The organism is Burkholderia singularis, from assembly GCF_001718875.1.
Lineage (GTDB): Bacteria > Pseudomonadota > Gammaproteobacteria > Burkholderiales > Burkholderiaceae > Burkholderia > Burkholderia singularis.
Genome location: NZ_CP013449.1, coordinates 173,015 through 403,700, shown reverse-complemented (window position 1 = coordinate 403,700; position 230,686 = coordinate 173,015). Strand labels below are relative to the sequence as shown.

Genomic DNA, 230,686 nt, shown 5'->3' with positions numbered 1-230,686 from the left:
GGTGACATCGAGAATGTCGTCGACCACCTGAAACGCGAGCCCCACCGCGGCCGAATAGGCATCCAACGCATGCATCGCATCGGCGGATGGCGCTTCGCCTGCGAGCGCTCCCATGCGCACCGACGCGCGCAGCAACGCGCCCGTCTTCATCCGATGCATTTTTTCGAGCGCCTCGCGCGTGAGCGCCATGCCGACGCTCGCGAGATCGATCGCCTGGCCGCCCGCCATGCCGATCGAGCCGCTCGCGAGCGCAAGCTCGCGCACGAGCGCGGGCTGCCGCTCGGGCGGCAGCGCGCCGGCATCCGTCAGCGCGATGAAAGCCTGCGATTGCAGCGCATCGCCGACGAGGAGCGCCGTCGCTTCGTCGTACTTGACGTGGACGGTCGGCTTGCCTCGGCGCAGCGGATCATCGTCCATACACGGCATATCGTCATGCACGAGCGAGTACACGTGAATCATTTCGAGCGCCGCCGCCGCCGCGTTCAGCGCGGCTTCGGATGCGCCCGTGAGTTCCCCGGCAGCATGGCACAACAGCGGACGCACCCGTTTGCCTCCACCGAGCACGGCATAGCGCATCGCCTCGTGCAGTTGCGCGGGCGCCACTGTTTCAGCCGGCAGATAATGGCCGAGAGCGGACTCGACGCGTTCGAGCACCGAACGCATCCATTGGTCGAATGTCATAGATCGTCGTCTCCGCCGTCCACGGCGGCCGTTCCGGCGGCAAGCGGCTTGAGCGCGGCACCGTCGAGCACGCGCACCTGCTGCTCCGCTTTTTCCAATTGTTGTTGGCAAAACGCAACAAGCGCTGCGCCGCGGCGATACGCCGCAAGCGAATCCTCGAGGCTCAGCGTCCCGCTCTCCATACGGGCGACCAGCGCCTCCAGCTCCGCCAGCGCCATCTCATAATTCTCCGGCAGCGGCTCGGAACCAGGGTCGGACGCGGGCGCGCCTGGAGTTGCGGTTTTCGCCATGGACGGGGTGTAAAAATTCAAAACAAGTCGGACATTCTACGGCAAAAGAGAATTTTTCGACCTGACGACTTGGCCATTCAGAGCCCGCGCGCCCCGCGCCGCCCACCCCGCAAGCGGGCCGGGTGCGCCGCCCTCACAAAAATTTTGACACAAATCAGTCACTTATCCCACCCCGTGGATACCGATCCGGGTATAATCGCCGGTTCCCCTAAATCGAATTTTCGATGGTTGGGTTGTTCACTGCTTTCACGCTTTCATCGGGAGTGGGAATGTCCAATCTGAGCGACGCTCTGCAGTTGAAGTCGGCCAACAGCCAGCTTCCGGTCACCGCTTATTTCGATGAGACGCTTCTTGCGCGCGAAATCGAAACACTTTTCAAGAATGGACCTCGCTATGTCGGGCACGAACTTATGGTGCCAGAAGCGGGGGATTATTTTGCGCTGCCTGCCGAAAACGAAGGCCGCGTGCTCGTGCGCAACCAGGCTTCGCAGATCGAGCTGCTGTCGAACGTGTGCCGTCACCGCCAGGCGATCATGCTGAACGGCCGCGGCCAGACGCAGAACATCGTCTGCCCGCTGCACCGCTGGACCTACGATCTGAAAGGCCAGTTGCTCGGCGCGCCGCACTTTGACGACAAGCCGTGCCTGCATCTCAACGCAACGCCATTGCAAAACTGGCAAGGTTTGCTGTTCGAGGCGCAAGGCCGCAATGTCGCGCACGATCTCGCGAAGCTCGGCACGAAGCACCATTTCGACTTTTCGGAGTATTTGTTCGATCACGTCGAGATTCACGAGTGCGACTACAACTGGAAAACCTTCATCGAGGTCTATCTCGAGGATTACCATGTCGTGCCGTTCCATCCGGGTCTTGGCAGCTTTGTATCGTGCGACGATCTGAAATGGGAGTTCGGCGACTGGTACAGCGTGCAGACGGTGGGCGTGCACAGTGCGCTCGCGAAACCGGGCAGCCCGACCTATCAGAAGTGGCACGACCAGGTGCTGCGCTATCGCAACGGTGTCCCGCCGGAATTTGGCGCGATCTGGATGGTCTACTATCCGGGCTTGATGATCGAGTGGTATCCGCACGTGCTCGTGGTGTCGTGGCTGATTCCGCGCGGCCCGCAGAAAACGACGAACATCGTCGAATTCTATTACCCCGAGGAAATCGCGCTGTTCGAGCGCGAGTTCGTCGAAGCGGAACGTGCCGCCTATATGGAAACCGCTGTCGAGGACGACGAGATCGCACTGCGGATGGACGCCGGACGCCGGGCGCTGATGGCGCGCGGCGAATCGCAAACCGGGCCGTATCAAAGCCCGATGGAAGACGGCATGCAGCACTTTCACGAGTTCCTGCGCCGGGAACTCGGCACGATCTGAGCGGTGCGCCGCGATACCGGACCAATTCGTTCCGGCGGGCGAAATCGATAAGCAAGACGGGCTTCGGCCCGTCTTTTTTTGTTTAGACTTAGATCATCTGGCCCGTTTCTCCTGGGGGGCGTCATGCCACACACTCACTACACCACACTCATCAGCGCCGACAATCTCGCCGAGCGGCTCGCAGCCGCACCGGGCAGCGTGCTCGTTTTCGATTGCCGGTTCGACCTTACCGATCCCGGCGCGGGCGAGCAGGCGTATGCGGCCGGCCATATCCCCGGCGCGCATTATCTGCATCTCGATCGCGATCTGTCCGGCCCGAAAACCGGCACGAACGGCCGCCATCCGCTGCCCGCGCGCGACGCGCTGGCCGAAACGCTGAAGGCTCGCGGGCTCGAGCAGAATCAGCAGGTGGTCGCATACGACGCGCAAGGCGGCATGTACGCCGCACGCCTATGGTGGCTGCTGCGCTGGCTCGGCCACGATTCGGTCGCCGTGCTCGACGGCGGGCTGCAAGCTTGGCAGGCCGCCGGCCAGCCGTCGACGCAAGATGCGCCGCAGGCCAGCGCGGGCAACTTCCGCGCGCTCGCGCCACTGGCGACGGTCGTCGACGCGCAAACCGTACTCGCCAATCTGACGGCCAAGGACAGGATCGTGATCGACGCGCGCGCCGCCGATCGCTATCGCGGCGAGAATGAAACGCTGGACCGGGTCGGCGGGCACATCCCTGGCGCGCTCAATCGCTTCTTCAAGGACAACCTGACGGCCGACGGCCGCTTCAAGTCCGGTCACGAACTGCGCGAAGCGTTTCAGGCTCTGCTCGGCGCGACGCCGCCGAACCGCGCGATCCTGCAATGCGGCTCCGGCGTGACCGCCTGCCACAACGCACTCGCGATGGAAATCGCCGGACTGCATGATGCCGCGCTCTATGCGGGTTCGTGGAGCGAATGGAGCGCCGATCCGTCGCGGCCGGTCGCGACCGGCCCCAACCCGTAACCGGTTCGCACAAAAGAACGATGAATGCGGACGACGTGCGCCGATCGATCCAGACAAGCATTGGCGGCGCGCCGCAACCGGATCGCAAGCCGGACCGCACAACACCGCATCGCATCGGCAACACGATGCCGATTGCGACGAGCACACTGCCTGCGGCGGCGCCACGGGCGGCCGCCGCGCCGGCTGCGTCACATGACGCCGTAACGCTTGAACCAAGCAATCGCGCGCTTCCAGCCGTCGTCTGCATCCGCCTTTACGTAACTCGGACGATAGTCGGCAAAGAACGCGTGCCCCGCATCCGGGTAGACGACGATCTCCGATTCACGCGCCGCCTTCGTATCGGCCGCCTTCAGGCGCTCGCGCATCTCGGCAAGCGAACGCTGCGGGATGCTGTCGTCGGTCGCGCCGTAGAGGCCCAGCACCGGCGCCTTCAACTGCGCCGCGCGATCGACCGGATTGAACGGCGTCATCTCGTTCGTCTCGCCGATCACTTTGCCATACCACGCGACCGCCGCACGCACGCGCGGGTTATGTTCGGCAAACAGCCACGTCTGCCGGCCGCCCCAGCAAAAGCCCGTCACACCGAGCCGTGCGAGATCGCCGCCGTTCTTGCCCGCCCACACGACGGTCGCGTCGAGATCCTCACTGACCTGACGGTCCGGCACCTTACTGACCACCTCGTCCACGAGCGCCTGGATCGACGGATACTTCGACGGCTCCCCTTGTCGGGCATACAGATTCGGCGCAATCGCCAAATAGCCGAGCTTAGCGAAACGTCGGCAAATGTCGGCGATATGCGCATGCACGCCGAAGATTTCATGAATCACGACGATCACGGGCAAGTTGCGCTTGCCGGCAGGCTGAGCACGGTAGGCAGGGATGATTGCGTCGCCCGAGCGGATTTCGACGGTGCCGGCATCGAGGCCGGCGCTGTCGGTGGTGATGGTTTGCGCCGACACCGGCAGCACCGCCGCCGCGAACGTGCTGCCGAGCACGGTCTTGACGAACTTGCGGCGGTCGAACGGAATGTGCGGAACCAGGCTGTCGACTTCGGATTTCAACATCGATGCGCTCCTCTAGTCTGGCTCCCGCCGCCGCGCTGCAAGGCGTCGGCGGGAGGCATTCGAACCGAGCAGCGCGATGCGCTGCATCACTGCGGCACGCATCGCGCTGCGCCCCGCGGAAGCGGGGCTCGCATACCATGCCGAACGGCGCGGGGATGCGTCAACCTTTGATCCGGCAAAAGACGGCCGTCAGTGCAGCTTCACGCGCGGCAGCGTCGAGCGCCGCAACCAGTGCGCGACCGTATCGAGCACCATCCGCGGATAGCCGTGCAGCGCCGCGATATGCAGCCGGTACAGCGACATATACATGAAGCGCGCGAAGAGCCCTTCGATCAGCATGTTGCCGCCGATCAGCCCGCCCATCAGATTGCCAACCGCGCTGAAATGGCCCAGCGACACGAGCGAGCCGAAATCCCGATAGGAAAATGCCGGCAACGGCCGCCCTTCGAGCCTGCACGCGAGCGCCCGCAATAGAAAACTCGCCTGCTGATGCGCGGCCTGCGCGCGCGGCGGCACGTTGCGGTCATGGCCGGTCCATGCGCAACCCGCGCAGTCGCCGAGCGCAAATATATTCGGATCGGTTTCGGTCTGCAGCGTGGGACGCACGATCAACTGGCCCAGCTTGTTCACTTCGAGCCCGTCGAGCTGGGCAAGCACCGCGGGTGCCTTGATGCCCGCCGCCCAGACAGTCAGATCCGCTCGCACGCTCTTGCCGCTCGCCGTGCGCACGACACCCTGCGCCACCTCGGTCACGCGCTCGCCGAGCATCAGCCGCACGCCGAGCTTGTCGAGCAGTTCCGCGGTGGCCGTCGACACACGTTCTTGCAGCGCGGGCAGGATGCGCGGGCCGGATTCGATTAGCACGATGCCGACGTCGTGACGCGGATCGAGCTTGTGCAGCCCGTATGCCGACAATACCTGCGCGGTATTGCGCAGTTCCGCGGACAGCTCCACGCCCGTCGCGCCGCCCCCGACGATCGCAACCTGGATGCGCGGCTCGGCCCGCCCCGACTCATCGACGCGCGAGTCGGCAGCCTCGGGCTGCTGATGTTCGGCGCGTATGCACGCCGCGATCAGGCGCTTGCGGAATCGCTCCGCCTCGGCGACCGTGTCGAGCGCGATCGAATGCTCCTGCGCGCCTTGCACGCCGAAATAGTGCGTGGTGCTGCCGATCGCGATGATCAGCGTGTCGTATTCCAGCTCGCGCCGAGGCAATAGTTCGGCGCCGTCCGTATCCGCCACGGGCGCGAGCGTGATGCGCCGCGCCGCGCGATCGAGCGCGGTCAACTCCCCCTGATGAAACTCGAAACCATGCCAGCGAGCCTGCGCCGCGTATTCGAGTTCCTGAGTGAACGGGTCCATGCTGCCCGCCGCGACCTCGTGCAGCAGCGGCTTCCAGATATGAGTCGGATAGCGATCGACGAGCGTGATGAGCGCACGCGCCGGGCGATCGCCGCGCGCGCCATAACGATCGCCGAGGCGCGTCGCCAGTTCGAGCCCGCCCGCGCCTCCGCCGACGATGATGAAACGATGCATTCAGTGCCCCTTACGATTTGATACCGCTCGCAATCGCCACGATCCGCAGCCACGCCACATCGTAACCGGTTCGCCTGACTGCGTCGCGCAAAACGCGCTGTGCGATGCGCCGAATCGCGATCACACGCGGCATAGTCAGCCAGCATTTTCCAAAAGTTCGCACGACGGCATCAAGGATGGGCGTCAATGTGCTTCTTCCCAGTTCTCGCCGACACCCACCTCCGCGACGAGCGGAACCTTCAGCTTCGCGACGCCGCACATCATCTCGGGGAGCTTTTCGCGCACCACGGCCAGTTCCGCGTCCGGCACCTCGAGCACCAGTTCGTCGTGCACCTGCATGATCATCCGTGCGCCGAAGCCGCCGCGTTCGAGCCAATCGTCGACCGCGATCATCGACAGCTTGATCAGGTCCGCTGCGGTGCCCTGCATCGGCGCGTTGATCGCCGCGCGCTCCGCCGCCTGACGGCGCGGACCGTTGCCGCCGTTGATCTCGGGCAACCACAGCCGGCGGCCGAACACGGTTTCGACGTAACCCTTCTCCTTCGCGCGCGCGCGCGTCTGTTCCATATAGCGGGCGACACCGGGGTAACGGAGGAAATAGCGGTCGATATAAAGCTTCGCCGCGTCGCGCGTGATGCCGAGATTCGATGCCAGACCGAACGCGCTCATCCCGTAGATCAGGCCGAAGTTGATCACCTTGGCGATGCGCCGCTGATCGGCACTGACTTCGAGCGGCGTCACGCCGAAGACCTCGGCCGCGGTTGCGCGGTGGATGTCGTCGCCTTGCGCGAACGCACGCAGCAGCGCTTCGTCTTCCGAAATGTGCGCCATGATCCGCAATTCGATCTGCGAATAATCGGCCGACACGATCTTGCAGCCCGGCGACGCGATGAACGCCTCGCGAATGCGCCGCCCTTCGGGCGTGCGCACCGGAATGTTCTGCAGATTCGGATCGTTCGACGCGAGCCGCCCCGTCACCGCGACAGCCTGCGCATAGTTGGTATGCACGCGGCCCGTATCCGGATTGACCATCCGCGGCAGCTTGTCGGTGTAGGTCGACTTCAGCTTCGACAGCCCGCGATGCTCGAGCAGCAGCTTCGGCAGCGGATAATCCTCGGCGAGCTTTTGCAGCACCTCTTCGTCGGTCGACGGCGCGCCGCTCGGCGTCTTCTTGACGACGGGCAGTTGCAGCCGCTCGAAGAAGATCTGCCCGATTTGCTTAGGCGAGCCAAGGTTGAATTCGCCGCCCGCCAGCACGTATGCCTGCTGTTCGAGTTCGATCAGCCGCGCCGCGATCTCGGCGCTTTGCCGATTGAGCCGCTCGGCATCGATCAGCACGCCGGTACGTTCCATCCTGCGCAGCACGAACGATACCGGCAACTCGATGTCGCGATAGACGGACAGCAGCCCCGGATCGCGCGCGACCTGCGGATACAGCACGTGATGCAACTGCAGCGTGATGTCCGCATCCTCGGCCGCGTATTCGGCCGCCTTGTCGAGCGGCACTTCGTCGAAGCCGATCTGCTGCGCGCCCTTGCCCGCGACCTCCTCGTACTTGATCGTCTTCACGCCCAGGTGGCGCAGCGCGAGGCTGTCCATGTCATGCGAACGATGCGATTCAAGCACGTATGATTCGAGCAGCGTATCGTGCTCGATGCCGTTCAACGCGATCCCATAGTTCGCGAGCACTTGCGCGTCGTATTTCAGATGCTGGCCGAGTTTCTTCTTGTCCGCATCCTCGAGCCACGGCCTGAGCTTCGCGATCACCTCGTCGCGCGGCAACTGCGCCGGCAGGTCCGGCCCGCGATGCGCGAGCGGAATATAGGCGGCGTGGCCGGGCTCGATCGACAGCGACACACCCACCAATTGCGCGCGCATCGGGTCGAGCGACGTCGTCTCGGTATCGAACGCCGTCAGTTCGGCCGCGTCGATCTTCGCCAACCACGCGTCGAATTGCTCCCACGTCTGCACCGTATCGTAATGGCGCTCGGCGGCGGGCAGCAGCGGCGCAGTGGTCCCGCTCGGCGCGCCCGCCGTATCGCCGGCGGTTTCGCCCAAGGTGCCGTTCGCGGCGGCCATGCTGTCGAGCTCGCGCAGCCAGGTCTTGAAGCCATAGGTGGAAAAGATCTCGCGCAACGCGTCGACACTTTCGCTGCCCGTCGCAAGCGATGCATCGATCGATTCGACGTGCGGCTGCAAATCGCACGCGGTTTCGACCGTCACGAGCCGGCGAGCGAGCGGCAGAAAATCGAGCGCGCGGCGCAGATTGTCGCCGACCACGCCCTTGATCTCGTGCGCATGCTCGACGACGCCGTCGAGCGAGCCGTATTGCGTGAGCCACTTGACGGCCGTCTTCGGCCCGCATTTCTCGACACCGGGCACGTTGTCGACGGTATCGCCGACGAGCGTCAAATAATCGACGATCCGTTCCGGCGGCACGCCGAATTTCGCGAGCACGCCGTCGCGATCGAGCGCCTCGTTCGTCATCGTGTTGATCAGCGAAACACGCTCGGTGACGAGTTGCGCGAGATCCTTATCGCCCGTCGACACAACCACGTTCATCCCGCGCGCCTGCGCCAGCGTCGCGAGCGTGCCGATCACGTCGTCGGCCTCCACGCCCTCGATCATCAGCAGCGGCCAGCCGAGCGCGCGCACGGCCGCGTGGATCGGCTCGATCTGCAGCGCGAGATCAGGCGGCATCGATGGCCGATGCGCCTTGTATTCGGCATACAGATCATCTCTGAAAGTTTTGCCCTTTGCATCGAACACGCACGCGCTATACTCTGCGCTAACTTCCTTGCGCATACGGCGCAGCATATTGATGATTCCATAGAGCGCTCCGGTCGGCTCCCCGCCGGGGCCGCGCAGATCAGGCAACGCGTGGTAAGCCCGATACAGATAGCTCGAACCGTCAACCAATAGCAGGGTCTTACCTTCCAGATTTCGTTCTTCAGGCATTATGGACAAGAGAAAAGTGATTCCGAGCCTGCGCTCGCTCGCAGATCAAGAACGCGCGACAGCGAAGAAGGCTCGCGCTTCGTGGCAGATGTTCACGATTATGGCAGAGTTTATCGAGGCGACCGAGTATCTGTCGGAGATCCGCCCCGCTGTCAGCATCTATGGCTCCGCGCGTCTGAAGCCCGATTCGCCGCATTACCAGCTCACCGTGCAGATCGCGCGCAAGCTGTCCGACGCGGGCTTCGCGGTGATTTCCGGCGGCGGTCCCGGCATCATGGAAGCGGCGAACAAGGGAGCGCACGCCGGCAAGGCGCCGTCCGTCGGGCTCAATATCGAATTGCCGCACGAGCAGCACGGCAACAACTTCCAGGATATCTCGCTGCGCTTTCGCCATTTCTTCACGCGCAAGGTCACGTTCGTCAAGAACTCGGACGCGGTGATCGTGATGCCGGGCGGCTTCGGCACGCTCGATGAGCTGTCCGAAGTGCTGACGCTGATCCAGACGAAGAAGTCGCGCCTCGTGCCGATCGTGCTGGTGGGCAGCGAATTCTGGCAGGGCCTGCTGCAATGGTTCCGCGATCAGTTAATCCCGATGGGTCTGATCAATCCGGAAGACATGAATCTGATGCAGGTGATCGACGATCCCGATCAGGTGCTCGAGGCTGTGCTCGCGTTTTATGAGGATCGCGGCGAAGAGGCCGAGGAAGCGCAGCCGCCGCGGCCGGACGAAGACCGGATGTTCTATTTGTGATTGGCGCGGTGGGTGCCGCACCGGCACCCACCCCAACTGCGATTGCGCATTCGGCTTGCCACCGATCCGGATGTGCCGCACCACCACTCGTTTCATTCACGCGGGCCGGATGCCCAGCCCGGCCCGCGTCGCATTTCCGGCTTGCGTGCAATACGCCAATCGCCCACCTCGACTCATCGAGGACATCACTGCCACTACTCGCCGATACCCATACCCAAAGCGCGCATCGACTCACAAACGAAGCGCAGCGCGCCGACGGCTACGGCATTTGAACGCTGCCCAAGCGGGACCTTACAAGTCTTCTTTGGGTACTATGTCGACACCATCAGTTATATCCAACGCCTGTCGTAGCGCATTACGAAGAGCGCTTGAGTTTTGTCCTACATTATCGTTTTGGAAGTTAATGTTAACAATCGCATGATGAGTGCCCGCATCCGACACATCCATGTGATTACCCAAAGAATTATCCAGAAAATTAAACCTAATACGCTCATCAAGCACTGCCGGCTCAATCTCATCAACTAATAACTGTCCATACTGATCATTCATAATTTCCAGAAACGCATTTCTTAGGCGCTCTCTTTGTACAGATTCAGATCCGGAGGCACCCGCATTCAACAGGTTGTCGATCCGTGCGGCCCCTTGAGACGATGAAGGAGCGTCGGAAAATATACCGAGAGAGTCACTCGACGTGCTACCCGGGATTCGCCTTCCCTCTACAGGACCATGTTGAAAAGCGTTATTTGAATCACTTTCCTCAATTTGATTATCACCGAACCGACAAGGCAAGCACATCAACATCATTGACATGATATTGGCATTATCAGAAGCATTCTGTTTTTCCATAAATTGACACTCGGCCGCTTCAATTGTTTTTTTCGCCTTGCCACCCTCTTCCGGGAAAAATAATTTCGAGTTGAAAATTTTATCGGCATTGGACATGGCACGCATTTCCCCCTTATAACCGATAGTGGGAATCCCTGCCATGTTTGCCACTATTTGAGCAAGAGGATAGCGCCCCTCGGCAGAATGGCATACTTGCAAGTCGATTTTCTTCGTGTGATCACTTATTCTCGGCAAAACGACCTGATGCGTGAATTCGCTTGGGCTTAACAGCGGTGTATCCGGTGTTGCATCCGAAGCCGCGCCCCATCCTCCCTGCACACCATGTCCGGTGTATACAAGCTCAAACCCCAACCTTCATTCCCCTGAGAGCATGCTTGAAAGTTACTTTGATGCAGAATCCGCATCTTTTCGCTTATGCGAATATATATTTCCAGAACAGCAAATCAATGAAACACCCCTCAAAGCCGTACAAGTGCAAACGGCACATTAACCAAATTAAATTCTCTCGGCCCAATAAAATGGGAAAGAATCGATTAAATTGATCCTTCCGCTCGAAAACCATCGCCAGAGAATTATCGAACGCGCCGCCTTTTTTGAAATCTCAGCGCATCTCTAATCAACGTTAGTCGATGCATAACAAAGTTTAGGCGCCACTACGAAACACCCTTTATTCAGACGAAGTCGATAAACAGGAAGGCCACAGCTGAATACTGTCAACGAGCTGTATGAAGAATTGAACTAGATGACGGCGATGGCAAGACGCGTGAGCACAGGGGGCGCTGTTGCGTAAAGATTCGCAGACACAAGGGGGTTTCGCAAGGATTCGCGGGCGCGCACGGAACCCTCGTCGCGCCGCGAACCGATCCGTTACTGGAACGCCACTTTCTCAAAGCTGCGCGGCTTCCAGGCACGAAATTACGTCAAATCAAGGTGTTCCATCATTTCCTCAAATGTTTTACGGAAATACCATTCGCGATTACACCGCGATTTCGGCAGCAATCTGGGAGCAAATTAGACGACTCTTGCGTGCAATCAAACGCTGCCTTCGGAGCTTTACCCGTCCCAAAACGCATAAAAATCAAAGCTTTGCACGACTTGCCATCGACAAAACCAAAGCTAATCAAAGTCAATCAGGACTACCCAAGCTCGTCCAAACTGTAACTTCACTGTCCCCACACCGCATCCAGCCATGCAGGTTAGGGCCTTCGTTGCGGCTGAGGACAGATGGCGCGCAGTCCGTCGATATGTTCGTTCAAGTTCGGTGTGATCCCTTTCCACATCGGATCAAGGATGAAATCGATGTCCTCGCGTCGGGCCTGTGTTGCGGCCGGTACAAAGTCAGTATCCCCAGCTATCAGAACGATCTGATCAACTTGCTTCTTGAACGCTAACCCCGACGCACATATCGACGCCCTTCTGGCGCGTCAACCATAGCGTCGTCCGGCGTAATATCCGCCATCTCAATCCGCCCGCCATTAGGTCCGCAACCTTCCCCTGCGATCAGCTAAGCGGTAAGCGTCGACAACTGGCCTAAGCGAAATGCAACGCGGAATTCGCAACGATCATGAAGGTTGCCGGTTCGTTGGGATTGCACCTGACCATTACACCGGCTACACAGGCCGCCGAAGCAACATCGGCGCTGGACCAACACGCAAGCGCTCGCGCGCAACGACACATGTAACGCCATCGGTACAGCACATAAAGCACCGGTCAGCGCCCTTTTATGCGGCCGCTGACCCCGACGGAATCTCGCTGTCGTCGAACCAAACAACCATCTCACCAAGCCAGTCGCTCAGATCAGCGAAGTGCACACCTGCAGAAACTTGATTTCAGATCACGCAAACACACGGGCTGTAGTACCCGACGCACCAATCGGTTTCCATGGCATATCCATAAGAACGCACCTGGTAGCAACACTATCGCATAGATTAAGCAGAAAATTTTAATATCTTAAAATATCGCCGCATACAGGCAAATATTATAATATTATTTTGACGAAAATCAAAATCCAATCAATATCAATATTCTTGCAAAAAATAAACTACACCCCGAAGCGCACACTACTAGACCTTATAGGTTGAAGATTAATTGGATTTTTATATTATTACAACTGATTTGAAATCGATTGAATTTTTTCGATACAAATCCGCGAGAGCATTAAATCAATCCAATCGGAGCAAAAAAATGCAAGAAAATATCAAACCTCTTACCGAAGAACAAATTTCGGCATTCGGAATTATTACAGAACTTGGAATTGATCTCGACAACGAACGAATGGAACTAATCAGAAAAGAATATCCCAAAGTTCGCGATCGCCTCCCTGTAGAAAGCTATCAGTACATAAAGGCAAGCGGCTCATTTACCTTGGAAGGCAATACTCAATTGCGCCACTTCTCCATCGAGAGCGAATTGATTAAATTCAAAGGTTCTTCTATTCCGCTAGATTGTTTTGGTTCCACAACCGCACTTCCTCCAGCCCCCTTTAATTTTTCGGTTAATTTGGCTGGAACAGCAGCACTACCGGAAACTCTTTTGAACATAAAGACCTGCACATTTACCGTGACCATAAACAATGGCAACAACGTAACTCTTCAATGCGTCGATATTCATAACACGACATTACTCCTATTTAACGGCTATTCCATGAGCGCACAATCATTACACGGCTTTAATGCAAGCGGAACAATGACATTCAACTACGCATCTTAAAAAATCCCATTAATTCATTAATCAATTGAATTAAAATTTAAGAGCCGCATGGTCACATAGTTTCTATATTTCATCAGCATATCTAACAACCATGCGGCACTAAACCTTGCCCTACCAATATGTAACATTCAGCAAAGTACGAGCCCAGCAGCTATCCCACAACCAGCCCGGTAGATATCTCATAAACGTTAAACGACACGACCGCTTCGCCAAACCAGTCGGTCAGCTCACCAAAGCGCGCCTGCAGCAACTTGATTTCATTCCGCCCAAACACGCGCGCGGCCGTATCCAGCGCGCCGAACCCACCGGAGTTGCTCGGCACAATGCCGAGTAGCTGCGGCGGCACCCGATGCGCAGCGAACAAATTATCACGCGTCACGTTCTTGATATTGAAAAACGCATCCTTTGCCGCAACCTCGGACAAGAGAATGAGCTGAATCCCACCCTTCTTTCCGTTCGGCGCGTACATGGACACGTCGCGGAACTTGCGCGGTCCTTTCGCGTTCCTCAACGCCTCCCGCAGGTTGTCGACGCCGTCCCGACCCTGCGTCGCGTCCGTCATGTGCAGGATGAACCCGGCATGACTGCCGTTCTTGTAGTACCTGCGCCGGAGCAGCATCGACGATTCGTTCAACCAGGCTCAATGCAACGAGCCTGGATAATTCGGCTGGCCATACACTCCCTGATCGATATCCGGCCGCATGAGCTGAAACACGCTGTCAGGCTCGAACTCATGCCCATCCTGCCAGCCGTTCACATATACGAAACCGCTGAAATCCGCCTTGCGCCGCGTGTATTTCGTCAGCATCGACTCAAAGTGCAGCGTGTTGCCGAGCCGATTTTGTCTACGCTGCAGGTAGCCGTTGCCAGACGTCAGGAAATCGAGCACTCACCATTCGAACGCGTGCCGCGACGGCCGTTTATGCGGCCAGAACGTCGACGCCAGCATGTTCGCCTTGAAATACAGCGCCGAGCGGTGGTACGTGCAGGCCGCGAAACAATTTCGCCAGGCCGGCGAAACCAACCGCCAGTTCTAGCCATTCGTCGTTCGGCCAATACTCGATGCAATCGAAAATCTCGACCCGGTTCATGATGGGCATGGGAGCGTCGAACGTGAAGATCTCGATGCGCGCCGGCTTCGCGCTGTCGGCACTCTTGTGCGGCGCGACTAAGTAGCGGCGCGATGCGCGCGATCAGCGCTTGCTCATGAATAGAACTGTGTGAAAGATAAAGAATGGATGCCCCACAAACACAGCAGATTGAGCCGTGGCGCGTGAACGTCGAACACATCAAGAGCTAACCCGCTGTATCTAACCGATATGCACTTCCACGATCTGCGGGCAAAGGCGCTGACCGACCTAAAATGACGGCGTGGCGCGGCGGCAGCGCAATCGCTGGCCGGCCACACGAGCGAGAGCATGACGGCGCACTACAGGAAAGCACGCAAAGTCGAACGCGTCCAACCAGTTCCATTGACGCGTGCAAGTTAGACACTAACGCTCATGTTAGACACGAAGGCTCCCCGAACCAACCGGGGAGCCTTGTGCAGCAAAGGTTTCCTACTGAAACGCCACTTCCGCAAAACTCCGCAGCTTGCGACTATGCAGCCGGTCGAGCCCGTTCGTGCGAAGAATTTCCATCGCCTTCACGCCGATCTGCAAATGCTGATCAACCTGCGCGCGATAGAACTGATCGGCCATCCCAGGCAGTTTCAGCTCGCCGTGCAACGGCTTGTCCGATACGCACAGAAGCGTGCCGTAGGGCACCCGAAAGCGAAAACCGTTCGCGGCGATCGTCGCGCTTTCCATGTCGAGCGCAATCGCGCGGCTCTGCGACAGCCGCTGCACCGGCTCACGATGATCACGCAATTCCCAGTTGCGATTGTCGACACTCGCCACCGTACCGGTGCGCATCACGCGCTTCAATTCCGCTCCGTCGAGCTGCGTGACCTGCGCCACCGCACGCTCGAGCGCCACCTGCACTTCGGCAAGCGCCGGAATCGGCACCCACAGCGGCAAGTCGTCGTCGAGCACATGGTCTTCGCGCACATAGCCGTGCGCCAGCACGTAGTCGCCAAGGCGCTGGGTGTTGCGCAACCCGGCGCAGTGGCCGAGCATCACCCACGCATGCGGGCGCAGCACCGCGATGTGATCGGTGATCGTCTTCGCGTTCGACGGCCCGACGCCGATATTGACCATCGTGATCCCGCTGCCGTCCGCGCGCTTCAGGTGATATGCGGGCATCTGCGGCAGACGCGCAGGCGGCATGCCTTCCGTCGACGCATCGCCGAGATTCGCGTTGTACGTGATCACGTCACCCGGCTCGACGAACGCCGTGTACTCGCTGCGATACGCACGCGCCTGCGCATCGTCCGTGGCCGACATCAGCGTGCGGCCGAGCTTCACGAATTCGTCGATATAGAACTGATAGTTCGTGTACAGCACGTAGTTCTGAAAATGCGTGGGCGACGTCGCCGTGTAGTGACGCAGCCGGTGCAGCGAAAAATCGACGCGCGCGGCCGTAAACAGCGCGAGCGGTTGCGGCTCGCCCGGTGCGGGTTCGTAAGTGCCATTGACGATCCGGTCGTCGAGGTAGGCGAGGTCGGGCGTGTCGAACACGTCGCGCATCGCGACGAGACGGTCGCGATCGAGATCGCCCTCCAGATGGATTCCCTCGGGAAACGCGAAATGAATCGGAATCGGTTGCGACGAAACGCCCACCTCGATGCGCACGTGGTGGTTCTTCGCAAGCAGACGCAACTGCTCGCGATAGTAGCTCGCGAATAAATCGGGGCGCGTGAGCGTCGTCTCGAACACGCCTGGGCCGGCGACGAAACCGTAGGAACGGCGCGAGTCGATGTGCGTATTGATGTCGGTGCGAATCCGCACGAACGGATAGCATGCGCGCACGCGGGTGTCGAACGTGTCGTTGCGACGGTAGCGCGCGAACGCGTCGCGCAAGAACGCAGTGTTCGTCTCGTAGAGCGCGGAAAGCCGCGCGACGGCGGCGACTGGGTCGTCGAACACCTCGACGGGGGACGCACCCGGCGTGAGCGTGCGAATGCGGTGATCGTGATCGTTCTTCATTTATCAGGGCCTCTTCAGATCGTTTCGACATTACCACGGAACCCGCCCGCGCGGCCGAGCCCGATTCCGGCAACGAAGCCAAGAGGGCGGAAAGACAACGAGGCTGCCCGCCGGCCCGCGAACACCCATCGGCACGGCGCGGGTATTTGCTAGAATCGAATGGTTCAATGGGAGAAACACGATGAAGCCGCACCTTCTCGCCGCAACCTTCGCCGCCGTCGCGCTCGGCGGCCCGGCTTACGCCGCCGACGCAAGCGTCGACGCGCAGGCCCAGGCGGCTGCCAACGAGGCGGCCGGGCTGCCCGATCTCACGAAGATCAACCGCCCAGCCGCGGAAGTCACGTCGAAGGTCGATCTCAACGACGTGCGGCGCACGCCGAGCTTTTACGAAAAAAGCAAGAACGGCACCGAAGTCACCGAATACCGCGATCGCGGCAAGCCGGTCGAAATCAACGTGAAGTCGAATTTCGGCACCCGCTATCAGATGAGCGCCTCGCCCGACACGTCGCCGCGGCCGCACGATGCAAGCGTGCCGATCACCCGCCTGCCGTCGGTCAATCTGCACTATTGACTCTGCCCGGCGCCGGCACGGCGCCGCGCCTCCCACGCCCTTTCGCGACACCGGCCGCGCCGCCGGCACGCCAACCCGAACCGACGTTTTTCTTGCATGGCCGTTTTCACTGCTGTTTCCGATGCTGACCTCGCACACTGGATGCGCCACTACGATCTCGGCGACGTCGTCGCATTCCGCGGCATTGCGTCGGGTATCGAGAACAGCAACTTCTTCCTGACGACGACGCGCGGCGAGTATGTGCTCACCATCTTCGAGAATCTGACGGCCGGGCAACTGCCGTTCTATATCGATTTGATGAGCCATCTTGCGCGGCACGGAATACCTGTGCCGGCGCCGGTCGTGCGCGCGGACGGCACGCTGTTCGGCGAGTTGCACGGCAAGCCGTGCGCGATCGTCACGAAACTGGAAGGCACGGCCGAGCTTGCGCCGCGTGTCGAACATTGCGTCGAGGTGGGCCAGATGCTCGCACGAATGCACCTCGCGGGCCGCGACTATCCACGCCGCCAGCCGAATCTGCGCAGTCTGTCGTGGTGGCGCGAAACCGTGCCGGTGCTCACGCCGATCGTCGATACGGCGCAACGCGCGCTGCTTGAAAGCGAATTCGCGCACCAGACCGATTTCTTCGCGTCCTCCAGCTACGCTGTCCTGCCAGAAGGCCCGTGCCATTGCGACCTGTTCCGCGACAACGCGCTGTTCGCGCATGCGGCCCCAGATAGCGGGCATACCGTGCGGCTCGGCGGTTTCTTCGATTTCTATTTCGCCGGCTGCGACAAATGGCTGTTCGACGTCGCGGTGACCGTCAACGACTGGTGCGTCGATCTCGACACGGGCGCGCTCGACGGCGCGCGCGCCGACGCGCTGCTGCGCGCCTATCAGACCGTGCGTCCCTTCACGGCGGACGAACGCCGCCATTGGAACGACATGCTGCGCGCGGGCGCGTATCGCTTCTGGGTGTCGCGCCTGTATGATTTCCACCTGCCCCGCGCCGCGCACGTGCTCAAGCCGCACGACCCGGGCCATTTCGAACGTATCCTGCGCGAGCGCATCGCCCGCGCGAGTGCGCTCCCCAAGACCCACATCTCATGCAACTGATCGAAGTTCCCGCCAAGACCGGCTATGTGTGGTTCCGCCAGGGCATCTGGCTGTTCCGGCGCAATCCGCTCGCGTTCGTCACGCTGTTCTTCACATACCTGCTCGCGATGATGCTGATATCGCTCGTGCCGTTGATCGGCCCGGCGCTGCCGCTGCTGTTCATCCCGGGCATCGCGGTGGGCTTCATGGCGGCGTGCCGCGATACGATCGCCGGCAAGCAGGTGCTGCCGACGATCCTGATCGACGGATTCCGCTCGTATGGACCGGTCGTCACGCAAAGGCTTTTCGCGCTCGGCGGGATTTACATCGCGTCGATTGCGCTTGTGTTCGCCTGCTCGTCGCTCGGCGACGGCGGCACGCTGCTGAAGATCATGTTCGGTCTCGGCATCGACGCATCGGAGCCCGAAGCGCTCGCCACGCCGGGCGTGCTCGTCGCGATGATGATCGCCGCCACGCTGTACCTGCCGGTCGCGATGATGTTCTGGTTCGCGCCGACACTGACCGCTTGGCATGACATCCCGCCCGTCAAGGCACTTTTTTTCAGCATCGTGAGCTGCTGGCGCAACAAGGGGGCATTCACGGTCTACGGGCTGCTGTGGTTCGCAGTCGCGTTAGGCGTGTCGTTCGGCCTCGCCGCGCTGATGCAGGCACTCGGTGCCGGCGCCTATGCGTTGACGGTGATGATGCCCGCGTCGGTCGTGATCACGGCCATGCTCTATTGCTCGTTCTACGCAACCTATCGCGGCTGCTACGGAATCCAGGAGCCGGGGGCGCCGACTCTGCCCCAATCACGATAACGATCAAAATCGATGGGCCGCGCCCTCCGGCGTCGGCCACGCTCGCCAATCGATAGAATTGCGCGCACAATCGTTTGCACACAAATATTTTGTACCGTGATGAGTCCACCATGATGAATGACTCGCCCGTATTTCCGCTTACGCTCGACGACCAACTCTGCTTCGCGCTCTATTCGACGTCGCTCGCGATGACGAAAGCGTACAAGCCGCTGCTCGACAAACTCGCGCTAACCTACCCGCAGTACCTCGCAATGCTCGTGCTGTGGGAAACCGACGATATGCAAGTCAAGGACATCGCCGCGCGCCTCAACCTTGATCCAGCCACAGTGACACCGCTTCTCAAGCGTCTCGAGGCACTGGGGTACATCGAGCGGGCGCGCGATGCAGCCGACGAGCGGATCGTGCGTGCGCGGCTGACTGCAAGCGGCGCCGCACTCAAGCAGAACGCCCAGGCGGTGCCAGGCGAACTATTCTGCGCGATGCGGCAAACGCCCGATTTCCTGATTCGGCTGCGGGAGGATCTGACCCGCCTGCGGCAAGCGCTCACCGAAGCCAACCAAGGTTAACGAACCGAGTATGTCTGCGTGAGTGTGCCGCTCCAAGCAAATTAATTTGTACACTAATTATTAGCGTGATATATTTATTTCGTGGCCCGCGCTTCGCGATTCGCCGAGCCCATTTTCTAATCGATAGGAGTTCACCATGCACATCCTGTACCAAACATCCGCAACCAGCACCGGCGGCCGCGACGGCCGCGCGACGACTCCCGACCAGAAACTCGACGTGAAGCTCGCCGCGCCGCGCGAGTTGGGCGGCACGGGCGCCGAAGGTACGAACCCCGAGCAACTGTTCGCCGCCGGTTATTCAGCATGTTTTCTGAGCGCGATGAAATACGTCGCCGGACAAAACAAGCAGGCTTTGCCCGCCGACACCACCGTTACGGCGCAAGTGGGCATCGGTCCGAACGAACAAGGCGGATTCGCGCTCGACGTGGAATTGCGCGTGTCGCTGCCCGGGTTTGATACCTCGGCCGCGCAAGCGCTCGTCGACCGCGCGCATCAGGTGTGCCCGTACTCGAACGCAACGCGCAACAATGTCGCGGTGCGGCTCGTCATCGTCTAAGTCGCGGCTTGCGCCGCGCGTAGATAAACGAAAGGGCGCGCGGCTATATAGCCAGCGCGCCCTTTATCTTTATGCGTATAAATTCTGTAAGTACTTAATACTCAAGCTTCAACGATCGAATACCGCTTCGCGGTCGAGTTTGCGCATCCGGAACTCGAGGTCGTACAAATCGGATGCGCCGGCAAGATAGGCATCGGCACGTTCTTTCGCACGTTGCTCGGGCGATTTTGTCAGAAACAGGAACAAACGGCTCAGCAGGTACATGATCGGCAACTCCAATCCAAGGGTTTTATCTTAAGCGTTAACCCTAATTATAGGGAAAACCCTGATCTCATGCCAGCCACCCTAACCGAGCGTCGTTACGACGCGACGCCAGCCCGCACGTGAGATGCAAAAAACGACCAGATCAGTTCGCTCGCATCAGGCCCAATCGACGAATGAAACGGCACGCTGTCGTCGCCGCCGGCCCACGCGTGCGCAAGCTTCTCGATCCGGCAAAGACGCACGACGAATTCGCCATCCCGCCGATAATCGAGCATATGCATGCCGGCTGAACTCGTCTCGAAATGCTCGGCGCCCACCGGCTGCCCTTGCGCATTCGCCAAGCCGTTGAGCCGCAAAAATTCGACTGCCAGTTGCTCCGCGTTCTTCGGTGCGACGACGCGATCGTCGTCGCCATGCACGATGATCGCCGGCATTCCAGGGTACGCGCCGGGCTCAACCAATGCATCAACAATAGCGGCAGGATTGCGGTGCAGACCTCGGCGCATCACGTCCATCGCAGTGACGCCGGAATTCGCATCGCCGAACGCCGGCCCCGAATGGAACGCAACCGCCGCGAAGCGCTGTGGAAAATGCAGCGCAAGCAACGACACGAGCCCTGCGCCCGCCGACATCCCGGCCGCATAGACACGCGATGCGTCGAATCCGCGCTCGGCCACCAGCGTATCGACGAGATCGACGATCGCCTGCGCCTCGCCGCCGCCGGCACGCGCCGTATCCTCATACCAATGCCAGCAGCCGTGCGCGTGCGCCCGGTGCGATTGCTCCGGATACAGCACCGCGAAACCATACTGGTCGGCCAGCAGATTCATCCGGGTGCCTTGCGCGAACTGCTCCATGTTCTGCTTGCATCCATGCAACATCACGACGAGCGGCAGGTTGCCTGTGTACTTGACGGGCGGCACATAAAGACCGTATTCGAGATGCTTGACAAAGCGCCCGAACGACGGCGGCAGCGGATGATCGGCGCGGCTCCATTCGCCATTCACCCACGCGGCCGCCCGCGGACGCACACGCGACTCTTGCGGCGTCACCGCCCCTGCTTTGGCGGCCGCCGCGGCGGCCCGGCTCGCGCGGCGGATGGAGCGGGAAGCGGACTCCCGGATCGGCTGGGTTTGGGCATGCAACATGCGCTTCATACTGCCCAGCCATAGTTTCGTCAGACTTTTTGTCATGGGTCGGGGCTCGCAGTCAAATTTAGGGACGCCTTGCAGGCGGCTTCATTCAGCTTTGTGCAATGCACAATAGCATTATTTTCCTGATCCTATCCACCGCCCGGCCCAATGCCCGGCCGCCGACCGATCCGCAACCGGCGTGCGCTGTCGGTATACTGGGGAGGTTCGCCGCTTGTCTTCGTTGTAGTCGCTATTACCGACTCGTGCGTTAAACAAGTATTCCATCTCTCCGCCTACCTGCTCGCAGCGCCCGATGTTCGATTTGCCGCCCCGATTGTGGATGTCGGTCACCGCTCTAGGCGGTGCCGGACTGACCCTCCCCCTCGCCGTCACGATCGCCGTGTGGCTGGCGCTCGGCTATTCGGTACGCCGCGCCGCTGCGTGGCTGGCGGTGCTCGGCGCAGCAATCGGCGCTGTCGCGCTCACCAAGATTGCGTTTCTCGGCTGGGGAATCGGCGTGCGCGCCTGGGATTTCACGGGCTTCAGCGGGCATGCGATGCTGTCGACGTCGGTCTACCCGGTCGCGCTGTTTCTCGCGCTCGCGCGCACGCGGCCGGCCATTCGCATCGCCGGCGTCATGGCCGGCTTCGCGGCCGGTATCGCGGTCGGGCTGTCGCGCGTCGCGCTCGACGCCCATTCGCCATCCGAAGCCGTCACGGGCTGCATCATCGGTGCGATTGCCGCGCTGTCGTTCATCGTCGGTTCGTGGCACGCGGTGCCGCACCGCTGGTCAGCACCGGCGGTCGCGGCAAGTCTGGCGGCCGTCACGATCGCGCTGCATGGCGTCACTGTGCCATCGCACCGCTGGGTGACCGCGGTGGCGTTGCAGCTGTCCGGCCACGAGCGCCCGTATGTGCGTGCACGCTGGAAGGCGAATCCGAACTACCGGCCGGCGTCGCGGCCGCTTTCCCAGCCTCAGCAAACGCTCGATATACAGCCGATGCTGCGGCACGCGTAGCGGCGCAGGTCGGCAGGTCGGCAGGTCGGCAGGTCGGCAGGTCGGCAGGTCGGCAGGTCGGCAGGTCGGCAGGTCGGCAGGTCGGCAGGTCGGCAGGTCGGCAGGTCGGCAGGTCGGCAGGTCGAGCATATGCGCCAGAGCGTCTTTTGTCCTGCCCCGACAATACTTATGCCGCCCCTTGCCGCGTAGCGGCCGATCCACCGATACGTCACGCGTTATAACCTCGCATATATTACGATTACAGCTTTCGTCCACGCGATCGCTACCCGCCATGTCCGCTTCGCTTCGCTCTTCCGCCCGGCGCCTGTTCCTGCATGCTGCAACACTGTCCGCGCTCGCTGCCGGCTTCGGCGTCACATCCGTCGCGCATGCCGCCGACGAACTGGTCGTCTCCGCGGCCGCGAGCCTGACCAACGCGTTCCAAGCGATCGGCGATGCGTATCAGAAGCGGCATCCGGGCACGAAGATCCTGTTCAACTTCGGCGCATCGGACGTGCTGATGCAGCAAATCGCCAAGGGCGCGCCGGTCGACGTGTTCGCATCGGCGGACCAGAAAGCCATGGACCGTGCGGTGGCCGAGCGCGTGATAGCGGACGGAACGCGGCGCGATTTCGCCGCGAACTCGCTCGTGCTGATCGTGCCCGCCGACAGCCGCGCAACGTTTGGCTCGCTGCGTGAGCTGGCGGCGCCCGCGGTCAAGCGCGTGGCGTTTGGAGATCCTGCGTCGGTGCCCGTGGGCCGCTACACCGAAGGCGCGCTGAAAGCCGCGGGCGTGTGGAGCGAGATCAGCGCGAAAGGCGTGCTTGCGGCGAACGTGCGCCAGAGTCTCGACTATGTCGCGCGCGGTGAGGTCGACGCGGGTTTCGTGTTCGGCACGGACGCCGCCGTGATGCCGGATCGCGTGAAGGTCGTGCTGAACGTGCCGACGCAAACGCCTATCACCTACCCGGTTGCCGTCGTCCAGGGCAGCCGGCATCCGGCTGCCGCGCAAGGATTCATCGCATTCGTGCTTTCGCCCGACGGCCAGGCGGTGCTCGCACGATACGGGTTCAAGCCCGCCGCCACTGCTGCGCCGGCGGCCCGCTGAGCAACGCCGGGCCAGACTCAATCGCCCGATACCGAATCAGAGATTGCCGATGCACGACGCCTGGATTCCGCTGCTGCTATCGCTGAAAGTTGCCGGTTGGGCAACGGTGCTCGACGTCGTACTCGGTGTCGCGGCCGGTTACGCGCTGGCGCGCTGGCGCTCAGGCGCGCGCGACGTGATCGACTCGCTGCTCACGCTGCCGCTCGTGCTGCCGCCGACCGTCCTCGGCTATTACCTGCTCGTGCTGCTCGGCAGACGTGGCGTATTCGGCGCGTGGCTCGACACGCTCGGCGTCCAGCTCGTGTTCACGTGGCAGGGAGCCGTGATCGCGTCGATGGTCGTGGCGTTCCCGCTCGTGCTGAAATCGGCGCGCGCGGCGTTCGAGGCGGTCGATCCGCAACTCGAGCGCGCGGCGCGCACGCTCGGCGTGAGTGAAACCGGCATTTTTTTTCGCGTGACGCTGCCGCTCGCCGCGCGCGGCATTCTCGCCGGCGCACTGCTCGCTTTCGCACGCGCGCTCGGCGAATTCGGCGCGACGCTGATGATCGCGGGCAACCTGCCGGGACGCACGCAGACCTTGTCGGTCGCCGTCTATGCGGCTGTGCAGGCGGGCGACGACGCGACTGCGAATTTCCTCGTGCTGATTACGTCGGCTGTCTGTGTGCTGATCCTGCTGGTTGCGGGAAAGCTCGTTCCGCCGCGCGCGCTCGCCGGAGCACGTTGACGATGCGCGCGACGATGCCTGTTACCGCCGTTTCGCCTATCTCATGCGTTTCACTCGCGCGCGCCGGCGCCGCGCACGGTCGACCTCCGTTTGGCGAAAGCGAGCCGCTGCGAGTCAGCTCCGCCGTTCATGACGGCCTTGCCATCGGTCATGCCGCCCCCGCCGGAGCACGCAAGCGATGAGCCTCGTCGTCGATATCCACAAGACGTATGCGACGCCCGAGCGCCATTTCACGCTCGACATATCGTTCTCGTCGAATGCGCAGCGGATCGTGCTGTTCGGGCCGTCCGGCGCGGGCAAGAGCCTGACGCTGCAAGCCATCGCGGGGTTGCTCACGCCCGATCGCGGCGCGATCTCGCTCGCCGGCGACACGCTGTTCGACCCGGCACGCGGCATCGATCTGCCGACGCAAGCGCGCCGCGTCGCCTACCTGTTTCAGGACTACGCGCTGTTTCCGCACCTGAACGTGCGGCAGAACCTCGCGTTCGGGCTGAAGCGCGGCTGGCGCAATCCGCGCGCAGACGAGTTGCCGGACGACGCGGCATATTGGCTGCGGGCTTTCGAACTCGATGAGCTAGCCGGGCATTATCCGGCGCAGTTGTCGGGTGGCCAGAAGCAGCGCGTCGCGCTCGCGCGGGCGCTGATCGCGCGCCCGCGAATCCTGCTGCTCGACGAGCCGTTCTCCGCGCTCGACATCGCGATGCGCGAACGGATGCGGCGCGAACTGACGGATCTCCAGGCACGGCTCGACATTCCAATGGTGCTGATCACGCACGACCCGGACGATGTCGCCGCGTTCGGCGATCAGGTAGTGCGGCTTCAGGACGGACGCGTGCTGCATGAGGCGCCGCACGCGCAATGGATGTCGCGCGTACGGTGACGGCACGGTGGCGACCGCGCTCGGTCCGGCGCTCCCGTGCCGCCACACCATCAGCCATCAGCCGCTGACCGCCAGAATCACGCTCGATGCCTTGAACGCCGCGATCGCGCGCGCGCCTTTCGCAAGCCCAAGCGCATCAACGCTGTCATTCGTCACGATTGCCGCAAGCGTCGTGCCGCCATCGAGCGCGAGCAGCACTTCACTGTTCACCGCGCCGCGCGTGACCGTCCCGACGATGCCGTGCAACTGGTTACGCGCCGACAGCTTGAGCGGCGCGCCATCGTCGACCGCAAGCACGACCCACGACGCCTTCACGAGCGCGCATGCATCGACGCCGGGCGCGAGCCCGAGCGCATCAGTGCTCTCATGCGTCAACACCGCGACGATTGTCTGCCCGCCGGGCAGCACGAGCGATACTTCGTCGTTGACGGCTCCGCGCCGGACCGACGCGACCTTGCCGAACAATTGATTGCGCGCGCTCGTCTTCATGCCGATTCTCCCGATGAGTTCCCAATTGAGCGCGAAACCCTCGACGGCCGCGCTCGCCGCATCGATGAAGCGGCGGTGCTCGCGTTCGATCGCCCGATAGGCGGCGATCAACGCGATCGCGCGCGGCGTCAGCGTTGTGCCACCGCCGCCCTTGCCGCCCGTCGAGCGCAGCACGAGCGGCTCGCCGGCGAGGTTGTTCATCGTATCGACCGCGTCCCACGCGCCCTTGTAGCTCAGGCCCACCGCCTTCGCGGCGCGCGTGATCGAGCCGGTTTCGCCGATCGCCGCGAGCAGCGCGATCCGCGCCGCGCCGCCAAGCGTCTCGGCACCCGCGCGCACCCAAAGCTCGCCGTGCAACGCAAGCGGCTCGCGCCTATCGCGCGGCGGCGCATTGGTGCGGGAGGCGGATGAAGGGGAATCGGCCGGATCGACAGCGGTCATCGACGTAGTTTGGCGCAAGAGACACTCATTATAGTCACGCCGATTACGCGCGCTTGCCTCTGATTTTCGGCGCCCGCATCCGGCACAACAACGTTTCGGCCGTCTCTGCCGCATGACGTTGCGCCGCCGCGCCGTAGCCGCGCGCAAAGCCGAGTTGATACGGCGGCGCCGACAGCCGTTCAAGCGAGCCGAGCGCGACAGCTGCGTCGTTCGCGTCGCCGAGCACGGTCTGGATGCTCGCGAGATGCTTGAGCGTCTCGTCCCGCGTGCGGCGCGACGTAAGCGACAAAAAGAATTCGAGCGCATAGCGAAGCCGTTTCGCATCGATGCGTACCCGATGCCTCGCGGCCGCATCAAGCACCGTCAACCGCGCGCGGCCGTGTAGGCGGCCGAACAGCCGTCTCACGCACCTCGCCGCGTGACGCTTGAGCGATGGCGCGTCGTCATCGTGCGACGGATCGTCATGAGCCAGCATGCACAGCCATTCGAGCCACGCGAGCGCGAGCCGCGCATAGCGCGCGGTGCCGAGCGCCTGCCGCAACTCGGCGCGCGCCGCTTCGCCGTGCGCGCCCGCCGCGTCGAGCATCGCGGCCCAGCCGGCCGGGTCACCGTCCGTATCGGCGAACGTGGGAAACGTCGACGTCGCGCAGACGTCCCAATCACGCACCGCGCCGAGCAATCCGCCCAACCAGCGCAGGTCGGCGGAAAACGCCTCCTTCCATCCGGCATCCGCATACCGCGGAAACAGCCGCGCAAGCGTGTGCAGCCGGCGCAGCGCGACACGCATCTGGTGCACATATTCGGGGTCACTGCTCGCGCGCACCCCCGCTTCGTTGCCGAACCATTGTTCGGTCACGTTGCAGCCAAGCGCGAAGACCGCCGCACGCTGCGCGCGCATTCTCGACAAATCGACCGGTTTCGCTTTGAGCGGCGCACCGAGGATATTGGGCGCGTCGGCAGCGCATGCGCGATCGAGCACGCTCGCGAGCGCGGGAAACGCCGGCCACGCGCCGCTCAATTCGCGCGCCGCGCGGAACAGCGCCCGCAATGCGGCGATGCGGGCCTCGGGCGTGCGCGGGTCGGCAACCGAAAGACGCAGCTCGCAAATGCGGTGTAGTGCGGGGACGATGCTGGCCGTGCCGGTCGCCGACGAGACGCAATGAGCGGCAATCGCGCCGCCAGCGGCGGCACGGCTCACGCTCCCATTCGCGGCCGCGCCGGCGTGGCGGACTCCGTCAGCCCTGGCCTTTTTTCCCGACGGCCCGGCAGCGGCAAAAGTCGCGGAGTCAGCAGCCGCGCCGGCATCGGAACTCGCGGCATCCGCCGACGTAGCCGCACGGGGCGGCGCGCCTGCGTCGGCGGCAATCGTCCCAGTCTGTGCACCATCAACCGCGCGAAGGCCGGCGGCAACAGCCCTGGCGGCAACGTCGCCGCCAAACGGCAGCGCACGCACATTGGCAGCGGCGGCAACGCCGGGCGCGCTCGCCAGCGTGACGTCGTCGAGCGTCAGTTCCACTTCGACGCCGTGCGCATCGAGCCAGCGCCCGCGCCGACGATCGACGACAAGCTGCTGCCCGCGCGCGGAAGCGGAAGCGGAAGCGGAAGCGGAAGCGGAAGCGGAAGCGGAAGCGGAAGCGGCAGTATCGCGCTCTTTCGCCGATGCGTCGGCCCGCACCGCATCCGCCGGCGTAGCCGTCTCCGCGTGCTGCATCGCGGGCGCGGCGACGTGCACGTCCTTGCAAGCGCCATCGAATTGCTCGCGCACCGTCACGCCAGGCGCGAGCGCATGACTACGGACGGCAAGCACGCGCCGCGCTTGCGCGGTGGTCTCGGTCCAGGTTTGCCAATGCCAGCCATCTCCGGATTCGGATTCGGGTTCGGCTTCACCGAAACAGCATGGCTCGATCGTCACGCGCTCGTGGCCGCGACGCATTTTTACCGTCGAACAGAGCCGCCACGCCTTTGCCAGCTCCGCGACGAAATCCCGCGCGGCGCGTGAGCGCGCGTCACGCCCGGTTTGCCCGGCTTGAGGCTGGAAGTGCAAAACGATTTCCAGAACACGCACCATGAAGTAAAGCTCCGGAGTTGGCTGAGCCGGCCCCGCGCATTGCATGCGCGCCGTGCCCCCCGATGCTCTACATAGTACACGGCCCCTTTTGCGGCCGATGTGGCTGAACGCCGCTCAACAGCCGCCATCCGTCGTTTATGTCGCCGTCCGCCGCATGCCTGCGGCGTTGAGCGCAGCGGCAACGCGGAGCGCAGCCGGGCCGCAGAGCACGCCCCGCCCGCGCAGCGGGACTGAACGCCACGCCCCGCGCCCGGATTTCCGGGCGTTCAACCCGGCGCACCCTGCGATCGTTCGGCGGGCAGAGGTCCGCCCTTAAATCGCGTATTGCGCGATTCCGTTTCCGAACGACCAATTTTCTTTCAGCACCTCGACAAGATTGATAAACACATCCTCACGGCGCACGCCGGGCGATTCGGCAAGCTGATCGGCAATCAGCCGGTACAGCTCGCGCTTCTGGGCAAGCGTGCGCGTATTGTTCGCGGTGATCTGGATCATCACCAGATCGTCGCTGCGCGCGATGCCGAGATAGTCGCGGCCGTAGAAGAAATTATCGGCGCCGTGCTCAGTGATGATCATGAAAATGTCGTCGACGGGCACGTTGAACGCCTGCTGCAGCGCACGATGAACGCCGGCCGACAACGCCTGCCGATATTCGGCGGATTTGCCTTCGCGCAATGCGATCCGGGTGAACGGCATGGTCTTCCTCCTGGTGGAATGAACATGCATGCAGCTTAGATTCAGTTATCTATAATGAACAGATATCAATCCATATTTCATCTATTTTCATTTTAAATGAAACCACTCGATCTCGACGCCGTCCGCGCATTCGTGCTGGTCGCCGATCTCGCCAGCTTCACGCGCGCCGCCGATGCGCTCGGCACCACGCAATCGGCCGTGAGCCTGAAGCTCAAACGGCTCGAATCGCAGTTGGGGCGGCAGCTCGTCGAGCGCACGCCGCGGCGGGTCATGCTGTCGGCCGAAGGCGCGGCATTCCTGCCCGCCGTGCGCGATCTGCTCGACGCGCACGAACGCGCGCTCGGCACGCTGTCGGCCGGCCCGCGGCGGCTGTCGATCGGCGTGAGCGAACACGTCGCGGTGCCGGATCTGCCGGCCGTTCTCAGCAGCCTGCACCGGCACGATCCGGGGCTCGTGCTGGCGATGCATGTCGGTATGTCGGCGGGGCTGCTTGCGCAATACGACGAACGCCGCCTCGACGCCGTGTTCGTGCGCCACGAACCCGGCGAAGATCCGCCGCGCGACGATGCGACAACGCTCTTCACCGAGCCGCTCGCGTGGCTCACCGCGCCCGGCTGGGTGCCGCGCGCGGGCGAGCCTCTGCCGCTCGCCGTGCTGGCCGGCCCGTGCGGCGTGCGTGCCGCCGCGTTGCGCGCGCTCGAACGGGCCGGAATTGCGTGGAGCGAGCGTTTCACGGGCGGCGGCGTCGCGGCTGTTGCGGCTGCGGCCGCCGCAGGTCTGGCCGTGTGCCCGCTCGCGCGCCGCGTCGCGCCGCGCGAGCTGATCGACGTCGGCGCGCGCCTGGGGCTGCCCGCGCTGCCGGATTCGCAGATCGCGCTCTATTCGCGGGTGCGCGACGCCCGCTCGAAAGACACGCTACGCCGCTTTGCCGGCAGCCTCGCAGGCCCGGCGCAAACGGCCGGACACCGGTAGACTGTCGGATTTCGCCGACCTGTTCGACGCCTGTCATTCGCCTTCCACCGTTGACTGCATGAATCTCGACACCCGCAAACATCTCCGCGCCAATCTGCTGATGCTCCTCGCCGCCGCGATCTGGGGATCGGCATTCGTCGCGCAACGGCTGAGCCTCGACGTGATCGGCCCGTTCCTGTTTACCGGGCTGCGGTTTTTGCTCGGCGCGGCGGTGCTCGTGCCGCTCCTGCGATTCAACGGCGCGGCGCGCTCGCAGTGCGCGGCGATCGCGCGCGATCGCACGCTGATGCTGCCAGGGCTGGTGCTCGGCGCACTGCTCGCGGTGTCGATCTCGTTGCAGCAGGTCGGCCTGCAGTACACGAGGATCGCAAACGCAGGCTTCATCACGTCGCTCTATGTCGTGCTCGTGCCGGTCATCGGCGTATTCTTTCAGCACCGCACCGGCATCGGCACGTGGCTCGGCGCGCTGCTCGCCGCGATCGGCCTCTATTTCCTGAGTGTCGACGAGCGTTTCTCGATCCTGTACGGCGATTGGTTCCAGCTCGGCAGCGCGATCGTGATCGCGATGCACGTCATGGCGGTCGGCCGCTTCGCGCGCCGGCACGATCCGCTCGTGCTGTCGTTCATGCAATTCGCCGTGTGCGGCACGCTGTGCCTGCTGCTCGGGCTCACGATCGAGCCCGTCAGCGTCACGGCGCTCGAGCACGCGCTGCCGACGGTGCTGTACGGCGGGCTGCTGTCGGTCGGCGTCGGCTATACGCTGCAAGTCGTCGCGCAACGCGACGCGGCGCCCGCGCACGCGGCCGTCATTTTCAGCATGGAAGGCGTATTCGCCGCGATCGCCGGCTGGGCCGTGCTTGGCGAAACGCTGTCGGTACGTGCGCTGCTCGGCTGCGCACTGATGCTCGGGGGGCTGCTCGTCTGCCAATTGCTGCCCGATCACGCGCGCCGCCGCGCCGGCGGCAAAGACAACGACGTGCTGGCCGCCTGAGCCGCAAGCCGCTCCCTATAATGTCGTTTCCTTTGTCTTCCTGACTATTTCGCGAAGGGAAACACCGTGACTCCGTCCGTCGTCGACCCGGCCAAGCCTGGCGCCGCGCTGCTGCACGAGCGGGCCGCGCGCTTTGCCGCTGAAGTGGCCCTGTTCGTGCGCGATCATGCGCTGTCGATCGCGTCGCACGATCTGCGCAGTCCGCTCAACGCGATGCAAAGCTGGGCATATGTGCTGGAACGCCGGCTCGCGCCGGGCGACGACAGCCTGCAACGCGCGCTCGCCGGTATTCGGGCCGGCATCGAGCAGCAGACGGCGCTGCTGGAAGCGATCGTCGATGCGCCGCGCGCCGAAACCCGCACGCTCGCGCTCAAGCGCGCGAGCACGCCGATCGCCGCGCTTGTCGACGAATGCGTCGCGCTCGCGCGCGCCGCACTCGGCGATGCGCGCGGTACGGCGATCGTGATCGCGTCGCGCGTGCAGCCGGATAAAGCGCTCGACTGCGATCGCGAACGGATCGCCCAGGCGCTGTGGACCATGTTGACGTTCGCGATCGACGCGAGCGCGCCCGGCGGCGAAGTCACGCTCGCATGGGAAACCGGCGCGGACGTGATGCGTTTCGCCGTGACGTTCGCCGCCCAGCCGCACGCGCTGACTGACGCAACGCTGCCGCACGCGTTCGAGGCGTTCGCGCGGCGCGACGCGCTCGCCGAGCGCCACGGCAAACGCCCCGCAGCCGTGTTCGCGCTATGCGACCGGGTTGCGCGCGCGCACGGCGGCGCGTTCGCGTCCGATGCGCTCGCGAGCGGCATGCAGACGAGCATCGCGCTGACCCTGCCCGCACCGTATAAATAACCACGCCATCCGCGCCACGAAGCTGCCGCATGTTGACTGGCAATCATTACATTTTCCTTTCCAGCCTTATACTGACGCTTCGTTCATTTCTGGAGTCCCTTCGTTGATTCAGATCGTCGCGCTTGCCGGCGCGCTGCTCCTTGTGGCCCTCAACGGCTTCTTCGTCGCCGCCGAATTCGGTCTCGTGAAGCTGCGCGCTACGCGTGTCAAAACCCTTGCCCGCCAGCACGGCATGCGCGGACGCATCCTGAAAGTCGTCCACTCGCGGCTCGACGCGTATCTGTCCGCGTGTCAGCTCGGCATCACGCTCGCGTCGCTGGGCCTCGGCTGGGTCGGCGAGCCCGCGTTCGCACAATTGCTCGAACCGGTGCTCGCGCTTGCCGGCATCGAATCGCAGCGGATCGTGAGCCTGATCTCGCTCGTCTTCGCGTTCTCGGTGATCTCGTTCCTGCACATCGTCGTCGGCGAACTCGCGCCGAAATCGATGGCGATCCGGCAGGCTGAGAAGACCGGCCTCTGGGTCGCGCTCCCGCTGTATGCGTTCTATTGGGCGATGTACCCGGCAATCTGGGTGCTCAACGCCAGCGCGAACGCAGTGCTGCGGCTCGCGGGCCTGTCCGCGAGCCACGACAGCGACACGCATTATTCGACCGACGAACTGAAGCTGATCCTCAAGAGCCGCCGCAACGCGAGCGGCGCATCGAAATCGCCGAAACTTGCGTACAGCTCCGACGAATGGAATACGCTCGCGCACTCGCTCGATTTTTCGTCGATGACCGTATCGGACCTGATGCGCCCGGCTCACGAGATGATCGGTCTGCGCCGCGACGTGCCGCTCGCGGCCAACATGGAAGTCGTCGCGCGGCACCGCTTCAGCCGCTATCCGCTGTTCGACGACGGCGCGCGTGAACGCGTGAGCGGCCTCATTCATCTGAAGGATCTGCTGCTTGCGCGGCACGCGAACGCGTCGCTCGACGATCTGTCCGCCTACGTGCGCCCTGTTCAGTACGTGAAGCCCGATACACCCGCGCTCGACCTGTTCCGGCGCTTCCGCAAAGGCGCGCCGCACTTCGCGCTCGTCGGCGAGCGGCACTCGAAGCCGATTGGCTTTCTGACGCTCGACAATCTGCTCGGCGCGCTCGTCGGACAGATTCACGACGAATTCCGCCAAGGCGACGCCGAGTGGAATCGCCTCGACGACGGTACCTTGATCGGCAAGGGCAGCCTGCCCGTCGTGTCGCTCGAGCAGGCGCTCGGCATCGACATCGACGAGGGCCGCGCCGAATCAGTCGGCGGGCTTGTGATCCAGGCGCTCAACGATCTGCCGGCCGAAGGCCAGCGCGTGTCGTTCGAACGCTTCGATATCGTCGTGAAGAAAATGAGCGGGCCGCGAATCGTGCTCGTGCGCGTGTATCCGAAGGTGCTCAAGGATGCGGACGAATGAGCGGGCAGGCTCGACGCGACGCCGCGCCCTCGCGCTTGGGCCTGTCGCGCCGCCAAGTGCGGACCGTATGAGCGCGCCGCGCGCATCACGGGCGCATGCCGGATGTATGACGCATTCGTTGTATCCGGTTCGCCGAGCGTGGCGGTTTCGCGTCGAAGCCGCTTCGCCGCGCGGCGAAGCATGGCGGCCCGCGCCAGCCCGTTATCGCCACGAACCGACCCGAGGATGACGCAATGCCCTCCCCGCTCGTGCTGCCGCCGCACTATCTGATCACGCCCGAGCCCGCGTCTGATTCGGACGCGGATCTCGCAGCGTTCGTCGAGCGGCTGTCGGCCGCGCTCGCGGCGGGTTGCTCGCTTGTCCAGCTACGCGCGAAAACGCTCGATGCCGCCGCTTACGCGGCGCTCGCCGTCGAGGCGATCGCACGCTGCCGCACGAGCGGCGCGCGGTTGATCGTCAACGGGCCGCTGGATGGCGACGCCGCGCTCGCGCTCGGTGCGAGCGGCGTGCATCTGGGCAGCGTCGCATTGCGCGCGGCGCGTGCACGCCCCATCGCGTCAGACGGTTTGCTCTCGGCCGCGTGCCATTCACTCGACGATCTGCGGCACGCGCAGCGTATCGGCGTGGATTTCGCGACGCTGTCGCCCGTCCTGCCGACGCTCACGCACCCCGGCGCACCAACGCTCGGCTGGCCTCGCTTCGCAGACTATGCGGCACAAACGCGTATGCCGGTCTACGCGCTCGGCGGCATGACGCGCGAACATTTGCCTTTGGCCCGCGCGCATCGTGCGCACGGTATCGCGGGAATTCGCGGGTTTTGGTGATCGAGCCGGCCGCGTCGGCCGATCCGCGCATCACATGCCGCGCAGCGAGGCAGGCGCGACGTCCGCGTACTGCCGCGCATCGTGCGTCAGCGCGTAACGGTTGACGTCGCCCGTCAGCCACGCGACGAGCGCATACGGCGGCAATTCGCCGTCCGCAACCCGATCCCGCGCCCGCGCAGGCGTCTCGAACACGATCCGCCCTGCCGGCGCGTTGCGAAACGGCAGCGGCCGCGGCGACAGGTTCAGCGCAATGCTGAGCGTCTCGCCGTCGCCAAGCCGCCAAGCCGCGATCAGCGCATCGGCCTCGGCACCGTCGGCCGTGCGCAGCATGTCGGTGCTGCGCGGACGCACGTCGACGAGCCGCGGCGCGATCAGCTTCGCGCGCACCGCAAGCGCCGATTGCACGAAGTGGCGGCGCGACGGGTCGCCTGCCACGCCATCGAAGATCAGCGGAATCTGCGGCGTCAGCAACGACAACGCAAGCGCGGCGAGATCCGCCTCGCGCACGCTGCGCACGATGCCGTCGGACAGCACGAGCGACGTCAGCGGCAACGCGATGTCCGCCATTGCGCCGTCGCAGCCGGCCGCGCGCGTGCGTTGGAACACCGCGCCGCCCGCCGTCAGCGCACGCGCGAGCGCATGAATCGACTGATGCGTCGATACGCCATCGCCATGCGCGCGTTCGCGGCGGCCCGTGAGCCGGTACAGCGCGCGTTCGCCGCAACCGTTCCATTGCGCGTCGAAATGCGTATCGGCAAGATGCGACGGATGCCGTTCGCTGCCGAGCACGAGATGCACGATCCGGTCAGCCGGCAATGCCGCGCGCACCCGGTCGGCAATTTCGCGCAGCCAGACGTTGCCGATACGGTCCGCTTCGCGAATACGCAGTCCGTCGAGGCGATATTCATCGAGCCAAAACAACGCGTTGTCGCAGAAAAAATCGCACACCTGAGGATGATCGAGCGCGAGCGGCGGCGCTTGCAGCGGATCGTCGCGCGTATGGAAAAACGGCTGCGCGTATGCGCGCAACGCGTCGGTGCCGCAGCCAAAGCGGGCGTAATCGAGATCGAGCAGCACCGCGAGGCCGTAGCCGTGCGCATCGTCGATCAGGCGCTTCAGCGCGTCATGGCCGCCATGCGCGGCACACGGAGCGAACGGCAAACTGTCGTCGCGCGCGTGGGGCGCGGCGAGCAGCTCCAGCGCCGTCACGCCAAGCTGCGCGAGCTGCGGCAAGCGGCGGCGTATACCGTCATAGCCGCCTGCCGCGCCGGGTTGAACCGCGTAAAGCGCGATCTCCTCCCAGGGCCGGCCGCGCCAGAACGTGTGACGCCACGTAAACGCGCGCGGATCGACCACCTCGCTCGGGCCTTCGATGCCGTCCGGTTGCGAGCGCGACGCGGGATCGGGAATGATCAGCGTATCGTCGAGCCGGTAACGATAGCGCGCATGTGCGCCGCAATCGGCAAACGTCTCGAACCAGCCGTTGCCCGCGGGCGTCATCGGCTGCTCGCCGGCATCGCCGCCGGAGGCTTCGATCAATAGCGTGACGGCCGTGTATGCGGGCGCCCAGATACGGAAATGCGTGCGAGTGGTGGCGCAAGCCGCGCCGCACGGCTGCGCGCCGAATGGCAGGCAGTGCGAATAATGACGCGCATACGGATCGTGAGGGCATTCGGACATGACGCACTCCTCCTGCGTTCAGAGGCATGGCGAAACGCCGCGTGCGGCGCGCATGCATGTAACGCTTCAGTCCGACGAAGAAGGGCATTCAGTATGCGCCGATTCGCACACCGAAGCGAGCGCCGGAGCGCTGTTTTAATCATGGAACGACCCCGAAAGCGCGGGATTCGGCTTGGTCCGCTGGCTAATCTCACCCGACAGCCGGCATTCGCGAACCGGGCAAACCGGCCGTTGGCCGCTTCGCCAGGCCCGCGCATCGCGAAGCCGACGAATCAGAACGAAAACGGCCAGCCCGCGTGAATCCGGCAGCGCGACAGGTCGGTGCAGCAAAACCCGCGACGGCGGCCATTACGCGACTCCGCAATGCGCCACCGGGATGACGCAGGCACGCTTGCCGTTCCCGCGGAACGCGAGCGCGAATGCGCGGGCACGGGCTGCGCGGCGTCGAAGCTCGGTCAGTAGTCCGATAAGACACAGCGTGCGCGGCGATGCGCGTAGCCAACCGGCCGCATCGCCGCACCCAGCCGACGCCCCGCTCGCCTCGCGGCGATGCCCGGTTCCATCGCAGGCCGATCGCGCCGGACGTGCGCGTACGCCATCGCTTCTCCACGCTCGCGGCCAACTTGCGCGTCCGCCTGCACTCGATCAGCCGAGCAGCCCCGCCGCGACGTTCACCGACAAACCTAGCACCGCCATATTGAAATAGAACGACAAGATGGACTGCGCGAGCGCCGCGCGCCGAATCGACCGGCCGCGCAGCGACACGTCCGACGTCTGCGACGCGACTGCGATCGTGAACGAGAAATACAGGAAATCCCAATAATCCGGCTCGTGATGACTGTCAGGATACGACAGCGCCCGCTCGTCCTGCGGCGATTGATAGTAGAGCCGCGCGTAGTGCAGCGTGAAGATCGTCGGAATCAGAAACCACGCGCCGAACATCGTCGCGCCCGTCACCGCGTAATGCATGAGTCCCGAGCGAAAGCCAATGCCTTTCACGCTGACGAGTTCGACCACGATCGCCGCGATGCTCGCGACCGTCGCGACGCAAATGATGGTCAGCAAGATCGTTGCTTTCTCGTCGTCGCGCATGGCGATCTTGCGCACCTGATCGTGATGCGCGCGGATCATCTGCGTCCAGATCAGCGCGAGATACAGCCAGACCGTGCAGTCCCAGCCGATCAGCGCGCGCACGAAAGGCCGCAAAGGCCCCGGCAGCAGCAGGCCAACCGCGATGCCCGCGGCGAGCGCGAGCATCATGCGCGGACGGTTGCGTAGCACTTGCGGGTAGAGCGTCATAGTCGTGGAGAATTAACGTTCGAAAGTGGAATGAAAGACCGTGTCTGCGGCATTGCGCAACGCTGCGATTATTGCGTCCCCGCAACGGCTGCGCCAAGCGCGACTGTGCCCTAAGATGGGCGGATGGATACTGCCCCGCTGATTTTTCATCACGAAGCAAACCGCGCAGGCCGCGATTTCGTCGTCGGCGATCTGCACGGCTGCGTCGATCCGCTGCGCGTGCTGCTGCGCAATGTGCGTTTCGATCCGGTGCGCGACCGGCTGTTCTCGGTCGGCGATCTGATCGATCGCGGCGAGCAATCCGAGCAAGCGCTCGCGCTGCTCGAGCGCCCGTGGTTTTTTTGCGTGCTCGGCAATCATGAGGACGTATTGTGCTCGGTCGCAACCGGCTCACTGCCGATGAGCGTCTGGCAGCGCATTGGCGGCAGTTGGGCGGCCGGGTTGCCCGACGCCACGCTCGCGCGCTATCAGCGGCGGCTGCGCGAATTGCCGCTCGTGCGCACCGTCGGCGAAGGCGACACGCGCTTCAACGTGCTGCACGCCGAGTTTCTCGGCAGCGACGCCGAACTCGATCGCGGCGAATACGCCCCGGACGTGGCGACGCGGCTGCTATGGGGCCGCGAGCTTGCGTATGGACGCGCCGATCCGGCGCGGCAAGCTGGGTTGTCCACGACCTATTGCGGACATACGCCCATGCACGACATCGTGCGCATCGGCGCACAAACGTTTATCGATACCGGCGCGTTCGACCCGTCGGGCCGGCTCACGTTGCTCGACACGAAAAGTGGCGAACATTGGTCGCTGTCGGTCGCGGCCGCGCGACGTCAACGCGCCGCCGAGATTGCGCTGCCGTAGCGCGGCGGCGGGCCGGGCCGCACGATGCCGTCAGCCAACCTGATTCAGCTCGAACACGGCATCGACGGCCGCGCCATTCCAGTTGTATTCGAGGTATGCGGCGTGATGGCAATCGCGCAGCAGCGTTGTCCTGAACGCCGCCAGGCATTCGCCGCCGGGATCGCGCACCGACGGATAGACGATGCCCGCACCGCCCGCGTTTCGCACCGCGCGGCCAAGCGCCCGGCCCGCGGCATAGTCGTCCGGATCGAGCAGCGCCGGATCGCGTGCGCGCCAGGCCCGCACGTCGGCCACGTCGCCTTGCGCGGCCACCGTATAGAGCCGCATCTGCTGACGCATCGGCGGCTCCCTGGTCGCCGCGAGAAATAATGACGTGTGGTAGCGCGTCTCGGCAATTGCCGTGGTCCGCGAGCGCGCACAATAGAACACGCCGTAGCTGCCATCCGAGAAACGGCTGCCGTCCGGGTTCAAGTGCGTAAACGCTGCCATGATCGGCCCGTAGCCGGGGCCGAAGCGGCGCTCGCCGGGCGGCACGAGTTCGAGCGTGCCGACCTCGGCGCGCACGCGGTCGTTGGTCAACGCCTCCAGCGCGTAGAGCGCGTCGAAATCCTCGGCCGATGCAACGCGGTCGAACAGATTGATCGCGGGAAAGCGCGTGGGGATCACGCGGTAGGCGGGCGTCCAGCTCAGCAGCGTGGTGGGCCAAGGGGGCTGCACTCCGGAGACAGTCACGCCCATCCGCCTCGCGCCGCATCGAGATATTGCCGAACCGCGACGAGATCGCTGATGTTCCCCGCAAGCATCCGGTCGATCGCGCGCTTACCGTGGAACGGCGCGGCATCATTCGGCCGCTTGACCCATGCGTCAGCCGCGGCGGATTGCGGCAGCAGAATCTGCAGCGCCTTGTAGATGCCGAGCACGAGCGACAGGCGCTCGAGCGTATCGTGCGTAAGACGCGCGGTGTGCGGCGACGCCTTCCATTTGAAGAACGTCGAGCGGCCGGGCGAGCCGAGCAGCACGATCTGCTCGTCGGTCGACAGATCCCAGTCTCGAGCAATATTGAAAAAGGCGCGCAAGCCGGCTGCCGACATTTGCGCCACCGTGGCCTCGGGAGGATTCGGAAGCGGATTCGCAGCGGAACGGGGCATGACAGTTAGTCTCAAAAAAGATTCACTAACAAGATTAGTCCATTTTGAGATCTTTGCAAGAAAAATGGTCGCCGCCCCTTCAAAATCGGAGGGAGAAAAATAGAGCCAGTTCGGGAGCGGGATACGCGACCGCTATTGCGATCGCACAAATCGGTTCGCGCAAACAAACCGCGCGAACCGCCTGGACGAAATCGAAATCGAATGAGATGAAATTGAACAGATACCCAGAGCCGATCAAGCCGGCCGCGCCGCATCAATAGCGGCGACCGGCGGCGAAAAGCTCCGCGCGTCGCGTGCGCGCACCCTCGCCGCAATCTCATCGACGCGCGACAACTGATGACGGTTGTCGAAATTCCACGGATGAAAATCGGGCCTGAAGAAACTCAGCCACTCGCGCGCGATATTCGGAAACATCCCGTGGCGCGGGCCGTACAGCAGTTTGACCACGCGCCACAGACCGCGCACGCTTTTGTCCGACGTGCGATCCCAGCGAATCAGCTGCGAATGTATCAGGAACACGTTCGGCCAGAACGTCAGCGTCGTCACCAAATACGTGCCGACGCGAATCAAATAGCGCGCCGGCCCCGGCTTCATCACGGCGTTCCAGACGTCGAACGACACCGCCTTATGCTCGGTTTCTTCGAGCGCGTGCCACAGCCACATCTGAGCGTAGCTTTCGTGCGAGCCGGCCAGCGCAGACGGTTGGGTCAGCAGCCAATTGGCCAACATCGCCGTGTAGTGCTCGAGCGCAACCGTATGAGCGAGTTGCACCGAATGCGGCAGTACTTTCTTCATCCAGCGAGTCACGCTCCACACGCGCTTGTCGATGCGTCGCGCCGGCAGCCGGTTCGCCTGCATCAGTTCGTTGTACTCGACATGCTCGCGCGTATGCATGGCCTCCTGGCCGATAAAGCCGAGCACTTGTTTTTTCAGCACCGGATCTTCAATGCGGTCGCGGTAATTGCGCACGGAATCCATGAAGAAGCGCTCGCCAGCCGGGAACAGCAGCGACAACGCATTGAAGAAGTGCGAGACTTGCGGACCCTGTCCGTGCCAATTCTTCGCGCGCTCGACCGGCAAATTGAAGTGCAGATCGCGGCGAACAGGCATCGCGAACACGGCGTCCGCGGAAGTTACTGAATGCTCCATCGCTGTCTCCTATTTTGCTTGCTCTTTCAGCAGAATGGACGCGCCGGATTCGGCCCTGCGTCCGGCGCTCGTATGCCCACGCGCGGCTTCGTCGCAGCACGGCAGCACAACCGCCAACTACAGCAAACACGACAATTGTTACATCATTAAATGTAACAATATGGCGTGAAAGCGCGAATCCGCAAGACACTCGTTAGTAGCTGTCTTCCAAACGCCGCCGTCGGCATGACGCACCGGCAAATCCAGCCAGCCCGCCACGGCTCCCCTACAATAGCGGGTCATTTCAATTCAATTCAGGAGCATCTCATGGCAGTCGTCACCACCGCATCGGGCCTCCAGTACGAAGACCTGACCGAAGGCTCCGGCGCACAAGCCCAAGCGGGCCAAACGGTGAGCGTCCATTACACCGGCTGGCTCACCGATGGTCAGAAATTCGATTCGAGCAAGGACCGCAACGATCCGTTCGCATTCGTGCTGGGCGGCGGAATGGTGATCAAGGGCTGGGATGAAGGCGTGCAGGGGATGAAAGTGGGCGGCGTGCGGCGTCTGACGATTCCGCCGCAACTCGGCTACGGCGCGCGCGGCGCCGGCGGCGTGATTCCGCCTAACGCGACGCTGGTGTTCGAAGTCGAATTGCTCGACGTCTGACCCGGTGTGGCCAGGCGGTCCAGCCCAAACGATATGGTGCCGGGCCGCCGATACCGGGCCGCGCGAGCGCTCGCCCACACCGCCGGCCCCGTCATCGCCCATTCTGCCGCCCTGTGACATTTCGCCAGATCATGACCCGCCGCCCTGCTTCTCCGACCTTGTCGCTGCGCCGTTACGGCGCGGTGCAGGAATCGGACGTACACGACTTCCATCAGATCGTGCTGGGCGTCGAAGGCACGATGACGATGACCGTCGACGGCGGGCAGGCGCAGATCGACCGCCGCCGCGCATGGCTGATCCCAGCCGGCTCGCGGCACGAATATGCGGGGCTCGGCGAAAACCGCCAGCTCGTGCTCGATCTGCCCCTCGGCTCGCTCGCGATACCCGAGCGGCTGTTCGAGCGAGCGAAAACCATATCGATCGAACCGGCACTCACATTGCTCGTCGCCGAACTTGCTTCGCGCACCGCGCTCGATTCGCAAGCCGATGCGATAGGCGTGCGACGCTCGCACTGGCAAGCGGCCGCGCAACTATGCGGCGCGCTCGTCAACGACAACCGCGTGCCGCTCTCACCGGCCACTGGCCTCGATTTCACCCGAATCGACCGCTGGCTGCGAGCACGCCTGGCTGAGCCGCTGCGCGTCGCCGATCTCGCCGCGCATTGCGGCTTCGGCATGCGGCGCTTTCACCAACTCTTCTGCGACGCGTTCGGTGAAACGCCGCATCGGTATCTACAACGGCTAAGGCTCGACGCCGCAATCGTATTGTTGGGCAACTCCCAATATTCACTTAGCGAAATTGCCGGCGAAGTCGGCTTCGCCGACCAAAGCGCATTCACGCACGCGTTCACCAAACGGTTCGGACTCGCGCCGGGACAGTGGCGCGGCCGCCGATGAGCTTGCATGCAGATGCCGGCGCGCTGGCCAAGTTGCGGGCACAGGGTTCGCCGGCGTAACCGTTTCGGAAGCCGAATCTCCCTCTCTGCACGCCCTCCACGCTTCAAATGCCTTCCGTGCGAATGCGCTCGCACGGCCAATCAGCTTCATCACCGTTGGCGACGCGCGTCTTCCATGCCGCCCCACCCCGCCGATGCATCAGCCCCCGGAGCGAATCGCTTCCTGATAAACCGCGGCCACCCGCTGCGCAATCACCGCATTGTCGAAATGATCGATCGCATAGCGCCGGCAAGCATCGGCATCCGGCAATGCGAGCGAACCCGATAGTACGTCGATCAGCCCGCCCGCAATCGCGCCGGCGCCGGTCTGCGGCAGCACGAGCGACTCGGACAGCCCGGCCACCGCCTCCGGCAATCCGCCAACGGGTGTGACGAGTACCGGCGTACCGGATGCAAGCGATTCGACCGTGATGAGACCAAACCCTTCGAGCGCGACAGTCGGCACGATGCTGAGCATTGCCGCGCGATACAGCGTCGCCAGATGGTTATCCGGGACGAAGCCGAGCAGCTTCACGTTGCCGTTGACGCCGGCTTCGTCGATCCGCGCTTGAAGCTCGCCTGCAAGCAACCCTCTGCCTGCGATCAATAGCAACACGTCCGGATGGCGACGCTTGACAATCCGCATCGCATCGATCAAATCCTCGAGCCCCATGCGCCGCACGAGCCTTCGCACCGCGAGCACGATCGGCCGGTCCTGCGGCAATTGCAGCTTGTGGCGCGCATCGGCTCGCGTCATCGGCAAATCGAATCGCGCAGCGTCGACGCACCCTGGCACGACGCGCACGCGCGCCGGATCGATCCCGTAGCATGACGTCAGGATCTCTCCGAACGCGCGCGACAACACGATCAAATGCGACGAGCGCGCATAGACCGCCCGCTCGAGCCGGTACTTGAGTTTTCGCCCGATCCTATGCGCGCCCTCCACGCGGCTCTCGTCGGCCCATGGCCCCTGAAAATGCGACACCTGCGGAATGCCGCGCGTCACGTCGAGACCGGGAAACGTATACAGCGCAAAGTGCGACGAAACGACATCGGGCCGCTCCGCGCGAATCACGTCGCGCAACGCCCGGCGAGCCGCAACCATCCGGCGCGGCAGCGACTGCGTCGCCAGCCCGAAACCGCGAATCGCGCCGCCTGTGTCGGCCGCCACGCGCGGCGAGCCCGCGACGACGCCGCACACGGCAACACCCGCCGCCGGCAGCGCGCCGATGAGGGAGTAATACATCCGGTCGAGTCCACCCGCTCGCTCGGGAAACCAATGCATGCCAATCTGCAGTGACTTGATCGCAGTGAGCTTGTGGGTCGGGTTCATCGTGACGGCTCCTGTGTAGCTGCATGTTCGGTACTGCCGAGCGACGGCCGGGATCACGGCCGCGACGACTGATATAACCGCCGGTACAGCGCGACGTACTGCGCACCCATGCGCGCCCAGCCGAATCCTTCCATCAACGTGCGCGCGGCACGGCCCATCGCGCGGCAGACGTCGCGCCGGCCAGCGAGGCGGCCGATCGCGCCGGCCAGCGCGTGCGGATCATCGGGATCGTCGAGCACGATTCCGCATTCCGGTGTGATGATTTCCGCGCCGCCCGCGGTATGGGCGGTCACGACAGGCAGGCTCGCGGCCATCGCCTCCAGCAGCGACAAGCTCATTGCTTCGTATCGCGAAGGAAACACATACGCATCGACCGACGACATCAGCGCCGGCATGTCTTTCACGAGTCCGAGAAAATGCACGCGAGAATCAAGCTTCAACACGCGCGCCTCGCTCGGATACGGACTGCCGGGCAAATGGCCGGCAACGGCAAGATGCACGCTCGAAGGCAATTGCGCGAGTGCCTTCAGCACGGTACCAAGATTTTTGCGCGGGGTGCGTAGATCACCCACGAACAGCAACATGAACACATTGTCCGGCAGTCCGAACGTCGCGCGCGTGGGCGCCGCGCTCGCGAAAGCGCGGGTATCGACGCCGTTGTAGATCACGGCGATCCGCCCGCCGTCGATACCAATCCGCTCGATCTCGCCGGCAACCTTGCGCGAGACCGCGACGATCGCGCGCGAACGCCGGTATGCCCAACGCTCGAGCCTCGTATTCACACACGTATAGACGTACTGATATGCGGACCACCATCCCTTCGTCAATCCAAATGGGTAGTAGCGGCTTGCGAACCAGCCAGCGTGTACGAAGTGCGCGGTATTCACATCCGCGCGTATCCATGAAATGAAGCCGTTCACGTGCAGAACGTCATAGGCGTTGCGATGATTGCGCAGCCACCACGCGCTCTTGATCGCGAACACCTGCTGCTCGACGAGTTTCGACGGGCAGAAGCGGCCCGCTCTCACCGCAATCCAACGCACACGTGTGTCGGTAAGCAACTCGGGCGCGACGTGCGACGCCACGAGCGTCACCTCGCAATTCTGCGCGAGCGCCGCCCGCGCGATTTCGTAATTGACGCGCCCCTGCCCATCGTTGTGGCGCACGACATGCGTGACGATCGCAATTCTCACTGACAATTCCCCGTAAAATGCGCGGCGTCTATCTTCTGTAGTTTTTGCCAATGCGCCGCCGACAAGATCGAAAAGACACTCGTGTACAGCAACAAGCCACCCGTTCCGATAAACGAGTTGGTGAAAACAAGCATCGCGAAGATCGACAGGCACAGGCTCAAACACGCGGTGGCGAACTTGTCGCCGCGCAGCCTGAACGACGCGCGCACCGCTCGGACCAGAAGCCATACCAAGCCACACAGATAGAGCAGCGTGCCGGGCCAGCCGAGCACGAACGGCACATTCATCACGCCGCTGTCGAAGCTGCCGTACTTGCCGAGGCCGCCGCTGTCGCTCGACAGCTTCGTCGACGCGCCGGTCGCGCCGAGCCCTTCGCCCTCGACATCGGTAAACGCAGTCTGCGCAAACGCTGCAAAGAACTTGTTTCGATCGTCGTAGCTGCGATCGTCCTTCAGGCTCAAAATCGATTGCAGACGCTGCCCGAGCCGATCACCGATCGGGCCCGCCGTCAGAATCGGCAAGCACAGCGCACCCAGCACGATCGCGCCGCCGATGATCCGCATGCGCGCGCGATTGCTCGACTTCACGAGCTGGATCAGCAGCGCGATTGCCCAGCCGCCCCACGCCGAACGCACGAGACAAAGCATGAACGAAACAAATCCGGCTGCGCCAGCGATCCAACGCACACGCTCGGTTGCGGCAAACATGAATACGAGCGCCCCCATCATGACGAACGCGAATGGACCCGACGAATTCATTGTGCTGAACACGCGCACGCCATACGGCACTGGATCGCCCTGCGAGTTCATCTGCGAGCCGATCATCCATAACGCATCCCAGTTTGGCATCACAAAGAATTGCACGGCGCCATAAATGCCCATCACGAGCATGCCCCAAATGAAGGTCGACAAAATCGTCGCGCGGTACAGCGGATAATTCCGCGCATGCACGGTGATGTGAAATCCGATCAGCACCGGGTAAAGCCAGTTCGCGAGATCGTAGGTCGCGGCAAGCAGGCCGCTCGACACGATGCCGACAAAATACGCATAGGCGATACCCAAAAGGATCGGCAGCACCGGCAAGCCGCGCCGCTCGGCCAACACCCGATGGTGGCGAAGCAATCCGAAGCACGCGATCATCGTGACCGCGAGCGGCGCGATCTGAATCAAGCTCGTCGGCACATACGCACCTCGCGACCAGTCTGCGAGCCGCCGTACCTCCGGGCTCAGAAACCATATCCACCAGATGAAACCGACATAACGCGCGGGACTCCTGAAATACAGCCACAGGCCAGCCGCCACCGCGATGCATGGAAAGGCGTATGTGAGCAGCGCGCCCTGTCTGGCCGCGATCAGCACTACCGTGGTCGCCCATAAACCAGTCTGCGCAACCCAATGCTCAGGATCGCCAAAAAATTTCCTCAGCCCCAAGCCACTGTCGCCAGCATGGACGGAAATCGTGCTTGCATGCATCGGTTGCACCCTCATCCACTCGAACGCGTACTTGGCTTCGCCGGCGCCAACGACGCTTCGTCGGCCGCATGCGCGCGGCGGCGCTTCATCAATTCGCGCGTGATCCGCACATGTTGTGCGGCAAATTGCCGAGTGGTCAGATTCCGCTGCACAATCCGTCGCGCGGCAGCTTGCGCGCATGCGAGCGCCTGTTCGGGTCGCGCGGCGAACGCGTCGGCCGCGCGCCGCAGAGCGGGCGCATCGAACGGCGGTACATAGGCCGCGGTGTCAGCGGGAAAATAATCGCGCAATCCCCCGACATCGGCGACGATCATTGGCTTGCCCAATGCCGCTGCCTCGAGCATCACCGTGATGCCCGACGCATGGAAATTCGGCCGCAGCGGTACAACGATCAGATCCGCCCAGTCATAAAGCTCGCGCTGCCCGGCGATCCCCGACACCGGCGCGATCATGATATTCGGCGCGTGTAGCGCACGCGATATCCGGCGCCGTGTTGCAAGACGCACCTCATATTTGTCATCGTCCCGGAACGCCGTGACGAAGGTTTTCCAATCGCGATCCCGATCATTGCCGATCGCCGCGATCCGCAGCGGCCAATGCGGCGTCCACGCGCCGGGCATACACACCGGAAAGTCCCGCGTATCGAGCCCGTAATACACGTGTACCGCGTCGCGGTGGAGATAACGGCGGCACAATCCGCCGTTATCGCGCGCAAGCGTCGTCAGCACGTCCGCACGGTTCAGCAGCGCGCGATACAGCCAACGGCGGACGCAGCCGTAATCCGGCCATCGATCGAACAACCAGACGCTCTGCGCGAGCAACAGCGGCCTCGCGCCACGCTTCCCCGAAAGCCGCAGCGTCAACGCCGCTGCGAGATGTTCTTGTTCAGTATGCGTCCAAATGACGTCGCTATTGAGAAGAGCCTCACGATTGCGCCACGCGTGAACCAAATCAAAACCGAGTGCGATCTTCAGCGCGCGCCGGCCGATGCCGGCGAGCCGCCCTTCCCGTGCATCGCGCGAATACGTCAGCGCGAATTCGTCCGATTCCGCGTGGTGATAGCCATACAGACAGCCGATGCCGTCGCCGCGGCGATATGTGCGCGGATCGGCACCATAGAACAAATGAACGTGAACCCTCGTAGCCTTCATACTGCGGACTCCAGCCAGTTCGAATCGGTTCGGCATGCAAATCACTTCGACAGATATCCGGTCATGCCTTGCGCCGATGTGCAGACAGCGCCGCGCGCCGTGCGTCGCGTGCGCCCCGCCGCACTGCGCGCCAGTGCTCGCGCGTAATCGCGCCGTTGCTCGCCGCCAGTGTCAGCACGACATGCACGAGCCCCGGATATAAGCGCGTGCCGACGAACGTCCACCACCACCACGCGATCTCGCACCGCACGGGCGACAGATGCTCGCGCAAGGTCAAATGCAGATTGTAGGCCGCGTTCGACAGCGCGGTTATCGATGCAGCGCCGCGCCGGTCGTCGTCGAAGCGCTCGGCCGGGTAATGATCCACGGCAATGGCCGGATCGTAGACGAGCTTCCAGCCCGCACGCTTCACGCACATACTGAACAACGTGTCGTTATGCGTCTGCGCACCGGCTCCGCGCAGACGCGTATCGAAGCGCAACCTGCCGATTGCCGCAACGCGATAGCTCATATTGGCCCCTTTCAGCGTATCGACTTCACGCGCCTGCCCGACACCGAGATGGTGATTGCCGACGATCTTGCCCAACATGGTCACCCGGCCCACCAGCGCATGCTTCCCATTGAGCAAACGCCCGTTCTCATACACCCAGTCCCGACCGCCAATCGCGCCGAGCCGCACATCGGAGGCAAACGCCGCGCCGATTCGCTCGAGCCAATCGGCGCGGGGCACGGCGTCGTCGTCGGTGATCGCGACGACGTCGCCCGTTACGGCATCGAGCCCGCAATTCAACGCCGCCACCTGCCCCGGCACGTCGATCGCGACGACGCGCAGCGCAAGCGCGCCGCGCACGAGCGGATCACCGAGCCGCTCCTGGGATGCGGCGTCGTCGGAACGCACGACGACGATCACCTCGTAAGGCGCCACGCGCTGCCGTTGCAACGCGATCAAGCAACGCGCAAGATCCGCGGGACGTCGATAAGTCGGCACGAGTACGGAGAGTTTCATCGTTATTTGGTTGATTGACGAACGAGCCGGTGTCATGGGCTCAGGTATTCGTGCATGGCCGCATAGCTTCGGCCGTAGCCGCGCGTGCGCGGCGGCACGCCGTTGAAGATTCCACCTTGCAGATACACACCCGCCGTGCGCAGCCGCTTGATCGCATCACCGATTTCGGCTTCGGTGTGCATGCCGGAGCGCAGCACCAGGAAGGTCGCGCCTGCGAGTCCGCCAAGGATCGCGGCATCGGTGACGGTAAGGATTGGCGGTGAATCGACGAGCACCAAGTCGTATCGCTTCGCGATACCGTCGAGATATTGAGGCAGCCGTGGCGACATCAGAAGCTCGGACGGATTCGCCGGACAGGCGCCGGACGCAATGAACGACAGCCCCGGCACCGTCGTTTCGCCAATCGCCTCCTCCAGCGCGGCCTGACCGCTCAGCAGTTCCGATAAACCGCCTGCCGGCCCGGCATCGAAATAGCGCTTGAGCATGCCGCGCCGCATATCGGCGTCGATCAGCAAAACCCGCTTACCCGAATGCGCGACGAGTGCGGCAAGATTGACGGCAAGAAAACTCTTGCCAATGCGGGGCGTCGGACCGGTCAGCACGACCACGCGGTTCTTCGTCTCCGTCAAGACGAACTGCATCGCCGTGCGCAGGCTGCGCAGACTTTCAACGCTCATATCCTTTGGCTTCACACACGCGAGGATCGGCCTCGGCACATGCCCAGCCGCATGGCTCGCCGATGTATCGAGACGCGCTTGCTCAGCGCTATGCGGCACGATGCCGTAGAGCGGCAAATTGAATATGCGTTCGACACGATCCGGGTCCTCGATACCATGCAACAGATTGCGGCGCAGGAACACGACACCCGTGCCGACGATCAAACCAAGCAGCATCGCCGCTGAAAGGATCAGCGCCTTCTTCGGTTTGATCGGCTGGCCGGGACGCAGCGCAGCATCGACGAGCCGGATATTGCCTCCCATGCCCGCTTTTTGCACCGACAGTTCCTGCACGCGGTTCAGCAGTAGCACGTAAATATCCTCAGCAACTTTCGCATTGCGTTGCAATGCCACGGCCTTCGCTTCCGTCGAGGGCAAGCTGCGGAATTTGTGCTCGTACCTCGCTCGCTCGGCTTCGAGTTGACCGAGTTGCCGGCGCGCGGCGACGACGAGCGGATGCTCGTCCGTATAACGCTGCGCAAGCGACGCGAGCTGTAGCCGCTGAGCGGCGATCTGCTGCTCGTACAGAACGCTGCCTTCGAGATAGACTCTCGCCTCGTCACTCGCGTTGATTGATCCAGACCTGCGTTGATATTCGGTCAACTGCGCTTCCGTTCGTTCCAGATCTGCCTTCAGGCGCGGCTCCTCGCTTTTTAGAAACTCGAGCATCTTGGTCGCTTCCGCCTGTTTGCTCGTCACGTGTTGATGCAGATACGACTGTGCGATCGCATTTGCGATCAGTGCCGTCTGTTCGGGGTCCTTGCCTTCGAGCGAGATCTGAATCACTCCCGTCTGCTTGCCCTGTTCGCTTACCTGAATACCGGACTGAAATCCGGTGATTGCATCGAGATCGTTCAGCCGAACCACGACGAACTGCGTGCCGGGCCGCGCGATAAGCTTCGTCACTTTCATCGTCACCGCGGCACCACGTTCGATTTTTCCGAGCTTGCCTCGCAGCAGCAGTCTGCCGTCCGGATCGGTAAGCGTAAAATCGTCTGCTGCCCCCGCCGTCAGCGTCAGCTTTCTGCCCTCGAACGCGGGCGCCACCATGATCGAATCGATCGCGGCCTCTTCGCCGCCCCATCCGTATGACGGCATGCCCAGCCACGGATTCGCCGGATGCCCCGACGTCGCAAGCCGCGCGGCGATCGCACCGAGGATCGGAAACGTCTTCGGCATCACCGATACATTCAGCTTGAACCGCTCGACAACCGGTGCGACGACGCCGCGGCTCTTGATGATCTCGATTTCGGCATCGGTCTGCGGCGTCGGCGGGCCGCTATTAATCACGGCGCCCGTCTGCGTCTGCGTGAGCGCCTGAGAAGTGCTGTCGCCCGATTCCACGCGCACGTGCACATCCGCCGAATACACCGGTTTCGCGACATAGCAGTAGAGGCTGGCGAACGCAACGACAACGAGCGCGATACCGAGCAGCAGCCAGATATCGTCTACGATCACCTGGAGCAGATGGCCGAGTACGACATCCTCCTCATCGGTCTTCACCGCGAGGCTGGCATACGGATGTGGCGCTTGCGTATTCACCATGCTTTCCCGTTTGAGGTTGACACGGACCGCACGGCAGCCCGGCGGCCGGTCAGTGCGTGATCTGCTTCATGTAATAAATCGACTGAATCGTCGGGAAGATTTGCTGCAACATGCGGTTGAAGTGCGCCGATCCGGCCGTGCCCACATAAACGACATCGAGCGGCTTCAACTGAAAGCGGCTCGAGAGCATCAGCGCATCGGGCTGTGTCATGTCGAGACGGAAAATGTCCGGCGTATTGGGCTTATCCTGCAGATCGCGCAGCACGTATATCTGGCGCGGGTTTGCATCGGTATCGAGGATTCCGCCGCCCGCCGTTAGCGCATCAGCGATCGTCAATCGACCTTTGAGCATTGGCACCGTAACGGGCATTCTCACTTCGCCCATCACGAACACGCGGCTGTCGGCGCGATCCGGTACGTTGACCACATCGCCCGCTTGCAACATCACGTTCTGCGTGACGTCGCCGCGGTCGAGCATTGCATTCGCATCGAGCTGATAGAACTTTCCGCCGCGCGTGAGACGCACGCGCTGCAGATCCGCTTCGGCAGTCGTGCCGCCCGAGCGTGTGAGCGCATCGACCAGCGTGAGAGGCACATCCGTCATAGCGAGAGGGCCGGGGGTCTTCACCTCGCCCGTCACCTGAATTTTCTGGCTGCGATACGACAGCACGCGCACATCAATCTGAGGATTCCTCACATAGCGTGCGAGCCGCGCGGCCAGTTCGTCGCGCACCCGGCCGACCGGCTTTCCCGCGACCATCAGGCGGCCGACGAACGGAAAATAGATCGTGCCGTCGGAGCCGACCGTTTGCCCGTAAGGATCGGCCTGGCCCGGCAGCGCAGTCGTATAAGGCTGCTGCAGCGCGCCAGCAATCGTCTGCGTGGTATTACCGCCGCTGGAGAACGACTGTCCTTGCGGCGTCGTCAGTTCCGGATGATCCCAGACCGTAACGCCGAGAATGTCCTGCGGCTGGATTCGGTACACGTATTGCGATGCATCGGTGTAGCGCGCCGGCGGCAGCGGCTGATCGGTACGTTGCGCTTCTGCCTGCGACACGATCAACTCGGCGGTGACGAGCCGCACGCGGTAATGCATATCCGGTTGCTTGTCGTTGTCGTCCAGCCGCGACGTATTCAGATAATGACCTGGCGCGGTCGAGCATGCCTGCAACAGCGACGCGAGCGTGACGACAAGCACCATCGGTCTAAGCGAGCGATTCATCATGGTTTTTGCAGCCATCCTCCTTGGGCCAGGCATTCGATCAATTGGCAGCGCTCGCGCGCCTGCGATCTCCGCGCTCCCTTACCTACAAGGTCACTTTGCCGCCTGACAACGGTTGCGCCGATTCGAAATAGCGGGACACGGCCTACGCCATGCGTTCAAACTCCGATGCGCGCAGCCAGTGAAAATCCGCCGCCCGAGGCGACGGCGCGCGACAGCGCGCCAGTGCGCCCGATCGCGTGATATTCGATGCCCAGTTCGCGCATCGCGAGCGGTTCATACAGATTGCGTCCGTCGAAAATCACCGGTGTTTTCCAACGCTTGCGGAGTGCATCGAAATCCGGGTTCTTGAACACTTTCCACTCAGTGACAATCACGAGTGCGTCCGCGTCCCGCGCGGCCTCGCTCTCGTCGTCGACGAACGTAAGACGCGCAAGCGCCTGCGGCCATGCATGCAAATCGAGCGCGAGCACGCGTTCGGCTTCGGCGCGTGCAATCGGATCGTAGGCGGTGACGTGCGCGCCATGCGTAAGCAGTTCGGCGATCAGCATGCGGCTCGGTGCATCCCGCATATCATCGGTGTCCGGCTTGAACGCGAGTCCCCAAACGCCGAAGCGGCGGCCCGCCAGGTCTTCGCCGAAGCGCGCGATTACCATCTTCGCGAGCCTGCGCTTCTGCTCGTCATTGACCTTCGATACCGCCTTCAGTACGCGCAACGGCTGCCCACGCTCGTCCGCGGCGCGAATCAATGCTTCGATATCCTTCGGAAAGCACGAACCGCCATAGCCGCAGCCCGCATACAGGAAGTGATAGCCGATCCGGGGATCTGAACCGATTCCTCGCCGAACCGCTTCGATATCCACGCCGAAATGGTCCGCGAGATTCGCCATCTCGTTGATCAACGAGATGCGCGCCGCCAGCATCGCATTCGCCGCATACTTCGTGAACTCGGCCGAACGCACGCTCATGTACAGCGTGCGCTCATGATTGCGGTTAAACGGCGCATAGAGTTTTTTCATCAGCTCACGTGCGCATTCGCCCGGCACATCGTCGTCCACGCCAATCACGATCCGTTGCGGCCGCGTAAAATCCTCGAGTGCCGCGCCTTCCTTCAGAAACTCCGGATTCGACACCACCGAGAACATCGCCCGGTCCTCGCCGCGCTTGTGCAGTTCCTCCGTAACCACGGCATGCACACGCTCGGCAGTGCCAACGGGCACTGTCGACTTGTCGACGATGACCTTGAAGCCCGTCATATGACGGCCGATGTTGCGCGCGGCTGCCAGCACGTATTGGAGATCGGCCGAACCGTCTTCGTCGGCAGGCGTGCCGACCGCGATGAACATCACGTCGCTATGCCCAACCGCCGCCTCGATGTCAGTCGAAAACCGCAGGCGGCCCGCCGCGCGATTGCGTGCAATGATCTGCGCGAGCCCCGGTTCGTGGATCGGCACGCCACCGCTGTTCAGGATGCCGATTTTTCGAGGATCGACATCGAGACAAAAAACATCATGGCCGATATCGGCAAAACACGCACCCGTGACAAGCCCTACATATCCACTGCCGATGATTGTCAGATTCATCCGTCGAACCTCTTAGCCAGTGAGCCGTAAAATTTGCCGCGCTCAATACGCGTTGCTACAGGTAAAGCCCTTCCATAACGTCAGCGCGACGATCTTGATGTCGAGCCAAAGCGACCAGTTCTGCATGTAGTACAAATCCAGCTTCACGCGGGCGGCCATCTGCTCGATGCGAGCCGTTTCGCCGCGAAAACCGTTGATCTGCGCCCACCCCGTGATGCCCGGCTTGATCCGGTAGCGAAACATGTAGCCGTTCACGAGATCCTTGTAGATATCGTCGTGTTCCAGCGCGTGCGGGCGCGGGCCGACCACCGACATCTCACCCTTCAGCACATTGATGAACTGCGGCAATTCGTCGAGACTCGTGCGGCGCAGGAACCGGCCAACGGGCGTCACGCGCGAATCGTTCTTCGCGGCCTGCGTGATTTGCCCGGCCTTTTCCTGATGAACCTTCATCGAGCGAAACTTATAGATTTCGAACTCGCCTCCGTCGACTCCCTTGCGCTTTTGCCGGAAAAACACGGGCCCGGGCGAAGTCGACTTGACGAGCGCAGCAATCATCAGCATCACCGGCGCGAGCAATACGAGCGCTGCGAGCGCAAACATCCGGTCGAACACGAACTTCGGCAGAATCCGCATGTCGGTGATCGGCGATGCGGCAAGGTTGATCGCCGGCACGCCAAGCAACTCGACCACGTCCTGATTGAAAAGCGACACGCTACGCACATCAGGAATGAAACGAATGTTGACGAAATCGTGGCGAAACTCGGTCACGATCCGTTGAATCTGCGGCTCCTCCGACAGTGGCAGCACGAGCCATAGCTCGCGAATCTCACGGCCTCGCACGCGCCGCACCAGCTCGGCAAAGCAGCGCTCGATCACGATGCCGTCCGGACCAAACGGCATCGGGCAGTTTTTCGCATCGACGGCATCGCCCGATGCGTCATAGATACAGACAGGCTTGAAGCCCGCATCCGGACGCGCACACATATACGCAATGAGACGCTTCGTCGCGGCCGCATGCACGCTACCGACGATCGCCACCGCTTTGTGGTTGTAACCACCGCGCCGCAATCGCCGCAGCACCGCATACACGCACGCCTTCGATGCGACCAGCAATGCAATCGTCGCAACCGCCCAATAACCGAGCCATAAATACGAAAATTCGCTCGCGTGATGCACGCTGAAACTCATTAAAATGCCCGCTCCTTCGACGACGAGCCAAGCAACCGGCACGCGCCACATCAGACCGAACATCGGCATGCCGCGCCAGGATTGATAAATGCCGAACGCGGGAAAAAGCACCACAACGAGCATGCAGTCGAACACCAGCATTGTTTGCTGGAGATCATCGAGCCACATGCACTCCCGCCGGTACAGCAGCGCGGCGATCAACGCGCCCGCAACCGCCATCGCGATATCGATCACTCTGGCCTGTACGCTCAACATGGTTACGTCCTCGCGCTGCCGAACAGCATCTGGTCAAAACAGTGCATGACGCTATTGAACCCTCAATAAAATTCTCGCTGCAAGAGCAGAATTATTAAAAAATAAGTCGCTATTTTTTAATAATTTTTTCATGTCGATATTTTTATGTTTTTTATCATGGACAAAACCGACCAAATCCGAGATTTCTTATCAATCCCAAGGCCGCATTAATTCCATCGAATTCAAAGCATTTATTTTTTCATTGCGTTCGACATGGTCGGACCCGACGCCGCCCCGTGGGATGCGTTCCGGCAGCTCAGCAGCAAAAACGGCAACATCGCACGCGGCCATCTGTGCATCGGGCATGCCTCATCGACATTCGCGCATTCGGACGAACGCCTGTTCGCATGTGTCTGCACACGCAATCGAGCCGTGGTCGAAATCTCCGACGCGATTCTCGTCGCCGGTAGCACACATCTGCAGGAGGCCAAGAAAATCGCCAGCCACCTGAAGGACGGGTCTGGCGCGCAAGCATTAGCTCACCGCAAAGTTCACCGTCCGTGGGAATGCTGCGATTGGGCCGATAGCGGCCGACGTCTTCGGTGCAAGCGGGTCGTCATCAAGCCGGGCGCGCGGCTGCCGCTGTAAATGCATCACCCTCGCACCGAACACCGGATCGTCGTGCGCAACACCGCTGCACATCGCGCGTGGCGATGAAACGTTTTTCAACCGATCCGATATTCGGCATATTCATGCCGATCAAGTTGGATTTTCGGCGCATCGTCGCGATTATCCGCCGGGCGGCACCGCTCGGCCGCAAGGTGTGTGATCTTGGATTCGGCCGAAGCGATCGCGGATAACTCCGCGATCGTCGCCACCGTCTGGTCCGCAGCGCAAGCAACTTCGGTCTCCGCCTTCTCGGCCGGCGTAGCGTTTCCCGATGGGCAATGCCGGTCAATCCAACCGCGCGCCCAATCGAGGGCATAATGCTGCGCCGATTCCGCGTCGGTGAAGCGCGGCCCAATCAGCCCCGAGCGTTCGACTCGGCGATCTTCCTGCACGATCTCGGCCCACGCGCGATACATCAGGTTTCGCACCGGCCGTGCGCCTCCGTACACGGTATAGCCGCGATAAGTTTCAGTCTGCTGCGAAACGCGCGTCGCGTCATGGAACGACGTCTGGTGAGTTCTGCGATGTCCAGGTCGGCCATCGTGCATTACCGTCGCGCGTGAGGCGGCAACGCTGAGGTCATTTCGTGAATCGTTGTCGCGATCATCGTCACTCACGAAGCGCCTGACGCTCACGGCTACCTCGGTAGCCGCCATACCCGTTTGAGCGAGCGGCAAACGCCACGACTGCGGATTTTGCCAAAACACGCCGCGCAGTCGATCACAATCGGCCGCCGCCTCAGATGGTGCCCGGCGCACCGCCGCATCCGGCGCGGGCGGTGGCGGCACATACGCGAACCTGCGGCCGCTCTCGTCGGAGAGCACCTTCACCATTTCCGCAAGCAAACCGCTCGCGAGCCAATCCTCAAAGCGCCGCCGGCACGTCGGACCGGACGGATAGCGGCTAGGCAATTTCGACCATGGTTCGCCAGTCGTGAGAATCCACAACACGGCATTCGCGACGATTCGATTCTCAGCACGCGGCCTGCCTCGCCGATTCAGCCGGACGGGTTCATCCACAATCAATGTCGAGAGACGGGCCCACTCGGCATCATTTAGCTCATCGAAGAACATAGGTTTCTCCACGCAGCCAGGCCGGGCTGCGATTGGCCGCAGACCGCAAGCACCCCGTGCCTGCCGCTGTAACCAGGTTGCACATGAACGCCAGGGTTGTGCGCGCCGGCACGTCAAGCACTGGCACAATGCCGGCATTTTCACCTCCGATGCACAAGCCTCTGTCTCACTCGATGCAATTCTTTTTATGCATGGAGCATATCATCACCCAGTTTTATAGCAATATATAGCTTGCTCGACATTATCCACTCAAACAACAATCAAAATCATGAAGAAGGGGTTGATTAATATTTTTATTTTTACACACACTCCCAAACGATACCGCTCTAAAAAAATAAATGCGAAATGAAACGCCACACTGAAAATAGCATCGAACACAAACCCCGGCCGCACTCGGAATCAATTTTCCGATTTATGCAACAGCGGTAAATTCATAAAAATCGAGCGATATTTTTTATAGATCGGCAACCGAATAATTTCCACAATCCATTATCTTCGCTTCATGCGATATCAGAGCCACTTAACTTCGATCAATGATATGTCGCGTTGACCGTGCAGGATGGAATTTTGGCACTCAATCGGGATCGCTCGCGAGCGACGGCGTCTGAGTCGATCGGTGCGGCTTCGCTGAACCTTAATCACGCGAAAAGCACGGCGGATGTTTTCTTGTTCGCGCACCACGCACCTGGCACGGCACGTGATACGGCACTGTGCCAAGCTCATTCTTGAAATCGGTTTTCAATAAGCCGTGGCGATGGCACGCAACTATCTATTCGAATGGGCTCCAGAACGCATCGGCAAGCGTGTGTATGTCAGGATCATCGGGAAACATCGGCGGCAATTCGCTCTTGTACATCAGCACGTAGCTCGGAGTCGCGCCGATCAGCACGTAGCCCGCGCGCGGATAATCGGCAAGCGCAGGAATGTTCACCGCTTTCTTCTTCCGACGATTTCGAGATTTATCTGTTCGAGTGGGCAACGATATTCCGCAACACGTGCCGCTCTTGACGAGTTCATATGGAATGCCGTTGTGTTCGAGCAGGGTAAGCAAAATCATGACCGATGCCAGGCTCGTTGCAGATCACGTAACAAGCCGCGTGGGGCCTCCAGACCGCCTTCTCGGTGAGACATCGCAGACTCCATCATGTCGCAGCCGCAACGCACCGAACAGCAAATCCGTCGCCGGATCGCCGACTACTGTCTCCAGATATTCGAGATGGCGGCGCGCATGGCTGGTCTCGCCTTCGGCGGTCGAACGAAACAACGCAGCGACATCGCTCTGCCCGTCGACGTCCGCTTCAGCCGAAAAATACAGATGGCGGCGATTTGCCAGTGACTCGTCCGCGAACGCTCTGCTCGGTCTCGCCGCCCTCGAGCTGTGCCATTTACGCCTCTCCGAATCGAGGGCCCGCGCACGCGACACCGAACGGGAACGAATATTGTGGGGAATGATCGATGCACGTCAGCGATAGCCGTCCGCCAGCGTGCATTCCAATCTAGACGGTCGCACGCGTGCTCCCAATAGGCTTTCTTAAAGCCGGTGATAATGCGGCAAGCGTGGTGGAGGTGGCTTGAGATAGCAGAGCCGCAGCGATGACCGCGATATCCGCGTAACTGCGGAAATGGCCATGCTGAAAATGGACAAATTCGCGGGTTTGGGTGCGCAACGGCAACCTGGTAGCGCTCGCGCAAACATCGGCCGCGCTGCCGATTCGTGCCGCCGATTCGCACGACGCGCGCCACTGTCATGCGGCGCGCGTCCCATCGGCAGCGGGTCAGCGCGGCGCGGCAGGAAGCGGCCACACATCACCGCCCTTTTCGCCTGTCGGCACGCTCGGCAACAGTTGCCGATTGATACTGAGCGAGCGCGGCCGGTTGAAGTATTTCTCGAGCAATGCATCGAGAATGGCTACGGTCTCGACATCGGGCACGCCGTCGTAGCGGGACGGCCGAAAGTGCATCTGGAACGCCGACACGACGTTGACCGTTTGCGCATCGAGCAGACCGGTTTGCGGCGTATCGTAGCCGTATGCGAGCAGCTTCGATTGCAAGCTCGCGATATCGCCCGTGAACGGTCTGCTGCTTCGGTAATATGCGACGGCCTCGGCCTGCGGCCACGCACCGATGCGGAATTCGTCGTAAAGCCGCTTCCACGGAAACAGCGGGCCCGGATCAGTCTTGCGGCCAGGCGCGACGTCCGAATGTCCGACAACCTTGTGCGGCAAAATCTGGTGCCGCGCGACCACATCCGCGGCAAGCCTGCCGAACACGGCCACCTGTGCATCCGGATACGGATACCAGCGCCGGCTCATCAGCGGCAGCGTTTCATCCTCCGGCGGAAAGCCGAGATTGACGATCTCGATGCCAACCGAGCCTGCGTTGAGCATCCGGTCGCCTTGCCAGTAGCTAAGCCCCGCATGCCAAGCGCGGCGCGCTTCCGGTACGAGTTCGAATACCTTGAAGCGCCGGCCGTTGTCCGGCGCATCGGGCACGAGATAGTGCGCGCTGACCTGTTTGTTCTGATCCGTCAGGGATGCCAACGAATCCGCCAACGTCTGCGCGGTGTAGTGCAGCACCAGCGTCCGAACGCGCGAATCCTGATTCGGCGATTTGATCGACTTGTCGATCGTGTAGCTCTCGTTGCTGGTAGCCCCGCCCGCCGACGCAGAGTTCTCTGCATGCGCATTCGAGATCACGCCGTCGCCGCATCCCACGAGCGACGGCAATGCCAATACCCCCGCCGGCAATGCCGGCGAACGCGCGAGAAACCCGCGCCTGCCCTCATTGATGATTTTCGTTTCGTCGTCGGCCATACCTTTTCCGTTCAAGTCGTCACCTGCGATTGATGGTCGGCGCATTGCGCCGGGCTCATGACATGCGCAAGAAAGCATCACGCGACTCTCTGAGTCGTTAGCTCAACGTAAGTTCAAGTTCGTTGCGCAGCCCATTTATGCATTGCAGGTACATCGAAGGATGAGATGGGTAACGGAGGATGCGCATGTGCAAGCCGGTGCGAAATCCCATGCGAAGCGCGCCATCATTCTGCCGCGCGTGCGAGCAACAGCTCGCGCTCCCGCGCATTGCGCGTCAGCTCGGCTGCGCGGCGAAATTCCGCTTGCGCCTCATCGCGGCGGCCGAGCTTCGCAAGCAGATCGCCGCGCACGCTCGGCAACCAGTGATAGCGCGCAAGCGCCGGGTCCGCGACGAGCGCGTCGATAATCTCGAGCCCCGCGGCCGGCCCGAAAACCATGCTGAGCGCCACGGCCCGATTCAATTCGACGACCGGCGAAGGCGCGACTTGCGCGAGCGCGTCGTAGAGCGCGACGATCTCCATCCAATCGGTTTGCGCCGCGCTGCGCGCCCGCGCATGGCATGCGGCCAGCGCCGCCTGCAACGCATAGCGGCCGCGCGCGCCGCCCAACGCTTCGGCACGCGCGAGCGCGGCAAGACCGCGGCGGATCAGCAGCGGGTCCCAGCGGCTGCGATCCTGATCGAGCAGCAGCACCGGACGCCCTTGTGCATCGGTACGCGCATGCATGCGCGACGCCTGAAGTTCCATCAACGCAACGAGCGCGTGAACCTCGCTCTCGTGCGACGCGAGTTCGGCGAGCACGCGAGCGAGCCTCAGCGCCTCGTCGGTCAGCGCGGGCCGCATCCAATCGTCGCCCGCCGTCGCCGAATAACCCTCGTTGAAGATGAGATAAATCACTTCGAGCACCGAAGCAAGCCGTGCCGCGCGTTCGGGCGCCCGCGGCACCTCGAACGGCACCTTCGCGGCGGCCAACGTTCGCTTGGCACGCACGATGCGCTGCGCGATCGTCGGCTCGGGCGCCAGGAATGCGCGCGCAATCTCGCCCGTCGTCAGTCCGCCGAGCAGGCGCAGCGTCAGCGCCACGCGCGCGTCGGTGGACAGCACCGGATGGCATGACGTGAACACGAGCCGCAGCAGGTCGTCGCCGATGTCGTCGTCGCGCATGGCCTCGAACACGTCGGCCACGTCGGGTGCGACGTGTGCGCCGAGCGCATCGAGTTCGAGGCCGAGTTGCTCCTGCTTGCGCGCATGCAGCGCGCTTTGCCGCAAATGGTCGAGCGCGCGGCGCTTCGCGGCCGTCATCAGCCACGCTCCCGGCTTGTCGGGCACGCCCTCGCGCGGCCAATGCTCCAGCGCCGCGACCAGCGCATCCTGCGCAAGCTCCTCGGCAACACCGACGTCACGCACGAGCCGTGCGACATGCGCGATGATCCGCGCGGACTCGATCCGCCAGACAGCGTCGATGGCGCGATGAACGGCGGCCTCGGTCATGTGCGCCCTTCGGCTAGCCTCGTTGCACTCACCGGCCCGGTGTAGAGCAGGGCCTGCCCACGCCGCGCGCCACCGTCCACAGCCAGGCCGCTGCCAAAGTCGCGTGAGCGCACCGCCGAGCAACGCGGTAACGCTTCAACGAATGCAACCATGCTCATCACCTGCTCCTCCGCCCATCGAATTTGCGTTGCACTCACGTCAGCCGAGCTTGCTTTCGAGCTCACGGCACCGTTCGAGCGCGGCGCTCGGCTCGAAATCGTCGAGTTCGAAAATCTGCCGCACCTCGATCTCGCCGTCATCGTCGGCGCCGAACGGCGCAGGAAAGCGGCGCGTCCATTCGAGCGCCTCGTCGCGCGAGCGCACCTGAATCAGCGTATAGCCTGCGATCAGCTCCTTCGTTTCGGCGAATGGCCCGTCGATGACCGAGCGCTTGCCGCCCGAATAGCGGATACGCCACCCTTTGGACGACGGCTGCAACCCCGACGCGTCAAGCAGCACGCCCGCCTTCGCCAATTCCTCGTGATAGCTCGCCATCGCGGCGATCAGCGATTCGTCGGGCACCGCGCCGGATTCGCTCGTCGCATTGGCTTTCACCATGATCATGAAACGCATCGCACTCTCCTTGCTATCGTGAACGGGCACCGGAAGCGGCGTCCTATCGCTACGACGTGCGAGGCAATGTCCGATCGACACGCAATGCATCGAATCAGGGAAAACCCGGGCTTTATCCCTCCGGCGGCAAACGGACGCAACATAAAGAAGCGATCGCGCCGGTTGGCCCCACCCAGCGCACGGCGAACGCCCGTCGCGGCACACGTTTGCCCACCGCGCCAGTCACAAAAAGCACGGCCCGATCTCCCGCACCTCGACCGTGCACCATTCGGCAGCCGGACACTCCTTCGCAATCGCGAGCGCCTCGCCTTGCGTTTGAACATCGAGCAAAAAGAAGCCGCCGATCATTTCCTTGGCTTCGGCAAACGGCCCATCGACGACATGCACCTCGCCGTTGCGCGTCTGCACTCGCGGCGAATCGTCATCCGATGCCAACGATTCGGCCAGGCGCAGCACCCCACGCGAGCTTAGTGCGTCCGCCCAGTGGCGCATCCGTGCATATAACGCCTCGCCTTCTTCATGCGTGCGCGCCGCACGCTGGCCGCGCGGCTCGACGATCAATAGCAGATAACTCATCAGTGTCCTCCTCCTAACGATCCGACAGAGCGTATCGCACTGGCCAGGCGACACGCGCCAGCCCAGGCCGGCGGCGCGTGCAATCCGCCACCAGCCTATTCTGAACGGGCGGCGCATGTCGGTCCATCCATGAAAATCGGCCAAATTACACGGTCCTGTCCAACTTTTACCAAAAACTGTCAACATGCACCGCTAAGCTTTCGTCATCCTCACCACCAGGACCTTCCGTCATGCGCACTCCAACGCCTTTGATTTCCGCCCTGTCGCTTCTGCCCGCCGTCGCAGCCATTGCGTGCTCGCCGGCGCTCGCGGCCACCGCCGCGCCCGTCAGTCCGACCTGCGGCGGCAGCGCAACGCCAATCGCCGAAATTCAAGGTCCCGGTACGCCATCGCCGCTCGCTGGCCAGAACGTGTCGATCGAAGCCGTGGTCACCGCCGATTTCGGCGGTCCCGACGGCTTCGGCGGCTTCTTCGTCCAGCAAGCCGATCCGCAACGACGCAACCAGCCCGGCGTCTCCGAAGGGCTTTTCGTCTATGCGCCGAAAGCACGCGCGCAGGCCGGCGATCTCGTGCATGTGACAGGCAAGGTCGAGGAGAAGTACGGGCAAACGCAGCTTACGCTCGCGGGCGGTATCGCGGTCTGCGCGAGCGGCCAGTCGGTCACGCCCGCGACGCTCACGCTGCCGGTCGACACCCCGAACACGTTCGCCGCGTATGAAGGGATGCTGGTGCGGCTGCCGCAAACGCTAACCGTCACCGATGTCTACGAACTCGGCCGCTACGGCAGCATGCTGCTCAGCAATGGCCGCCTGCGCACCCCGACGAGCGTGGCGCCGCCCGCTCAAGCGCAGGCGCAAGCCGACGCGAACGCGCGCAACCGGCTGATCCTCGACGACGGCTCGAACAAGCAGAACCCGCCAACCGTGCCGTATCCGGCGCCCGCGCTCTCCGCCGCCAATACGCTGCGCACGGGCTACACGGTCAGCAACGTCGAAGGCGTGCTCGAAATGCGCTACGGCGCATGGCGTCTGCAGCCCGTGCCCGGCACGAGCGCGCCGGCATTCAACACGCGCGGCAATCCGCGCACCGCGGCCCCCGCACGCGATCCGCATTCGAACCTGCGGGTCGCGTCGTTCAATGTGCTCAATTATTTCAACGGCAACGGCCTGGGCGGCGGCTTCGACGATCCTGCCAATCGCGGCGCGAAGACCTATCAGGAATTCCTCCGTCAGGATGCAAAGATCGTCAGCGCGCTGAAGGCGCTCGACGCCGATGTGATCGGCCTGATGGAAATCCAGAACAACGGCTACGGAGACTTGAGCGCGGTGCGCCAGCTCGCGGCAAAGCTTGGCGACAGCTGGCGCGTCGTCGATCCAGGCACGGCCAGGCTCGGCGGCGACGCGATTGCGGTCGCGCTGATCTACGACAGCCGCAAGGTCGAGCCGATCGGCCGCGCAGCCACGCTTGCGATCGACGACAAGAACCGGCAGCCGCTTGCGCAAACGTTCCGGCGCGTGGGCGGCAAGCAAGCGCTGACGGTCGTGGTCAATCATCTGAAATCGAAGAACTGCCCGGACGCGGCGGCCGACGATCTCGATCAAGGCGACGGTCAAGGCTGCTGGAACGCGACGCGCACGCGCGCGGCAGCGAAGCTCGCCGACTGGCTCGCCAACACGCCCACCGGCGTATCGGGCCAAGGCGTGCTGCTGATCGGAGATCTCAACAGCTACGCGTATGAAGACCCGATCCGCCTGCTCGAATCGCGCGGCTACCGGAATCTCGTGTCGCGCTGGATAGGCGCCGACGCGTATAGCTACGTGTACAACGGCGAAGCAGGCTATATCGACCATGCGCTCGCGACGCTGCCGCTCGCGGCGCACGTGAAGGCCGTGCACGAGTGGCACATCAACGCGGACGAGCCGGTCGCGTTGCAGTACCCGCTCGCATACAAGACAGCCGAGCAGCAACGCACGTATTACGCCCCCGACGCATATCGCTCGTCGGATCACGATCCTGTGCTGGTCGACATCGCGCTGCCGGGCGGCCGCTGATTGATTGCCGAGCGAACGTACACCGTCGTGCGGCGGCATGCGAGTCAACGTGGTGCCTGCGTTTTCGGCTCAAGCAATGCTTCGCATGTTCATTGCCGGATCGCCCCCGCGCACTCCGGCAATGAAGAGCGCCATGACTTGCGCGCGCACCCGCGCCGCCTTGCTCAGGCCCGCATCGCCGCGCAAACGACGGCGCTTCGTTCTCAGCACTATCCAGCGCGCCATCAAACAACGCCGGACCACCGACGAAGCCGCAAGGCTTCGTCGATTCGTTCGCGGCACAGCGCCGATCAATCCCGTATCCCCCTGCCGACGCTGACAGCCCATTTGCGCAACGCCATTTTTACCGGCGCAAGCAAATAATCCGGAAAATCTTCCATTTTCTCGTCGAAGGTCATTCGCCTGAAATCCCCGCGCGCCTTTACCAGGCAACGTAGCGGAACGATCTGCCACGGTTACGGGCACAGGAATTGCGGAACTCTGCCTGCCAAAGCCGATCGCATTGAGTGCAAGGCTTGGTTGTCCCGACTGTTCATTCATCACTCAGGAGAGCGATTTTTATGGCACTGACCGATCACATCGAGCACAAACTGGACCGCGGTTTCTCCGAGGCGCGCCGCACCGGACGCCGCGTAGCGCGCCGCACCCGTTCGGCGGCGCGCGATCTGCATGCCGATGTCAACGACGATCTGCGCTCGTTGATCGACGAACTCGAGCACTTGCTGAAGGAAAAGGACGACGGTGACATCGCGGCGCTGCGCGAGCGCCTTCATCAGCGAATCGACGCCGCGCGCAGCGCACTCGAGGATGCGTCCGACGACGCGCTCGACCGCCTGCGGGCATCGACCGAGCGTGCCGCCCAAGCCGTGCGCGACAACCCGTGGCAAACCGCCGGCATCCTCGCGGGCGTCGCGTTCGTCGCGGGGCTGCTGCTTGCCCGGCGTTGATCTGATGTCGGCAAACGCATCCGGCATTTCATTTCGTTTGTACTATCGGAGACGAGGCAATGCGTAAAACACTTGCGATAAAAGCGGCCACGGCGGTCATGCTCGGCAGCTTGGCGCTCGCCGGCTGCACCACCACGCCCGACAAGCCGTCGACGTCGGCATCCGACGCATCGACACGCGAAGCGATCGACTCACGCGTGAACGCGACGCTCTCGCGCCTGTACTCGACCGTGCCCGGCTCGCGCGAGCTGGTCGCGAAAGCACGCGGCGTGCTTGTGTTCCCAAGCGTGCTGCAAGCCGGCTTCATCGTCGGCGGGCAAAGCGGCAATGGCGCGTTGCGCGTCGGCGGCGCGACGCTCGGCTACTACAATACGTCGTCGATCTCGGTCGGCTTGCAGGCGGGCGCGCAGTCGAAAGCGATCATCTTCCTCTTCATGACTCAGGACGCGCTCGACAAATTCCGCAGCTCGGACGGCTGGGCCGCCGGCGCCGATGCGTCGGTCGCGCTCGTGAAGATGGGCGCGAACGGCGCGGTCGATTCGTCGAGCGCGACCTCGCCCGTCGAAGTGATCGTGCTGACGAACGCCGGCTTGATGGGCGATTTGTCGGTAAACGGCACTAAAGTGACGCGTCTGAAACTCTGACATCCGGCCATTACCAAACGGCTGCCCATGCCCCGAGCAGGCGCGGCAGCCGTTTGGCGTCACGTTGCACCGTGTCGCACCCGCTGCGGCCGGCCGCGATGCGGCGGCACTCCTTTTCCCTTTTCCATCGGAGCCCGAACGATGCGCGTTCGGCGCGCGGCATTCCTAATGCCGCGCGCGCCCAGTCGCAGGCATAATCGGGGCGGCGCGGCTTTGCCGATCCGATCAACCTACCTCCCCGAGCACACCATGGATAGCGGGAACGATCATCAAAAATTCTTCCATCTGCTGCTGTTCGTCGTCACCGTCGGCCTCTGCTGGATCCTGCTGCCGTTTTTCGGTGCGATCTTCTGGGGCACCATTCTCGCCATCCTGTTCCAGCCGGTGCAGCGCTGGCTCGCAGCGCGTCTTGGCAAGCGGCGCAACCTCGCGGCGCTCATCACGCTTTCGCTGATCATCCTGATCGTCATTCTGCCGCTCGTGTTCGTCACGGGCACACTCGTGCAGGAAATCGCATATGCGTACCAGCAGATCAAGGCGATGCAGCCGAACATGACGCAGTATTTCCACGACATCATGCACGCGTTGCCGAACTCCGTGCAGCGCGTACTGCGCAATTACGGGCTGACCGATATCGCCGGCATCCAGAAAAAACTCACTGACGGCGCGGCGGCAATCAGCCAGTTCGTCGCGTCGCAGGCGCTCAGCATCGGACAGAACACGTTTCAATTCGTCGTCAGCTTCGGCGTGATGCTTTATCTCGTTTTCTTCCTGCTGCGCGACGGCGGCGAGATCGGCCGCCGCGTGCGGCGCGCGCTGCCGCTCAACGACGAGCACAAGCAGCACCTGCTGACGAAGTTCACGACCGTCGTGCGCGCGACCGTGAAAGGCAACATCGCGGTCGCGGCCGTGCAAGGCGCGCTCGGCGGTCTTATCTTCTGGATTCTCGGGATCCAGGGCGTGATTTTGTGGGGCTCGCTGATGGCGTTCCTGTCGCTGCTGCCCGCGATCGGCGCGGGGCTCGTCTGGGTGCCGGCCGCCGCTTATTTCGCAGTGACGGGGCAAATCTGGAAATGCGTGATCCTCGTCGCGTTCTGCGTCGGCGTGATCGGCCTCGTCGACAATCTGCTGCGGCCGATCCTGGTTGGCAAGGACACGAAAATGCCCGATTGGGTCGTGCTGATCTCGACGCTCGGCGGCATGGCGCTCTTCGGCATCAACGGCTTCGTGATCGGCCCGCTCGTTGCCGCGCTGTTCATGGCAAGCTGGGACATCTACGCGCGCACCGAACAGGGCGACGAATCATAAGCACTGCTGCCGGCCCGCGGCGAGCGCTGCGGGCGACGTGCGCCGCATGAAATCGCGCATCGCGCGAGCGGCGGCAAAAAGCCGGATTGCACGGCATCGGCGCGGCGCACGGCCGTCGGCACCATCCTGGCCGTGCCTGCCGACTTGCGCACGCGCCCGGCCGCTCAGAACGTCGAGCGCATCCCGACCATCACGCTGCGTCCGCCTTGCGGTGCGATATCGCGCACGACCGAACTCGCGTAGCGAATGTCCTGATTGGTCAGGTTGTCACCACGCAAGTACGCAAGCCAGTTCGTCGTACCGACACGGAATTTATACGTCAGCACCACGCCCAACGACGTGTAGCCGTCGGTCGGCAAATCGTTCTGCGGCACGCGATGCTGCGCCCACGCGTGCGTAAGCTGCGCGCGCGCGCCGAACGGCCCGTAGCCATAATCGGCCGCGAGCGTCGCGCGCAGCGGCGCGATACGCGGCAGCGGCTCGCCGGTATCGGCGTTGCGCGCGCGCGTGTAATCGGCCGTTGCCTCGATATCGACGCGATGCCCGCGCTTGTCGAACACGCGCCACTTGCCGTCGAGTTCGACGCCGTAAAATTCCGCACGCACGCCGCGATAAACGGCTTCGTTCAACGCACCGTCTGCGCCGGGCGGCACTGGCTCGTCGCTGTCGTCGACGACGCGGCCCGTGTTGTATTCGGCCAGATAATTTTTGAAACGGCTATAGAACACGCCAATGCTGCCTTTGTTTGAACCGCTCGCGTAGCGCAGCGACAGGTCGGTCGAGATCGCTTTTTCCTTCTGCGCGTCCGGATTGCCGATCAGGAACTGCCCCGTCGCGCCGTGCGGACCGTTCGAGTACAGCTCGTAGAACGTGGGCGCGCGCTCCGTATATGAGACGTTGCCCGCCAGCACCCACGCCGGCGCGAGTTGATACAACGCGCCCGCCGATACGCTGCCCGCATTGAACGAACGCGAACGCGCAGACGCAAAACGGGTGCCGTCGACGACGGCGGGATCGAGGCTCACGTGTTCGTAGCGCACGCCGGCGGAGAACTTCAGCGCGCTCGTCGCCTGCCATTGCTCGAGGCCGAACAGCGCGACGCTCGTGGTGCGCGTGGTCGGCGCGAGCGCCTCGTCGCCGAGCGCCGAGAACGTGTTCTGGCCGACCTGCACGCCGAGCGCGCCCTCGAACGGACCGAACTTGCGATGCCGTGCCTCGATGCGCGCCTCGTAGCCGTGATTCTTGAACGTCGTGCCAGTCACACCGCCCTCGATTTCCTTGTGCTCGTAGTCGGTGTACGCGAAATCGAATTTCAATTGAGAGAACGGGCCGCTCAGGTTGCGCACCTGCGACGCGATCGCCACGCGCTGCTGGCGCATCTTGAGCCGCACGTCGCTTTCCGCGACCGAGCCGTAGTTCGACTCGTAGCCGCTATACGACGCACCGACGTAACCGTCGGCCCACGTGTACGAACCGCCTGCCGCGCCGCCGTACCGGCGGCCGTCGCTGTTCGGCAGACGGCCGGACGGCTCGTCCGCGTCCGGGCCGTCGAGCGCGCGCTGGCGGGCCGAATGGGCAAAACCGGGAATGCGCAGGTCGCTCGTCTGGCGATCGAACGCATCCGCGTGAAACGCAAAGCGGCCGTTGCCGCCTTCGACGAGCGCCGCGCCCGAGCGCGCGTTGTTCGCGCCGCCGTAGCTGGCATCGAGCGCGCCGGACACGCCTTTGACCGGCTCGCGCGGAATCCGGTTATCGATCGTGTTGACGACGCCGCCGACCGCATTGCCGCCATACAGCAGCGCGGCCGGCCCGCGCACGATCTCGATGCGCTCGATCGACAACGGGTCCTCCGGAACGGCGTGGTCGTATGACAGCGACGACGCGTCATATGCCGCGACGCCGTTTTGCAGCAGACGAATCCGGTCGCCGTCCATCCCGCGGATAATCGGACGGCCGACCATCGGCCCGTAGGTCGTCGTCGACACGCCGGGCAAACCATTGAGCGTATCGCCCAGCGAATCGGTGCGGCGCAGCGTCAGCGCGTCGCCGGACAGCGACGCAGTGGGCGAGCTCAGCGCAGCGGAGCCAAGCGGATTCGCGGTCACGAAGATTGGCGGCAGCGTTGTAGCGGGCGCGTCGGCGGACGCGGGGGCGGTGCCCGACGCGGCGCTCTGACCGTGCGCGAGGCCGGCGGCAAGCAGCAGTGGCAGCGGACGAAGCGGCGAAAACCTGCGCACGAAGGGCGGAACGATACGGAATGAGTCTGCTGGATTCATCGATAGCGAGTGGAAGGTGAGACAGAGATTCGCCGGCTGCCTCGCACCGGAAACGATATGATATAACGTATCAATATCACATTGGAACAACGACACTAAACGAAATAGGCTACTTGTCGGCTCTCGCCGACATAGCGCAATGCCCGCTCCGCAGCACGGAATTGAATCCAATAAGCTACATTGGTTCTATTTCAGAAACAAAAATATTACGTTAAGCTTTCATGACTGTGCGCCGCCCATCGGCTGGCCGAATCGCCCCGCCAGCGGCGGTACGGCATTGCCTGTCGTTGCCGGCTCGCGCGCGGGCTTCCGGCTTATGCCTCGCTGTCTGCCGGCGCGGCGCCATGTTCCTTCCGCGTAACCCCAACGCCACGCCGTGCGCACGCCGAAGGTGCCGCCGGTGCGGCGATTGGCGCGCTCACGCGGCATCGCGGCAAGTTGCGACATTGCAATGCACAACAAACGTTCCGATTGCGCAACTAAACGGACCATGGCTGGAATCTCCATGCAATTCCTGCGCCGCAACAACGAATTTGCCTCCACGCACGCTCAAAGCACGCACGCATTGTTTTGAGTACGATCAATAGCCCTAAGCAGTGCGCGCGACGAAAGCGTCAATGATTCGGCCACGTTGATTGTGGCCGCCTGGTTTTTGACAATTCCGGCGCGCGCAAGCATCATTCGCGGTTTTTCGCCGATTGCCCGCGATACGCCGAACCTCGGACGCATCGCGAATATCGCCGGTATCGCGGCGCGCCACGGCGATTCGTGGCGCCAGGCGGAGCCGTTGCCGCCCCTGTGATCGTTCAACGGCCTATCACAATCGAAATAGAGGAATCCAATGCGAGGAGAAACGCTCATCGAACCCGCGCAAACCCGCGCGAATCCGTCTGCGGCGCAAAAGCGGCGCGTGCGTCATTGGTCGAAGGCCGCGGCGGGCGCAGCACTGGCGCTCGGCGCGGCAAGCGCGCATGCGTATGACTTCACCAATAGCCCTTATCTGCTGGGCGACTGGAACGGTATGCGCACGCGGCTCGCCGATAAGGGCATCAACTTCAGCGCCAGCTACACCGGCGAGCTCGCGCACAACTTCAGCGGCGGCACCGATCATCTGACGCGCTACACCGACCAGTGGGCGATCGGCACGAATCTCGACCTGAACAAGCTGATCGGCTGGAAAGGCGCGCAGTTCCAGTTCACGATGACCGATCGCAACGGCCGCGATCTCGGCGCGGACGCGCACATCGGCAACAACATGCTGATCCAGGAAGTCTACGGCCGCGGCCAAACCTGGCACCTGACGCAATTTTGGATCAACCAGAAGCTGTTCGACGACCGCCTGCAAATCAAGCTCGGCCGGCTCACGCTCGGTGAAGATTTCGCGAGCTTCTCGTGCGATTTCGAGAACTTGACCTTTTGCGGCTCGCAACCGGGCAACCTCGTCGGCGGCTACTGGCTGAACTGGCCGACGAGCGTCTGGGCCGCGCGCGTCAAATTCCAGCCCGTCCAGCAATTCTACGGACAGATCGGCATCTACCAGGTCAACCCGAACTATGTCAGCGACAGCTACGCGCGCCACAACGGCTGGAAGCCCGGCTTCCCGGACGGCACGACGGGCGCGCTCATCCCGGTCGAATTCGGCTGGCTGCCGAGCCTCGGCGGCATGCCCGGCTCGTACAAGCTCGGCTTCTGGTACAACACGTCGTCTGGCGATGATCTGTTCGACGACATCAACCACGACCCGCGCGGTCTCACCGGCCTGCCCGCGCTCAAGCGCAGTGGCCAGTACGGCGTGTACGTCAACATCCAGCAGCAGATCACGGGCTCGCCGGGCGGCCAGGGCGCGACAGTATTCCTGAACATCACGCAGGCCGACCGGAACACGGCCGCCGTCGACGGCCAGATCGCGGCGGGCGTGCAATACAAGGGGCCGTTCAACCGCCTGCGCGATTCGGTCGGCTTCGCGATCGGCGCGACGCACAACAACGGCCGCTACGCCGATTACGTGCGACAGAACAACCTGCGCACCGGCGGCACGACGATCGCCGGCAGCGGCTATGAATACGTGAGCGAGCTGTATTACACGTGGTCGCCGGCCGCGTCGATGTATTTCCGCCCGAATCTGCAATACATCCTTCATCCGGGCGGCACGTCGCAAAACAAGAACGCATTCGTGATCGGCCTGAAGACCGGCCTCACGTTCTGATCGATCCGCACGCCGCGCGCTCGACCGGCGTGCCGCGCGCGGATCAAACCGCGCACAGGCCGCCGTCGATCACCAGCTCCGCGCCGGTGACGTAGCGGCTCTCGTCGGATGCGAGATAGACGGCCGCGTATGCAACGTCGTCCGGCTCGCCGAGCCGGCGCATCGGTACGCCGCGCGCGAGCCGGCGAACCGCCTCTTTCTCGCCCAACTGACGAACGATCGGCGCGACGATGCCCGTCAGAATGAACGACGGATGGATCGAATTACAGCGCACGTCGGTCTGCCGGCGCGCGCAATCGACCGCGATCGACTTCGTCAACGATGCAACCGCCGCCTTCGACGCGTTGTAGACGGTATAGTCGGGCTCCGTCTTGAACGCCGCCACCGACGAGATGTTGACGATCGACGCGGGCGCGCCCGCCTCCAGATATCGCAGCGCATGCTTGGTGCCGAGCGCGATGCTTTCGACGTTGATCGCCATCACGCGCCGCCACTCGTCGCGTTCGATCTGCCCGATCGCGCCGACCGAGCCGACCCCCGCGTTGTGCACCAGCACCGACAAGCCGCCCATCACGTCGCTCGCCCGCGCCAGATGCGCCGGCCATTGCGCATCGTCGGCGACGTCCTGCACGGCCGACCACGCGATCTGCCCGCCCGCTGCGGCGTTCAACTCGGCGGCAAGCGCGTCGAGCACGCGCGCATCGACAATGTCGGTCAGAAACAGTTTCGCGCCCTGCTCGGCCATCCGACGCGCGATCGCGCGGCCCAGGCCGCCCGCCGCACCGGTGATGAATGCGCGCTTGCCGGCCAGGCGCGGGTTCGGATGTATCGTCATCGGTCACTCCTTTGATTCGTCGTCGACAAAACAAAACGCGGAACGCGGCGTTCATACGCGAGCGACCATCCGGCGCACGCGCGCGAACCCGTTTATCCTGATGCATATGGCCAATGCCCCGGCCACAACCGATTCCTTTTTCGTGAGAGCCGCCATGTCGTTCTTCCATGCCACCGCCGAAATGGCGCCCGATGCAGCGAACTACGTCGTCGATCTGCAAGCCGGCTCGCACCGCCTGCAAGGCGACGAGCATACGCGCGAAGGCGGCAACGACGCCGGCCCGGCGCCCTACGAGTTCGTGCTGTCCGGGCTCGTCGCCTGCACCGTCGCGACGCTGCGGATGTACATGCAACGCAAGAGCTGGCCCGACGCGCGGCTCAGCGCGCGCGCCGAGCTGCACGTCGAGCGCGACGGCACGCAGTACGTGCGGCGCACGATCACCGTCGACGGGCCGCTCGACGACGCGCAACGCCAGCGGTTGCTGGAAATCAGCGAGAAAACGCCCGTCACGCTCTTCATCAAGCGCGGCACGCGGATCGACACGGCGCTCAAATGACGCGCGTCACAACCCGAGCGCGGATAGATCGAGCTTGCCGTCCTTGACGGGCGGGCACCAGAAAAACGAGCCCGTGATCGGCTGCGTGAAGCGGAACAGACCGTCATGCACGCCGTCGGGCGCGCCGATCATCCGGCGCATCTGCACCTCGAACGCACGCAACGAGTGCCCGAACGCGACGAAATAAAGGCCCCCGCGGCGCTCGTCCGCCCACGGCGACGAACGCCTCAGCACCACCGCCTGCGGCGTGAAGCTTTCCTGCTCGGTGCGCTTCACGTGCGCGTAGTCGGGCGCGCCGTCGAGTTCCTCGTTGTCTTGCTTGCGGCGACCGATGATCCGATCCATTTCGTCGCCTGGAATCGCACGCATCTTGTCGAAGTCGTGCACCCACTGCTGGACTGCGACGAAGCTCGCGCCGTCGAGTCCCGCGCCTTTGCCGGACACGAACGCGGCCTCGAGCGCCTCGTCGCCTTGCGGATTCTCGGTGCCGTCCTCGTAGCCGGACAAATCGCGATCGTCCGCGTAGCGAAACGCGTTGACCGCACTATCGAGCGCGAACGCGGGCGCGGCGAGCCGCTCGATGTCGAGCGAGCGCAGCAACGCGGCACCCGCGTCGTCGGCCCGCAGCCACACCCACAACGCGGCGGGGGTCGACGGCACCGGCGCGCCCGGCACCGACAGCGCAGGAAACTCCTTCAGTCCGTCGATCTTCTTGTCGAGCGCCTGCACGAGCGATGGCCCGATGCCGATCACGGTATCGCTCCCGTCGACCGCGTCGCGCAACGCCGCCAGCACGCGCGGTGCCGCCTGCACGTCGGCGATCCGGAAAGACAGGTAGCGGCTCGCGGCCGGAATCGGCGCCAGAATGCCTTGCTGAAAGTCGCTCATCGTTTCGTCAATGCTCCGTTCTGTCAGGGACGCCGGATTGTCCCATAACGCGGAGTAAATGGCGGCGTATCGATTCGGCAACAATCGCATGAACCGGACATTGCAGCGATACGCAAGCATCGTTAGAATCGTTGCCACGAGCAACATTTCCGCTCGATCTCTTCTCTTTCCTCAATCACGCAAAGGAGGTGCCAAATGTCGTCACGCATGCATGCCGCCTCCGGTTTCGCAGTCCTTCGGCGCGCGCCGTTCTTCCGCTGAGTGCCGTTCACGCGGCGCCGCATCGGGCTCGCGCCGTTTCCGGATAGTTTTCGTTTTTTCGCAATCCATCCGCGCAATAGCGCGGGGTCCGGCTTTCGCTTTCAAACAATTCATCGACAAGTCCCGGCTCGTCACGAGCGGCCGGGCTCTGATAAATGGTCCAGAAAACAAGGAACCCTGGCGGGCGGGCGTTTACCGACGTGCTCGCATTCACTTTCCGGCATTGGCGCACGCAACCCGTGCGCATCGCCGCCATCATGCTGCTCGCACTCGCCGGCGCGCTCGGCGACGTGCTGATCCCGCTCTTCGCGGGCCGGCTCGTCGATGCACTGTCGCATGGCGCATCGGCTGCGGGCAAGGCCGCGGCGTGGCGCGACGCGCTGCACGCGTTCGGGATGCTGATCGGAATCGGCATGGCGGGTACGTTGGTGCGGCAGGCGGTGTTCATGAACATCATCGTGCTCACGCTCAAGATGATGAGCAAAATCGCAGCCGACGCGTTTCACCGCGTACAGCGCTTCTCGACCGACTGGCACGCGAACAGCTTCGCCGGCTCGACGGTGCGCAAGGTCACGCGCGGCATGTGGGCGGTCGACCTGCTGAACGATACGCTGCTCGTCGCGCTGCTGCCTTCCGTGGCGATCCTCGTCGGCGCGACGCTGCTGCTCGGCGCGCACTGGCCGGTGATGGGCGTGGTGGTCGGAGGCGGTTCGATCGCGTTCATCGCGGTGACGGCGACGATGGCAACACGCTTCGTCGCGCCCGCCGCCCGGCTGAGCAACATGTGGGACACCCGCATGGGCGGCGCACTCGCCGACGCGATCAGCTGCAACGCCGTCGTCAAGGCGTTCGGTGCGGAAGCGCGCGAGGAAACGCGGCTCGATCGCGTCGTGTCGAAATGGCGGGTGCGCACGCGCCGCACGTGGCGGCGCGGCACGCTGAACGGCGGCGTGCAGGGCATGATGCTCGTCGCGATGCAAGCGGCGATTCTCGGCGCGGCGCTGTGGCTGTGGGCAAACGATCGCGCGAGCGTCGGCGACATCACGCTCGCACTGACGACGTTCCTGATGCTGCAAGGCTACCTGCGCGACATCGGCATGCACATCCGCAACGTGCAACGCTCGGTCAACGACATGGAAGAACTCGTGTCGCTGGAACAGCAGCCGCTCGGCATCGACGACAAGCCCGGCGCGAAACCGATCGCGATCGGACGCGGCGAAATCCGCTTCGAGCACGTGACGTTCCGCTACGGACAAAGCTCGCAACCGTTGTACAACGATTTCTCGATCCGGATCGCGCCGGGCGAGCGCATCGGGCTCGTCGGGCATTCCGGCTCGGGCAAAACGTCGTTCATCAAGCTGATTCAGCGGCTTTACGATGTCGACAGCGGGCGCATCACGATCGACGGCCAGGATATCGCCGAGGTCACGCAGGCTTCGCTGCGCAGCCAGATTGCAATCGTCCAGCAGGAGCCCGTGCTGTTCCATCGCACGCTCGCGGAAAACATCGCGTATGCGCGGCCCACCGCGACGCGCGCCGAGATCGAGCGTGCGGCGCGGCTCGCGAGCGCGCACGACTTCATCGCGTCGCTGCCGCAGGGCTACGACACGCTCGTGGGTGAGCGCGGCATCAAGCTGTCGGGCGGCGAGCGGCAGCGCGTCGCGATCGCGCGCGCGTTCCTCGCCGATGCGCCGGTGCTAATCCTGGACGAGGCGACGTCGAGCCTCGACAGCGAAAGCGAGGTGCTGATCCAGCAGGCCATGGAGCGGCTGATGGTCGGACGCACGACGCTGGTGGTCGCGCACCGGCTGTCGACGGTGCGCTCGCTCGACCGGCTGATCGTGCTCGACAAGGGCCGCGTGATCGAGGAAGGCAATCACGATACGCTGATCCGGCTCGAGGGCGGCGTTTACCGGCGGCTGTTCGAGCGACAGGCGCTGGAACTCGCAAAGGGGCTGATCGAGCAGACGGGCGCGAACGCGGCCGATTGGCTGCGCAGCGAGCAGGACGGGCACGATACCCGCGTTGCGCCGGCACCGGGCAACGGACGCGGCCAGAGCGGCGCGCCGGACAGCCGGACCGACGATTCCGAGGTTGCGCTCGGCAAGTGACGCGGCCGCAGGGCGCGGTGGTGCGTCAGCGCCATCGCGCCTTTCGTTTGCCGGTTACGGTATCGCGTGCTGGCGACGCGACGCGTTGCCGCGCGCTGCGATGTCGGCTACGAGGCAACGATGCCGCTTCCTGCGCACACTCGGCGTGACGCCGCGCGCTTATCGAGAGCGGCTTGCCGCGTCGCGGCGGCATCGGCGATAACGAGCGCCCAAGCCGCCGCACTTGGCAGAAACTTCAAAAATGTGCGACTCTCACCCCATGCCTGCCCTCCGCCTGCACCTCTGGCGCCGCTCCTGAAGGAGCGGCATAGTCACCCCCCGATTCACGCTGATCACGACCATGCCGCCGCACGCCGGCCGGCATCGCGGGTTATCGCATCGACGTCATCCGAATCCGGCCCGCGCGGCGGCAGCGCTTGACGGAGAAACCACCGATGCATACCCCCATTTCACCCACGCCGCGCCCGATCGCACTGACAGGCGATCGCCCGACTGGCCCGCTGCACCTCGGCCATTACGTCGGCTCGCTGAAAACGCGCATCGCGCTGCAAGAGACACACCGCCAATTCGTCCTCATCGCCGACACGCAAGCGCTGACCGACAACGCACACAATCCCGGCAAGGTTCGCCGCAATGTGCTCGAAGTCGCGCTCGACTATCTCGCCGTCGGCATCGATCCGGCCAAGAGTACGATCGCGGTGCAGTCCGGTTTGCCCGCGCTCGCCGAGTTGACTCTGCTTTATCTGAATTTCGTGACTGTCGCCCGCCTAGAACGCAACCCGACAATCAAGGACGAAATCCAGGCGCGCGGCTTCGGCCGCGACATCCCCGCCGGCTTTCTCTGCTATCCGGCCGCGCAAGCGGCCGACATCACCGCATTCAAAGCCGACACCGTGCCGGTCGGCGACGATCAGGCGCCGCTCATCGAGCAGACGAATGAAATCGTCCGGCGGATCAACCGGCAAGCGGGCACCGACGTGCTGCCCGAAGCCCATGCGCTGATCGCGCCGACAGGACGCCTGCCCGGCGTCGATGGCCGCGCGAAGATGAGCAAGTCGCAACACAATGCGATCGCGCTGTCGTCGTCGCCCGACGAGATCCGCCATGCGGTCATGCAGATGTACACCGATCCGCATCACCTGCGTGCGTCCGATCCGGGCACGGTCGAAGGCAACGTCGTGTTCACGTATCTCGACGCATTCGACGACGCGCCCGGCGAAATCGCGCAACTGAAGGCCGAGTATCGCGCAGGCGGCCTCGGCGACATGACGCTCAAGCGCCGGCTAAATGACAAACTACAGGCGCTGATCGCACCGATCCGCGAGCGGCGAGCGCAACTTGCGCGCAGGCCGGATGACGTGATCGAACTGCTGATAGACGGCACGCGACGCGCGAGCGGCGTGACGCAAAACACGCTCGACGAGATACGCGATGCGTTGTGCACATTCTCGTTGCGGCGCACCGCGCATTGAGCCTCGCGCAGCGCCGGGCGCGGCCGGCACGGCCGCGTCCATCGCGCGGCAACAGACTTTACACACTGTTACGCGCGGCAAGCATCCACGCGCGATCGCATTCCCTATACTGCCGACGTGCAATAACAATCACACGCTACGATGAACACGATGTCCGCTGAACAGAAGCCGGCCGACCAACGCCCGGCCTCGACGAAGATCGCGCTGCTCGTCTCGCTTGCCGTTTCGGCGGCGTTGTCGCTCAGCGCGTGCGTTGCGCCGAACGCGTATGGGCCATACGGTTCGCAATCGCAATATTACGGCGCGCCGGCTTACACGCAACAGCAGCCGGTCTATTCGCAGCCCGCCTATTCGCCACCGCCTTACGCACAGCCCGATTATTCGCAACCCGGATATGCGCCGCCGCAGCCGGCATATTCGCAGCCGCAATCGAGCTACGGCCAGCCCGTCTATCAAACACCCGGCTACGGAAGCCAGTACGGAACGATCGCCGGCATTCAGCCGATCGGCCGCGCCGCGAGCCCGTCGGGCGTCGCGGGTACGGTCGTCGGCGCGCTCGTCGGCGGCGTGCTCGGCAATCAGATCGGGCGGGGCCATGGGCGCGATGCCGCGACAGTCATCGGCGCGCTTGGCGGCGCAGTCGCGGGCAACCAGATCGGGCAACAAATGGGCGCACAGCCCGCCGCGTATCGCATCGACGTGCGGTTGAACGACGGTTCGATGCGCTCGTTCGATTTGCAAACGCCGGGCGACCTGCGTCCGGGCGATCGCGTCCGCCTCGACGGCAATCAAATTTCGCGGTACTGATCTTTTCGATTCGACGGCGGCCGCGCACGCGCGCCGCCTACGGCAGCGTGCGCAGTTCCGCCGCCGGCTTTCCCAGCGCCCGCCTCTGCGCGCCATTCCCGCGCCTCGCAATCCCGCGCATCAGCCGCGCCAAACACACATCTCCACACACAGCCGCGCATGCCGGATGTACCATTCGGCCCCGTATGCCGCATCGCGCATCGCAGATGCCGGCCTGCCACGCACGCGATCGGCACCGCTATCTGCTCGTGATAAACGCAGGCCATTCGTAAGCCTGGTCATCGAAAACCCGACCCATCACATGGCAGATGTGAAAGACAACGATTTTCCACGCACGCCGTCACGGCTCGAACGCTTCAGGCGCGTTTGGTTCGGCGCGCAGGGCCTGCGCTCAGGCTGGGCCATATCGCTGTACTGCGCGATCGTCGCAGCGCTGGTGTTCGCGCTCGATTACGCAGGGCATCGGCTGCATCATCCCCTGCACCCTTACCATGACCTGACTACTTCCGGACAGATTCCCTTCGAACTCGCGCTGTGCGCAGCCGCGCTGATCGCCACCTACGCGATGGGCCGCGTCGATCGCCAATCGTGGCTCGACTACGGACTGCGCGCGCCGCATCGCGCATTGCATTTCGCATGGGGCGCGATGTGCGGTTTTGCGGCAATCGCCGCGATCATGGGGCTGCTCGTGCTTACCGGCGGCGCGACGATCCGATACTCCGGCGTGGGCGCCACCGCCGCGCTCGAATCGGGCATCGTCTGGGCCGCCACGTTCGTGCTCGTCGCCTTCACGGAGGAAGTCGCGTATCGCGGGTATCCGTTTTTCAAGCTCGTGCGGCAGACTCACCCCGTCGTCGCGGCGATGCTCACGTCGGTTGCCTTCGGGATCTCGCATGTGTCGAATCGTAACGAGAACATCGCGGGAATCGTGCCGATCGTGATCTACGGATTGGTCGCAAGCGTCGCAGTCTGGCGCACCGGCTCGCTGTGGTGGGTGATCGGCGAGCATGCGATGTGGGACTGGAGCGAATCGTTCCTGTTCGGCGCGACCAATAGCGGACTCAGCTCACACGATACGCTGTTCACGAGCCGCGCCATCGGTCCGGTTTGGCTGAGCGGCGGCACCGTCGGCCCGGAAGCCAGCGCGTTGGTGTTTCCGTTACTCGCGGTGCTGGCGTATGCGGCGTGGCGTTTGCCGATGTGCGCGGACCCGGACCGCGCGTCGCTGCCGCACGCGCGCAAGCGGGCGATGTAGCGCACCCGCATCGACGCGGCCTGCGACAAGGCGGACCGGTACTGGCGCGTCGTCGCGCGCTGCAAGCTCAACGAAATATGGAGTGACGGCAGCCCGGCGCGGCTCCTCCATCGCGGATGAGCCGCGATGACGCCGCGCGGGCGCGAATGCAGCGGAATCGGAATCGCCGTCGGCGCGGCTGCGCGCCAACGGCAAAACCGCGCATCGCGGATGACGCGTGCGCGCCCCTCCGCAGCCGCGCCGAATCCATCGAGAAGCGCTGCGTTGACGCCGGATGCGAAGCCGGATGCCGGAGCCGCCTTAAAGCTCCGGCACGATGCGCGCGAACGCGACGGCTTCAGCCGACCTCAACGCCTATTCCAGCGCTCCTTGCGCTGCACGAGCGAGACAAGCTGATCGGCAATCCGATCGAGCGGCAGCACGGAAACCGCCGCGCCGATCGCGGCGGCGGCCTTCGGCATCCCGTACACGGCGCACGTCGCCTCGTCCTGCGCGATCGTGTAGTAGCCCTTGGTGCGCATCGACTTCAGCCCGAGCGCGCCGTCGCGCCCCATGCCCGTCAGCAGCACGCCGATTGCGTCGCCCTTCCAGTGATCAACGACGCTCTGAAAGAACACGTCAACTGACGGCCGGTACGGCGTCTCTTCCGGGTATCGCGTGTAGCCGAGCAGGCCACGCGGCGTCAGTTGCAGGTGGTCGTTCGTCGCGGCGAGCAGCACCTCGCCGCGCTGCGGCGCGCTGCCTTGCCGCGCGATGTGCACCGGCAGCCGCGTGTAGCTGTCGAGCCACTGCGCCATCCCGATCGCGAACGCCTGATCGACGTGCTGGACGATGACGATCGCCGCCGGAAAATTCTCGGGCAACCGCTTCAGCAGTTCCGTCAACGCGGTCGGGCCGCCCGCCGACGCGCCGATCGCCACCAGCGGCGGCAGCACACCTCGCGGCGGGGGCTCTACGATGGGCTGCGACACCGGCATTGCTGCGCGCGTCGCGAGCAGCCGGCCGATCTGGTCGATCTTCGCGAGCAGCGGCTGCGACGGATCGGCGCCGCCACGCTCGCCAAGCGTCGGCGTATCGACGGCATCGAGCGCACCCGCGCCCATCGCCTCGTAGACATACGATGCATTCGCGCCGACGCTCGCGGTCACGATCAGGATCGCGCATGGCGAGCGCGCCATAATGCTGCGCGTGGCCGACACACCGTCGATGCGTGGCATCACGAGATCCATCAGCACCAGGTCGGGCGGTTGCGCGATGCAGAAATCGACCGCCTGCTCGCCGTCGGTCGCCACCCACAACACGCGATGCTCCTGGCGCAGCGCGATCGTGCGGCGCAATGCCTCGACGGCGAGCGGCAAATCGTTGACGATGCCGATATTCATGACTTCACGCGTCCCCAATCAGGTCATGCACGGCGTCGAGCAGCGCGTCGTCGTGAAAGCCGCTTTTCGCCAGATAATAGTCGGCGCCCGCTTCGAGCCCGCGCCGCCGGTCCTCGTCGCGATCCTTGTACGACACCACCATCACCGGCACGGCCTTCAGCAGCGGGTCGCTCTTGATCAGCGTGACAAGCTCGATGCCGTCCATCCGCGGCATGTCGATGTCGGTGACGACGAGATCGAAGCTGTCGCCGCGCAACACGTTCCAGCCGTCCATTCCGTCGATCGCGATCGTCACGTCGTAGCCGCGCTTTTCCAGCAGCTTGCGTTCGAGTTCGCGCACGGTCAGCGAATCATCGATGACGAGCACCCGCTTGCGCCGCGCAGCCAGCCCTTCGCCGCCGTCGTGGTGTACCTTGGCGAGTTGCCCGCCTCGTACCAGCTTGTCGGTCGAGCGCATCAGATCCTCGACGTCGACGATCAGCACCGGATCGCCATTTTCCAGCAAAGCGCCCGCCGCGATATTCTGAATTTTGCCGAGCCGGCTATCGAGCGGCTGCACGACGAGCATCCGCTCGCCGATGAAGCGATCGACCGCGACACCGTATGTTTCCGGCTCGCCGCCCACGACGACGACGGCCGTCGTGGGCCGGCTCTCGTCGAGCGCGCCCGCATCGAGCAGTTGATGCGCGGTGACGAGGCCCACGCGGCGATCGTCGAGCGGGAAATGCTGCTGGCCTTCGAGCACGTCGATGTCCGCACGGTCAAGTTCGAGCGTGCGGCGCACCTGCACGAGCGGAAACGCGTAAGGCTCGCCGCCGACATCGACGATCAGGCTGCGGATCACCGACAACGTCAGAGGCAATTGCAGCACGAAGCGCATGCCTTGGCCGGGCTCGTTGAAGATCCGCACCGCGCCGCGCGCCGATTTCACCATCTCATGCACCGCGTCGAGCCCGACGCCGCGCCCGGATACGTCGGTCACCCGCTCGCGCATCGAGAAACCGGGCAGCAGCAGGAATTCGAGCAACTCCTGGTCGGACAGCCGTGCGGCCGTATCCTCGTCGGTCAGCCCGTGCTTGACGACCGCCGCGCGCACTGCGGCGAGATCGGCGCCCTGACCATCGTCGCTGACACTCACGAGCAGCGAGCCGGCGCTATGCCGCGCCTCGAGCGTGACGCTCGCCTCGGCCGGTTTGCCGCGCGCGAGCCGCACCTCGGGTGGCTCGATGCCGTGGTCGATCGCGTTGCGCAGCAAATGACCAAGTGGCGCGTCGAGCATGTCGAGAATGTCGCGGTCGACCTGCGTTGCTTCGCCGACGATCGAAAAACGCACGTGCTTGCCGAGCGAGCGTGCGAGATCGCGCACGACGCGCGGATACGCTCGCGTCGCATCGCCGAACGGACGCATCCGGCATTGCAGCGCCTCGTCGTAGAGTTGCTCGGCAATGTGCGTGCTGCGCCGCTCATAGCGGTCGAACTCGTCGAGCCGCGCCGCAAGCGTGCGCTGCAGATCCGTGAACATTTGCCGCACGTCGCCGAACGCGCTGCGCAAGCGCGGATCGGTATCGTCCGAGAGCGCTTCGTATAACGTATCGAGTGCGCGCGCGGCGTCGCGCTGCGCGCGCTTCATGCGCAACATCGCTTCCGAGAACGGCTTCAACCAGCGCGACTCCACCAGCGATTCGCCCGACAGACTCAGCAGACGATCGAGCGTATCGGCGCGCACGCGGCGCATTTGGCTCGATGCGCGGTCCGCGCCGGGCGCTTTGGACGTATCTTTCAACGGGTCTTTCGCGTCGTCTTTCGCCGGCTCCCTGGCGGGCTCCGTCGACCGATCCTTCACTGCGCGGGGCGCCGCGTGTTGCTCCATGGGCAGCTCATCCCGCAGCACGTCGGGGCGCGGCTCATGCAGCCCTGCTTCGGACTTCGGCGCTGCGGCGGCGCCCGCTGCAGCGCCGTTGCCCGCATCGGCCGCATCGAGCGCCGCGATGAACGCGCCGATATCGGCCTGCGTCACCGTTTGCGCCGTAAGCGGATCCCCCACGCGCACCAGCAGATCCACCCCCGTCAGCAGCGCGTCGACGTGACTCGGGCTCAGCGGCCGCCTGCCTTGCTGCACGGCGACGAAGCAATCCTCCATCCGCCCCGCGATATCGACACCCTGCTGCACGCCGACAATGCGCGCCGCGCCTTTCAGCGAATGCGCAGCGCGCATGCACGCATCGAGCGCGGCCGCGTCCTGTACGCCGCGCTCGAGCGCGAGCAGCCGCTCGGACAGCGCCTGGGTCTGCGTCTGCGTCTCCTCGCGAAACAGCTCGAGCAACGACGCGCGGCCGAAATCGTCGTCGGCGCTCATCGCAGGCTCCGTGCCAGTGAATCGAACAGCCGGTCCTCGTCGAGCAGTCCGACCGTCTTGCCGCGCCAGCCGAACACGCCGCGCGAATGCGCGTCGCCCGCACGGGCGACGGTCGCGGGCGCCGGCATCCATTCCGACGCAGCAAAACGCAACACGCCCTCTACTTCGTCAACCGGGAACACGACGGGATCGCCCCGATGCGCGACGACCAGCATGCGCGTGAATCCCGCGCGCAGCGCAACGCCGCTCGCGGGCGTATCCAGGCCGAGCAGTTGCGCCAGCGATACCGCGACTCGCAGCGTGCCGCGCACGTTGGCAATGCCGAGCACCGCACGATTGCGGCGATGCGGCAGCGGATGAATCTTGCGGGTGTCGACGATCTCGCACAGCACGCAGGTCGGCAGCGCAAGCCACTCGTGCGCGACGCGAAACACGAGTGCCGCATGCTTGGCATCGTCAATATCGTCGCGCGCCGCTTCGGCGGCCGTCTGCCCGGCGGCGAACCGGGACGCATCGGCCAGTTCCGCATCGGTGAGCGGGCGGTCGAGCAAGATTGCCGCATGGTGCGCATACACCGGGCAATTCAGACAGCGCCGATACTCGGCCAACCGCTCGCACGAACGATCGCCGCGCGTGCCGATGCGATTCCAGCATGCGTCGATCTCGACTGCGATCCGTGCTTGCTCAACGGCGCCGCGGCTCATGGGTTCCTCTCGGTTGACCGTCGTCATTCGTCAACTGCCCGACCGGCGGCACCGCTTCGGCCCGCGCCGCGCGACGCGCACGCTGCATCAGCCATTGCGCGCCAGCGTGATCGCCGCCGATGTCGAGCAGTGTCGCCAGATGCGTCAATGCTTCGTAATGCGACGGATCGAGGTATAGCGCCTTGCGGTAATCGTCGACGGCTTTATCGCCATGACCCTGCGCATCGGCGATCAGGCCGAGCAGATAGAACGCATCGGCACTCGGCCCGGCGGCATCGAGCGACGCCTGCACGGTCTGCCGCGCGGCGTCGAACTCGCCCGCGTCGGCAAGCCGCCGGGCGGCATCGAGCGACACATCGGACGATGCCGCGTCGCCCGCGGCAGCGGATGCGGGCGCGGCTATCGGGAAGGCGAGCGCGTCCGGCGCCTGAGGCGGCGGGACCGCACGCGACGCATTTGCATTCGCGGATGCTGGCGCGGCCCGCGCGGGCCACGCGGCATCGAACGCCGCCGTTGGGCCACGCTCCAGCCCGAAACGGGCAGGGTTATCCGATTCCGGCCACGCGATATCGGGCGTGCGTTCGAGCGATTCGAACACCGGCCACGACGCGGCGCCTGCCGTGCCTGCGCCGGAGGCATCCGGCGCAGGCGATGCGGTGTCCAAACCGCAGCCGCCCGTCTTGCCTGACGGCCGCCCGGCCCCGGTCCGCTGCTCGCACGCGGCCGCACCCGACCTGCCCCCAGGCGCCGCACCCGCGCCGGCATTCGCCGCCGGGCCCGCTTGCCGGGCGCCGTCCGCCCGCCCACCTGCAGCGGCCGACTTGTAAAACGCGAACGCGAGCGGAACCTGGGCCGATGCCATCATCCCTTGCCGCATCACCACGCCCGTCTCGGCTGGCCCGACAAACAGCACGCCACCGGGCGCGAGCCGGCCATCGACGATGCGCACGACACGGTCCTGCGCATCCCGGTCGAAATAAATCAGCACGTTGCGGCAAAAAATAAAGTCATACGGCCCGCAGGCGTAACCGGGAAGGTCGAGCAGATTCACGCGCCGGAACCGCACACACGCGCGCACCCGCTCGTCGAGCGTCCAACCGTCGGCCGCACTCTTGAAATGGCGGTCGCGAAACCCGAGCGCATGGCCGCGAAACGAATTGCGGCCGTACTGCGCCCGCTGCGCGTATTCGATCACACGCTGGCTGATGTCGAACGCGTCGATTTCGAAGCGCGCCGGGTCGATACCGGCATCGAGCAGCGCCATCGCCGCCGAATACGGCTCCTCGCCCGTCGAGCATGGCGCGCTCAGGATTTTCAGCATGCGGCCTGGCTCCGCGAACAGCCGCTCGCAGCTAAAACGCACGAGCAACGCGAACGCTTCAGGCTCGCGAAAGAACCAAGTCTCCGGCACGACGAACAGTTCGACCAACGCACGCCGCTCGTCCACCGATGCATTCAGCAACTGCCAATAGGCGTCGACCGCTTCGTCCGTCACCGGCTGTAAACGGTTTTGCTGCTCGCATTGGCGATCGTGCGCATCAGTTTGCATCGCGCGGATGCGCTCGACGAGCGCACGCTCGACGAAATCGGTGCCGAGCGATGCCGGATCGATCCCGGTTTCGCGCGACAACCACGCATGAAAACGCGCATCGAATACGTTCATGGCAGACTCTGCGTCAATCCATCCGCGCTCGGCGCGAGCGACGCGGCATAATCGAACAACAGCGTGCGCGCCTCGCCATCGAGAATCTGCGAAACCGCAACCCACTGAACGAGCCCATCGGCATCGCTCGCGATCGGCCCCAGCCAACGCGCGTGCGACGTGACGATTGCGCTGTCGCGGAACGCGTCGCGTGCGATGCGCGCCGTCTGCGTAGCACGCTCGACGACGAGCCCAAGCCGCCGCTCATACGGTTTGCCGAACGCAGGGCTGCCGCCATCGACGCTCGGCCGGTAGCGCACGATCGCAAGCCGCGTCGAGCGCAGCCGCTGCGACGCGCGGCCAAGCGCGAGCCGCGTCACGTCGATCACCGGCACGGGCTCGCCGCGATGCATCAGGATGCCGGCCGCCCACGCCGGCGCACCGGGAATCGCCCTCATGTCCGCGAGCGGCAGCACTTCGGCGATCTGCGTCGCATCGAGCGCGTAACGCTCGTCGTCGAGGTGAAACAACAGGAACAACATGTCGGCTCCGTTGGATGCATCGAAAGTCACGGCGCATCGACCTTGAAGCGCGACACGCCGGTGCGCAACTGGTTAGCGACCAGCGTGAGATCGTCGATCGCCTGCGACGATTGCCGCAACGATTCAGCCGTCTGCTGCGCAGCCTCGGAGAGCTGCGACAGTGCCTGCGTGATCTGCTCGGCGCCATTGGCCTGCGTCTGCATGCCTTCGTTGACCATCTGAAAGCGTGGCGCGAGTGCCTGTACTTCGGCAATGATCTGCGAGAGCTGGGCGCCCACCTGCTGAACATCGCGCATGCCGCGCCGCACCTCCTCGGAGAATTTATCCATCCCCATCACGCCCGCCGAGACGGCCGACTGGATTTCCTTCACCGTCTGCTCGATGTCATACGTCGCGACGGCCGTCTGGTCGGCCAGCCGGCGAATCTCGGTCGCCACGACCGCGAAGCCGCGGCCGTACTCGCCCGCTTTCTCCGCTTCGATCGCCGCGTTCAGCGACAACAGATTGGTCTGATCGGCGACCTTCGTGATCGTCGCAACCACCTGGTTGATGTTGATCGCCTTATCGTTGAGAATCGCGAGCTTCGCGTTCACCGAGCCTGCCGCGTCCATCACGCTGCGCATCGTCTCGCCCATGCGCGTGAGCCCGCTTTGCCCGACGCCCGCCAGCGTGGCCGACTGCTCGGCCACCGCCGACACTTCGTTCATCGTATGCAGCAGATCGCGCGAGGTCGCGAAAATTTCGCGCGACGTCGCGCCGATCTCGGTCGTGGTCGCCGCCGTTTCGTTCGCGGTCGCCTGTTGCTCGCGCGACGTCGCCGCGATCTCGGCAACCGAAGTCGTCACCTGAAACGACGATTTCTGCGCTTGCGCGACGAGCGCGGTCAATTCGTCGGCCATCCGGTTGAAGCCGTTCTCCAGCGTGCCGAATTCGTCGCTGCGGCCCAGATCGAGCCGCTGAGTCAGATCGCCGGTGCGCATCACATCATGCACTTCGATGAGCCGCGCCATCGGCACGGTAACCGCCCGATACAGCAAGTAGCCGAGCACGAGCGCGCTCACGAGCACGACGCCAAGCGCAATCGCAAGCGTGACTTCGGTGCCTTGCGCCGAGTTGCGGATCGCCACGGCCGACTGCTCGGCAAAGCGCCGGTTTTCCTTGACGAGAATGTTTGCCAGGCGAATCATCTCCGTCCAGGCAGGCGTCATCTTCATATACGCGGCAACCGCTTCGCTCCTTGCGCCATGCGCCTTTTGCAACGTGTCGTTCAACAGCGGCAAATATTGATCGTAAGCGGTGCGGAATGCATTGAAGCGATTCTGGTCGTCGTCGCGGAAAATGGACGCCTGATATTCGGCCGACAACTTGTCGAATTCCTGCAGGGAGCCGGGAATCGCCGCGAGATCGCGCTTGATCGCATCGGGCTCCGTATCGACGAACACCGCGCGCTGCATCGCGATATACGATTCGTTCGCCGCCGCGCGCAATGACGACGCGAGATACACGCCCGGGAGAGAATCGCGCTCGATACTGACGGCTTCTTCGTTGATCGTATTCAGCCGCTGATAGGACAGCGCGGCGGTCATCAACATCAGTATGAACAGCACGCCGAAACTGAGCAGGATCCGGTTACCCAGCATGAGCCGGCTGCCGCCGGCGGAAGGTTTGGACTGCTCATGGCTGGCGCGAGGCGTCACGGTAGACATATCGTTCGATCCGGCTGGCGGAAAAGCGTTTGGAAATAAGCACCGCGAGTGTAACTTGATCCTCCCGGCGCGTGGCATCGCGCCGGATACATCCGGGCATTCGGCTGCCGGCGGCTCAAGCCGCGCCGGTTTCCTTCGGCACCCGCAGCCCGGCCAGGAATCCGCGCGTCGTATAGCGCATCAGCAACTGGCCGCGATGCTTCGCGGCCGTCGCGCGCACGAACGCGAGCCCCAGCCCGAAGCCGCCGCGCTGCGCGCCGCCCGTCGGCACGAGCCGCACGAACGATTCCATCGCGGCCGCGCGCTGTTCCGGCGCGATGCCTGCGCCCTCGTCCTCGACGCCGATCAGCCAGCCGTCGCCGTCGTCGACGAGCGTGCAGTGCACTTCGGAGTGAGCCGGGCCATATTTCAATGCATTGTCGACCAGGTTCGCGACCGCGCGCGTCAACATCATCCGGTCGCCGATGCACAGGCATTCGGCGGGCGGCACGTCGGCACTCACGCGGCTGCCGATGCAAGTCGCTCTTTCCCACATCTGGTCCACCGCGTCGAGCACGACCTCGTTCAGGCTGACGAGATCACTCGGACGCTTCTCGGACTGCGCGCGCGTCAAATGGATAAAACCGTCTGCAAGCGCGAGCGCGCGACGTGCATGCGCCTCGATCCGCTCGAGAATGGGCGGCATCTCGCCGTGCCCGTTGCGGTAGACATCGAGGAGCGCGAGGATCGACGTTTGCGGCGTGCGCATGTCGTGCGACAGAAAATCGAGCACTTCGTCGCGCTGGCGCAACATCAGGTACGAATTCGAGTGATAGCGGATTCGCGCGATCAGTTCGATGGTGTCGGGCAGCTTGACGAGATAGTCGTTTGCGCCCGCCATGAATGCGGCCCGCTTGACGTCGGGCTCTTCCTTCGCGGACAGCACGATGATCGGCACCCGCGCAGTCTGCGCCTCACTGCGCCAAGTGCGCACGAGATCGAGACCGTCGATGTCGGGCATCACCAGATCCTGCAGGATCACGGTCGGCTTCACGTCCTTTGCCACCGACAGCGCGCACTGTGCATCGGTGCAGGTATGCAGCACGATGTCGCGCTCCGGAACGAGCAGGCGGCGTATCACCTCGCCGACGAACGGCTGGTCGTCAACCAGCAGCACGGAAATCTCCGATTCCGGAGCATCCGGCGCGTTATCCCCATCCGCTTTGTTCATCATATCTTTACACTACGCAATCATCGCCTTCGTTGCCTGCCCGCTCGTCCGTCGGCCAATTCGGGTGGGCTATAAGCAGGTCCTAATTATTTCCGATTAGAATATAAATGCCGATGTTAAATGAAATTGAGACAATCTGCTGCTCTTATTCATCGGCCGGAACCATTCCATTCCCGTATTCCCGTTAGGTGGCCGAATCGTGTCGCAACCACTCCCCCAAACTCGCATCGGCTGGCTCCGTTCAAACCCGCTTTTGCCGGATTCCGCCACTCCCGGCTCATGGTGCGCGGCACAACGCACCGACTATTTATCTCAAAAAAGCGTTTCCATCGACATTGTCGACACGGCCATTATGCAGGACAAGCGTTTGCGCATCTTTCAGTTTTATCATCCAAAAAGTAATTATCTTGAAATATTGAAAAGAACTGTCGCAAAAACCAGTGCGGCGCACGTGCTGCGTTGCAGCCCGCTCAACGCTTGCGCACGACCATCAGGCGCAACTCGGTCATGTCTTCGATCGCATACCTTATTCCCTCGCGACCGAGCCCCGAATCCTTGACGCCGCCATACGGCATGTTGTCCACGCGGAACGACGGCACGTCGTTGATCACGACACCCCCCACCTCCAGTTCATCCCATGCCCGCTGCACGTGCGCGAGCGAATCGGTAAACACCCCCGCCTGCAAGCCGAAATCGCTGTCGTTCACCCGCGCGAGCGCATCGTCGAAGTCGGAGAACGGTTCGAGCAGCGCCACTGGGCCAAACGCCTCCTTGCGATACAGATCCTGCTCGCGTCCGACCTGCTCGAGCAGCGTCGCCTCGAACATCGCGCCGTCGACCTTCCCGCCCGCGACGATCGTCGCCCCCGCCGCGACAGCCGCGTCCATCCAGCCGGCAAGACGCCGCGCCTCGGATTCGGAGATCATCGGCCCGACGAAAGTCGCCGGGTCCTTAGGATCACCCATCTTCAGCGAGCGGGTTTTCTCGATCAGCTTATCGCGCAGCGCATCGTACACATCGGCATGCGCGAGAATCCGCTGCACGCCGATACAGCTTTGCCCGGATTGGTAGTACGCACCGAACGCGAGCCGCTCGACGACGTAGTCGAGTTGCGCATGCTGGTCGGCGTCGACGATCGCGGCCGCATTGCCGCCCAGCTCGAGGACAACCTTCTTCTTGCCCGCCTTACGCTTGAGTTCCCAGCCGACGGCAGGCGAACCGGTAAACGACAGCAGCTTGAAGCGCTCGTCGGTCGTGAACAGGTCGGCGCCGTCGCGATGCGCGGGCAGCACCGAGAACGCGCCTTTCGGCAAATCCGTTTCCGCGAGAATCTCGCCGATGATGAGCGCGCCGACGGGCGTGCGGCTTGCCGGTTTCAGCACGAACGGACAACCGGCAGCCAGTGCCGGAGCGACCTTATGCGCGGCGAGGTTCAAAGGAAAGTTGAACGGCGAGATGAACGAGCAGGGGCCGATCGGCATACGCTTGTAGTAACCACTATAGCCCTGCGCGCGCGGCGAAATTTCGAGATTGATCATCCCGCCGTCGATGCGCACCGATTCTTCCGCCGCAACGCGAAACGTATCGATCAGGCGCGTGACTTCGCCCTTCGAATCGTTGATCGGCTTGCCTGCTTCGATGCAGAGCGCTTCGGCGAGTTCGTCGAAACGTTCGCGAAATCGCGCGACGCAATGTTCGAGAATCGCCTGCCGCTTGTACGCGGACAGCTCGCGCAGCGGCTTTTGCGCATCGACGGCCGCCGCGATCGCCGCGTCGATCGCCGTGGCATCGGCAAGCGCCACGCGCGTCGCAACCTGGCCGCTGTATTTGTCGGTGACGGCGAGATCCGCGTTCGCATGAACCGGTTCGTTCGCGAGGTAGTACGGATAGGTTTCCTTCAGCATGACGAATGACTCCTTTCCGGTAGGCAATGCAAGTTCCGGCTGCTATGCGGGTCGTCACAGTTGAGCCGATAGACGCTTGATTTCGCGGTTCAGCACGCGCTCGTTGTCCGAGTAGTCGATCGGCACGTCGATCACATGCACGCCCTGCGCCGCGAAGCATTCACGCAATAACGGCTCGAGCGCGTCCGCCGATTCGACCCGGTGCCCGTGCGCGCCATAGCTTTGCGCATACGCGACGAAATCCGGATTCGACAGCGTCATCGCGAAATCCGGAAAATTCATGTTCTCCTGCTTCCAGCGAATCATCCCGAACGCGTCGTCGCGCAGGATCATCACGACGAGATCGAGCTTCAAGCGCACCGCCGTCTCGATCTCCTGCGAATTCATCATGAAGCCGCCGTCGCCGCATACCGCGATCACCTTGCGCTGCGGGTGCACGATCTTCGTCGCGATCGCCGACGGCAAGCCGGCGCCCATCGACGCGAGCGCATTGTCGAGCAGCAGCGAATTCGGTTCGTGCGCGCGCCAATAGCGGGCAAACCAGATCTTGTACATGCCATTATCGAGACAGACGATGCCGTCGGCGGGCAACGCGCGGTACAGATCATGGACGATGCGCACTGGATAAAGCGGAAAGCGCGGATCGTCCCGCCCTTTCTTCAGGTGTGCTTCGAAATGCTCCTTGATCATCGCGAAGCGCGCGAAGTCCCAGTGCGGCTGCGGCGTCAGCGCCTCCTTCATCTGCCATACCGCGTTCGCGATGTCGCCGACCACTTCGATCTGCGGGAAATACACGGGGTCGACCTGCGCGCCGAGAAAATTCACGTGAATCACGGTCTTGTCGTCCTCGTGCATGAAGAACGGCGGCTTCTCGATCACGTCATGGCCGACGTTGATGATGCAATCGGCGTACTCGATCGCGCGATGCACGAAATCCCCATCGGACAGCGAAGCATTACCGAGCCACAGCGGATGCGCCTCGTCGATCACGCCCTTGCCCATCTGCGTCGTGAAAAACGGAATGCCCGTGGCATCGACGAATTCGAGCAGCGTCTTGCAGGTCGTCTTGCGGTTGCCGCCCGCGCCGATCATCAGAAGCGGATGGCGCGCCGCCCGAATCGCATCGACCGCGCGTGCTACCGCCTTGCACTCGGCGATCGGACGGCGGCTGTAGCTCGCGGGAATCGGCTGGCCGTCCCCCTCCTCGTGGGCGATATCCTCGGGCAATTCGAGGTGCGTGGCGCCCGGGCGCTCCTCCTCCGCGCGCCGGAACGCCTCGCGCACCGCCGACGGAATATTGCCGATCGACACGATCTGCCGCGTCAGCTTCGTGAGCGGCTGCATCATCCCGACCACGTCGACGATCTGGAAATGGCCCTGCTTGCTCGACTTGATCGGCTTTTGCCCGGTGATCATCAGCATCGGCATGCCGCCCAACTGCGCGTAGGCCGCGGCCGTCACGAAGTTCGTCGCGCCCGGGCCGAGAGTCGACAGGCAAACGCCCGTCTTGCCGGTGAGCCGTCCATAGGTGGCAGCCATGAAGCCCGCCGCCTGCTCGTGGCGGGTCAGGATCAGCTTGATGCGGGAGCGCCGCAGCGATTCGAGCAAGTCGAGATTTTCCTCGCCGGGGATGCCGAACACATACTGAACGCCTTCGGCCTCCAGCGCCTTCACGAACAGATCGGATGCTTTCATCGGGATTCTCGGTTGATGCCATGCATCCGGCCTACGGACGGCACGGCGCTGAATGACGCGCACGCCGGCCTACGACGCGCGCGACCCGTTTGCTTCGACTGCACACTCACAAGCCACAACCACGACGACGCGGCAACACGCGATGACATGCGGCCCGATTCACGGCGATCGATCGGATGCCGTAACGATTGCCGGCGCAGGCGGCCAGCTCACTGCCGGCGAAGCTGCTGCGATTCGATTGTAGAAGATCGGCGGAAATGCCGCTTTGATGCAAGCGGCGTACCACAATGGTGACGAGCAAGAAACCCGCGCCCGTCATCAGTCTTTTGCGTGATAAGCGGCAATTTCCTGCAAATCGAGATCGCGTTCCAGCACGTGCAGCACTTCGTCGTGAATATGTCCGCCCCGATGCAGCCGTAGCAACTCGGCGCGACCGGCGGCGATCGCCGTCAGCACGATGTCGTAGTGCGCATGGCGTGCTTCGACCGGAAGCACGGGCTCGTTCTTGAGGCGCTCGCTCAGATTCGCGCGATACGTATATTGTTCGAGCAGCCGGGGATGGATCACGTTTCCGTCGGCGTCGCGCACGTGCGGCTGGATCGCCTCGAGCTGCGCCGCCTCGATGCGCGCCCACACCTGCGGCTCGGTCAGATGATGGCGCTCGGGGCCCGTGTCGCGCAGTTTCAGAAGCTGAATCAGCGGCCCGATCGTCGTGCCCTGCAACAGCACGGTAACGAGAATCACCGCGAACGCGGCGACGAGGATCAAATCCCGGCCCGGCATTTCGTCGGGCAGCGACAACGCGATCGCCAGCGTCACGACGCCTCGCATGCCCGCCCAGCTCGTCACGAACGCCGCTTTCCAGTCGGTGCGCGGGCCACGCCGCGCAATGCGCACCACGGGCCCCTTCAGGCATTCGACCGCGAAAACCCACACGAAGCGCGATACGACCACGGCCGCCAACACCGCGAGCACGGCAGGCGCCATCGTGGCGAAGACCTCGCCAAGCCCGCCCAGCCGCACAATCACGCTACGCAGCGATAGCCCGATCAGCACGAACACGAGCGCCTCGAGCAGGAACACGATCACCTGCCAGAATGCCGTGCCGCGATTGCGTACCGAAGCGGAAAAAATCTCGTGCTGATGCCAGCCGAGCATCATTCCCGTCGTCACGGTCGCGATCACGCCGGATACCTCGCACATTTCACCGGCGATATAGCTGATCCATGCGGCAAGCACGGCGGTCGTGATCACGAGATAATCGTCGTCGAGCAATGCGATGAAGCGCACGATCAGCCAACCGACGATAAAACCCACCACGACTCCGCCCACACCCAGCTCGACGAAGCTGACGAGCGCGTGCTCGAAGCTGAACGCGCCGGTCAACGCGGCGGCAACCGCAAAGCGAAACAGCACCAGTCCCGCCGCATCGTTCAACAAGCTCTCGCCTTCGAGCAGCACCATCAGCCGGCGCGGCAACGCGACACGTTCGAGTACCGCCTTCGCCGCGACCGCATCCGGCGGCGAGACGATCGCGCCAAGCGCGAAGCATGCCGCCCACGGCAACGCCGGCACGGCAAGATGCACGGCCACGCCGACGGCGAGCGTCGTGAACACCACCGCGCCGATCGCCAGCATCATGATGCCGCCGACGTTGCGCTTGAACTCCTCCCAGACCGAAAAATACGCGCCGTCCATCAAGAGCGGCGGCAGAAACACGATCAGCACGAGTTCGGGATCGAGGTTGATCGGCGGCAGCCCCGGCAAAAACGCAATGCCCGCGCCGCCGACGAGCAACGCGGCGGCAGGCGGCAACCTGAGCCGCTTGGCGATCAACTCGAGCGCGACGATCGCAAGAAAGGACAACAAAACAAGCTTGAATGCCGAAACCGGGGACATGGAAGCACCTTCGCTACAAAAATGAATGGCCAGCCGCATGGCGGATCGCGCGATTACAGCATGTCGCGCGGGCGCCGTCGAGAAGACGGTCTTCCATTTCGATCGGAATGCCGGGGTTTCGGCACGGCAACGCCGCGTGGCTTCGCGCCGGTCGCCTGCCGGCCGCCCCGCTCAATAAGGCAGGGCCCCTGCCCACCGCACGACGCACGACACCACGTACAACCCGAGTCCAATCAATCCGCCGACCAGCGTGCCGTTGATGCGGATGTATTGCAGATCCTTGCCGATGTTCAGCTCGATCTGCCGGGACATGTCGCGCGCATCCCAGTTCTTTACGGTGTCGCGGATATGCCGCGTGAGGAATGCGGCAAAATCCGGAGCCATCTCGCTTGCCGCGCGCTCGACGTGCTCGTTCATCGATTCGCGCAATTGCGGGCTCTGCGCAAGGCGCTCGCCGAGCCAGCCGCCAAGCGCCGTCGCGCGGCCAAGCAGCACGGAATCGCCGCGCGCGAGATCGGCCTTCAGCCACGCCCGCAACTGGTCCCACAAATCCTTGACGTAGCGGCCGAACGCATCACCGTCGCGCAAATAACGCTTGATTTCCTCGCCCTTCTCGATGAACGCGGGGTCGTGCTTCAACCGAGCGACAAGCCGCGCGGCGGCCTCGTCGAAGCTGCGCCGCAACCGGTGCTCGCGGTCCTCGCCCACTTGCGTGAGCACGCGTGTCACGACGTTCGAGATCAGCGCCGCGCCGTTCTCGCCGAGCCAATTCATCGGCAGCAGCCGCTCCATTTTCGGAAACTCGTAGCGCAGCCAATCGACGATGTAAGTCGCGATCGTCGTGCGATTGTCCGGATCGCGAAGCAACGCGACCACCTGCTCGATGCCGTCGTCGAGCAGGACCTGGTGGCGGCCATCTTTCGTCAGCGTATCGAGAATCGCGCCCGCCGATTGCGACAAGTCGACACCGTCGAACACCGCATGAAACGCGTCCTTCACGAACTGCTGGATGCGCGCGTCGTCGGTCATGTCGAGCCCAAAGCCGACGAGCCGCGCCGCATAGCCGCCGAGCACGCCGGCATTGCGCGGCGCCGCGAGCCACTGCGCGAGCCGCGCGGCCGGATCGTGCCGCTTGATCAGCGAGACGAGCGAGGCCGGATCGAGAAATTTGTCGCGAACGAATTCGGCGAGATTGTCGGCGATTTTTTCCTTGTTTTTCGGGATGATTTCCGTGTGCCGAGACACGAGCGGAATCGGCACGCGCCGGAACAGCGCGACGACCGCGAACCAGTCGGCAAGCGCGCCCACCATCGACGCCTCGGCCACCGATTTGATCCCGTCGACCCACAAGCCGCGCGGCGCGAACAAAGTCGCGGCGAACACTCCGGCGGCGGCCGACAGCAGCGCGAACGCGCGCCGCTTGCTGCTCCTGAGTTCCTGTTCCTTGTCGTCGAACATCGCCATCCGATCATCCGATTCCAGCCGTCGCGCGCGCTACGGCGCGCAAGTCAGGAATTTCACCATCAACCGCTCGTCCGAGTAGCCGTTGGCGCCCTTCAGCGCACGCGGCTCGACACCATAGGCGACAAAGCCGCACCGTTCGTAGAACGCGCGCGCCGCATCGTTGCCGTCGATCATGGCCAGCGTGACCTGCTCGATGCCGTCCATCGCATTCGCGGCCGCAAGCGCTGCGTCGAGCAGGGCGGCGCCCACGCCGCCCCGACGCGCAGCGGGCGCAACGTACATGCCCCACAGCAAGCCTTTGTGGCGCGTCTTTGCGCCTTCCATCTGCTTGATGCCGGCCATGCCGACAATCCGGCCGTCGATGTATGCGCCGAATACGGTCGTTGCTTCGAGCTGCTGAGCGAATGCAGCGAGCGGACGCGCGGCTTCGACGTCATAGGACGAGCCGAACGCGTCGGGGGCGTCCCGCAGCGCTGCAAGACGGATCGTGCGATAGTCGGGCGCGTGCGCCGCCGACAGCAACCGGATCTTGACGGGTAATACGAAAGCTGAATCGTTCATTGCCAGCACCGCCACCATGAAAACGGACGTTGCCCGATGGTACACCGGCCAGCCCGCTTCGCCGAAACCGCTTTGGCGCCGGCGGCGGCCTTTTTGTGGCGTTCGGCATCGCCGGCCCGCACCGGACGTAGCTGCCGGGCCGCGCGTTCCGAGGACGCGCTTGAACCAGATCAGTGTCCGCCGAATCCGTCGACGCATTCGGCGCGAGGCAGCCTCGCATCGCACCAGCGAACGCCGGTTCAGGCACGCATTACCATTTACAATCGATCGTCCACGCGGCACTGCGGCCTGCCGCACATACCATCGACTCAACGAACACCCACCCGATGCCAGAAGGAATTCACTACGCGCCGTCCCCGCTGCGCCTCCTCGGCGCGCTGCGGTCCTGGCGGCTTCGCACCACCGCCACGCTCGCCCGTGCGATCGCCATCAGCGCCGTGTTCGGGCTTGGGCTCGCCGGATGCGCGACCCATCCGCCCGCCACCGCGCTCGAGCGCACCGTTTCGCATGCGTTGCCGCCCGGCACGTCAACGCCGCTGGCCGACGCGCTCGCCGTGCCCGAGCGCGCGCATCCGGGAAAATCGGGCTTCGTCGTACTGCCACGCGGCGATGAAGCACTGCAAATGCGCATCGCAATTGCGCGCGCCGCGACGAAAACGCTCGACATCCAGTACTACATCGCCGCCGAGGACACCACGGGCAAACTGCTGCTCGGCGCCGCGCTCTATGCGGCCGACCGTGGCGTGCGCGTGCGGATGCTGATCGACAGCCTGAACTTCAAGGACACCAACCAGTTGATGGCCGCGCTCGATGCACACGAGAATCTCGAAATCCGTGTGTTCAATCCGTTCGGCGCGGTGCGCCGCGGCGTGCTCGCGCGCACGGCGAATCTTTTCACCCGCATCGATAGCTTCACGCGCCGGATGCACAACAAGGCGATGATCGCGGACAACCAGGTCGCGATCGTCGGCGGGCGCAATCTCGGCGACGAGTATTTCAACGCAAGCCCGAGCCTGCAATTCCGCGATCTCGACGTGCTCGCGGCGGGCCCCATCACAGGCGACATATCAGCGAGCTTCGATGCATATTGGGCGAGCGCGCTCACGTATCCGCTGCCGGTGCTGAACCGGCGGCATTACGACGCGCAAGATCTCGACGCCACGCGCGACGTGCTACGCGCGCACTGGCGCGACAACGCAGCGCCATACAACGCGAAACCGCTGAACGCGACCCCGCTGTCCGAGCAGATCGCGCGCGACGAGCTCGGGCTCGTATGGGCGGACGCTGAATTCGCGGCCGATTCGCCGGACAAGATCACCGCCCCCAACGACGATTACAAGAGCCCGCCGATGCAGCGGCTTGCCGAACTGACGCGCGGCGCGCAACGCGAGTTTCTCGTGCTGTCGCCGTACTTCGTCCCGCGCGACGCGGGGGTCGACGCGCTCGGGCGGCTGAGCGCGCGCGGTGTACGCGTGGCGATCCTCACGAACTCGCTCGCCGCCACCGACGCGGTCGCGGTGCAGGCCGGCTATGCGCCGTACCGCGTGCCGATGCTGCGGCGCGGCGTCGAGCTATACGAATACAAGCCGGACCAGGCACGCCCGCACACCCGCATGCTCGGCTCACGTTCCCGCGCGAGCCTGCATGCGAAGGCTTACGTGATCGACCGGAAGGTGCTCGTGATCGGTTCGATGAACCTGGATCCGCGCTCCGCGCGTCTAAATACGGAACTCGCGCTCGTGATCCACAGCCCGCAGCTCGCGGGCCAGGTCGCCAATCTGTTCAACGCGGCGACGAACCCCGCCGTCAGCTATCGTGTAACGCTCGCGCCCGATACGCCGGGCACTGCGCAGGCCGCCGCAAGCACGTGGCCGCTGGTATGGACGAGCATCGACGATGGCCGCGTTCACACCTACAGCATCGATCCGAACGCAGGCTTCTATCGCAACCTGCTTGCCGGGCTATGCCGGCTGCTGCCGATCGACGATCAGCTTTAATCCAACGCGCAATATCGTGCGCGCCCCGCAGTGTGCGTTATAGCGCACTGCGGATCTTTGCAGCGAGCGCTTCGAGTTCCGCCGCATCAGCCATCTCGCGCGCATGCATCTTGAGCGGCTCGTCGGCCCAGCGCGGAATCACGTGAAAATGCACGTGCGGCACCGTCTGCCCCGCCGCCGCACCATTGAACTGTCCGATGAAGAGCCCCTGCGGTTCGAGCGTCTTGCGCAGCGCGAGCGCGACGCGCTTCACCGTTTTCATACATTCAGCCGCGCCGGCTTCGGACAGTTCGTAGAACGTTTCCGCCTGCTCCTTCGGCAGGACAAGCGCATGGCCCTTCGATTGCGGCATGATGTCCATGAACGCCAGCGTCGTATCCGTTTCGCACAATCGGATACACGGCATTTCGCCGCGCAGGATTTTCGCAAAAATGTTCGATTGATCGTAGGCCATCAAAAAACTCCCGGCTCGCGAGCCTGTTTATCGGATGTTATCGGATATCGGATTACCGTAGACGCACGATTCTTACCGCTCGGGCGCGATCGTGCAAGCAATCCGGCTCGCAGCGCCGGTGCCGGGACTGGCGCGTCTGCGCCGGCAAATACTCCGGCGCGGGCGATCCGGCTCGACGGGGCTCAGCGCGGCAGGAGCGAGCGCAGCGCGACCGACCGGTCCGCAAGTTGCGCGGCGGTGAGCTTGACGTCCGCAGTCATCAGCCGGCGACACACGGCAATTTCGCTTCCCGCGTTCACCGCAGCCGCAGCCCGCAGCCGGCCCTCCGGGTTCAGCGCGAACACGCAGAACGCGTGCTCGTGCGGTGCGCCGCGCGCGACCAGCGTTTGCCCGCTGTCGAAAAGACCGATTGTCTGCAGGTTGCAGTCGTACTGATCCGACCATAGCCACGGCCATTGCGCATAGATATGCGCACCGCCGAGCATGTTCGCCGCAGCAATGGCTGGCTGGTTTTCCGCGACCTGCCACGATTCGACCCGCACCGGCTTGCCGACGAGCGGATTGAAATGCCGCGTGACCTCGCCGGCAGCGAAAATCGCCGGATCGGCGGTGCGGCACTGTGCGTCCACGCACACGCCATCATCGACCGCGAGCCCGGCCTGCGTCGCCAGCTCGACGTTCGGCGTAACGCCAATGCCGGCAACGATAACGTCCGCGTCGAGCGCGCCCATGCTCGTATCGACGACGCCCGCGCCATTCGCACCGCGCCGGATCCGTTCGGGCAACGTACAAAGCCGCACGTCGACGCCATGCCGCGCATGCAACGCGAGCGCGAACGCACTGACCGCCTCCGGCATACCGCGTTTCAACAAACGTTGCGCGGGTTCGATCAGCGTCACGCGACAACCGAGCCGCACCGCGGAGGCTGCGACCTCCAACCCGATAAAACCGCCGCCCAGCACGGCGACGCGCTTGCCAGGCAAAAGCACCGCGCGCAATGCGCGTGCATCGGCGATAGTGCGCATGTAATGAACCTGCACATCCGGATCGAGCGGCCCCGTGAAATGCCGCACGCGCGAGCCGGTCGCGATCAGCAGGCGCGCGTATCCGACGCTCGAGCCGTCGCTCAGCCGCACGCGCCGCGCAGCGCGCTCAATCGCGTCGACACGCACGCCGAGCCGCAACTCGATGCGCCGGTTGCGATACCACGCGGCATCGCGCATGAATGCGCGCCGCTCGCCGTCATCCCCGAGCAGCGCGTCCTTCGACAGAACGGGCCGGTCATAAGGCAATTCGGGTTCCGCACCGATCAGCACGATCCGCGCGGCCGGATCGCACTCGCGCAGCGTTTCGGCCGCGCGCCGCGCCGCATGGCCGCCGCCCGCGATCAAGTAAGGATCAGCCGTCGACATGGATCTCCACCCGAGCGTCGACGATACGAATCGGATACGCGCGCACGGGCGCCGTCACCGGCGGGCACTGCGGCGCACCGGTTCGAATATCGAAACGCCCCTGATGCAACGGACATTCGACGCAGCCGTCCTCGACAAAACCTTCGGACAACCGCGCATGCCCGTGCGTGCACAGATCGTGCAACGCAAACACGTCGTCGCCAATCCGGAATACGGCCACCGGCGTGTTGCCGACGACGCGCATCGCCGGTTCGTCTTCGATGAATTCGTCGAGCGCGCCAAGCGGCTGCCATGCGGCGACGGTTTCATTACTCATGCTTCGAACTCCTGGTCAGATCAGATCGGCGTCGCGAGCAGCGTCTGCACGCGAGACGTGTCGTAAATCACGCGCTTCTTCTTGTAGCGCAGCCCGGTGGCCGTGCGCACGACCGTGTCGCAATACTTGCCCGCCTGATAGACGTTCGATTCGCCGTCGCTGCGCGTCTGCACGACGACGTAGCTGCTCTGCGTGTCGATTTCAGCGTCGCGCTCGCCGACGATCGTGAGCCCCGACGTCATGTGCCGGTACGTGTGCGCATCGTAGATATTCGCGTAACGCAGCGACACGACGCGATCGCGCAGCATCCGCCGGTTTGTGCAATGAACGATGCCGATCGGCAATCCCAGGTCCGCGTTTTCCTTAGGAACGATTTCGTACAGGCAATCGTCGGTGAAAAACTCCGGCCAGCGCTCGAGCTGATCGTTGTCGAGAGCGGCGACGTAGCGCTCCTGCAGCATCCGCAGTTCGAGCCACAGCCGAATGTCGTCGGTGATATCCGTCATGTTCGCCTCCCGCTCAATAGCCCATCAGCTTTTGGTAGCCGACCCAGAATTTGCGGATCAGGCTCTCGGTGATCGCCGTGTCCTGCTGATCCGGATTGCCGCGCGACATCTCGATCACCGAAGCCGCTTGCGCATCGCGCACCGTGCCGCGCTGGACCAGTTCGGTCGCCTCGGTATCCTCCATCGAGATGTAGCCCGCCGGCCCGACGAGATTCGCCTGCTTGATCCGCAACGCGCGCAGCTCGGGAGTATCGTCCGCATAACCGAAGAAGTGGAAGATCAGTTCGAAATTCTTCGGCCCCTTCGGCAAGAGCTGCCGTGCGACTAGCGTATTGTGGATCTGCTGGATCACTAGTTGCGGAAAGATCGGCTGAATGTGATTGGTCGTATCCTCGTCGTATTCGGAGACCAGCGCGAGTATCGAATCGTCCTCGAGCGAAAATCCTTCGTCGAACGAACGGATGTGCTGCTGCTTGTACGCGCTCGCGGTGTCCTCGTCGTCGCGCGTCTTCGTCATCGTGATGATGCTGTGCAGGCCGTGCGCCGCGTCCGGAATCGAGCGTGCCTTCATCCCGACTCGAAAGATGTTGAACGTCGTATGAAACAGATGCAGCATGCTCGCGTGGTACGGGTCCTTCACGTTCTCGAAGTACAGTTTCCAGTTCGATTTCGAGTATTGCCGCGTGCAGCCGAGATACTCGATCGGCTTATGAAAGATCCGGTCGATCCACGGCCGCATCTGCGCACCGAGGTAGTCGGGCAGCGGCGCGACCTCGTCGCTGAATGTGGCGAACACGAGCCCGCGATAGCTGTCGACGCGCAGCTTGCGCAGCCCGTGACGCTTCGGATCGAAATCGGCGGGCATCCCCGACATGCCTTTCTGCCCGCGCCGGAACGGCACGCCGAGCAGATTGCCTTGATTGTCGAAACTCCACTGATGATAGACGCACGTGTGTGAGCTTGCGTTACCGCGCGCGCGGCGGCAAATCTGCGCGCCGCGGTGCGCGCAGCGGTTCACCCATGCGGCAAGCGCGCCGTCGTCGCCACGCGTGACGACCACGGGCGTATCGCCGACAAACGTGCTCTTGAAGTCGCCCGCACGTGGAATTTCCGCTTCGAGCGCGACGAAGCTCCATGTCGGCCCGCGAAAGATGCGCTCCTGCTCGCGCTCGTACACGGCCTGCGAGCTGAACACTTTGTATGGCACGCGCGAGCCGTCGTCGTGCGGAAACCGCACATCGGACGAATCGGCGCGATCGACCAGCGATACCGGCGATTCGGTCAATTCCATCGTTGTCTCCTGTCAAGGCGGTCGACAAGCCACCCGATGGAATCCATTTTTGAAAAGCCAGAATCCGGCGTCTATCCGAAAAATGCGCGCCATGCGCGATTGCGGCGGTGCAGTATCCACTTTCGGCAGCTTTTCAAGGTACGATGCGCATTAGATTTGCCGTCCGGCCGACGAACGACGTTCGAGATGCCGGCGCGCCATGCGAGGCAACCGGCCATGTCCCCCATCCCATTCGAGCCGCTCGCGCTGCGCGAGCACAGGCTGTTCGAATCGCGCGATCTCGACGAAACGCGCGAGCGCATCTCGCGCGTGATGCAGCCGCACGCGCTGCTGCCGAGCGGCGCCGCGACCGGGCCCGCCCATATGGACTTCGTGCGGCTCGGCGGGCTTGGAATCGGCGCGATCGCGTTCGGCGATGCGATGCAGGTGCGCGTCGATGCAGTCGACGGCTATCACTTGCTGATGTTTTGCCTCACGGGCCGCGCCCGAGTGCGCGCGATGGGCCGCACGTTCGACGTCGACACCCGCACCGGCGTGTTGTGCGCGCCCGGTGAACCGTTTGCCGCGCAGCTATCGGCTGATTGCGAGCAGTTCGTGCTGCGCATCGATGCCGCCGCGCTTGCCGCGTGCGTCGGCGACGCGGCGACGGCGCTCGAGCCAGTCATCGGCGTCGGCGACTCGTCGCTGAGCGCGTGGATGCAACAGCTCGCGCTCGTCGCACGCTCGCCGCAGCTACTCACCTGCGCGCGCGTGAACCCGCGCGTGGCTACGCGGCTCGAACAACTGCTGATCGACCTGTTGATCGACGGCCATCCGCCCTGCGCCGTGCCGGCGCGGCGCGCCGGCACGGCGCCCGGCTTCGTTCGGCGCGCGCAGGCACTCATCGATGCCCAGTTCGCGCAGCCATTGCAGCTCGCGGATATCGCCCGCGCAGCGGGCGTCCCCGAACGCACGCTGCGGGACGGCTTCGTGCAATTTTGCGGCACGAGCCCGATGCAGTATCTGCGCCAGGTTCGTCTCGATCACGCTCGCGAATGGCTGCTGCACTCGGCGCCGGCCAACCGGCGGATCGCCGAAATCGCGCTCGATTGCGGATTCACGCATCTCGGCCGTTTCGCCAATGCCTATCGCGAGCGGTTCGGCGAGCTGCCGTCAGCAACGCTAGGCGGCGCACGCGACGGCTGATCCGGCATGCCGTGAACGGCGGCACACCATCCGCCGCGTTCGCCGCTCTGCCAAGCAACCGGCACGCACGAAGCAGCATCCGGCGCCGCGGCGCTGCGACGACAGCCGGCCTGGTCACGCCATCCGGCCCAAACGGATGGCCACAAGCATTTGCCGCGCACACCGAACAGCGGAGCAGCCCAGCTCACTGCAAGACCGGAAGCCCCAGGCGCTCCCTATTTCGACAACTGCGCATCAATACAAGGAATGCGGCGGCCAACCCTGCTTCGGCAGGCATCAAGCCGGAAGCTCGCATGCCTGCTTGAGAAGGCTGCGCAATGCACGGTTGGCGGGGTCCGTACCAAAGCGCGGATGCCATGCCTGCGAGATCAGCACCGGCGGTGTCGCCACCGGCAGTTCGCGCGTGCGCATGCCGTGCCGGGCGGTTTGCGTAAGCCGCTCCGCGACGCAGGCGACCAGATCGGTCTCCCGCGCGACCGCCAGCGCCTCCGCGAACGTCGGCGTCACGACGGTCACGCGCCGCGAATGGCCCAGCACATGGAGCATGTCGTCGACGGGCCCCGTCGTGCGGCCGCGCCGCGAGACCGTCACGTGCTGATAACGGCAAAAGAGTTCCGGCGTGATCGTCTCGGCTTGCTCGAGCGGGTGCCCGACGCGAAACGCCGCAACGAAGCGGTCGCGAAACAACGCCTGACGGACGATCTCGGGCCCAATATCGGCAATCACACCGACATCGAGATCGATCAAACCCTCGCGCAGCGACTCGACGTCTTGCTGGCCTTGCGCCTTGAAGCGCAGCTGCACGTTCGGCGCCGCTTCCATCATCAACATCAGCAGCACCGGGCCGAAACTGCTCACGAAGCCGTCGTCGGCGCGAATCGTGAAGGTGCGCGTCAATTGCCGTAGATCGAACGTCTCGCCGTCCTGCAGCAGCGCGCGCGCGCGCTCGACGATTTCGCGCGTCCCCTTGCGCAGCGCCAACGCGCGCGGCGTCGGCACCAGTACGCGGCCCGCGCGCACGAAAATCGGATCGCCGATCATTTCGCGAATCTTGTTCAGCGTGCGGCTCATCGTCGGCACGCTGAGATTCATCCGTTCGGCCGCGCCCGTCACGCTGCCCTCGGTCAAGAGCGCATCGAGGGCGATCAGCAGATTCAGATCAAGTGGTTGTTGCATGCCTTTTAGGATCGAAATCGTTTCCTCGAACCGCCCGGCTCGGCCGGACGGGCGAACGCCGCGCTCGTGGCGAAGGCGCGGCGTGCCAATTGTCGTGAAGAGAACCGTAGCACGAACTTGACTTGCGATAACTGAAAAGTATGTTTTCGTCGTAGATCATTTCTGAAAATCAACGCCGTCGCTAACCTCCGGAACGTAAATCGAAATTCAATAGAACGGAGTCACCAATGGTTGGCGAAGTATCGCTTCGGGAGGGCCCGGAACCCAAGCGCACGCTGGCGCACCGGGCGGCCGCCATGATCGTCGGCGCGGCAGTCGCGTCGCTGTCCGGCTGCGCTGCGGACATTACCCCACGCACGACGCTCGTTGCACCCGGTGAAAGGGACGCGGGCGCGAACATCAGCGAAGCGGCACGCGCCGCCCGCGCGGCTCAGGCCATCGATACCGCAGGCTGGTGGAAAGCCTACGGCGATCCGCAACTCGACACGCTGATCGCTCGCGCCACCCAATCGGCGCCGAGCATGACGCTCGCGGTGGCACGCGTCGAACAAGCGCAGGCCGAGCTTGGCGCCGTGTCGTCGGGCGATCTGCCTTCGCTGAATGGCAACGGCGGTGCCCTCATCGAGCATTTTCCCGATCACTACACCTATTCGTCGCAATACGCGGGCAGAGGCGGCAGCGAAGGCCGCCTGACGCTCGACGCGCAGTACCGGCTCGACTTCTGGGGTAAGCGTCGCGAAGCGAAGGCCGCGGCCCAGGAGCGGCTGCGCGCCGCGCAAGCCGAGCAGGCCGACGCGCGCCTGCTGTTACAGACGGCGATCGTCGAAGCTTACGTCGGCCTCGATATCGCCTATAAGGTGCGCGACATCGCGACAAACGCCCTATCGCGCCGCCACGGCGTGGTCGATCTGCTGAAGTTGCGCGCGAAATCGGGGCTCGCCACCGACATCGACGCCGTACAGGCACGCGAAGCCATCACCGAGACGCGCAGCGAGATCCAGCGGCTCACCGGCGAAATCGCGCGGCGCCGCAATCAGCTTGCCGCGCTCGCGGGCGAAGGCCCGGCGTTCGGCGAGCAGCTCGCACGGCCCGCACTCGCGAACTTGGCCGACCCCGCACCGCTTTCGCCAATTCCGGCCACACTGCTCGGCTACCGGCCGGATCTCACCGTCGCGCGCGCGAACGCCGAGGCTGCGATGCATGAAATCGGCGTCGCGAAGGCTGCGTTTTATCCCGACATCGACCTGATGGCGTTCGCGGGCTTCAAGAGCCTCGACGTCGGCCAACTATTGCGCCCGGGCAGCACGGCCCTCGGTTTCGGCCCGGCAATCACGCTGCCGATTTTCGAAGGCGGCTTGCTGCAAAGCAACCTGAAGCGCCGTACAGCCCAGTACGACGCAGCCGTGAGCATTTACAACCAGACCGTTGCGACGGCGCTTTCGCAAGTGGCCGACGGCATCGTGACGCTGCGCGCCGAGCATGCGCGCAAGCTCGATGCCGACGAAGCGCTCGCGCATTGGCAGCGCGTGGTCGGACTGCAACAGGAGCGCGAACGGCAAGGCCTCTCGAGCAAGCTCGACCGCATCGCGACCGAGACGGCGCTGCTGCTCTCCGAGCGCCGCGCTGCCGAGCAGGATGCGCGCATCGCGCTTGCGCAGACTGCGTTGATTCGCGCGCTCGGCGGTGCCTGGAGCCCGTCCCGCCCCCATTCCGACCATACGACCCCATCGATCGACCATGAGTGATACCACCCAAGCCCAAACAGTTGAACAGCGCACCGTCCAGCGCAAAAAGCGCCTGACCGTCATCGCCGTGGCCGTCCTGATCGCAGGCGGAGCATGGTTCGCATGGGATGCGCTGTCGAACGGCGCCGCGCGCACGACCGACGACGCGTATGTCGGCGGCCGCGTCGTACAAATCACGCCGCAGGTAAGCGGCACGGTAACGCGCATCCTCGCCGACAACACCGATCGCGTCACGGCGGGCGCACCACTCGTCGAGATCGATTCGGCCGATGCGCGCATCGAGCTGAGTGCCGCCGAAGCGCAGCTCGCCCAGGCAGTGCGCGCCGTGCGCGGCATGTACGCAGCTGACGCACGCTACGATGCGGACGTGAAACTGCGCCGTGCCGAACTCGACAAAGCACAAGCCGACCTTGCCGCAAGGCGGGCGATCGCATCGGCCGGCGCGGTGACGGGCGAAGACGTGCGGCATGCCGAAGTCGCCGTGCGCGCCGCGCAAGCAGCGCTCGACTCGGCTCAGCAACAGCTCGTGCAGGCGCGCGCGCAAATCGACGGCTCGACGATCGAATCGCACCCCGCCGTGCAATCCGCCGCGCAACGGGTGCGCGCCGCCGAACTCGCCCTGGCTCGCAGTGTCGTGCTTGCACCTGTCTCGGGCATGGTTGCACAGCGTGCCGTGCAGTTGGGCAAACGCATTGCGCCCGGCGACAAGCTGATGTCGGTCGTACCGCTCAACCATCTATGGGTGGACGCGAACTTCAAGGAAGTGCAGCTCAAGGGCGTATGCCCAGGCCAGAAAGCAACCATCACGGCTGACATCTACGGCAAATCGGTCAAATATCATGGCGTCGTCGCCGATATCGAGGCCGGCACCGGAGCAAGCTTCGCGCTGCTGCCCGCGCAAAACGCAACCGGCAACTGGATCAAGGTCGTCCAGCGCGTACCCGTGCGCGTGTTGATCGATCCGAAGGATCTGGCCGCGCATCCGTTGCGCATCGGCATGTCGGTCGAGGCAGAAGTGATCGCCGACAAATGCGACCCCGCGGCGGCCGCAGCGCGTCACCCGCAAGTCGACGATGCAGCAGCGATTTACGCGGCGCAGCAGGCGCAAGCCGAAGTGCGCGTGCGCGAGATCATCGCCGCAAACATGGGGGCGAAGTGATGTCGGCCGCCGCTCAACCGGCCGCAGCCGGGCCGGCCGCCAAGCAGCCCATTGCGCCGCTATCGGGTTCGACACTGATCCTTGCCACGCTCGCGCTCGGCCTCGCCTCGTTCATGGCCGTTGTCGACATCACGATCGCAAACGTATCGGTGCCGACGATTTCCGGCAATGTCGGCGTAAGTTCGGACGAAGGCGAATGGATCATCACGTCGTTCGCGATCGCGAACGCTGTCTGCATTCCGCTGACAGGCTGGCTCGGCCGGCGCTTCGGTCAAGTGAAGCTGTTCGTGGCGTCGCTCGCCGCGTTCACGCTCGCCTCGGTGCTCTGCGGCCTTGCTCCGACATTCGAGACACTGCTCGCCGCGCGCGTGCTGCAAGGCGCGGTATCGGGGCCGATCGTGCCGCTTTCTCAGGCCTTGCTCGTGGCCGTCTTCCCGCGTGATAAGCAAGCGCTCGCTGTTGCGATGTGGGCGATGACGAATATGGCCGGCCCCGTGGTCGGACCCATGCTCGGCGGCTGGATCACTGATGAATACAGTTGGCCGTGGATCTTCCTCGTCAACGCGCCGGTCGGCATCTTCGTAATCGCAACAATCACAATGTTGCTGCGCGGGCATGACACGCCGACCGTCAAACTACCGGTCGACATCATCGGCCTGCTCTTGATCGCGATTGGAATTGGCTGCCTGCAAGTGACGCTGGATCGCGGCCGCACGCTCGACTGGTTTGCATCGCCCTTTATCTGCGCAACGGCCATCGCAGCCGTTCTGGGCCTCGTGGTCCTTGTGATCTGGGAGCTTGGCGATCCGCATCCGATCATCGATCTACGGCTGTTCAAGCATCGCAACTTCGCCGTCGGCACGATCGCCGTCGCAGCCGGCTTCGGGCTGTACTTCGCCGCGCTCGTGCTCGTGCCGCTGTGGCTACAAACCAATCTCGGCTACAGCTCGACTTGGGCCGGCCTGGTCACCGCACCGATGGGCGTCTTCGGAATCCTGCTTGCGCCGTTTCTAGGCAAGTGGGTAAGGCGCGTCGATGCGCGGTTCTTCGCGAGCCTTGCCTTCATCGCATGGGCGGGCGTGGCCTGGTGGCGTTCGACCATGACGACTGACGTCGACGCCGGAACGGTTGCGCTGCTGTGCTTGGCGCAAGGCATCGGGATCGGCTTCTTTTTGACCCCGCTTGTCAGCTTGTCGCTCGTCGGCGTGCCGCCGGAGAAGATCGCAGCAGCCTCGGGGCTGCAAACGGCGATCCGGATGATGTCGGGCAGCCTCATCGCATCGCTCGCGCAAACCTTCTGGGATCAGCGTGCACGCTTTCACCAAACCTACCTCGTGCGCACGCTCAACGCCCTCAACGATCAGACGGCCGCAAACGTGGCGGAATTGAAACGCGGCGGCTTCAGCGAGGATCAGGCGTGGGGCGTGATCAACCATCAACTCGATTTGCAGGCCCACATGTTGTCACTCAACGATTTTTTCTATTTTTCGACGTTTGCCTTCCTCGCTGCGCTCGCGATCGTTTGGCTCGCGCGCATGCCGAAAAAAACCGCCTGAATTTACGATCTCACTAGCCTCCCATGAACGCCTTCACGTCTTTCAAGCAAAAAAACCGCACGCTCGTACCCGTCGAGGTTGTGCAAATTCGTGACGTCACTCCGTGTATGCGTCGCATTTCCATCATCGGCGAAGGGTTGCGCACGATGGAAGTCGATCTGCCCGCGCAATGGGTGAAGCTGTTCGTGCCGACCGACCACGACGGCAAGATCGGCCGCGCATACACGATTCGCGATTTCGATGCCACTGCCGGCCGGATGGATATCGATCTCGTTCTGCACGGCGACGAAGGGCCCGCGACGAGATGGGCGGTTAATGCGCGGCTCGGCGAGACGATCGAGGTGGCGGGTCCGCGCGGCGGTTACGAAATCGATGCGCATGCAATGCATTTCACGTTGATCGCCGATGCCACCGCGTTGCCGGCAGCCGCCTCGATCCTGTCGCGGCTGCCCACATCGTCCAGCGTGCGTATCATCATCGAGGTCAACGACGCACGCGAGGAGCAGATGCTGAAGTGCCGCGCACCCGTGACAGCTCATTGGCTCCATTCGGGGCGCCAAGCGCCGGGCACAAGCGGGCAAATCGCAGCATTCGTGCGCACACTTGCGCTCGACCCGATCGAGCACCGCGTTTGGGTAGCCGGTGAATCGTCGATGGTGCGAGACGTGCGCGACCATCTGATGAAAGACCGGGCATTTGCGCGCGGCGCAATACGCTCGCAGGGCTATTGGAAATTAGGCGAGGCCGATCATCGCGACCGAGATTGATCGCTCGGCCGGCTCAAATCAAGTACAAGCGGGGGAGGAACTGCGCGACGATCGCAGCCCCGCCCCACGACGGCAGTACAAATTCTATGCGCCGGCATCGATCGCGAACGCAGCTGGCGGCCCTACTTGTGCAAGCCATTGCCGATAGCAGCGCGCTCCATTTCAAGCTCCAGGCCAATCGGTTTCAGCAAAAGCCGGCATCGATATCAGTTCGATCTCGATGCAGACGCGCGCACCCCACAGCCGGTGTACATCCGCAATCTTCCAATACAAAAAGCAGCAACGGGCAACTCAGCCGATTTGATTATTCAGGAGTCCGGCCATGAAGCCAGTACTGTTCACAAAGAGACGAATTCCCGATACCTGGTAACGGGTTGAACGTCATCTCATGCATAGTGAATTTTCGTTGTTTTTATCTAAAAAACAGGGAAATATCATATTCGAAAATAGATAAATCCAAAAAAAACGATATGCATGAGCTGGGCCAAATACCCTTGAGTATCGAATGCCGATCACAAAATGCGAGTAGCGGGTGTTGCCAAACGGACGATAGCGTCATGTATGTCGGCTGTTTAGTGCGGATACGGAACATCGCTCCCTTCATTCGTCACCAATCATTTGCTTCGTCAACGCGTACGAACCATATAGACAGGGAAAACACGGCCACTGTGCCGCGATCATCACGATTTCTCAAAATGCGAGTTGCTCAATCTGCTTTGCATAAATACACTGCAATTCGTCGAACATAATATTTCTTACCAAGCAATCGTCACTGAATCGAGATCATCGGCACAAGACCGCGGACTCGATGCAGGCAGTGTCAGTCATGTGCTGCGCGCCGTTGCTATTTCCATGCAAGTCGTTCATTGCGCCTTTCATTCGGCGCTGCTTCGTCACGACTGTATATGGTTGACGAAACATTCATTCGAGGAGGAGTGCTTGAAAAACGATTCGATTTGCCTGCCGGGTTCCGACGCACAGGCAAGCGACATCGTCATATACACAGGCGACGAATATCTCGCGAGCCTGAATGACGATCGCGAAGTCTGGCTCAATGGCGAGCGCGTCAAGAACGTGGCTCATCATCCGGCGTTCAGAAACTCGGCCAGGATGATCGCTCGCTTTTACGATGCGATTCACGACGAATCCCGCCGTGAAATTCTGACGATTCCGATGGACGACGGCAGTGGCTTTCGCTGTCACCGGTTCTTCCAGGCGCCGCGTTCGGCCGAGGAACAATTGGCCGCACGCGATGCAATTGCAGAAACCGCACGCCTCAATTACGGTTGGATGGGGCGCACGCCCGATTTCAAGGCAGCGTGGATCGGCACGTTCGGCGCAAACCGTGAACTCTACGGCGAATTTCAACACAACGCCCAGCGCTGGTATGACCTTACGCGCAAGCGCCTGCCGTTCATCAACCATGCCGTGGTGAATCCGCCGGTCGACCGGCACAAAGACCCGAATCACTCCGATGTCTTCGTGCACGTGGACGAGGAAACCGATGGCGGCCTCATCATCAGCGGCGCCAAAGTCGTCGCAACAGGCGCAGCGCTCACGCACTACACGTTCGTCGCACACTACAACGTCGTCTATCGCGACAAGAAATTCTCGCCTGTGTTCATGGTCCCGACGAATGCGAAGGGCGTGAAGCTGATTTGTCGCCAGTCGTATGAACTCAATGCATCGCGCACGGGCACGCCGTTCGATCACCCGCTATCGAGCCGCATGGACGAGAACGACTCGATCCTCGTCTTCGATCGAGTATTCGTGCCGTGGGAAGACGTATTCATGTACGGCGTCGAGCAATCGAACCGCTTCGTCGAGCATTCCGGCTTCTTCGGCCGCACGCTGATGCACGGCTGTACGCGTCTTGCGGTCAAGTTCGATTTCATATGCGGCCTGTTCATCAAGGCGGTTGAAATGACCGGCACCAGCCAATTCCAAGGCGTACAAGGCGCGGTTGGCGAAGCCATCGCGCTGCGCCACATGCTCTGGGGCTTGTCCGATTCGATGGCCTGGCGCGTGGAGCCGTGGAAAGGCGACTTCGTGCTGCCCGACACGGAATCGGCGCTCGCTTATCGGGCGCTCGCGGCAGATTCATATAGCCGATTGATCAATCTGATCCGCAAGACTGTGGCGAGTTCGCTCATCTATCTGCCTGCGCACGCAGACGATTTCCGTCAGGCCGATGAACGTTCGTATCTCGATCGCTACGTGCGCGGCGCCGACGGCGTCGATGCCGTCGAGCGTGTGAAGCTGATGAAACTGCTATGGGATGCGACCGGCTCCGAATTCGCGTCGCGGCACGAACTCTATGAGATCAACTATTCGGGCAGCTACGAAAAAAGTCGTCTCGACACGTTGAACGTGGCGCGCGGCAGCGGACGCACTGAAAAGATGACCGCGTTCGTCGATCAGTGCCTCAACGAATACGATCTCGACGGATGGCGAGCCTCCGATCTGCGCCACGCATCAGCCACCGGCTGATCGAGACTCTGTTTATCTTCTCGAACGTGTGCGCGGCGCAATGTCGTACGCACGTCAACAATCGGCACGTGATGCCGCCGATCGGAATATGAGGAATTGGGCCGTGCACGATAGAGAACGGGAAGTCGCTGTCGTAACAGGCGCCGCAAGCGGTATCGGAGCCGCGAGCGTGCGCGCTTTGGACCGCCAAGGATACGACGTGGCCTGCATCGATCGCGATCGAGCCGCACTCGACGATTTACTCGGCGATATCGGGGGACGTCATCGATCGTTTTGCGTCGACGTCTGCGACGAAAGCGCGATCGTCGATGCATTCGCGCAAATCATGCGTTGGCGCGGACGCATCGATGCGCTCGCCACGTGTGCGGGCGTTGTCGATACGACGGAATGGTCGAAGCTGTCGACGGAACGATTCGTCACCGTGATGAACGTCAACGTGCTCGGCACGTTTCTCGCCATCCGCGAGGCAGCGGCATCTATGCAAGCCGGCTCGCGTATCTGCACCGTATCTAGCGTCGCGGGCATTCGCGGTGGCGGCCTCGCCGGCACCGTCGCCTATGCGGCAAGCAAGGGCGGCGTGATTTCGATGACGAAGACACTCGCACGCGAGCTGGGGCCGCTCGGCATCACAGTCAATTGCATCGCGCCGGCTGTGATTCGCACGCCGATGCTCGATCGGACCGCGAAAACAGCCGGACAAATCGAACGTTTTCGCGGCATGACGGCGCTGCACCGTGAAGGCAGCGCGTCCGAGGCCGCGGAGGCTGTCACATGGTTCCTCTCAAAGCATTCGTCGTTCGTCACCGGCACGACGCTGCCCGTCGACGGCGGGCTCACGATGCTTTGAAATCCTATGTATGGTTCGCATGTCTTCCATTCCGGAGCATAGATGGCTATTTCCACTGATAATCCCTTTTCGCTGATGCGCACGTGGTACTTCGTCGCGGGTGCGGATCAGCAAGCGCTTCGGGATGCCGGCATAACCGGCGCCGATGTCGTGATTCAAGAACTCGAGGATTTCACACCGAACGATCTGCGCGCTGCCGCACGCGGTTACGCCCGCGATGCGATGGAGCATTGGCGGCGGCAAGGCGCGATACCGGGCGTGCGAATCAATCCGTTCACCACCTGCGGGCTCGAGGATCTCGAGGGCGTAATGCCAGCGTTACCGGCCGTCGTCATGATGTCGAAGGTCGAGACGACGGAACAGGTCGAATCGCTCGATGCCGAAATCTGCAAATGGGAACACCGCCTCGGCATTCCGATCGGCTCAACGGCAATCGTGCCGAATATCGAAAGCGCGCTCGGTATCGTCAATGCAATCCCGATCGCGCACGCAAGCGCCCGCGTGCATGCGATGCTCGTCGGCACCGAAGATATGGTCGTCGATCTCGGCGCAGATCGTTCCCGAGAAGGCACGGAATTGTTTCATCCGCGCGCGCGCTTCCTACTCGAATGTGCAGCGGCCGGCGTACTCGCGATCGATTCGCCTTATACATTCTCGGACGAAGCGGGCGCCAGCGCCGACATGCTCTGGGCACGCTCGATCGGATACAACTCGAAGGCCGTGGTGAACGCGCATCTCGTCTCGCTGACGAACCGCGGATTCACGCCATCGGACGAAAAAATTTCGCTCGCCCGTCGACAGATTGAAGCGTTCGAGACATCGCTAAGTGCGGGCATGGTGCGTGCGGAAGTGGACGGACTCGTCGTCGAGCGGCCGAGCTATGCGTCGGCGCGGCGGTTGGTTGCACGCCACGCGCAGTTGTCGGAGCGCGCCGCATCGCGGGCGATTATGCGCGGTTGACGAAGGGTGCCGGGTATCCGGCAATTGCCGCATGTCCAGCGTCGAAGTCGGTTTGGCGGCCGCTCGCGGGCGCGAGCGGCCGAGGCGGAACGAACGCGAATCAGCTCGCTTCGGCGCGCAACTGCCGAGCGGCCGTCATCGCATCTTGACGCCGATCGCCGAGAAACGGGCGCACGGTGTCGCCGGCGCGATCAACCGGGGTGTACCTAAGAAACCCGAGGATGATGCGCACGATCGAACGTTCGATCTCATCGGACGCGAATTGCCACGGAGGGTCGATCACGGCCGCATGCACCAGCGATTGCGCGACCTGAAGCAAGGTCCATGCGGCAAGATCGAAATCGATGGCGGTAATCTCGTGCTGGTGTTTTTCGAGCAGCGTGCGCAAACAGCACAGGATTTGAGTGTCGGCAGGACTGTCGGCGACCGGCGTGTCGAAGAAGCGGAATTCCTGTTCAAGCACCTGATGCAACGCAGGAGCGCTCTCGTGTTCCGCCATCATCGCACGCACGATGGCTTCAATGCTGTGCTCGAGATCACTCGATCGAGCAGCAACACATCGCTCGATCGCATTGCGCATCTGAACGGCATGCCGCTCGTGCAACGCGGCAACCAGCGAACTCTTATTCGGAAAATATTGGTAGACCGAACCAACGCTCACGCCGGCGCGTTCGGCCACCATATTCGTTGTCATACAGGCATAGCCACGCTCGGCTAAAAGCTGGGCAGTCGCCTCGAGAATCAGTTCGACCGTCTGTGCGGATCTTGCCTGCCTCGGGCGCTTGCGCGGTTGAGGAAATTCTCTCATGAAGATGCTCCTGACAAAATGCACCCGCTAATTAAAGCGAGAAAGGACTCCAAACCCATTTGGTGACCTGCATCACGGATTTGCGTTGACGGATCGTGAGCGGCCTCGATTTCCGAATAGAAAAACCGTCAAATATGCGATAAAAATATCGTCATTTTATAGTTCGCAATAGCATTAATTTTGTGTAGTTATGTCAGTTACGCGCCCGGCTCTCGGCACACGAGCATGATGTGTAGCTGATCATATTGTAGCGCAAAGAGACGGTCGATCCATTGATAAAAAATTAAGTCACCGATCCAATATTTTGCGCGTATCTCCGATGTTATCCATGCTCATAAAAGTCGGCGTATCGCACCGTCTTATAATTTGTATGACAATATTAAATTAATAAAACCGCCAAAATCAAATGCGAGCAAAAATTTCGATCAATGCTTTTCCGGAGCAGCATAAACCTTTGTGCGAACACACGGCGCATGTTCAGGCCATCGCTGATAAACACCTGCCAACACACACGACGGCCGACGGAATACTCATAACTATCTGAAACACAACACGGATTTCGAAGGATCGGCGTGATGCGGAGCATACCTAACGATTGCCCGAGGCCGAATGAGGCAATAGAAATTCACACGCGGCAAATGCGAGTTGCTGACAGCATGCCAACTCCATACCATGCGCGACAGGTGCATCGCATATTTTAAGCACCACTCGCAATCACGCCCGATTCAAAAATGGGTCCGCGTGAATTTCTCATCAAATATCAATACGAGACAACCATGAGCGAAACCGGCTATACGACACATATCGAGGTTAAATATCGGGATACGGACTCGATGGGTCATGTCAGCAGTCCTGTGTACTACGATTATTTGCAGCACGCCTACTTGAGCTATATGTTCGATTTGCTCAAGTTACCTCGCAACCAAAAGCTTCCGCACATCATGGTCAAGACTTCTTGCGAATACGTGCAGCCGGCATTCTTCGGCGATGCATTGTCGATCGAGAGTCGCGTGATCAAGTTCGGTACAAAAAGCTTCGAAATGGAGCATCTGATGCGCCGCGACGACGAACAGAACTCGATCGTTGCAAGGGGATCGTCGACACACGTGATGTTCGATTACGAAAAAAACTGTACCACCGTCGTTCCTGAAGACTTCAAGAATCAGGTTCAGTCTTATCAGACACGCTGAACGACCGTAGCCTGCGGTGCGGCGATGCTAATCAAACGGGAGCAAAGAGGAGCATATGCATTTCAATTGGACGGCTGAGCAATTGGCCATTCGCCACCAGTACGCAGCGATCGGCGGCGAAATCGCGCGCGCAGCGGCCAAGCGAGCGGAAGGATTCGACTATGACGGCTGGAACAGATTGCGCGACGAAGGACTCTGGCGTTTGATCGTGCCGGCAGACTGTCCCGCCAGCAACGAGAATTGGTGGAGTTTCACGGCGGCGCTGGAAGGCTTGTCGTCGACGATCGTCACGCCGGAACTGTTGCTATCGGTAATCGCGCAAGCCGGCATGGTGCGCGCGCTCGCACGGCATGGCACACCGGATCAGCAAAGCCGCTATCTCGATGCAATCCTGCGCGGAGAAGTCAGCGCAACAGGCATCGCGGAGTTGACCACTGGCACCGACGTGCGCAGCATCAACACTTCGCTGACAGAGGTTGGCGGCGAGTATCGCCTGAACGGCAACAAGTTCAACATCGCACATGCACCGATCATGGACTTCGCGCTGATCGTCTGCCGCGCGGGCGACGCGGATACGAACAACATCACGCTGGTGCTGCTCGACAAAGGCGTGCCGGGCTTCACGCCGGGCCGCATCGACGACAAGCTCGGCAATCGCAATCTACCCACCGGCGCGCTGCATTTCGAAGACGTCCCAGTGCGCAAGTCGCAGGTGTTGGGCATACCTGGCCGCGGGCTCGGCACATTGATCGACATCATCTCGCTGGGACGCTTGTATTACGGTCTCGTCGCCGCGCATTTAGCCGAGCCCGCGCTGCGCGACGCGCAACAGTACGCCGCGCATCGTGACAGCTTCAAGAGCACGATCGACCAACACCAGTACGTGCAAAAGCGCATCGTCGATATCCGTATCGGCATGGAACGCTCGCGCTGGCTCGCGTATGGAGCGCTCTCGCAATTGCTGGACGGACATCGCGAAGCGCTGCTGTCGTGCTCGATCGCGAAGCTCGTCGGCGCGGAGGATCTGATCAACGCCGCGACAAGTCTCGTCAAGCTCTACGGCAGCCTCGGCTATCACAACGGTAAGGTTACCGAACTGATGAGAAACGCGCTGGGTTTCGCCAGCGTCGGCGGCACAGAGGAAATGCATCGCAAGAATATTTTCAACCAGATGCAGCGTCTGGCCGCGTGATCCGATGTTTGTGAGCGGCGGCAGGTACGCCGCCGCTCATATCGATCACGCGTCGAACTTCAGGAGCAGAACATGTCTCTAGCGCTCAGAGATCGAGAAGCGGTAACCGCGACGAAAATCGTCAAGCCCGCCATGCTGAAAGAAATCTTGCCGCGTGGCACACGCCAGCGCCAATGCGTAATCGAATCGCGACGTGCAATAGCGGAAATCCTGCATGGCGCAAGCGATCGGCTGCTCACGATCGTCGGCCCTTGTTCGGTGCACGATCCGCACGCTGCGCTCGAATTCGCCGAGCATCTCGTCGACGAGCGGCGACAGTTGGCCGACGACATTGAGCTTGTGATGCGCGTCTACTTCGAGAAGCCTCGCACCACGATCGGCTGGAAGGGGCTCATTAACGATCCGTTGCTCGACGGCAGCTTCGAGATCGAACGAGGGTTGCAAACGGCGCGCCAACTCATGCTAGACATCACCGGCATGGGGTTGCCGATCGCAGTCGAGTTCCTCGATTTGACCACGCCTGCCTACTTGTCGGATCTCGTCAGCTGGGGCGCCATCGGCGCGCGCACCACGCAGTCTCAGGTACACCGCGAGCTCGTATCGGGCCTGCCATGTCCGGTCGGCTTTAAGAACAGCACTGAAGGCAGCGTGCAAGTAGCGATCGATGCGATCCGCGCCGCCAATCAACCGCATCGCTTCCTTGCAGTCGACAGCGACGGTGAGCTGGCAAAGGTGACGAGCGCGGGCAATCGCGATTGCCATCTCGTGCTGCGCGGCGGCAAGCAGCCCAACTACGACGCATGCAGCATCGATACGGCCGTGAGCGCTCTGAAGGCTGCCGGCTTGCTCGCCCGTGTCGTCGTCGATGCGAGTCACGGCAACAGCGGCAAACGTCACGAAAATCAATTGCTCGTTTGCGACAGTCTCGCCGCGCAGCTTGGCTTCGGCGACGACCGAATCGCAGGGGTGATGATCGAATCCAATCTCGTCGAAGGACGTCAGGACGTCGAACCGGGCAAGCCGCTCGTCTACGGCCAAAGCATCACGGATAGCTGCATCGGCTGGAGCGACACCGTGCATTGCCTCGACAAGCTCGCACATGCCGTTCGCGAGCGACGCCTCGTGCGCATGCTCGAAGACGCTGCGTCGGTCGTCCGCTTCGCGGCGGCATGAACGGCAGACCCGAACACGGACGTCATACGCGCGCCGCATCGCATCCGTGCGGCCTTGTCCGGCCGCGGACGAGGCCATTGATGCGGCGTGCTTTCACCGAACGGAGCGCGAAATGACCGACCTATCCATTGGGCGCGCGCCGACGCCGAACGACGAGATCGCTCGGCATCGCACCGCCATCATGTCCATTGATGAACGATTGATCGCATTGCTGAACAAACGGCTCGATCACGCACAAGCGATCGGCCATGCAAAGCGCTCGATGGGCGAGCGCGTGCACCAGCCTGCGCGCGAACAGGAAATCCTGGCCTCGCTCGACGAGTGCAGCTCGGGGCCGCTTGCGCATTCACACGTGCGCGCGATCTGGACCGAGATCTTTCGCATTAGCCGCACGTTGCAGGAAGGGCCGACGGTTGCGTTTCTCGGGCCGGCCGGCACCTATACCGAAGACGCGATGCACACGCATTTCGGTCATAGCGTGCAAGCGCTGCCGTGCGACAGTGTCGATGCCGTGTTTTACGCGATCGACGCAGGCTCGGCCCGCTATGGTGTGGTTCCGATCGAGAATTCCACCGAAGGGACCATCATGCGCACGCTCGATCTCGTATTCGACAAATCGATGCAGATATTCGCCGAGGTCGCGCTGCCGATCTCGCATTGCCTGATGTCGGCCGATGGTCGGATGGATGACATTACGAGCGTCATCGCGCATCCGCAGGCGCTCGGACAATGCCGCCGTTGGCTCGATACGAATCTGCCGCACGTCGAGCGCACGCTCGCGGCCAGCAATGCGCACGCGGCGCAGTTGGCAAGCACCACGCCGGGCACGGCCGCGATAGCCAGCCGCCGCGCGGCCGCGCGCTATGCGCTGACAGTGCTTGCAGCCGATATTCAGGACGAGCGGCTCAACAGCACGCGGTTTTCGATCATAGGCAAGCAAGCTGCTGCGCCACGCGACGACGAGCGCACACTCATCGCCGTTGAGCTTGAAAACGACACAGGCGCGCTCTTGCGCTGTCTCACTCCGTTCGCGGCGCGTTGCATCGCCATCACGCGCATCGATTCCCGGCCGCTCAAAAGCGAACTTTGGGCTTACCGGTTTTTCATCGAAATCGGCTGCTGCCGACATCACCCCGACCTGCTCTACGCGTTGCACGAACTACGTACCGTCGTCACGTCGCTGCGCGTGCTGGGCGCATATGCGGCGACGGCCGGATTCGGCGAACAGCACGCGCAACACGGAATCAAAATTCCTGTCGCGCTGCACGCAATCAATCAGGATTCCTCTCATGCAAACTGAATTTGAACGGACCGCGCGACGCGTGAACGCGATCTTCACTGGCTATGACACGCGTGCGATCGTCATGCTGCGCGCCTGCCCGGCCTTGTTGCGCGACAAGGATGCGTTGCGATGGTTCGCCCGCGTGCGAGAAAGCTATGCAGACGAACTCGAACTGCTATTGCTCTACTCGCCGCCGAACAGGCCATGCAGCGTAACGGGCGATCCAGCCGCATTAGGAGCCAGCAGTTGGCCACTACGGCGGGATTCAACAGGCACGGGCGAAATCGTCTGGCCCGCGTCCGATGTGCACTGTCCGCTCGCCGCGCAGATCGGACGCATGCATAACGGCACGCAAGCCGACACAGCAACGGTTTCGACCTGGACGCTATGCGAGCCGCCGCAGGAATCGGACGGCACGGGATCGAGCGCGCCGCCAACCTTTCTCGAGGCGCTCTGTGCGTCGCGCCAGGTCGGTTGGCTGCTGCCGTTCAGGCCGGACGCGAGCGCCGAGCAGTTGGCCGCGGCGGCGCATCTCGACGTCGGTGACTTGTCACGTTCGGTGATTGATTTGAGCGCAATCGAAGCGATGACTAGCGCGACCATTGCAAAACAGGCGCATCGGGCCGTCGGCGAACTTGTGACGAGCGAGCGAGCGCCGTGCGGCATTGCACTGGGGCCAACGGCATCTGCGGGACTTGCGCCGTCAGACGCACACGCATGGCAGGTCGACGCCGTCGAGGCACTGCTCGACGAAATCGCCAATGCAGTGACGACGCGTTGGGTTACGGCATTCACGCGTTCGGCATTCTCATTGCGCTCGCGGCTCTGATTCAAGGACGCGCTCGCGTCAACGAAAACCGCATGCCGGCCAATAAAAATATGATGCCCGCGCCCGGCAACACCAAGCCGATGACAGGCTGGCCGAGCGCGCCGAAACACAAAGGCCACAGCGACGCCCCGACATTCTGCAAAATCGTCCGCAAACCGATCACCCGCCCGACATCCCGTTGCGCCGCGACGTCATGAACCAGCGCGAGAAGATTCGGTTGCGCCGTACCGAGCGCAAGCCCTAAAAATACGGCGAGCACGCACATCGTCACGAAACTCGTGTGCCACGGATAAGCAGCAAAGCACATACACGGCTTCCCGATACGCAATATCGGTATCGTTTGCGACCATACCGAAGAAATCGATTTAATAAAAAATTCATCAACAATCCGAAAAAATCAACCCTCCTTTCTTTCCAGGAAAGGATTCATACCCATTATCGAATGCATCTGCTGAGCGATGCTGGAGACTGTCTGGTCGAATTAACTCGGAAAGCGGGCAGCGCTTCACTGGAGCGCGAACGATACGCGGTGGATCGAAACCGCTGCGAATTCGGTTCGGCGACCACGGTTTCCGAATGTCGGTTAGCCCCAAACCGGCCGCACGGCTACGGTCTTGTGCGACTGCCGATGTGAGCCTGGCAAAAAAATGGGCAGCTGCCCCGGCGCTGGCCGGCAGCAGCTGCCCATGTGCGGCTCATGCAGAACCGCTGTGCGACGCAGCAATATCGCTCAACGCGACATCATGTTCATACTGACGTTATGCATGACCCACATCGAGCCAATGATCAGGATTCCTACGGTCACCACCGTATAACTGAACGCCACCACATTCCAGCGCTGGCTCGACGACGCATTCATATGCAGAAAATAAATCAAATGAACGACGATCTGCACGAACGCAAGCGCCGCAAGCGCGACAATCGATTCGCGTGGCGGCAGCGCACCGCTCAGCACGAGCCCGAACGATGCAGCCGTCAATACAATCGATAGAATAAATCCGGTGATATAACCGCCCACGGTACCGTGCGCTTCGCCGTCGTGAGAAAGATGCGAATCAGCCATTTAGATCACGCTCGCGAGATAAACGAAGGTAAAGACGCAAATCCAGACGATGTCGAGGAAGTGCCAGAACAGGCTCAAGCAGGTAAGCCGGCGGATATCCCGCTCGGTCAACGCTGGGCGGCGCAGCGCCTGAAATGCGAGCACGGCCATCCACAGCAAGCCGGTGGCAACGTGCAGGCCGTGCGTGCCGACCAGCGTGAAGAACGACGACAGGAACGCGCTGCGCTGCGGCCCCGCGCCTTGCCCAATCAGATGCGAGAATTCGCGCAGCTCCAGCACGAGAAACCCCGCGCCGAGCAAGAACGTGATGGCCAGCCAACCGAACAGCGCACCGCGTCGTCCACGTTGCGCACCGATCATCGCCAACCCGTATGTGATGCTGCTGACGAGCAGTAGCGCTGTCTCCACCGCCACGCCGGGAATGTCGAACAAATCGGCCGCGCTCGGGCCGCCCGCATACTGCCGGCCGAGCACCGCAAACACCGCGAACAGCGCGGCAAAGATCACGCAATCCGTCATCAGATACAGCCAGAAGCCGAATACAGAATGAGACGGCGGATGATCGTGGTCGTGCGCATTGGCGTGCTCTGCCGCGCTCAAGGATAGATATGCCATCAGTTGGTCTCCAGTTCGACGTTCACCGGCCGCATCTTGCGTGCACCGCCCAACGCCTCGATCTCGCGCACCTCGTCGGCCGGAATGTAATAGCCTTCGTTATCGTTCGAGCTATAGACGATCACCGTTGCGACGACGCCGACTAGACCGGCAATCGCGAGCCACCAGATGTGCCACACCGCGGCAAAACCGAGCACCAAGCTGAACAACCCGACGAACAAGCCAGCACTCGTATTCGACGGCATATGGATGTCGCGATATTCCGATTGCTTGCCGATACCGAGGCCGCGCTCCTTGCGATACGCATATTCGTCGAGTTCGTGCACGACCGGAATCGTCGCGAAATTGTAGGCCGGCGGCGGCGACGACATCGCCCATTCGAGCGTGCGGCCATCCCATGGGTCGCCCGTCAAATCGCGGTTCTCCGGCAGATGACGATCGCGGATACTGACGACGAGTTGCAGCAACTGGCACGCGATGCCGATCGCGATCAGCACGGCGCCCGCCGCCGCGACGATCAGCCAAGGATGCCAAGCGGGATTGTCGTAATGGTTCAGGCGGCGCGTCATGCCCATGAAGCCGAGTACGTAGAGCGGCACGAACGCAACATAGAAGCCGACCTGCCAGAACCAGAACGACGCTTTGCCAAGCTTTTCGTTCAGCTTGAAGCCGAACACTTTCGGGAACCAGTAGTTAAAGCCCGCGAGATAGCCGAACAGCACGCCGCCGATGATCACGTTATGAAAGTGCGCAATCAGGAACAGGCTGTTGTGCAGCACGAAGTCCGCACCTGGAATCGCCATCATCACGCCTGTCATCCCGCCGAGCGTGAACGTCACCATGAAACCGATCGTCCAGAGAATCGGCGTCGAGAATTCAAGCCGGCCGCGATAGATCGTAAACAGCCAGTTGAATACCTTCACGCCGGTCGGAATTGCAATGATCATCGTCATGATCCCGAAGAACGCGTTGACGTTCGCGCCCGAGCCCATCGTGAAGAAATGATGCAGCCACACGAGAAACGACAGCACCATGATCGCGCAGCTCGCGTAGACCATCGTCTTGTAGCCGAACAACGGTTTTTTCGCGTAAGTCGCAACGACCTCCGAGAAGATTCCGAACGCAGGCAGGATCAGGATGTACACCTCGGGGTGTCCCCAAGCCCAAATCAGGTTCAGGTACAGCATGGCGTTGCCGCCGGCATCGTTCGTAAAAAAGTGCATGCCGAGATAGCGGTCGAGGCCGAGCAGCGCAAGTGTCGCCGTCAAGATCGGGAACGATGCCATGATCAGCACGTTCGTGCACAACGCCGTCCATGTGAACACCGGCATCTTCATCAGCGACATACCGGGTGCGCGCATCTTCAGGATCGTCACGAAAAAATTGACGCCCGTCAGCAACGTCCCGACGCCGGATATCTGCAACGCCCACAAATAGTAGTCGACACCCACGCCCGGACTGAATTGTAGTTCGGACAACGGAGGATAGGCGAGCCAGCCCGTTTGCGCGAATTCCCCGACGACAAGCGAGATGTTGATCAGGATCGCGCCGACCGCCGTCAGCCAAAAGCTCAACGAATTGATGAACGGAAACGCGACATCGCGCGCACCGATCTGCAGCGGCACGATGATGTTCATCAGACCGACCATGAACGCCATCGCCATGAAGAAGATCATGATGACGCCATGCGCGGTGAAGATCTGGTCATAGTGATGCGGCGGCAGATAGCCAGGCGCATGATACGCGAGCGCAAGCTGCATGCGCATCATGATCGCGTCGGCGAAGCCGCGCAACAGCATGATCAGCGCGACGATGATATACATCACACCGAGTTTCTTGTGATCGACCGTGGTCAGCCATTCGGTCCACAGCCATTTCCAGCGGCCGGTCACCGTCAGCGTGCCGAGTATGCCCAGCACGACCAAGCCCATGAAGGCGCCCGCGCTCATGATGATCGGCTGATCGAACGGGATCGCCGAAAGTGTCAGTTTGCCGAACATGCGTTACCCCTTCGTTCCGCAAGCCGCATCCTTCAAATCGAGGACGTGACCGTTGTTGTACTTCGCGATGATGTTGTTAAACAGCCGCACGTCCACTGTCGAGTAGTAGCGCACCGGCTCCTTCTCGCTCGGTTGCGCGAGTTGGCTGTATGCCGTCATGTCCAGATGGTTCGACGACGCGCGCACCTTGGCAACCCACGCGTCGAATGCATCCTGCGGTGTCGCGAGCGTGCGGAATTTCATGTCGGAAAAGCCCCGGCCGCTGTAATTCGCCGACATCCCGGCGAAATCGCCGGGTGCATCGGCGATTAAATGCAGCCGCGTTTGCATCCCCGCCATCGCATAGACTTGCGTGCCGAGCTGCGGAATGAAGAAAGAATTCATTACCGCATCGGACGTGATCCGCAGATTGATCGGCGCACCAACTGGAACCGCCAACTGGTTGACCGACGCAATGCCGAGATCGGGATAGACGAACAGCCACTTCCAGTCGAGGGCAACGACCTCGACATTGATCGGCTTGACCTGCGATTCGAGCGGCCGGTATGGGTCCAGCTCGTGCGTGGTCTTCCAAGTCAGCACGCCGAGGAACAGAATGATCAGCGTCGGCACCGTCCAGATCACCACTTCAATCGCGGTCGAATGCGCCCACTTCGGCGCATAGGTCGCATTGCGGTTCGATGCGCGATAGCGCCATGCAAAGAACAGCGTCAAGAAAATTACCGGCACCACAACGATCAGCATCGCCCACGTCGACGTTGCAATCAGCGCTTTCTCCGCCGCGCCGACACTGCCCTTCGGATTCAACACGTCGAGATCGCATCCTGAGAGAGCAACGGTCAGCCCGACTCCCAGGAAAAACAATAAGCTTCTAAAAGCCTTTCTTTTCATCATATTTGCCTAATTGATGCATAGATACTCCGAATGCGCGAGCGCACGTCCGATGCGCGGAATTGGCCGCATCATACGGTGCTCGAATTAGACATGCATCCGTCTTCCGTGAAAATCACCTTTACGAATTCCAAGATGTGACACGTTGACGCATACGTTTTTGAATGCGCGCTCCATCGCTGATTCACGGGTGGCGAAAGCACTTCAGAGCGGTGTCGCGCAACGTTACGTTTACTACGTTGCCGTATGCGGAAATCGCATCCGTCTTCATACAACCGTATGGCATGCCGACGCAGGGAACATCACACTCGACACGAAATCTCACAGGACCGTCCGAACGGTCGTACCTGCGACGTCGTTTCAGGTGGCGCTTGGTGGAAAGGGAGAGAAAAGAAGGGGGCTGATTACACCCAGGCGGATGCCGACGCGTTGCAATACAATCAGCTTCGCGAGACAGTTCTACGAGGCAACAATTATTTCTATCGGGATAGGTACTATGAAAAGCCGCCTGACCGTATTTGACGAAATACCCTTATCGCTCTCCGAACTTGTTGGCGAAGGATTGTCCGAGTTCAACGCTAGAACCAAAGGTCCGTCAAACCTCAAGAATCTTGCTCTATCTATAGAGGGGGCGGACGGTCATGCTGGTGGGCTGATCGGTCACACCGCGTGGGGATGGCTGTTTATCAAATGGCTTTACATAGCAGAAAGTGCTCGTGGTCAAGGATACGCCTTTGATTTATTGGAACGTGCCGAGCAAATCGCTATAGAGCGAGGATGCCACGCGGCTTGGATCGACACCTTCAATCTCGATGCCAAGAGAATTTACGAACGGTTCGGGTTCACGGTTTTTGGTGAACTGCCCGACTTCCCGTTAGGACATACCCGGTACTTTCTCCAGAAACGGTATAGCGAAAAGACTTTCGTTTAAGCCTTTCCACTCACCGGCATTAGAAAAACACTAAACGATCTCAACAAAATTTTTTTGATTCGCTACTGATGCACCTCGTTGGCATGCGGCATCCGAAAGAAAGCACGACGCACCGTGCTCAAAGCCTTGCCGCGATCCGCGAGCCTTGATCGATCGCGCGCTTCGCATCAAGCTCCGATGCCAACTCCGCGCCGCCGATCAGGTGCACCGGCACGCCCGCGGCCTTCAGCGGCTCATACAGCGAGCGATCCGATTCCTGTCCCGTGCATAGCACGATCGTGTCCACCTCGATCACGGTCCGATCCTTGCGCGCTTCACCAAACGTCACATGCAGCCCCGCATCATCGATCAATTCATAGTTCACGCCGCCGATCATCTCTACACCCTTCATCTTCAGCGTTGCACGATGAATCCAGCCGGTCGTCTTGCCCAGCCCCTTGCCGAGCCCGGTTGCCTTGCGTTGTAACAGCGTGACGCGGCGCGCGGGCGGCGACACCCGCGCGCGCGTCACGCCGCCACGCTCGAGCGCGGGATCGGTGACGCCCCATTCGGCCTTCCATGCATCGAGATCGAGCGCTGGCGATTCGCCATCCTGAACGAGAAACTCGGATACGTCGAAGCCGATCCCACCTGCGCCCACCACCGCGACACGCTCACCGACCGGTTTGTTACGCGCAAGCACGTCGATATAGGTCAGCACTTTCGGATGATCCTGGCCTGGGATGCGCGGATCGCGCGGCGTCACACCGGTCGCGAGTATGACTTCATCGTATTTCGCGGCGATCAGCTCGGCCGGCGCGATACGTCGATTCAAATGCAACACCACCCCGGTCAATTCGATCTGCCGTCCGAAATAACGCAGTGCCTCGTGGAATTCCTCCTTGCCCGGAATCCGCTTGGCCATGTTGAACTGCCCCCCGATCTCGGCCGCCGCATCGAACAAATCGACGTGATGTCCGCGCTGCGCGAGTACCGTCGCGCATGCCAGGCCCGCCGGCCCGGCACCGATCACCGCGATACGCTTGGCTTTCGCCGCTCGCACATAGTTCAGCTCGGTCTCGTGACAGGCACGCGGATTCAACAAGCACGATGCGACCTTATTCTTAAACGCGTGATCGAGGCACGCCTGATTGCAGCCGATACAGACGTTGATTTCGTCGACGCGCCCTTCGGCCGCCTTTTTCACAAACTCAGCGTCGGCGAGAAACGGCCGGGCCATCGACACCATGTCCGCGCAACCGTCGGCCAGAATCCGCTCGGCGACTTCGGGCCGGTTGATCCGGTTCGTCGTTACGAGCGGAATGCCGACCTCGCCTTTCATTTTTTGCGTCACCCATGCGAACGCGCCACGCGGCACCGACGTCGCGATCGTCGGCACCCGCGCCTCGTGCCAGCCGATCCCGGTGTTGATCAGCGTCGCGCCCGCGCGCTCGATGGCCTTTGCGAGCATCACGACTTCGTCCCAGTTGCTACCGTCCGGAATCAAATCGAGCATCGACAACCGGTAGATGATGATGAAGTCACGGCCGACGGCCTCGCGCGTGCGCGTCACGATCTCGACCGGCAGGCGCATCCGGTTTGCATACGATCCGCCCCATTCGTCCTTGCGATGGTTGGTATGCATCGAGATGAACTGATTGATCAGATATCCTTCCGATCCCATGATCTCGACGCCATCGTAACCCGCCTCGCGCGCAAGCGACGCGCAGCGCACGAACGCGCGGATTTGCCGCTCGATGCCGCGCGCGGTCAGCTCGTGCGGCGTGAACGGTGAAATCGGCGATTGGATGCGCGAAGGTGCGACCGCGAACGGATGATAGCCGTAGCGCCCCGTATGCAGAATCTGCAGCGCGATCTTGCCGCCGTGCGCATGCACCGCGTCGGGAATCACGCGATGCCGCCGTGCCGCTGCCGCCGTCGACAACGTGCCGCCGAACGGTTTCGTCCAGCCGGCGACATTCGGCGCGAAGCCGCCCGTGACGATCAGGCCGGCGCCGCCGCGCGCGCGCTCGGCGAAATAGTCGGCAAGACGCGGCAACGTCTTGCGGCTGTCCTCGAGGCCAGTGTGCATCGACCCCATCAGCACGCGATTGCGCAGCGTCGTGAAGCCGAGATCGAGCGGAGCAAGCAAATGGGGAAACGGGGTCGTCATGGTCTATCGAACGGAAAATGGTTGTGTGCACATCGTAAGCGCAACCCCGCTTGTCCGTGAGGGGGCAAACAGCCATAATACTTGTCATTTTCGGCCAATCTTGGCCATTTATCATGGTGCGACGCACGATCAAGGACAATCTGGGCCTACGGCGGCCGACAATCCCGGTCGCCTATTTGCGGCATTTGCTGAAGGTCTTCGAGGAACGCGGCATCGATCCGCGCGACGCGCGCGCGGGCACCGGGCTGCACGACGATGTGCTCGACGAGCCGAACGCGCGCGTCGCGCCATCGCAATGGGGTCGGCTCGTGCTGAATGCAATGCGGCTGAGCGGCGACGAAGGCATCGGCTTCGAACTCGGCCTGCGGCTGCGCATGTCGGTACACGGCTTTCTCGGCTACGCGGCGTTGACCGCAGCTGATTTGCGCACGTCCCTCTCCGTCAATGCGCGTTACTTTCGGATGCGCAATCGACAATACCGGCTGCAATACACGGAGCGCGAGGACGGCATGTTGCTGGCACTGCACGGCGTCCAGCCGAGCCCGGTGCTCCAGCATCATGCGATGTTCGAGATCGTGCTCACCGGCATTGCGCAAAACGTGAGCACGGTCACGGGACGCCCGGACCCGCCGATCGAGTTGCAATTCACCTGGCCCGAACCGGACTATTACACGCGCTACCGCCATCGGCTACCGCCCGTGCGTTTCGGTTGTGCAGCCAATGCGCTATGGGTAGCGCGCAGCGCGCTCGACTGGCCGCTGCCGCTTGCCGACGAAATCGCGCATCAGCAGGCGCTCGCGCAGGTCGAACGCGAATATGCTCACGTGCGTCACGACGAAGGCGATCTCGTCGCGCGGGTGCGCGCGGAGCTGGTTCTGACCGAACGCGGCTATCCTGACCCTGACGAGTTGGCCAAACGTCTGCTGATGTCGACGCGCACTCTGCGGCGGCGCCTGCTCGACGCAGGCTCCGGCTATCGCTCGCTCGTTGACGAAGCGCGGCTGCGCGACGCACGCCATATGTTGCGCGCATCCGACCTTGATCTGAAGACGATCGCCGAACGCCTGCAATTCACCGATCCGGCAAATTTCACGCGCGCGTTCCGCAAATGGACCGGGCAAACACCCAGCGCATACCGGCGCGACGAACAAGCGCCCAACTATTGAGTGCGACGTGCGTTGTTTTCCAGGCGCAGACCGGTCAGCCTGTCAATCGGCGGTCGTCAATTATTGCGGATTGCTTTCTTTTTCATCCCAGGAATATTCGGCTACCCAAGCAATTCCCCGGCGATACGGCACTTGCCACACCCACGCCGTGCGTCAATATGTCGGTGCTCATGACAGCACATCCATACAGGGCTTCCTGGTATGCGCCGGCGGCTGGCCACTAAATCAAGCCGGTCGAGAATCTTATTCGAGCAGCAGCGTGCGCAATGCGCGCTATACACCCGCCGAATTGTTCAAGTTGTACCCGCGCTAACGGTTCGTTCCTTCCCCAATCGGTCCATCGCAAATTATCGGGCGACGTTCGCACTGCATTGCAATGCGTCTTGCATTCGGCAATGCCGCCGGCAGCACACCCATCTTGCTATAAAAATATAGCTATATTAAAGTAGCGAACATGACCAAGAACGCACATCTCCAATTTGCCTGCCGACTTCGCGGCGCAGTCACCGGGCTCAGCCGCCGTCTGCGCCGCGAAGCGCAGAACCATGCCGATCCCGTACAGTTCTCGCAACTTCTGCTGCTCGGCGCGATCGACCGTCTCGGGGGCGATGTCACTCCGTCCGAACTGGCGGCGGCGGAGCAGCTACGCTCGTCGAATCTCGCCACGTTGCTGCGCGAACTGGAAGGCAACGGCCACATCGAGCGCCACGCCGATCCGCACGACGGCCGAAAAACCCGCGTGTCGTTGACCGCGGACGGCAAGCGCCTGCTCTACGGCAATCGAACGAAGCGCGAGGAATGGCTCGTGCGCGCAATGAACGAATGCCTCACCGCCGACGAACGCGCGTTGCTCGTCGCCGCAAGCCCGCTGCTCGAACGGCTCGCGCAATACGAAGACGCGCCGGGCGGCGAGCCTTCCCTCCCCTCTCGCAGGAGTTTCCGATGAAAACCGCACTGATCGGGCTCGACTACATCGTCGACATCATGCATCCCACCGGCAAGATTGCACGCAGTGCTGCGCATGCGGCACTGCGCAACGTCGTCGGCCGCTTCAACCAGGCGCTGTCGATTGCCGCCCAAAAGGACTGGCTGCGCATCGCCGTCAAAGTCGGCTTCGAACCGGGCTACCCGGACCTGCCCACGCACTCGCCGATGTTCTCTCGTGCAAAGGAATTCGGCGCGCTCGACTTGAGCGGCCCCGGCACCGCGTTTCATCCGGATCTCGACGCAGGCGCGGTACAACTCGTCGTCGTCAAGCCGCGTGTCAGTGCGTTCTACGCAACCCGCCTCGAGGCTGCATTGCGCGCGAATCGCGTCGAGCGCGTGATCGTCACGGGTGTCAGCACGACATGGGCGGTGCAGGCCACGACCCGCGACGCGCACGATCGCGACTACGACGTCCTCGTGCTCGAGGATGCGTGCGCCGCCGCGACGGACGACGAACACCAACGCTCGATCGACATGCTGCGCGGCATCGCGCGAATCGTCACGGTCGACGAGCTGGCGACACTCTGAGCCTATCGGCAACGCCACGGAGCGCCGAGATGCGCGACATGCTAGCCGCCCGGATCGCCGGCGCGCTGAACCTGCCGGCGTTGCGTCACACGCTCGCGGTGTGCATACCGGTTATCGCGTCCTACGCGGCGACCGGCGATACGCGTTGGCTATTGGCGGCAATCGCGACGGTGTCGGTCACGATTGCCGTCGAGCGCGTCGGCGTCGCGCCGCTCGGCGCGCTCGTTCACGGCGCGGCAATCGTCATCGGCTTTCTGTCGCTGTCGCTCGCGCTGAGCGGGTGGCCAACGTTCGTTGCCGGCTGCGCGGCGCTCGCCGCGGCCGCCGTCGCGTTATCACGCTTCGGTGCACGATTGCGCTCGCTCGGCAACTTCATCTTTATCCCATCGCTGTATCTGACCTGCGAAGCCGCTGCCTCGCGCCACCAGGCGCAATCGCTGATACCCTTTCTATGCGCGGCAATGCTGCCGCCCGTCGCGCTCGCTTGCATCAACACGCTGCGCAGCGCGCCCGCCGGACAGCGCATGCGTATGCTCGCGCGCCTGCACGATGCGCGCGATCTCGGCCCGCGCGTCGCGCCGGGCGACGCGACGCAAACGGCTATCGCGGCGATGCTTGCGGTTTCCGCCGCCGCGATGCTCGTCGAATGGCGTCACATCGACAACGGGCAATGGGTGATCTGGTCGGCCGCGAGCGTCGTGACCGGCACTGTGTCGAGTGCGCACCGCAAGCTGCGCGATCGTACCCTGGGCGCACTGGTGGGCGTGCCGAGCGGGCTCGCGATCGGCATGCTGTTGCCGCACGGCACGCTCGTCTACATGCTCGCAACGCTCGCGTCGATCGTCACGCTCGTCGCGTTCCGCCACTATGCAACCGGTTTCGGCGCACGCTGCGCTTGCATCGCATGCGCGTCGTGGATCGCGCAGCAGTCGGCGGCGATTGCCGCCGAACGCGTCGCCGACGTGCTGCTTGGCGGGGCGATCGGCATCGCGTTCGCCCTGGCAACGCACCGGCTCGCGGTTCCGCTCATGCAGAGGTGCGCCTCCCGCCCGCAACGGCATCGGGCTCATTGACGGCGCGCTCCAGACGCTTTGTTTCGTTATCCGAATCCTGGCTCGGCCTCAAGCCGCCGCGCACCGGCAGCGCGCCGCCTGCCGGATCATGCCGCGCGTCGTCCGTTCCGCGGCCAGACACCGAACGGCGCATGCCCGAATCGGACGTCGATGCACCTAGGCCGATTCCTCATAAAAGAAAGCGGCCGGCCCCCAAACAGAGCCGGCCGCTTTTTCGGATGCGGCGATGCGGTGCAACCGCTGGCCGCTAAGCCGTCTCGCGATTCGGCGGCACGCGCGCTGCTTCGTACCGGTCATGCGCCGACGCATGTCCGGCGATCCACGGCGCGATATCCATATCCTCGTAACGCACGAAACGGGATTTGTTGACGAGCCGGTAGCCGAACCACACAGCCAGGAAAAGCGGAATCCCGATATAAGTTGCGAGCACGCCGATCCAATCGATCTTGTTCGACAGGAATGCTTGGTAATCCTGACCTAGCGCGATCACGACACATAACACGAACGCAAAAATCGGCCCATAAGGAAACAGTTTCGACTGATACGGCAGTTGATCGACCGAATAGCCCTGGCGAATGAAGCCCTTGCGAAAGCGATAGTGGCTGACCGCAATACCGAGCCACGCGATGAAACCCGTCATCCCCGACGTGTTCAACAGCCACAGATAAACCGTCTTGTCGCCGTACAGGGACGACAGAAAGCACAGCGCGCCAACCGCCGTCGTCGCATATAGCGCATTACGCGGCACGCCGCTTGCCGACAATTTCGCGAACAATTTCGGCGCGCGCCCTTCGGTCGCAAGGTTGTAGAGCATCCGCGTCGACGCATACATCCCCGAGTTGCCCGCCGACAGCACCGCAGTCAAGATGACCGCGTTCATCACGCCAGCCGCGAACGCAAGGCCCGCATGCCGGAACACCAGCGTAAATGGGCTGACGCCAACGTCGGTCACATCACTCTTCAACAGATTCGGATCGGTGTACGGAATCAGTATTCCGATCACGAAAATCGCCAGCACATAGAACAACAAAATGCGCCAGAACACTTGCCGGACCGCGCGCGGAATCGTCGTGCGCGGATTTTCGGATTCCCCCGCAGCCACGCCAATCAGCTCGGTGCCCTGGAACGAAAAGCCCGCGATCATCGCAACACCCATCATCGCCGGGAGTCCGCCGACGAACGGCGCATCGCCGATCGTGAAGTTGCGCCAGCCGTCGCTCGGGCCGCCCTTCAGGATACCGAAGATCATCAAGAGCCCGACGCCGACGAACGCGAGCACGGTCACAACCTTGATCAGCGCAAACCAGTATTCCGCCTCGCCGAAGCCGCGCACCGTCAAGACATTGAGCACGAACATCACGCCGAGAAAGAGCGCGCTCCACCAGATGCCCGGCACGTCGGGAAACCAGTAATGCATGACGAGCTGCGCGGCGACAAGCTCGACCGCAATCGTCACCGCCCAGTTGTACCAATAGTTCCAGCCGAGCGCGAAGCCGAAGCCCTCATCGACATATTTGGCGCCATAAGTCGAAAACGAACCTGACACCGGCATGAACGCAGCCATCTCGCCCAGGCTCATCATCAGGCAATAGACCATCGCACCGATCAGCAGATACGCGAGCATTGCGCCGCCGGGGCCCGCCTGCGAAATCGACGCGCCGGACGCGACGAACAGGCCCGTGCCGATCGAACCGCCGATCGCGATCATCGTCAGGTGACGGGCTTTCAGGCTGCGGCGCAGCGTCGGGGGATTCGATGGGTAGGAGGAACTGTCGGAATTCGGTTTTGGTGACATAACGGGCTGGCAAGGGAGCGCGGGCAACAAAGCGGCGCCGCGCCGGGCGAGCCGCCGGGAGGTGGCTCGCCGCGGATCGAACGGCGGCGCATCGCCGATGCCAACCGGGCGACACGCCGTCTCTATTTTTTTTGCGCAGCGCGGATTCTACCTGATTCGAAGCCATCCGCCCGCACTGCGTGCGCGGCCGAGACCGGCGCAAAGCGCTTGCCGATCAATGGGTTGCATCGCCACCAGCGGGCGGGCACGACATGCGCAGCTTGCCGGCTGCGGCGCGACGAGCCAAGTGCCGAAAAGTACCGAAAAAAGGAAAGGCCGCTCGTAGCGGCCTTTCTCGTCTCCCTGATTTGCCTGCTATTGCTACTTACGTTGCCTGCTGCACCGGGTGCAGCGGCACCCGGCGCGGCGCGGCGAATGCCGCCTGGCGCGCATTGCTCGCATCGATCTCGGCGATCAGGCTGTCGAGACCCTCGAGATGCGCGCTATTGTCGTGATCCCACGGATGGAAGCCCGGCCGGAAATAATCGAGCCATTCGCGCGCGATCAGCGCGAAGATCCCGTTCTTCGGACTCCACAAATACTTGATGAGCTTGCCGATGCCCGGCACTTTGCCGAAGCGGCGGCGATGCGCGATCAGCAGCCGTGTGTTGAAATCGAACAGCGTCGTCCAGAACACCACGGTGACGAGCAGCATCATGCTGACGCGCAACAAATAGCTGGACAGGCCCGGCTTCATCACGGTACGCCACACGTCGTAGGCCACCCCCTTGTGCTCGGTCTCTTCCATCGAGTGCCAATGCCACATCTGCCGGTAGCCGTCGACATCGCTCACCGTGATGCGGTTCGCGAGCACCAGACCCGTGAACATCGCTGTGTAATGCTCGAGCGCCATCGTCACCGCGAGTTGCATCGAATGCGGCAACACCTTCTTGAACCAGCCGAGCACCGTCCACAAGCGTTTATCGAGCTTGTGCGCGGGCATGCCCGCCGCTTGCAGCAGATCGTTGAATTCGACGTGCTCGCGCGTGTGCATCGCTTCCTGGCCGATGAAGCCGGCAACGTCGCGCTTGAGCGACGGCTCCTCGATACGGTCGCGATAGTTGCGCACGGAGTCCATGAAGAAGCGCTCGCCCGCCGGAAACAGCAGCGACAGCGCATTGAACAGATGGGTGACGCCCACGCCTTCCGTATGCCAGTCGCAAATGCGCTCAGGCGGCAGGGCGAAACGGATATCGCGGCGAACGATTGCATTCACATTCATTTAGATGTCTCCATATCGTCCCCGACGGGACGCGGGTGCGACTCATTGCTCTCCCGAGGGTTTGGTTGGGAAGCGGGGAGCTTGGTCGCCATTCCTTATTGAATCATCATACAACGTTACATTAATTGATGTCATCATAGATCACGATATCGGGCTGCGCAAGACCAGATTTCCACCATGTCGGTCGAGGTCATGCACCGCGCTTCACGTCTCGCCGGCCACCCGACTGAATCGGCCCGCGCGGCTGGGCATCGCGGCCCGCCGGGCGCGGCCGACACCCGGCCGCAACCGCTGCCGCGCCGGCGCTTCAGCTGCCGAACGCGTGCTGCAAACGCCGAGCGATCCGCCGGGCTTCGTCGAGCGACGCAACGTTGGTAAAACCCATCAGCAAGCCATCCGGCCCGCTTCCCGCCGCGTAGCGCGCGGACAGCGGCTGGCAGTTCAAGCCCGCGCGCTGCGCACGTTGCGCGAGCGTGCGGTCGCCGGTACGCCCGGCCAAGCGCACGACGAGGTGCATGCCGCCGTGCGCCAGATCGATCTGCACGCGCTGCGCGAAAACCTCCGTCAACGCCTCACAAAGCCAGGCTCGGCGGCGCGCGTACAGGGCGCGCATTTTCTTCAGATGGCGCGCCAGATGGCCGGCGTCGATGAAATCCGCGACAACGGCCTGGGTCAGCCACGGTACGCCGGCCGCCGATGCGTCGAGCGCGTCGGCAAACGCCGGGATCAGCCGTTTCGGCACGACGAGATAGCCCAGCGACAGCCCCGGCGCCAACACTTTCGAAAAACTGCCCGCGTACAGCACGCGATCGTGCGTATCGAGATGCTTGAGGGCCGGCAGCGGAAAACCGCTGTAGCGGAATTCGCCGTCGTAGTCGTCCTCGACAATCCAAGCCCGCGCGGCCGAGGCCCATTCGAGCAGCTTCAGGCGACGCGGCAGGCTCATCGATACACCGAGAGGCGCCTGATGCGAAGGCGTAACGACCGCCATCGCCGCGTGCGGCGCGCGGCGCACGCCCTCCTCGACGACAAGTCCCTCGCCGTCCACCGGTATCGGGCACACGCGCATCGCGCAACGGGTGAGCACGGCGCGCGTCGGCAGATGGCACGGATCTTCCACCCATACCTGATCGCCGGTGCGCAGCAGCGCGCGCTCGATCAGCGACAGCGACGCCCGATACCCGGCGGTGATCACCACCTGCTCTGCCCGGCAACGCACGCCGCGCGACACGAGCAGATAGCCCGCAATCGCGTCGCGCAGCGGCCGGTAGCCGACTGGATCGCCATACGCGAGGTCGGCCACGGCCTGCGCACGAACGCGCCGGCCGGCAAGCCTTGACCAAAGCTTGCGGGGAAACGCGTCGAGCGCCGGAATGCCGAGTTGCAGCGGCAACGGTGGCTCGGCACGCCAGCCGTCCGGGAGGGCGGGCCGGGTGCGCTCATCGTCGCGCACCCGGCTTGGCGTGACGCTTGGCGTGACGCGCGTGGGCGTGAGATGCGGCGATACGACGGTGCCGGCCGCCCCTTGGGCGAGCACGTAACCTTCGCCGGCGAGCCGCTGATACGCCGCCTCGACGGTGCCGCGCGCGACGCCGAGCGCGCTCGCCAGGCTGCGCGTCGAAGGAAGCCGCGCGCCCGGACGCAGCGCGCGGCCGGCGATCGCATCGCGAAGGCGGTCATATATCTGCTGCGACAGCGAAATACGGCTATCGAGACGATCGACAGAAAATTCGAATGCTTCGGGGGCTCGTACCGCTTGGCGCGGATCGTTCATGGCTTACTCAAATAGTCATTTTTTGGCTCTTTTGACTAGGTCATGTTAACGCGACACTGGGCCACCGTCACATTCGCTTCATCGTCACCGATCATGAACGAAACCGTCTTTCTCGCCGGCGCCGCAGGCGCAATCGGCACGATGCTCGCGCCGCTGCTCGTGAGTGCGGGCTATGTGGTCTACGGCACCACGCGCCGGGCCGAGCGCTGTGCGGCTATCGAAGCGGCGGGCGCGCGGCCCGTGCTCGTCGACGTATTCGACCGAGCCGCGCTTGCGCGCGAAGTCGAACGCATCGCACCTGCGATCGTCGTGCATCAATTGACCGATCTGCCGGCCGGACTGGACTCCGCGCGGATGAAGGACGCGATCACGCGCAACGCGCGGATCCGTGACGAAGGCACGCGCAACCTCGTCGCGGCGGCATGTGCAGCAGGATGCGCGCACATCGTCGCGCAAAGCATTGCATGGGCTTATGCGCCCGGCCCCGAACCCTACACGGAAGACCGGCCGCTCGACACCGCGGCCGACGGCGACCGCGCGATCACGGTCGGCGGAGTGATCGCGCTCGAAACGCACGTGCTCGGCGCACAGTCGCCGCGATCGGCTGCCACGGTATTGCGCTACGGCAATCTGTACGGTCCAGGCACCGGGCGCGCCGCGCCGACCGGCGCGAGCCCGCTGCACGTCGAAGCCGCCGCGTGGGCGGCGCTGCTCGCCGTGCGGCGATCGCCCGGCGGCATATTCAATGTCGCCGACGATCGCTCGGCGGTCGACAGCACGAAAGCCAAGCGTGTACTCGGATGGGACCCGACGCTGCGGCTGCCGGCCTAGCGCCCCCGATGAACGCGGCGCCGAGCGGCCGACGGCGCGCGCCCGGCCCCGGCCGTTCCGGCTGCCGCCGGCATCGCCGTCGCAGCGGCGATCACCAAGCAAGTCGCGCCGACCGCGCCGTCACTCCAGATAAAACGCGTCCGGCAACAATGCATTCGCGCTCGTCACGCGCACATCGCCCTTCATGTTTGCGAGCACGACTTCGAGCGTGGGCTTGCCGAGTTCGATGATCACCTGCCGGCACGCGCCACACGGCGCGATCGGCCCGTCGGTTTCGCCGACAACCGCAAGCGTCGTGAAATCGCCCGGCCGGTAACCGGCCGCGAGCGCGGAGAACAGCGCCGTGCGCTCCGCGCAGTTGGCCAGCCCATACGATGCGTTCTCGACGTTGCAGCCGTGAAACACCTTGCCGTCCTTCGTCGCGAGCGCCGCGCCGACCTTGAATTTCGAATACGGCGCATAGGCCTTTTCACGCGCGGCCTTCGCCGCTTCGATCATGGTTTCATGTGTCATGGAATTACCTTTTGTTCATAGATGAAGTTGCGTTGGGCGCATCGGCAGATCATCGTGCCGCCGCAAGCGGTGCGCAGTTGAAGACGACGAGCGCTGCGCGTTTGCGGAAGGATTGGGCCCGATCGGCCGGTTCGCGCCGACCCAATGTCTTTCCCGCGACTCGCGCAACCTTATCCGATTGTCAGCCCAGCGTCTCATAAACGACGCGCGCCGGCGCCGGCCGCGTCACGCCGAGCCGGTACGCACGCCGCACGCTGTCCGCCGCACGCTGCGCCGCGGCGGCGTCGCGCGCATGCACGAGCGCCAGCGGCTGCTGCGCGTCGATACGCTCGCCAAGCGCGGCCAGCGCGCTCAAGCCGACCGAATAATCGAGCGCATCGCCGATCTTTGCACGCCCTCCTCCCAGCTCGACCACCGCCAGCCCGAGCGCACGCACGTCGATTTGCTCGATCCAGCCGTCCTGCCCGGCAAACACCGGCACGCTCACCGCCGCGCGCGGCAAATACGCATCAGGCCGCTCCAGCAGATCGGCCGGGCCGCCAAGCGCCGCGACCATCCGCGCGAAACGCTCGGCCGCGGCGCCCGATTCGAGCGCCGCGGCAAGCTGCCGGCGCGCGCCGTCTTCGTCCGGTGCGAGACCGCCCATCGTCAACATCCGTGCGGCAAGCGCCATACTGACGTCGAGCAGCCGCTCGGGGCGCGCGGCGCCCGTCAAGCAATCGATCGCGCAACGCACCTCGAGCGCGTTGCCCGCGCACGGCGCAAGCGCCTGATTCATGTCGGTGAGTGTGGCCGCCGTCTTCATCCCCGCGCCATTGCCGACATCGACAATGCTGCGCGCAAGCTCGACCGCCTTGTCCAAACTCGGCATGAATGCGCCCGAGCCGACCTTCACGTCCATCGCCAATGCTTCGATACCCGCCGCGAGCTTCTTCGACAAAATCGACGCGGTGATCAGCGAAATCGACTCGACGGTCGCCGTCACGTCGCGTACCGCATAGATCCGTTTGTCGGCCGGCGCGAGCTGCGCAGTCTGACCGACGATCGCCACGCCAACGTCGCGCACCACGCGGCGCAGCGCATCAACGTCCGGCGCGACATCATAGCCGGGAATCGCTTCGAGTTTGTCGAGCGTGCCGCCCGTGTGGCCGAGCCCTCGTCCCGAAATCATCGGTACGTAGCCGCCGCACGCGGCAACCAGCGGCCCGATCAACAGCGACGTCAGATCGCCGACGCCGCCCGTCGAGTGTTTATCGACGACCGGGCCATTCCGGCGCTCGCCGCGCCAGTCGAGCACGTCGCCGGAATCGCGCTGTGCGAGCGTCAGCGCAATACGCGCGGGCAACGGCAACTCATTGAAGTAGACCGCCATCGCGAATGCCGCGATCTGGCCTTCGGTCACGTCGCCCGTCGTCACGCCGCGCACGAAACGCTCGATATCGGCTGCGTCGAGCGTTTGCCGGTCGCGTACCCGGCGAATGAACTCCTGCGGCAGGAACATCGCTTCTCCTTTTACTGTTTGCGGTTGCCGCCGGCGCGCATGATCAGCCGCCAAGCGGGCGGGCCAACCGTTGTTGCCGATGCGGCGGGCGCGGCCATTGTCGCGTCAGCGCGGCCGCCGTCGGGCGACGCGGGACCGATCGGATATGGCGCCTTTAGCACCGGCCCGGCCGATTGATGTCGATTCAGCGAAAGCGCCATGCAGGCTCGCTCACGATACAGACATGGACAGAAACAGCCCGGCGATCGTCGCGCTCATCAGATTCGACAGCGTCGCGGCCGCGAGCGCACGCATTCCGTAGCGCGCGACGTCCGAGCGCAGCGACGGTTCGATCGCCGTGAAGCCGCCCGTCAGAATCGCGATCGACGAAAAGTTCGCGAACCCGCACAGCGCGAACGATACGATCGCGAGCGTCTTCGGGGCGAGCACCGGCAAGCCCGCCGCCGCAACCTGCGCGGCATCTTTCAGATACGGCGACAGCGAGCTGTATGCGACGAACTCGTTCAAGATCAGCTTCTGGCCGATGAAACTGCCGGCCACGGACGCATCGTGCCACGACACGCCGATCAGCCATGCGAGCGGCGCAAACAGCGCGCCGAGCAACGATTGCAACGTGACGCCGGCAAACCCTATCCAACCCGCGACCACCCCTACCAACGCGTTCAGCAATGCGATCAAGCTGATGAACGCGATCAGCATCGTCCCCACATTCACCGCGATGCGCATCCCCACGGCCGCGCCCGATGCCGCCGCCTCGATCACGTTCGCCGCATGCTTGTCGTCGAATTCGAGCGTGTCGACATCGGCGTGACTGCGCTCGGTTGTCGGGCACAGCATCTTGCCGAACAGCAGCCCGCCCGGAATCGCCATGAACGACGCAGCGAGCAGATACTCCATCCTGACGCCGAGCCCCGCGTAACCGGCGAGCACCGATCCCGCCACGGACGCCATCCCGCTCGACATCGTCGCGAAGATCTCCGTGCGGGTCATCCGGTTGACGAACGGCTTCACGAAGGCGGGCAGTTCGCTTTGGCCGATGAAGATCGTCGCAACGGCCGAGCACGCCTCGATCCGGCTCACGCCGAGCAGCTTCGCGAACGCGGTGCCGACGATCAGAATCAACCACTTCATCACGCCGATGTAATACAACACCGCGATCAGCGACGTGACGAAAACGACCATCGGCAGCACGCGCAGCCCGAACACGAAGCCGGAATCGCCGAACAGCGCGAACATCTTGTCGCCGACGAGGCCGCCGAACAGGAAGCTCAAGCCGTGCTGCCCCATATCGAGCACGCTCGTGACGGCGTGCGCGATCGCCGCGAGCACGTCGCGCCCGAGCGGCACGAACAGCACGAGCGCGCCGATCGCGATCTGGATCGCAAGCGCGCCGATGACGGTGCGGGCGCTGACCGCCCGCCGGTTGATCGACAGCGCGTAACCGACGCCAAGCAAGACCACGATGCCACACAGGCTGCGCAGAATGTCCAAGTTGGATGTCCTCGTAGAAAAGATTCGGAGTCAGAATCGATAACCGACGCTGGCGTAATAGCCCCATCCCGTCGAGCGGTTCTGGAATGGGCCGTTGCCGAAATCCAGCGCCGTGCCGCTCCACTGGCCGCCGTTGTGAAAATAGCGGGCCGCGGCCCAGAAGCGCCAGCGCTCGAGTTCGTAGATCAGTACGTTGGTCGAGACGAATGCGGTGTCGGTGCGGGTATCGCCGCCGGTCCTTTCACGAAGCCGCGAGCCGAAATCGTAGTTGAAGAAGCCGACGTAAAGCAGATTGCCGCGGCCGAGTTTGCCGAACGGATAGATGTATTTCATCTGCGCGCGATAGCCGTCCCAGGTGTTTTCGTTTGCCGCGCCATAGTTCTCCCATTGCCTGCGCAGATAGAGGTTCGCTTGCAGAATCAGCTTGCCGGGCGCCGCGAGATCCGTGCCGATGCCTGCATACAGCGTGTTCTGCCGCCCTGCGCGGCTATGGCCCTGGTCGTAGATCCAGTCGAATGCGAGATACCACTGCTTGATAGGTCCGAAAGCCAGGCTGCGGCCGAGCAGATCGTCAATCGACACGCGCGGCTCCTGCTCGCTGAAAAGCGGCGAGCCCTTGTTCGAAATTCCCGAATCGTAGCCGTTGCCGATACCGAATGCACGCGGGATATCGACGTAGCCGTAAAGATCGAACGGTCCCTTGCGGCCGAAATATTCGTATTCGATGTAGACGTCGTTGGTCCTGTATGGACCAAAGCGGATGTTCTTCGAGCCGATCACGCCGATGCTCTGGCGCAGCCAATCCGACAGGTACGGCGATGCCGCGGACGGCGCGGGCTGGGTCAAAGCGGGCTCGCCGACGCTTTCGGTCAGGGCCTGCGCATGCAATGCCGATGCGCAGAACGCAAGCGCCGACGCAGCGCAGGCAGCCGCGCATCGCGCGGCGTGCGACGAATGACGGACGCGAAATGATCTCCGGGGTGCATTCACGTAGTTGGTTTTCCTGATATCGAACGGGCAATCGGTGGCGGGTGCGCGAGCGCGCGATCCGGCAAATCATGGGTCGATGGCAAAGTCGACGGTGCGACGATGCAAGACCGATGCCAACCTGGGCCGTCGAAAAAGGCGATATCGTACCGCCGGCGCGCACGGTTGCCGCACCAATTTGCAGCAGGTCACGCAATGGCTGCGCCAATATTGACCATCCGGTCAACTTAGGACATTGGCGTTTTCGATAGTCGCGCGAAGCCCATCCGATGGGTTACGCGCCGCCGCGCGTTGAACGCCGAAAGCAAGCAGAAAGCCGCTGCGAACCGTCGCCACCGCCGACGACGGCCGATGCGCGCACGTCACCCGCACCGCGCAAGCCGGCAGGCCTGCGCCATCGAGCCTGACATGCAGGCCGCCCGCCACCGCGACACAAACGAGCGCCGCGTCCGGCAGGATCCCGATCACGCGCCGCGCGCGCCGGCCTGCCTGGCAACCCGGATCGACCGGCCCGTGCCATGCTGCGCTGCGAGCTATATTGCGGATCGCGATCCAAACTGGGGCGCGAATTCCGGCGCCGACCATTTGAACGGCACCACGCCCGCACTGCGGCGCACTTCGCGAATCTTGAATCGCACGAGACGCTGCGCGCCGTCGAACGCCGCAAGTTCGGGCCCGTCCCAGACGATCTGCGCGTCGGCGGCGATATACAGCAGATCGCCATGCTCGAAATCGACGAACAGCAGCCCAGCGCGCGGCTCGCGCAGCAAGTTGCCGATCGTATTGAAGAGATTATTGCCGCTGTAATCAGGCGCCGTCAGCGTGCGCTCATCGTCGACGCGCACGAAGCCCGGCAACCCGCCGCGATGCGACACATCAACGCCGCGCGCACGACCCGCCGCTTCTTCCACATTCGCGCTCGCGATGAAAAACGTATCCGCGCGCGCAAGCCATTCGCAATCGGCGTCGGCCAGCCGTGCGGCGCGATGTTGAGGCGGCAGGGCGTCTGCCTCCACTGGCCTTCGCAATGGCACGCGGCTCTGAATATATTTCGGGCAGTTGCCGAAGCTCTGGCTAACCGTCACCGACATCGTCCCGCCGTCTATCCCGGTCACGACGCCATTGATCCGGTTGCGCCGCCGCGTGTGCGGCTCGATGCCAAGGCCCCCGAACCAGCTGCCGGTGCGCCAGCAGGCGGCGAGCGGATCGTCGCGCAATTGGCCGCCCGTGATGGCGAGCGTGCGCGGGTCCGGTGACACGACGAACCCCGGCTCGCCGGCCCGCAATGTCGCCCACGGTTGCCCGTCGGCATCCAGTCCACCGACGATGAAAAACGGCCGTTGCGCATAAAACGTCCGATGCTGATCCGGCATGAACATGCGGACTCCGCGGCGGCCGAGTGCCTCGGCCGCCGCGGTCACGCCCGCGCGCTGCTGCGCGACGAGTTCGCCTTCGTGGAACGGCGCGGCAACTGCGCGCTCATCGAGCACCAATGACATCGGCTCCGTCATCTCGGACTCCTTTGCGATAGACCCCATCACCGTCAACGCAGGCGACGCACGGACAAACGCCCATTGCCGGCGCCCCGCCGGTGAAACCGCCCGCCGGCACGCGCGGTGCGACCACCGCACGCATCACCCGTCCGACCGGCCGGAAATACGCGCCGCGAGAACCGCTCCCGGCTCAAGCCGCACCTGCGGCAACGCCGTCACGCCGCGCGCCACCCCGCCTTCGCCGCCGGCATCGGCACGAAACCCGGCAGCGCCTCGATACGCGCGAGCCATTCACGCAGATGCGTATAAGGCTCGAGCGACACGTCCCCCTCCGGCGCATGCGCGATATACGAATAAGCGGCGACATCGGCTATCGTCGGTTGATCGCCTATCGCGAAGCGCTTATAGGCAAGCTCCGGATCGATCACATCGAACAGATGCCGCGCGATCCGCACCGCGTTCGCGTGGTCCAGCGGCCGGCCGAACACCGTGACGAGACGCGCCGCCGCCGGGCCATACGCAATCGGCCCGGCCGCGAGCGACAACCAGCGCTGCACGGCCGCCGCACCTGCCGGATCAACCGGCAGCCATGACGGATCGGCATACCGCTTCGCAAGATAAACGAGGATCGCGTTCGAATCGCACAGCACCGCATCGCCATCCTCGATCACCGGCACCTGGCCGAACGGATTGAGTGAGAGAAACTCGGCGCGGCGGTTCGCGCCGCCGGCCAGGTCCACTTCGACACACTCGACCGGCAGGCCAAGCAACGACAGGAACAAAAGAACGCGATGACAATGACCGGACAACGGATGCATGTGAAGCCGGATCGGCGCGGCGGGTTGCATGACAGCTGGCATGACGGCACTCCGTGAGCGAAAACGGGACAAGGAAAACACGCGGCGGCGCATTCGCACCGACCGGCCAGTCCCGTGGCAGACATCCGCGCCGGGCGCATGCGCGGGCGGCCCGCCGAAGGCCAGCGCGAAACGCGAGGCCAGGCGCTGCGCGTGGCCGACCCCGTGTCATGCACATGCATCCCGCGTCACGCCCGGCCCATCAGGCTATCTGGCCAGGGACACTCGCAGCGTACCGTGCGCGGTAGATCCATAGAAGATGGATAATTCCCGAAACACAATCCTTGATAAATGGACAATAGGCGATGGCGGACGTCCGCAGCGTTAACCTGAACCGGCTGGCAATCTTCGTCGCAGTGGTCGAGGCCGGCTCATTCACCGCGGCAGCCGGGCGGCTCGGGCTCGCGAAAACGATGGTCAGCGCGCACATGCAGCGGCTCGAAGCGGAGGTCGGTGCGAATCTGCTCGTGAGAACCACGCGCCGGCTCAACGTGACGGACGCAGGCCGCGCGTTTTACGACGCGTGCCGCGACATCCTGCGTGCGGCCGACGCCGCGCTCGGCGCAGTATCCGGCGACACGGGGCCGCTGCGCGGCACGCTGCGCGTGAGCACCGCGATCGACTACGGCGCGCTTGTCGTCACGCCCGCACTGGTCGCGCTGCGCGACGCGCATCCGGCACTCGACATCGAGCTGATCTGCGACGACCGGATCGTCGATCTCGTTCACGACAACCTCGACGTCGCGATCCGGCTCGGCCGGCTCGCCGATTCGAACCACCGCGCGGTGAAAATCGGCGAATTCGAACGCTGGATCGTCGCCAGCCCCGCGTTCGTCGCCCGTCACGGCGCGCCGGATACGCCGGATGCGTTGAGCGCGTTGCCTTACGTCATGCTGTCCACGCTGCCGCGCACGATATTCGAGCTTGCGAATGCACAAGGTGAGCGCGCGCGCGTGCGCTGCAAGCGCGCATTCGCGTCGAACACGGCGACCGCTTGCCGCGCGGCGGTGTTGGCGGGCGGCGGCTTCGGCATCGCGACGAGTTTCGCAACGGCGGACGATATCGCAGCCGCACGGCTCGTGCGGCTGCTGCCCGGCTGGGCGCTGCCGCCCGGCGACATTCACGCGGTATTTCCGTCGACGAGCCATCCGAGCCCGAAAGTACGGGCGCTGATCGACATGTTGAAAGCGCGGCTCGCGAGATGAGCGTCCGGTGCCGGATGAGACGGCACGCACGCGTCCTCCGACGAATTTCCCGCCTGCGGGCAGACTGAAGACGCGCAGGCCAAACCGTGCGGCCCGCGGCACGCGCGCCGCATGCGCCGCACAATCCTCCCAACCCAACGCGGCACGGCGTCCCGGCCGATCGTGCCGCCGTTCAGCGTGCGGCCAAATGCTGCAACGCGCCGAGCAACACCTGCCGGCAATTGCGCACCATTTTCTCCTCGGAATCGCGATAACCGGTCAGCAACCACGCAGCGCCAACGTTCGTCATCGCTCCCACCAGCGCAATTCCGATGATCCGCTGGTCCGCGCGCACGTCGGGATCTTCGCTCAGCGGCGCCACGAGCGTCACGATCATCTTGCCGAATTCACTCAGATTGCGCTGGTATGTCGCATCGGTTTGCGCGCTCACGCCCATCACTTCGAGCAGCAGCACGCGCGCCGCGCACGTGTCCCGCAAAAATGCGAAGAATGCGGCAAGGCTCACGTCGATCCGTGCGTCAAGCCCGCCACGCGTCGCGCCGAGCGCGGCGACCGCCTGCTTTACCGACATGCGCAGCCGCTGCGCATGGTGCTCGTAGGTGCTGCGCAGCAATGCATCGGTGCTATCGAACGCTGCATAGAAATAGCGATCATTGAGCTTCGCTTCCTGGCAAATCGCGCGCACGGTGGCCCGCTGGAAGCCAACCGTGCCGAAAATGCGCGTGCCCGCGCGAATCAGCGCGTCGCGACGCTCCGCCGCCCGGGCTTCCGGTGGAATGCCGGCGTAAGGGCGGCCTTTCTTGCCCCGTTCGAGTATTTTCTCCATTTCGCTATTTGACATCAGCCAATGTCAAAATTAAAGTGGTGTTGACTCGCACCACATTCTAAATCGACATAACGATGGAGACAGCCAAAGGGAGGCCCGTCCGATGAGGAATTTCTCCGGCAAGGTGGCGGCAATCACGGGCGCGGGATCGGGCATGGGGCGCAGTTTGGCGATCCAGCTCGCGCGTCAGGGTTGTCATCTCGCGCTCAGCGATATCAATACGGACGGCCTCGCGCAGACCGTCGCATCGTGCACCGGCTACGGCGTGCGGGTCACGTCGCAGCGGCTCGACGTCGCGTCACGCGAAGCCGTATTCGACTGGGCGCGCCAGACGCGCGAAGCGCACGGCAAGATCAATCTGCTCTTCAACAACGCGGGCGTATCGCTTGCAGCGGCGGCCGAAACCGTGCCGATCGAGGATTTCGAATGGATCGTCGGCATCAACTTTTGGGGCGTCGTGCACGGCACCCAGGCGTTTTTGCCGTATCTGCGCGAATCGGGCGACGCTCATCTGATCAACACGTCAAGCCTATTCGGCCTGATCGCCATGCCGACGCAAAGCGCGTACAACGCAACGAAATTCGCGGTGCGCGGCTTCACCGAGGCGCTGCGGATGGAACTCGAGCTTGAGCGCGCGCCGATCGGCGTGACATGCGTGCATCCGGGCGGCGTGGCGACGAACATCGCGACAGCGTCGCGTATCGACGCGAGCGTGGTCGCACTGACCGGGCAGGATATCGAGACGCATCGCCGCGCCGCGAACCGGCTGATCGACGCCACCACGCCCGATGAAGCTGCCCGCCAGATTCTCGCCGGCGTGAGGCGCAATGCGCGGCGTGTGCTTGTCGGCGCCGATGCACGCCGCGTCGACAAGCTCGCACGCCTGCTCGGCTCCGGATACCAGATTTTCGTGCTGCGCTTTCTGCGCAAGTCGCGCGAGCGCCGTCTCTCCCGCCGGAACGGCACAGCCATGCCCGCGCCCGCTTCCTCGATCAGTAAGGATCCCGCATGAACTCGACAACAGATTGGCACACCACCTTGGGCCCGGCCGACGAACGCGCCCCGCTGGCGGCAACGGGCGCCGCGCCGCGCGCAGCCGATTACGACGTGTTGATCGTCGGCGCGGGCATCTCCGGCATCGGCGCCGCCTACTACCTGCGCGAGCGCTGCCCCGGCGCGAAGTACGCGATTCTCGAAGGCCGCTCGACGATGGGCGGCACTTGGGATCTGTTCCGTTATCCCGGCGTCCGTTCGGATTCCGACATGTTCACGCTCGGCTTCAGCTTCCGCCCGTGGCAAAGCGACAACTCGATCGCGCACGGCCAATCGATCCTCGACTACATCAAGGAGACCGCGCGCGAGTTCGGCATCGACAAGGCGATCCGCTTCAATCACAAGGTCACCGCCGCGAGCTGGGATTCGTCGAGCGCGCGCTGGACCGTGCGCGTGCAGCGCACCGACGGCGAACGCGTTGACGAAGCGGTCTTCACCTGCCGCATTCTCTATATGTGCAGCGGCTACTACGACTACGAAGCAGGCCACGCACCGAGCTGGCCCGACCAGGAAACGTACCAGGGCCGCATCGTCCATCCGCAGCATTGGCCGTCGGATCTCGACTATGCGGGCAAACGCGTCGTCGTGATCGGCAGCGGCGCAACCGCGGTGACGCTGGTGCCGTCGATGACGCCCGTCGCACGCCACGTGACGATGCTGCAACGCTCGCCGACCTACATCATGTCGTTGCCCGCGCGCGATCCGGTTGCGGGCGTGCTGCGCCGCTGGCTGCCGGCCGGGCTCGCACACCGGGTCGTGCGCGTGAAAAACGTGCTGCTGACGATGTACTTCTACAATCTTTCACGCCGCCGCCCCAACGCGATCAAAAAGCTTCTGATCCATCTGGCGAGCAGGCAGAGCGGCCCTCAGCTCGATGCGGGCAAGCACCTCACGCCGCGCTACAAACCGTGGGACCAGCGCCTCTGCCTGGTGCCGAACGGCGATCTCTTCAAGGCAATCCGCGCGGGCAACGCCTCGATCGTCACCGACGAAATCGAGCGCTTCACGCCAACCGGCCTGCTCCTGAAAAGCGGCGAGCGCCTCGACGCGGACGTCGTGGTCACCGCGACCGGGCTGAAGCTCAAGATGCTGGGCGGGATATCGCTGACGATCGACGGCCAGCCAGTCGATTTGTCGCAAACGGTGTCGTACAAAGGGATGATGTTCAGCGGCGTGCCAAATCTCGTGCTGTCGTTCGGCTACACGAATGCATCATGGACGCTGAAGGCCGAACTGATCGCGCAGTACGTGTGCCGCATGTTCCAACACATGCGCACGCACGGCTACGACGTCTGCGTACCGCGGCTGCCGGCCGGCCAAACGGAGTTGGAACCGTTCGTCGATCTGTCGTCCGGCTACATCCAGCGCGCCGCCGCGATGCTGCCCAAGCAGGGCGTGAAAAAGCCTTGGAAAGCCTATCAAAACTATATCCGCGATTTCGCGCTCTTCCGGTTCGGCTCGCTCGCCGACGGCGCCCTACGATTCGAACGCCGCCGCCCGACGCTCGTCGAGCAGAATAATTCAACCCGCCAGCCCGCCTACGAAGGAAGGTGATTCGAATGATAATCAAGCTGTTTCACTACCTGGTCATCGTATTCGCTGCGTTCGCCGCGCTCACGCAATTCATCGCGCATCGCACCAAACGGCTGTTTCCGCCTGAAGGCAAGTTCGTCGATATCGGCTCCGATCGCTTGCATTACGTCGAATATGGCGAAGGCCCGCCGATCGTGTTCGTGCATGGCCTTTGCGGCAATCTGCGCAATTTCGCGTATCTGGACCTGCAACGGCTCGCGAAATCGCATCGCGTGATCCTCGTCGATCGCCCCGGCTCGGGCCGCTCGACGCGCGGCCCGCGTTCGGCGGCAAACGTGTACGCCCAGGCGCGCACCATCGCGATGTTCATCGTCACGCTCGGTCTCGACAAGCCCGTGGTCGTCGGCCACTCGCTCGGCGGCGCGATTGCCCTCGCGCTCGCGCTCAACCATCCGCAGATCCTGAGCCGGGTCGCGCTGATTTCGCCGCTCACGCACGTCGAAACCGAGGCGCCCGGCCCGTTCCGCGGCCTCGCGATACGTTTTGCGCTCGTGCGCCGCTTCGTGTCGCTCACGCTCGGCGTACCGGTCGCGAAGCTGCAAAGCCGTAAGGCAACCGAATTGATTTTCTCGCCCGAGCCGGTGCCATACGACTTCGGCCTGAAGGGCGGCGGCCTGACCGGCTTGCGCCCGCACGCGTTCTATTCGGCATCGTCCGATCTCGTCGCAGCGCCGGAAGATCTGCCCGACATGGAAAGCCGCTACGCGTCGTTGAACGTGCCCGTCGCGTTGCTGCATGGACGCAACGATCAGATCCTCAACTACCAGCGCCACGCCGAGGCGCTGAAGAACCGGCTCGATAGCGTCGATCTGCGCATTGTCGACGGCGGCCACATGTTGCCCGTCACGCAGCCCGCCGAGACGACCGACTGGCTGCTCGACGTGGCCAAGCCATCGCCGGCGGCCGAGCCCAAGCTCGTGGCCGCCAGCACGGCCGCCTAACGCGCACGGCTTGGGCCAACCGGCTGCGGGCGCGGTGCAACGCAGCCGTCGCGGCCGCCTCACGTCCCCAGCCGATACGAACATGCGGCGGGCGCCGCGCGCGATTCGGTGTACGCTAACGGCTCGTCCACACCGTTTTCGTGCCATCCAGAATCGTGCGCGTCGGCCGTCCCGTTCCCGCCTTGCCCCAACCTGTCTGCGACTATTGCGGCGCGAAAGCGGCGCTCACCCGCTATGGCGAGGCCGCCTACCCGTACCACGAGGACCACGGCGAGCTTTGGGTCTGCGCGCCATGTGACGCGTGGATCGGGGTCTATCCGCGCAGCCGGCGCCATGTGCCCCTCGGCAGACTCGCGAACGCGGAACTCAGGCAAGCCAAATCCGAACTGCACGCAGCACTCGAGCCGCTCGTTGCCGCGAAAATCCGCCGCGATGGCTGCAACGCCTTCGAGGCACGCGCGAAAGGCATACGTTGGCTCGCAACGCATCTCAGCCTCGACGCTTCCAGCACGATCCATACGTTCGATCTCGACGCATGCCGCGGTGCATTACGGCTTATCGAGCAATTCATGTCCCGAAAATCGCCGCACGCTAAGTCTTGAGCCTCGCCGGCTGCTGCGTCGCAGCTACCGGCCATGCCACATTCAATTAATTTACGCCGGCTTACATAAACCCTTTATTCATTTCCCACCGAAGGAATTATTGCTTTAAATTTTTTAGATCGAATCAAAAAAAGTTTGACGCTCGATTTTTTTCCCTGCTATCTTTTTCGAAACAAGCTTGCTGCAAACAAAGGAAACCAGGATAAATCAATACATTATCCTAACCAAATCCTTCCAATTAAATTACTTTCCGAGGGGCGGCATCCACTCCATGAGCAAATCGCAATAGATTTCCGATCTACAGAAACATTCCGATAAGCCAAGTCAGAGAAATTCGACACGCGCCGCTCTAGCGGCGTGGGCAGTGTTTTTCTTATGAAAAATAAATCGGATTCCTAATTATTCAACACGTGGCCTTCCGATAATCCATCAGCAGGAGGATCTCCATGTCGCCGTGAATCTCACCTGGTCGCATCGCGCCGTACATCGGCTGCGCGCCGAGCACCCTATTTCCACCTGACGCCGGCTTCGCAACCGTTCTTCATCATTTCTTGGGAAGTCAGAAAATGCAGAGAACTCAGCACGTGAACCCGCTATTTCCAAAACGTTTTGCGCTGTCGCTGCTACCGCTCGCGATTGCCGCCACGCTGGCCCCGCTTTCCGTGCAAGCCGCGTCCGCTTGGGCACCGACCCACACCGACGCCTTCCTGCTCACTCGCACATCTGCTACGACGGCCGCTTCGCAAACGCAGGCAAAAACCGCGCCGAGCTACGCGCTCAATACGATCGGAACGCCGGAACTCACCGATACGACCGTTACGCCGCTCGAACTGAGCCAGCCGCTGCGCGTGACCGTCGTGCTGAAGAACCGTAACGAAGCCCAACTCGATGCGTTCCTGAGCGAAGTGAATAAGCCCGGCAGTGCGAACTATCACAAGTTTCTGACGCCGGAACAGTTCAAGGCCCGCTTCGGGCCGACTGACGCGCAAGTGCAAGCCGTCGTCGCGCATTTGAAGGCGAACGGTTTCAGCAACGTCAGCGTGTCGGACAATAACAAGCTGGTCTTCGCCGAAGGCAACGCATCGAACGCAGAACGCGGCTTCCACACCACGCTCAAACGCTTCAGCTATCGCGGCAAGCAGGTCTACGGCAACGACTCCGCGGCGCAAGTGCCGGCAGCGCTCGGCACGGTCGTCGATGCGGTGCTCGGACTGCAGAACGCAGCGGTTCCGCATCGGATGCTGCGTCGCGTCGCATCGCCGGATTCGGTCGTGAGAAACGCGGTGGCAGGCTCGCAAATCGGCCACCAGCCAACCGATTTCGCCTCGATCTATGATGCAAAAGGCCTGCCCGCCGCGACCAACACGACGGTCGGCATCATCACGTGGGGCGATCAAACTCAAACGATCGCCGATCTGAACCAGTTCACGCAAAGCGCGGGCCTGGCAACCGTCAACACCAAGGTCGTTCCTGGCGGCTCCGGCACACTTGCCAACGACGGCGATCCGAGCGAATGGGACCTCGACAGCCAGACGATCATCGGCACGTCAGGCGGCGTCAAACAACTCATTTTCTATTCGGCCATCAACGGCGACTCAAACGACAGCGCACTCACCGACGCCTCGATCACGGCCGCGTACAACAAGGCGGTCACCGACAACGTCGCGAAGGTCATCAACGTGTCCCTCGGCCTCGACGAAGCCGCAGCGAACTCCGACGGCTCGCTCGCCGCGGACGACGCAGTCTTCAAACAGGCAGTCGCGCAAGGTCAGATCTTCTCGGTGTCGTCCGGCGATTCGGGCGTCTATCAATGGTCGAGCGCGCCCTATAGCGGCGCGCCCGGTTATGTCGGCACGGAAAGCAGCAGCGGCGCGATCACGGTGCGGATCAACCTCGGCAAATACAGCGTCTCGCATCCGGCCAGCTCGCCGAACGTCGTCGCGGTCGGCGGCACGACACTGTCGACGAGCGGCACGACGACGTGGGCCGGCGAGACCGTCTGGAACGAGGGGCTCTCGTATGCGGATCAAGTCACGAACCAGGTCCGACTCTGGGCGACGGGCGGCGGCGTCAGCGCCTACGAAACCGCGCCGAGCTGGCAGACCGCCGCACTCGGCAGCACGGTCACCAAGCGCGTACTGCCCGACGTCGCATTCGACGCAGCGGGCGCGACGGGCGCGTACATCATCATTAATGGCCAGCCGAACCAATTGATCGGCGGCACGAGCCTCGCGTCGCCGATCTTCGTGGGCGGCTGGGCGCGCGTGGAATCGGCCAACGGCAATAGCCTCGGACTGCCGACGTCGGCGTTTTATGCAGGTCTGCCGAGCAATCCGTCGCTCGTGCATGACGTGACATCGGGCAACAATGGCTATAACGGCTATGGCTACAGTGCCAAGACCGGCTGGGATTACGACACCGGTTTCGGCAGCCTCGACTTTGCGAAGGTCAGCGCAAGCTCGGTCAAGTAATCGCCCCGACGCATCACGCAATCCGCCGACCACGCGCCGGCGCGCGATCGCCTCTCTTCGGAGAGGCGATTTTTTTTGGTCCGCGCTGCGCTTCGCGGCACCGTGCAAATGCCCGCCCGGTTTCGTCACACCATTCGGAATGGCACGCGGCAATGAGCAGACAGCTTGGCCGAATCAGCGATCTTTATCCAACAAGCTCTTGTCCGGTGGAATGTGCATCCGGCAAATCCCATCCGATGGAACGGTGGAGCCATCACCCAACCTCTTCATGCGAGGTCATAGTTGTAACAAAGGCTTGCAAGCCCGACCGATCGACCGTCCTGCCGAAAAGCCGCCCGCGGCATGTGCTTGCGGCCAGTGTGCGTGGTTGGCCAAAACACTGATCAGCGCCTGTTCACAAGCCCCGCGCGATCACGCCGAGCCGGCACGATTGATGCGTGCAAAAAAGCCATACGCGTTCGCTGCTCTGCGGCATGACGCCGTCTTCCGCCAATTATTCTCCGTTATCCTTAACGTTCCACTATATTTAACGCTATCTTGCGATGTTAACCGCCATTCGCACCATCGGCGTAGTGTAGGCTGTCGTACTTTCCCCGATAGATGGCAACGCTATCCTTCGACGCAGACGATGGATCCAGTATCGATTCACGTTCGGCGCCACCGCTACGCGCGGCAGCGCCTTCAGCCAACCAAGCCGCCTCGAGGCGGCCGGCCGCATGCGCGACCGCGCCGGCGCGCGGTCCGAACGAATCAGACGCAACGAACCGGAGTCACGTTTCCTGGCATCGTTCGCTGATAATTGAAAGCGATGCGCGCAACCGTTCGAGACCAGACGATGCCAGCCCGCAAGATGAGACCGTTCGATCCGCAGTGCGGCCCGCAATTTAACCATCACGTACAGATGCAAGGTATCTCGAAGATACACCGACTCTGGGCGGCGATCTTCGTCATCGCCGTCGCCAGCGACGTACTGTCCGGCGCGATCCGCTACTACACGTCGCTCGTCGGCCTCGCACCGCTCGGCTATCTGCCGAAGGCACTGATGGTCGTGGCGCTCGGCTTCGCGCTCGTCGAACGGCCGAAGGCAAGCCACGTGCTTATCATCACGTATCTGGGCGCGCAGATGTGCGTGTCGCTCGCCAACGGTATTCCGTTGAGCGCCGCGCTCTTTTGGATCTGGACGGTCTCGCCGATGCTGTTCGCGCTCGTGATGCCACCGCAGGCGCTCGAGGTGCTCGAATCGCCGCGAATGTTGGCCGTGCTCGTCGGGCTCACGCTGCTTGCAGTCGGCGGCGTGTTCCTCAACTATTTCGTACACCTGCCCTGGGTCGGCGGCAGCGTCGATATCGGCGGCGGCGTGAGCGTGACGATCGCAAAAGCAACCTACGTGGGCACGGCATCGCGGCTGCCCGGCTTCGGCCGCAGCAGCGCGTCGACAGGGCTGTTGATCGGCCTGCTCGTGACCTGGATCTTCCCGCGCCTGCGCTCGCGTGCTGCCGTCACCGCGATCCTCGCGCTGTCGGCGCTTGCCATTTGGAAAACAACGAACAAGACCACCCTCGTCGCGCTCGTGATCGTCGTCGGGCTGCATCTGATGCTGCGCACGCGCTCGCTGCGTACTGCGAGCATCACATTGTCGGCGCTCGTCGTCGCACTGCCGATCGCGGGTTGGCTCATCACGCTGGCTAGCATTCAGGACATCAGCGGTTCCGGTTCGCTGTCGTCGATGCAAGACCGCTTCTTCAACACATGGCCGATGCTGATCGAAGGCATGGTGCGCGAGCACCTGATCTGGCTCGGCGTCGGGCCGGGCGGCTTCGGTTCGTCAGTCGGCTTCGGCTCGGCAGTCGGCAACGGCGCAACCGGATTCGGCTTCAACACCGGGTACGCAGACAACATGGCCCTTTACACGCTGGCGAATGTCGGCGTAATCGGCAACGTGTTTCTCATCGCGGCATTCTTCCATTTCGTGCTCTCGCGCGAATCGAACAATCGGCCGATCTGGCTGATGCTGTGCTTTCTGCTCGCGAGCGGGCTGACGACCGATATTTATGAAACGACCGGCTGCCTGCTGTTCTTCGGCGTGGTTCTGAACTCAATCAGCCAGCGCGTGCCGCGGCCGCGCATCTCGAGTGCGCGGATCGCATTCGAGCGGCTGCAACGCAACGTGCGCGGCACCGCGTCGGGGCTACACTGAAGGCGCGTGCGAGAAGGAAACGACGATATGAAGAACCGCACGCTATCCCTGCGCCATCGGCTGTTCGCCGCGCTTGCAAGCGCCACGCTCGTCACGCTCAGCTTCGCCAGCGAGCCGAGCGTCGTCACGCTGAGCGCGTCGCAGCCGGCTTCCGCCGCCAACCCGCCGTATGTCGATCTGCCGGGCTTCGTCGCATCGCGCGACAACACCGGCGTCGCGGTGCACGAGATCGGCGATACGAAGCTGCTCGACGCGATCAAGAACGCGGGCTTCACGTTCATCCGCGCCAACCTGTTCTGGCAAGCAGTCGATACGCCGCATGGCTGGAATTTTTCGCAGTACGACAAGCTCGTCGCCGATCTGTCCGCACGCGGCCTCGGCGTGCTGTTCATCCTCAGCGGTCAGCACTATGCGTTGAGCCCGAAGGGACCGCCGACTCAGCCCGCTCAACTCAACGCATTCCGCACCTATGCATTCAAGGTCGCGCAGCACTTCAAGGGTAAAGCGGTGCGCTACGAGATCTGGAACGAAGAGGATCACCCGACCTACTGGCTCGGCAAGCCGTCGGCCGACGATTATAAGGAAGTGCTTAAAAAATCCGTGCAAGCGATCAAGACCGCAGACCCGAATGCGATCGTCGCGACGGGCGGCGTACAGCAGATCAACCGCGCGTTCATCCGTAAGGTCGGCGACATCGGCGGCCCGAAGCAAGCCGCGCCCGACGCAATCAGCGTGCATCCGTACCGGCAGACCGAACCCGAAACCGTCTTCGCCGATTACGCCGCGCTGCGACGCGATCTGTCGACGTATCGCAAGAAACCGCAGGTGTGGGCAACCGAATGGGCATACCCGAGCTACGGCTACAACTATGTGTCCGACATCGATGACGGCCACTCGCAAATCGCGCGCGAGCGCCAAGCGAAATATGCGGTACGGCTGCTGCTGTCGAACTGGATCGCCCAAGTCGGCCTCACGTCGTATTACGACATTCGCAACGACGGCCGAAACAACAAAGACATGGAGCACAATTTCGGACTGCTGGACGCAAACGGTGAAAAGCTGCCTGCCTACACCGCCGTCCAGCATCTGTTCTCGTTCACCGGGGACGCCGTGGGTGCGCAGTATCGGCTCGACGCCAACGCACGTTACATCGTGCTGAAGCTGACCGCGCCGCGCGCGACAAAGTACGTGGTCTGGTGCTACGGCACCGGCAATTCGATCGTCGTCGACTTGTCGCGACTGCCGGCCAATGCGCGCGTGACCGACATGTACGGTGCCAAGCTCAATGCCGGCGGCACCACGTTCGAGGTTCCGGAAGCAAAAGGGCCAATTTTCATTACGATTGGCGCCTGAGCGCCGCGCCCGGCGCGAATGCCTGCGCAAAGCCGGGTTTAACCGATTGATGCAGAGGACAGCGGCGGCCGCCGTCGCTAACGGAAAACAACGATGGACCTGAAAGCACAACCCACTATGACCGCGCCACACGCCAAGAACAACGACGGGCTCACAAGCCTATCGTGGAGCATCTCCCGGCACCGGCGGCTGTTCGCGACGATCGTCGGCGTGTTTTTCGCGCTCGGCGTGTTGTATGCATTCGTCGCGACGCCGCAATACCGAACCGAAGCGCTGCTGCGCATCCAAACCAAGCCGGGCGCCGCCATCAGCGCACTGTCCGACGTCTCGGGCACGATCTCGGCCGGCCCGTCCGCGAACGACGAAAGCGAAGTGCTGACCTCGCGCGCGACCGTCGGTGCCGCAATCGAGCAGATCGGCGCGGATCTCGACATCCGCACGCGCAGCTACTTCCCGCTGATCGGCCGTCTGTTCGCATCAAGCCATGCGGATGACGACAAGCTCGCTGCGCCATTGCTCGGCTTGTCCGGTTTCGCGTGGGGTGGCGAAAAACTGAAACTCGGCGCATTCACGGTGCCGGACGCATCATACGGCGACAAATTCCGGCTCGTCGCTGGCGACAACGGCCACTGGGCACTGTACGACAAAAAAGACCGGCTGCTCGCACGCGGCGTAGTCGGCGCCACGGTGCCGTTTACCGTCGGATCGGACAATGCCCAGGCTGGCGAGATTCGAGTTGATACGCTGCGCGCGCGCAGCGGCATCGAATTCTCGATCGTCAAGGAATCGACGCAGCGTGTTTATGACGACGTGATGAAGAAGATGAAAACGATCGTCGCGAACCGCGATTCGACGCTAGAAGAGCCGTCGCTGATGCGGCTCATCTATCAGGCCGATACGCCCCAGCATGCCCAGGATCTGGTCAACGCAATCATCCGCGTCTACCTTCAGCAGGACATTGCCTATCGTTCGCAGAATGCACAACGCAGCCTCGACTCGCTGCACGCGCGCCTGCCTGTCCTCAAGCAGGATCTCGCCAAGGCCGAGGACGAGTTGAACCGCTACCGGACGACGACGGGCACGATCGACGTCGACCAGCAGGGGGCTGCGCTGATCGGCCGATTGAACTCGCTGTCCGAAAAACAAACGTTGCTGCAGCTCTCGCTCGACAACGTGAAGGGACGCTTCCAGCCCGGCAGCACGACCTATCAGACCGTGCAGACCCAGCTCGATCAAGTAAAAAAGGAAATTCAGCAAACAACTGCCGCAGCCAACAAGCTGCCGACCGCGCAACGCGAATTCGTCCGGCTGACGCGCCAGGTAACGGTTGCTTCTGAACTCTACACAAAGGTCCTGGCCAATGCGCAACAGCTCGAAATCGCCGTTGCCAGCACGCCGTCCGGCGTAACCGTCGTCGACTGGGCAAACAAGCCGTATAGGCGGGCATGGCCGCAACGCGGCCTCATCATCGTCGGCGCGCTGCTGGCCGGCTTGTTCACGGGTTTGGCACTTGTGTACCTGCTTGCCCGCCGCCGCAACGAGTTGAACGGCCCCCAATCGATCGCCGACGTATCGGATCTGCCGTGCGTCGCTGTCCTCACGCCGCCAGCATCGCACGCGCTCAAAATCAGCGCGTCCCATCCGTCGGTCAAACCTCTCGCCGCCCGTGATCCCGACGATCCCAGTATCGAGACACTGCGCGTGCTGCGCACGAGCATGCGGGCAGCGTTCGCGCACGACGGCCGGGAAGGCGGCAAGGTTCTGCTGTTCACTGGCCCGACCGCTGGCGTGGGCTGCAGTTTCGTTGCGTCGAATCTGGCGTATCTGTTCGCGGATTCCAACGCATCCGTTCTGTTCGTCGACGCAGACATGCGTGGCGGATCCCACAATCCGCTCGGCGCCGAGCGCGGCGGCATTGGCCTCGCAAACGTGCTCGAGAATGCACAGCCGCTGGACAATGCGATCGTTAGAATCGGCAATAGCACACTGTCCGTCATGACGCCCGGCACGCTATCTGGCGCGAATCCAGCCGGTTTGCTTGAGCGGCCGGAGCTGACCGCGCTGATCGCGACATTGCGCACGCGTTACGATTTCATCATCGTCGATGCGCCGCCAGTCCTGCCGTACAGCGACGCGCTTTCGATCGCCACTCGGGATTGCGACGCGGTTCTGCTGGTCTCGCGCGGCCGAACGACTCGCGCGACAGACCTTGAAACCGCGCAGCAGCGGCTCGAAAGCGTCGGCGCAAAACTCGTCGGCCACGTTTTCAACGCAGACGCCGGGCCTTCTGGTAAACGCCGAGCTGCATCGCACGACGGCGAGCATCGCGCGTATGAAATCGATACGCCTTCCACGGCAAAGCGAACGCTCGAACGTGCAAAATGAACTGCCGCCAAGAATTTCCGATGCCGAATGAACCCAGGAGTTTTCTTTACAATTAAATACCATTGAAAGCCAAATCGGCGTCATTACATCATTATCAAAAATTAATTCAAGGAAAAACCAGAGGTTTAAACACCTCTGGTTTTTTATTTCGTCACCTCCATTTCCTTTTTCATTTTGTCAACGCTTCATTACCAATCCGTTCGTTTCGAACAAATACTCTAATCCTGTCAAAACAGAAAGGTCACCCACCAAACGCGTGTTTGCGATACCGATCGGCTCCTGCCATCACCCGCGAAACCGCGATCGCACAAGGCAATGCCGGATATTCGCCACCGATGCTCGATGGACAGGACATCCGACATCGCATTCATCGATACCCCACCATCCCGATTCAAAAAATTCCAACCGGCCTATTTTGCTTCCCAAACACTGGCATTCGATCCATCGTTCGGTAATAATTTAGAGATACCTTTATCTCAAATTAACCTAAGATAGAAACCTTCCCCGAACGGAGATCCTGCCATGAATCATCTGAACATTACTTCCGTGCGCCCGGATCAATTTATTAGGTATCCGAAGTATATTCCGATCGTTTTCGCCACATTGTTCGCACTCCTACTTACTGCGTGCGGCGGTGGTGATGGAAGCAATACCAACTCCAGCCTCGCCGCCGCAACTCCGGGTATCGTCGTGCCCGCATCCTCCACCAGTGCAAACTCGACGTCAAACAGCAATACGAGCAATCCGATCGCATCGGCAACGCCGAGCGCGCCAAGCGCCGCCAGCGCAACCGATACGTCCAGCACATCCAGCACGCCAAATGCGCCTCCATCAGCGAGCGCATCCGATGCAGCCAGCGCCTCTCACGGCTCCAACTCGCATGGTTCTGGCTCGTCGACGAGTTCTAGCGGTTCCGGGTCATCGTCATCGTCGACAACGACTCCTCCGGCTTCGTCCTCGTCGACTTCACCTGCCGCATGGGTCGCACCGTTCTTTGGTACGAACGGACACTTTGTCGCCACCAACAGCGTCTACAGTTCGACGCCGCTCGCCACTCAGGCATCCCACCTGACTACCGCCGGCATCCACGTCTACCGGCAGGACGCTTACATCCCGGATCACATCGACGCGATTGCGGATAAGCTCATCCCCGGACTCGGACCCAACGTCACCGTACTGCCGATGATCGAAGCGAACCCCTGGGTCGATCCTTCACTAAACGGCAAACAGCCGACCGAAGAAACGGCATACGCATATGCTTATCAGCTTTCCGTCTATGCAGCACAAAAGCTCGCCGGCATTCCGATGGTTGAGTTCGGCAACGAATACGATCTGGATAGCCACAACGCACCGATTCGTGGTGACGGCGTCAACGTTTCGGACTTCGACAATTCGACCTTTCCGATTTGGCGCGGTGCATTGCGAGGTGCACTCGACGGTTGGCGTTCAGTCGATACGCAGCACAAAACCAAGCTGATTGCAAACGCAACGGCCGGTTGGCTGTATTTCGGATTCCTCGATGGACTAATGACGGGCACCCAACCCGACGGCACGACCGGTCATCCGAAAATCACACCCGACGTAATTCAGTGGCACTGGTACTCCGACGGCGGCGACATCGAAAACGCAGTCGGCCTCACTGGCACGTACAACGTGCTCGCGCGGCTCAAGGCGAGCTACAACCTGCCGATCGTGATTACCGAGATCGGCGTGAATCTCAGCAATACGGAAGCACAGGCTCAGGCGTACATCACGAAGACGATAGCCGAACTGGTCGCTGCAAGAACAACTTACAATGTCATCGGCTTCAATTGGTATGAACTCTATGACGACTCGACCGGAGCGTATGGTTTAATGACGAACAGCGGACAACCAAAGCCGCGGTACACGACGATGCAGACGGCCATCACCAACGCGACCACGACCACTAAAAATTAATCATCACGGTTCGCATAGACCATCTTTATAAAATACGGCAAACCCGGGTTTGCGTGAGGCCGCATAGACCAGATGATGCATTACCGGGTCACGACGTAACGAACGTGACACGCCACCCGATCCGAAGCTGCGCCGCGATCAGCTCGCCGGCGCAGTTATTTTTTATCAAACATCGACGTTTTTTTGGACGGTATCGTCCATAGAATGACAAAGCTGTCGTCGAATCGACAAATCAGCGGGAGCCACATGAAGCGTGCTCGGTCAACTGCATTGGCTGTTACGAATCTGTTCGCGCTGACGTCGTCGGTACTCAAACGACGGGTTGATGATAGTGACAGTAAGGCCGGGGCGTAATGGCAGTTCGTCCGGTAGTTCATCTGAGCCACTTCGAAATGGCAAACACGGCAGGTTTTAAGCGAAGCGATTGAAGCGCGGATCTGTCCGGGGCGATTGATCGTTCAGATACGCAAGACCGCGCGCACCACGCTCAGGTTTTATAACTATCGTCACGCCGGTCCAACTTGCGAATCAACGCCGGCCAAACGAACGCGCCACCCAATCCATCGGTCTGTACCGATGCCGCTTCGGCGTTCGTCGCGATAATCCCGGCCGGCACCTCGATCAGTTCACCGCCGTGCTGTGCGGCGATCTGGATCTGGCAAGCCGTCTCGAACAGATACATCGCGAGAAACGCATCGGCTATCGACGCGCCAATAGTCAGGAGTCCGTGATTACGCAGCATCAGGAACATCGAGCGTCCGAGATCCGACTGTAGCCGCGGCTTTTCGTCGTCTTTTAGTGCAACGCCTTCGTAATCGTGATAAGCAAGCGATTGCAGCACGAATGTCGACTGCTGCGAAATTGGCAGCACACCGGCGCGCTGTGCGCTGACCGCAATCCCCGCACGCGTATGCGTATGCAGTACACATTGCGCATCGGCACGCGCAGCATGCACCGCGCTATGAATCACGAACCCCGCGCGGTTGACCGGGTACGGCGAATCGCCGATTTTGTTGCCTGCCTGATCGACCCTTACGAGTGACGACGCAGTAATTTCCTCGAACATCATTCCATATGGATTGATCAGGAAATGATGATCAGGGCCCGGCAAACGAGCTGAGATATGCGTGAAGATCAAGTCGTCCCAGCCGTACATTGCGACAAGACGATAGCAGGCAGCCAGATCGCATCGAATGCGCCATTCGGCGGAATCGATGTTGGCAGTGGCGGAAGTAGTGTCCATACAGGCTCCATGCGCGCCAGCTCAAGCGCGCCGGCATCGCGCTCACCTTACCAGCTTCACGCACGGATCGCATCGGGTTTTTCACGCCCATCGACGCGAATCGGACAAGATGCTCGGCTTCGAGCCGAAACGCGCACGGCGCGCACACGCGCCGCGCGCCATCCATATCAAGCCGGCGTCAACGGCACCGTCACCGACGTACCGGCCGGATCGAGCGTCAGTTCAGTGCCGGGCGTCGGCCTCAACGTCGCCTCGTAGTCGCTCGACAACACGACCAATCCTAGCCGGTGGCCTGCGTCGAGCCGGTAGTCACGCGGCATGAACGTCAAACGCAAATCGTAGGGCATGCCGGCGAGGACGGGCTGCGAATGCCAGATCGACTTGCGATTGCGAGGATCGGTCCAGGCGCGCGTGATAATCGTCGCGCTGCCGTCGGGCGCACGATCAATGAGCAGCGCCGTCACGTTCGCGGCAGCCGAGAACGTCAAGCGGACCTGCGCGGTCGCAGTCCCTGAGATTCGCGTCGCCTGGGCAAGCGGCTGCGTCTCGAAGCGGCTGCGATGCGCGCCATCGGCTGCATTCGCGAGCGTTAGTGCCAAGATCCGCGCATCATCGGTAAATTTCACGAGCGGGCCACCCGATGGCCAGCGCAGTAGCGTTCCCGTTCCCGCTCCGTCTCCACCCGAGAAATACGTAGTAGGGGTTGCACTGCTTGCCGGCCAGCGCGGCTCTTTCAGCAACGTGCCGTCGGCCTGCTCGATTACCGAGCCCGGCCCACGCTCGACGCCGTTTTCGTAACCCAGCAAATAGCGTGTGAACCAACGGTTCACCTGCGCAGTCCATTCGCTCGCCATCGCGGGTACACGACTCGGATCGGTATGGCGGGCCCGATGCAACCATAGCTGTGCCGGCACGTGCTGTTTGAGCATCGCGAGATACCACGAAGTCGATTGATCGGTCCTCACGTTATCGTCCGCGAGCCCCTGCGCGACAAGCGCAGGTGCCACTGCAAAAGCCGTCGGAATCTCGCGGGCGGCCCAGAATGCCGAATAATCGCCCGTCGTCCGGTCTTCTTTCTGCAACGCTTCATCGATGAGATGCGTGCAACGCTCCGGATGCGAATTCGTCAGGAGTGCTTTTATATAGACATCGACGTCCTCGCCTTGGTAACCGTCCGGCGCACGCACGAGACCCGCCGAGCGGTAATAGCCGTACATGTTCGATAGTCCCGCGATCGGCACGATCGCATCGAGTCCGCGCGTGCGCAAGCTGGCGACCATCTTTGGCAGCGTGCCGTCATACGACACGCCATACATGCCGACATGCCCCGTCGACCAATTCGCGACGATCGGCTTGCCGCTCGCATCCTTCGCGCTCGCGTGTCGTCCGAGCCAACGGATTACCGATGCCATCGCGACGGATTCGTCGCGGGTCAGAATCGTCGGACACCCATCCGAACCCGCGGTGCCAAGCGAATCCGCATAGACAATCGTAAAACCGCGCGGCACGAAGTAACCTTCAATCCACGAACGCCCAGCTGCCGCGGCTTCGACTTGCTGCAAGATTCGAGACTGCGGTATCACCGCCAGAATACGGGCAGCCGTTGACGCGACTGGATGCGGCGTACCGTCAAGCTCAACATCAACATTGTGATTGGGGCTGTCGGCAAGCCCGTTGTAGTACGGGCTCGCCAGAACGATGACCGGCGTGCGCGCGCCCGATGCGGTTTCGGCCGGCCGAACGATACGCACGTGAATCCGATCCTTCGCACCGTCGCCATCGGAATCGACGGGCGTCTCTACCCACGCTTCCTCGGTAATCGTATTGCCCGACAGCGATGGCTGCACCTGACCGTTTTCGATCACGGGTCGATAGCGCCCGCCGCCAGACAGATCCGCGTATGGCACGCCGGAAGGCGAAACACGCCCGAAAGCCGGACGCGCTCCGCCTGCAGCTGGCACCGCTTCCGTATTTTCGCTTCGCCCAGTTTGCGCAAACATAGACGCGCCGGGCAAACCCGAGCCGTCGTCGCCCCCACATGCAGTGAGTAAAACCGCCGCCGCAATGGCGGTGCTCCATACGCATAGCGATTCAGTTTTGCGGATTTTCATTGTTGTCCTTATGCCGGGAATCGTAAGAAAACAGCCAGTCCATATCGAGCGATATCGCTCACAAACAGCGCAGCGGGCACCGCCGAAGCGGTGCCTGTCCTTATTACCGAATCGCCGCGTAGACGGCTTGACCTGCGTCGAGCAGCCCCGCGCCGCAAGTGCTCGTCGAGCACCCCGATCCGCTGGGGAACGCACGCGCGCTCGCTTGCAGCCGCTGCAGGATTTGCGAAGGCGACAATGTCGGATTGATCGCCAGCATCAGCGCAACAGTACCGGCGACGTGCGGCGTCGCCATGCTGGTGCCGTTATAACTTGCATAGCTGTCCGCTCCAGGTGAAGTCCTGCCGGCATTCAGCGTCGACAAAATACCAACGCCCGGCGCGGAAATCTTCACTGCCGCCCCGTAGTTGCTAAAACTCGCACGAACACCATTGCGATCGGTCGCGCCAACCGTGATGACGCCCTGGCAATTCGCGGGTTGCGATGTCGATACCGACGTGCCTTCGTTGCCTGCTGCGACGACGATCGTTGTGCCGCGATACGTGATCTCGTTGATCGCGTTTTGGTAGGTTTGGCTGCACGTGCGGCCGGAGCCGCCAAGACTCATGTTCAGCACGTTGGCCGGATACGGATTGGCCGGCGCACCCGGTACCGACAAGCCCGCGGCCCAACGCATTCCGTCAACGATATCGCTCAGCGTACCCCCGCATTTGCCGAGCACGCGTACCGGCAACACCTTGCCCGACCATGATATGCCCGCAACGCCGAAACCATTGTTCGTCACCGCGCCGATCGTGCCTGCGACGTGCGTGCCATGCCAGGAACTGTCGCTCACCGGGCATCCGTAGAATGGCCCGTATGGGTCGTTACTCTCTTGCCACGTCACCCAATCGCCCGGATCCGATGCATTGCTGTCGCGGCCGTTACCGTCGTTCGCGCTTACCGGATCGGAGACGAAATCGTAGCCGGGGAGCAGGTTGGCCGCGAGATCGGCATGCGGACGGTAACCAGTATCGATAACACCGACGACGACCCGCGATGAGCCCGTCGTCAAATCCCAAGCGGCCGGCAAATTCGCGCCGCCTCTCGGATCGAAATAGCCCCATTGCTCGGAGTAGCGTGCATCGTTCGGAACAACGGACGGATACATCCGCACATCCGGTTCCGCATACTCGACCGCGCTATCGGCGGCAAAATCTTGCGCGAGCGCCTGCGCATCGGCGGGCAGCAAGCGATTCTGCAACGACAGCACTGTCGCGCCACCCGACATTTCGCGCTTAATGCGTATTCCGGCCGCTGGATCGGCATCATTCCCGGCCGCCGAAGCCGCAGCTGCACCGAACGCGCGATTCGCCGAGCGCGCACGACGCGCGGAGACCACGCGATCGATCACGGCCTGCACATCCGTCGCGCGCGCCGACGGTCCCGTTGCAGCACTAGCCGCCATCTTCGGCGCTCGAAGCTTAACGATTAATTGGTTGACCGTATCGCGCCCACCAGGAACCGACGGGGATGTAAGAGTTTGTGCGTGCGAGGGCGGAGCGAGACCGACCAGGACAACACCCGCAACAATCGCAGAATATGAAGCAGTTCTAATTAATTTAGACATGCCGATACCCTCCTGATCAATGTAGATAGAGACAAAACGGACCGATGAGCTGGCGTTCTGATTGCTGGCTTTGCTGCGCTGCCGATAAGAAAGGGCACGTCACACCGGTGCAAATAACCGTGCGACGTGCTACCGACAAACGGTTGCGGTTGATCGCATCATCCGACATGCGGATACTGGATGATTCGTCTTCCGTCAGATCTATATCCACGGGAACTGAACGAAACGGCGAGCGTTTCGTTTGCCCTCCTCTCAGGTTCTATGCCGCTGGTTATATTGATAATTACGCTTTACAGCGCTTCAGCCCCACTTGAACTCCGGCCCCGCACGTTCTACGACGGCAAGGCGGTTTACATTCCTATTGCAAAACTTATCTTGCTGAAATCAGCCTGTCAAACATTTTTAGTTAATATCAAAAAAAGTTTCATGGAATGCATTAATCAAAGAACCAGCTTCCACAGTTCTCTGGAATCGCAGATGACATTGACTGCCTGACGCCTTCCGGTAGAGACGCTTGCATCATATTTTCCAGAACATGGGAAAAAAAATCGGCCGCGCCGGCCGTTCGGCCCAATTCGCGAATACGCTCATCACGAATAGAAATCATTCCTCGCCCGACTCGCGCCGATGTTGCCGTTGCGAATCAGCGAAGAGCAGCTTCGCGGCGCATAGCTCGCATCCGATGCCGACAGGGCAAGACGACGCGATCGAACCGCCTACCATGACTGCCTGGATCGACAGCCCCAAGCAAAGCCGGAGCAGCGCCGGCCGTGCCGGCTTCATCCTTGCTCGGCGACCACTGTCGAAGTAGGAAGTCTCTGGCGCCTGAGGTCATGGACTTCGATTGAGAGACTTGCGCGTCACCATCATCGGCGTGTCTTCGCGGCACCGTGCATTCGTCATCTCGTATCGGTACGGCTGCGCAGCCCATACCGTATGCCGCCGATACGCAATGGCGCGCTCCATGTGCAGAGATCAACAGTCGGCATCAACGCGGCGATCTTGATATCGTCTGCCGGAACCGGGAATTGCGTGTTTGCAAGCAAGCCACACGCAAGCGCATTCACGCTCCGCTACGATCGATGCGGATCGAACCTGGCGGCCATCGGCCCCGTGTCGCGTCGAGCCAACCCGGATAGCCAAAGCCAAGTGCCTCGGTAATCCCATAGCTCATGTCGACGGTCTTGTCGCGTATGCCGACCGCGACCGACCGGGCAATCTTTGTCGGCTACTGGCAATTGCGGCGCGTTGACGCCACCCAGCCGAGTCGAAGAGGAATCCATACGATCGCACAGCAGACACAGCCGCGTCAGCGAAGATATCTAGCCGTTCGCTGCAATACTGCCGCACTCGTCCGTCAATCGGCGCCAACGAGATAAATCGGGATAGGAACGACAGAGGAAAAACTCGAACGCTCACCGATTTGAGCGAACCTCATGAAGAGGAATGAGGCTTGCGGACCGCGACTCACGCGTACATTCATTGGCTGCTTCAGCGATCGAGAACGTATCCGGGAAGCGGATGAGTGGCAAGCATTGCTATACCATTCATCCGTACCGTGTGTTCGTTGGTAGGCTCGATTGGATTCGAACCAACGACCCCCACCATGTCAAGGTGGTGCTCTAACCAACTGAGCTACGAGCCTGTGTGAGGCGCGAATTATAGGGACTCTATCGCCGCGGCACAAGCCCCAAGTTATAAAAAGTGCTGCTGCATCGTTTGGAGAACAATGCAGCAGCAAGAAACCGCCAGCATCCAAGGGCCACCAAAACCGCTGACGGATTACTACGACCGGTTCGGCTAGGCCACGCAACCACTGCGCGCGCCTAACCTTTGAGCTTCACCCATACCTTGTTACGCATCTTCAGCGCGGCACTAACCAGCGTTTGATCGCGCAGCGCGTCCAAATAGCCGTCTATTCCCCATCCAGACCAGACAAGCGCGGAGCGCCCCGCATTGAAGCTCATCCAAACGATTGCGACGACGGGCAGGTACAGAAATACGATAACGAGCCACGTAACAGGCGCCGTCAACGGCATGCGCTTCACGTCATGCAAACTCATGAGCGACGTCCTTTCCGAGCGCATTCACCCGCATACGCCGCGCCAGCATCGATATCAACGCGATGCCCAGCAGCGCGAATGCCATCGCGGCGCCGAGCGGCCAGTTGCGGCCGGCGGCAAACTGAAAATCGACGAGATTGCCGATCATCATCGAACGGCTACCACCCAGCAGATTCGATATCACGTAGGTGCCAAGCGCGGGGGCGAACACGAGGCCGACGCCCGCCGCGGCAGATCGGAATCACGATCTCGCGCACCGCGCGCGATTGCGTTGCGCCAAGATCGTAAGCCGCCTCGATGAGCCGCCAATCCATATCATCGAGCGCCGCATAGATCGGCAATACCATGAACGGCAGGAACGCATAAACGAGGCCGAGCAACGTCGCGGCATCGGTATAGATCATGCCGAGCGGGCCGTGCAATACGCCGATGCGGTTCAACAACCGATTGGCGATACCGTTGTCCGCCAGCACGATCAACCAGCCATACATCTGTACGACAATGCAAATCCAGAACGGAATGGTAACGGCCAGTAACAGCAGATTCTTCTGCCTGGCGGGGCGTAACACGATATACAGTGCGCTCGGCAGCGCAAGCACCAGGCAAATCAGCGTTGCCGCAGCTGCAAGCGCGATCGAGCGTACCAATACACGCAGAAAATCCGCCTGCAACACAATCGTCCCGTCGAAATCGCGATCAAAAACGAGCGACCAATACGCGAGCGTCGAGAATTTGCCCCATGCGACACCGCCGAGATCGAGCGGAACCGAGAGCGATACCACGGCCAATACGCCGAGCGGGACAATCACCCCCGCCGCGATGCATGCAACGACAGGCGCCAGCCCAGCATACTTAGCAATGGATGTCATAGGCCCAAGATGTCATTCAAGTTCGACAGCGAGCGTAACAAATTGCTATATCCGACAACAGCCTGTCGGACGGACCAAACGCGCCAAATTTGGGTCCTTTCGCGACAACCGTCTCAAATACCGACGGCGCGCTTTTTCAATGTTGCCGCAGTGCGCGGCATTCCGCCCAGCGCGTGATCCGATACGTGCAATTTACGCTCCGAGGCAATCCATCGATGCAACGATCTCGGCTGCTCGAATCCGAGCTTCGCAGCAATCTCCTTCATGCTAAAACGCTCGCTGCTCATGTAGCGAGACGCAAGATCACGCCGCACGATGTCGCGCAATTCACCGAGCGATGTACCGAGCAGTTGCAGTTTCCGCTGCAAACTACGCTGTGACAAATAAAGCTGCTCATAATCTTTCCAGCCTGGGTTCCGGTACATGTGATCGAGCACGCTCTCGACGACACCACTTGGTGTCCACTTTTGCAATTCGCGCTCTTGCCGGTCGCAGTGACGGCGCGCAACCTCGAGCGCATGAGCATGCGCAAGCGGCAATGGGCTGGCAAGCTCGGCCGCAGGAAAATAGCAGGCGCTTTCCTGCGCGCCGAACTCCACGGGGCAGCCGAACAACGCTGCATAGCGATCGGCATGCGGCGGCGGCGGAAACGCAAGTTGCAGTCTGCGGAACTTGATTTCGCGGCCGCCCAGTACGCCCAACATTTCACGCCTCAGAACCGCGATGCACATGTCGCTGTTCAACACGAGCAGGTCTGCCCGGTACGCGTAGTCTCGAATGACAATGCGAGCTTCGTCCCCGTCGACTTCGAGATCGATCCGGAAATAGCAAATCGCAAGTAGTGGATAGGAATTCGCGAGCCGGATTGCAGCCTCGAGCGTCGGGCTGACCAGCATGGCCGTGCCGCGCCAGCCATATGCGGTCACGGGGATCGCATCACCGATCTCGAGCCCGATCCCGGTATTGCCGGTCGCGTCGAGCGCATTCGCGAATATCGCCATTTCCTGCGCATGCGTGATTACGACATCAGGTTTGCCGAGATCGGCCGGAACTACCCCGCTTCCTTCGAGAAGACGCTCGGCGGATATTCCGTACCGTTTCATCACCTCGGCAGCGACGATGACTGTGCACAAGGTGGCCGGAAGCTGAGCCGCGCTTTTGGCCTTTCCGGAAACAGCCGGCATAACCGGCTCCTTTCCATGCGGGCGATGTTGCGACGTACTCACGTCAGATCCAATGTGAAAACGATTTGGCAGCCATACTCGTCGAGTTCGCCGCGCCGCCAGCCAAGATGCTGATAAAAACCGTCCGCACGCGAGCCCGGATCGGTGACGAGTGTCACCGAACGCGCGCCCTGCTGCCGCAGCCAGTCCACCGCACGGGCCAGCAACTCCCGGCCGATATGCCGCGCGTGCCAAGCCGGCCGCACGAACAACGCCGCGATGAACGGCTTGTCAGCGAACACCGGCAAGCACACTCCAACGGTCTCGCCATTGGTCTCGCACAACCAGCCTCCGCCTTGCTCGATTTGCCGGACAACCAGATCGCGATCGAGCAAGTCGACTTGATGCGGGTGAATCCGGTTTTCCCGAACCGAGAAGCGCACGTCGTAAAACGCGCCGATGTCGCGCACGCCCATCGGGCGGAACGTCAAAGCCTTGTCAGACAAGTATTTCCCCTTTTTTGCATTGCAAGCATCGATTTTTATATACTCAAAGAGACAAATCGATTGTTCAAAACATCAAAATTGAATAATTAATTGTTCTATGAATCATTGGCAAACGTCGATTAATAGACCAAAAACCATTGGCTCAATCAGTCCAGCGCCACTTGATAAAAATATTATCTCAAACAGACAAATAAATAAAATCTTTCCAATTTCCAAATAATTTAGCCCGATTAAGGATCCAAGTTATTTGGCAACCTAAATCAGAAAACTCATTCCATTTATCCAGATTATTCCCAGCACGCATACATTGCGGCTGCTTCCCAGAAAATACCTATCAACGGGAAAATTTTTTGTGACGAATTGCTCCACTGAAGATCGCGTCTCGGTCCAATTCGTTCAGTGACGCTTTGCCTGCACGACGACCTGCGCTGACGCATCGCGTTCGATACGCGCAAGCGGGGCCCGCATCGCGTCGAAATCGTCCGGGGAACACATCTGATGTGCGAAACGAGTCCGCAATTTTCGTGTGATTTGTACAACGTGCGTCACACTGTCGAAAACGTAATGCGCTTCATAATCGACGAAGCGGTGCCGAACCGTTACATCGCTGGGCAAATCGATCATATGTAGATTGCCGGGCAACGCAATCTGCGCGGTTTCATCGAAATTGCCATCGATGCATAGCCAAGGTTGTGTGCGCTCAGGCTCAGTCAGCCAGCCCTGCACCTGGGTCGCGATACCGCCCGACAAACTGGACAACGCCGGCAGCGCGGTCGTGCCATCCGGCCATGCAACATGCTCGAGCGTGCCTGTCATCGAGACCGAGAAAGGGCCGCCCGTCACATCACGCTCACGGGTCATAAGCCGGGCCGTGCCGCGCAAGCCGGTTTGCCGCAGGCGCTCGTCGGCAATCCGCCGGGCATGCTCGCGCGTGGCCTGACGAAACAAGCCGCGCTCGAGTTCGGCAGTCCAGCCGTTATCCTCGACGTAATATTGATAGCGACCCGACCCGTCCGGCGCGACATCGATTCGCAGCCGGGCGCTGCGCGTGCGCGGCTGCGTCGGCGGCGTGCGCGATAGCACGCCGCTATCGACCAGCAACGCTGGCCGATCCATCACCACAGGCGGCAGATAGCCGAACTCGACATTTCCAACGGTCGTATCCGCATAAAGCCCAAGCTCGGGCATCCACGTAATTGCATGATTGATCGCGCCACTGCCGTAACCAGGCACCCCAGGCAGCGTATAGACCGAGCCGAGATTCAGCAGCACGGGCTCGCTGCGTATTCCGGCTGCCGCGAGCAATGCGCCGAATAGCGCGACATGGTCCTTGCAGTCGCCGTATCGGTTACGCAGGATATCCGTGACCTTGTGCGGCACCGCCGCAGTCTCGCCCAGAAACAACGCGACATAGCGAACGTTCGCGCGCACCCAGTCGTAGATTGCGCGCGCCTTATCACGCGGATCGGATACATTCGCCGTCAGCGTGCGCGCAAGCCACACAACGGCCGGATCGTTCACGCCGTCGTCGGCGGCATTCGCGCGATAGCGTGAAGCAAATGCCGAAAAGTCGGGGAGCGTCGACACCATCAGCCGATCACCGTAAGTCTCATAGCTCACGGAGCCGCTTTCGATGCGCGGATAAGGACCATGGCGGTAATCGAACTCGTAGCGCGTGCGGCCGTTCTCCGTCACAGGCTCGCGCGCGATGAAACCGCGCGCATCGGCGTACAGCGGCATATCCGCCGGCAGATCGAAGATCAGCCGCTGTTCATCGACAGGCATCCGCGATGGCGTGACGAAATACCCGAAGTAACCAGGATCGCTCGGCCTTGCCCGCCTCTTGCGAAACGCAAGACGAGTGCGCGACCCCGCATCGACGCCCGGAAAAATCACCGAGCGCAACACGCCGTTGTCGAAGAACGGCGCGCCGGCCGAGCGCGGTTCAGTCACATCACGAATCGCTTCCGGGCCGACAGGATGCGCGACACCGCGAGCGTCGATCGTTTCGGCTGCGAGCAGTTCGACCTTGTCCGCATCCTTGTCGAACCATATGACACGCTGCGCAACGTCGTCGATGCCGCTCACGGTGTTTGCGCGCAAGGTCGAATCGTCGTGCTCGTCAACCGAGCCGTCGCGTTGCACGACGAACAGATGGACATCGCTAACCACAGTGGACGGCGCGTCGGCAACGGTCTCGGTTGCACCGGGCGCGTCGGCGAAGCCGGCCGCCCGCGCATCGCCCGTCAACGTCGCCGCGCCCACGCACGAAATACCGAGCACTCGGACCAAAACGCGCATTGCCACGCTCGTTGCCACGCTGAAACGCCGCCCTAACCCGCGTCGGCCCGTGCGAGCTGATCAGCGATCGGCAAGCGGCGAATTCGGCGGCCGGTTGCCGCGAAGATCGCATTGGTCAACGCCGGTGCAACGGGTGGCAGCCCCGGCTCGCCGACGCCGCCCATTGGCGTTGCGTAATTGTCCGGCTCAACCAAGTGCACACGGATTTCACGCGGCGTCTCATTCATTCTCAGTACTTGATAGCCGTTGAAGTTAGTCTGCTCAGTGCGGCCGTTCTTGAAGCTGATTTCGCCATGCAACGCAAGTCCAAGCCCCATCACGACCGCTCCTTCGAGTTGCGATCGGACACGCTCCGGATTGACCTGCGGCCCGCAATCGATCGCAATGTCGACGCGCGGCACGCTCAATTTGCCATCCTGATCGATTTTCACCTCGCAGACCACCGCGGTATAGGACACGAAGCTACGATGCGCGGCCACGCCAAGACCGCTTCCTTTCGGCAGCTTACGGCCCCAGCCCGCTTCATGCGCGACAACTTCAATCACGCGCCGCAAACGGCCCGTATCGACCGGATACAATGCAGGATCCTCTCCATAATTCGTATTCTTGACCGACACGTTCGGCTCAAACGTGCGCGCGGGACCGATCAGTTCGAGCAGAAAGTCCTTTTGATCCCGGCCGGCCGCATGAGCCAACTCGGCAGCGAAACTCTGAATGCCGAACGCGTGCGGAATGTTGTAGACCGAGCGAAACCAGCCGATCCGGGTGTGCGCGGGCGCCTCGGGGTTCTCGATCCGTATGTTCGGGATGGCAAACGGCAGATCGACGACGCCTTGCGCAAGCTCGCCCGGCTGTTCATGCACGATGCCGGGTTTGAATGTCGACTGAATCGACGGGGCCGCACTCCGATGCAGCCAGCCGACAACCTTGCCCGACGAATCGAGTGCGCCTTCGAAATACTCCAGTGCTACTGCGTGAAAATAGTCGTTCGTGATGTCGTCCTCACGGGTGAACGTCAATTTGATCGGTTTTCCTGTCGCCTTCGACAACAATGCGGCTTCGACGACGTAATCCGGCTTGGACTTGCGGCCGAAACCGCCACCAAGCAGCGTGACGTTGACGGTCACGTTGCTCTGCGGCAAGCCGAGCGCTTTGGCCACCTCGTCGCGCGCAGACTGCGGCGCCTGCGTGCATGCCCAGATGTCGCATTGCCCGTCATGCACATGCGCGACCGCCGCGGGCGGCTCCATCGTTGCATGCGCAAGGTGAGGCAGATAGTACGCAGCACTGATTTTCTTCGCGGCACCCGCGAACGCAGCCGCACTATCGCCTTGGTTGCGAATCACCGAACCGGGTTGCTTTGCCGCTGCTTCGAGCCGATCGCGATACGCCGCCGAATCGTAGCCGGCATTCGGGCCATGCGTCCATTCAATCCTCAATTGCTCGCGTGCCTTGATCGCAGTCCACGTGTCGCGCGCGACCACGGCAATGCCGCCAAGCGGTTGAAATCCGGACGGCAGCGATGTTGCATTCAACTGGATCACGTCGATGACGCCCGGCATCCTCCGTGCGGCGGATGCATCGAACGACGTGACCGTACCGCCGTACACGGGGGGCCGCGCGATCACTGCATACAACATGCCGTCGATGCGCGTATCGATTCCGTACCGCGCAGTGCCACCGACGATATCGCGGCCATCGATCAGTCCGGTCTTGCCCTTGCCGATATAACGGAATTCAGCGGGCGGCTTCAATGCGACCGTCGCCGGATCGGGCACCGCGAGTTCTGCCGCCCGGCTCGCCAGTTCGCCGAAACCGAGCTTGCGGCCTGTCTTCGTATCGACGACTTCATGCACACCCGCTTTCACCTGCTTCACGTCAATGCTCCACATTGACGCAGCCGCCGACTCCAACATCGTCCGCGCCGCGGCTGCCGCGCGTCGCAACGCAGTGAAGCTCTGACGCAAGCTGCGCGAGCCGTCGGTATTCTGGTTGCCGTAACGCACCTCGTCGCCCACCGCCTGCTCGACCTTCACGCGCGCCCAATCGGCGCCCAGTTCATCTGCAATCACGAGCGCGACACTCGTGCGCACGCCCTGTCCCATCTCGGAACGAATGCAGGTCACCGTCACCGCGCCATCCGGCGCGACACGCACGAACAAACGTGGATCGTCGCGCAAACCGTTTGGCATACCCGCGCCGCCATACTGAGGATTCGCGCTGACAGGCGGCCCCCCGGGCGCATTTGCAGTAGCCGCCTGCACAAGCACGGGCCCGCCGATCGCGAGCAGCAATCCACCTGATGCGAAACCGAGCAACAGCGCGCGACGGCTTTCGTTTTGTACGGCAAGTTCGTCGCTGCTCATACCGAACCTCCTCGGCTTGCAACCAATTTGATCGCCGCGCGAATCCGTGTATATGTGCCGCAACGGCAGATGTTGCCCGCCATTGCCTCGTCGATGTCGGCATCGCTCGGATGCGGATTCGTCTTCAGCAATGATGCAGCCTGCATGATCTGGCCGCCCTGACAATAGCCACATTGCGCGACGTTCAACTCCTGCCACGCGCGCTGTAGCGGATGACTGACATCGGACGACAATCCTTCGATCGTCGTCACGCGTTTGCCCGCCGCGGCCGCAACCGGCGTGATGCACGCGCGTATCGCGACACCGTCGAGATGGACCGTACATGCACCGCACAACGCCATGCCGCAGCCGAACTTGGTGCCGGTTTGGCCAAGCACGTCGCGCAAATACCAAAGCAGCGGCATTTCGGGATTGCCGTCGAAGTGTCGTTCGCGTCCGTTGACGGTCAGTGTGATCATCGTTCATCTCCTTATAGGATTCGATCGCGATCGGACGCAAATGGCGTCCAGTATTGCGGGGGAAATCGAAGGCTATCGCGAAATCGAAAAGATTGCGCGCAACGGCACGCGGCCAGTTTTATCCGCACTTCTTACTGTTAGCGTTTTATATAGACGAGCAAAGATTACTTGCGTTTGGCAATCCTCTATCGCAACGTCTGTCTTGCAGGGAAAACACCGATGCTGTAGTCCGACTACACTTCTACCATCGAAAGCAGTGGAGAATCGCTACATCAGATCAGGCCGTATCTTTCTCCACTTGGTGCGTTGCGCCGAACATCTCACAAGCCCCGGCATTACCCGCCCAACCAAAATCCCTTCATGGAGAGAGACATGCAGACCAAACTCTGGCCGGCCGCCGTGTTATCGGCGGCCGTACTCGCCAGCGCCCATGCGGGAGCCAACGATTTCGCTCCCAATTCCGCGTCGTCTTCCATCGGGTCGAACGCCTTCGCGGCGGCCGCTGCACACCAGCGTGCCGACGATCTGGTGAGAAAGATGACGCTCGATGAAAAACTTCGCCTTATTCATTCGCAATACGAAATGAGCCAAGTGCCTGGCGGAGGCGCGGGCTACATCCAGGGCGTACCCCGGCTCGGCATTCCCGATCTGAACATGGTCGATTCCGCAACCGGATCTGGCAGCACATCGCAGGCAAGCACGACGTTCCCCGCCACGCTTGCAGTCGCCGCGAGCTGGGATCGTCGGCTGTCGTATGCGTATGGCAAGGAAGTCGCGATTCAACTCCGCGCGCAAGGTTTCGGAATGGGGCTTGGCGGAGGGACGAATCTCGCGCGGGAACCACGTGGCGGCCGGCTCTTCGAATACCTCGGTGAAGACCCGGTGCTCGCCGGCGAACTCCTCGCAGAACGCACGGACGGCACACAACGACAGAAGGTTATCGCGACGATCAAGCATTACGCCGGCAATGAGCAGGAACACTCTCGGATGGGCGGTAACAGCCAGATCGACGAACGGACGCTGCGCGAACTGTATTTGCTGCCATTCGAAATCGCCGCGAAGCGCGCGCAGCCCGGCAGTGTGATGTGCAGCTACAACCGGCTCAATGGCGACTATTCATGCGAGAACACCCATCTGCTTACCGATGTATTGAAGAACGAATGGGGATTCGAAGGGCAGGTTCAATCGGATTGGAACGCGACGCATAGCACCGCCAAGGCGATCAATGCGGGGCTTGACGAAGAAGAGGATGTCACCCCGACTATCTACCTGACGCCGAGTCTCGTGCGCCAGGCGATTGCCGACGGATCGGTGTCAACCCAGCGCCTCGACGATATGGTGCGGCGCAAGCTGTATGTGATGATTCGCACCGGCGTGTTCGACGATCCGCCCAAAGGTGGAGGCACGATCGATTTCGCGGCAGCCAATGCGTTCGCGCAAAAGGTTGCCGAACAATCCATCGTTTTGCTGAAGAACGACGGCAATCAGTTGCCGCTTGCCGCCGCCACGCTGAAGAAAATCGCGGTGATCGGCGGCCATGCCGACGCAGCCGTGATGTCAGGCGGCGGATCAGGCAATACACGCGACCCTGTCACCGGCTCGTTCGCCGGATGCGGTGGGCTGACGTTCGGCACATCGACCGGCTGCAGCTGGTGGCGCAATCCGTGGTTGAAGGTCGACGTGCCGATCGTCAAGGCCATCCAGACACTCGCGCCGGGCGCGCAGGTTCAATTCGCCGGCAACAGCGACCAGCAATCGCCGTTCCGTGCGTATACGCAACAGGAAATCGACCAGGCCGTAGCGCTCGCACGCAACTCCGACATCGCGATCGTCGTCGTCACACAAGCCGCTGGCGAGGATTTCGGCGAACTGCAAAGTCTTTCGCTGGCGAATCCGTCGAACCAGGATGCACTCGTCGAAGCCGTCGCTCAGGTGAATTCGCACACGATCGTCGTCGTTCAGAGCGGCAATCCCGTGTTGATGCCTTGGAAAGATCGCGTCGCGGCAATCGTCGAAGCGTGGTATCCGGGCGAAGGCGGTGGCAAAGCAATCGCGAATGTGCTGTTTGGCCGCGTGAATCCATCCGGCAAACTGCCTGTCACGTTCCCGGCACGCGATCAAGATACGCCGACGTGGGGAACAAACGGCACGTTCGAAAACGATCCCGTCTACGCGGAAAAGCTCAATATGGGTTACCGCTGGTATGACGCGAAGAACATCAAACCGATGTTCGAGTTCGGTTACGGCTTGTCCTACACGCACTTTTCGTATTCCGGGCTTTCTGTTACTCGTCTGCCGGGCCGCATGCTCGACGTATCGTTCAATGTACGCAACGACGGTGGCGTCGCGGGCGCGGAGGTTCCGCAAGTCTATCTCGGCGTGCCGTACAAGGACGAACCGCCACGGCGTCTCGTTGGCTGGGAAAAGATCAGCTTGAATCCTGGCCAGACGCAGCGCGTGCATATCCCAGTGTCGGCACGGATGCAGAGTGTGTGGGATACGTCGCGTAACGGCTGGCAGTTCGTGCCGGGCGCCACGGTGTATGTCGGCGCGTCGTCCCGCGATATTCGGCTACAAAGCAATTGAGTTCGGCTAGCCGGGGCGGCAATCCGCGCCCGGCTGCCGATTCGGCAATCTGCAAATATCCGTGCGCGGCTTGAAACTTAACCGCCGCGCACTTCTGCTTGTCTGAAGCGCGTACTCCGCACGAAAAATAACATACGGAGCACGGACATTCCGGCACATCCGCGCCAACCGTAACTGAGCAAGTGCGCGTTATCGAGTTTTTTCTCAAACCACGTTTATCCAACGTGCCGACCCGATCATTATTTGCCCAACTCCAACAATTCTTCCATCCGAGTCTTTTCGAAGATTTCGCAAATTTCCATTCAAACGCTTAGATACATATCGACAAACAGTTAATCGCCTCACTCCTCACCTTGAAATTTTTCATTAGAAACACTAACCTCAAAAAATCTGGCAAACACTCGCAGCCGGATTCTCAGATAAAGCTCACTTGCCCGTCTTTATTCGTTTCAAGCAAAGCAATAATTTCAATTTACAAACACACTCCCAATCGATTAAATACAAATATGTAAATTCAATTCTTCACTACTCGCACATAGAACACTCACCTGATTTTGGCATCAAAATAATATCTTCCGCGTACTAACAGTACTCGCCCGCCATCATGTCCGATGGCCTTAAATCGCCATCCTGCTTTTAAGGAGAATACAAATGCAACTGGATATAAGATCTCGGACACTCGCGTACCTGTCAGGCTTGGCCTGCGCGTTGTCCATATTCGTGAATCAACCCGCATCCGCGTTCGAACGCACTGCAGGGATATCGGCACGTGCAACCGAAACGCAGGCACATCAAACATGGCGGGCAAGACTCGTCCATACCCCCCCAACGCCGGCGGCAGGCTGCTTCCGGGTTTCTTATCCAAACCTCACCTGGAAGCAAGTGGCGTGCGACACCACTGCTGCGCGCGCCATCTCACTATTGAGGAAAAGCAGTTTGGCAACCAGATTCCGCACGGCCATCGCTGATACCGACAACTCCAACGGTTACGTACTCGCGGCAAATGGCCTCATCAATACCACGCTAAGTCAATTTACCTTCGTCATCGGCGTGACATCCATTACGGACGGCCTGATCCCAATGAATGACTTATATTCGTTACGAATATTGTCCGACGGCGATTCAACAACAACAGCTTGCAACGGCGTCGCCGACTGCAAGGTCCATCAAGAATTCGTCTATAACGTAATAACCGATCAGGCCATGCTATACATGGTTTCATGGTTATTGAATTACACAGCGGGCGGACAAGCCTGTCCAACGGGTTGGTTCAGCGACGGCGCGACCGATTGCATGAAAGTCAGCGACATTCAATCTGTGCCTGTCGTATCCGCCCCTCAGCTTGGGAAGCTAACGATGCTAGGCGGAGTCACGCCAAGCGGAAATATTACCGTTAGCATCTCGATCGATGCTCCCGGTGGCGCTCAGACCTATTCCGTCACCGCGCCCGATGATCTGAAACTTGCAACCGTGTGGAGGAAGTCGTCATTTAATGTCTATGGTCAAGACAGCGGCCCTTCCGGTGGGGCGGAATTCAATCCCGGCTCGTTCCTCGTCACAACCGTGCAAGTGATTGACGGAACATCTACTGCGCCGGCCTGCCTGCAACAGCCAATCGGCTCATTCACATGGACGGGCAATAATCTGACACTTCAAGGCTGCAAAGCCTTTTCTTTCAACGGGCTTCCCGCTATCCAGTTTGTCGAGTCGAACTGAGGATGTGGAGCACCTGTGCACGAACGCCCTGGAGAGTCGATACGAAATAGCGTGCGGTATCCGAGCGGGCGAATCGTGAATACGAATGCCACACGCGATGTATTCGTACAGTGTGCGGCAAAACCGTTGTGCCTACGTGAAGTCGCACTCGCGCTGAATGAAACCCGCTGCGCGAGAAGAGGATCCTAGCGCGTATCACGCCGATGCAGCGCGATGGCTAGCTAGGTTCAAAAAGCGGTCTGCACCATGACATAGTCATGCGAAAACGACTGAGGCCACTGCAACGAAGCCCTATCCGATGGCAAACTGATCTTCCGCGGTTGCATGGATTTCGATTCGGCCGGAATGCAACCTATTGGCGCTTTAATACCCGACGTCATGCTCGCCGACCAGTTGCTGAATCGCTATCCGGAAATCGAGCCGGTACTCGATGCGATGGAACTTCAATCCTGCAATGGCATGTCGGCTGTACCAGACGCTCCCGCGCGGCTCGCCGGCGGTGCGGCGGCCTTCACCTTTCGGGGTGGGGACAAATGCGGCTGCGACGATGCGACAGGTTGGATGCAGGCGCTCGACGATCCGCGATTTGGCCGCGCGATTGTCCCGCTGCATCGCAATTTGGACCAAAACTAGACCGACGCGAAATTTACCGCAGAAAGGGGCCGTTCGCGCTCTGTATTCGTCGAATGCCTTGGAGAGGCGACCGGGACGACGCCCATGCGCTATCTAACCAAATTGCGGATGCGGTTCGCCGCGCAATGAATCTCGCTCGGCGGCGAAAGCGTCGAGGCCACCGGGCTGGGATGCAGTTGACCCGCCGCGCGTTCAAGTGAGTTGTCGGGCGATCAACTCGCACGACCCAGGCAAATCAGCAAGCACATTCCCATCCAAACTATCAAAAAATGGCAATACCCTGATCACGCTTGAGCGAAATAATAGTTTGCTTTCTTTCATTTCGATTTGCGGTTACTTTAAAGTAACCATTAAATATTCTGAATAAATAACATCCAGAAAAAATTTAATGCCTAAACGTCTTCAATATTCCATCCTAATCGTGAAATACTGGCGCAGACGACTGGAATCGCATGCACGCGCAACAATTAGTAGCATTATTGAATAACAAATGCCGCCCACGGTACTGGCAACACTTTCGCCACGTGCCGCGAGACAGAAGTCTCAGACCCTGGTTGAGTCCAGCTTGCGGTTTCGCGGCGTCGGCACTCGACTTTTCGCAACACGCTTTGGTTTTGAGGTACGGAATATGTCAGAGGTGCGTATAAGAAATTTGAATCACCTGCGCGTCTTCATGGCGATCGTCGAAAAAGGCAGTTTCACCGCGGCTGCGGAATGTCTCGGCATGTCCAAGTCACTAGTCAGTGAATACCTGAGCCGCCTCGAGGAGGAGATCGACACTCAGCTCGTCATGCGGAGCACCCGGAAAATCGCGCTGACTGACGCAGGCACCAAACTGTATGCGGCATCTCAAGCGTTCGTCGGCAATCTCTATGAAACCATCGGCAGCATCAAACACCTTCGCCACGAATCCGCCGGGCTGCTGCGGGTTGCGGCACCCAGCGGCTTTTCCACCACGCATTTAAGCTCGGTCGCGGCGGCATTCATTCAACAGCATCCGCAAATCGACCTGGAAATCGTGAGCAACGACGAAGAAATCGATCTCGTCGAGCAGCGTATCGATCTGGCATTCGAGGCAGGCTGGCCGAAAAACAAAGGATTCCGGATGAAAATGCTTGGCACGTTCGACCAGGTTCTGGTTGCGTCGCCAGAATATGTCTGGCGGCACACGTCGCCTACGCACCCGGAAGCATTGCCTCAAGCGCACTGGATCGGTCACCGCTGCCTCGCGAATTCGAGCCATTCCGTGTTCTGCCGACATAAGCAATCGATCCGTGTGCAGACAAATGGCCGACTCAAGATGGAAAGCGTCTTGCTCGCGCACCAGATGGTGCTGGCCGGCGCCGGTGTCAGTGCATTTCCCGATTATCTGGTCGCTAATGACCTTCGCAATGGACGTTTGCACCGGCTGCTGCCCGAGTGGACGATGCAAAAGGGCGGCATCTATGCGTTTCGCACGTCGGCGCGAAACGCGTCTGTCAGAGAGCGGTTGTTTCTCGGCGCAGTACAGACGTATCTGACCGGGCTATTGCCTGCTGAGGGCCAGCCTGCGTCCATCGTGCATCAGACGGACTGAACCACAGATGGACCTGGCCGGTGCCGATCCCGTTCTCGTATTCGCTGAAAAGACGGCCGCGCGACACACAATCGCACGCTCCGATCGCGCCGGCCATCATCAGGTAATGGCCAAAGTTCGCTTCAGGTTCAAAATCCAGAAACTCCGGCATCGATTCGATCACCCGATCATGCCGGCCCGCCTCCAACCACGCAATCCGCTGCTCGTCCGCCTCGCGCGCAGCAGGCGTCACGATGTTCGATGCAGCGCCCGCCATCCGGTTACGCAATTCGGCAAGCGGCCAGAACATATGCGACAGGCCGCCCGACGCAAGCAACAGCACTCGACGATCGACACGTGCAACCGCTTCCGCAACAATTGCTCCCATCCGAACAAAATCGTCGGACGTCGCGGTCTGGCATACGGACATCGACATCCAGCGTTTGTCGGGCCGACCGAGATAGGTCCATGGATTCAAAGTCGCGTAGTGAATCGGCAAATATGGATCGTCGACGGCGTCAATCCACGAGGCGTGTTGCGGCGCCAGATCGGCAATCATGTGCGCGAGTTCCGGATCGCCGGCCAAATCGTATGGAAGTTGGCGGATCGCCCACGGCATTTCATCCGACGTGAAGCGTCCTGTCCGACGCTCATGCGCAGTGACAACCGCTCCAGTCGTGGTCCGCCAGTGACTGTCGAATACCAGTACCGTGTCGTAATCGACCATATCGAAGATTTCGCGCCGTAGTTGCATGAGGCCGGTAACGAGCGTGAAATCGCGGCCGCCGTTTTCGCGCAGCCGCACGTCGTCCGGCATCATGACGACAGGCGCATGCGAAATCAGGCCAGCGCCGATGATTCTTCCCATAAATGGTATCCCGTTCGAGAATTCAGCAATTCAACAAACATTCGGAAAACGAATGATGCGCGCGAACGACGCGGCATCACGGCAGCAATAGCAGTTTTCCGGTCGTGCTGCGTGCGGCGAGATCGGCGTGAGCACGCCATGCATCGGCGAGCGAGTACGTGCGGCCTATCCTGAGCTTCAACGAACCGTTTTTGATTCCGTCGAATACTTCGCCAGCGCGCCACTCGAATTCCTCGATGGTCGCACGGAAATGCTCGAGGTAAGGCCGCGTCAACGTCAGCGAACCTCCCCACAGCAGCCTCATGACGTCGACCGGCGGCACCGGCCCGCTCGCACCGCCGAACAGCACCAACGTGCCGCGCACGCGCAGACTTGCCAAGCTCGCATCGAACGTTGCGGCCCCAACGCCGTCGTAAGCTGCGTGAACACCGTTGCCGCCCGTCAGACGGCGCACTTCACCGGCAAGATCCTCGCCCGCGCGATGAACGATCACGGCGTCAACGCCGTTGCTGCGCGCGAGCGCCGCCTTCTCGTCAGTTGACACGGTACCGATCACGCGCACTCCGCGCTGTTTGAGCCACTGCGTCAGCAGCAGGCCCACGCCGCCAGCCGCCGCATGGACAAGCACCGTTTCGCCTGCGCGAGCACGATATGAATCGTTGACCAAATAATGTGCCGTCATTCCCTGGACGAGCGCCGCTGCGGCGGTTTGCAGATCGATCCCGTCCGGCACGGCAATCGCCTTGTCTTGCGGCACGATCACGCGAGTTGCATAGCTCCCCATCACGGTGGTCCAGGCGATGCGATCACCCGGCTTGAAGCGACTGACTTTCGGGCCGACCGCGAGAACGCGCCCCGCGCCCTCTTCGCCCGGCGTGCCGGGCAATGGCATCGGATAGCGGCCTTCGCGGCGATACAAGTCGATGAAATTCACGCCTGCCGCCTCGAGTTCGACGAGCAGTTCGCCGTCGCCGGCTTCGAGTTCGTCGGAACGCGCCACATAATTCAGAACTTCAGGGCCGCCGGTTTCGCGGATCTCGATGGCATGATGCATTCTGTATGCTCCGTCTGTTTATTCGTTTGCGCCGATTCTTGAAGATGCGTGGAAATACATCCGCACATCAACTCGCGACGACGCCGTCCAGCTCGACCTGATAAAGATCGAGCCAGTTGTTGAGCCGGCTGCTCGACTCGAGCAGAATTCGTTCAAATTCCGACAGGCTTCCGGTCTCGGTTTTTTCCGTGAGTTTGCGTAATGCGCGGCTGTCGATGAACGGTTTCAGCGGCGCATGACCTTCGTCGATCGCTTGATTGAGCCGGGCAATAAGGCCGCGGTCGTACCCCGGCGCCTGGATCGACGGATAAGCTGCTTTCTTGCGATTCAATACCGAATCGGGCAACAGATCAGCCGCCGCCGCGCGCAACAGCGCCTTTTCCTGACCATTGAATTTTTTCATTGCCCACGGAATGTTGAATACGTATTCGACAAGCCGATGGTCGCAGAACGGCACCCGTCCTTCGAGGCCGCTTGCCATTCCCATCCGGTCCTTCTTGTCCAGCAGTACTGGCAGCCATCGCGTGAGCGTCAAATAATGAAGCTCGCGCGTGCGCCGGTCCTCCGGATTCTCCCCGTCCAGTTGCGGGACTTCCGCGAGCGCCGAGTGATAGAGATCAGCCTCATATTCACCGAGCTTCAGTTCGTCGATGAACCACGAATGGAACAGTGCGCGCGGATCAAGCCCGCGGTGGGCACCCAGTTTGAGCCACGGAAAGGTCGGTGCACTCCGCGCAACGGGATCGGAAAACCACAGATAGCCGCCGAAAATTTCATCGGCCGCTTCGCCGGACAACGCGACAGTCGCATGCTTGCGGATTTCGGCAAACAGTTTGTATAACGACACATCCAGATCCGCGAAATTGAACGGTAAGTCCCATGCGCGCAACACCGTCTCGCGTATCGTCGGATCGAGCAGCCCGGCTTGATTCAATTCGATCGTATGATGATCGCTGCCGATATGACGGGCGACCTCCAGCGCGTATGGCGCGTCGGCTGTCGGACGAATCGGATCGGCCTGAAAGTGCTGCGTATGTCCGGTAAAGTCGACGCAGAATGTCGACAGCGTTCCGCCGCTTTGCCGCCGGTGCTTTTGCGCGAGCGCGGCGACGGTGCTTGAATCGATGCCGCCCGACAGCAGCGAGCACAACGGCACGTCGGCGACCATCTGGCGCGATACGATGTCGTCGAGCAGCGAGCGGATCGTCGCGATTGTCGTCGGCAGATCGTCGGTATGAGGACGTGCTTCGAGCGCCCAATAACGCGTCTCGATCATCTTGCCGTACCGGACCCGCAGCAAATGTCCCGGTTTCAGCTCGCGCATGCCGGAAAACGGCACTTGCCCCGGTGTGCGCAGAAACAGTAGTGCATCGCAAATCCCTTGCGACGACGTGCGCGCCTGCACGTCGGGATGCGCGAGAATTGCTTTCGGCTCGGAGCCGAACAACACGCCATCAGCTGTCGGAAAATAGAACAGCGGCTTCACGCCCAGACGGTCACGCACCAGCAGCAACTCGTCGCGTGCGGTATCCCAGATCGCAATCGAATACATGCCGTTCAGGCGATGAACGAATTCGACGCCCCATTCGAGATACGCACGCAACACGACCTCCGTGTCGCAATCCGTGCCGAAACGGTGGCCCAGTGCGATCAGTTCGGCGCGCAGCTCGCGGAAATTGTAGGTTTCGCCAGCATATGAGATGACCGCACGCGGCAAATCGCGTGGGCCCCGCTCCTGGCTCAGCATCGGCTGCGCACCGCGCTCCGGGTCGATGATCGCAAGACGCCGGTGTCCCAGCGCGACATGCGTGTCGAGCCACACACCGCGTGCGTCCGGCCCCCGGCGCACGAGCGTGTCGGTCATCTTATCGACGATTTCCGCTTGGCCGCGCAGATCGCGCGCGAAGTCGACCCATCCAGTGATGCCGCACATGGCTGCTCCTATTGAAATATATTGATTGGATTGAATTGAAACGACAACCAGGAAAGCGCGACGCAGCTCAATCGCGAACCCATGGCCCTCGTAGCCAACCTGCAGTGTCGTAGTCGTCCATGCAATGACGAGCGAATTCCTCGCAGCTGGCGAGCTGGCCGGATCGCGTCGCCCAGGTCAGCGAATCGAGACGGATCTGGTCGAAATTGCCTGAATAATGTGTTTCGTAGACCGAATGACGCGAACCGAATTCACTGCCGGTCGCGTCCCAAATCAGCTTGAAGAGCTTGATTCGCTGCTCGGGCTCGAGCGCTGCGCCTCGGTAATAAGCGCCAATCAGTTGCTCGACGTGTGGATCGAGCAAATCCGCTGCGCTGGACACCGTGACGAGCGGCGAGCCGCCAAGCGCGGTCTCCATCAGCTCGCGCACGCGCTTCCAGATTTGCGGCACTTGTATTCGCAGTGCCGACGCATACTCAAGCCTCGGTACGACGACGCCGGCAGCCGTGCGTTCGGGATCACGCGCCATTGCTGACGTAACGGCTCTCAACAAATGCCATAGCGCGATCAGTTCGCCGAGCGCGGCCTGAATGCCGCGAAACGCGTGCGTACCGTTCGCCCGCGTACCGAACGACAGCAACCCAATCATCAATTCCAGCTTGACGGCAAGCCGGATGCCGGATTGAAAGTTGTATAGATTTGCGAAACCAGACGATGCATAGAAACCGGTCGCACGCTTGACATCTCGGTGGACAAGGACGTCCTCCCACGGAATCAACGCGTTGTCGAAAATCAGCACGCTATCGTTTTCGTCGAAACGGCTCGCCAGCGGCGCGTCAAACGGACTTGTCGCCGCCGCTTCGTATGAAGGCCGGCACATCAGGCTCAGGCCCGGATTGTCCATCCGAGCGAAGAACACCACCGCAAAGTCTTCCGCCTTACCAGGTTCGAGCAGCGCCGATGCGACGGGTGCAACGAATGTCGCATTCGTCAGCGCGCCCGCGGTCGCAAGCATCTTCACACCGCTTACGACGATACCGCGATCGTTTTCGCTCACCACGTGAACAAAAACGTCACGCATGTCGTGAATGGCTTTGCCGCGATCGAGAGGCGGATTGATGATCGCATGGTTCAGATACAACCCATGACTCGCGAAACGCTTGTACCACGCCACGGCGTTCTGCCGAAAGTCGCCGTAATAATCGGCGCCGGCTTCGAGACCGGACATGAACGCGGCCTTGTAGTCAGGCGTGCGGCCCATGAAGCCATAGGTCATTTGCGACCAGATCCGGATGGCATCCTGTGCCGACAACAGATCGTCAGCCGAATAGCTCGGTTTGAAAAAGCGGTGCGTGATTTGCCCATGCTGGTCCGGCGCGGTCAAGCGCTCGCGATGCTCGCCATGCAAAGCGTCGTAGAGCGAAGCAATACTGCGAGCGGCATTGCGAAAGGCGCGGTGTGTCGTGACATCCTTAATGCGCTCGCCGCCGAGATACACGTTGCGACCATCGCGCAAGCTCTCGAGATAGTCGTCCCCGTTCATCAACGTCATGTTCTTCTCTCCGTTGCTCGCCCAATCAGGCCGTGATGTCAGCCGCCTGCCGTTCCTTCGACAAATGCGGGTTGCGAAGCGGCGGTTCACCGTGGATATGAACTCGGCGCAGATGCCGGCCGGTACGGCTGACGAAACGCTCGCGCCCGTGCAACAACGTGAAGTTGTCAGTCAATACCACGTCACCCGTCTGCCAGTGATGTGCGTAATGCGCACGCGGGTCGTACAGCCTGCGTTTCAGACTGTCGAGCAGCGTCTTTCTCTCGTATTCGGCAACCCCTTCGAACACGTAGTGCGAAGGATTGATGAACGTGTCGTCTCCTTCGAGTGGCGGTTCGCAAAACCGCAGAATCGGAAATTCACGACGTGGATGCCTGCCGATGATCGGCGCTTCCACCGTATTGCTGTAAAGCTCGACCGTTCGCTGATAGCGGCCGCTCGCGCGGTGCCAAAGCGCCAGTTCCTCCTGCGTCGCGATGCGCAACGCCTGCGTCGTGCTGGAAAACGTCGTGCGCCCGCCATCCCCTTCGCCAACCGCCTGCACACACTGAAATACCTGGAATTCCGGTACGGTTTCGAGGTACATCCCATCCCAATGCAACGGCACGTAGCTGTTCGCGAAAATATGGTCGTCCGGATCGGCATGCTCGACGAGTTCGAGTACGGCGCCAAACTGCCACATCATGATTTCGCCAAAAGTCGCGCAATAGCGGGTCAGGCTTTGGGCGTCGTCGAAACTGTCGAAACCGCGCAACACCACCAATTGCTGGCTGCGCACCAGCGCACGCAGCCACTCGATCGACAACTCACCGACGTGACGGCACCCTCCGTCCGGTTTCACCATCACACCAAACGAGCAAGGTTCGCCAGACGCCCCGATCAACGGTTCAAACGCTACCGTTCGTTTCATGAAAAAGTCATTCATACGGTCTCCGAAGCAGTAGTAAGAAAGCGATTCTTGTTCGTCTCCCCCGGATCGATACCCGTGCGCACGGACGAAGGCGCAATCTCGTAGTGGCTCGGCCGGTGATCGTGGGTCACAACGCGGCCGCCCAGCAACTCGGCATCGCGGCGCTTCATCAACATGAACTGGCCGCCGACACTCACCGCGACGCCATGCCACGGCGTCAGCCAGCTATCGCGTGTCTGCATCATGTGAATACCGATCTTCAGACTGGCGGCTGGTTGTGGATGAATTGACAGGCGAATCGCGTCAGGAAACCGTTCGGCCAGCAGTGCTCCCCATGCCCAGCTCCGCTGAATCACACCGAGCGCGCGCAATTTCGCATCTTTCTGCAGCGTGGTCTTGGACCCGCTGTAATCGGGCATTAAACCGTCTTCGTACATGAAGCGAGTCACTGCGCGATAAAGCAGCGTGCCTTCTGCATCCATCAGTTTTTGCTTGACCACATCCAGCGGGTCCGCATATGTGTCGATCAGCAACCGGCGCATTTCGTCGAAATCCGCTGTACGTCCGGCAAACGGTTCGAAATTCTCGAGGTTGTAGGTAGACAAATGCTCGGTGTCGAGATCAGCAATGATTCGCTGCAACGCTTGCTGATAAGCAGTGATGTCGTGATCGTCGACTCGAATCAGATCGCCGAATACGCGTCCGTCCGAGCAAATCGTCAGTTTCGCGCCGGGTTCATAGAATCGTCCGATGTTTTCGCACATCTCATTCAAGAAAGCGATCGACAGTTTTTCGCCCATATCGGGAAGTCGTCCCAATACCTTGCCGGGATTCGGCGATTTCGACGGAAAAGCCGGCAACACGAACTCGATCGGCCGGTCCGTATCGACGAACTTCCGTATTCTGGGGAGTTGGATTTCGTGAATGCGTTCGATTTCATGGCGAATGTCGGATCGGCTTCTGTATTCCGGATATCGGCGGTGAACTCGAAGGATTTCACCCAGGACCGATCGGGAAATCTCCGTGTTCCGGTCGTATTTCATGAGGTTTCCTCGTTTTTAAATTAATTAGCTGACCGGCAAATTCTATTTTTAAGGAATAGCTCGATAAATACGGATTCATCGAAAGGATTGTTCGGAAAATTTTCTTCCAACAAAGAAAACGAAAAGACTTACGCACTCGTTCTCCTTGAGGCGGGCACGCACTAACGGTGCCTTGGAGATGAAGACGGAAGGGAGATGAAAAGGAAGAGAGAATTGACGAGCATCACGCATCGGCACGGCGCCCGCAGCAAGCGTCATGCGCCTATCGCGATAGCAAACACGTGGTGGGTCCGGCCTGCGCTTATCTGTGGGTCAACGTGACATTCGTCGCGAGCTTGCCCAGCGGCGTCGGGATTTGCGGTGCGAAGACGTAAGTCTTCACGTTGGTCTTTTGCCCATTGCCGGCCTTCCGATCGCCCATCGTTGCAGCGAGCATCGACTGCCCAGTCGCGCGGCCCGTCGCAGGCATGACGGTCTGTCCAATCGTCACCGCATTGTCGAGCGGCATTGGACCACCTGTGATTTGATTAACAACAGATGGGCTTGCCGTCACATGCCAATGCAGAGTCGAATCAATCCGGCGCTCCAAGCACCGGTCTTGCAACGCGTGAAGGCGCCTTCACGGCTGGCGAACATGGCCGCATCAGCGATCCAAAGAGAGGCGATTGAAACCGCGGAAAGCACGCCACCGAGATCGGTGCACGGCGGAGAACGCGACCGTACCAACGTAAGCGTCAAGCCGCTTGATCGCGTGATGCGCAAATACATCGGCGCACCAAGGAGGTGGCGCGAATATTTGGCTCAGGATGAATTGAGATGCTTATTTTGGCGGCTGGCATGCTGTGCAGCGTGCCAGCCGCATATGACAGGATCGCCGATCACGGGGCGATCGGCGCCCCGACGTCGGATCGGCGGGTGGCTCAGTCGCGGTGATGATGCTTGCCGTGGTGGCGGCCGCGCCGGTAGTCTCGATCGTTTTCGTATGAGTTGGAACGCGAGATATTGCCGCCGAGCGCCGCGCCCGCGCCACCGCCAACGGCTGCGCCGACAAGGCCGCCTGCACGGCCGCCCATCGCATTGCCCGCTGCCGTGCCGGCGCCACCGCCAAGTGCACCGCCGATGATCGCGCCCGTGCGCTCGCGGCGGTTCGACGTGACCGCGCCGCCTGCGCCACCGCCGAGTGCACCGCCGATGACTGCGCCCGTGCTGCCGCCCACGGCGCCGCCGACGGCTGCGCCGGCTACCCCGCCAAGCGCGCCGCCAAGCGCATTGTTCATATCACCGCCGGCCATGGCCGGCAAAGATGCCGCGGCGAACAGCGATGCGGCAGCCACGATCTGAATGAGTTTCTTCGACATAGATGACAGGTCTTTCGTTATGGGTTTTGGGACACCGTCAACGAGTATACCGGCGGCGCGAAAGGTTTTCGTTATCCAATGGGTGAGTGCCGGTAAGAGATGTAACAAAGTGATCCGTCCGCCGCTTCATTCACGCATAGCTCGCGCCGTGCCGATCAGAAACTAAAGCATGAACATCCCAGCGCGCCCCAGAAGCCCGTGACATCTGACACTGGAATGTCCGAACGCCTGGCAAAATCGTGAGCATGCCCATGTACGGCGCACGCGCCGCGACATTGATGCGCGATCTTTCCAGCCGAAGCGCTCGCCAAACGAAAATGCCCTGGATATTTAACGAGCGGAGACCAGTCCGGCATGACCGGCAACGGCATTGGCCCCCAATGCGCAAACTCGCCATCGGCGTGGACAATGTCGCCGCCAACTATCGTCAGCATCGACGATATCGCCTTGATCTGCTCGTGCGGAATGGAAAAATAATCGTCAGACAATACAGCCAGGTCTGCCAGCTGTCCCGGCGTGATAGCGCCCTTGCGTCCGGAATCGGAAGAAAACCATGCGCTGCCGACCGTCCACAGTTCCAGTGCGGTCTCGCGCGACAGCCGGTTCGCATGACCGTACAGCGGCATACCGCCTACCGTCTTGCCTGACACAAGCCAATACAGCGCAGTCCACGGGTTATAGCTTGCCACTCTCGTCGCATCGGTGCCCCCGCCAACTGGCACGCCCAAATCCAGCATTCGCGCGATGGGCGGAGTATGGGCGGCGGCCTGCTTGCCATATCGTTGAACGAAGTATTCTCCCTGGAACGCCATCCGGTGCTGAATCGCAATCCCACCGCCCAGCGCGCCGATTCGTTCGATATTGCGAGGCGTGATCGTCTCCGCGTGATCTACGATCCATGTCAGCCCGTCAAACGGAATGTCTCGATCGACCTTCTCGAAGACGTTCAAGATCCGTTCAATCGATTCGTTGTAAGTCGCATGAATGCGAAACGGCCAACGATGCGCCACCAACAGCCGGGCGACGCGCTCGAGATCGCGTTCCATCTCGGCGCCCTGAGTGGGGCGCGGTTGCATGAAGTCCTCGAAATCCAGCGCCGACCAAACCAACGCTTCACCGGCTCCGTTATTGCGAAGAAAATCGTCGCCTTTTCCCGGTCGAGTGGATTGGACCCACGATTCGAGATCCTCATACTCGCTGCCGGCACGCTGCGGGCACAGGTTATAAGCAATGCGAACTGTCATCTGCTTTTGCTTCGCCAGTTGCTCGATCACCTGATAGTCGTCAGGATAGCTTTGGTAGCCACCGGCAGCATCCACGGCACTCGTCACGCCAAGGCGATTGAGTTCACGCATAAACTGGCGTGTCGAATTCAGCTTGTATTCCAACGGAAGTTTCGGCCCCTGGTTCAGCGTCGCATACAGAATCGCGGCATTGGGCTTCGCGATCAGCATCCCGGTCGGCTCACCATTTGCGTCGCGCTGAATCTCGGCGCCTGGCGGCTCGGGTGTTTGCCTCGTATAGCCAACGGCCCGCAGCGCGGCACGATTGAGCCACGCGCGATCGTACAAATGCATCACGAATACCGGCGTATCCGGCGCAACCGCATTAATCTCCCCAAGCGTCGGCATCCTGCGCTCGGCGAACTGAAATTCGCTCCAGCCGCCTACTACCCTCACCCATTGCGGCGGCGGCGTGACGGCAGCCTGATCCTTGAGCATACGAAGCGCATCCGCCAACGACGGTACGCCCTCCCAGCGCAGTTCGAGGTTGTAGGTCAGTCCGCCGCGAATCAAATGCAGATGAGAGTCGTTGAGTCCCGGAATCACGGTGCGGCCGCCGAGATCAATGATCTTTGTTTGTGAATCGGCATGCCGCATCGCGTCCCGGTTCTCACCGACAGCGAGAAACTTTCCGCCCGCGATCGCCACGGCCTGCGCCAAACGCTGCTTCCGGTTCATCGTATGAATCCGGCCATTCACGAGGATAAGATCGGCCGTCTCGGAACGCTCATCCGAGACTTTCCGCCGTGCGTCGAATGCGGCGCCATCTTTGGTCAACACGCCCAATCCAATGGCGGCGGCCGACGACAGGAACGTCCGTTTCTTCATAGCATCCTCATCCCAGGCATCGCGGCTGAACGCTGTGCATGCATTGCATGCACACAGGCCATCACGGCGGCAATACCGCGCCCATGCCACCGGCCCCGGTAAAGCAATCTACTTGGCTGGCTTGGATATCGGCTTCGGATCCGGTTCGCCCATGCCGGAATAATCGAAACCGTGATAGAACGCGGAGGTGGGAACCATGTAATCCGTATAGTCGAGTTCTTCGCGCAATATGCCGTATTTCTTGAAGGCTTCATGAAGCGCCTTACTGCGAACCGGCGATGTGTTATCGGGGCGCGCCCAGTCCCTGACTAGTTCGAAAACGTAATCGACCGTGCTAAGCGGATGCGCGCCCGCCTGAATCATGCGCTGAACGGCAAGATCGTGACCGACTTTGTTTGTCGTCGCCGATGCGTCGGCAATGAAATAAACATCGTATCCCGCCTTGATTGCCGACAATACCGGATAAGTCAAACAAACGTCCGACCACAGCCCCATCATCACCAATTTCTTTTTGCCTTTGCCAATGATCGCATTGCGTGTTGCGTCGTCTTCCCAAGTATTGGTGCTGGTTCGGCGATAAGGCTTCGCGCCCGGGTAGATTTCCCGCAATACCGGCATCAACGGTCCGGCGAACCCTGTCTCGCCGCCGAGCGTAAGAACCGTTGGCACTCTATAGAATCTGGAAAACCAAGCAACGGCACCGATATTCCGATTCAGTTCGAGCAGCTCACTGCTACGCGCCGATGTTGCCATCACGTCTTCGTAATCGATGATCACAAGCGTGTGATTGACTGGATTCAGCAACTCCGGGCTTCTATAGTCACCGACTTTAGGAATATTCGAAAGCTCGGGAGTACTGTAAATCGAAGAAGGAATGTTCTCGTCGGCATGGGCCACGGCCGCAAGACTGGCAAGCACCGTGAATATCGGTGCGATCTTGTTAAACTTCACGTCTGCCTCTCCTGAAATTTATTTCTTGATAAATTTTCTCTAAATCACAATCAATCCTGATTTTTCGAAATCAGGATTAGATTGAACGATAACGCAAATCGAGCCGGACATATGACTCATTCCTTGGAATGTTTTTCCCACATTTGAGTCACATCGTCGAACATTCTCGCTTCGGCAGCCAGACGCCGTATTAGCATTGCGCACCCGGTGACGGCACGTCTGGCCCGCGTGTTTCCGATACTAGACGAATGAGCAGAGCCCACTGGCTCACACCGTGTCACGCGCATGTACGCGTGAATGCCGGCACCACCGCGACGAGTTCTCCGCGCGCCGTCTGGCGGTACCGTTCCTGACGATTCCAGCGGTTTTTTATTTATTCGCGATCGACGGAAAGTCTTCCAGGACCTGCGGCGCACAATGCGAATAACCCACCCGCAATTGCAATGTTCTTATAGAAATGAATCATCATGTTCATCTGTACGGATTCGGGCATCGACCAATAGTGATGGCCGATGAATGCCGTGCCGATGGTATACAGTGCGAGCAACAACGCAAGCGGCCGGGTAAAAAAACCGACAAGAAGTGCGACGCACACCGGCAATTCCATGATCACTGCAATCAAGGCGGCCAGCGTGGGGAGCGGCGCACCGGTCGACGCCATATATTCGACCGTCCCGGAAAAACCCACGAGCTTCTGCCATCCCGAAGGAAGAAACAGCAGGACGATCAAAATCCGTGCGACCAACAGCAATAGGTCTTTTTGATTCGCGAGAAAGTTCTTATTGAAATCCATAGTCGATTCCACTCCCAGTTCTATTGGATGTGCCGGCAAGGAGCCTGCACGGGTTTAATGATAGAGGTGTCTTGTCAGGGGCTCGGCTGCAGCCTCAACACGCGCCGCTCATCACCTGTTCCGCGACAAAGTTACCGAACCGATGAATCCGATAGCTCCCAAGTGCGACAACTCCCATGTTAGCCACCATACCGGCAAATGCAGGTATTTCGAAGTCCTTGAAGTTTGCCATGCGCTGTATGCCGCGCAATGTCATTCCGTCCTTTATCCGCCTGCATCATGACAACCGCGATTTGCAGTGCCACCGCTTACTTTCAGCATGGCCCGGATGGACGCAGCAATCGCTGCCGAAATCCGCTCCCCAATCTACGAGGTACAGTAGTGCCGGGCCTACCAACGCCCCACCAGCGCATGCTGCCGCCATTGGCATCGATCTAGGCGCAAGATCTTTTCAGCGAACACTGAATTAGTTTCGTCTAACGTCTTTATCTCTGTTTCTTTTATCGGTCCATCGTCTCCAGAGCATATAGCATGCCGAGTGATTTTCGCGGTGACTGTACGGATATCGAAACAAATATGCAATGCTCAATATTGGGAAAATCTGTCGAAAAAAAGCGACGATTCGGCATCTGAGCCATTTCCCTTCCTATACCTGCTCGAAGACCATGCGTGGCTTTCAGCATCAATCGATCGAAAGCAAGCTGTCAGATATCGTCAAATAGTTAAATATCGTAGGAGGAAATGAGGCTGGCGCCATCGAATAGTAGATTCCCGCTTCACCGCTCGAAGCCATAATGCGAGCAAGCAAACAATGCATATCGTCAACCATCATTAACATGGCGGCATAACTTGCAGCGGCATCGCCCAAGCCGCCGCCCGTTCCATATTGCCCTAATACCGTTATGCTAGATTTCAGCGCGCTCGCGTTTTTCGTTCAAGTTCTGGAAAAGAAAAGCATCACCGCGGCCAGCGAAACACTGAGCGTGCCCAAATCAACGGTCAGCCGCAGCTTGATTCGTCTGGAAGAAGAACTCGGCGTGTTGCTGTTGCAGCGCTCCACACGCAGGATCACACCAACCGATGCGGGCCTCGAACTATATGACTATGCACGCGCGATCTTGAACGACGTCGAATCGGCAACGATGGCGCTCCGTCGACGCGCGACCGAATCCGTCGGCACGATACGCATCAGTTGCTCGCATGGCTTCTCGGCATTCGTCGTGTCGACGATCATAGATCGTTTCATGCTGAAGCATCCGCAGATCCGGATCATGCAACACATCACGGACAAATTTGTCGATTTGCCGCACGACGGAATCGACGTGCTGATTCGCGCCCATCACCGTCCGTTACCGGATTCCGGCATGGTGCAACGCCCCCTCGGAAAAATACGATGGGGCTTGTTCGCGAATCCTCGGTTGCTCGCCGAGTATGCGCCAATCGTTGAGCCCAACGACGTCGAGAAGCTGCCGATGCTGTCCCATCACACGGTTACCGCCGAACGCTTGATACTCGATCACCCGACGCTCGGTCAAGAATCGCTGACTATCACGCCGCGGTTTTGCGGCACCGATATGCTCGCACTCAAGAAGCTGGCACAAAAAGCGCTGGGCGCGGTCGCGCTACCGACCTACATCTGCAAGCCCGAAATCGCCGACGGCACGCTGCAACGTATCCTGCCGGACTGGACCGCGGGCACGGCGCAGCTCACTGTACTAATGACCTCTTCGCGCCAGGGGCCGCTTCCCGCGATCCGCGAATTCGTGGACTTTCTCGTCGAAGCCATCCCGGGGGTCGTCAATGATTGACCGTTGTGTCGATCGCAGTCCGCACACCGCATAGAAAGCCGCTTGACAAAACCGCGGCCGGCATTTGCACGTCAGAGCGGCCGGCGTTACGATTCCGGTCCCCACTCTTTCCAAGATGGATATGGCCACCTCATCGCTTCGTTCGTCCACCACGCGCGCCATCGTCACAGGCCACACTCGCGGGCTCGGCGCCGCGTTGGCCGAGCACCTCCTACAACAAGGCATCACCGTGCTCGGCCTGTCGCGCGGCCGCCATTCGTCGCTTGGCAAGCAATTCGGCAATCGCCTCACCGAAATCGAATTGGATTTGTCTGATCCCGCGCGCTTGGCAGCATGGCTTGCGTGCGGCACGCTGCAACACTTCGCCGATGGAGCCTCATGCATCCTGCTGTTCAACAACGCCGGTAGCGTCGAGCCCATTGGCCCGCTCGATACCCAAGATTTCGATGCCGTCGCGCGAGCCGTCGGCCTGAACGTCACAACGCCATTGATACTGTCGAGCGCGATCGCCAAGCTTGCAATCGATACGACCGAGTGCCGAATCGTCCACCTGTCGAGCGGCGCGGCACGCAATCCGTATGCGGGCTGGGCTGTCTATTGCGCGACCAAGGCAGCACTCGATCATCACGCGCGGGCAGTCGCACTGGATGCCGGGCGCGCGTTGCGCATCGCCAGCGTCGCGCCGGGCGTCGTCGACACTGATATGCAGGCAACGATACGTGCTAGCAGCCGTGAGCGATTCCCGTCGATCGAGCGATTCGAGCGGCTCAAGCAAGAAGGCGCCCTCGCTTCGCCCGATGCGGTCGCTCGCACGCTGGTCGACTATGTGCTGAGCGATGCGTTTGGGGTAGCACCGACCGTGGACGTGCGTGATTTTTGATCGAGCGTGCATACCGGAAGCCGACCACCTGTATCGCCAAAGCTGCCCGAATCGACCAATCAGGACATGCAGCCGGCAACAGCGGCACTCGGCTCGCTTTCTGCTGGGCACCACTCCTTTCGCGATCGGGGGCCGAAGCGTGACGCCGGATTCACGTGACCGCCGCCGTAGTAGTCAGTGAGCGGAAAGAGCACACCGGCTGCAGGTGCTCCGCGCCCTAGCGAGCAGCTGCGTTGGCATTCGGTACGGGATTGCGCGCGTCTGATAACACATTCGCTGCCTCGCCAACCGGTTCGGTAACAAAACCGCGACCGTCATCGATTTCAAGCCGATCCACTCCAACACGGGCTGCTGGGTGGCCATTGGCGCAATCCGGAAACGAGATGCGTGATCGCGATGCTTATTTATCAGGCTTCCTGAATATAAGAACAATACGAAGCCGTAGCCTGCATTCATCAGATCGATTCATTAACAGGCAGCCTGTTACCTCAGGCTCATGCCAAGCATGCATAAACCCCGAATGCATCCACATCCAGCCAGGATCGACAGGAAAACCGCAGGCGAATCAGTCGTTCAAGTTATGCACGAATATTTCAAGCGAACGCTGCGCGCGCTCGGCATCGTCGGAAGACAACTCACCGACCATCCGGCGCTCCACCGGCCGCACCGCCCGCTCGCATTCGCGCAGTACGGCCGCGCCTTCTTCGGTCAGCCGCAACAAAATCACGCGTCCGTGATTGGGGTCGCCTTCGCGGGCGACATAACCCCGGTTCGCCAACGCACTCGTCACTTCATTCGCCGATTGCGGAGTGATGAACGAGCGCATCGCGAGTTGCGCATTCGACAGTGCGCCACGCGTTTCCAAAACCGACAGTGCCGTGTATTGCGCGAGCGTGATACCGATCGGCGCCAGCGCATCGCCCATCTGACGACGCAAGAGTCGATCGAGACTCGCGATCAAATAAGTCAGCCGCTGCTGGTTTCGCGCCTTGGGCTTGTCCGCCACGGAACGGGTAGGGCTTTTTGCGCCGGGTGGCTTGACGAAGGTCGGATTCATAGGGATATCTAAACTGGTCTCGCGGGCCATCTTACCTACGCGCGAACCATCGCTGCAAGCACGCCGCGCATCGGCGGGCGTGTAGCGCACACAACGGCCGCATACGCGTCGAGACCGGGCCTTCCTCGCGCCGTCGATCGACAAAGCGTGCGGTGGCACCACTATGGCAATCACCTTCGTCATCAAGCATAACTTTTAGATCCATATCGCGCGCATGGGATTGCTTGGCGCCGCGCGCGGCCCTTGCAGGCGCGTTTCAATGCTTGTAGTGGAGCGCCGAGCCTGGGTTCGTATCCGCTCGCCGTAGTGCCAACTGATTCCGTGCTCGAATCGAACCCGGGCAGCGTCCGGCATCCTCATACCAACGAAAAGTACGTTTTTACCGGCAAAAAAGCATTCCGTGTAAATCGGGCGAGATCTCGTCAAATTTACCGGGAGCCGACGTGCCGTCGCCGAGATACAACGTCCCGCCGTTATACAGTGCAATGTCGACGTTACGGCTGCCAAACGTAACGGCCCACGGCAACCGGTCAACCAGCACCGAAGGCTCTGGGCGAATCGCGGAAATGCTCCGGGGCAGCACACGCCAACTACTACAGAGTATTCGATGCGTGGCACGCACGGCTTTCGATGCCGCACTCGACACCCAAAGGTACGGTCGCATCGAACTGCACCGCGATCGCGTGATCACCGGGCGCGAATACGAGGCCACCGTCAGCAGTGTCAACGCATGGCATTTAAGCGTGCTAAGTCACCGGGCCCGAGTAAGGAGGCGGGCAGAACAGCGTATATCGGATACCTGTCCACATTGCATCCAATGCAATCTATGGCCACTCGAGATCGTTGCTAGACAGGATCTCCACTGGTTACTGAACCGACAGGACGCGATCCGGTTCGGAGACCATATCGATTTCGCGGCAAGATTTCCTAAAGTCCATCGATGTCGCATTCATTTTCTTGCAACGCCACCTGGCACCGCAAGAGGGAACGAAACTGATTGCGTCCTCCTAGACAATGAGCATTCGTCTTTGGCCTATGGTAGTCGGCAGGATCACCCCCGTCGTCATACGGCGAGTCCGATCACTCGGAACGCATTCGAGCCGGCCAGCAAAAAAGCATCGCAAGCATACCGGCAACGGTCAGGTTTCCAGCCTGTCATCCCTGCTGCTTCGGTCCGAATCCGCGATAGGGCTTCAATGGAATGATCGCGACGATTTCCAGCATCCCCTCCCTGACAAGCGGCAAGCTGCCGAGTTGCCTTTCAACGTCTTCGCGTTTTTCCGCCTCGACCAGCAAGCAAGCGCCGCCGACATCGCCACGATGCCATATCTGCCGGATAAAGCCCTCGATATACAGCGTTCGCGCCCGTTGCGCCTCGTCATCGAGTAACGGAGCGAAATCCGCATCGCTAAAGCGCTCGGTGACTCGGCGTGAAAGTGTCAAGAACTGCATCGTCATTCTCCTGATCGGGAAAAACTGTTGGCGTGGCGTTTTTCATGCGCCAACTATCAGGCCGCTGGATGCATCTGTCCAGGACTGAAATCGCTACAATTGAGATCAAGGAGATCTCAAGTGATCGATTTACGCCAGCTTCGTGCTTTCATCGCCGTCGCCGAAACCGAGCATGTCGGACGAGCGGCCGAACGGCTCCACATTTCGCAATCGCCTTTGAGCCGGCAAATCATCCGGCTTGAAGAGCAGCTGGGGCTTGCGTTGTTCGAACGCGTCCGTCAACGCGTGCGCCTGACCAAAGAAGGCCAGATTTTTCTCGAAGAAGCCCGCTCGCTGCTCAAGCAGGCAGAACGTCTCGAAACACATGCACAGCGGCTTGCGCGCGGGGAAACAGGAACGCTCTCGATCGGCTATGTGGAGGCATCGATGCGCTTGAATCTCTTGCCACAAGCGCTTCAGTCATTCTGCGCGACGTACCCTGACGTGCCGGTCACGCTGCACGCGCTTCGTTCAGCCAAGCAAATCGACGCGATACGCAAGCGCACGCTCGATATCGGCTTGGTCTATTCGCCCCCCTCACCGGCCGACACCGATCTCGCAAGCCTGCTGGTTGCAAGCGATTCGATCGTGCTTGCCATACCGGACGATCATCCGCTCGGACGTGTCAAAAGGATCACCGCCCGGCACCTCGATGGGCAACGGTGGATCGCGATGCCACGCGCACTCAATCCGGCTGCGCGCGAACGCTTCGTCGCCGCGTGCAGTGCGTGCGGCTTCATGCCGGATATTCGGCTCGAAGCGGTCGAGCCCACGGCCATGCTTCGACTCGTCGGAGCAGGCCTAGGCGTCGGCCTTGTGCAAGCCGCGCTTCGCACTGCGGCCTCGTCTGGGATCCTGTTCAAGACGCTGCCGTGGTTTCCGTTGACCGTAGACGTTCACGTCGTCTGGAGGCGCTCGGATTGCAGCCCTCTATTAGCCCGCTTCTTGGAGAACATCGCGTCGCTATCGGTTGAAGATCAGCGCCGCTGACGGACGCCGTGCCGCGATACGCCCGGGCTGCGGGCAAAGAAAAACCGCGTCACGAAGTAACGCGGCACATTTAGACGATGCCGAGCATGAAAGCCCGCGCAAAGGCGCTATTTTCCGCTCAAGGACTCGGCATACTCGACAGCATATTCGATCCGGCATCCGAACTGTCTCCCGCCAGCCTTTCGACAAATCCGTGAGACCGCTGCAATCGCCGACTTCGACGTCAATGCGCGGCATGCAACTCCTGACTCTGCGGCATCGAGAGCCACGTAAATAGCGAAGGCGGATGATCGAATGCGTTGACGATTGCAGAAGCAAGCGGCCCGCTGCGGGCCGCCGCGGAATACAGTTTGAGCATGGCTTCAGCAGGCGGCGTCAACAACATGCCATTCGTCCACTGCACCGCGTACTGCGCGTATTGCCAATACCGCTCGAAGGTTTGCGTCATCCACTCACGAGTAAACGGCGCATCGCCGTGCTCGAAAATCGCATCGAGATAGATGCGGCTGCATTTCGATGCGCCGTTCGCGCCTTGCCCCGTCAGCGGATCGTTCAGCACGACCGTGTCGCCGAGCCCGAAAACCAAGCGGCCGGACGGCAATGTTGCGACGGGTTCGCGCACCGTCGGTGCAAATTTGCCGGACAGGATGCCGTTCGGATCGGTCAACTCGACGTGTGCGCAGCGTGCATATTCCCGCGGCAAATAAGCCTTGAGCAGCGCAAGCGAAAGCGCAAGATGCTGCGCTGGGGAACCGGCGTCGTGCCAACAGTCGAACGGACCGCCCATCACACCTTCAAATACCATGATGTGGCACGGACCACTCAACGTCAGCGCGGGAAACACCAAATATTCGCCAACGCCTGGAATCACGTTATAGGAAATGCGAGAAAAACCTTCCGACGGCGCAAGACCATGCACATAAGTCATGCCAAGCGCGCGCTGCGGTTTATCGAATGCGCTGCGCTTCGCATCGCGCATGAAAAGCTTCGCCACGTCCCCTTTACCGGATGCAAGCAACACGAGATCGTGCGACGCGCTAAGCTCTTCGAGCACTTGAACATCGGCATCGCGCAACTCGATCCGTGCGCCGCGCCTGGCGATCACGTCGAGCCAAGCAGCCATCTTCAGGCGCTGGTCGACGGACTGTGCCGCCTTGTCGAGCCGCGCGGCCCAATCGATCGTTTGTTCACCGGGCGACAACGGGTCGTGCAACGTCAACCCGATTCCCTCGATCGGCGGGCATAGCCGCTCCCACCAGTTCAACCCTGCGACGCGTTCGATATCGAGTGCGCTGCCGAACATGCATTGACTCGACATGACCTTGCCGCGCGCGATTGCGTCGGCATCGCGGTTCGTCACCAGCGTGACTTGATATCCGCGATCCAGCAGTCCGAATGCGATTTGCAAACCCGACTGGCCAGCTCCGACAACCGCGATGCGGCGAGCGCGACCCGCTTCGGATAGATGACGATATTCCGGCCCTTGCACACTCATTTTCGCTCTCGACCAATCAATTAGCGGCTCGCTGAACCTCGCTCGACATGCTCGCCTTATTAACAGACGGCCATCTTGCGCATTGGTGTCGACGAGGCTTGAGGGGCAAGAAAATAGCGGAGTACTCATATTCGCGGCACTCGCCCCCGGATGCCACGTTCCGAAGCGGAAAAATAACACTTCCGGCCCATGCATTACCAAGATCCGCTCAATTGAGTAAGCTGGCTCTCATAGTCAAAAATTGTCACGGCTGCCGGTCATTTTAGGCAGGTATCCAAACCATTTATCTCAAAAAAAATAGGTGGCCAAACATCTCAACTCGTCAAGTAAGTCTCCACCAACCGGACCCAACAGGCCGCGCCAAGCGGCAGCGCAGTGTCATTGAAGTCGTAACCGGGGTTATGCACCATGCAACCGCCATCCAGCCCTTCGCCGTTTCCCAGCAGCAAATAGCAGCCCGGCACCTCGCCGAGCATCCACGCAAAATCTTCACTGCCATCCATCAACGCTTGGTCGGGGCGCGCATAAACGCGTTCAGGCCCGACCAGTTCCTCACAAACACGCTGTACAAGCCGCGTCGGCGCATCCGCATTGATCACAGGCGGAGTCAGCTGGCGATAGTCGATCGTTGCTTCAGCGCCGTGCGCTTGCGCTGTCAAACACACGATGTCGCGCACCCGCGCCTCGATGAGCGCACGCGTCTCGGGCATCGTCGCGCGCACGTTAAGGCCGATTTCAACCGTTTCGGGAATCACGTTATGAGTCGCACCACCGCGGATGTAACCCACCGATACGACGGCACGCTCACGTGGCGCAACGTTGCGCGCAACAATCGTTTGCAATGCGGTGATGATGGCCGCGGCCGCCGCGATCGGGTCGCGTGCGCGATGTGGCATTGCTCCATGGCCACCCACGCCCTTGATCGTCACATCGGCCACGTCTGAAGACTGGCTGACCGGGCCCGCCAACATACTGAACGTACCAACAGGCATCCCAGGCCGGTTATGCAGCGCGAATATCACGTCGCATGGAAAGCGCTCGAACAGGCCGTCCTCGATCATCGCGCGCGCGCCGCAAAGATTTTCTTCGTTGGGCTGAAAGATCAGATTCAGCGTACCGTTGAAATCGCGGCGCACCGCAAGAGCACGGGCGGCCGCAAGCAGGATCGCCGTATGACCATCGTGACCGCATGCGTGCATTCTGCCGGCAATCGTACTCTGATACGGCAGCCCGGTCGCCTCATGGATCGGCAGCGCATCCATGTCCGCACGAATGCCGATTTGCTTCGAACCCGCGCCGAGCCTCATCTGCGCCACAACGCCGCTACGGCCAATGCCGGTATAAACGTCGTAGCCCCAAGCACGCAATTGCCGCGCAACGAATCCGCTCGTGTTGCCGAGATGGAAGCCGAGTTCAGGGTATGCATGCAAACGGCGTCGAATATCGACGAAAGTATCTGTATCGATCCCGGATAAAAGCGACGAAACCCGTGATATTGTTGCGTTCACCCCGCGCTCCTTATCTTCTTACCAAACTCGGATTCCGTAAGCGCGCGCCGCACATCGCTTCATAAGCGGCCTTCAGCAAGTAAGCCTGCGCGCAATGGGCAGCACCGCGCCGTGCGCCGCCGACACTGGAACATCCTGTATGATCACCGCACGCTATCGCATGCATTTCGAATGCGACATTACCCGCGTCCGCTGTCCATCCAATACAACATTCACCCAGCACAATGGAGTACCGTTCGATGAAACATTTCGTATCGACTGCATCCGTGGCCGCTCTGCTCGCACTTGCACTGAGTGCCTGCGCCAACGAATCTTCCAGTTCGACGGCACCGCCCGTCCCCATGGTAGGCAGCGATCGCGACACGCACGGTTGCATCGGCTCTGCCGGCTATTCATGGTGCGAGCAAACCCGGCAATGCGAACGACCGTGGGAACTGGCGAAGCAGAAAGGCTTTGCGGTATCGGCCGACAACTTCGCCAAGTACTGCAAAACCGGCTCCATCAACTGATCCACGCTCCGGTCCAACGCGCAGCCCGATGGGACTCTCCGTATTGCGAGCCGGAGCACGCCATGCGCATACTCGATACAGCTTGCGAAAAACGTGCGGCTATGGCGTTGCACCACGCCGGAATTGTTTCGTTAATCTAATAAGTTGCACGCTGGGTCCATGCCAGTCGATGTCGACGACGGCGCGGCGGCGCCCATGACAATCGGCACGTTACCCATCAAGCGCCGATCTGCACATACCGGTCGATCACTGTACCGCCCGCGCCATGATTTGCCGGCGAGGTTGTGTCATGCGCGAACGGGTGCTCGGGCGCATCGGTTTGCCGCCACGCGTGGCGCTTGAACAACGTCCAGTACCCGCCCCGAATCACAAAGCCGCCGCACTTCCTCGCATACTCATCCCGCCGCATCCGGTAGGCGCGTGGCAAGTCGTACCACGGCAGGCTTGGCAAATCGTGATGAACCAAATGGTAATTGTTGTTTAGATAAAGCAGACGCATCAACGGTCCAGCCTCGTTGATCGCGATACGCGCCTTGGGCTCCGGCGCAGCACGATGCTCGTATAACGAGCGAATCATCGCGATCGAATGAGCCGGCCACGTAACGGCAAGCAGGTAATACCACCAATGCACGCCGACCGATAAATGCAACCACGCAAGCAACGTGGCGACAAGCGCGACGTGCGCAATCCACATCGGCAAATAATGCCAGTCTGCGCGCCGCCAGGCGCAAAATGCATCCGCCAGCGTCGCGGCAGCGCTTATCGGCGGCCCAATGACAAAACGCCCGATAAAACTCTTGCGCGCATGCCACAGAGCACGCTGCCAACGGCTCAACCCCACCCAGCGCTCCGGCAACACATAGTTGCTTTCCGGATCGACGCCCGGCACGGTCAGATCCTCGTCGCGATGATGTTCAAGATGCGTATCGCGATACAACGTGTACGGATACCAAACCGACAACGGCGGATAACCCAACAGCTTATTCAAGCGCTTGGAGCGCGTCGGGTGACCGTGCAGGAGTTCATGTTGCAGCGACATATGCCACGCACATAGCAAGATCAGCAGTGGCGTCGCGATGGCAAGCGGCAAGCCCGCGTCACGCACGCTCAGCAGTACGCTCAGCCAGCCGCCGTAAACGACGACGATCAGCAGCCAGGTCGGCCACTCGGTACGCGCGGTCAAACGATCCCCGAGCGCGGCAATCTCGCGCGCATGATCCACATCGAAGTATTCGGCCATGTTCCAGCGGACATCGGAAGCCGGATGTCGCTAAACACGCCGGCAGGTATATCGAAAAGCGCAGAGACGCGCCGCCGCTCGATACAGCCTGCATGGAATGCGCGACGACGTGGCTTGACCGGTCGAACCTTAACGAATCGCTTCACCGAAACCAACCAATGGATTCGAATTTGCTTATATCGGCCATCCATCGGCTGACAGCTGGTGAGGCGATAAGTCACGATCCGCGCTGAAATCCGTAGAATGTGAGTATGAAAAATTGGATTGCCGGATTGCCGATGTACAACGTGACGACGCAGCATGCAGCGTTGTGGCGCGCACTGCTGCTCGATGCGTTGCAAGCATTCGCGCGCGCGGGCGGAACTGCCGATGTCACGCTACTCGACGAACCTTTCGGCGACTTGCTACCGCTGTGGCAGCGCGACGATCTCCTGCTATCGCAAACCTGCGGCTATCCATTTCGAATGCTCGGCCTTGCCGAATCGGTGCACTTGATCGCAACGCCTGCATTCGACGCGAGCGGCTGCGAAGGAGCGCGCTACCGAAGCGCGCTCGTCGTATCGGCAGACGCTCATGCACGCGGTGCAACGACGCTGGCTGCCTGTCGCGGCATGCGCGCCGCCTATAACGATGACACTTCGCACAGCGGAATGAATGCACTACGGCATGCGGTCTCGCGCCATGCGCGCAACGGACGCTTCTTTTCGTCCATCATGCGCACCGGCTCCCATCTGAGCGCACTGCGGGCGCTAGCCATGGGCGAAGCGGACATCGCGGCGATAGATTGCGTGACACTTGCTTACGTCGGCGACGCATTGCCGGAAATGCTGAACGGCGTGCGCGTCATCGGCGAAACCGCGTCTGCGCCTGGCTTGCCGTTCATCGCGTCGCGCTCGCTTGGCAACGCGCATGTTGCCGCGCTGCGCGACGCACTCGACACTGCTCTCGCAGCCGACGCAACGCGCGCGCGCTCATTGCGGCTGCGCAGTTTCGAGCGACTTTCCCTGGACGCCTATGTGGACATTGAACGGCTTGCCCGCGAAGCAACGGTACGCGGATACCCGGTGCTCGCATGACTGACGCGGCAATCCGTTTGTAGCGGCTCAAATCAAATTCCATCCTTACGATATTTATATTTGTCAGCAATACGAAATATAGATAAATCACATAAATATCATCTCGGGTGACTATAATTGGTCGTGCTTATGCAGCGCCAAGCACTTCCACACTGAGAATGCGGCGTGCAAAGCGTACACCACTTATATAGGAGAGCGTGATGCAAATGATCGAACTTTCCGCAGACGAAGTCCGAGCCGTATCCGGTGGTGCCGTGACTATTCCGACCCCTATTCTAGATATCGAGAAGGCCATTGAAGGCGCTGCCGGCCAATTGCCAGTTATTGGTTCCATCGTGCAACCCTTTGTTGTGCTGGCAATCAATCAATTCAACAATCTGCTGGGATCGCTACCGAGTATTCCCGGCTTTCCGCAGTTTTGATGGGATGAATACTGCGTGAATCAGGAGTGCCGGTCGGGCCCGGCTCGATCGACACTCTTCCAATCTTCAGTAGTAATCGTCACGAAAAGAAAACCGGGGCCCATTGACCGGGCATTCAGCACAACAGCGCCCGGACTCAAAATAATCGAAAGCTCCCCGCCCTGGCTCGCTGGCCTCTTTGGACAATTATTCATTTGTTAAAACGCTGATATCGCCGGCGATGGCGAGACGTCAAGCCCATCTCGACACAAAAATACGTCTGACCTATATCGGGCTCCGCGCAATACGGCAATAAAGCGGGAAAAATTTCTCACCCATGCCCTCAATCCTTAATCAAGATAAGCATGAACATTATGTGCTTGCATATCGAAGCACAACGAATGAGTGATGCCGATTTATCTGACTAATAATTTTGTCACATTTCCGGCAAAAACAACCGCTTCAAAATACACCGCGCAGAATTTACCGAATCGAACTCCATCCCAACCCACTCACTCGCAACAAAATATTCATAAAAAATAAATCACGCCAACAAAATCAATTTACAGCCAAGTATTCGTCTTTTTAATTAAATTGAAAGAAGCATAAAAATTTATAAAAAAGAAAAATCTTGGTCCGTATGAATATAATGAGCGCTGCCTTGCACCATGCCATTTTCAGTTATCGACTCAACACGGCAAGGCAATCATTTACGGAGAAAACCATGCGCATGATCGAGCTTTCGAACGACGAAATTCAAGCTGTTTCCGGTGGTGCACTCCTGCCGACCGGCTCGGTGAGCGGCAGCGCCAATCTGGCCGGCAATCTGCTGGGCCTCTTGAGCAGCAACCTGTTCGGCACGTTCAGCGGCTCGGTGAACGGCGGTACGGCAAGCGCGAATGCCAGCCTGGGCGCTGTTCTGAACAGCGTGCTGGGTTCCGTCGGCGGTACGCTGAGCGGCAGCTTCAGCGGTACCTTGCCGTTCGCAATCTGATCGATATCGGATGAAGCGTGGGCGCTGGTTACGATTGCGACGACCAGCGCTCGTGACCGGCATCTCCGGTTCATACGCTAAACATCAATAAGCGCCATTTTCAATTGCAAGCGCCACGCAAAATATCAAATATTGGCCGCCCCCGAACCTCGTATTCTTCAATATGCGGCCGTGCGTGATTCGTGGCCGATCGGCTTGCGGTACGTCGCCAGGCCACTTCCGTCGCCCCGTCTCATTGACCGTAAATGTCATTCGGCGGGACTTGGGCACGATCTGTATCACGTCTCTCACTTGACACCCCCTCCCACTTCGACAATCACGACAACTACATCAAAATCCATTTGATGCCGCCTCGCAAGCAATCCAAGGAATTTTCTTATTTTATTTTTTTCATTCATACATCACATTATTTTCATAATATGAAAGATATTTAAAAATATATAAAACCAAAAAATATCGAATTACCTAGCTATAATTAATTTGCCAAGCACAGCGCATTTCAAAACGGACTGAAACGCAGTGTGATGAGGCACCTACTTAAAGGAGAGTAATGATGCAGATGATTGAACTTACGAAGACTGAAGTCCAAGAAGTGTCTGGCGCGTCGTTCCCCCCTATTGGCGTTTTCCCGAATGGTATTGGTCTGGTAGCCGGCATTTCGGAACTGCTGATGGGCACGGCCTATGTCGGCAGCGAAGCTCTCACCATTACCGCTCATGCGCTTGTCTCCGCGCTCGGTGGCGCATGGGGTCCGTACACCCCGGCCTAAAGCTGATCGCTTCCACCAAAACTGGCGGCGCCAATTATTCAATCCGTGATCGGCGCCGCCGCTCAAATACATTAGTCAGGCGGCCTGCATATGTCACTTCGATTTTTCGGAAAGCGATACAAAATTAGTTGATGCAGCCCGTAAATTTATGTTTAATGGGTGGGCACTCGACAGACGATTCATAACGAAATCAATCCCACCAGCGCCGTGAATCAACCCCTCTTCCGAACGGCCGCGCAAGAAGCCCAACGCACGCAAACGCTGGGCGAGATCGTGCTGATTCGGCCGGTATCGTTCGCGGTCCTGACCACCGCGGCCATCGCCATGGCCCTCGGCGTGATCCTGCTGTTCAGCTTCGGCACCTATACCCGCCGCACCACCGTCGACGGCACCCTCACCCCCGATACCGGCCTCGTCAAGGTCTACACCCAGCAGACCGGCATCGTGCTCAAGAAGAACGTCGTCGAAGGCCAGCACGTCACCCGCGGCCAGGTGCTCTACACCGTCTCCGCCGATCTGCAAAGCGCCGCGGCCGGTGAAACCCAGGCCGCCCTCATCGCCCAGGCCCAGCAGCGCAAGTCTTCCCTCGAGCAGGAACTCGACAAGACCAAGCTCCTTCAGCAAGACGAGCGCAGCACCCTGCAAGCCAAGATCGCCAGCCTGCGCACCGAGCTTGCCGGCATCGACGAGCAGATCGCCGCCCAGCGCACCCGCACCTCGCTTGCCGCCGATGCCGCCCGCCGCTACGACGGCCTGCTCGCCCAGGACTACATCTCCAAGGATCAGGCCCAGCAGCGTCAGGCCGATCTCCTCGACCAGCAGTCCAAGCTCCACAGCCTGCAGCGCGAGCGCGCCGATACCGCCCAGTCGCTCACCGAGGCCCTCAACCAGCTCTCCGGCCTCGCGCTCAAGCAGCAGAACCAGCTCGCCCAGATCGACCGCAGCGTCATCGACGTCGACCAGAGCCTCGTGCAAAGCGAAGCCAAGCGCGAGTTCGTCGTCACCGCCCCCGAGACCGGCACCGCCACCGCCGTCATCGCCGAGCCCGGACAGACCGCCGACACTCAGCATCCGCTGGCCAGCATCGTCCCCGCCGGCGCGCATTGGCAGGCCTATCTGTTCGTCCCCAGTTCCGCGGTCGGCTTCATCCATGTCGGCGACCCCGTGCTCGTGCGCTATCAGGCTTATCCGTACCAGAAGTTCGGCCAGTACGAGGCCCGCGTCGTGTCGATCGCCCACACCGCGCTGTCCGCCGCCGAACTCGCCACCAGCGGCGCACCCGCCGCTCAGGCCTCCAACGGCAGCACTTTCTACCGCATCACCGTCGCGCTCAAGGATCAGCACGTGACCGCTTATGGCAAGGCGCAGCCCCTGCAGGCCGGCATGGCCCTGCAGGCCGACATCCTTCAGGAGCGTCGCCGCCTCTACGAATGGGTGCTCGAACCCCTTTACAGCCTGACCGGCAAACTCTGACCGCGCCCCCCGCCATGTCTCTACTCGATCGTCTTTCGTTCGGCGTCGGCCACAAGCTGCCGATGCTCCTGCAGACCGAGTCCGCCGAGTGCGGCCTCGCCTGCCTGGCGATGGTCGCCGGCTTTCACGGCCACCACGTCGACCTCGCCACCATGCGCAGCCGCTTTCCGGTCTCCCTCAAGGGCGCCGGCCTGGGCCGCGTGATCGACATCGCCCAGCGCCTCGATCTGGGCACCCGCGCACTCAAGCTCGATCTCGATCAGCTCAGCCAGCTGCGCACGCCCTGCATCCTGCACTGGAACTTCAATCACTTCGTCGTGCTCAAGGAAGTCAACGGCAAGAGCGTGACGATCCATGATCCCGCCCAGGGCGTGCGCAAGCTCTCCTTCGACGAGGTCTCGCGCGCCTTCACCGGTGTCGCGCTCGAACTCTGGCCCACCGGCAGCTTCAAGCCGCTCGACGCCAAGCCCTCCGTCAAGCTGCGCTCGCTGCTCGGGCCCGTGGCCGGCCTGTCGCGCTCGCTCGGCCAGATCTTCCTGCTCGCGATCGCCCTCGAGATCTTCACGCTCGTCTCGCCGTTCTTCCTGCAGTGGGTGATCGACGAGGTGATCGTCAGCGCCGATCGCGATCTGCTCACCGTGCTCGCCCTCGGCTTCGGCCTGCTGCTGCTCATGCAGCAGGCCACCAGCGCGATCCGCGCGTGGGCGCTGATGTATTTCGGCACCACGCTGAACGTGCAGTGGCGCGCCAACGTGTTCACGCACCTGCTCAGCCTGCCCGTCAAGTACTTCGAGCGCCGCCATCTGGGCGACGTCGTCTCGCGCTTCGGCTCGATCGACACGATCCAGCAGACCATGACCAGCTCGTTCCTGTCGGCCGTCATCGACGGGCTGATGACCATCGTCACCCTCGCGATGATGTTCGTCTACAGCCGCACGCTCGCCTTCGTCTCGCTCGGCACGATGCTGCTCTACGCGCTGATGCGCTGGCTCTGGTATCGCCCGCTGCGCCTGGCCACCGAGGATCAGATCATTCACACCGCCAAGCAGCAGAGCCACTTCCTCGAGACCGTGCGCGGCGTGAAAACCATCAAGCTGTTCAACCGCCAGAGCGAGCGCCGCTCGAGCTGGCTCACCCTGCTCGTCGAGCAGGTCAACGCCGGGCTGCACGTGCAGAAGCTGCAGTTGCTGTATCAGCAGATCAACGGCTTGCTGTTCGGCATCGAGAACCTGCTGATCATCTGGCTCGGCGCGCGCCTGGTGATGGACGGCCAGTTCACCGTCGGGGTGCTGATGGCGTTCAACGCTTACAAGGGCCAGTTCGACAGCCGCGTCGGCAGCCTGATCGACAAGTTCTTCGAGATCAAGATGCTGCAGCTGCAGGGCGAGCGGCTCGCCGACATCGTGTTCGCGCAGGCCGAGACCGACACCAGCCTGCGCCACGTGCCGGGCGAGGCCGAGAACCTGGAGGCGAGCATCGAGGCCGAGAACCTCACGTTCCAGTATGCGGAGGGCGAGCCGGTCGTGCTCAACGGCGTGTCGCTGAAGATCCCGCCGGGCGAATCGGTGGCGCTGGTCGGGCCGTCGGGATGCGGCAAGACGACGCTGGTGAACGTGCTGCTGGGCATTCTCGAGCCCACCGGCGGCAAGATCAAGATCGGCGGCGTCGACGTCGAGCGCCTGGGCATCGATCGGCTGCGCACGCTGGTGGGCACGGTGCTGCAAGACGACGTGCTGTTCGCCGGCTCGATCGCGGACAACATCAGCTTCTTCGATCCGAACGCCGATCCGAACTGGGTGGCGCAATGCGCGCAACTGGCTGCGGTGCACGCGGATATCGTGGCCATGCCGATGGGCTACAACACGCTGGTCGGCGACATGGGCACGGTGCTCTCGGGCGGGCAGAAGCAGCGGGTGCTGCTGGCCCGCGCGCTGTACAAGCGGCCGAAGATCCTGGTGCTGGACGAGGCGACGAGCCACCTCGATGTGCAGCGCGAGCGGCTGGTCAATGCGGCGGTGAGCGCGCTGAACATGACGCGGCTGATCGTCGCGCACCGGCCCGAGACGATCGCGACCGCGCAGCGCGTGATCATGCTCGATGGCGGCAAGGTCGCGCTCGACCAAAGCACCGCGGCGCTCGCCGAGATGCAGAAGAAGGCCGCGCAGCAGGCTCAAGAGCAGGCGCAGCAGGCCGCCGCCGCGCAAGCGGGGCAGGCGGCCGGGCAGCCCGCGCCGGCGCAACAGCCGGCAGGACAGGCCGGTGCGCCGCAGGCGCAGCCGGCGCCCGCCGCCGCGCAACCGGCCGCCGACCCGCACGCGCCCGCCGAGCCAAACGCGTCGCAACAAACGACGATCGGAAGGTGAGCGTGATGAAGTATTTCCATCCGTTCGCCGCCGCGGCGTGCGCGCTGCTTGTTGCGTCGCACGCCGCGCACGCGCAGTGGCTCGACGTCTACGGCACGAAGAAGCTCACGTCCGCGACGCCCGCCGCGCCGATGCTGAAGAACGCCGCGTGCCAGCCCGAGTTGGCGAACCATCCGATCGAACTCGAGGACGCGGTCCTGCAGGCCATCTGCGCGAATCCGAAAGCCCGGCAGGCATGGGCGAACGCACGCGCGCAGGCCGCGCAGATCGGCGTGGCCAAGGCCGCTTATCTGCCGACGATCAATGCCACCGGCGGGTATGAGCGCGACAAAGTCACGCCTACATATGGTGTGATTGGCACCGGCCTTTCCGCCTCGCAAACGCAGAGTACGAACAGCAAATACGGCATGCTCAATCTAAGCTGGGTGCTGTTCGACTTCGGCAAGCGCAGCGCGCAATTGCGCCAGGCGCGGGATCTGCTCGCCGCGGCCAACGCCACCCAGGACGACACGCTGCAGACCATCCTCTTCAGCGTCGCGCAGGCGTACTACGACGTACGCAGCAAGCAGGCCGCGGTCGATGCCGCGCGCGAAACCGAGCAGGCCGCCAAGGAGAGCCTGGCCGAAGCGAAGGCCAAGCACGACGCCGGCGCCGGCACGCTCGCCGATCAACTGCAGGCGCAAACCAGCTATCGCCGCGCGCTGCTCGAGCGCGTGAATGCCGAAGGCGACGTGTTGAGCGCGATGGGCGCGCTCGCGAACGCGATGGGGCTCGATGCGAATACGCCCCTCACGCTCACCTCTTCCGAGCCCAAACTCGATCATAACGAGTTCGCGCAGAACGTCGCGGATCTGATCGACGAAGCCAAGCGCCGGCATCCGAAGCTGTTGGCCGCCCGCGCGAAATTCGAAGCCGCGCGCGCGAATGTCGATGTGGTGCGCGCACAAGGGCGGCCGACGATTTCGTTGGTGGGCAATCTGTCCCGCAACAATCCGTCGTATCAGCAGCAGCCGCAGCAGTTCGGCACGCAATTGAACTCGAGCCGCAGCAGCTCGATCGGCGTTCAAGTGACGATCCCGTTGTTCGAGGGCTTCGCGTCTGGCTATCGCGTCGCGCAGGCGCAGGCGCAGGCCGATGCGCAGGAAGCCGACATGCAGAACACCGAGCTTGGCGTCTCGCTCGACGTGTGGCAAAGCTATCAAAGCCTGCAGAGCGACACCGCGAATCTCGACAACTCCAAAGAGTTGCTCAGCGACGCGCAGCATTCGCTGCAAATCGCACGCGGCCGCTACAAGGCCGGCGTCGGCACCATCACCGAACTGCTCAACGCCCAAACCGCGCTGGCCGATGCGCAAAAGCAGCGCGTGCAGGCCGTCGCGAAATGGCAGACCTCCCGCCTTCGCTTGGCGCAAAGCCTGGGCAAGCTCGAACCGGCCACTGACGATACAGCCGAATCGCCGATCGACGAGGCGCGCACTGTCAAACCGCAACCGAAAATTCGACAACCGAATCCAGCGCATCAACCGAAAACAACCGATCTCGCGCATACCGATCCCGGTCCGCCGCCCCTGTTATCGCCGGTCTTTTTCCACCGCTGAGGCCGTCAGCCGCGCTCGAAGACTCGGCTAGACGAGCCTTCGTCATCGTTGAATTCCGGCTACGCTCGAGTGTACGAGGCGAGCCGGGCTCCAGGAGCGCAACCGACAACAGCGCGAGAGTTTTATCGATCGCAGCGGTTCAAGGCATGCCCGCGGAGCCATTCGTTGAATCCTCGCGGCACGTTCCCATCCAACTTGAACGCACGAACGTGCCGGCCGGGGGCTACGACGCGGTGGGCGGCTGCAGCGATGCGCAATTGCCCGTGACAGGCTGGCCAGTCATCACCTTGCGAATAAAGGGCAGAGAGTCGACCAGCGACGCGTTGACGGTACTATCGTGCGTTTGCCCCGGATAGTAGTGCCATTCAATCGGTGCGCCAAGCGCGCATGCGGTCGATATGAACGCATATGCATTCGATGGCGGCGTTGTCGTGTCCGCAAGGCCTGATCCCGTGAAGAGCGGCACCTTCAACGAGAAACTTGCGAGTTGCGTCGACGTTGCCGTCACAAGTGCCCCAATCTTGTCGATGGGAGGCGGCGCCTTCAGGTAGTTGGTTTGATCGACGCCGTTCGCCTGCTGCAGCGCGTCGAGTGCGCCGAGGCACGAAGTCGTCGCGGTGTCGTATACCGGCAGCGCACGATCGGAGATGTAGGGCCTGAAATCGAATCCCGGATCGACCAACATTCCGGTTCCCCGAATAGCCAACAGCAGATACACGGAATTGCCCGCGTCGCCGCTTCCAACCGGTGGCGACGCTGCCGCGCCGGGTCCGACGAGCGGAAAATATACGCCGGTAGCAACGCCGCCGACGACGTGCACATCAGGTGCATAACTGGGCGCGTACTGCAGCGTTGCTATCGTCGCGCCGGAACCTTGGGACTGTCCGACCGCGACTACCTTGTTAGCCAGCACGCCGGGAAGCGCAGACAGCGCCGCCCGCACCGCGTCAAGCGCACCATATGCTTCCGCACGATGGACGAGGTATGGATGCGGGCCTGGCGTGCCGAGCCCTTCATAGTCCGTCGCGACGACCGCGTAGCCCTGAGCCAGCATAGCGCCCAGATAAGCCCTGTCTCGAGCGGAACGCGGGCGGAATGACTGCGCGCAGACATCCGCGATCCCGACCGTGCCGTGCGTCCACGCGATGATGGGCCAGCCTCCCAGCGGGGGCGTACCCTGCGGCAGGTAGACCGCGCCTGACACGGTAACCGGCGTTTTGCCGTCGACGCCCTCCGTCGACGTGTAAAGCATTCGCAGATTCTTTGCGGAGTCCGAATGATCGAGTGCAAGCTCCGGCGGCAATGCCTGCTGCCGCAGCAGTAATCCGGGACGCGCCGGCACACCGCTCGTCCACGTGTAGAACGGCGGCATCCCGCCATCGCCATATGCGGCGCTCGCCACCGGCACCGGGCCCGTCGGCATGCCTGCATTGTCGATATCTCCACCCCCACATCCGGCCAGTGCCAACGCGGCGATGCCGGCTGCCAAACCTCCACGCGTGAGCGCAATAGATCGTTTTTTTGATTTCATGTAACACTCTCGAAAGATCATAGGTTGTCGTCTCTTGGCCGTATGAATCGCCCCGCCACTCCGAGACTTTCGTGTGGTCCGACTTGAAAGAACGCGCTGCGATCGAGCTTTTCAAGCAAGACAGGGCGAGCTTGGCACGTTGAAATACGCCGAACAAGACGTCGTTTCGTTCCGACAATCAACCGTAGGTTGTCACCCAATGAAGTATCCGCAAGTCCTCGCGTTCGTCAGCGTCGCGCGACTCGGCAGCATCCGTGCCGCCGCACGGTCGATGGGCGTCTCCCAGGCAGCCGTCACGAAAACGATGCGCTTGCTCGAAGAACAATTGGGCGTAACCCTGCTTGCGCGCGGAGTCGGCGGTGCCGTCCTGACTGCCGCAGGCCAAGCGTTGCTGCCACGCGCGACGTTGATCGTCGAACAAATGAATCTGCTCGAAGACGACGTGTCGGCCGACGATTGCGGCCGCGTCGCGATCGGCTTGTCGATCATGGCTTCGAGCCGCCTGCTGCCGCTCGTCCTACCCGACTTCATCGCGCAACGCCCGCGCTCGCCGCTGCGTATCGTGGACGGCGCCCTTGCGTCGGTCCTTCCAGGTCTGCGCGACGGGACGCTCGATTTCGGTGTCTGCACTGCGTTCGCGGAATCGATTCCCATGCCGTTCCAATTCGAACCGTGGTTCCGCAGACCGGCGATCGTGATTGCCCGTCGCACGCATCCGCTCGTCAACCGCCGATGCACGCTGGATGACCTGACTCGATTTCCGTGGGTCAGTGGCGGAATCCGCATTACGACGCAACCGTCTTATATCGGGGCGGCAAGAGTTATCGAAGGGCCTCAAAACATCGAGAGTCAAAACGTGGTCGCGACTCGTGCCGCACTGAAATGCACCGACGCGCTCGCGGTGGTGAGCCGCGATATCGCATCGGAGGTCGAGGACGTCGATTTGGCGGCGCTTGATCTCGACGAGCCACTACCCGATTTGACAGAGGGACTCGTGACGCGCTCAGACTTGTTCTTGTCGCCGAATGCGCAGTTGATGATGGAGATGCTCAGAAAGCAGGCGTTTCGTAGCTTCACTTGAACCTGCCGCCGGAGATTGATCGCGTTTTCGCATAGGTTGTTCGAGATCGGCCAGGGTGCCATGCTCAACGTAGCGGACCAGCTTGGACCACTGTCCGTCCATGCGTCGCTGTGCACGAGACAACCGGCATAAAAGCCGGCTCCCTCACACCGGTACCATCGATAGCTCAATGTAAGTCTCGTAAGGCGGCTCTCGTGGCAAACCGGCGATCTCGCCGCCCTGCTCGCGCTGGTACTGGGAAATCCAGGTCCAGACGAGATTCGGATTGATGCCGTATTCCATCACCATCTGTGCGATCGATACGCCCGGCTTCAGACACGCCTGCATTAGTTCGTGCTTTGCAATGCGTCGTATGAGCGCCGCCCGTCTCGCTTGCGATTAACCACGCGCCGGCTTTGCAAACTCTCTACCTGCTCGTTCGTGACACCTGTCTACGTTCATTGAATAAGGGCACGTAGCCTTTGTGAATCAGCCCCGCCGTGCAATGGCGCTTCAAAGAGCGCTTACCACTACGAGCCCTCGTCATCACGGAATTCAGAATAAACAACCCCCTCACTCGCACGTACCGGCGTTATACGGCCGGTCCATGCAGCGCATTGCCGCGCTCGCCGACGCGGTTCCGCACTCGCCATCAGCCCGTCGCACACCGTTCACAGCGGATGTAGTATCACTACTTTTTTTGTCATAAAACGTCATCTGTGTTGACGTTTTAGTGATCTCATGAGATATAGCGAACGTTGTTTTGCTACAAATTCCAAGTCATACAAACAGATTACGGAGACAACGATGTCGACACGTCGTTTCAGGTGGGAACGGGCGGCACTGGCCAGTGCTTTCGCCCTGCTTTCAAGTGTCACCACGCACAATGCTTCGGCATCCGAAGCATTTGGCTCGCCCGGCGCCACGCCGGTAAGAGGCCCGGCTGCCAAGTCGTTCCTCGGCACTGCAGTCAATGGCGCATCGCGCGTATATTTCACCGGCTATCGAGGCGTTCTGTCCGAGGTCTATTACCCGGTTCTGGATACGCCCGAAACCGTCGATTTGCAGTTCCTGGTCGGCGATACCAGCAAAACTTTCGCCGACGAGGAAAAACTCCAGGCATATTCTTCCGTCCAGACTGATGCACGCACGATGAGCTGGCGGGTCACCACCAGTAACAGCGCACACAACTGGCAGATCCAGAAAACCATCTTCGCCGACCCAACCTACAACGCAATCGTGCAGCGTGTGACCTTTACCGCACTCAACGGTCACAAGGTCGGAGATTTCAATCTTTACATGCTGTTCAAGCCGTATCTCGACAACGCGGGCAGCAACAATACGGCACAGACGGTTTCCTATAGCGGCGGCACGGCGCTCGTCGGCAATCACAACAGCCGTTATTCGGCATTGCTGATCAATCATCCGTGGAAGATCGTCAATGGCGTCAGCATGACATCGAACGGTTTCGTCTCACAAAGCGATGGTTGGACCGACTTGCTGGGCGGCAGCGCCGACAAATCCATGGACTGGACCTTCTCGTCCGCGACCAACGGTAACGTCGCGCAGATGGGCTGGATCGATACGGGCGATCCGACTGCCACCAGCGTATCGTTCGACGTGGTGCTCGGTTTCGGCGGCACGCAGAACCAAGCGATCAGCGATGCAAACACCGTACTGGGCAGCAATCTCACCGGCGAACAGCAGCAGTACGACACGGCTTGGCACAACTACGCGGCAGGCCTTTCGACGCAGAACGGCACGGCCGACGACGCCTACTACCTGGCGGCGATGACGCTCAAAACCATGCAGGACAAGAGCAACGGCGCAATGATCGCCGGCATCGGCACGCCCTGGGGCGAAACGCAGGGCGACAGCAACGCGGGCGGCTATCACCTGGTGTGGCCGCGCGATTTGTTCAAGTTCGCGAACGCGCTCACGACGGCCGGCGACACATCCACCGCATCGAACGTCGTCAACTATCTGTTCAACACGTTGCAGCAAACCAGCAATTGCGGTACCGCCGAATACAATGCGTCGGGCTGTTCGCAAGGCTACAGCCGCGTCGGACGTTTCCCGCAGAATGCCTGGGTGAGCGGTTGGCCATACTGGCAAGGCACGCAGATGGACGAACAGGCGATGCCGATCATTCTCGCGTGGCGTCTGGGGCCGAGCGTCTATAACCCGCTCTGGCCGAAAATCAAACAAACCGCCGACTACATCGTCAGCACCGGACCGTGGACGTATCAGGAGCGCTGGGAAGAGAACTCGGGCTATTCGCCGTCCACCATCGCCGCCGAAATCGCCGGTCTCGTCACCGCTGCCGATATCGCGGTCCAGAACAACGATACGGCCAGTGCCGCACGCTATCTGGCAGCCGCCGATTACTGGCAGGAGAACGTGGCGGCCTGGACATACACGTCAAGCGGCTCGTTCGGCAACGGCAGTTACTATATCCGCATCAATCCGGCCAGCCGTGCGGGAAGCGGCACCGATCGCGCTAGCTTCGCGCCGACCTCCGGGCCCGACACCGCGCAAACGCTCGCGATCAAGAACGGCGGCGGCAACCATGATGCGCGGCGCGTCGTCGACGGCGGCTTTTTCGAATTGGTCCGAATGGGCGTCAAGCGCGCAACCGATTCGACCATCACGAACACGATCTCGGTATACGACAGCGTGCTCGGCCAATCGCTGAGCCTGACGAATGCGCCGGCACTGTCGCCCAACGCCTGGTTCCGCTATAACTTCGACGGCTACGGTGAGCATAACGACGGCAGCAACTTCGACGGCACCGGCGTCGGCAGACTGTGGCCTATCTTCACGGCCGAACGCGGAATGTACGAGATCGCTCGCCAAGGCAGCGGCAGTGCAGGCAACGCATATCTGTCGACGCTCAAGCATTTGACGACGCCTGAAGGCTTCCTGCCTGAACAAGTCTGGTCGAATTCGACCACGCTGCCCGACGGTTGGGCCGTGACCACGCCTACCGGGTATACGCCGGGTCAGCCGACCAAATCGATGGCGCCGCTCAATTGGGCAATGGGCGAATACATCAGTTTGCTGGCTTCGATCCAGGCGGGCCGAATCGTCGACATTCCGTCGGTCGTCTGCGCACGCTACAACAATTGCGTCGCGCCGCTGCAAAGCGGACAGGTCTCGGTAAAGGTCAACGTCAATGCAAGCACGCAGCTGGGCCAGCAAGTCTACGTCACCGGCAATGTCAGCGCGCTCGGCAACTGGAATACCGATCTCGGCATTCCGGTGGACCCAGCCAATTACCCGGTATGGAGCAATACCGTCAACCTGCCGGCAAGCCAGGCGATTCAATACAAGTACTATCGCAAGAATGCGGACGGCAGCGTAAGCTGGGAAAACTGGTCCGGCAATCGGCAGCTCCAAACGCCTGCCAGCGGCACGCTGACGTTGAATGATCAGGTGAACTGGTGAAATTGCGTGCACGTTGGCGCGTGCTGATCGCGGCGATGCTCATAGGGCTAGCCGCGGCCGGCTGGCATTACGGATTGCAGATGCAACAGCCGCCGGCATCGACGCCGGCGGCGCAACTGCCTGCCTCGCTTGCCGAGCCTATGCCGGCCGCTCCGCCGCCCGCACCAGCGCTGCGCTCGAATCCCCCCCTCGTCAAAGCGCTGCCGCACGTCAAGGTCAAACCGGGCGGTAGCAGTTGGAGCCCGGACCCGGCCATTGCACCAGCGCCTGTCGAGGCTCAGCGCGGCGCACCGGATGTTCCGGGCGCTCAGCCGCTGCGGCCGCCACCCGCATCCACCCCCTGAAAACGGTCAAGGCTGGGCGATTCGCCCAGCCGTTCGACACATCCATCGCCTTTATCGCCCTCCGCCGCCGGTCCGATCAATTGACGCTCGATCAGGCAACGGTACTTCGGATCGGTCCGCGATTGGCGTATGAACTCCCCCGGGATTTCTCCGAGCAGCCAGCATGGGCAATGCCAATGCTACGGATCGCTAATGTATACAGCACAGGCGACAGCATTGGTCTGCTCCAAGCGCGGCAACGCCTAGCGCAATCATTAAACCTGAACCGTCTACACCTCTTTTGATTCGGCAATTAATTCAGCGAGAACGCACTGCCTTTCTTCATCGGAATTATCTGAAATCCCATGCAGGGCAAGACATTGTGCAAAGTCGCCAAGCCATTTCCTCCATGTCGGCAGCATGAAATTATTCTTACCACACGATTACGGAAATCAGCGCCAACATTCAGCGACATTCTTCTACCAGCACCCAGCCTTACTTTCTCCCAACTATTTAACAAGCCATCAATTCCCCAACCATCAATCGTTAGATTAAACCGAGGAAAAATTACCCAAAAACATAGGATAACTCCTATAAATAATAAAAATTTACCTGGTCACCATTGCCGCATGAGATCCCACTTTGAACCTGCAATCGCTCTTTCATTGGGGTTAACCATATTTATCTATTTTTAACTTTCATACAGTTCGTTTCCTATAAAAATCAATTACTTACATCTAAAATCGAGCTGCCTGCCCGGCATTTGCGCATCATTGACCGTTACCACTCCTTAAACAATCCACAGAACCCTTGCCCTCGATGGCTCAATATCCGAAGTGAATCGATCCCCAATTTATTTATTTATCCGAACCCTTTGCGTAAACTAAATGCGTGTGATAGTTTCAGAATGCATCCCGGAATTCTTTTTTTAATTTCCTGGACTAGCCATTTGGCGGTTGGTCGTTTCTTTCAACTTGTCTTGCCCGCTTGAAAACCTCCTTTATCAATAGAGGAACCGTGTATGAGCCAGACATTCAACAATGTGACTTTTTCCGGCCCGAGCGCGACTGCCGGCGTGAACACTTTGGGCCTGTTTACCGGGACCAACCTGTTCAATACGCTCGGCATTACGGGTGTGGTCGTCAACGGTACGATCGACGTGCCGGGCGGGAGCGCACCGACCGTGACGTGGCAACTTGCGAACGGCACGGCGGCGCTCGCCAGCAACGCGACGTACCTCGGCTACAGCATCAATAATGCCGATCCTACGAATCCGACTTACTACTTCTCGGCCAACCTCGCCGGCGTATCGACTCCGATCACGTTCGCGGTGACATTCAGCCCGAGTGGCACGGGGTTCCTCTCGATCGCGCAACCGATCAACACATCGGCCACCAGCGCACCGCCGAGCACGAGCACGACGCCCGTCTGCTTCGGCTCCGGCACGAAGATCCGCACGACGCGCGGCGATATCGCAGTGGAAGATTTGAAGGTGGGCGACATTGCGATCACCAGTTCGGGTCGCGAGCGCCCGATCGTCTGGATCGGCAAGCGCACGGTGACCCGCACGCATACGTCGAACTTCGACGAGTCCCGTCCGGTACGCGTGATGGCCGGCGCCCTGGGTGAGAATCTTCCGACGGAAGATCTGGTGCTGTCGCCGGGTCATTCGCTGTGCCTGTCCGTACTCGACGAACTGTTCGTCCCGGTGCGCTTCCTTGCGAACGGCTCGACGATCGCCTACATCGACGTCGACGAAGTGACGTACTGGCACGTCGAGCTCGACGAGCACGATGTCCTGATCGCCAACGGCGTCTACAGCGAAAGCTATAAGGACTGCGGTAACCGCGGCTGGTTCATGGGCCACGGCGGCAATGCAGATCCGGATGTCGTCAACGCCGCACTCGCGGAATATGCGCGCCCGTTCGTGATCAATGGCCCGGTCATTGACGCATTGCGTTCGCGAATCGCCGTGCGCGCGCGCGAACTCGGCTGGACGATCACCAACGACATGGACGTGCATCTCGTCGTCGACGGCCAACGGGTTGACGGCGATATCGAAAACGGTCAGGCGCGCTTCCTGTTCCCGGCAACGGCCAAAGAAGTGCAGCTCATCTCCAAGACGTTCACGCCGGCCGAATTCGGTTTGGGCGACGATCCGCGCAAGCTCGGCGTATGCGTCAGCGGTTTGCACGTGACGGATGGTCTGTCTTTCTCGAAAGAGATCGCGCTCGACGACGCGGAACTGTCGAAAGGCTTCTACGGCCTGGAGCCGCAAAACAACCATCGCTGGACGAACGGCAACCTGTCGATTCCTTCGACGTTCTGGAGCGGCTGCAAGTCCCACGTTTTCCTGCGTCTGAGCTTCCGGACGGACGCGGGCTTTAGCTGGGTCGAGCCGGCCAGCCAAGCTGCCGACGAAAAAGTTTTGACTTTGCGCGCAGCATAAATTGCAGTTGACGAAGTAGAAAGGCTTGCGGGCGGCGTTGGGGCCGCCCGCATTTTGTTGGGCCGCCCGAGTTCGAATTCGCGTCGATATCGCGCTTGGTTCGCGTCCGCTCGATGTTTCGGCTCCAGCTCACGCGCGATCGTGCGGCTATGTGGCCGCATCGATGGCGCCCCCCGTTTTTCGATCTACAAACAGCACAAGAACGCTTTAGCTATCGGCTGGACACTGCAATGGCATGCCATACCGAAGTGAGAGACAGCAGCATGGAGCGCCGCCGGCAATTGAAACGATTGAACCAGCTCGATCCCCAGCGAGAGTCCGAATGCGCCTTCCATCGTTGCGACCCGACGCGCGCCGGACACAAGCCCGATCCAATCCAATCGCCGACAAATCGAATGATCGCAGCACATCTTTTCATTCGAACTCCCAATGATGATCGATCTTGCGGTCGCAAACGATCTTATCTACCTCCCCCGGCCGATTTCCGATTAAGCTCGCTTCAGGCAACTTATCGCGGCCATTGAAGTACTGCGATCATCCGCCGCGAAGCTTAGGCCGTCGAACCCGGTTGTCCGCCGCGCCGCAATCCGACATTGCCGTTTTTTTGTGAACGCAGATGTTGACCAATACTCGATACGATCATGTCTCGTCCGCGGCTTCTCTCGAAGAGCTGTTGGCATATGACGGCGACGAATTCCTGTACTGCGCGTATCGCACGCTGTTGGGGCGCGATCCAGACCAGGAGGGCGCGTCGTTCTATCTCTCCAAGCTGGAAAACGGAGCCGATAAGCTCCAGATCATCGATCAGTTATGCTCATCTCCGGAACTCAAGAACGGACGGCGCGTATTGCCGGGGCTTGAGCACGCATTGCGAAATTGGCACCGTTTTCATTGGCCGATTGTCGGAAAAATATTCGGGCCGCCCGACGCGGGCCGTTTCAGCGGCGTCGAACAGAAACTGCACCGCGTCGAACATTCGCTCACGACGCTATCCACCGCATCCGCTGAACATCTGAATCAGCTCAGCGAGCGTCTCACGCATGCGCAAGCATTGCTCGAACGCGTGCAAGAAAGCGGCAATGGCCAAGCAAAACACTTCGGCGAATCGCTGAGCGCTCTTTCAGACGACACGACCGCGCAGTTGAAACAAGTCGAAACGCGCATCGCCCGCACCCACGATTGGCTCGGGCAATGGCGGGATGCGTCGGATCTGCACGCTCAGCATATCGACCGGACATTGGCCGCACTGTCCGACGGCACCGTCGCGCATTTGAAGCAGGTCGATGCGCGCGTCGCCCGCGCGCACGAAATGCTCGGACAAATACAGAATGCCGAAGAACAACGCGCTCAACGCGTCGATCGTGCATTGGACGCATTGTCGAACCAAACCGCCACGCATTGGAGCGAGACGAACGCGCGTCTCGTCGAGACGCAAACAAAGCTGAAACACATTCAGGATGCCGAAAGCATTCAAACGCAGCATTTCGAGCATTGCCTGGCCAAGCTATCCGACGACACTGTCACGCATTTGAATCAGGTGACTGCGCGTCTCATGCGAACGGAGGAAATGCTCGGACAGTTGCTTGAGTTCGCCAATCTTCAGACACAGCGCCTCGATCAGGCACTAGCCGCGCTGTCGGGCGAGACTGCCTCGCACTTAAATCAGATCGATACGCGCCTCGCGCACACACACACTTTGCTCGAGCAATTGCAGGAAACGACCCGCTTGCAGGAGCATCGGCTTCAGCGCGTGTTGAACGGTGGCGGCCCCGTGCTGGGACGACCGAATCAGCGATTCGTGTTCAACCTGTCCACCAGTCATCATTGGCGCGCACGCCCTGTCGGCATCGTGCGCGTGGAGCGGGAACTCGCGAAACATCTGGCCGCTTACGAGAACGTGACGTTCGTGCTCTGGGACCCGGCAGCGAAGGTGCTCAGGGAATTCGACCGCCGTCACGTGGGCAGCATCCTGTCCGAACGCTGGTGCGACAGCACGGATGCATCGGTCGTTCAGTATCATCACGCGACGCTGCCCGAACTCGATCCTTCGGGCGCCGATACCTACATTTCGGTCGGCCTCGACTGGGACCTTTCGCCGATTCACGACGTCGCAAAATATTTGCGCAAGTATGGCGCGAAGATGGTCGGCGCATGCCACGACGTCGTGCCGATTCTGTTTCCGGAATTCAGCGCGCGTCAGGAAATGGCTCAAACGTTCCAACGGCATTTCGTCGATATGGCCTATACGGCGACGAGCATTTTCGCGAACTCCGACTCGTCATGCCGCGATCTGGCGTCGTTTTGGGAAGCAGCAGGCGTCGAGACGCGTTTTCCGAAAATCAGCGTGATTCCGCTCGCCGTGCCCGAGCGCAGCGCGGGGTTACCGGGCTTGGAAGAACGGGAAGCCAGCATGCTGCGCCATATCCTGTTCTGCGGCAACTTCGTGCTGTATGTCAGCTCGCTCGAAGCGCGCAAGAATCACCGGCTGCTCGTCAATGTCTGGGACGAGCTGTATCGCGACCGTGGCGCCAATTGTCCGCAACTCGTCTTTGTCGGCATGAAGGGCTGGGGTGTCGACGATCTGATGGAGCAGCTTGAGAGCATGCCGATGTTCAAGGAGGGCAAGGTGCTCTGGCTTCAGAACGTCAGCGACGCCCTGCTGGCGCACCTGTACGCGAACTGCCTGTTCACGGTGTTCCCGAGCATGTACGAAGGGTGGGGGCTGGCGGCGACGGAATCGATGTCGTTCGGCAAGGCATGCGTGATCGCGAACAACAGCGCGCTGCCGCAAGCCGCGCAAGGGCTGATGCCGCAGTACCACCCGGGCGATTTCTTCGGCTGGAAAAACGAGATCACGCGCCTGATCGACGACCATGCCTACCGTCTCGAACTGGAGCGCAAGATCGCGAGCCAATACGTGACCCGAACCTGGGCCGACTTCTCGCGCGAGTTCTGCGAGAAGCTGCTCGTCAACGTTTAACCGCTGCCGTTGCGCCCACACACGACATGGTCAAACAAGTCACCTCGAAACAACGCATCGTCGTCAACGTGACGGCCAGCGCCGGCTGGCGCCGACGCCCGGTCGGCATCATCCGGGTCGAGCGCGAGCTGGTCAAGCAACTGCGGCGCCTGCACCCCACGCGCATCGAACCGGTGCTGCTCGATCGCCAAAGCGGCGAATGGAAGCTCGCGGGCGTGCCGCTCTTCGACGAGATCTGCTCGGACGAATGGGTGCTGGCCGACAACCCGGATGAAGTGCCGCAAGCCTTGAAGAAGCCGCTCGCGCCGTTCAAGCCGAGCCCCACCGACAAGTTCGTGACCGTCGGCAGCGACTGGTCGTTCGACATCCCGGACCGGGTGATGCGCCTGTACGGCCAGCACAAGGCGCTCGTCGCCGCGCTGTACGACCTGATTCCGCTGCTGTTTCCGGAGTTCACGCCCGGCCCGGAATTTTTCGATCAGTTCCACCGCCATTACCGCGACGTCGCGAAATACGCGCAATCGGTGTTCTCGATCTCCGAGCATTCGAAGCAGGACCTGCTCGAATTCTGGCAGCGCGCCGGGCTGAGCGGGCCGCTGCCACGCGTGGAGGTGGTGCCGCTGGCGGGGCTGCCGCGCAAAGCGGCGCTGCCGCAGTTGAGCGCGGCCGAGCGCGCGCAGTTGCACAGCCTCTGCCACGCGGGCGAATACGTGATGTTGGTGAGCACGCTGGAGCCGAGAAAAAACCACCAGCTGATGCTCGACATCTGGCGCCAGTTGCACCTGGAGCGCGGCGCGCGCTGCCCGCGGCTGATCTTCGTGGGCATGCGCGGCTGGGGCGCGGAGAACATGATCCAGCAGATGGGGCAGATGAACGCGACGCGGGACGGCAAGATCGAGTGGCTGCAAGGCGTGGGCGACGATCTGCTGATGCATTTGTACGCGAACGCGCTGTTCGCGGTGCTGCCGAGCCATTACGAAGGCTGGGGGCTGGCGGCGACGGAGGCGGCCAGCTTCGGCAAGGTGTGCGTGACGTCGAACAACAGCGCGCTGAGCGAGGCGACGGGCGGCTTGTCGCCGAGCCACCATCCGCTGGATCTGCCCGCGTGGGAGCGCGAGATCCGGCGCCTGATCGACGAGCCCGAGTATCGCCAGGGGCTGGAAACCCGGATCGTGAACGGCTTCGTCCAACGCACGTGGGACGATTTCGGCCGCGAATTTTCGACGAAACTGCTTTGACCGACGCCATGCGAGAACACGCCGCACGAATTCTGCAGGTTACCCCTTATCCGACGATCGATCCCCGTCACGGCGGCCAGATCCGCTCGGCGCAGATTGCCGCCGAGTTGCGCGCGGCCGGCTACGAGGTCAAGAGCGTCGCGGTGTATGTCGCGGACGATTATCCGCAGGCGGGCGAGGACGACATCGCGTTCGATTCGAAGTCCGAATACTGGCATGACGATCTGCCGTGGCTGTCGGATTACTACAGCGGGGTGTTCGGCGCGCGCGACGCGAAAGCGTCGGCGCGGCTGCAGGCGGTGATCAATGGGTATCGGCCGCAGGCGGTGGTGGTCGAGCAGCCGTGGCTGTTCAAGGCGGTGCAGCGGGTGGCGCCGCCGGGCACGAAGCTGATCTATTCGTCGCAGAACATCGAGTGGCGGCTCAAGGACAAGCTGTTCGCGAGAACGGGCCATCCGCAGCGGGAGACGCTGATCGAGGCGATCCGGGAGATGGAGCACGCGGCGGCGCGCGACGCGCATCTGGTGGTGGCGTGCACGGAGTCGGACCTGGCGTATTACCGTGACGTGTCGGGCAAGCCGGCCTTCAACGGCGTGGTGGCGGGCAACGGGGTGGAGCCGTTCTCATGCACGCCGCAGCGGGTGGCGGAGTGGCTGGCGTTCTTCAGTCGGCCGATTCCGGTATTCGTGAGCAGTGCTCACTTGCCGAACGCGCAGGGATTCTGGGACATGATGGCGCCGGGGCTGACGTTCCTGCGCCCGGACGAGGACATTCTGGTGGTGGGCGGGGTGAGTTCGATCATCATGCAGGCGCCGGGCTACCAGCGGTATGCGGACGTGAACCTGAGCCGGCTGAACATAGCGGGGCCGCGGGAGAAGACGGAGCTGCAGGCGCTGGTGCGGGCGAGCCACGTGGTGCTGCTGCCGATCACGGATGGGGAGGGCTCGAATCTGAAGACGGCGGAGGCGCTGGAATCGGGCTGTCCGATCGTGGCGACGAGCAAGGCGTTTCGCGGATTCGAGGCGGCGATGTCGCTGCCGCACGTGCAGATCGCGGACAACGCGCGGGATTTCCGTGTGGCGGTGCGGCGCGCGCTGGACCGGCCGAGGAAGACGGATGCGACGCCGCTGGAGGTGCGCTCGAAGTATTACTGGAAGCATCAACTGAAAGGTTTCGTCGAGGCGATGCGCCCGCTGTCCGAAGCCAGGGCGACGGCAGCCAAGGCCAGCGCAGCGGCCGCAGTGCGTTGACGCAGCACGGGCTCACGCTTCCTGCCGCATCGTGCGGCAGGAAGTGGCTCGATCGCACTCGGCGCACCGCACGCAGGCTCAGTGCCAGCCTAACGAGATAGCTCCGCCGCTTACCGCGAGTTGGCCGCGAACGTGTCGCACGATCGCACATCCCCCGACTGAAGCCCGCGCCGTAACCAATAGACGCGCTGCTCGCTGCTGCCATGCGTGAACGTCTCCGGCACGACATAACCCTGGCTTTGCCGCTGGAGGCGGTCATCGCCAATAGCGGCAGCGGCCTGCAAGCCCTGCTCGAAGTCGCCCGCTTCGATGAGCTGCTGATTCGCGCGCTGCGCATTGTTCGCCCATACACCGGCAAAACAATCGGCCTGCAACTCCAGCCGCACCGATAGTTGGTTCGACTGCGCCTCGCTCGCGCGCCGCCGTGCAGCATCAACCTTGTCGGAGATACCGAGGAGGTTCTGCACATGATGCCCGACCTCGTGTGCAATCACATATGCCTGCGCAAAGTCGCCCCCCGCGCCGAAACGGCGGCGCAGTTCGTCGTAGAACGCGAGATCGATATAAACCTTGCGATCGGCGGGACAATAGAACGGCCCCATCGCGGACTGACCGGTGCCGCATGCCGTCGGCGTCGTATTCGAAAACATGACGAGCTTGGGCGGCACGTACTGCGCTTGCAATTGAGTCGAAAAAATAGTCGTCCAGGTCCGCTCGATATTGCCAAGCACCTTACGGGTAAAAACCGCCCCCGCATCGGTAGCGGGCACGCCCGCGTTTTGCGCTTGGCTTGGCTGAGCCTGTTGCTGCCCCGCGCCCTGCAACGCCGACGCACCTTGCAGGACGACACGCGGATCGATCCCAAAAAAGTACGAGGCGGCAAGCGCTACGACGATCGTGCCGATGCCTACGGTTGCACGCCGCCCTGTGCCGAAAGCGCCGCGCCGATCCTCAACATTCTGGCTTTCGGTTTCGTCGTCGAGTCTCATGACCGGTATATCCCTATTCGTTGTCGATATCGATAAACCGGGCTCGCAGAGGCGATCCGGCGTCGAAAGTATAACCAACCAATGCGACGGGATCCGTTCGTCTTTTCACTCAAATCGCACGCAATCAACGAGTCAAATCGGCACGCAAACAAAACGGCCGGTCTCTCGACCGGCCGTCCCTATGTCAGCATCGAAATCGATGCAGCCCGCTTTCGCTGTCACACAAGATCGAAGCGATCAAGGTTCATCACCTTGCTCCAGGCAGCGACGAAATCGCGAACGAATTTCTCGTGTGCATCCGCGCTGCCATACAGCTCGGCCAGTGCACGAAGTTCGGAATTCGAACCAAAAACGAGGTCGACACGCGTGCCTGTCCACTTCAATTCACCCGTCGCACGATCGCGTCCTTCGAACACGTCATTCGCGTCCGATGTCGGTTTCCACTCGGTGCGCATGTCGAGCAGGTTCGTAAAGAAATCGTTCGTCAGCACTTCCGGCCGTTTAGTGAAAACGCCGTGCTGAGTCTGCTCGAAATTGACGTTCAGCACGCGCAAGCCGCCGATCAGCACCGTCAGCTCCGGTGCAGTCAGCGTCAACAATTGTGCCTTGTCGATCAACAGCGCCTCAGCCGACACGGAACACTTGCCTTTCAAGTAATTACGAAAACCGTCCGCGATCGGCTCGAGCACCGCGAAGGATTCGATGTCGGTCTGCTCCTGCGATGCGTCCGCACGCCCGGGCGCAAAGGGCACCGTGACCGCGTGGCCTGCCTGACTCGCCGCATGCTCGACGCCCGCGCAACCAGCCAGCACGATCAAGTCGGCCAACGAGACTTTCTTGCCACCGGACTGCGCGCCATTAAACGCGCTCTGGATACCTTCCAGTTTCGCGAGCACCTTCGCCAGACGATCAGGCTGATTGACCGGCCAGTCCTTCTGCGGCGCAAGACGAATCCGCGCGCCGTTCGCGCCTCCCCGTTTGTCGGAGCCGCGGAAGGTGGATGCCGAAGCCCAAGCGGTCGACACCAATTCCGCAACGGACAGCCCCGACGCCAGAATTTCACGCTTGAGCGCGGCGATATCCTGTTCGTCGATCAACGGATGACCGACCTCGGGAATCGGGTCTTGCCAGAGCAGTTCCTCGGCCGGCACTTCCGGGCCGAGATAGCGGGG

The 230,686-nt window shown here is 61.8% G+C and carries 183 protein-coding genes, 1 tRNA gene and 9 pseudogenes (2 of these 193 cut by a window edge); 87 read left to right on the top strand and 106 right to left on the bottom strand.

All coding sequences use genetic code 11. The annotated features are described in order from the left end of the window. On the bottom strand, nt 1-681 hold the 5' portion of the coding sequence (locus AQ611_RS17785) for a polyprenyl synthetase family protein (RefSeq protein WP_069235552.1). It extends 204 nt beyond the left edge of the window; 681 of the gene's 885 nt are visible here — the first part of the coding sequence; the start codon lies at nt 679-681; the stop codon falls past the left edge of the window. After that, on the bottom strand, nt 678-971 hold the full coding sequence (locus AQ611_RS17780; RefSeq protein ID WP_059515122.1) for an exodeoxyribonuclease VII small subunit: 294 nt from the start codon (nt 969-971) through the stop codon (nt 678-680). Before AQ611_RS17780 ends, AQ611_RS17785 begins: the two co-directional genes overlap by 4 nt. A 269-nt stretch (nt 972-1,240) precedes the next feature. Between AQ611_RS17780 and AQ611_RS17775 the strand changes: the two genes are divergently transcribed. Then, nucleotides 1,241-2,347, top strand: a complete 1,107-nt coding sequence (locus tag AQ611_RS17775) for an aromatic ring-hydroxylating oxygenase subunit alpha (RefSeq protein WP_059515124.1) — start codon at nt 1,241-1,243, stop codon at nt 2,345-2,347. Nucleotides 2,348-2,470: 123 nt separating this feature from the next. Beyond that, complete coding sequence (locus tag AQ611_RS17770; protein WP_059515126.1) at nt 2,471-3,340, top strand: sulfurtransferase; 870 nt, start codon at nt 2,471-2,473, stop codon at nt 3,338-3,340. Nucleotides 3,341-3,528: 188 nt separating this feature from the next. Here the strand turns inward: AQ611_RS17770 and AQ611_RS17765 are convergent, their stop codons facing one another. The 3 genes from AQ611_RS17765 to polA form a co-directional block, all read right to left on the bottom strand. Beyond that, nucleotides 3,529-4,404: a dienelactone hydrolase family protein gene (locus AQ611_RS17765; protein ID WP_069235551.1), complete on the bottom strand. Its 876-nt coding sequence runs from the start codon at nt 4,402-4,404 to the stop codon at nt 3,529-3,531. Between the two features lie 189 nt (nt 4,405-4,593). Continuing rightward, nucleotides 4,594-5,940, bottom strand: coding sequence for an NAD(P)/FAD-dependent oxidoreductase (locus AQ611_RS17760; protein WP_059515130.1), 1,347 nt, complete (start codon nt 5,938-5,940; stop codon nt 4,594-4,596). 183 nt (nt 5,941-6,123) lie between these two features. Next, nucleotides 6,124-8,898 carry a DNA polymerase I gene (gene polA, locus AQ611_RS17755; RefSeq protein ID WP_069235550.1) on the bottom strand — a complete coding sequence of 925 codons (2,775 nt, stop codon included), beginning with the start codon at nt 8,896-8,898 and terminating at the stop codon, nt 6,124-6,126. A 1-nt stretch (nt 8,899) separates the two neighbouring features. Here polA and AQ611_RS17750 point away from each other — a divergent pair, with 1 nt between their 5' ends. After that, the gene (locus AQ611_RS17750) at nt 8,900-9,649 is read left to right on the top strand and encodes an LOG family protein (protein ID WP_059515132.1); all 750 of its coding nucleotides are present in this window, start codon (nt 8,900-8,902) and stop codon (nt 9,647-9,649) included. Nucleotides 9,650-9,940: 291 nt separating this feature from the next. Here the strand turns inward: AQ611_RS17750 and AQ611_RS25680 are convergent, their stop codons facing one another. Further along, nucleotides 9,941-10,846, bottom strand: coding sequence for a hypothetical protein (locus AQ611_RS25680; protein WP_146011731.1), 906 nt, complete (start codon nt 10,844-10,846; stop codon nt 9,941-9,943). A gap of 1,192 nt (nt 10,847-12,038) precedes the next feature. Here AQ611_RS25680 and AQ611_RS26765 point away from each other — a divergent pair. Together AQ611_RS26765 and AQ611_RS25675 are read left to right on the top strand one after the other, a co-directional pair. Then, nucleotides 12,039-12,176 (top strand): annotated as a pseudogene (locus AQ611_RS26765) (addiction module antidote protein); the annotation flags it as partial. Between the two features lie 503 nt (nt 12,177-12,679). Further along, nucleotides 12,680-13,204, top strand: a complete 525-nt coding sequence (locus AQ611_RS25675; protein ID WP_146011732.1) for a hypothetical protein — start codon at nt 12,680-12,682, stop codon at nt 13,202-13,204. Nucleotides 13,205-13,355: 151 nt separating this feature from the next. On the opposite strand, the pseudogene AQ611_RS17745 reads toward AQ611_RS25675, so the two are convergent. Both AQ611_RS17745 and AQ611_RS17740 read right to left on the bottom strand, forming a co-directional pair. Next, nucleotides 13,356-14,331, bottom strand: a pseudogene (locus AQ611_RS17745) (phage portal protein). 432 nt (nt 14,332-14,763) lie between these two features. Further along, nucleotides 14,764-16,290 (bottom strand): AMP nucleosidase, encoded by a 1,527-nt coding sequence (locus AQ611_RS17740; protein ID WP_059515133.1) that lies wholly within the window; start codon nt 16,288-16,290, stop codon nt 14,764-14,766. A gap of 181 nt (nt 16,291-16,471) precedes the next feature. Here AQ611_RS17740 and AQ611_RS17735 point away from each other — a divergent pair, with 181 nt between their 5' ends. From AQ611_RS17735 to AQ611_RS17715, 5 genes are all read left to right on the top strand, one after another. Further along, entirely contained in the window at nt 16,472-16,861 is a 390-nt protein-coding gene (locus AQ611_RS17735) for a hypothetical protein (RefSeq protein ID WP_059515134.1), read from the top strand. A 96-nt stretch (nt 16,862-16,957) separates the two neighbouring features. Continuing rightward, complete coding sequence (locus AQ611_RS17730; RefSeq protein ID WP_069235549.1) at nt 16,958-17,956, top strand: homoserine kinase; 999 nt, start codon at nt 16,958-16,960, stop codon at nt 17,954-17,956. Then, nucleotides 17,947-18,753, top strand: a complete 807-nt coding sequence (locus AQ611_RS17725) for a BPSS1780 family membrane protein (protein WP_059515139.1) — start codon at nt 17,947-17,949, stop codon at nt 18,751-18,753. The genes AQ611_RS17730 and AQ611_RS17725 overlap by 10 nt, the downstream gene beginning before the upstream one ends. Nucleotides 18,754-18,866: 113 nt before the next feature. After that, the gene (locus AQ611_RS17720; protein ID WP_059515550.1) at nt 18,867-19,319 is read left to right on the top strand and encodes a MarR family winged helix-turn-helix transcriptional regulator; all 453 of its coding nucleotides are present in this window, start codon (nt 18,867-18,869) and stop codon (nt 19,317-19,319) included. A gap of 136 nt (nt 19,320-19,455) precedes the next feature. After that, nucleotides 19,456-19,875, top strand: coding sequence for an organic hydroperoxide resistance protein (locus AQ611_RS17715; protein ID WP_069235548.1), 420 nt, complete (start codon nt 19,456-19,458; stop codon nt 19,873-19,875). A 108-nt stretch (nt 19,876-19,983) separates the two neighbouring features. Here the strand turns inward: AQ611_RS17715 and AQ611_RS17710 are convergent, their stop codons facing one another. Next, on the bottom strand, nt 19,984-20,139 hold the full coding sequence (locus AQ611_RS17710; protein WP_069236366.1) for a DUF3563 family protein: 156 nt from the start codon (nt 20,137-20,139) through the stop codon (nt 19,984-19,986). Nucleotides 20,140-20,234: 95 nt separating this feature from the next. Beyond that, entirely contained in the window at nt 20,235-21,332 is a 1,098-nt protein-coding gene (locus AQ611_RS17705) for an extracellular catalytic domain type 1 short-chain-length polyhydroxyalkanoate depolymerase (protein WP_069235547.1), read from the bottom strand. Between the two features lie 253 nt (nt 21,333-21,585). Here AQ611_RS17705 and AQ611_RS17700 point away from each other — a divergent pair, with 253 nt between their 5' ends. The 4 genes from AQ611_RS17700 (at nt 21,586) to AQ611_RS17685 (ending at nt 24,981) form a co-directional block, all read left to right on the top strand. Beyond that, entirely contained in the window at nt 21,586-22,290 is a 705-nt protein-coding gene (locus AQ611_RS17700) for a phosphatase PAP2 family protein (RefSeq protein ID WP_059515145.1), read from the top strand. 271 nt (nt 22,291-22,561) lie between these two features. Continuing rightward, nucleotides 22,562-23,377, top strand: a complete 816-nt coding sequence (modA, locus tag AQ611_RS17695; protein ID WP_059515146.1) for a molybdate ABC transporter substrate-binding protein — start codon at nt 22,562-22,564, stop codon at nt 23,375-23,377. A 49-nt stretch (nt 23,378-23,426) separates the two neighbouring features. Continuing rightward, nucleotides 23,427-24,101 carry a molybdate ABC transporter permease subunit gene (gene modB / locus AQ611_RS17690; protein WP_069235546.1) on the top strand — a complete coding sequence of 225 codons (675 nt, stop codon included), beginning with the start codon at nt 23,427-23,429 and terminating at the stop codon, nt 24,099-24,101. A gap of 178 nt (nt 24,102-24,279) precedes the next feature. Continuing rightward, nucleotides 24,280-24,981 (top strand): sulfate/molybdate ABC transporter ATP-binding protein, encoded by a 702-nt coding sequence (locus AQ611_RS17685; RefSeq protein ID WP_069235545.1) that lies wholly within the window; start codon nt 24,280-24,282, stop codon nt 24,979-24,981. Between the two features lie 57 nt (nt 24,982-25,038). Here the strand turns inward: AQ611_RS17685 and AQ611_RS17680 are convergent, their stop codons facing one another. The 3 genes from AQ611_RS17680 to AQ611_RS17670 form a co-directional block, all read right to left on the bottom strand. Next, the gene (locus AQ611_RS17680; protein WP_069235544.1) at nt 25,039-25,911 is read right to left on the bottom strand and encodes a TOBE domain-containing protein; all 873 of its coding nucleotides are present in this window, start codon (nt 25,909-25,911) and stop codon (nt 25,039-25,041) included. Nucleotides 25,912-25,954: 43 nt separating this feature from the next. Beyond that, the gene (locus tag AQ611_RS17675) at nt 25,955-27,979 is read right to left on the bottom strand and encodes a CHAD domain-containing protein (RefSeq protein WP_069235543.1); all 2,025 of its coding nucleotides are present in this window, start codon (nt 27,977-27,979) and stop codon (nt 25,955-25,957) included. Between the two features lie 312 nt (nt 27,980-28,291). Beyond that, nucleotides 28,292-28,675 carry a tautomerase family protein gene (locus tag AQ611_RS17670; protein ID WP_059515156.1) on the bottom strand — a complete coding sequence of 128 codons (384 nt, stop codon included), beginning with the start codon at nt 28,673-28,675 and terminating at the stop codon, nt 28,292-28,294. A 96-nt stretch (nt 28,676-28,771) separates the two neighbouring features. Between AQ611_RS17670 and AQ611_RS17665 the strand changes: the two genes are divergently transcribed. The 5 genes from AQ611_RS17665 to AQ611_RS17645 all read left to right on the top strand — a co-directional run bounded on the left by AQ611_RS17665 (nt 28,772) and on the right by AQ611_RS17645 (nt 33,761). After that, on the top strand, nt 28,772-29,647 hold the full coding sequence (locus AQ611_RS17665; RefSeq protein WP_069235542.1) for a LysR family transcriptional regulator: 876 nt from the start codon (nt 28,772-28,774) through the stop codon (nt 29,645-29,647). Between the two features lie 58 nt (nt 29,648-29,705). Continuing rightward, nucleotides 29,706-30,638 carry a DMT family transporter gene (locus AQ611_RS17660; protein ID WP_069235541.1) on the top strand — a complete coding sequence of 311 codons (933 nt, stop codon included), beginning with the start codon at nt 29,706-29,708 and terminating at the stop codon, nt 30,636-30,638. Nucleotides 30,639-30,704: 66 nt separating this feature from the next. After that, nucleotides 30,705-31,493, top strand: coding sequence for a sensor histidine kinase (locus AQ611_RS17655; protein ID WP_069235540.1), 789 nt, complete (start codon nt 30,705-30,707; stop codon nt 31,491-31,493). A gap of 103 nt (nt 31,494-31,596) precedes the next feature. Further along, nucleotides 31,597-32,937, top strand: coding sequence for a hemolysin family protein (locus AQ611_RS17650; RefSeq protein ID WP_069235539.1), 1,341 nt, complete (start codon nt 31,597-31,599; stop codon nt 32,935-32,937). A gap of 233 nt (nt 32,938-33,170) precedes the next feature. Beyond that, on the top strand, nt 33,171-33,761 hold the full coding sequence (locus tag AQ611_RS17645; RefSeq protein WP_069235538.1) for a thiamine phosphate synthase: 591 nt from the start codon (nt 33,171-33,173) through the stop codon (nt 33,759-33,761). A gap of 30 nt (nt 33,762-33,791) precedes the next feature. Here the strand turns inward: AQ611_RS17645 and AQ611_RS17640 are convergent, their stop codons facing one another. Together AQ611_RS17640 and AQ611_RS17635 are read right to left on the bottom strand one after the other, a co-directional pair. Then, entirely contained in the window at nt 33,792-35,441 is a 1,650-nt protein-coding gene (locus tag AQ611_RS17640) for a DUF3459 domain-containing protein (protein ID WP_069235537.1), read from the bottom strand. 645 nt (nt 35,442-36,086) lie between these two features. Next, the gene (locus AQ611_RS17635) at nt 36,087-36,740 is read right to left on the bottom strand and encodes a DUF1345 domain-containing protein (protein ID WP_069235536.1); all 654 of its coding nucleotides are present in this window, start codon (nt 36,738-36,740) and stop codon (nt 36,087-36,089) included. Between the two features lie 123 nt (nt 36,741-36,863). Here AQ611_RS17635 and AQ611_RS17630 point away from each other — a divergent pair, with 123 nt between their 5' ends. After that, nucleotides 36,864-37,595: a metallophosphoesterase gene (locus AQ611_RS17630; protein WP_069235535.1), complete on the top strand. Its 732-nt coding sequence runs from the start codon at nt 36,864-36,866 to the stop codon at nt 37,593-37,595. 30 nt (nt 37,596-37,625) lie between these two features. Here AQ611_RS17630 and AQ611_RS17625 read toward each other — a convergent pair whose 3' ends face one another. The 3 genes from AQ611_RS17625 to AQ611_RS17615 form a co-directional block, all read right to left on the bottom strand. Next, entirely contained in the window at nt 37,626-38,333 is a 708-nt protein-coding gene (locus AQ611_RS17625; protein ID WP_059515175.1) for an RES family NAD+ phosphorylase, read from the bottom strand. Next, a complete protein-coding gene (locus AQ611_RS17620) occupies nt 38,324-38,743 on the bottom strand; it encodes an MbcA/ParS/Xre antitoxin family protein (RefSeq protein WP_059515176.1) in 420 nt (139 codons plus the stop codon). Before AQ611_RS17620 ends, AQ611_RS17625 begins: the two co-directional genes overlap by 10 nt. 234 nt (nt 38,744-38,977) lie before the next feature. Beyond that, nucleotides 38,978-39,892 carry a metal-dependent hydrolase gene (locus AQ611_RS17615; RefSeq protein WP_069235534.1) on the bottom strand — a complete coding sequence of 305 codons (915 nt, stop codon included), beginning with the start codon at nt 39,890-39,892 and terminating at the stop codon, nt 38,978-38,980. Nucleotides 39,893-40,198: 306 nt separating this feature from the next. On the opposite strand from AQ611_RS17615, the gene AQ611_RS17610 reads away from it, so the two are divergent. Beyond that, a complete protein-coding gene (locus AQ611_RS17610) occupies nt 40,199-40,540 on the top strand; it encodes an FKBP-type peptidyl-prolyl cis-trans isomerase (RefSeq protein ID WP_069235533.1) in 342 nt (113 codons plus the stop codon). 131 nt (nt 40,541-40,671) lie between these two features. Then, entirely contained in the window at nt 40,672-41,436 is a 765-nt protein-coding gene (locus tag AQ611_RS17605; RefSeq protein WP_059515182.1) for an AraC family transcriptional regulator, read from the top strand. 198 nt (nt 41,437-41,634) lie between these two features. Here the strand turns inward: AQ611_RS17605 and AQ611_RS17600 are convergent, their stop codons facing one another. The 9 genes from AQ611_RS17600 to AQ611_RS17560 all read right to left on the bottom strand — a co-directional run bounded on the left by AQ611_RS17600 (nt 41,635) and on the right by AQ611_RS17560 (nt 54,141). After that, nucleotides 41,635-42,807, bottom strand: coding sequence for a glycosyltransferase family 4 protein (locus AQ611_RS17600; RefSeq protein ID WP_059515184.1), 1,173 nt, complete (start codon nt 42,805-42,807; stop codon nt 41,635-41,637). A gap of 53 nt (nt 42,808-42,860) precedes the next feature. Further along, a complete protein-coding gene (locus AQ611_RS17595; RefSeq protein ID WP_069235532.1) occupies nt 42,861-44,000 on the bottom strand; it encodes a glycosyltransferase family 4 protein in 1,140 nt (379 codons plus the stop codon). Further along, entirely contained in the window at nt 43,997-45,472 is a 1,476-nt protein-coding gene (locus tag AQ611_RS17590; protein WP_069235531.1) for a glucose-6-phosphate isomerase, read from the bottom strand. The genes AQ611_RS17595 and AQ611_RS17590 overlap by 4 nt, the downstream gene beginning before the upstream one ends. Before the next feature lie 11 nt (nt 45,473-45,483). Beyond that, the gene (locus tag AQ611_RS17585; RefSeq protein WP_069235530.1) at nt 45,484-46,623 is read right to left on the bottom strand and encodes a glycosyltransferase; all 1,140 of its coding nucleotides are present in this window, start codon (nt 46,621-46,623) and stop codon (nt 45,484-45,486) included. A 61-nt stretch (nt 46,624-46,684) separates the two neighbouring features. After that, nucleotides 46,685-47,629: a glycosyltransferase family 2 protein gene (locus AQ611_RS17580; RefSeq protein WP_069235529.1), complete on the bottom strand. Its 945-nt coding sequence runs from the start codon at nt 47,627-47,629 to the stop codon at nt 46,685-46,687. Between the two features lie 32 nt (nt 47,630-47,661). Further along, entirely contained in the window at nt 47,662-49,890 is a 2,229-nt protein-coding gene (locus AQ611_RS17575; RefSeq protein WP_069235528.1) for a polysaccharide biosynthesis tyrosine autokinase, read from the bottom strand. Nucleotides 49,891-49,939: 49 nt separating this feature from the next. Beyond that, nucleotides 49,940-51,115 carry a polysaccharide biosynthesis/export family protein gene (locus AQ611_RS17570; protein WP_069236365.1) on the bottom strand — a complete coding sequence of 392 codons (1,176 nt, stop codon included), beginning with the start codon at nt 51,113-51,115 and terminating at the stop codon, nt 49,940-49,942. Between the two features lie 155 nt (nt 51,116-51,270). Beyond that, complete coding sequence (locus AQ611_RS17565; protein WP_069235527.1) at nt 51,271-52,695, bottom strand: UDP-glucose dehydrogenase family protein; 1,425 nt, start codon at nt 52,693-52,695, stop codon at nt 51,271-51,273. Between the two features lie 42 nt (nt 52,696-52,737). Further along, nucleotides 52,738-54,141, bottom strand: coding sequence for an undecaprenyl-phosphate glucose phosphotransferase (locus AQ611_RS17560; protein ID WP_069235526.1), 1,404 nt, complete (start codon nt 54,139-54,141; stop codon nt 52,738-52,740). A 270-nt stretch (nt 54,142-54,411) separates the two neighbouring features. Between AQ611_RS17560 and AQ611_RS17555 the strand changes: the two are divergent. Beyond that, nucleotides 54,412-54,844, top strand: a pseudogene (locus tag AQ611_RS17555) (mannose-1-phosphate guanylyltransferase/mannose-6-phosphate isomerase); the annotation flags it as partial. 1 nt (nt 54,845) lies between these two features. Here AQ611_RS17555 and AQ611_RS17550 read toward each other — a convergent pair. The 7 genes and pseudogenes from AQ611_RS17550 to AQ611_RS17525 all read right to left on the bottom strand — a co-directional run bounded on the left by AQ611_RS17550 (nt 54,846) and on the right by AQ611_RS17525 (nt 61,353). Further along, the gene (locus tag AQ611_RS17550) at nt 54,846-55,862 is read right to left on the bottom strand and encodes a transposase (protein ID WP_069235524.1); all 1,017 of its coding nucleotides are present in this window, start codon (nt 55,860-55,862) and stop codon (nt 54,846-54,848) included. Between the two features lie 679 nt (nt 55,863-56,541). Continuing rightward, nucleotides 56,542-56,962 (bottom strand): annotated as a pseudogene (locus tag AQ611_RS26380) (Fe-S oxidoreductase); the annotation flags it as partial. 53 nt (nt 56,963-57,015) lie between these two features. Next, nucleotides 57,016-57,247, bottom strand: a pseudogene (locus AQ611_RS24910) (ferritin family protein); the annotation flags it as partial. A gap of 390 nt (nt 57,248-57,637) precedes the next feature. Continuing rightward, nucleotides 57,638-58,675: an N-acetylmuramoyl-L-alanine amidase gene (locus AQ611_RS17540; RefSeq protein WP_069235522.1), complete on the bottom strand. Its 1,038-nt coding sequence runs from the start codon at nt 58,673-58,675 to the stop codon at nt 57,638-57,640. A gap of 224 nt (nt 58,676-58,899) precedes the next feature. Continuing rightward, nucleotides 58,900-60,165 carry an RNA polymerase sigma factor gene (locus tag AQ611_RS17535; protein ID WP_069235521.1) on the bottom strand — a complete coding sequence of 422 codons (1,266 nt, stop codon included), beginning with the start codon at nt 60,163-60,165 and terminating at the stop codon, nt 58,900-58,902. Between the two features lie 198 nt (nt 60,166-60,363). After that, complete coding sequence (locus tag AQ611_RS17530) at nt 60,364-60,777, bottom strand: YciI family protein (RefSeq protein WP_069235520.1); 414 nt, start codon at nt 60,775-60,777, stop codon at nt 60,364-60,366. Between the two features lie 222 nt (nt 60,778-60,999). Beyond that, the gene (locus tag AQ611_RS17525) at nt 61,000-61,353 is read right to left on the bottom strand and encodes a YciI family protein (RefSeq protein ID WP_069235519.1); all 354 of its coding nucleotides are present in this window, start codon (nt 61,351-61,353) and stop codon (nt 61,000-61,002) included. A gap of 230 nt (nt 61,354-61,583) precedes the next feature. Between AQ611_RS17525 and AQ611_RS17520 the strand changes: the two genes are divergently transcribed. Further along, nucleotides 61,584-63,404 (top strand): ExeM/NucH family extracellular endonuclease, encoded by a 1,821-nt coding sequence (locus tag AQ611_RS17520; RefSeq protein ID WP_069235518.1) that lies wholly within the window; start codon nt 61,584-61,586, stop codon nt 63,402-63,404. 69 nt (nt 63,405-63,473) lie between these two features. Here the strand turns inward: AQ611_RS17520 and AQ611_RS25665 are convergent, their stop codons facing one another. After that, nucleotides 63,474-63,944, bottom strand: a complete 471-nt coding sequence (locus AQ611_RS25665) for a hypothetical protein (protein WP_146011733.1) — start codon at nt 63,942-63,944, stop codon at nt 63,474-63,476. Between the two features lie 20 nt (nt 63,945-63,964). Here AQ611_RS25665 and AQ611_RS17515 point away from each other — a divergent pair, with 20 nt between their 5' ends. The 3 genes from AQ611_RS17515 to AQ611_RS17500 all read left to right on the top strand — a co-directional run bounded on the left by AQ611_RS17515 (nt 63,965) and on the right by AQ611_RS17500 (nt 66,303). Further along, nucleotides 63,965-64,351: an ElaB/YgaM/YqjD family protein gene (locus AQ611_RS17515; protein WP_059515218.1), complete on the top strand. Its 387-nt coding sequence runs from the start codon at nt 63,965-63,967 to the stop codon at nt 64,349-64,351. Nucleotides 64,352-64,410: 59 nt separating this feature from the next. After that, nucleotides 64,411-64,995, top strand: coding sequence for a BPSL1445 family SYLF domain-containing lipoprotein (locus tag AQ611_RS17510; protein WP_059515220.1), 585 nt, complete (start codon nt 64,411-64,413; stop codon nt 64,993-64,995). A 249-nt stretch (nt 64,996-65,244) separates the two neighbouring features. Further along, nucleotides 65,245-66,303 carry an AI-2E family transporter gene (locus tag AQ611_RS17500; protein WP_059515222.1) on the top strand — a complete coding sequence of 353 codons (1,059 nt, stop codon included), beginning with the start codon at nt 65,245-65,247 and terminating at the stop codon, nt 66,301-66,303. Nucleotides 66,304-66,467: 164 nt separating this feature from the next. Here the strand turns inward: AQ611_RS17500 and AQ611_RS17495 are convergent, their stop codons facing one another. Together AQ611_RS17495 and AQ611_RS25660 are read right to left on the bottom strand one after the other, a co-directional pair. After that, nucleotides 66,468-68,513, bottom strand: a complete 2,046-nt coding sequence (locus tag AQ611_RS17495) for a TonB-dependent receptor (RefSeq protein ID WP_069236364.1) — start codon at nt 68,511-68,513, stop codon at nt 66,468-66,470. Between the two features lie 615 nt (nt 68,514-69,128). After that, the gene (locus AQ611_RS25660) at nt 69,129-69,440 is read right to left on the bottom strand and encodes a hypothetical protein (protein WP_125910403.1); all 312 of its coding nucleotides are present in this window, start codon (nt 69,438-69,440) and stop codon (nt 69,129-69,131) included. On the opposite strand from AQ611_RS25660, the gene AQ611_RS17485 reads away from it, so the two are divergent. After that, nucleotides 69,421-70,785, top strand: coding sequence for a carbohydrate porin (locus AQ611_RS17485; protein WP_069235515.1), 1,365 nt, complete (start codon nt 69,421-69,423; stop codon nt 70,783-70,785). The two genes, AQ611_RS25660 and AQ611_RS17485, sit on opposite strands and share 20 nt — an antisense overlap. 43 nt (nt 70,786-70,828) lie before the next feature. Here the strand turns inward: AQ611_RS17485 and AQ611_RS17480 are convergent, their stop codons facing one another. Continuing rightward, entirely contained in the window at nt 70,829-71,620 is a 792-nt protein-coding gene (locus AQ611_RS17480) for an SDR family oxidoreductase (protein ID WP_069235514.1), read from the bottom strand. Between the two features lie 154 nt (nt 71,621-71,774). Between AQ611_RS17480 and AQ611_RS17475 the strand changes: the two genes are divergently transcribed. Beyond that, entirely contained in the window at nt 71,775-72,176 is a 402-nt protein-coding gene (locus AQ611_RS17475) for an OsmC family protein (protein ID WP_059515230.1), read from the top strand. 6 nt (nt 72,177-72,182) lie between these two features. On the opposite strand, the gene AQ611_RS17470 is transcribed toward AQ611_RS17475, so the two are convergent. Continuing rightward, nucleotides 72,183-73,064, bottom strand: coding sequence for a Dyp-type peroxidase (locus AQ611_RS17470; RefSeq protein ID WP_069236363.1), 882 nt, complete (start codon nt 73,062-73,064; stop codon nt 72,183-72,185). 416 nt (nt 73,065-73,480) lie between these two features. Here AQ611_RS17470 and AQ611_RS17465 point away from each other — a divergent pair, with 416 nt between their 5' ends. The 4 genes from AQ611_RS17465 to AQ611_RS17450 all read left to right on the top strand — a co-directional run bounded on the left by AQ611_RS17465 (nt 73,481) and on the right by AQ611_RS17450 (nt 78,970). Further along, a complete protein-coding gene (locus AQ611_RS17465; protein ID WP_083237440.1) occupies nt 73,481-75,436 on the top strand; it encodes an ABC transporter ATP-binding protein in 1,956 nt (651 codons plus the stop codon). A 434-nt stretch (nt 75,437-75,870) separates the two neighbouring features. Next, complete coding sequence (gene trpS, locus AQ611_RS17460; protein ID WP_069235513.1) at nt 75,871-76,908, top strand: tryptophan--tRNA ligase; 1,038 nt, start codon at nt 75,871-75,873, stop codon at nt 76,906-76,908. A gap of 141 nt (nt 76,909-77,049) precedes the next feature. Continuing rightward, nucleotides 77,050-77,715 (top strand): outer membrane lipoprotein, encoded by a 666-nt coding sequence (locus AQ611_RS17455; protein WP_069235512.1) that lies wholly within the window; start codon nt 77,050-77,052, stop codon nt 77,713-77,715. A gap of 301 nt (nt 77,716-78,016) precedes the next feature. Continuing rightward, nucleotides 78,017-78,970: a CPBP family intramembrane glutamic endopeptidase gene (locus AQ611_RS17450; RefSeq protein WP_069235511.1), complete on the top strand. Its 954-nt coding sequence runs from the start codon at nt 78,017-78,019 to the stop codon at nt 78,968-78,970. Between the two features lie 347 nt (nt 78,971-79,317). On the opposite strand, the gene cheB is transcribed toward AQ611_RS17450, so the two are convergent. The 13 genes from cheB to AQ611_RS17385 form a co-directional block, all read right to left on the bottom strand. Next, complete coding sequence (gene cheB, locus AQ611_RS17445; RefSeq protein ID WP_059515240.1) at nt 79,318-80,352, bottom strand: chemotaxis response regulator protein-glutamate methylesterase; 1,035 nt, start codon at nt 80,350-80,352, stop codon at nt 79,318-79,320. 4 nt (nt 80,353-80,356) lie between these two features. Further along, complete coding sequence (locus tag AQ611_RS17440; RefSeq protein WP_069235510.1) at nt 80,357-82,708, bottom strand: hybrid sensor histidine kinase/response regulator; 2,352 nt, start codon at nt 82,706-82,708, stop codon at nt 80,357-80,359. Next, nucleotides 82,705-83,412 (bottom strand): chemotaxis protein CheW, encoded by a 708-nt coding sequence (locus AQ611_RS17435; RefSeq protein ID WP_059515244.1) that lies wholly within the window; start codon nt 83,410-83,412, stop codon nt 82,705-82,707. Before AQ611_RS17435 ends, AQ611_RS17440 begins: the two co-directional genes overlap by 4 nt. Continuing rightward, nucleotides 83,393-85,075: a CheR family methyltransferase gene (locus AQ611_RS17430; protein ID WP_069235509.1), complete on the bottom strand. Its 1,683-nt coding sequence runs from the start codon at nt 85,073-85,075 to the stop codon at nt 83,393-83,395. The genes AQ611_RS17435 and AQ611_RS17430 overlap by 20 nt, the downstream gene beginning before the upstream one ends. After that, entirely contained in the window at nt 85,072-85,596 is a 525-nt protein-coding gene (locus tag AQ611_RS17425; RefSeq protein ID WP_069235508.1) for a chemotaxis protein CheW, read from the bottom strand. Before AQ611_RS17425 ends, AQ611_RS17430 begins: the two co-directional genes overlap by 4 nt. Nucleotides 85,597-85,622: 26 nt before the next feature. Continuing rightward, nucleotides 85,623-87,302: a methyl-accepting chemotaxis protein gene (locus AQ611_RS17420; RefSeq protein ID WP_069235507.1), complete on the bottom strand. Its 1,680-nt coding sequence runs from the start codon at nt 87,300-87,302 to the stop codon at nt 85,623-85,625. 115 nt (nt 87,303-87,417) lie between these two features. Beyond that, nucleotides 87,418-88,515 (bottom strand): hybrid sensor histidine kinase/response regulator, encoded by a 1,098-nt coding sequence (locus tag AQ611_RS17415; RefSeq protein WP_059515250.1) that lies wholly within the window; start codon nt 88,513-88,515, stop codon nt 87,418-87,420. A gap of 467 nt (nt 88,516-88,982) precedes the next feature. Next, nucleotides 88,983-90,416, bottom strand: a complete 1,434-nt coding sequence (locus AQ611_RS17410) for an aldehyde dehydrogenase family protein (RefSeq protein WP_069235506.1) — start codon at nt 90,414-90,416, stop codon at nt 88,983-88,985. Nucleotides 90,417-90,470: 54 nt separating this feature from the next. Continuing rightward, nucleotides 90,471-92,111: an acetolactate synthase large subunit gene (locus AQ611_RS17405; protein WP_059515254.1), complete on the bottom strand. Its 1,641-nt coding sequence runs from the start codon at nt 92,109-92,111 to the stop codon at nt 90,471-90,473. Between the two features lie 106 nt (nt 92,112-92,217). Further along, complete coding sequence (locus tag AQ611_RS17400) at nt 92,218-92,412, bottom strand: hypothetical protein (RefSeq protein WP_146011734.1); 195 nt, start codon at nt 92,410-92,412, stop codon at nt 92,218-92,220. A gap of 17 nt (nt 92,413-92,429) precedes the next feature. Then, the gene (locus AQ611_RS17395) at nt 92,430-94,010 is read right to left on the bottom strand and encodes a Na+/H+ antiporter (RefSeq protein ID WP_059515258.1); all 1,581 of its coding nucleotides are present in this window, start codon (nt 94,008-94,010) and stop codon (nt 92,430-92,432) included. A 171-nt stretch (nt 94,011-94,181) separates the two neighbouring features. After that, a complete protein-coding gene (locus AQ611_RS17390; RefSeq protein WP_069236362.1) occupies nt 94,182-95,468 on the bottom strand; it encodes a DUF445 domain-containing protein in 1,287 nt (428 codons plus the stop codon). A gap of 36 nt (nt 95,469-95,504) precedes the next feature. Next, the gene (locus tag AQ611_RS17385; protein WP_069235504.1) at nt 95,505-96,035 is read right to left on the bottom strand and encodes a GNAT family N-acetyltransferase; all 531 of its coding nucleotides are present in this window, start codon (nt 96,033-96,035) and stop codon (nt 95,505-95,507) included. A 326-nt stretch (nt 96,036-96,361) separates the two neighbouring features. On the opposite strand from AQ611_RS17385, the gene AQ611_RS17380 reads away from it, so the two are divergent. Then, complete coding sequence (locus tag AQ611_RS17380; RefSeq protein ID WP_083237439.1) at nt 96,362-98,032, top strand: phospholipase D family protein; 1,671 nt, start codon at nt 96,362-96,364, stop codon at nt 98,030-98,032. A gap of 37 nt (nt 98,033-98,069) precedes the next feature. On the opposite strand, the gene AQ611_RS17375 is transcribed toward AQ611_RS17380, so the two are convergent. From AQ611_RS17375 to andAc, 5 genes are all read right to left on the bottom strand, one after another. Further along, nucleotides 98,070-98,486, bottom strand: coding sequence for an HIT family protein (locus AQ611_RS17375; RefSeq protein WP_069235503.1), 417 nt, complete (start codon nt 98,484-98,486; stop codon nt 98,070-98,072). A gap of 182 nt (nt 98,487-98,668) precedes the next feature. Beyond that, nucleotides 98,669-99,898 (bottom strand): anthranilate 1,2-dioxygenase system ferredoxin--NAD(+) reductase, encoded by a 1,230-nt coding sequence (gene andAa / locus AQ611_RS17370; protein ID WP_069235502.1) that lies wholly within the window; start codon nt 99,896-99,898, stop codon nt 98,669-98,671. Next, the gene (andAb, locus tag AQ611_RS17365) at nt 99,885-100,214 is read right to left on the bottom strand and encodes an anthranilate 1,2-dioxygenase ferredoxin subunit AndAb (RefSeq protein WP_059515264.1); all 330 of its coding nucleotides are present in this window, start codon (nt 100,212-100,214) and stop codon (nt 99,885-99,887) included. Before andAb ends, andAa begins: the two co-directional genes overlap by 14 nt. Before the next feature lie 20 nt (nt 100,215-100,234). Further along, on the bottom strand, nt 100,235-100,720 hold the full coding sequence (gene andAd, locus AQ611_RS17360) for an anthranilate 1,2-dioxygenase small subunit AndAd (RefSeq protein ID WP_069235501.1): 486 nt from the start codon (nt 100,718-100,720) through the stop codon (nt 100,235-100,237). Nucleotides 100,721-100,733: 13 nt separating this feature from the next. Continuing rightward, nucleotides 100,734-102,011, bottom strand: a complete 1,278-nt coding sequence (gene andAc, locus AQ611_RS17355; protein WP_069235500.1) for an anthranilate 1,2-dioxygenase large subunit AndAc — start codon at nt 102,009-102,011, stop codon at nt 100,734-100,736. A 216-nt stretch (nt 102,012-102,227) separates the two neighbouring features. Between andAc and andR the strand changes: the two genes are divergently transcribed. After that, the gene (gene andR, locus AQ611_RS17350; protein WP_083237548.1) at nt 102,228-103,196 is read left to right on the top strand and encodes an anthranilate 1,2-dioxygenase regulatory protein AndR; all 969 of its coding nucleotides are present in this window, start codon (nt 102,228-102,230) and stop codon (nt 103,194-103,196) included. A gap of 276 nt (nt 103,197-103,472) precedes the next feature. On the opposite strand, the gene AQ611_RS17345 is transcribed toward andR, so the two are convergent. Then, the gene (locus AQ611_RS17345) at nt 103,473-104,372 is read right to left on the bottom strand and encodes a LysR family transcriptional regulator (RefSeq protein ID WP_069235498.1); all 900 of its coding nucleotides are present in this window, start codon (nt 104,370-104,372) and stop codon (nt 103,473-103,475) included. 227 nt (nt 104,373-104,599) lie between these two features. Here AQ611_RS17345 and AQ611_RS17340 point away from each other — a divergent pair, with 227 nt between their 5' ends. The 7 genes from AQ611_RS17340 to AQ611_RS17310 all read left to right on the top strand — a co-directional run bounded on the left by AQ611_RS17340 (nt 104,600) and on the right by AQ611_RS17310 (nt 113,896). After that, on the top strand, nt 104,600-106,117 hold the full coding sequence (locus AQ611_RS17340) for an efflux transporter outer membrane subunit (protein WP_069235497.1): 1,518 nt from the start codon (nt 104,600-104,602) through the stop codon (nt 106,115-106,117). Then, nucleotides 106,110-107,276: an HlyD/EmrA/EmrK family protein gene (locus tag AQ611_RS17335; RefSeq protein WP_069235496.1), complete on the top strand. Its 1,167-nt coding sequence runs from the start codon at nt 106,110-106,112 to the stop codon at nt 107,274-107,276. Before AQ611_RS17340 ends, AQ611_RS17335 begins: the two co-directional genes overlap by 8 nt. Next, nucleotides 107,276-108,832: a DHA2 family efflux MFS transporter permease subunit gene (locus AQ611_RS17330; RefSeq protein ID WP_069235495.1), complete on the top strand. Its 1,557-nt coding sequence runs from the start codon at nt 107,276-107,278 to the stop codon at nt 108,830-108,832. Before AQ611_RS17335 ends, AQ611_RS17330 begins: the two co-directional genes overlap by 1 nt. 107 nt (nt 108,833-108,939) lie before the next feature. Beyond that, nucleotides 108,940-109,599, top strand: a complete 660-nt coding sequence (locus tag AQ611_RS17325) for a siderophore-interacting protein (RefSeq protein ID WP_197517150.1) — start codon at nt 108,940-108,942, stop codon at nt 109,597-109,599. Between the two features lie 939 nt (nt 109,600-110,538). Next, a complete protein-coding gene (locus AQ611_RS17320; protein ID WP_231936061.1) occupies nt 110,539-112,089 on the top strand; it encodes a 4-hydroxyphenylacetate 3-hydroxylase family protein in 1,551 nt (516 codons plus the stop codon). Between the two features lie 40 nt (nt 112,090-112,129). Then, a complete protein-coding gene (locus AQ611_RS17315; RefSeq protein WP_102720082.1) occupies nt 112,130-112,936 on the top strand; it encodes an SDR family NAD(P)-dependent oxidoreductase in 807 nt (268 codons plus the stop codon). A gap of 42 nt (nt 112,937-112,978) precedes the next feature. Further along, nucleotides 112,979-113,896, top strand: coding sequence for an HpcH/HpaI aldolase/citrate lyase family protein (locus AQ611_RS17310; protein ID WP_069235494.1), 918 nt, complete (start codon nt 112,979-112,981; stop codon nt 113,894-113,896). Nucleotides 113,897-113,996: 100 nt separating this feature from the next. Here AQ611_RS17310 and AQ611_RS17305 read toward each other — a convergent pair whose 3' ends face one another. After that, the gene (locus tag AQ611_RS17305) at nt 113,997-114,704 is read right to left on the bottom strand and encodes a TetR/AcrR family transcriptional regulator (RefSeq protein WP_083237436.1); all 708 of its coding nucleotides are present in this window, start codon (nt 114,702-114,704) and stop codon (nt 113,997-113,999) included. Between the two features lie 776 nt (nt 114,705-115,480). Between AQ611_RS17305 and AQ611_RS17300 the strand changes: the two genes are divergently transcribed. The 5 genes from AQ611_RS17300 (at nt 115,481) to AQ611_RS17280 (ending at nt 120,370) form a co-directional block, all read left to right on the top strand. Next, the gene (locus AQ611_RS17300; RefSeq protein ID WP_069236358.1) at nt 115,481-115,894 is read left to right on the top strand and encodes an acyl-CoA thioesterase; all 414 of its coding nucleotides are present in this window, start codon (nt 115,481-115,483) and stop codon (nt 115,892-115,894) included. Between the two features lie 55 nt (nt 115,895-115,949). Then, nucleotides 115,950-117,086, top strand: a complete 1,137-nt coding sequence (locus AQ611_RS17295) for an acyl-CoA dehydrogenase family protein (RefSeq protein ID WP_069235492.1) — start codon at nt 115,950-115,952, stop codon at nt 117,084-117,086. Nucleotides 117,087-117,158: 72 nt separating this feature from the next. Beyond that, entirely contained in the window at nt 117,159-118,259 is a 1,101-nt protein-coding gene (locus AQ611_RS17290; protein ID WP_082711796.1) for a 3-deoxy-7-phosphoheptulonate synthase, read from the top strand. A gap of 112 nt (nt 118,260-118,371) precedes the next feature. After that, a complete protein-coding gene (gene pheA, locus AQ611_RS17285) occupies nt 118,372-119,559 on the top strand; it encodes a prephenate dehydratase (RefSeq protein ID WP_069235491.1) in 1,188 nt (395 codons plus the stop codon). Next, nucleotides 119,549-120,370, top strand: coding sequence for a hypothetical protein (locus AQ611_RS17280; RefSeq protein ID WP_069235490.1), 822 nt, complete (start codon nt 119,549-119,551; stop codon nt 120,368-120,370). The genes pheA and AQ611_RS17280 overlap by 11 nt, the downstream gene beginning before the upstream one ends. Before the next feature lies 1 nt (nt 120,371). On the opposite strand, the gene AQ611_RS17275 is transcribed toward AQ611_RS17280, so the two are convergent. From AQ611_RS17275 to cyoA, 5 genes are all read right to left on the bottom strand, one after another. After that, the gene (locus tag AQ611_RS17275; protein WP_231936060.1) at nt 120,372-120,635 is read right to left on the bottom strand and encodes a hypothetical protein; all 264 of its coding nucleotides are present in this window, start codon (nt 120,633-120,635) and stop codon (nt 120,372-120,374) included. A gap of 465 nt (nt 120,636-121,100) precedes the next feature. Continuing rightward, nucleotides 121,101-121,433: a cytochrome o ubiquinol oxidase subunit IV gene (cyoD, locus tag AQ611_RS17270; protein ID WP_069235489.1), complete on the bottom strand. Its 333-nt coding sequence runs from the start codon at nt 121,431-121,433 to the stop codon at nt 121,101-121,103. Then, nucleotides 121,434-122,048, bottom strand: coding sequence for a cytochrome o ubiquinol oxidase subunit III (gene cyoC / locus AQ611_RS17265; protein ID WP_059515295.1), 615 nt, complete (start codon nt 122,046-122,048; stop codon nt 121,434-121,436). Beyond that, nucleotides 122,048-124,048, bottom strand: a complete 2,001-nt coding sequence (gene cyoB, locus AQ611_RS17260; protein WP_069235488.1) for a cytochrome o ubiquinol oxidase subunit I — start codon at nt 124,046-124,048, stop codon at nt 122,048-122,050. Before cyoB ends, cyoC begins: the two co-directional genes overlap by 1 nt. A 3-nt stretch (nt 124,049-124,051) precedes the next feature. Further along, nucleotides 124,052-124,939, bottom strand: a complete 888-nt coding sequence (gene cyoA / locus AQ611_RS17255) for a ubiquinol oxidase subunit II (protein WP_069236357.1) — start codon at nt 124,937-124,939, stop codon at nt 124,052-124,054. 145 nt (nt 124,940-125,084) lie between these two features. Here cyoA and AQ611_RS26165 point away from each other — a divergent pair, with 145 nt between their 5' ends. Then, on the top strand, nt 125,085-125,870 hold the full coding sequence (locus AQ611_RS26165) for a GNAT family N-acetyltransferase (protein ID WP_197517149.1): 786 nt from the start codon (nt 125,085-125,087) through the stop codon (nt 125,868-125,870). A gap of 118 nt (nt 125,871-125,988) precedes the next feature. On the opposite strand, the gene AQ611_RS17245 is transcribed toward AQ611_RS26165, so the two are convergent. Continuing rightward, entirely contained in the window at nt 125,989-128,022 is a 2,034-nt protein-coding gene (locus tag AQ611_RS17245) for an NADPH-dependent 2,4-dienoyl-CoA reductase (RefSeq protein ID WP_069235486.1), read from the bottom strand. 113 nt (nt 128,023-128,135) lie between these two features. Between AQ611_RS17245 and AQ611_RS17240 the strand changes: the two genes are divergently transcribed. The 4 genes from AQ611_RS17240 (at nt 128,136) to AQ611_RS17225 (ending at nt 131,776) form a co-directional block, all read left to right on the top strand. Further along, complete coding sequence (locus AQ611_RS17240; protein WP_069235485.1) at nt 128,136-129,188, top strand: AraC family transcriptional regulator; 1,053 nt, start codon at nt 128,136-128,138, stop codon at nt 129,186-129,188. Nucleotides 129,189-129,642: 454 nt separating this feature from the next. Further along, on the top strand, nt 129,643-130,134 hold the full coding sequence (locus tag AQ611_RS17235; protein ID WP_069235484.1) for a MarR family winged helix-turn-helix transcriptional regulator: 492 nt from the start codon (nt 129,643-129,645) through the stop codon (nt 130,132-130,134). After that, complete coding sequence (locus AQ611_RS17230; RefSeq protein ID WP_069235483.1) at nt 130,131-130,703, top strand: cysteine hydrolase family protein; 573 nt, start codon at nt 130,131-130,133, stop codon at nt 130,701-130,703. The genes AQ611_RS17235 and AQ611_RS17230 overlap by 4 nt, the downstream gene beginning before the upstream one ends. 29 nt (nt 130,704-130,732) lie before the next feature. Then, entirely contained in the window at nt 130,733-131,776 is a 1,044-nt protein-coding gene (locus AQ611_RS17225) for an FUSC family protein (RefSeq protein ID WP_069235482.1), read from the top strand. Between the two features lie 247 nt (nt 131,777-132,023). On the opposite strand, the gene AQ611_RS17220 is transcribed toward AQ611_RS17225, so the two are convergent. The 3 genes from AQ611_RS17220 to pdxR form a co-directional block, all read right to left on the bottom strand. Beyond that, nucleotides 132,024-133,571, bottom strand: coding sequence for an amino acid permease (locus AQ611_RS17220; RefSeq protein WP_069235481.1), 1,548 nt, complete (start codon nt 133,569-133,571; stop codon nt 132,024-132,026). A gap of 364 nt (nt 133,572-133,935) precedes the next feature. Further along, nucleotides 133,936-134,832: a metal-dependent hydrolase gene (locus AQ611_RS17215; RefSeq protein WP_059515313.1), complete on the bottom strand. Its 897-nt coding sequence runs from the start codon at nt 134,830-134,832 to the stop codon at nt 133,936-133,938. Nucleotides 134,833-135,139: 307 nt separating this feature from the next. After that, entirely contained in the window at nt 135,140-136,606 is a 1,467-nt protein-coding gene (gene pdxR, locus AQ611_RS17210; protein WP_083237434.1) for a MocR-like pyridoxine biosynthesis transcription factor PdxR, read from the bottom strand. A gap of 93 nt (nt 136,607-136,699) precedes the next feature. Between pdxR and AQ611_RS17205 the strand changes: the two genes are divergently transcribed. Then, nucleotides 136,700-137,437 carry an NAD-dependent epimerase/dehydratase family protein gene (locus tag AQ611_RS17205; protein ID WP_069235480.1) on the top strand — a complete coding sequence of 246 codons (738 nt, stop codon included), beginning with the start codon at nt 136,700-136,702 and terminating at the stop codon, nt 137,435-137,437. Between the two features lie 120 nt (nt 137,438-137,557). On the opposite strand, the gene AQ611_RS17200 is transcribed toward AQ611_RS17205, so the two are convergent. From AQ611_RS17200 to AQ611_RS17165, 6 genes and pseudogenes are all read right to left on the bottom strand, one after another. Further along, nucleotides 137,558-137,950, bottom strand: a complete 393-nt coding sequence (locus AQ611_RS17200) for a cytidine deaminase (RefSeq protein ID WP_059515317.1) — start codon at nt 137,948-137,950, stop codon at nt 137,558-137,560. Nucleotides 137,951-138,131: 181 nt separating this feature from the next. Beyond that, nucleotides 138,132-139,451 carry a thymidine phosphorylase gene (gene deoA, locus AQ611_RS17195; RefSeq protein ID WP_069235479.1) on the bottom strand — a complete coding sequence of 440 codons (1,320 nt, stop codon included), beginning with the start codon at nt 139,449-139,451 and terminating at the stop codon, nt 138,132-138,134. Between the two features lie 210 nt (nt 139,452-139,661). Next, entirely contained in the window at nt 139,662-140,942 is a 1,281-nt protein-coding gene (locus AQ611_RS17185; protein WP_059515323.1) for a NupC/NupG family nucleoside CNT transporter, read from the bottom strand. Between the two features lie 30 nt (nt 140,943-140,972). Then, nucleotides 140,973-141,788: a nucleoside-specific channel-forming protein Tsx gene (gene tsx / locus AQ611_RS17180; protein WP_231936059.1), complete on the bottom strand. Its 816-nt coding sequence runs from the start codon at nt 141,786-141,788 to the stop codon at nt 140,973-140,975. 689 nt (nt 141,789-142,477) lie between these two features. Then, nucleotides 142,478-143,440 (bottom strand): annotated as a pseudogene (locus AQ611_RS17170) (pyridoxamine 5'-phosphate oxidase family protein); the annotation flags it as partial. A gap of 197 nt (nt 143,441-143,637) precedes the next feature. Beyond that, nucleotides 143,638-144,282: a glutathione S-transferase family protein gene (locus tag AQ611_RS17165; protein ID WP_059515329.1), complete on the bottom strand. Its 645-nt coding sequence runs from the start codon at nt 144,280-144,282 to the stop codon at nt 143,638-143,640. A gap of 302 nt (nt 144,283-144,584) precedes the next feature. Between AQ611_RS17165 and AQ611_RS17160 the strand changes: the two genes are divergently transcribed. After that, the gene (locus tag AQ611_RS17160) at nt 144,585-145,484 is read left to right on the top strand and encodes a LysR family transcriptional regulator (protein ID WP_069235475.1); all 900 of its coding nucleotides are present in this window, start codon (nt 144,585-144,587) and stop codon (nt 145,482-145,484) included. A 172-nt stretch (nt 145,485-145,656) separates the two neighbouring features. Here AQ611_RS17160 and AQ611_RS17155 read toward each other — a convergent pair whose 3' ends face one another. Next, nucleotides 145,657-146,310, bottom strand: coding sequence for a TetR/AcrR family transcriptional regulator (locus AQ611_RS17155; protein ID WP_059515333.1), 654 nt, complete (start codon nt 146,308-146,310; stop codon nt 145,657-145,659). 103 nt (nt 146,311-146,413) lie between these two features. Here AQ611_RS17155 and AQ611_RS17150 point away from each other — a divergent pair, with 103 nt between their 5' ends. The 9 genes from AQ611_RS17150 (at nt 146,414) to AQ611_RS17110 (ending at nt 160,843) form a co-directional block, all read left to right on the top strand. Further along, nucleotides 146,414-147,322, top strand: a complete 909-nt coding sequence (locus AQ611_RS17150) for an SDR family NAD(P)-dependent oxidoreductase (RefSeq protein WP_069235474.1) — start codon at nt 146,414-146,416, stop codon at nt 147,320-147,322. Beyond that, complete coding sequence (locus AQ611_RS17145) at nt 147,319-148,917, top strand: flavin-containing monooxygenase (RefSeq protein ID WP_069235473.1); 1,599 nt, start codon at nt 147,319-147,321, stop codon at nt 148,915-148,917. Before AQ611_RS17150 ends, AQ611_RS17145 begins: the two co-directional genes overlap by 4 nt. A gap of 5 nt (nt 148,918-148,922) precedes the next feature. Further along, on the top strand, nt 148,923-149,897 hold the full coding sequence (locus AQ611_RS17140) for an alpha/beta fold hydrolase (protein ID WP_069235472.1): 975 nt from the start codon (nt 148,923-148,925) through the stop codon (nt 149,895-149,897). A 155-nt stretch (nt 149,898-150,052) separates the two neighbouring features. Beyond that, entirely contained in the window at nt 150,053-150,499 is a 447-nt protein-coding gene (locus tag AQ611_RS17135) for a zinc-finger-containing protein (protein WP_069235471.1), read from the top strand. Nucleotides 150,500-151,065: 566 nt separating this feature from the next. Continuing rightward, nucleotides 151,066-152,970 (top strand): S53 family peptidase, encoded by a 1,905-nt coding sequence (locus tag AQ611_RS17130; protein ID WP_069235470.1) that lies wholly within the window; start codon nt 151,066-151,068, stop codon nt 152,968-152,970. Nucleotides 152,971-153,805: 835 nt separating this feature from the next. Beyond that, a complete protein-coding gene (locus tag AQ611_RS17125) occupies nt 153,806-155,167 on the top strand; it encodes a hypothetical protein (RefSeq protein ID WP_069235469.1) in 1,362 nt (453 codons plus the stop codon). 27 nt (nt 155,168-155,194) lie between these two features. Continuing rightward, complete coding sequence (locus AQ611_RS17120) at nt 155,195-156,520, top strand: cellulase family glycosylhydrolase (protein WP_069235468.1); 1,326 nt, start codon at nt 155,195-155,197, stop codon at nt 156,518-156,520. Between the two features lie 93 nt (nt 156,521-156,613). Further along, nucleotides 156,614-158,905: a GNVR domain-containing protein gene (locus tag AQ611_RS17115; RefSeq protein WP_083237432.1), complete on the top strand. Its 2,292-nt coding sequence runs from the start codon at nt 156,614-156,616 to the stop codon at nt 158,903-158,905. Between the two features lie 522 nt (nt 158,906-159,427). After that, nucleotides 159,428-160,843, top strand: coding sequence for a glycosyl hydrolase (locus AQ611_RS17110; protein ID WP_146011736.1), 1,416 nt, complete (start codon nt 159,428-159,430; stop codon nt 160,841-160,843). 487 nt (nt 160,844-161,330) lie between these two features. Here AQ611_RS17110 and AQ611_RS17105 read toward each other — a convergent pair whose 3' ends face one another. The 3 genes from AQ611_RS17105 to AQ611_RS17095 all read right to left on the bottom strand — a co-directional run bounded on the left by AQ611_RS17105 (nt 161,331) and on the right by AQ611_RS17095 (nt 165,806). Next, the gene (locus AQ611_RS17105; protein WP_069235467.1) at nt 161,331-162,086 is read right to left on the bottom strand and encodes a class II aldolase/adducin family protein; all 756 of its coding nucleotides are present in this window, start codon (nt 162,084-162,086) and stop codon (nt 161,331-161,333) included. Between the two features lie 167 nt (nt 162,087-162,253). Further along, the gene (locus AQ611_RS17100) at nt 162,254-164,197 is read right to left on the bottom strand and encodes a Xaa-Pro dipeptidyl-peptidase (RefSeq protein WP_069235466.1); all 1,944 of its coding nucleotides are present in this window, start codon (nt 164,195-164,197) and stop codon (nt 162,254-162,256) included. 103 nt (nt 164,198-164,300) lie between these two features. Beyond that, entirely contained in the window at nt 164,301-165,806 is a 1,506-nt protein-coding gene (locus AQ611_RS17095) for a S8 family peptidase (RefSeq protein ID WP_069235465.1), read from the bottom strand. A gap of 180 nt (nt 165,807-165,986) precedes the next feature. Between AQ611_RS17095 and AQ611_RS25655 the strand changes: the two genes are divergently transcribed. Next, complete coding sequence (locus tag AQ611_RS25655) at nt 165,987-166,301, top strand: hypothetical protein (protein ID WP_125910410.1); 315 nt, start codon at nt 165,987-165,989, stop codon at nt 166,299-166,301. A 1,073-nt stretch (nt 166,302-167,374) separates the two neighbouring features. On the opposite strand, the gene AQ611_RS17085 is transcribed toward AQ611_RS25655, so the two are convergent. The 8 genes and pseudogenes from AQ611_RS17085 to AQ611_RS17050 all read right to left on the bottom strand — a co-directional run bounded on the left by AQ611_RS17085 (nt 167,375) and on the right by AQ611_RS17050 (nt 175,532). Continuing rightward, nucleotides 167,375-167,451 (bottom strand) — tRNA-Val (locus AQ611_RS17085). A 181-nt stretch (nt 167,452-167,632) separates the two neighbouring features. Beyond that, nucleotides 167,633-167,869: a hypothetical protein gene (locus AQ611_RS17080; protein ID WP_102720083.1), complete on the bottom strand. Its 237-nt coding sequence runs from the start codon at nt 167,867-167,869 to the stop codon at nt 167,633-167,635. Beyond that, nucleotides 167,856-168,738, bottom strand: a pseudogene (locus AQ611_RS17075) (ABC transporter permease). The gene AQ611_RS17080 and the pseudogene AQ611_RS17075 overlap by 14 nt, the downstream one beginning before the upstream one ends. A 113-nt stretch (nt 168,739-168,851) precedes the next feature. Continuing rightward, the gene (locus AQ611_RS17070) at nt 168,852-169,841 is read right to left on the bottom strand and encodes an AraC family transcriptional regulator (RefSeq protein ID WP_245637156.1); all 990 of its coding nucleotides are present in this window, start codon (nt 169,839-169,841) and stop codon (nt 168,852-168,854) included. Between the two features lie 119 nt (nt 169,842-169,960). After that, nucleotides 169,961-170,377 carry a GNAT family N-acetyltransferase gene (locus tag AQ611_RS17065; protein WP_069235461.1) on the bottom strand — a complete coding sequence of 139 codons (417 nt, stop codon included), beginning with the start codon at nt 170,375-170,377 and terminating at the stop codon, nt 169,961-169,963. 426 nt (nt 170,378-170,803) lie between these two features. After that, a complete protein-coding gene (locus tag AQ611_RS17060) occupies nt 170,804-172,708 on the bottom strand; it encodes a DUF3857 domain-containing transglutaminase family protein (RefSeq protein WP_069235460.1) in 1,905 nt (634 codons plus the stop codon). 32 nt (nt 172,709-172,740) lie between these two features. Further along, nucleotides 172,741-175,074 carry a xanthine dehydrogenase family protein molybdopterin-binding subunit gene (locus AQ611_RS17055; RefSeq protein ID WP_069235459.1) on the bottom strand — a complete coding sequence of 778 codons (2,334 nt, stop codon included), beginning with the start codon at nt 175,072-175,074 and terminating at the stop codon, nt 172,741-172,743. Then, on the bottom strand, nt 175,071-175,532 hold the full coding sequence (locus AQ611_RS17050; RefSeq protein WP_069235458.1) for a (2Fe-2S)-binding protein: 462 nt from the start codon (nt 175,530-175,532) through the stop codon (nt 175,071-175,073). Before AQ611_RS17050 ends, AQ611_RS17055 begins: the two co-directional genes overlap by 4 nt. Before the next feature lie 372 nt (nt 175,533-175,904). Between AQ611_RS17050 and AQ611_RS17045 the strand changes: the two genes are divergently transcribed. From AQ611_RS17045 to AQ611_RS17030, 4 genes are all read left to right on the top strand, one after another. Continuing rightward, a complete protein-coding gene (locus AQ611_RS17045) occupies nt 175,905-178,118 on the top strand; it encodes a beta-glucosidase family protein (protein WP_069235457.1) in 2,214 nt (737 codons plus the stop codon). Between the two features lie 651 nt (nt 178,119-178,769). Continuing rightward, nucleotides 178,770-179,834: a hypothetical protein gene (locus tag AQ611_RS17040; RefSeq protein WP_146011737.1), complete on the top strand. Its 1,065-nt coding sequence runs from the start codon at nt 178,770-178,772 to the stop codon at nt 179,832-179,834. A 324-nt stretch (nt 179,835-180,158) separates the two neighbouring features. Then, nucleotides 180,159-180,467 carry a hypothetical protein gene (locus tag AQ611_RS17035; RefSeq protein ID WP_146011738.1) on the top strand — a complete coding sequence of 103 codons (309 nt, stop codon included), beginning with the start codon at nt 180,159-180,161 and terminating at the stop codon, nt 180,465-180,467. A gap of 673 nt (nt 180,468-181,140) precedes the next feature. Further along, entirely contained in the window at nt 181,141-182,043 is a 903-nt protein-coding gene (locus AQ611_RS17030) for a LysR family transcriptional regulator (protein ID WP_059515371.1), read from the top strand. Here AQ611_RS17030 and AQ611_RS17025 read toward each other — a convergent pair. The 11 genes from AQ611_RS17025 to AQ611_RS16975 form a co-directional block, all read right to left on the bottom strand. Then, nucleotides 181,946-182,890 carry a DODA-type extradiol aromatic ring-opening family dioxygenase gene (locus tag AQ611_RS17025; RefSeq protein ID WP_069235454.1) on the bottom strand — a complete coding sequence of 315 codons (945 nt, stop codon included), beginning with the start codon at nt 182,888-182,890 and terminating at the stop codon, nt 181,946-181,948. The two genes, AQ611_RS17030 and AQ611_RS17025, sit on opposite strands and share 98 nt — an antisense overlap. 76 nt (nt 182,891-182,966) lie before the next feature. Next, complete coding sequence (locus tag AQ611_RS17020; protein WP_069235453.1) at nt 182,967-183,944, bottom strand: quinone oxidoreductase family protein; 978 nt, start codon at nt 183,942-183,944, stop codon at nt 182,967-182,969. Nucleotides 183,945-184,011: 67 nt separating this feature from the next. Further along, the gene (gene asnB / locus AQ611_RS17015) at nt 184,012-185,877 is read right to left on the bottom strand and encodes an asparagine synthase (glutamine-hydrolyzing) (RefSeq protein WP_059515376.1); all 1,866 of its coding nucleotides are present in this window, start codon (nt 185,875-185,877) and stop codon (nt 184,012-184,014) included. A 67-nt stretch (nt 185,878-185,944) separates the two neighbouring features. Then, nucleotides 185,945-187,429 carry a 4-hydroxyphenylacetate 3-hydroxylase family protein gene (locus AQ611_RS17010; RefSeq protein WP_069235452.1) on the bottom strand — a complete coding sequence of 495 codons (1,485 nt, stop codon included), beginning with the start codon at nt 187,427-187,429 and terminating at the stop codon, nt 185,945-185,947. 25 nt (nt 187,430-187,454) lie between these two features. Further along, nucleotides 187,455-188,354: a TauD/TfdA dioxygenase family protein gene (locus tag AQ611_RS17005; RefSeq protein WP_069235451.1), complete on the bottom strand. Its 900-nt coding sequence runs from the start codon at nt 188,352-188,354 to the stop codon at nt 187,455-187,457. Then, nucleotides 188,351-189,382, bottom strand: coding sequence for an L-tyrosine/L-tryptophan isonitrile synthase family protein (locus AQ611_RS17000; RefSeq protein ID WP_082711804.1), 1,032 nt, complete (start codon nt 189,380-189,382; stop codon nt 188,351-188,353). Before AQ611_RS17000 ends, AQ611_RS17005 begins: the two co-directional genes overlap by 4 nt. A gap of 301 nt (nt 189,383-189,683) precedes the next feature. Next, complete coding sequence (locus AQ611_RS16995) at nt 189,684-189,890, bottom strand: hypothetical protein (protein WP_059515382.1); 207 nt, start codon at nt 189,888-189,890, stop codon at nt 189,684-189,686. Nucleotides 189,891-190,302: 412 nt separating this feature from the next. Then, nucleotides 190,303-190,740: a hypothetical protein gene (locus AQ611_RS16990; protein ID WP_059515393.1), complete on the bottom strand. Its 438-nt coding sequence runs from the start codon at nt 190,738-190,740 to the stop codon at nt 190,303-190,305. 155 nt (nt 190,741-190,895) lie between these two features. After that, complete coding sequence (locus tag AQ611_RS16985; RefSeq protein WP_069236354.1) at nt 190,896-192,701, bottom strand: amidohydrolase; 1,806 nt, start codon at nt 192,699-192,701, stop codon at nt 190,896-190,898. A gap of 258 nt (nt 192,702-192,959) precedes the next feature. After that, complete coding sequence (locus AQ611_RS16980) at nt 192,960-193,802, bottom strand: isochorismatase family protein (RefSeq protein ID WP_146011739.1); 843 nt, start codon at nt 193,800-193,802, stop codon at nt 192,960-192,962. A 373-nt stretch (nt 193,803-194,175) separates the two neighbouring features. Beyond that, the gene (locus tag AQ611_RS16975) at nt 194,176-194,595 is read right to left on the bottom strand and encodes a DoxX family protein (RefSeq protein WP_059515397.1); all 420 of its coding nucleotides are present in this window, start codon (nt 194,593-194,595) and stop codon (nt 194,176-194,178) included. 902 nt (nt 194,596-195,497) lie between these two features. On the opposite strand from AQ611_RS16975, the gene AQ611_RS16970 reads away from it, so the two are divergent. Further along, nucleotides 195,498-196,403 (top strand): LysR substrate-binding domain-containing protein, encoded by a 906-nt coding sequence (locus AQ611_RS16970; protein ID WP_069235449.1) that lies wholly within the window; start codon nt 195,498-195,500, stop codon nt 196,401-196,403. 115 nt (nt 196,404-196,518) lie between these two features. After that, nucleotides 196,519-197,283 (top strand): SDR family oxidoreductase, encoded by a 765-nt coding sequence (locus AQ611_RS16965; RefSeq protein WP_374755051.1) that lies wholly within the window; start codon nt 196,519-196,521, stop codon nt 197,281-197,283. A gap of 565 nt (nt 197,284-197,848) precedes the next feature. Here AQ611_RS16965 and AQ611_RS16955 read toward each other — a convergent pair. Both AQ611_RS16955 and AQ611_RS16950 read right to left on the bottom strand, forming a co-directional pair. Next, entirely contained in the window at nt 197,849-198,370 is a 522-nt protein-coding gene (locus tag AQ611_RS16955) for a MarR family winged helix-turn-helix transcriptional regulator (RefSeq protein WP_059515403.1), read from the bottom strand. 1,125 nt (nt 198,371-199,495) lie between these two features. Then, complete coding sequence (locus AQ611_RS16950; protein WP_059515577.1) at nt 199,496-199,792, bottom strand: hypothetical protein; 297 nt, start codon at nt 199,790-199,792, stop codon at nt 199,496-199,498. Between the two features lie 120 nt (nt 199,793-199,912). Here AQ611_RS16950 and AQ611_RS16945 point away from each other — a divergent pair, with 120 nt between their 5' ends. Next, nucleotides 199,913-200,821, top strand: coding sequence for a LysR substrate-binding domain-containing protein (locus AQ611_RS16945; RefSeq protein WP_069235447.1), 909 nt, complete (start codon nt 199,913-199,915; stop codon nt 200,819-200,821). 223 nt (nt 200,822-201,044) lie between these two features. Here AQ611_RS16945 and AQ611_RS16940 read toward each other — a convergent pair whose 3' ends face one another. Both AQ611_RS16940 and AQ611_RS16935 read right to left on the bottom strand, forming a co-directional pair. Beyond that, complete coding sequence (locus tag AQ611_RS16940) at nt 201,045-202,316, bottom strand: styrene monooxygenase/indole monooxygenase family protein (RefSeq protein ID WP_059515409.1); 1,272 nt, start codon at nt 202,314-202,316, stop codon at nt 201,045-201,047. 314 nt (nt 202,317-202,630) lie between these two features. Next, the gene (locus tag AQ611_RS16935; protein ID WP_069235446.1) at nt 202,631-203,824 is read right to left on the bottom strand and encodes a M20 aminoacylase family protein; all 1,194 of its coding nucleotides are present in this window, start codon (nt 203,822-203,824) and stop codon (nt 202,631-202,633) included. Nucleotides 203,825-204,063: 239 nt separating this feature from the next. On the opposite strand from AQ611_RS16935, the gene AQ611_RS16930 reads away from it, so the two are divergent. Next, nucleotides 204,064-204,333, top strand: coding sequence for a hypothetical protein (locus tag AQ611_RS16930; protein ID WP_059515579.1), 270 nt, complete (start codon nt 204,064-204,066; stop codon nt 204,331-204,333). Between the two features lie 217 nt (nt 204,334-204,550). Here AQ611_RS16930 and AQ611_RS16925 read toward each other — a convergent pair whose 3' ends face one another. Further along, a complete protein-coding gene (locus AQ611_RS16925) occupies nt 204,551-205,573 on the bottom strand; it encodes a fatty acid desaturase (RefSeq protein WP_069235445.1) in 1,023 nt (340 codons plus the stop codon). Nucleotides 205,574-205,824: 251 nt separating this feature from the next. On the opposite strand from AQ611_RS16925, the gene AQ611_RS16920 reads away from it, so the two are divergent. From AQ611_RS16920 to AQ611_RS16895, 7 genes and pseudogenes are all read left to right on the top strand, one after another. Beyond that, on the top strand, nt 205,825-206,649 hold the full coding sequence (locus tag AQ611_RS16920; RefSeq protein WP_059569721.1) for a phosphate/phosphite/phosphonate ABC transporter substrate-binding protein: 825 nt from the start codon (nt 205,825-205,827) through the stop codon (nt 206,647-206,649). Between the two features lie 200 nt (nt 206,650-206,849). Continuing rightward, nucleotides 206,850-207,071, top strand: a complete 222-nt coding sequence (locus AQ611_RS25650; RefSeq protein WP_146011740.1) for a hypothetical protein — start codon at nt 206,850-206,852, stop codon at nt 207,069-207,071. A 628-nt stretch (nt 207,072-207,699) separates the two neighbouring features. Beyond that, nucleotides 207,700-208,044, top strand: a complete 345-nt coding sequence (locus AQ611_RS16915; protein ID WP_146011741.1) for a hypothetical protein — start codon at nt 207,700-207,702, stop codon at nt 208,042-208,044. 550 nt (nt 208,045-208,594) lie between these two features. Beyond that, on the top strand, nt 208,595-208,813 hold the full coding sequence (locus AQ611_RS16910; protein WP_059569723.1) for a hypothetical protein: 219 nt from the start codon (nt 208,595-208,597) through the stop codon (nt 208,811-208,813). A 207-nt stretch (nt 208,814-209,020) separates the two neighbouring features. Further along, the gene (locus tag AQ611_RS16905) at nt 209,021-210,286 is read left to right on the top strand and encodes an HlyD family secretion protein (protein WP_083237430.1); all 1,266 of its coding nucleotides are present in this window, start codon (nt 209,021-209,023) and stop codon (nt 210,284-210,286) included. A gap of 14 nt (nt 210,287-210,300) precedes the next feature. Beyond that, nucleotides 210,301-212,649 (top strand): peptidase domain-containing ABC transporter, encoded by a 2,349-nt coding sequence (locus AQ611_RS16900; protein WP_069233691.1) that lies wholly within the window; start codon nt 210,301-210,303, stop codon nt 212,647-212,649. 5 nt (nt 212,650-212,654) lie between these two features. Beyond that, nucleotides 212,655-214,076, top strand: a pseudogene (locus AQ611_RS16895) (TolC family protein); the annotation flags it as partial. Between the two features lie 394 nt (nt 214,077-214,470). Here AQ611_RS16895 and AQ611_RS16890 read toward each other — a convergent pair. Continuing rightward, a complete protein-coding gene (locus tag AQ611_RS16890; protein WP_180978130.1) occupies nt 214,471-215,778 on the bottom strand; it encodes a lipase family protein in 1,308 nt (435 codons plus the stop codon). A 199-nt stretch (nt 215,779-215,977) separates the two neighbouring features. Here AQ611_RS16890 and AQ611_RS26760 point away from each other — a divergent pair. Together AQ611_RS26760 and AQ611_RS16885 are read left to right on the top strand one after the other, a co-directional pair. Continuing rightward, nucleotides 215,978-216,103, top strand: a pseudogene (locus tag AQ611_RS26760) (LysR family transcriptional regulator); the annotation flags it as partial. Between the two features lie 117 nt (nt 216,104-216,220). Continuing rightward, the gene (locus AQ611_RS16885; protein WP_231936057.1) at nt 216,221-216,859 is read left to right on the top strand and encodes a LysR substrate-binding domain-containing protein; all 639 of its coding nucleotides are present in this window, start codon (nt 216,221-216,223) and stop codon (nt 216,857-216,859) included. A gap of 144 nt (nt 216,860-217,003) precedes the next feature. Here AQ611_RS16885 and AQ611_RS16880 read toward each other — a convergent pair whose 3' ends face one another. Beyond that, the gene (locus AQ611_RS16880) at nt 217,004-217,186 is read right to left on the bottom strand and encodes a transposase (protein WP_069235441.1); all 183 of its coding nucleotides are present in this window, start codon (nt 217,184-217,186) and stop codon (nt 217,004-217,006) included. A 459-nt stretch (nt 217,187-217,645) separates the two neighbouring features. Between AQ611_RS16880 and AQ611_RS16875 the strand changes: the two genes are divergently transcribed. From AQ611_RS16875 to AQ611_RS16855, 6 genes are all read left to right on the top strand, one after another. Beyond that, a complete protein-coding gene (locus tag AQ611_RS16875) occupies nt 217,646-220,285 on the top strand; it encodes a glycoside hydrolase family 15 protein (protein ID WP_069235440.1) in 2,640 nt (879 codons plus the stop codon). A 35-nt stretch (nt 220,286-220,320) separates the two neighbouring features. After that, on the top strand, nt 220,321-220,629 hold the full coding sequence (locus AQ611_RS24900; protein ID WP_083237546.1) for a hypothetical protein: 309 nt from the start codon (nt 220,321-220,323) through the stop codon (nt 220,627-220,629). Between the two features lie 1,000 nt (nt 220,630-221,629). Further along, nucleotides 221,630-223,057 carry a Hint domain-containing protein gene (locus AQ611_RS16870; protein ID WP_059519350.1) on the top strand — a complete coding sequence of 476 codons (1,428 nt, stop codon included), beginning with the start codon at nt 221,630-221,632 and terminating at the stop codon, nt 223,055-223,057. 616 nt (nt 223,058-223,673) lie between these two features. Then, on the top strand, nt 223,674-226,037 hold the full coding sequence (locus tag AQ611_RS24895) for a glycosyltransferase (RefSeq protein ID WP_083237427.1): 2,364 nt from the start codon (nt 223,674-223,676) through the stop codon (nt 226,035-226,037). A gap of 26 nt (nt 226,038-226,063) precedes the next feature. Next, entirely contained in the window at nt 226,064-227,275 is a 1,212-nt protein-coding gene (locus AQ611_RS16860) for a glycosyltransferase family 4 protein (protein ID WP_069233850.1), read from the top strand. An 8-nt stretch (nt 227,276-227,283) separates the two neighbouring features. Further along, nucleotides 227,284-228,525, top strand: a complete 1,242-nt coding sequence (locus tag AQ611_RS16855; RefSeq protein ID WP_069233851.1) for a glycosyltransferase — start codon at nt 227,284-227,286, stop codon at nt 228,523-228,525. A 110-nt stretch (nt 228,526-228,635) separates the two neighbouring features. Here AQ611_RS16855 and ypfJ read toward each other — a convergent pair whose 3' ends face one another. Continuing rightward, nucleotides 228,636-229,514, bottom strand: a complete 879-nt coding sequence (gene ypfJ, locus AQ611_RS16850; protein WP_059519520.1) for a KPN_02809 family neutral zinc metallopeptidase — start codon at nt 229,512-229,514, stop codon at nt 228,636-228,638. A gap of 218 nt (nt 229,515-229,732) precedes the next feature. Next, nucleotides 229,733-230,686, bottom strand: the end of a protein-coding gene (gene katG / locus AQ611_RS16845; protein WP_059519518.1) for a catalase/peroxidase HPI. 1,227 nt of this gene lie beyond the right edge of the window; only the last 954 of its 2,181 coding nucleotides appear in the window; the start codon falls outside the window, past its right edge; it ends in the stop codon at nt 229,733-229,735.

Bases quoted from the DNA above. Each gene is read 5' to 3' on its own strand.
- AQ611_RS17780 (WP_059515122.1), bottom strand. From the start codon at position 971: ATGGCGAAAACCGCAACTCCAGGCGCGCCCGCGTCCGACCCTGGTTCC.
- AQ611_RS17775 (WP_059515124.1), top strand. From the start codon at position 1,241: ATGTCCAATCTGAGCGACGCTCTGCAGTTGAAGTCGGCCAACAGCCAG.
- AQ611_RS17770 (WP_059515126.1), top strand. From the start codon at position 2,471: ATGCCACACACTCACTACACCACACTCATCAGCGCCGACAATCTCGCC.
- AQ611_RS17765 (WP_069235551.1), bottom strand. From the start codon at position 4,404: ATGTTGAAATCCGAAGTCGACAGCCTGGTTCCGCACATTCCGTTCGAC.
- AQ611_RS17760 (WP_059515130.1), bottom strand. From the start codon at position 5,940: ATGCATCGTTTCATCATCGTCGGCGGAGGCGCGGGCGGGCTCGAACTG.
- polA (WP_069235550.1), bottom strand. From the start codon at position 8,898: ATGCCTGAAGAACGAAATCTGGAAGGTAAGACCCTGCTATTGGTTGAC.
- AQ611_RS17750 (WP_059515132.1), top strand. From the start codon at position 8,900: ATGGACAAGAGAAAAGTGATTCCGAGCCTGCGCTCGCTCGCAGATCAA.
- AQ611_RS25675 (WP_146011732.1), top strand. From the start codon at position 12,680: ATGCAAGAAAATATCAAACCTCTTACCGAAGAACAAATTTCGGCATTC.
- AQ611_RS17740 (WP_059515133.1), bottom strand. From the start codon at position 16,290: ATGAAGAACGATCACGATCACCGCATTCGCACGCTCACGCCGGGTGCG.
- AQ611_RS17735 (WP_059515134.1), top strand. From the start codon at position 16,472: ATGAAGCCGCACCTTCTCGCCGCAACCTTCGCCGCCGTCGCGCTCGGC.
- AQ611_RS17730 (WP_069235549.1), top strand. From the start codon at position 16,958: ATGGCCGTTTTCACTGCTGTTTCCGATGCTGACCTCGCACACTGGATG.
- AQ611_RS17725 (WP_059515139.1), top strand. From the start codon at position 17,947: ATGCAACTGATCGAAGTTCCCGCCAAGACCGGCTATGTGTGGTTCCGC.
- AQ611_RS17720 (WP_059515550.1), top strand. From the start codon at position 18,867: ATGAATGACTCGCCCGTATTTCCGCTTACGCTCGACGACCAACTCTGC.
- AQ611_RS17715 (WP_069235548.1), top strand. From the start codon at position 19,456: ATGCACATCCTGTACCAAACATCCGCAACCAGCACCGGCGGCCGCGAC.
- AQ611_RS17710 (WP_069236366.1), bottom strand. From the start codon at position 20,139: ATGTACCTGCTGAGCCGTTTGTTCCTGTTTCTGACAAAATCGCCCGAG.
- AQ611_RS17705 (WP_069235547.1), bottom strand. From the start codon at position 21,332: ATGACAAAAAGTCTGACGAAACTATGGCTGGGCAGTATGAAGCGCATG.
- AQ611_RS17700 (WP_059515145.1), top strand. From the start codon at position 21,586: ATGTTCGATTTGCCGCCCCGATTGTGGATGTCGGTCACCGCTCTAGGC.
- modA (WP_059515146.1), top strand. From the start codon at position 22,562: ATGTCCGCTTCGCTTCGCTCTTCCGCCCGGCGCCTGTTCCTGCATGCT.
- modB (WP_069235546.1), top strand. From the start codon at position 23,427: ATGCACGACGCCTGGATTCCGCTGCTGCTATCGCTGAAAGTTGCCGGT.
- AQ611_RS17685 (WP_069235545.1), top strand. From the start codon at position 24,280: ATGAGCCTCGTCGTCGATATCCACAAGACGTATGCGACGCCCGAGCGC.
- AQ611_RS17680 (WP_069235544.1), bottom strand. From the start codon at position 25,911: ATGACCGCTGTCGATCCGGCCGATTCCCCTTCATCCGCCTCCCGCACC.
- AQ611_RS17675 (WP_069235543.1), bottom strand. From the start codon at position 27,979: ATGGTGCGTGTTCTGGAAATCGTTTTGCACTTCCAGCCTCAAGCCGGG.
- AQ611_RS17670 (WP_059515156.1), bottom strand. From the start codon at position 28,675: ATGCCGTTCACCCGGATCGCATTGCGCGAAGGCAAATCCGCCGAATAT.
- AQ611_RS17665 (WP_069235542.1), top strand. From the start codon at position 28,772: ATGAAACCACTCGATCTCGACGCCGTCCGCGCATTCGTGCTGGTCGCC.
- AQ611_RS17660 (WP_069235541.1), top strand. From the start codon at position 29,706: ATGAATCTCGACACCCGCAAACATCTCCGCGCCAATCTGCTGATGCTC.
- AQ611_RS17645 (WP_069235538.1), top strand. From the start codon at position 33,171: ATGCCCTCCCCGCTCGTGCTGCCGCCGCACTATCTGATCACGCCCGAG.
- AQ611_RS17640 (WP_069235537.1), bottom strand. From the start codon at position 35,441: ATGTCCGAATGCCCTCACGATCCGTATGCGCGTCATTATTCGCACTGC.
- AQ611_RS17635 (WP_069235536.1), bottom strand. From the start codon at position 36,740: ATGACGCTCTACCCGCAAGTGCTACGCAACCGTCCGCGCATGATGCTC.
- AQ611_RS17630 (WP_069235535.1), top strand. From the start codon at position 36,864: ATGGATACTGCCCCGCTGATTTTTCATCACGAAGCAAACCGCGCAGGC.
- AQ611_RS17625 (WP_059515175.1), bottom strand. From the start codon at position 38,333: ATGGGCGTGACTGTCTCCGGAGTGCAGCCCCCTTGGCCCACCACGCTG.
- AQ611_RS17620 (WP_059515176.1), bottom strand. From the start codon at position 38,743: ATGCCCCGTTCCGCTGCGAATCCGCTTCCGAATCCTCCCGAGGCCACG.
- AQ611_RS17615 (WP_069235534.1), bottom strand. From the start codon at position 39,892: ATGGAGCATTCAGTAACTTCCGCGGACGCCGTGTTCGCGATGCCTGTT.
- AQ611_RS17610 (WP_069235533.1), top strand. From the start codon at position 40,199: ATGGCAGTCGTCACCACCGCATCGGGCCTCCAGTACGAAGACCTGACC.
- AQ611_RS17605 (WP_059515182.1), top strand. From the start codon at position 40,672: ATGACCCGCCGCCCTGCTTCTCCGACCTTGTCGCTGCGCCGTTACGGC.
- AQ611_RS17600 (WP_059515184.1), bottom strand. From the start codon at position 42,807: ATGAACCCGACCCACAAGCTCACTGCGATCAAGTCACTGCAGATTGGC.
- AQ611_RS17590 (WP_069235531.1), bottom strand. From the start codon at position 45,472: ATGCATGCAAGCACGATTTCCGTCCATGCTGGCGACAGTGGCTTGGGG.
- AQ611_RS17585 (WP_069235530.1), bottom strand. From the start codon at position 46,623: ATGAAGGCTACGAGGGTTCACGTTCATTTGTTCTATGGTGCCGATCCG.
- AQ611_RS17580 (WP_069235529.1), bottom strand. From the start codon at position 47,629: ATGAAACTCTCCGTACTCGTGCCGACTTATCGACGTCCCGCGGATCTT.
- AQ611_RS17575 (WP_069235528.1), bottom strand. From the start codon at position 49,890: ATGGTGAATACGCAAGCGCCACATCCGTATGCCAGCCTCGCGGTGAAG.
- AQ611_RS17570 (WP_069236365.1), bottom strand. From the start codon at position 51,115: ATGATGAATCGCTCGCTTAGACCGATGGTGCTTGTCGTCACGCTCGCG.
- AQ611_RS17565 (WP_069235527.1), bottom strand. From the start codon at position 52,695: ATGAATCTGACAATCATCGGCAGTGGATATGTAGGGCTTGTCACGGGT.
- AQ611_RS17560 (WP_069235526.1), bottom strand. From the start codon at position 54,141: ATGTTGAGCGTACAGGCCAGAGTGATCGATATCGCGATGGCGGTTGCG.
- AQ611_RS17550 (WP_069235524.1), bottom strand. From the start codon at position 55,862: ATGTTCTTCGATGAGCTAAATGATGCCGAGTGGGCCCGTCTCTCGACA.
- AQ611_RS17540 (WP_069235522.1), bottom strand. From the start codon at position 58,675: ATGGCCGACGACGAAACGAAAATCATCAATGAGGGCAGGCGCGGGTTT.
- AQ611_RS17535 (WP_069235521.1), bottom strand. From the start codon at position 60,165: ATGACCGAGGCCGCCGTTCATCGCGCCATCGACGCTGTCTGGCGGATC.
- AQ611_RS17530 (WP_069235520.1), bottom strand. From the start codon at position 60,777: ATGCGTTTCATGATCATGGTGAAAGCCAATGCGACGAGCGAATCCGGC.
- AQ611_RS17525 (WP_069235519.1), bottom strand. From the start codon at position 61,353: ATGAGTTATCTGCTATTGATCGTCGAGCCGCGCGGCCAGCGTGCGGCG.
- AQ611_RS17520 (WP_069235518.1), top strand. From the start codon at position 61,584: ATGCGCACTCCAACGCCTTTGATTTCCGCCCTGTCGCTTCTGCCCGCC.
- AQ611_RS25665 (WP_146011733.1), bottom strand. From the start codon at position 63,944: ATGAATGAACAGTCGGGACAACCAAGCCTTGCACTCAATGCGATCGGC.
- AQ611_RS17515 (WP_059515218.1), top strand. From the start codon at position 63,965: ATGGCACTGACCGATCACATCGAGCACAAACTGGACCGCGGTTTCTCC.
- AQ611_RS17510 (WP_059515220.1), top strand. From the start codon at position 64,411: ATGCGTAAAACACTTGCGATAAAAGCGGCCACGGCGGTCATGCTCGGC.
- AQ611_RS17500 (WP_059515222.1), top strand. From the start codon at position 65,245: ATGGATAGCGGGAACGATCATCAAAAATTCTTCCATCTGCTGCTGTTC.
- AQ611_RS17485 (WP_069235515.1), top strand. From the start codon at position 69,421: ATGCGAGGAGAAACGCTCATCGAACCCGCGCAAACCCGCGCGAATCCG.
- AQ611_RS25660 (WP_125910403.1), bottom strand. From the start codon at position 69,440: ATGAGCGTTTCTCCTCGCATTGGATTCCTCTATTTCGATTGTGATAGG.
- AQ611_RS17480 (WP_069235514.1), bottom strand. From the start codon at position 71,620: ATGACGATACATCCGAACCCGCGCCTGGCCGGCAAGCGCGCATTCATC.
- AQ611_RS17475 (WP_059515230.1), top strand. From the start codon at position 71,775: ATGTCGTTCTTCCATGCCACCGCCGAAATGGCGCCCGATGCAGCGAAC.
- AQ611_RS17470 (WP_069236363.1), bottom strand. From the start codon at position 73,064: ATGAGCGACTTTCAGCAAGGCATTCTGGCGCCGATTCCGGCCGCGAGC.
- AQ611_RS17465 (WP_083237440.1), top strand. From the start codon at position 73,481: ATGGTCCAGAAAACAAGGAACCCTGGCGGGCGGGCGTTTACCGACGTG.
- trpS (WP_069235513.1), top strand. From the start codon at position 75,871: ATGCATACCCCCATTTCACCCACGCCGCGCCCGATCGCACTGACAGGC.
- AQ611_RS17455 (WP_069235512.1), top strand. From the start codon at position 77,050: ATGAACACGATGTCCGCTGAACAGAAGCCGGCCGACCAACGCCCGGCC.
- AQ611_RS17450 (WP_069235511.1), top strand. From the start codon at position 78,017: ATGGCAGATGTGAAAGACAACGATTTTCCACGCACGCCGTCACGGCTC.
- cheB (WP_059515240.1), bottom strand. From the start codon at position 80,352: ATGAATATCGGCATCGTCAACGATTTGCCGCTCGCCGTCGAGGCATTG.
- AQ611_RS17440 (WP_069235510.1), bottom strand. From the start codon at position 82,708: ATGAGCGCCGACGACGATTTCGGCCGCGCGTCGTTGCTCGAGCTGTTT.
- AQ611_RS17435 (WP_059515244.1), bottom strand. From the start codon at position 83,412: ATGAGCCGCGGCGCCGTTGAGCAAGCACGGATCGCAGTCGAGATCGAC.
- AQ611_RS17430 (WP_069235509.1), bottom strand. From the start codon at position 85,075: ATGAACGTATTCGATGCGCGTTTTCATGCGTGGTTGTCGCGCGAAACC.
- AQ611_RS17425 (WP_069235508.1), bottom strand. From the start codon at position 85,596: ATGTTGTTCCTGTTGTTTCACCTCGACGACGAGCGTTACGCGCTCGAT.
- AQ611_RS17420 (WP_069235507.1), bottom strand. From the start codon at position 87,302: ATGTCTACCGTGACGCCTCGCGCCAGCCATGAGCAGTCCAAACCTTCC.
- AQ611_RS17415 (WP_059515250.1), bottom strand. From the start codon at position 88,515: ATGATGAACAAAGCGGATGGGGATAACGCGCCGGATGCTCCGGAATCG.
- AQ611_RS17410 (WP_069235506.1), bottom strand. From the start codon at position 90,416: ATGCTGAAGGAAACCTATCCGTACTACCTCGCGAACGAACCGGTTCAT.
- AQ611_RS17405 (WP_059515254.1), bottom strand. From the start codon at position 92,111: ATGAAAGCATCCGATCTGTTCGTGAAGGCGCTGGAGGCCGAAGGCGTT.
- AQ611_RS17395 (WP_059515258.1), bottom strand. From the start codon at position 94,010: ATGTCCCCGGTTTCGGCATTCAAGCTTGTTTTGTTGTCCTTTCTTGCG.
- AQ611_RS17390 (WP_069236362.1), bottom strand. From the start codon at position 95,468: ATGTTCGACGACAAGGAACAGGAACTCAGGAGCAGCAAGCGGCGCGCG.
- AQ611_RS17385 (WP_069235504.1), bottom strand. From the start codon at position 96,035: ATGAACGATTCAGCTTTCGTATTACCCGTCAAGATCCGGTTGCTGTCG.
- AQ611_RS17380 (WP_083237439.1), top strand. From the start codon at position 96,362: ATGCCAGAAGGAATTCACTACGCGCCGTCCCCGCTGCGCCTCCTCGGC.
- AQ611_RS17375 (WP_069235503.1), bottom strand. From the start codon at position 98,486: ATGGCCTACGATCAATCGAACATTTTTGCGAAAATCCTGCGCGGCGAA.
- andAa (WP_069235502.1), bottom strand. From the start codon at position 99,898: ATGTCGACGGCTGATCCTTACTTGATCGCGGGCGGCGGCCATGCGGCG.
- andAb (WP_059515264.1), bottom strand. From the start codon at position 100,214: ATGAGTAATGAAACCGTCGCCGCATGGCAGCCGCTTGGCGCGCTCGAC.
- andAd (WP_069235501.1), bottom strand. From the start codon at position 100,720: ATGACGGATATCACCGACGACATTCGGCTGTGGCTCGAACTGCGGATG.
- andAc (WP_069235500.1), bottom strand. From the start codon at position 102,011: ATGGAATTGACCGAATCGCCGGTATCGCTGGTCGATCGCGCCGATTCG.
- andR (WP_083237548.1), top strand. From the start codon at position 102,228: ATGTCCCCCATCCCATTCGAGCCGCTCGCGCTGCGCGAGCACAGGCTG.
- AQ611_RS17345 (WP_069235498.1), bottom strand. From the start codon at position 104,372: ATGCAACAACCACTTGATCTGAATCTGCTGATCGCCCTCGATGCGCTC.
- AQ611_RS17340 (WP_069235497.1), top strand. From the start codon at position 104,600: ATGGTTGGCGAAGTATCGCTTCGGGAGGGCCCGGAACCCAAGCGCACG.
- AQ611_RS17335 (WP_069235496.1), top strand. From the start codon at position 106,110: ATGAGTGATACCACCCAAGCCCAAACAGTTGAACAGCGCACCGTCCAG.
- AQ611_RS17330 (WP_069235495.1), top strand. From the start codon at position 107,276: ATGTCGGCCGCCGCTCAACCGGCCGCAGCCGGGCCGGCCGCCAAGCAG.
- AQ611_RS17325 (WP_197517150.1), top strand. From the start codon at position 108,940: ATGCGTCGCATTTCCATCATCGGCGAAGGGTTGCGCACGATGGAAGTC.
- AQ611_RS17315 (WP_102720082.1), top strand. From the start codon at position 112,130: ATGTCGTACGCACGTCAACAATCGGCACGTGATGCCGCCGATCGGAAT.
- AQ611_RS17310 (WP_069235494.1), top strand. From the start codon at position 112,979: ATGGCTATTTCCACTGATAATCCCTTTTCGCTGATGCGCACGTGGTAC.
- AQ611_RS17305 (WP_083237436.1), bottom strand. From the start codon at position 114,704: ATGAGAGAATTTCCTCAACCGCGCAAGCGCCCGAGGCAGGCAAGATCC.
- AQ611_RS17300 (WP_069236358.1), top strand. From the start codon at position 115,481: ATGAGCGAAACCGGCTATACGACACATATCGAGGTTAAATATCGGGAT.
- AQ611_RS17295 (WP_069235492.1), top strand. From the start codon at position 115,950: ATGCATTTCAATTGGACGGCTGAGCAATTGGCCATTCGCCACCAGTAC.
- AQ611_RS17290 (WP_082711796.1), top strand. From the start codon at position 117,159: ATGTCTCTAGCGCTCAGAGATCGAGAAGCGGTAACCGCGACGAAAATC.
- pheA (WP_069235491.1), top strand. From the start codon at position 118,372: ATGACCGACCTATCCATTGGGCGCGCGCCGACGCCGAACGACGAGATC.
- AQ611_RS17280 (WP_069235490.1), top strand. From the start codon at position 119,549: ATGCAAACTGAATTTGAACGGACCGCGCGACGCGTGAACGCGATCTTC.
- AQ611_RS17275 (WP_231936060.1), bottom strand. From the start codon at position 120,635: ATGTGCGTGCTCGCCGTATTTTTAGGGCTTGCGCTCGGTACGGCGCAA.
- cyoD (WP_069235489.1), bottom strand. From the start codon at position 121,433: ATGGCTGATTCGCATCTTTCTCACGACGGCGAAGCGCACGGTACCGTG.
- cyoC (WP_059515295.1), bottom strand. From the start codon at position 122,048: ATGGCATATCTATCCTTGAGCGCGGCAGAGCACGCCAATGCGCACGAC.
- cyoB (WP_069235488.1), bottom strand. From the start codon at position 124,048: ATGTTCGGCAAACTGACACTTTCGGCGATCCCGTTCGATCAGCCGATC.
- cyoA (WP_069236357.1), bottom strand. From the start codon at position 124,939: ATGAAAAGAAAGGCTTTTAGAAGCTTATTGTTTTTCCTGGGAGTCGGG.
- AQ611_RS17245 (WP_069235486.1), bottom strand. From the start codon at position 128,022: ATGACGACCCCGTTTCCCCATTTGCTTGCTCCGCTCGATCTCGGCTTC.
- AQ611_RS17240 (WP_069235485.1), top strand. From the start codon at position 128,136: ATGGTGCGACGCACGATCAAGGACAATCTGGGCCTACGGCGGCCGACA.
- AQ611_RS17235 (WP_069235484.1), top strand. From the start codon at position 129,643: ATGACCAAGAACGCACATCTCCAATTTGCCTGCCGACTTCGCGGCGCA.
- AQ611_RS17230 (WP_069235483.1), top strand. From the start codon at position 130,131: ATGAAAACCGCACTGATCGGGCTCGACTACATCGTCGACATCATGCAT.
- AQ611_RS17225 (WP_069235482.1), top strand. From the start codon at position 130,733: ATGCGCGACATGCTAGCCGCCCGGATCGCCGGCGCGCTGAACCTGCCG.
- AQ611_RS17220 (WP_069235481.1), bottom strand. From the start codon at position 133,571: ATGTCACCAAAACCGAATTCCGACAGTTCCTCCTACCCATCGAATCCC.
- AQ611_RS17215 (WP_059515313.1), bottom strand. From the start codon at position 134,832: ATGAATGTGAATGCAATCGTTCGCCGCGATATCCGTTTCGCCCTGCCG.
- pdxR (WP_083237434.1), bottom strand. From the start codon at position 136,606: ATGAACGATCCGCGCCAAGCGGTACGAGCCCCCGAAGCATTCGAATTT.
- AQ611_RS17205 (WP_069235480.1), top strand. From the start codon at position 136,700: ATGAACGAAACCGTCTTTCTCGCCGGCGCCGCAGGCGCAATCGGCACG.
- AQ611_RS17200 (WP_059515317.1), bottom strand. From the start codon at position 137,950: ATGACACATGAAACCATGATCGAAGCGGCGAAGGCCGCGCGTGAAAAG.
- deoA (WP_069235479.1), bottom strand. From the start codon at position 139,451: ATGTTCCTGCCGCAGGAGTTCATTCGCCGGGTACGCGACCGGCAAACG.
- AQ611_RS17165 (WP_059515329.1), bottom strand. From the start codon at position 144,282: ATGCCAGCTGTCATGCAACCCGCCGCGCCGATCCGGCTTCACATGCAT.
- AQ611_RS17160 (WP_069235475.1), top strand. From the start codon at position 144,585: ATGGCGGACGTCCGCAGCGTTAACCTGAACCGGCTGGCAATCTTCGTC.
- AQ611_RS17155 (WP_059515333.1), bottom strand. From the start codon at position 146,310: ATGGAGAAAATACTCGAACGGGGCAAGAAAGGCCGCCCTTACGCCGGC.
- AQ611_RS17150 (WP_069235474.1), top strand. From the start codon at position 146,414: ATGAGGAATTTCTCCGGCAAGGTGGCGGCAATCACGGGCGCGGGATCG.
- AQ611_RS17145 (WP_069235473.1), top strand. From the start codon at position 147,319: ATGAACTCGACAACAGATTGGCACACCACCTTGGGCCCGGCCGACGAA.
- AQ611_RS17140 (WP_069235472.1), top strand. From the start codon at position 148,923: ATGATAATCAAGCTGTTTCACTACCTGGTCATCGTATTCGCTGCGTTC.
- AQ611_RS17130 (WP_069235470.1), top strand. From the start codon at position 151,066: ATGCAGAGAACTCAGCACGTGAACCCGCTATTTCCAAAACGTTTTGCG.
- AQ611_RS17125 (WP_069235469.1), top strand. From the start codon at position 153,806: ATGCCAGCCCGCAAGATGAGACCGTTCGATCCGCAGTGCGGCCCGCAA.
- AQ611_RS17120 (WP_069235468.1), top strand. From the start codon at position 155,195: ATGAAGAACCGCACGCTATCCCTGCGCCATCGGCTGTTCGCCGCGCTT.
- AQ611_RS17115 (WP_083237432.1), top strand. From the start codon at position 156,614: ATGGACCTGAAAGCACAACCCACTATGACCGCGCCACACGCCAAGAAC.
- AQ611_RS17110 (WP_146011736.1), top strand. From the start codon at position 159,428: ATGAATCATCTGAACATTACTTCCGTGCGCCCGGATCAATTTATTAGG.
- AQ611_RS17105 (WP_069235467.1), bottom strand. From the start codon at position 162,086: ATGGACACTACTTCCGCCACTGCCAACATCGATTCCGCCGAATGGCGC.
- AQ611_RS17100 (WP_069235466.1), bottom strand. From the start codon at position 164,197: ATGAAAATCCGCAAAACTGAATCGCTATGCGTATGGAGCACCGCCATT.
- AQ611_RS17095 (WP_069235465.1), bottom strand. From the start codon at position 165,806: ATGTCTAAATTAATTAGAACTGCTTCATATTCTGCGATTGTTGCGGGT.
- AQ611_RS25655 (WP_125910410.1), top strand. From the start codon at position 165,987: ATGATTCGTCTTCCGTCAGATCTATATCCACGGGAACTGAACGAAACG.
- AQ611_RS17080 (WP_102720083.1), bottom strand. From the start codon at position 167,869: ATGAGTTTGCATGACGTGAAGCGCATGCCGTTGACGGCGCCTGTTACG.
- AQ611_RS17070 (WP_245637156.1), bottom strand. From the start codon at position 169,841: ATGAAACGGTACGGAATATCCGCCGAGCGTCTTCTCGAAGGAAGCGGG.
- AQ611_RS17065 (WP_069235461.1), bottom strand. From the start codon at position 170,377: ATGGGCGTGCGCGACATCGGCGCGTTTTACGACGTGCGCTTCTCGGTT.
- AQ611_RS17060 (WP_069235460.1), bottom strand. From the start codon at position 172,708: ATGCGCGTTTTGGTCCGAGTGCTCGGTATTTCGTGCGTGGGCGCGGCG.
- AQ611_RS17055 (WP_069235459.1), bottom strand. From the start codon at position 175,074: ATGAGCAGCGACGAACTTGCCGTACAAAACGAAAGCCGTCGCGCGCTG.
- AQ611_RS17050 (WP_069235458.1), bottom strand. From the start codon at position 175,532: ATGATCACACTGACCGTCAACGGACGCGAACGACACTTCGACGGCAAT.
- AQ611_RS17045 (WP_069235457.1), top strand. From the start codon at position 175,905: ATGCAGACCAAACTCTGGCCGGCCGCCGTGTTATCGGCGGCCGTACTC.
- AQ611_RS17040 (WP_146011737.1), top strand. From the start codon at position 178,770: ATGCAACTGGATATAAGATCTCGGACACTCGCGTACCTGTCAGGCTTG.
- AQ611_RS17035 (WP_146011738.1), top strand. From the start codon at position 180,159: ATGGATTTCGATTCGGCCGGAATGCAACCTATTGGCGCTTTAATACCC.
- AQ611_RS17030 (WP_059515371.1), top strand. From the start codon at position 181,141: ATGGCGATCGTCGAAAAAGGCAGTTTCACCGCGGCTGCGGAATGTCTC.
- AQ611_RS17025 (WP_069235454.1), bottom strand. From the start codon at position 182,890: ATGGGAAGAATCATCGGCGCTGGCCTGATTTCGCATGCGCCTGTCGTC.
- AQ611_RS17020 (WP_069235453.1), bottom strand. From the start codon at position 183,944: ATGCATCATGCCATCGAGATCCGCGAAACCGGCGGCCCTGAAGTTCTG.
- asnB (WP_059515376.1), bottom strand. From the start codon at position 185,877: ATGTGCGGCATCACTGGATGGGTCGACTTCGCGCGCGATCTGCGCGGC.
- AQ611_RS17010 (WP_069235452.1), bottom strand. From the start codon at position 187,429: ATGACGTTGATGAACGGGGACGACTATCTCGAGAGCTTGCGCGATGGT.
- AQ611_RS17005 (WP_069235451.1), bottom strand. From the start codon at position 188,354: ATGAATGACTTTTTCATGAAACGAACGGTAGCGTTTGAACCGTTGATC.
- AQ611_RS17000 (WP_082711804.1), bottom strand. From the start codon at position 189,382: ATGAAATACGACCGGAACACGGAGATTTCCCGATCGGTCCTGGGTGAA.
- AQ611_RS16995 (WP_059515382.1), bottom strand. From the start codon at position 189,890: ATGCCGCTCGACAATGCGGTGACGATTGGACAGACCGTCATGCCTGCG.
- AQ611_RS16990 (WP_059515393.1), bottom strand. From the start codon at position 190,740: ATGTCGAAGAAACTCATTCAGATCGTGGCTGCCGCATCGCTGTTCGCC.
- AQ611_RS16985 (WP_069236354.1), bottom strand. From the start codon at position 192,701: ATGAACCGGAAGCAGCGTTTGGCGCAGGCCGTGGCGATCGCGGGCGGA.
- AQ611_RS16975 (WP_059515397.1), bottom strand. From the start codon at position 194,595: ATGGATTTCAATAAGAACTTTCTCGCGAATCAAAAAGACCTATTGCTG.
- AQ611_RS16970 (WP_069235449.1), top strand. From the start codon at position 195,498: ATGCTAGATTTCAGCGCGCTCGCGTTTTTCGTTCAAGTTCTGGAAAAG.
- AQ611_RS16965 (WP_374755051.1), top strand. From the start codon at position 196,519: ATGGATATGGCCACCTCATCGCTTCGTTCGTCCACCACGCGCGCCATC.
- AQ611_RS16955 (WP_059515403.1), bottom strand. From the start codon at position 198,370: ATGGCCCGCGAGACCAGTTTAGATATCCCTATGAATCCGACCTTCGTC.
- AQ611_RS16950 (WP_059515577.1), bottom strand. From the start codon at position 199,792: ATGCAGTTCTTGACACTTTCACGCCGAGTCACCGAGCGCTTTAGCGAT.
- AQ611_RS16940 (WP_059515409.1), bottom strand. From the start codon at position 202,316: ATGAGTGTGCAAGGGCCGGAATATCGTCATCTATCCGAAGCGGGTCGC.
- AQ611_RS16930 (WP_059515579.1), top strand. From the start codon at position 204,064: ATGAAACATTTCGTATCGACTGCATCCGTGGCCGCTCTGCTCGCACTT.
- AQ611_RS16925 (WP_069235445.1), bottom strand. From the start codon at position 205,573: ATGGCCGAATACTTCGATGTGGATCATGCGCGCGAGATTGCCGCGCTC.
- AQ611_RS16920 (WP_059569721.1), top strand. From the start codon at position 205,825: ATGAAAAATTGGATTGCCGGATTGCCGATGTACAACGTGACGACGCAG.
- AQ611_RS25650 (WP_146011740.1), top strand. From the start codon at position 206,850: ATGCAAATGATCGAACTTTCCGCAGACGAAGTCCGAGCCGTATCCGGT.
- AQ611_RS16915 (WP_146011741.1), top strand. From the start codon at position 207,700: ATGAGCGCTGCCTTGCACCATGCCATTTTCAGTTATCGACTCAACACG.
- AQ611_RS16910 (WP_059569723.1), top strand. From the start codon at position 208,595: ATGATGCAGATGATTGAACTTACGAAGACTGAAGTCCAAGAAGTGTCT.
- AQ611_RS16900 (WP_069233691.1), top strand. From the start codon at position 210,301: ATGTCTCTACTCGATCGTCTTTCGTTCGGCGTCGGCCACAAGCTGCCG.
- AQ611_RS16890 (WP_180978130.1), bottom strand. From the start codon at position 215,778: ATGAAATCAAAAAAACGATCTATTGCGCTCACGCGTGGAGGTTTGGCA.
- AQ611_RS16880 (WP_069235441.1), bottom strand. From the start codon at position 217,186: ATGCAGGCGTGTCTGAAGCCGGGCGTATCGATCGCACAGATGGTGATG.
- AQ611_RS16875 (WP_069235440.1), top strand. From the start codon at position 217,646: ATGTCGACACGTCGTTTCAGGTGGGAACGGGCGGCACTGGCCAGTGCT.
- AQ611_RS24900 (WP_083237546.1), top strand. From the start codon at position 220,321: ATGCTCATAGGGCTAGCCGCGGCCGGCTGGCATTACGGATTGCAGATG.
- AQ611_RS16870 (WP_059519350.1), top strand. From the start codon at position 221,630: ATGAGCCAGACATTCAACAATGTGACTTTTTCCGGCCCGAGCGCGACT.
- AQ611_RS24895 (WP_083237427.1), top strand. From the start codon at position 223,674: ATGTTGACCAATACTCGATACGATCATGTCTCGTCCGCGGCTTCTCTC.
- AQ611_RS16860 (WP_069233850.1), top strand. From the start codon at position 226,064: ATGGTCAAACAAGTCACCTCGAAACAACGCATCGTCGTCAACGTGACG.
- AQ611_RS16855 (WP_069233851.1), top strand. From the start codon at position 227,284: ATGCGAGAACACGCCGCACGAATTCTGCAGGTTACCCCTTATCCGACG.
- ypfJ (WP_059519520.1), bottom strand. From the start codon at position 229,514: ATGAGACTCGACGACGAAACCGAAAGCCAGAATGTTGAGGATCGGCGC.